At 69.5% G+C, this 227,097-nt stretch carries 218 protein-coding genes, 6 tRNA genes, 2 pseudogenes and 1 riboswitch (1 of these 227 running past the window's edge); of the genes and pseudogenes, 94 read left to right on the plus strand and 132 right to left on the minus strand.

Going from position 1 to position 227,097, the window contains the following annotated elements:
- Nucleotides 1–122: pentapeptide repeat-containing protein (locus AB0L53_RS21665; RefSeq protein ID WP_363997042.1), on the plus strand; the 122-nt coding region annotated here is incomplete at its 5' end.
- Here the strand turns inward: AB0L53_RS21665 and AB0L53_RS21670 are convergent.
- Nucleotides 116–718, minus strand: a complete 603-nt coding sequence (locus tag AB0L53_RS21670; RefSeq protein WP_363996455.1) for an NAD(P)-dependent oxidoreductase — start codon at nt 716–718, stop codon at nt 116–118. The two genes, AB0L53_RS21665 and AB0L53_RS21670, sit on opposite strands and share 7 nt — an antisense overlap.
- 234 nt (nt 719–952) lie before the next feature.
- Here AB0L53_RS21670 and AB0L53_RS21675 point away from each other — a divergent pair, with 234 nt between their 5' ends.
- The 4 genes from AB0L53_RS21675 to AB0L53_RS21690 are packed head-to-tail and all read left to right on the plus strand — an operon-like array spanning nt 953 to nt 3,009.
- Nucleotides 953–1,330: a roadblock/LC7 domain-containing protein gene (locus tag AB0L53_RS21675; RefSeq protein ID WP_357956153.1), complete on the plus strand. Its 378-nt coding sequence runs from the start codon at nt 953–955 to the stop codon at nt 1,328–1,330.
- A gap of 3 nt (nt 1,331–1,333) precedes the next feature.
- Nucleotides 1,334–2,215, plus strand: a complete 882-nt coding sequence (locus AB0L53_RS21680) for a hypothetical protein (protein ID WP_363996458.1) — start codon at nt 1,334–1,336, stop codon at nt 2,213–2,215.
- 29 nt (nt 2,216–2,244) lie between these two features.
- Nucleotides 2,245–2,619, plus strand: coding sequence for a roadblock/LC7 domain-containing protein (locus tag AB0L53_RS21685; RefSeq protein ID WP_225292286.1), 375 nt, complete (start codon nt 2,245–2,247; stop codon nt 2,617–2,619).
- Nucleotides 2,620–2,637: 18 nt separating this feature from the next.
- Nucleotides 2,638–3,009 carry a hypothetical protein gene (locus AB0L53_RS21690; protein ID WP_358428372.1) on the plus strand — a complete coding sequence of 124 codons (372 nt, stop codon included), beginning with the start codon at nt 2,638–2,640 and terminating at the stop codon, nt 3,007–3,009.
- 65 nt (nt 3,010–3,074) lie between these two features.
- Here AB0L53_RS21690 and AB0L53_RS21695 read toward each other — a convergent pair whose 3' ends face one another.
- The 4 genes from AB0L53_RS21695 to AB0L53_RS21710 all read right to left on the minus strand — a co-directional run bounded on the left by AB0L53_RS21695 (nt 3,075) and on the right by AB0L53_RS21710 (nt 6,965).
- On the minus strand, nt 3,075–3,920 hold the full coding sequence (locus tag AB0L53_RS21695) for an alpha/beta hydrolase (protein ID WP_363996463.1): 846 nt from the start codon (nt 3,918–3,920) through the stop codon (nt 3,075–3,077).
- Nucleotides 3,921–4,045: 125 nt separating this feature from the next.
- Complete coding sequence (locus tag AB0L53_RS21700) at nt 4,046–4,786, minus strand: hypothetical protein (RefSeq protein WP_363996466.1); 741 nt, start codon at nt 4,784–4,786, stop codon at nt 4,046–4,048.
- Between the two features lie 181 nt (nt 4,787–4,967).
- Nucleotides 4,968–5,103: riboswitch (cyclic di-AMP (ydaO/yuaA leader) on the minus strand.
- A 164-nt stretch (nt 5,104–5,267) separates the two neighbouring features.
- Complete coding sequence (locus AB0L53_RS21705) at nt 5,268–5,468, minus strand: DUF5302 domain-containing protein (RefSeq protein WP_357644044.1); 201 nt, start codon at nt 5,466–5,468, stop codon at nt 5,268–5,270.
- A 48-nt stretch (nt 5,469–5,516) separates the two neighbouring features.
- Nucleotides 5,517–6,965 carry an MDR family MFS transporter gene (locus tag AB0L53_RS21710; protein ID WP_363996470.1) on the minus strand — a complete coding sequence of 483 codons (1,449 nt, stop codon included), beginning with the start codon at nt 6,963–6,965 and terminating at the stop codon, nt 5,517–5,519.
- Nucleotides 6,966–7,021: 56 nt separating this feature from the next.
- Here AB0L53_RS21710 and AB0L53_RS21715 point away from each other — a divergent pair, with 56 nt between their 5' ends.
- On the plus strand, nt 7,022–7,558 hold the full coding sequence (locus AB0L53_RS21715; RefSeq protein WP_363996473.1) for a PadR family transcriptional regulator: 537 nt from the start codon (nt 7,022–7,024) through the stop codon (nt 7,556–7,558).
- A 34-nt stretch (nt 7,559–7,592) separates the two neighbouring features.
- Here AB0L53_RS21715 and AB0L53_RS21720 read toward each other — a convergent pair whose 3' ends face one another.
- Together AB0L53_RS21720 and AB0L53_RS21725 are read right to left on the minus strand one after the other, a co-directional pair.
- The gene (locus tag AB0L53_RS21720) at nt 7,593–8,450 is read right to left on the minus strand and encodes an aldo/keto reductase (RefSeq protein ID WP_363996476.1); all 858 of its coding nucleotides are present in this window, start codon (nt 8,448–8,450) and stop codon (nt 7,593–7,595) included.
- A gap of 265 nt (nt 8,451–8,715) precedes the next feature.
- A complete protein-coding gene (locus AB0L53_RS21725; RefSeq protein ID WP_363996479.1) occupies nt 8,716–9,144 on the minus strand; it encodes a MarR family winged helix-turn-helix transcriptional regulator in 429 nt (142 codons plus the stop codon).
- Nucleotides 9,145–9,211: 67 nt separating this feature from the next.
- Between AB0L53_RS21725 and AB0L53_RS21730 the strand changes: the two genes are divergently transcribed.
- The gene (locus AB0L53_RS21730) at nt 9,212–10,024 is read left to right on the plus strand and encodes a glucose 1-dehydrogenase (protein WP_363996482.1); all 813 of its coding nucleotides are present in this window, start codon (nt 9,212–9,214) and stop codon (nt 10,022–10,024) included.
- Nucleotides 10,025–10,026: 2 nt separating this feature from the next.
- The gene (locus AB0L53_RS21735) at nt 10,027–10,413 is read left to right on the plus strand and encodes a nuclear transport factor 2 family protein (protein ID WP_363996484.1); all 387 of its coding nucleotides are present in this window, start codon (nt 10,027–10,029) and stop codon (nt 10,411–10,413) included.
- A gap of 10 nt (nt 10,414–10,423) precedes the next feature.
- On the opposite strand, the gene AB0L53_RS21740 is transcribed toward AB0L53_RS21735, so the two are convergent.
- From AB0L53_RS21740 to AB0L53_RS21755, 4 genes are all read right to left on the minus strand, one after another.
- Complete coding sequence (locus AB0L53_RS21740; protein WP_225292275.1) at nt 10,424–10,741, minus strand: YbaB/EbfC family nucleoid-associated protein; 318 nt, start codon at nt 10,739–10,741, stop codon at nt 10,424–10,426.
- A 9-nt stretch (nt 10,742–10,750) separates the two neighbouring features.
- Nucleotides 10,751–11,629, minus strand: a complete 879-nt coding sequence (locus AB0L53_RS21745; protein ID WP_363996487.1) for a hypothetical protein — start codon at nt 11,627–11,629, stop codon at nt 10,751–10,753.
- Nucleotides 11,629–11,979 (minus strand): hypothetical protein, encoded by a 351-nt coding sequence (locus AB0L53_RS21750; RefSeq protein WP_363996490.1) that lies wholly within the window; start codon nt 11,977–11,979, stop codon nt 11,629–11,631. Before AB0L53_RS21750 ends, AB0L53_RS21745 begins: the two co-directional genes overlap by 1 nt.
- Before the next feature lie 397 nt (nt 11,980–12,376).
- Nucleotides 12,377–15,322 carry a response regulator gene (locus AB0L53_RS21755; protein ID WP_363996493.1) on the minus strand — a complete coding sequence of 982 codons (2,946 nt, stop codon included), beginning with the start codon at nt 15,320–15,322 and terminating at the stop codon, nt 12,377–12,379.
- 180 nt (nt 15,323–15,502) lie between these two features.
- Here AB0L53_RS21755 and AB0L53_RS21760 point away from each other — a divergent pair, with 180 nt between their 5' ends.
- The 13 genes from AB0L53_RS21760 to AB0L53_RS21820 all read left to right on the plus strand — a co-directional run bounded on the left by AB0L53_RS21760 (nt 15,503) and on the right by AB0L53_RS21820 (nt 29,469).
- Complete coding sequence (locus AB0L53_RS21760) at nt 15,503–16,189, plus strand: response regulator (protein WP_363996496.1); 687 nt, start codon at nt 15,503–15,505, stop codon at nt 16,187–16,189.
- Nucleotides 16,186–17,022 carry a glutamate ABC transporter substrate-binding protein gene (locus AB0L53_RS21765; protein ID WP_363996499.1) on the plus strand — a complete coding sequence of 279 codons (837 nt, stop codon included), beginning with the start codon at nt 16,186–16,188 and terminating at the stop codon, nt 17,020–17,022. The genes AB0L53_RS21760 and AB0L53_RS21765 overlap by 4 nt, the downstream gene beginning before the upstream one ends.
- A gap of 96 nt (nt 17,023–17,118) precedes the next feature.
- Nucleotides 17,119–17,862 (plus strand): amino acid ABC transporter ATP-binding protein, encoded by a 744-nt coding sequence (locus AB0L53_RS21770; protein WP_358428417.1) that lies wholly within the window; start codon nt 17,119–17,121, stop codon nt 17,860–17,862.
- Between the two features lie 9 nt (nt 17,863–17,871).
- A complete protein-coding gene (locus tag AB0L53_RS21775; protein ID WP_363996503.1) occupies nt 17,872–18,708 on the plus strand; it encodes a glutamate ABC transporter substrate-binding protein in 837 nt (278 codons plus the stop codon).
- Between the two features lie 2 nt (nt 18,709–18,710).
- Nucleotides 18,711–19,379: an amino acid ABC transporter permease gene (locus AB0L53_RS21780; protein ID WP_358428423.1), complete on the plus strand. Its 669-nt coding sequence runs from the start codon at nt 18,711–18,713 to the stop codon at nt 19,377–19,379.
- Nucleotides 19,376–20,170, plus strand: a complete 795-nt coding sequence (locus AB0L53_RS21785) for an ABC transporter permease subunit (RefSeq protein WP_358428426.1) — start codon at nt 19,376–19,378, stop codon at nt 20,168–20,170. Before AB0L53_RS21780 ends, AB0L53_RS21785 begins: the two co-directional genes overlap by 4 nt.
- Nucleotides 20,171–20,374: 204 nt before the next feature.
- The gene (locus AB0L53_RS21790; protein WP_363996507.1) at nt 20,375–21,427 is read left to right on the plus strand and encodes an extracellular solute-binding protein; all 1,053 of its coding nucleotides are present in this window, start codon (nt 20,375–20,377) and stop codon (nt 21,425–21,427) included.
- Nucleotides 21,406–22,527 (plus strand): ABC transporter ATP-binding protein, encoded by a 1,122-nt coding sequence (locus AB0L53_RS21795; protein ID WP_363996510.1) that lies wholly within the window; start codon nt 21,406–21,408, stop codon nt 22,525–22,527. The genes AB0L53_RS21790 and AB0L53_RS21795 overlap by 22 nt, the downstream gene beginning before the upstream one ends.
- Complete coding sequence (locus AB0L53_RS21800) at nt 22,524–23,387, plus strand: ABC transporter permease (RefSeq protein ID WP_363996513.1); 864 nt, start codon at nt 22,524–22,526, stop codon at nt 23,385–23,387. Before AB0L53_RS21795 ends, AB0L53_RS21800 begins: the two co-directional genes overlap by 4 nt.
- Entirely contained in the window at nt 23,380–24,192 is an 813-nt protein-coding gene (locus tag AB0L53_RS21805) for an ABC transporter permease (RefSeq protein ID WP_363996516.1), read from the plus strand. The genes AB0L53_RS21800 and AB0L53_RS21805 overlap by 8 nt, the downstream gene beginning before the upstream one ends.
- Nucleotides 24,189–26,255, plus strand: coding sequence for a hydantoinase/oxoprolinase family protein (locus AB0L53_RS21810; protein ID WP_363996519.1), 2,067 nt, complete (start codon nt 24,189–24,191; stop codon nt 26,253–26,255). The genes AB0L53_RS21805 and AB0L53_RS21810 overlap by 4 nt, the downstream gene beginning before the upstream one ends.
- 2 nt (nt 26,256–26,257) lie before the next feature.
- Complete coding sequence (locus AB0L53_RS21815; RefSeq protein WP_363996522.1) at nt 26,258–28,240, plus strand: hydantoinase B/oxoprolinase family protein; 1,983 nt, start codon at nt 26,258–26,260, stop codon at nt 28,238–28,240.
- On the plus strand, nt 28,237–29,469 hold the full coding sequence (locus AB0L53_RS21820) for an amidohydrolase (RefSeq protein WP_363996525.1): 1,233 nt from the start codon (nt 28,237–28,239) through the stop codon (nt 29,467–29,469). Before AB0L53_RS21815 ends, AB0L53_RS21820 begins: the two co-directional genes overlap by 4 nt.
- Before the next feature lies 1 nt (nt 29,470).
- On the opposite strand, the gene AB0L53_RS21825 is transcribed toward AB0L53_RS21820, so the two are convergent.
- The 4 genes from AB0L53_RS21825 to AB0L53_RS21840 are packed head-to-tail and all read right to left on the minus strand — an operon-like array spanning nt 29,471 to nt 32,306.
- A complete protein-coding gene (locus tag AB0L53_RS21825; protein WP_363996528.1) occupies nt 29,471–30,322 on the minus strand; it encodes an ABC transporter permease in 852 nt (283 codons plus the stop codon).
- The gene (locus tag AB0L53_RS21830) at nt 30,282–31,109 is read right to left on the minus strand and encodes an ATP-binding cassette domain-containing protein (RefSeq protein WP_363996531.1); all 828 of its coding nucleotides are present in this window, start codon (nt 31,107–31,109) and stop codon (nt 30,282–30,284) included. Before AB0L53_RS21830 ends, AB0L53_RS21825 begins: the two co-directional genes overlap by 41 nt.
- Complete coding sequence (locus AB0L53_RS21835) at nt 31,106–31,561, minus strand: MarR family transcriptional regulator (RefSeq protein WP_363996533.1); 456 nt, start codon at nt 31,559–31,561, stop codon at nt 31,106–31,108. The genes AB0L53_RS21830 and AB0L53_RS21835 overlap by 4 nt, the downstream gene beginning before the upstream one ends.
- A gap of 46 nt (nt 31,562–31,607) precedes the next feature.
- Nucleotides 31,608–32,306, minus strand: a complete 699-nt coding sequence (locus tag AB0L53_RS21840) for a class I SAM-dependent methyltransferase (protein WP_363996536.1) — start codon at nt 32,304–32,306, stop codon at nt 31,608–31,610.
- 147 nt (nt 32,307–32,453) lie between these two features.
- Here AB0L53_RS21840 and AB0L53_RS21845 point away from each other — a divergent pair, with 147 nt between their 5' ends.
- Nucleotides 32,454–33,608, plus strand: coding sequence for a beta-1,3-glucanase family protein (locus tag AB0L53_RS21845; RefSeq protein WP_363996539.1), 1,155 nt, complete (start codon nt 32,454–32,456; stop codon nt 33,606–33,608).
- A gap of 90 nt (nt 33,609–33,698) precedes the next feature.
- Here AB0L53_RS21845 and AB0L53_RS21850 read toward each other — a convergent pair whose 3' ends face one another.
- From AB0L53_RS21850 to AB0L53_RS21860, 3 genes are all read right to left on the minus strand, one after another.
- A complete protein-coding gene (locus AB0L53_RS21850) occupies nt 33,699–34,007 on the minus strand; it encodes a helix-turn-helix transcriptional regulator (protein ID WP_363996542.1) in 309 nt (102 codons plus the stop codon).
- The gene (locus AB0L53_RS21855) at nt 34,007–34,381 is read right to left on the minus strand and encodes a type II toxin-antitoxin system RelE/ParE family toxin (RefSeq protein ID WP_363996545.1); all 375 of its coding nucleotides are present in this window, start codon (nt 34,379–34,381) and stop codon (nt 34,007–34,009) included. The genes AB0L53_RS21850 and AB0L53_RS21855 overlap by 1 nt, the downstream gene beginning before the upstream one ends.
- 500 nt (nt 34,382–34,881) lie before the next feature.
- Nucleotides 34,882–35,520, minus strand: a complete 639-nt coding sequence (locus tag AB0L53_RS21860) for a DUF6461 domain-containing protein (RefSeq protein WP_363996548.1) — start codon at nt 35,518–35,520, stop codon at nt 34,882–34,884.
- 226 nt (nt 35,521–35,746) lie between these two features.
- Between AB0L53_RS21860 and AB0L53_RS21865 the strand changes: the two genes are divergently transcribed.
- Complete coding sequence (locus tag AB0L53_RS21865) at nt 35,747–36,409, plus strand: DUF4097 family beta strand repeat-containing protein (protein ID WP_363997045.1); 663 nt, start codon at nt 35,747–35,749, stop codon at nt 36,407–36,409.
- 80 nt (nt 36,410–36,489) lie between these two features.
- Here AB0L53_RS21865 and AB0L53_RS21870 read toward each other — a convergent pair.
- From AB0L53_RS21870 to AB0L53_RS21910, 9 genes and pseudogenes are all read right to left on the minus strand, one after another.
- A pseudogene (locus AB0L53_RS21870) lies at nt 36,490–36,825 on the minus strand (DUF4259 domain-containing protein); the annotation flags it as partial.
- A 37-nt stretch (nt 36,826–36,862) separates the two neighbouring features.
- Nucleotides 36,863–38,038 (minus strand): mannonate dehydratase, encoded by a 1,176-nt coding sequence (locus tag AB0L53_RS21875; RefSeq protein WP_358428471.1) that lies wholly within the window; start codon nt 38,036–38,038, stop codon nt 36,863–36,865.
- 135 nt (nt 38,039–38,173) lie between these two features.
- The gene (locus tag AB0L53_RS21880) at nt 38,174–38,332 is read right to left on the minus strand and encodes a hypothetical protein (protein ID WP_357956244.1); all 159 of its coding nucleotides are present in this window, start codon (nt 38,330–38,332) and stop codon (nt 38,174–38,176) included.
- Nucleotides 38,333–38,660: 328 nt separating this feature from the next.
- The gene (locus AB0L53_RS21885; RefSeq protein WP_363996552.1) at nt 38,661–39,566 is read right to left on the minus strand and encodes a LysR family transcriptional regulator; all 906 of its coding nucleotides are present in this window, start codon (nt 39,564–39,566) and stop codon (nt 38,661–38,663) included.
- A gap of 177 nt (nt 39,567–39,743) precedes the next feature.
- A complete protein-coding gene (locus tag AB0L53_RS21890) occupies nt 39,744–39,935 on the minus strand; it encodes a 3-keto-5-aminohexanoate cleavage protein (RefSeq protein WP_363996555.1) in 192 nt (63 codons plus the stop codon).
- Between the two features lie 226 nt (nt 39,936–40,161).
- Nucleotides 40,162–41,550, minus strand: coding sequence for a TIGR02679 family protein (locus AB0L53_RS21895; protein WP_363996557.1), 1,389 nt, complete (start codon nt 41,548–41,550; stop codon nt 40,162–40,164).
- Nucleotides 41,547–45,617: a TIGR02680 family protein gene (locus AB0L53_RS21900; protein ID WP_363996560.1), complete on the minus strand. Its 4,071-nt coding sequence runs from the start codon at nt 45,615–45,617 to the stop codon at nt 41,547–41,549. Before AB0L53_RS21900 ends, AB0L53_RS21895 begins: the two co-directional genes overlap by 4 nt.
- Nucleotides 45,617–46,759, minus strand: a complete 1,143-nt coding sequence (locus tag AB0L53_RS21905) for a TIGR02678 family protein (RefSeq protein WP_363996562.1) — start codon at nt 46,757–46,759, stop codon at nt 45,617–45,619. The genes AB0L53_RS21900 and AB0L53_RS21905 overlap by 1 nt, the downstream gene beginning before the upstream one ends.
- Nucleotides 46,756–48,276 (minus strand): TIGR02677 family protein, encoded by a 1,521-nt coding sequence (locus AB0L53_RS21910; protein WP_363996565.1) that lies wholly within the window; start codon nt 48,274–48,276, stop codon nt 46,756–46,758. Before AB0L53_RS21910 ends, AB0L53_RS21905 begins: the two co-directional genes overlap by 4 nt.
- 1,023 nt (nt 48,277–49,299) lie before the next feature.
- Here AB0L53_RS21910 and AB0L53_RS21915 point away from each other — a divergent pair.
- The gene (locus AB0L53_RS21915) at nt 49,300–51,816 is read left to right on the plus strand and encodes a DNRLRE domain-containing protein (RefSeq protein WP_363996568.1); all 2,517 of its coding nucleotides are present in this window, start codon (nt 49,300–49,302) and stop codon (nt 51,814–51,816) included.
- 853 nt (nt 51,817–52,669) lie between these two features.
- Here the strand turns inward: AB0L53_RS21915 and AB0L53_RS21920 are convergent.
- From AB0L53_RS21920 to AB0L53_RS21955, 8 genes are all read right to left on the minus strand, one after another.
- On the minus strand, nt 52,670–53,725 hold the full coding sequence (locus AB0L53_RS21920) for a cellulose binding domain-containing protein (protein WP_363996571.1): 1,056 nt from the start codon (nt 53,723–53,725) through the stop codon (nt 52,670–52,672).
- A 56-nt stretch (nt 53,726–53,781) separates the two neighbouring features.
- The gene (locus AB0L53_RS21925) at nt 53,782–55,554 is read right to left on the minus strand and encodes a cellulase family glycosylhydrolase (RefSeq protein ID WP_363996574.1); all 1,773 of its coding nucleotides are present in this window, start codon (nt 55,552–55,554) and stop codon (nt 53,782–53,784) included.
- A 248-nt stretch (nt 55,555–55,802) separates the two neighbouring features.
- Nucleotides 55,803–56,771, minus strand: a complete 969-nt coding sequence (gene egtD, locus AB0L53_RS21930; protein ID WP_363996577.1) for an L-histidine N(alpha)-methyltransferase — start codon at nt 56,769–56,771, stop codon at nt 55,803–55,805.
- A gap of 18 nt (nt 56,772–56,789) precedes the next feature.
- Complete coding sequence (gene egtC / locus AB0L53_RS21935; RefSeq protein ID WP_363996580.1) at nt 56,790–57,494, minus strand: ergothioneine biosynthesis protein EgtC; 705 nt, start codon at nt 57,492–57,494, stop codon at nt 56,790–56,792.
- A gap of 1 nt (nt 57,495) precedes the next feature.
- Entirely contained in the window at nt 57,496–58,788 is a 1,293-nt protein-coding gene (gene egtB, locus AB0L53_RS21940) for an ergothioneine biosynthesis protein EgtB (protein WP_363996583.1), read from the minus strand.
- The gene (gene egtA / locus AB0L53_RS21945; RefSeq protein ID WP_363996586.1) at nt 58,785–59,990 is read right to left on the minus strand and encodes an ergothioneine biosynthesis glutamate--cysteine ligase EgtA; all 1,206 of its coding nucleotides are present in this window, start codon (nt 59,988–59,990) and stop codon (nt 58,785–58,787) included. Before egtA ends, egtB begins: the two co-directional genes overlap by 4 nt.
- A 163-nt stretch (nt 59,991–60,153) precedes the next feature.
- Nucleotides 60,154–60,393 (minus strand): zf-HC2 domain-containing protein, encoded by a 240-nt coding sequence (locus AB0L53_RS21950; RefSeq protein WP_363996589.1) that lies wholly within the window; start codon nt 60,391–60,393, stop codon nt 60,154–60,156.
- An 86-nt stretch (nt 60,394–60,479) separates the two neighbouring features.
- On the minus strand, nt 60,480–61,118 hold the full coding sequence (locus AB0L53_RS21955) for a sigma-70 family RNA polymerase sigma factor (protein WP_363996592.1): 639 nt from the start codon (nt 61,116–61,118) through the stop codon (nt 60,480–60,482).
- A 172-nt stretch (nt 61,119–61,290) separates the two neighbouring features.
- On the opposite strand from AB0L53_RS21955, the gene AB0L53_RS21960 reads away from it, so the two are divergent.
- The 3 genes from AB0L53_RS21960 (at nt 61,291) to AB0L53_RS21970 (ending at nt 63,149) form a co-directional block, all read left to right on the plus strand.
- On the plus strand, nt 61,291–61,872 hold the full coding sequence (locus AB0L53_RS21960) for an NUDIX domain-containing protein (RefSeq protein ID WP_363996595.1): 582 nt from the start codon (nt 61,291–61,293) through the stop codon (nt 61,870–61,872).
- Between the two features lie 204 nt (nt 61,873–62,076).
- Nucleotides 62,077–62,376 (plus strand): hypothetical protein, encoded by a 300-nt coding sequence (locus AB0L53_RS21965; RefSeq protein WP_363996598.1) that lies wholly within the window; start codon nt 62,077–62,079, stop codon nt 62,374–62,376.
- A gap of 8 nt (nt 62,377–62,384) precedes the next feature.
- Nucleotides 62,385–63,149, plus strand: a complete 765-nt coding sequence (locus AB0L53_RS21970) for a hypothetical protein (protein WP_363996601.1) — start codon at nt 62,385–62,387, stop codon at nt 63,147–63,149.
- A gap of 108 nt (nt 63,150–63,257) precedes the next feature.
- On the opposite strand, the gene AB0L53_RS21975 is transcribed toward AB0L53_RS21970, so the two are convergent.
- A tRNA-Lys gene (locus AB0L53_RS21975) sits at nt 63,258–63,334 on the minus strand.
- A 31-nt stretch (nt 63,335–63,365) separates the two neighbouring features.
- Here AB0L53_RS21975 and AB0L53_RS21980 point away from each other — a divergent pair.
- Entirely contained in the window at nt 63,366–63,530 is a 165-nt protein-coding gene (locus tag AB0L53_RS21980; protein ID WP_363996604.1) for a hypothetical protein, read from the plus strand.
- A gap of 4 nt (nt 63,531–63,534) precedes the next feature.
- Here AB0L53_RS21980 and AB0L53_RS21985 read toward each other — a convergent pair whose 3' ends face one another.
- On the minus strand, nt 63,535–65,112 hold the full coding sequence (locus AB0L53_RS21985) for an ATP-binding protein (protein ID WP_363996607.1): 1,578 nt from the start codon (nt 65,110–65,112) through the stop codon (nt 63,535–63,537).
- A gap of 86 nt (nt 65,113–65,198) precedes the next feature.
- Here AB0L53_RS21985 and AB0L53_RS21990 point away from each other — a divergent pair, with 86 nt between their 5' ends.
- Complete coding sequence (locus AB0L53_RS21990; RefSeq protein WP_363996610.1) at nt 65,199–65,582, plus strand: hypothetical protein; 384 nt, start codon at nt 65,199–65,201, stop codon at nt 65,580–65,582.
- On the opposite strand, the gene AB0L53_RS21995 is transcribed toward AB0L53_RS21990, so the two are convergent.
- From AB0L53_RS21995 to AB0L53_RS22010, 4 genes are all read right to left on the minus strand, one after another.
- Nucleotides 65,475–66,260: a helicase-related protein gene (locus AB0L53_RS21995; RefSeq protein ID WP_363996613.1), complete on the minus strand. Its 786-nt coding sequence runs from the start codon at nt 66,258–66,260 to the stop codon at nt 65,475–65,477. The two genes, AB0L53_RS21990 and AB0L53_RS21995, sit on opposite strands and share 108 nt — an antisense overlap.
- A complete protein-coding gene (locus tag AB0L53_RS22000; RefSeq protein WP_363996616.1) occupies nt 66,206–66,760 on the minus strand; it encodes a DEAD/DEAH box helicase in 555 nt (184 codons plus the stop codon). The genes AB0L53_RS21995 and AB0L53_RS22000 overlap by 55 nt, the downstream gene beginning before the upstream one ends.
- Nucleotides 66,751–67,032 carry a DEAD/DEAH box helicase gene (locus tag AB0L53_RS22005; protein ID WP_363996619.1) on the minus strand — a complete coding sequence of 94 codons (282 nt, stop codon included), beginning with the start codon at nt 67,030–67,032 and terminating at the stop codon, nt 66,751–66,753. Before AB0L53_RS22005 ends, AB0L53_RS22000 begins: the two co-directional genes overlap by 10 nt.
- A gap of 86 nt (nt 67,033–67,118) precedes the next feature.
- A complete protein-coding gene (locus tag AB0L53_RS22010; RefSeq protein WP_363996622.1) occupies nt 67,119–67,364 on the minus strand; it encodes a BREX system ATP-binding domain-containing protein in 246 nt (81 codons plus the stop codon).
- A gap of 537 nt (nt 67,365–67,901) precedes the next feature.
- Between AB0L53_RS22010 and AB0L53_RS22015 the strand changes: the two genes are divergently transcribed.
- Nucleotides 67,902–68,090 carry a hypothetical protein gene (locus AB0L53_RS22015; RefSeq protein WP_363996625.1) on the plus strand — a complete coding sequence of 63 codons (189 nt, stop codon included), beginning with the start codon at nt 67,902–67,904 and terminating at the stop codon, nt 68,088–68,090.
- 162 nt (nt 68,091–68,252) lie between these two features.
- On the opposite strand, the gene AB0L53_RS22020 is transcribed toward AB0L53_RS22015, so the two are convergent.
- From AB0L53_RS22020 to AB0L53_RS22035, 4 genes are all read right to left on the minus strand, one after another.
- On the minus strand, nt 68,253–69,884 hold the full coding sequence (locus AB0L53_RS22020) for a hypothetical protein (RefSeq protein ID WP_363996628.1): 1,632 nt from the start codon (nt 69,882–69,884) through the stop codon (nt 68,253–68,255).
- A 157-nt stretch (nt 69,885–70,041) separates the two neighbouring features.
- Entirely contained in the window at nt 70,042–72,873 is a 2,832-nt protein-coding gene (locus AB0L53_RS22025; RefSeq protein WP_363996631.1) for an AAA family ATPase, read from the minus strand.
- A 268-nt stretch (nt 72,874–73,141) separates the two neighbouring features.
- Nucleotides 73,142–73,423, minus strand: coding sequence for a GNAT family protein (locus tag AB0L53_RS22030; protein ID WP_363996634.1), 282 nt, complete (start codon nt 73,421–73,423; stop codon nt 73,142–73,144).
- A gap of 119 nt (nt 73,424–73,542) precedes the next feature.
- The gene (locus AB0L53_RS22035; RefSeq protein ID WP_363996637.1) at nt 73,543–73,821 is read right to left on the minus strand and encodes a hypothetical protein; all 279 of its coding nucleotides are present in this window, start codon (nt 73,819–73,821) and stop codon (nt 73,543–73,545) included.
- Between AB0L53_RS22035 and AB0L53_RS22040 the strand changes: the two genes are divergently transcribed.
- Complete coding sequence (locus AB0L53_RS22040) at nt 73,814–74,353, plus strand: hypothetical protein (protein ID WP_363996640.1); 540 nt, start codon at nt 73,814–73,816, stop codon at nt 74,351–74,353. The two genes, AB0L53_RS22035 and AB0L53_RS22040, sit on opposite strands and share 8 nt — an antisense overlap.
- Here AB0L53_RS22040 and AB0L53_RS22045 read toward each other — a convergent pair.
- Together AB0L53_RS22045 and AB0L53_RS22050 are read right to left on the minus strand one after the other, a co-directional pair.
- Nucleotides 74,348–74,752, minus strand: a complete 405-nt coding sequence (locus tag AB0L53_RS22045) for a cyclic-phosphate processing receiver domain-containing protein (RefSeq protein ID WP_363996643.1) — start codon at nt 74,750–74,752, stop codon at nt 74,348–74,350. The two genes, AB0L53_RS22040 and AB0L53_RS22045, sit on opposite strands and share 6 nt — an antisense overlap.
- Nucleotides 74,647–75,129, minus strand: coding sequence for an NUDIX domain-containing protein (locus AB0L53_RS22050; RefSeq protein WP_363996646.1), 483 nt, complete (start codon nt 75,127–75,129; stop codon nt 74,647–74,649). The genes AB0L53_RS22045 and AB0L53_RS22050 overlap by 106 nt, the downstream gene beginning before the upstream one ends.
- Nucleotides 75,130–76,076: 947 nt before the next feature.
- Here AB0L53_RS22050 and AB0L53_RS22055 point away from each other — a divergent pair.
- Both AB0L53_RS22055 and AB0L53_RS22060 read left to right on the plus strand, forming a co-directional pair.
- The gene (locus AB0L53_RS22055) at nt 76,077–76,379 is read left to right on the plus strand and encodes a hypothetical protein (RefSeq protein WP_363996649.1); all 303 of its coding nucleotides are present in this window, start codon (nt 76,077–76,079) and stop codon (nt 76,377–76,379) included.
- A 101-nt stretch (nt 76,380–76,480) separates the two neighbouring features.
- On the plus strand, nt 76,481–77,017 hold the full coding sequence (locus AB0L53_RS22060; protein ID WP_363996652.1) for a hypothetical protein: 537 nt from the start codon (nt 76,481–76,483) through the stop codon (nt 77,015–77,017).
- Between the two features lie 306 nt (nt 77,018–77,323).
- Here the strand turns inward: AB0L53_RS22060 and AB0L53_RS22065 are convergent.
- Nucleotides 77,324–77,397, minus strand: a tRNA-Lys gene (locus tag AB0L53_RS22065).
- A gap of 100 nt (nt 77,398–77,497) precedes the next feature.
- On the opposite strand from AB0L53_RS22065, the gene AB0L53_RS22070 reads away from it, so the two are divergent.
- A complete protein-coding gene (locus AB0L53_RS22070; protein ID WP_358178300.1) occupies nt 77,498–78,334 on the plus strand; it encodes a MoxR family ATPase in 837 nt (278 codons plus the stop codon).
- The gene (locus tag AB0L53_RS22075; RefSeq protein WP_363996655.1) at nt 78,331–79,692 is read left to right on the plus strand and encodes a VWA domain-containing protein; all 1,362 of its coding nucleotides are present in this window, start codon (nt 78,331–78,333) and stop codon (nt 79,690–79,692) included. The genes AB0L53_RS22070 and AB0L53_RS22075 overlap by 4 nt, the downstream gene beginning before the upstream one ends.
- On the opposite strand, the gene AB0L53_RS22080 is transcribed toward AB0L53_RS22075, so the two are convergent.
- Nucleotides 79,689–80,453, minus strand: a complete 765-nt coding sequence (locus AB0L53_RS22080; RefSeq protein ID WP_363996658.1) for a nuclease-related domain-containing protein — start codon at nt 80,451–80,453, stop codon at nt 79,689–79,691. The genes AB0L53_RS22075 and AB0L53_RS22080 overlap by 4 nt on opposite strands.
- Nucleotides 80,454–80,622: 169 nt before the next feature.
- Here AB0L53_RS22080 and AB0L53_RS22085 point away from each other — a divergent pair, with 169 nt between their 5' ends.
- On the plus strand, nt 80,623–81,213 hold the full coding sequence (locus AB0L53_RS22085) for a TetR/AcrR family transcriptional regulator (RefSeq protein ID WP_363996661.1): 591 nt from the start codon (nt 80,623–80,625) through the stop codon (nt 81,211–81,213).
- Here the strand turns inward: AB0L53_RS22085 and AB0L53_RS22090 are convergent.
- From AB0L53_RS22090 to AB0L53_RS22100, 3 genes are all read right to left on the minus strand, one after another.
- Complete coding sequence (locus AB0L53_RS22090) at nt 81,172–82,236, minus strand: acyl-CoA dehydrogenase family protein (RefSeq protein WP_363996664.1); 1,065 nt, start codon at nt 82,234–82,236, stop codon at nt 81,172–81,174. The two genes, AB0L53_RS22085 and AB0L53_RS22090, sit on opposite strands and share 42 nt — an antisense overlap.
- The gene (locus tag AB0L53_RS22095) at nt 82,233–83,393 is read right to left on the minus strand and encodes an acyl-CoA dehydrogenase family protein (RefSeq protein WP_363997048.1); all 1,161 of its coding nucleotides are present in this window, start codon (nt 83,391–83,393) and stop codon (nt 82,233–82,235) included. Before AB0L53_RS22095 ends, AB0L53_RS22090 begins: the two co-directional genes overlap by 4 nt.
- Before the next feature lie 71 nt (nt 83,394–83,464).
- Complete coding sequence (locus AB0L53_RS22100) at nt 83,465–84,667, minus strand: acyl-CoA dehydrogenase family protein (protein ID WP_363996667.1); 1,203 nt, start codon at nt 84,665–84,667, stop codon at nt 83,465–83,467.
- A gap of 107 nt (nt 84,668–84,774) precedes the next feature.
- Here AB0L53_RS22100 and AB0L53_RS22105 point away from each other — a divergent pair, with 107 nt between their 5' ends.
- Together AB0L53_RS22105 and AB0L53_RS22110 are read left to right on the plus strand one after the other, a co-directional pair.
- A complete protein-coding gene (locus AB0L53_RS22105) occupies nt 84,775–85,353 on the plus strand; it encodes a GNAT family protein (protein WP_363996670.1) in 579 nt (192 codons plus the stop codon).
- A gap of 13 nt (nt 85,354–85,366) precedes the next feature.
- Entirely contained in the window at nt 85,367–87,898 is a 2,532-nt protein-coding gene (locus AB0L53_RS22110) for a hypothetical protein (RefSeq protein WP_363996672.1), read from the plus strand.
- On the opposite strand, the gene AB0L53_RS22115 is transcribed toward AB0L53_RS22110, so the two are convergent.
- From AB0L53_RS22115 to AB0L53_RS22145, 7 genes are all read right to left on the minus strand, one after another.
- Nucleotides 87,895–88,785 carry a DMT family transporter gene (locus AB0L53_RS22115; protein WP_363996675.1) on the minus strand — a complete coding sequence of 297 codons (891 nt, stop codon included), beginning with the start codon at nt 88,783–88,785 and terminating at the stop codon, nt 87,895–87,897. The two genes, AB0L53_RS22110 and AB0L53_RS22115, sit on opposite strands and share 4 nt — an antisense overlap.
- A 162-nt stretch (nt 88,786–88,947) precedes the next feature.
- Nucleotides 88,948–89,322 carry a VOC family protein gene (locus tag AB0L53_RS22120; protein ID WP_358539972.1) on the minus strand — a complete coding sequence of 125 codons (375 nt, stop codon included), beginning with the start codon at nt 89,320–89,322 and terminating at the stop codon, nt 88,948–88,950.
- A gap of 45 nt (nt 89,323–89,367) precedes the next feature.
- On the minus strand, nt 89,368–91,548 hold the full coding sequence (secA2, locus tag AB0L53_RS22125) for an accessory Sec system translocase SecA2 (protein ID WP_363996678.1): 2,181 nt from the start codon (nt 91,546–91,548) through the stop codon (nt 89,368–89,370).
- A gap of 167 nt (nt 91,549–91,715) precedes the next feature.
- Entirely contained in the window at nt 91,716–92,684 is a 969-nt protein-coding gene (locus AB0L53_RS22130) for an EamA family transporter (RefSeq protein WP_363996681.1), read from the minus strand.
- A gap of 170 nt (nt 92,685–92,854) precedes the next feature.
- On the minus strand, nt 92,855–93,667 hold the full coding sequence (locus AB0L53_RS22135; RefSeq protein WP_363996684.1) for an SAM-dependent methyltransferase: 813 nt from the start codon (nt 93,665–93,667) through the stop codon (nt 92,855–92,857).
- A gap of 96 nt (nt 93,668–93,763) precedes the next feature.
- On the minus strand, nt 93,764–95,209 hold the full coding sequence (locus tag AB0L53_RS22140; RefSeq protein WP_363996687.1) for a zinc ribbon domain-containing protein: 1,446 nt from the start codon (nt 95,207–95,209) through the stop codon (nt 93,764–93,766).
- A 724-nt stretch (nt 95,210–95,933) separates the two neighbouring features.
- Nucleotides 95,934–96,530: a nucleotidyltransferase gene (locus tag AB0L53_RS22145; RefSeq protein WP_357950686.1), complete on the minus strand. Its 597-nt coding sequence runs from the start codon at nt 96,528–96,530 to the stop codon at nt 95,934–95,936.
- Between the two features lie 86 nt (nt 96,531–96,616).
- Between AB0L53_RS22145 and AB0L53_RS22150 the strand changes: the two genes are divergently transcribed.
- From AB0L53_RS22150 to AB0L53_RS22160, 3 genes are all read left to right on the plus strand, one after another.
- Nucleotides 96,617–97,102 carry a DUF1360 domain-containing protein gene (locus tag AB0L53_RS22150; RefSeq protein WP_363996690.1) on the plus strand — a complete coding sequence of 162 codons (486 nt, stop codon included), beginning with the start codon at nt 96,617–96,619 and terminating at the stop codon, nt 97,100–97,102.
- A gap of 101 nt (nt 97,103–97,203) precedes the next feature.
- Nucleotides 97,204–97,353, plus strand: coding sequence for a GPGG-motif small membrane protein (locus AB0L53_RS22155; RefSeq protein ID WP_165959640.1), 150 nt, complete (start codon nt 97,204–97,206; stop codon nt 97,351–97,353).
- Nucleotides 97,354–97,489: 136 nt separating this feature from the next.
- Nucleotides 97,490–99,274, plus strand: a complete 1,785-nt coding sequence (locus AB0L53_RS22160; RefSeq protein ID WP_363996693.1) for a SpoIIE family protein phosphatase — start codon at nt 97,490–97,492, stop codon at nt 99,272–99,274.
- A gap of 12 nt (nt 99,275–99,286) precedes the next feature.
- Here the strand turns inward: AB0L53_RS22160 and AB0L53_RS22165 are convergent, their stop codons facing one another.
- Genes AB0L53_RS22165 through AB0L53_RS22175 form a run of 3 tightly spaced genes read right to left on the minus strand, consistent with a single transcriptional unit; the run spans nt 99,287 to nt 101,293 of the window.
- Nucleotides 99,287–100,012, minus strand: a complete 726-nt coding sequence (locus AB0L53_RS22165) for a metallophosphoesterase (protein ID WP_357950678.1) — start codon at nt 100,010–100,012, stop codon at nt 99,287–99,289.
- A complete protein-coding gene (locus AB0L53_RS22170) occupies nt 100,005–100,253 on the minus strand; it encodes a BON domain-containing protein (protein ID WP_214637041.1) in 249 nt (82 codons plus the stop codon). Before AB0L53_RS22170 ends, AB0L53_RS22165 begins: the two co-directional genes overlap by 8 nt.
- A gap of 47 nt (nt 100,254–100,300) precedes the next feature.
- Nucleotides 100,301–101,293 (minus strand): DNA topoisomerase IB, encoded by a 993-nt coding sequence (locus AB0L53_RS22175; protein ID WP_363996698.1) that lies wholly within the window; start codon nt 101,291–101,293, stop codon nt 100,301–100,303.
- Nucleotides 101,294–101,348: 55 nt separating this feature from the next.
- On the opposite strand from AB0L53_RS22175, the gene AB0L53_RS22180 reads away from it, so the two are divergent.
- From AB0L53_RS22180 to AB0L53_RS22190, 3 genes are read left to right on the plus strand one after another with little or no spacing between them, the layout of a single operon-like run.
- Nucleotides 101,349–101,606 carry a hypothetical protein gene (locus AB0L53_RS22180; protein WP_358539943.1) on the plus strand — a complete coding sequence of 86 codons (258 nt, stop codon included), beginning with the start codon at nt 101,349–101,351 and terminating at the stop codon, nt 101,604–101,606.
- A 5-nt stretch (nt 101,607–101,611) separates the two neighbouring features.
- The gene (locus tag AB0L53_RS22185) at nt 101,612–102,676 is read left to right on the plus strand and encodes an SDR family oxidoreductase (protein WP_363996703.1); all 1,065 of its coding nucleotides are present in this window, start codon (nt 101,612–101,614) and stop codon (nt 102,674–102,676) included.
- 47 nt (nt 102,677–102,723) lie between these two features.
- The gene (locus AB0L53_RS22190; RefSeq protein ID WP_363996706.1) at nt 102,724–104,550 is read left to right on the plus strand and encodes a transketolase; all 1,827 of its coding nucleotides are present in this window, start codon (nt 102,724–102,726) and stop codon (nt 104,548–104,550) included.
- Nucleotides 104,551–104,605: 55 nt separating this feature from the next.
- On the opposite strand, the gene AB0L53_RS22195 is transcribed toward AB0L53_RS22190, so the two are convergent.
- The gene (locus tag AB0L53_RS22195) at nt 104,606–104,887 is read right to left on the minus strand and encodes a hypothetical protein (protein WP_357643900.1); all 282 of its coding nucleotides are present in this window, start codon (nt 104,885–104,887) and stop codon (nt 104,606–104,608) included.
- A gap of 110 nt (nt 104,888–104,997) precedes the next feature.
- Between AB0L53_RS22195 and AB0L53_RS22200 the strand changes: the two genes are divergently transcribed.
- The 3 genes from AB0L53_RS22200 (at nt 104,998) to AB0L53_RS22210 (ending at nt 108,910) form a co-directional block, all read left to right on the plus strand.
- Nucleotides 104,998–105,552: a GNAT family protein gene (locus AB0L53_RS22200; protein WP_363996709.1), complete on the plus strand. Its 555-nt coding sequence runs from the start codon at nt 104,998–105,000 to the stop codon at nt 105,550–105,552.
- Between the two features lie 92 nt (nt 105,553–105,644).
- Nucleotides 105,645–107,468, plus strand: coding sequence for a protein kinase (locus tag AB0L53_RS22205; RefSeq protein WP_363996712.1), 1,824 nt, complete (start codon nt 105,645–105,647; stop codon nt 107,466–107,468).
- A gap of 497 nt (nt 107,469–107,965) precedes the next feature.
- Complete coding sequence (locus tag AB0L53_RS22210; protein WP_363996715.1) at nt 107,966–108,910, plus strand: sugar kinase; 945 nt, start codon at nt 107,966–107,968, stop codon at nt 108,908–108,910.
- Here AB0L53_RS22210 and AB0L53_RS22215 read toward each other — a convergent pair whose 3' ends face one another.
- The 7 genes from AB0L53_RS22215 to AB0L53_RS22245 all read right to left on the minus strand — a co-directional run bounded on the left by AB0L53_RS22215 (nt 108,911) and on the right by AB0L53_RS22245 (nt 116,552).
- The gene (locus AB0L53_RS22215) at nt 108,911–109,408 is read right to left on the minus strand and encodes a DUF4232 domain-containing protein (RefSeq protein ID WP_363996718.1); all 498 of its coding nucleotides are present in this window, start codon (nt 109,406–109,408) and stop codon (nt 108,911–108,913) included.
- Nucleotides 109,405–110,091, minus strand: a complete 687-nt coding sequence (locus AB0L53_RS22220) for a hemerythrin domain-containing protein (protein WP_363996721.1) — start codon at nt 110,089–110,091, stop codon at nt 109,405–109,407. The genes AB0L53_RS22215 and AB0L53_RS22220 overlap by 4 nt, the downstream gene beginning before the upstream one ends.
- Nucleotides 110,092–110,162: 71 nt before the next feature.
- Complete coding sequence (locus AB0L53_RS22225; protein ID WP_363996724.1) at nt 110,163–111,068, minus strand: dihydrodipicolinate synthase family protein; 906 nt, start codon at nt 111,066–111,068, stop codon at nt 110,163–110,165.
- Nucleotides 111,065–112,054: an ABC transporter ATP-binding protein gene (locus tag AB0L53_RS22230; RefSeq protein ID WP_363996727.1), complete on the minus strand. Its 990-nt coding sequence runs from the start codon at nt 112,052–112,054 to the stop codon at nt 111,065–111,067. Before AB0L53_RS22230 ends, AB0L53_RS22225 begins: the two co-directional genes overlap by 4 nt.
- Entirely contained in the window at nt 112,047–113,981 is a 1,935-nt protein-coding gene (locus tag AB0L53_RS22235; protein ID WP_358539916.1) for a dipeptide/oligopeptide/nickel ABC transporter permease/ATP-binding protein, read from the minus strand. The genes AB0L53_RS22230 and AB0L53_RS22235 overlap by 8 nt, the downstream gene beginning before the upstream one ends.
- On the minus strand, nt 113,981–114,940 hold the full coding sequence (locus AB0L53_RS22240) for an ABC transporter permease (protein ID WP_363996731.1): 960 nt from the start codon (nt 114,938–114,940) through the stop codon (nt 113,981–113,983). Before AB0L53_RS22240 ends, AB0L53_RS22235 begins: the two co-directional genes overlap by 1 nt.
- A 4-nt stretch (nt 114,941–114,944) precedes the next feature.
- Nucleotides 114,945–116,552 (minus strand): ABC transporter substrate-binding protein, encoded by a 1,608-nt coding sequence (locus tag AB0L53_RS22245; protein WP_363996734.1) that lies wholly within the window; start codon nt 116,550–116,552, stop codon nt 114,945–114,947.
- A gap of 190 nt (nt 116,553–116,742) precedes the next feature.
- Between AB0L53_RS22245 and AB0L53_RS22250 the strand changes: the two genes are divergently transcribed.
- A complete protein-coding gene (locus AB0L53_RS22250; protein ID WP_363996737.1) occupies nt 116,743–117,453 on the plus strand; it encodes an FCD domain-containing protein in 711 nt (236 codons plus the stop codon).
- A 28-nt stretch (nt 117,454–117,481) separates the two neighbouring features.
- Here the strand turns inward: AB0L53_RS22250 and AB0L53_RS22255 are convergent, their stop codons facing one another.
- Entirely contained in the window at nt 117,482–118,150 is a 669-nt protein-coding gene (locus AB0L53_RS22255) for an HD domain-containing protein (protein ID WP_363996740.1), read from the minus strand.
- A 71-nt stretch (nt 118,151–118,221) separates the two neighbouring features.
- Here AB0L53_RS22255 and AB0L53_RS22260 point away from each other — a divergent pair, with 71 nt between their 5' ends.
- From AB0L53_RS22260 to AB0L53_RS22275, 4 genes are all read left to right on the plus strand, one after another.
- Nucleotides 118,222–118,800 (plus strand): TetR family transcriptional regulator, encoded by a 579-nt coding sequence (locus AB0L53_RS22260; protein WP_363996743.1) that lies wholly within the window; start codon nt 118,222–118,224, stop codon nt 118,798–118,800.
- Nucleotides 118,797–119,957, plus strand: a complete 1,161-nt coding sequence (locus AB0L53_RS22265) for an FAD-dependent monooxygenase (protein WP_363996746.1) — start codon at nt 118,797–118,799, stop codon at nt 119,955–119,957. Before AB0L53_RS22260 ends, AB0L53_RS22265 begins: the two co-directional genes overlap by 4 nt.
- Before the next feature lie 72 nt (nt 119,958–120,029).
- Nucleotides 120,030–121,235: an amidohydrolase family protein gene (locus tag AB0L53_RS22270; protein WP_363996749.1), complete on the plus strand. Its 1,206-nt coding sequence runs from the start codon at nt 120,030–120,032 to the stop codon at nt 121,233–121,235.
- Nucleotides 121,236–121,440: 205 nt separating this feature from the next.
- Complete coding sequence (locus AB0L53_RS22275) at nt 121,441–122,022, plus strand: NADAR family protein (protein WP_363996752.1); 582 nt, start codon at nt 121,441–121,443, stop codon at nt 122,020–122,022.
- A 66-nt stretch (nt 122,023–122,088) separates the two neighbouring features.
- Here AB0L53_RS22275 and AB0L53_RS22280 read toward each other — a convergent pair whose 3' ends face one another.
- The 7 genes from AB0L53_RS22280 to AB0L53_RS22310 form a co-directional block, all read right to left on the minus strand.
- Nucleotides 122,089–123,396 carry a hypothetical protein gene (locus AB0L53_RS22280; RefSeq protein WP_363996755.1) on the minus strand — a complete coding sequence of 436 codons (1,308 nt, stop codon included), beginning with the start codon at nt 123,394–123,396 and terminating at the stop codon, nt 122,089–122,091.
- The gene (locus AB0L53_RS22285; protein ID WP_363996758.1) at nt 123,393–123,737 is read right to left on the minus strand and encodes a hypothetical protein; all 345 of its coding nucleotides are present in this window, start codon (nt 123,735–123,737) and stop codon (nt 123,393–123,395) included. Before AB0L53_RS22285 ends, AB0L53_RS22280 begins: the two co-directional genes overlap by 4 nt.
- A 219-nt stretch (nt 123,738–123,956) precedes the next feature.
- On the minus strand, nt 123,957–125,156 hold the full coding sequence (locus AB0L53_RS22290) for an ADP-dependent glucokinase/phosphofructokinase (RefSeq protein ID WP_363996761.1): 1,200 nt from the start codon (nt 125,154–125,156) through the stop codon (nt 123,957–123,959).
- A 1-nt stretch (nt 125,157) separates the two neighbouring features.
- Nucleotides 125,158–126,018 (minus strand): ketose-bisphosphate aldolase, encoded by an 861-nt coding sequence (locus AB0L53_RS22295; protein ID WP_363996764.1) that lies wholly within the window; start codon nt 126,016–126,018, stop codon nt 125,158–125,160.
- Nucleotides 126,019–126,071: 53 nt separating this feature from the next.
- Entirely contained in the window at nt 126,072–126,914 is an 843-nt protein-coding gene (locus AB0L53_RS22300) for a carbohydrate ABC transporter permease (protein WP_357950620.1), read from the minus strand.
- Nucleotides 126,915–126,920: 6 nt separating this feature from the next.
- Nucleotides 126,921–127,724 carry a sugar ABC transporter permease gene (locus AB0L53_RS22305; RefSeq protein WP_363996768.1) on the minus strand — a complete coding sequence of 268 codons (804 nt, stop codon included), beginning with the start codon at nt 127,722–127,724 and terminating at the stop codon, nt 126,921–126,923.
- A 220-nt stretch (nt 127,725–127,944) separates the two neighbouring features.
- Nucleotides 127,945–129,252, minus strand: a complete 1,308-nt coding sequence (locus AB0L53_RS22310; protein WP_363996771.1) for a sugar ABC transporter substrate-binding protein — start codon at nt 129,250–129,252, stop codon at nt 127,945–127,947.
- Between the two features lie 298 nt (nt 129,253–129,550).
- On the opposite strand from AB0L53_RS22310, the gene AB0L53_RS22315 reads away from it, so the two are divergent.
- Nucleotides 129,551–130,399, plus strand: coding sequence for a DeoR/GlpR family DNA-binding transcription regulator (locus AB0L53_RS22315; RefSeq protein WP_363996774.1), 849 nt, complete (start codon nt 129,551–129,553; stop codon nt 130,397–130,399).
- Between the two features lie 126 nt (nt 130,400–130,525).
- On the opposite strand, the pseudogene AB0L53_RS22320 reads toward AB0L53_RS22315, so the two are convergent.
- Nucleotides 130,526–130,945, minus strand: a pseudogene (locus AB0L53_RS22320) (acyl carrier protein); the annotation flags it as partial.
- Here AB0L53_RS22320 and AB0L53_RS22325 point away from each other — a divergent pair.
- From AB0L53_RS22325 to AB0L53_RS22340, 4 genes are all read left to right on the plus strand, one after another.
- A complete protein-coding gene (locus AB0L53_RS22325) occupies nt 130,944–131,171 on the plus strand; it encodes a hypothetical protein (protein WP_363996777.1) in 228 nt (75 codons plus the stop codon). The pseudogene AB0L53_RS22320 and the gene AB0L53_RS22325 overlap by 2 nt on opposite strands.
- 108 nt (nt 131,172–131,279) lie before the next feature.
- Nucleotides 131,280–132,038: a helix-turn-helix domain-containing protein gene (locus AB0L53_RS22330; RefSeq protein WP_363996780.1), complete on the plus strand. Its 759-nt coding sequence runs from the start codon at nt 131,280–131,282 to the stop codon at nt 132,036–132,038.
- 145 nt (nt 132,039–132,183) lie between these two features.
- A complete protein-coding gene (locus AB0L53_RS22335; protein WP_363996783.1) occupies nt 132,184–133,149 on the plus strand; it encodes an ATP-binding cassette domain-containing protein in 966 nt (321 codons plus the stop codon).
- Nucleotides 133,146–133,979, plus strand: coding sequence for an ABC transporter permease (locus AB0L53_RS22340; RefSeq protein WP_363996786.1), 834 nt, complete (start codon nt 133,146–133,148; stop codon nt 133,977–133,979). Before AB0L53_RS22335 ends, AB0L53_RS22340 begins: the two co-directional genes overlap by 4 nt.
- Nucleotides 133,980–134,110: 131 nt before the next feature.
- Here the strand turns inward: AB0L53_RS22340 and AB0L53_RS22345 are convergent.
- The 3 genes from AB0L53_RS22345 to AB0L53_RS22355 form a co-directional block, all read right to left on the minus strand.
- Nucleotides 134,111–134,187: transfer RNA gene (locus AB0L53_RS22345), tRNA-Lys, on the minus strand.
- A 46-nt stretch (nt 134,188–134,233) separates the two neighbouring features.
- A complete protein-coding gene (locus tag AB0L53_RS22350; protein ID WP_358539750.1) occupies nt 134,234–135,157 on the minus strand; it encodes a nucleoside hydrolase in 924 nt (307 codons plus the stop codon).
- 250 nt (nt 135,158–135,407) lie between these two features.
- Nucleotides 135,408–135,800, minus strand: a complete 393-nt coding sequence (locus tag AB0L53_RS22355) for an OsmC family protein (protein WP_363996789.1) — start codon at nt 135,798–135,800, stop codon at nt 135,408–135,410.
- Nucleotides 135,801–135,852: 52 nt separating this feature from the next.
- Here AB0L53_RS22355 and AB0L53_RS22360 point away from each other — a divergent pair, with 52 nt between their 5' ends.
- Together AB0L53_RS22360 and AB0L53_RS22365 are read left to right on the plus strand one after the other, a co-directional pair.
- Nucleotides 135,853–136,566, plus strand: a complete 714-nt coding sequence (locus AB0L53_RS22360) for a hypothetical protein (protein WP_363996792.1) — start codon at nt 135,853–135,855, stop codon at nt 136,564–136,566.
- Nucleotides 136,567–136,615: 49 nt separating this feature from the next.
- Nucleotides 136,616–137,395 carry an FAD:protein FMN transferase gene (locus tag AB0L53_RS22365; protein WP_363996795.1) on the plus strand — a complete coding sequence of 260 codons (780 nt, stop codon included), beginning with the start codon at nt 136,616–136,618 and terminating at the stop codon, nt 137,393–137,395.
- Nucleotides 137,396–137,494: 99 nt separating this feature from the next.
- On the opposite strand, the gene AB0L53_RS22370 is transcribed toward AB0L53_RS22365, so the two are convergent.
- A complete protein-coding gene (locus AB0L53_RS22370) occupies nt 137,495–137,770 on the minus strand; it encodes a hypothetical protein (protein ID WP_225291914.1) in 276 nt (91 codons plus the stop codon).
- A gap of 167 nt (nt 137,771–137,937) precedes the next feature.
- On the opposite strand from AB0L53_RS22370, the gene AB0L53_RS22375 reads away from it, so the two are divergent.
- Both AB0L53_RS22375 and AB0L53_RS22380 read left to right on the plus strand, forming a co-directional pair.
- Nucleotides 137,938–138,315, plus strand: coding sequence for a phage holin family protein (locus tag AB0L53_RS22375; protein WP_357950586.1), 378 nt, complete (start codon nt 137,938–137,940; stop codon nt 138,313–138,315).
- Between the two features lie 5 nt (nt 138,316–138,320).
- Entirely contained in the window at nt 138,321–139,727 is a 1,407-nt protein-coding gene (locus AB0L53_RS22380; protein WP_363996800.1) for an aromatic amino acid ammonia-lyase, read from the plus strand.
- Nucleotides 139,728–139,747: 20 nt separating this feature from the next.
- Here the strand turns inward: AB0L53_RS22380 and AB0L53_RS22385 are convergent, their stop codons facing one another.
- On the minus strand, nt 139,748–140,752 hold the full coding sequence (locus tag AB0L53_RS22385; protein WP_363996803.1) for a LacI family DNA-binding transcriptional regulator: 1,005 nt from the start codon (nt 140,750–140,752) through the stop codon (nt 139,748–139,750).
- 213 nt (nt 140,753–140,965) lie between these two features.
- Between AB0L53_RS22385 and AB0L53_RS22390 the strand changes: the two genes are divergently transcribed.
- Together AB0L53_RS22390 and AB0L53_RS22395 are read left to right on the plus strand one after the other, a co-directional pair.
- On the plus strand, nt 140,966–141,826 hold the full coding sequence (locus AB0L53_RS22390) for an amidohydrolase (RefSeq protein WP_363996806.1): 861 nt from the start codon (nt 140,966–140,968) through the stop codon (nt 141,824–141,826).
- Nucleotides 141,823–142,380: a cysteine dioxygenase family protein gene (locus AB0L53_RS22395; RefSeq protein ID WP_358428710.1), complete on the plus strand. Its 558-nt coding sequence runs from the start codon at nt 141,823–141,825 to the stop codon at nt 142,378–142,380. The genes AB0L53_RS22390 and AB0L53_RS22395 overlap by 4 nt, the downstream gene beginning before the upstream one ends.
- A 15-nt stretch (nt 142,381–142,395) precedes the next feature.
- On the opposite strand, the gene AB0L53_RS22400 is transcribed toward AB0L53_RS22395, so the two are convergent.
- Nucleotides 142,396–143,055 carry a hypothetical protein gene (locus AB0L53_RS22400; RefSeq protein ID WP_363996809.1) on the minus strand — a complete coding sequence of 220 codons (660 nt, stop codon included), beginning with the start codon at nt 143,053–143,055 and terminating at the stop codon, nt 142,396–142,398.
- Nucleotides 143,056–143,083: 28 nt separating this feature from the next.
- The gene (locus tag AB0L53_RS22405; RefSeq protein WP_363996811.1) at nt 143,084–144,265 is read right to left on the minus strand and encodes an MFS transporter; all 1,182 of its coding nucleotides are present in this window, start codon (nt 144,263–144,265) and stop codon (nt 143,084–143,086) included.
- Nucleotides 144,266–144,346: 81 nt separating this feature from the next.
- Here AB0L53_RS22405 and AB0L53_RS22410 point away from each other — a divergent pair, with 81 nt between their 5' ends.
- The gene (locus AB0L53_RS22410) at nt 144,347–145,315 is read left to right on the plus strand and encodes a LacI family DNA-binding transcriptional regulator (RefSeq protein ID WP_363997051.1); all 969 of its coding nucleotides are present in this window, start codon (nt 144,347–144,349) and stop codon (nt 145,313–145,315) included.
- Here AB0L53_RS22410 and AB0L53_RS22415 read toward each other — a convergent pair.
- Entirely contained in the window at nt 145,281–146,516 is a 1,236-nt protein-coding gene (locus AB0L53_RS22415) for an MFS transporter (protein WP_363996814.1), read from the minus strand. The two genes, AB0L53_RS22410 and AB0L53_RS22415, sit on opposite strands and share 35 nt — an antisense overlap.
- Before the next feature lie 115 nt (nt 146,517–146,631).
- Here AB0L53_RS22415 and AB0L53_RS22420 point away from each other — a divergent pair, with 115 nt between their 5' ends.
- The 9 genes from AB0L53_RS22420 to AB0L53_RS22460 all read left to right on the plus strand — a co-directional run bounded on the left by AB0L53_RS22420 (nt 146,632) and on the right by AB0L53_RS22460 (nt 156,636).
- Nucleotides 146,632–147,675, plus strand: coding sequence for a winged helix-turn-helix domain-containing protein (locus AB0L53_RS22420; RefSeq protein WP_363996817.1), 1,044 nt, complete (start codon nt 146,632–146,634; stop codon nt 147,673–147,675).
- A gap of 65 nt (nt 147,676–147,740) precedes the next feature.
- Nucleotides 147,741–148,706: a sugar-binding domain-containing protein gene (locus AB0L53_RS22425; RefSeq protein WP_225291924.1), complete on the plus strand. Its 966-nt coding sequence runs from the start codon at nt 147,741–147,743 to the stop codon at nt 148,704–148,706.
- Nucleotides 148,707–148,942: 236 nt separating this feature from the next.
- The gene (locus AB0L53_RS22430; protein ID WP_363996820.1) at nt 148,943–150,031 is read left to right on the plus strand and encodes a sugar ABC transporter substrate-binding protein; all 1,089 of its coding nucleotides are present in this window, start codon (nt 148,943–148,945) and stop codon (nt 150,029–150,031) included.
- Nucleotides 150,032–150,050: 19 nt separating this feature from the next.
- A complete protein-coding gene (locus AB0L53_RS22435) occupies nt 150,051–150,842 on the plus strand; it encodes an ATP-binding cassette domain-containing protein (protein WP_225291926.1) in 792 nt (263 codons plus the stop codon).
- Nucleotides 150,839–152,074 (plus strand): sugar ABC transporter permease, encoded by a 1,236-nt coding sequence (locus AB0L53_RS22440; RefSeq protein ID WP_363996823.1) that lies wholly within the window; start codon nt 150,839–150,841, stop codon nt 152,072–152,074. Before AB0L53_RS22435 ends, AB0L53_RS22440 begins: the two co-directional genes overlap by 4 nt.
- Nucleotides 152,074–153,549: an FGGY-family carbohydrate kinase gene (locus AB0L53_RS22445; protein ID WP_363996826.1), complete on the plus strand. Its 1,476-nt coding sequence runs from the start codon at nt 152,074–152,076 to the stop codon at nt 153,547–153,549. The genes AB0L53_RS22440 and AB0L53_RS22445 overlap by 1 nt, the downstream gene beginning before the upstream one ends.
- The gene (locus AB0L53_RS22450; RefSeq protein WP_363996829.1) at nt 153,546–155,009 is read left to right on the plus strand and encodes an FGGY family carbohydrate kinase; all 1,464 of its coding nucleotides are present in this window, start codon (nt 153,546–153,548) and stop codon (nt 155,007–155,009) included. The genes AB0L53_RS22445 and AB0L53_RS22450 overlap by 4 nt, the downstream gene beginning before the upstream one ends.
- A complete protein-coding gene (locus tag AB0L53_RS22455; protein ID WP_363996832.1) occupies nt 155,006–155,620 on the plus strand; it encodes a histidine phosphatase family protein in 615 nt (204 codons plus the stop codon). Before AB0L53_RS22450 ends, AB0L53_RS22455 begins: the two co-directional genes overlap by 4 nt.
- A complete protein-coding gene (locus AB0L53_RS22460; RefSeq protein WP_363996835.1) occupies nt 155,617–156,636 on the plus strand; it encodes a 2-hydroxyacid dehydrogenase in 1,020 nt (339 codons plus the stop codon). Before AB0L53_RS22455 ends, AB0L53_RS22460 begins: the two co-directional genes overlap by 4 nt.
- Before the next feature lie 34 nt (nt 156,637–156,670).
- On the opposite strand, the gene AB0L53_RS22465 is transcribed toward AB0L53_RS22460, so the two are convergent.
- The 5 genes from AB0L53_RS22465 to AB0L53_RS22485 all read right to left on the minus strand — a co-directional run bounded on the left by AB0L53_RS22465 (nt 156,671) and on the right by AB0L53_RS22485 (nt 162,058).
- Nucleotides 156,671–157,528 carry a carbohydrate ABC transporter permease gene (locus AB0L53_RS22465; RefSeq protein ID WP_363996838.1) on the minus strand — a complete coding sequence of 286 codons (858 nt, stop codon included), beginning with the start codon at nt 157,526–157,528 and terminating at the stop codon, nt 156,671–156,673.
- The gene (locus AB0L53_RS22470) at nt 157,525–158,406 is read right to left on the minus strand and encodes a sugar ABC transporter permease (RefSeq protein ID WP_357643810.1); all 882 of its coding nucleotides are present in this window, start codon (nt 158,404–158,406) and stop codon (nt 157,525–157,527) included. The genes AB0L53_RS22465 and AB0L53_RS22470 overlap by 4 nt, the downstream gene beginning before the upstream one ends.
- Nucleotides 158,407–158,465: 59 nt before the next feature.
- Nucleotides 158,466–159,764 carry an ABC transporter substrate-binding protein gene (locus tag AB0L53_RS22475; protein ID WP_357950534.1) on the minus strand — a complete coding sequence of 433 codons (1,299 nt, stop codon included), beginning with the start codon at nt 159,762–159,764 and terminating at the stop codon, nt 158,466–158,468.
- Nucleotides 159,765–160,232: 468 nt separating this feature from the next.
- On the minus strand, nt 160,233–161,663 hold the full coding sequence (locus AB0L53_RS22480; protein WP_363996842.1) for a penicillin-binding transpeptidase domain-containing protein: 1,431 nt from the start codon (nt 161,661–161,663) through the stop codon (nt 160,233–160,235).
- 35 nt (nt 161,664–161,698) lie between these two features.
- A complete protein-coding gene (locus AB0L53_RS22485; RefSeq protein WP_363996845.1) occupies nt 161,699–162,058 on the minus strand; it encodes a MerR family transcriptional regulator in 360 nt (119 codons plus the stop codon).
- Nucleotides 162,059–162,155: 97 nt separating this feature from the next.
- Here AB0L53_RS22485 and AB0L53_RS22490 point away from each other — a divergent pair, with 97 nt between their 5' ends.
- Entirely contained in the window at nt 162,156–163,079 is a 924-nt protein-coding gene (locus AB0L53_RS22490; protein ID WP_363996848.1) for an aldo/keto reductase, read from the plus strand.
- A gap of 204 nt (nt 163,080–163,283) precedes the next feature.
- On the opposite strand, the gene AB0L53_RS22495 is transcribed toward AB0L53_RS22490, so the two are convergent.
- Nucleotides 163,284–163,934 (minus strand): TetR family transcriptional regulator, encoded by a 651-nt coding sequence (locus tag AB0L53_RS22495; RefSeq protein ID WP_357950523.1) that lies wholly within the window; start codon nt 163,932–163,934, stop codon nt 163,284–163,286.
- Between the two features lie 93 nt (nt 163,935–164,027).
- On the opposite strand from AB0L53_RS22495, the gene AB0L53_RS22500 reads away from it, so the two are divergent.
- On the plus strand, nt 164,028–165,329 hold the full coding sequence (locus AB0L53_RS22500; RefSeq protein ID WP_363996852.1) for a GH1 family beta-glucosidase: 1,302 nt from the start codon (nt 164,028–164,030) through the stop codon (nt 165,327–165,329).
- Nucleotides 165,330–165,438: 109 nt separating this feature from the next.
- Here the strand turns inward: AB0L53_RS22500 and AB0L53_RS22505 are convergent, their stop codons facing one another.
- Nucleotides 165,439–166,329 carry a hypothetical protein gene (locus tag AB0L53_RS22505; RefSeq protein ID WP_363996855.1) on the minus strand — a complete coding sequence of 297 codons (891 nt, stop codon included), beginning with the start codon at nt 166,327–166,329 and terminating at the stop codon, nt 165,439–165,441.
- Between the two features lie 201 nt (nt 166,330–166,530).
- On the opposite strand from AB0L53_RS22505, the gene AB0L53_RS22510 reads away from it, so the two are divergent.
- Both AB0L53_RS22510 and AB0L53_RS22515 read left to right on the plus strand, forming a co-directional pair.
- On the plus strand, nt 166,531–169,548 hold the full coding sequence (locus tag AB0L53_RS22510) for a M14 family zinc carboxypeptidase (protein ID WP_363996858.1): 3,018 nt from the start codon (nt 166,531–166,533) through the stop codon (nt 169,546–169,548).
- Nucleotides 169,549–169,679: 131 nt separating this feature from the next.
- Nucleotides 169,680–171,113, plus strand: coding sequence for an aldehyde dehydrogenase (locus AB0L53_RS22515; protein WP_358178367.1), 1,434 nt, complete (start codon nt 169,680–169,682; stop codon nt 171,111–171,113).
- A 192-nt stretch (nt 171,114–171,305) separates the two neighbouring features.
- On the opposite strand, the gene AB0L53_RS22520 is transcribed toward AB0L53_RS22515, so the two are convergent.
- The 5 genes from AB0L53_RS22520 to AB0L53_RS22540 are packed head-to-tail and all read right to left on the minus strand — an operon-like array spanning nt 171,306 to nt 178,283.
- Nucleotides 171,306–172,058 (minus strand): alpha/beta fold hydrolase, encoded by a 753-nt coding sequence (locus AB0L53_RS22520; RefSeq protein ID WP_363996862.1) that lies wholly within the window; start codon nt 172,056–172,058, stop codon nt 171,306–171,308.
- A gap of 16 nt (nt 172,059–172,074) precedes the next feature.
- A complete protein-coding gene (locus AB0L53_RS22525) occupies nt 172,075–174,552 on the minus strand; it encodes a LuxR C-terminal-related transcriptional regulator (protein WP_363996865.1) in 2,478 nt (825 codons plus the stop codon).
- Between the two features lie 28 nt (nt 174,553–174,580).
- Nucleotides 174,581–175,012 (minus strand): AMP-binding protein, encoded by a 432-nt coding sequence (locus AB0L53_RS22530; RefSeq protein WP_363996868.1) that lies wholly within the window; start codon nt 175,010–175,012, stop codon nt 174,581–174,583.
- Nucleotides 175,013–175,068: 56 nt separating this feature from the next.
- Nucleotides 175,069–177,486, minus strand: a complete 2,418-nt coding sequence (locus AB0L53_RS22535; protein ID WP_363996871.1) for a LuxR C-terminal-related transcriptional regulator — start codon at nt 177,484–177,486, stop codon at nt 175,069–175,071.
- A 53-nt stretch (nt 177,487–177,539) separates the two neighbouring features.
- Nucleotides 177,540–178,283, minus strand: a complete 744-nt coding sequence (locus AB0L53_RS22540; RefSeq protein ID WP_363996874.1) for an AMP-binding protein — start codon at nt 178,281–178,283, stop codon at nt 177,540–177,542.
- 100 nt (nt 178,284–178,383) lie between these two features.
- On the opposite strand from AB0L53_RS22540, the gene AB0L53_RS22545 reads away from it, so the two are divergent.
- The 3 genes from AB0L53_RS22545 (at nt 178,384) to AB0L53_RS22555 (ending at nt 183,537) form a co-directional block, all read left to right on the plus strand.
- A complete protein-coding gene (locus AB0L53_RS22545; protein WP_363996877.1) occupies nt 178,384–178,974 on the plus strand; it encodes a TetR family transcriptional regulator in 591 nt (196 codons plus the stop codon).
- A gap of 58 nt (nt 178,975–179,032) precedes the next feature.
- Nucleotides 179,033–180,883: a translational GTPase TypA gene (typA, locus tag AB0L53_RS22550; RefSeq protein ID WP_358428786.1), complete on the plus strand. Its 1,851-nt coding sequence runs from the start codon at nt 179,033–179,035 to the stop codon at nt 180,881–180,883.
- A 116-nt stretch (nt 180,884–180,999) separates the two neighbouring features.
- Nucleotides 181,000–183,537: a hypothetical protein gene (locus AB0L53_RS22555; protein ID WP_363996880.1), complete on the plus strand. Its 2,538-nt coding sequence runs from the start codon at nt 181,000–181,002 to the stop codon at nt 183,535–183,537.
- Here AB0L53_RS22555 and AB0L53_RS22560 read toward each other — a convergent pair.
- From AB0L53_RS22560 to AB0L53_RS22580, 5 genes are all read right to left on the minus strand, one after another.
- The gene (locus AB0L53_RS22560) at nt 183,500–184,993 is read right to left on the minus strand and encodes a DUF2079 domain-containing protein (RefSeq protein ID WP_363996883.1); all 1,494 of its coding nucleotides are present in this window, start codon (nt 184,991–184,993) and stop codon (nt 183,500–183,502) included. The genes AB0L53_RS22555 and AB0L53_RS22560 overlap by 38 nt on opposite strands.
- Nucleotides 184,994–185,013: 20 nt before the next feature.
- On the minus strand, nt 185,014–185,664 hold the full coding sequence (locus tag AB0L53_RS22565) for a DUF2461 domain-containing protein (RefSeq protein ID WP_358539638.1): 651 nt from the start codon (nt 185,662–185,664) through the stop codon (nt 185,014–185,016).
- 57 nt (nt 185,665–185,721) lie between these two features.
- On the minus strand, nt 185,722–186,450 hold the full coding sequence (locus AB0L53_RS22570) for a polysaccharide deacetylase family protein (RefSeq protein WP_363996887.1): 729 nt from the start codon (nt 186,448–186,450) through the stop codon (nt 185,722–185,724).
- An 85-nt stretch (nt 186,451–186,535) separates the two neighbouring features.
- Nucleotides 186,536–186,841 carry a hypothetical protein gene (locus AB0L53_RS22575; RefSeq protein ID WP_363996889.1) on the minus strand — a complete coding sequence of 102 codons (306 nt, stop codon included), beginning with the start codon at nt 186,839–186,841 and terminating at the stop codon, nt 186,536–186,538.
- Between the two features lie 120 nt (nt 186,842–186,961).
- Nucleotides 186,962–187,537 carry an XRE family transcriptional regulator gene (locus AB0L53_RS22580; protein ID WP_225291955.1) on the minus strand — a complete coding sequence of 192 codons (576 nt, stop codon included), beginning with the start codon at nt 187,535–187,537 and terminating at the stop codon, nt 186,962–186,964.
- A gap of 89 nt (nt 187,538–187,626) precedes the next feature.
- On the opposite strand from AB0L53_RS22580, the gene AB0L53_RS22585 reads away from it, so the two are divergent.
- The gene (locus tag AB0L53_RS22585) at nt 187,627–188,460 is read left to right on the plus strand and encodes a DMT family transporter (RefSeq protein WP_363996892.1); all 834 of its coding nucleotides are present in this window, start codon (nt 187,627–187,629) and stop codon (nt 188,458–188,460) included.
- 189 nt (nt 188,461–188,649) lie between these two features.
- Nucleotides 188,650–189,594 carry a sensor histidine kinase gene (locus AB0L53_RS22590; RefSeq protein WP_363996895.1) on the plus strand — a complete coding sequence of 315 codons (945 nt, stop codon included), beginning with the start codon at nt 188,650–188,652 and terminating at the stop codon, nt 189,592–189,594.
- A 78-nt stretch (nt 189,595–189,672) separates the two neighbouring features.
- On the opposite strand, the gene AB0L53_RS22595 is transcribed toward AB0L53_RS22590, so the two are convergent.
- Nucleotides 189,673–190,257 (minus strand): sigma-70 family RNA polymerase sigma factor, encoded by a 585-nt coding sequence (locus AB0L53_RS22595; RefSeq protein WP_225291958.1) that lies wholly within the window; start codon nt 190,255–190,257, stop codon nt 189,673–189,675.
- Nucleotides 190,258–190,501: 244 nt separating this feature from the next.
- On the opposite strand from AB0L53_RS22595, the gene AB0L53_RS22600 reads away from it, so the two are divergent.
- Nucleotides 190,502–191,578, plus strand: a complete 1,077-nt coding sequence (locus tag AB0L53_RS22600) for a PLP-dependent cysteine synthase family protein (protein ID WP_363996898.1) — start codon at nt 190,502–190,504, stop codon at nt 191,576–191,578.
- Nucleotides 191,579–191,593: 15 nt separating this feature from the next.
- Here the strand turns inward: AB0L53_RS22600 and AB0L53_RS22605 are convergent, their stop codons facing one another.
- A complete protein-coding gene (locus AB0L53_RS22605) occupies nt 191,594–192,559 on the minus strand; it encodes an iron-siderophore ABC transporter substrate-binding protein (protein WP_363996901.1) in 966 nt (321 codons plus the stop codon).
- A 104-nt stretch (nt 192,560–192,663) separates the two neighbouring features.
- Between AB0L53_RS22605 and AB0L53_RS22610 the strand changes: the two genes are divergently transcribed.
- The 3 genes from AB0L53_RS22610 to AB0L53_RS22620 all read left to right on the plus strand — a co-directional run bounded on the left by AB0L53_RS22610 (nt 192,664) and on the right by AB0L53_RS22620 (nt 195,621).
- The gene (locus AB0L53_RS22610) at nt 192,664–193,698 is read left to right on the plus strand and encodes an iron ABC transporter permease (RefSeq protein WP_363996904.1); all 1,035 of its coding nucleotides are present in this window, start codon (nt 192,664–192,666) and stop codon (nt 193,696–193,698) included.
- 100 nt (nt 193,699–193,798) lie between these two features.
- Entirely contained in the window at nt 193,799–194,842 is a 1,044-nt protein-coding gene (locus AB0L53_RS22615) for an iron chelate uptake ABC transporter family permease subunit (protein ID WP_363997054.1), read from the plus strand.
- Nucleotides 194,839–195,621 carry an ABC transporter ATP-binding protein gene (locus AB0L53_RS22620; protein WP_357950460.1) on the plus strand — a complete coding sequence of 261 codons (783 nt, stop codon included), beginning with the start codon at nt 194,839–194,841 and terminating at the stop codon, nt 195,619–195,621. The genes AB0L53_RS22615 and AB0L53_RS22620 overlap by 4 nt, the downstream gene beginning before the upstream one ends.
- A 43-nt stretch (nt 195,622–195,664) precedes the next feature.
- Here AB0L53_RS22620 and ftsY read toward each other — a convergent pair whose 3' ends face one another.
- The 12 genes from ftsY to AB0L53_RS22680 all read right to left on the minus strand — a co-directional run bounded on the left by ftsY (nt 195,665) and on the right by AB0L53_RS22680 (nt 209,477).
- Entirely contained in the window at nt 195,665–196,852 is a 1,188-nt protein-coding gene (gene ftsY, locus AB0L53_RS22625; protein ID WP_363996909.1) for a signal recognition particle-docking protein FtsY, read from the minus strand.
- Nucleotides 196,853–196,939: 87 nt separating this feature from the next.
- Entirely contained in the window at nt 196,940–200,650 is a 3,711-nt protein-coding gene (gene smc, locus AB0L53_RS22630) for a chromosome segregation protein SMC (RefSeq protein ID WP_363997057.1), read from the minus strand.
- A 184-nt stretch (nt 200,651–200,834) separates the two neighbouring features.
- Nucleotides 200,835–201,029 carry a hypothetical protein gene (locus tag AB0L53_RS22635; RefSeq protein WP_090938435.1) on the minus strand — a complete coding sequence of 65 codons (195 nt, stop codon included), beginning with the start codon at nt 201,027–201,029 and terminating at the stop codon, nt 200,835–200,837.
- 191 nt (nt 201,030–201,220) lie between these two features.
- On the minus strand, nt 201,221–201,490 hold the full coding sequence (locus tag AB0L53_RS22640; RefSeq protein WP_363996912.1) for an acylphosphatase: 270 nt from the start codon (nt 201,488–201,490) through the stop codon (nt 201,221–201,223).
- A gap of 66 nt (nt 201,491–201,556) precedes the next feature.
- Nucleotides 201,557–202,402 carry a bifunctional DNA-formamidopyrimidine glycosylase/DNA-(apurinic or apyrimidinic site) lyase gene (gene mutM, locus AB0L53_RS22645; protein WP_357950453.1) on the minus strand — a complete coding sequence of 282 codons (846 nt, stop codon included), beginning with the start codon at nt 202,400–202,402 and terminating at the stop codon, nt 201,557–201,559.
- Nucleotides 202,403–203,122 (minus strand): ribonuclease III, encoded by a 720-nt coding sequence (rnc, locus tag AB0L53_RS22650; RefSeq protein WP_357950763.1) that lies wholly within the window; start codon nt 203,120–203,122, stop codon nt 202,403–202,405.
- Nucleotides 203,123–203,360: 238 nt separating this feature from the next.
- Nucleotides 203,361–203,540, minus strand: coding sequence for a 50S ribosomal protein L32 (rpmF, locus tag AB0L53_RS22655; protein ID WP_033409409.1), 180 nt, complete (start codon nt 203,538–203,540; stop codon nt 203,361–203,363).
- A 1-nt stretch (nt 203,541) separates the two neighbouring features.
- Nucleotides 203,542–203,988: a YceD family protein gene (locus AB0L53_RS22660; RefSeq protein WP_357950450.1), complete on the minus strand. Its 447-nt coding sequence runs from the start codon at nt 203,986–203,988 to the stop codon at nt 203,542–203,544.
- 174 nt (nt 203,989–204,162) lie between these two features.
- A complete protein-coding gene (coaD, locus tag AB0L53_RS22665; protein ID WP_363996917.1) occupies nt 204,163–204,639 on the minus strand; it encodes a pantetheine-phosphate adenylyltransferase in 477 nt (158 codons plus the stop codon).
- Nucleotides 204,640–204,654: 15 nt separating this feature from the next.
- Nucleotides 204,655–205,221: a 16S rRNA (guanine(966)-N(2))-methyltransferase RsmD gene (gene rsmD / locus AB0L53_RS22670; protein ID WP_363996920.1), complete on the minus strand. Its 567-nt coding sequence runs from the start codon at nt 205,219–205,221 to the stop codon at nt 204,655–204,657.
- Nucleotides 205,222–205,660: 439 nt separating this feature from the next.
- The gene (gene recG, locus AB0L53_RS22675; RefSeq protein WP_363996923.1) at nt 205,661–207,838 is read right to left on the minus strand and encodes an ATP-dependent DNA helicase RecG; all 2,178 of its coding nucleotides are present in this window, start codon (nt 207,836–207,838) and stop codon (nt 205,661–205,663) included.
- A gap of 34 nt (nt 207,839–207,872) precedes the next feature.
- Nucleotides 207,873–209,477 (minus strand): DAK2 domain-containing protein, encoded by a 1,605-nt coding sequence (locus tag AB0L53_RS22680; RefSeq protein WP_363996926.1) that lies wholly within the window; start codon nt 209,475–209,477, stop codon nt 207,873–207,875.
- A gap of 201 nt (nt 209,478–209,678) precedes the next feature.
- On the opposite strand from AB0L53_RS22680, the gene rpmB reads away from it, so the two are divergent.
- Entirely contained in the window at nt 209,679–209,864 is a 186-nt protein-coding gene (gene rpmB / locus AB0L53_RS22685; RefSeq protein WP_049556934.1) for a 50S ribosomal protein L28, read from the plus strand.
- 76 nt (nt 209,865–209,940) lie between these two features.
- Here rpmB and thiD read toward each other — a convergent pair whose 3' ends face one another.
- The 3 genes from thiD to AB0L53_RS22700 form a co-directional block, all read right to left on the minus strand.
- The gene (gene thiD / locus AB0L53_RS22690) at nt 209,941–210,744 is read right to left on the minus strand and encodes a bifunctional hydroxymethylpyrimidine kinase/phosphomethylpyrimidine kinase (protein WP_363996930.1); all 804 of its coding nucleotides are present in this window, start codon (nt 210,742–210,744) and stop codon (nt 209,941–209,943) included.
- A 96-nt stretch (nt 210,745–210,840) separates the two neighbouring features.
- Nucleotides 210,841–212,775, minus strand: a complete 1,935-nt coding sequence (locus tag AB0L53_RS22695) for a hypothetical protein (protein ID WP_363996933.1) — start codon at nt 212,773–212,775, stop codon at nt 210,841–210,843.
- Nucleotides 212,776–212,902: 127 nt separating this feature from the next.
- Entirely contained in the window at nt 212,903–213,946 is a 1,044-nt protein-coding gene (locus AB0L53_RS22700; protein ID WP_363996936.1) for a thiamine-phosphate kinase, read from the minus strand.
- 47 nt (nt 213,947–213,993) lie between these two features.
- On the opposite strand from AB0L53_RS22700, the gene AB0L53_RS22705 reads away from it, so the two are divergent.
- Complete coding sequence (locus AB0L53_RS22705) at nt 213,994–214,227, plus strand: Lrp/AsnC ligand binding domain-containing protein (RefSeq protein ID WP_225291979.1); 234 nt, start codon at nt 213,994–213,996, stop codon at nt 214,225–214,227.
- A gap of 14 nt (nt 214,228–214,241) precedes the next feature.
- Entirely contained in the window at nt 214,242–214,682 is a 441-nt protein-coding gene (locus tag AB0L53_RS22710) for a DUF3515 domain-containing protein (RefSeq protein ID WP_363996939.1), read from the plus strand.
- A 4-nt stretch (nt 214,683–214,686) separates the two neighbouring features.
- Here AB0L53_RS22710 and AB0L53_RS22715 read toward each other — a convergent pair whose 3' ends face one another.
- The 3 genes from AB0L53_RS22715 to AB0L53_RS22725 form a co-directional block, all read right to left on the minus strand.
- Nucleotides 214,687–215,781 (minus strand): D-alanine--D-alanine ligase family protein, encoded by a 1,095-nt coding sequence (locus AB0L53_RS22715; protein WP_363996942.1) that lies wholly within the window; start codon nt 215,779–215,781, stop codon nt 214,687–214,689.
- Between the two features lie 136 nt (nt 215,782–215,917).
- Nucleotides 215,918–216,928: an NAD(P)H-dependent glycerol-3-phosphate dehydrogenase gene (locus AB0L53_RS22720; RefSeq protein ID WP_363996945.1), complete on the minus strand. Its 1,011-nt coding sequence runs from the start codon at nt 216,926–216,928 to the stop codon at nt 215,918–215,920.
- A gap of 4 nt (nt 216,929–216,932) precedes the next feature.
- Complete coding sequence (locus AB0L53_RS22725; RefSeq protein ID WP_363996948.1) at nt 216,933–217,643, minus strand: lysophospholipid acyltransferase family protein; 711 nt, start codon at nt 217,641–217,643, stop codon at nt 216,933–216,935.
- A 74-nt stretch (nt 217,644–217,717) separates the two neighbouring features.
- On the opposite strand from AB0L53_RS22725, the gene cofC reads away from it, so the two are divergent.
- Nucleotides 217,718–218,353: a 2-phospho-L-lactate guanylyltransferase gene (cofC, locus tag AB0L53_RS22730; RefSeq protein WP_358539581.1), complete on the plus strand. Its 636-nt coding sequence runs from the start codon at nt 217,718–217,720 to the stop codon at nt 218,351–218,353.
- Between the two features lie 48 nt (nt 218,354–218,401).
- A complete protein-coding gene (locus tag AB0L53_RS22735) occupies nt 218,402–218,602 on the plus strand; it encodes a hypothetical protein (RefSeq protein WP_357643721.1) in 201 nt (66 codons plus the stop codon).
- Between the two features lie 83 nt (nt 218,603–218,685).
- On the opposite strand, the gene AB0L53_RS22740 is transcribed toward AB0L53_RS22735, so the two are convergent.
- The 4 genes from AB0L53_RS22740 to leuC form a co-directional block, all read right to left on the minus strand.
- Nucleotides 218,686–218,985: an HU family DNA-binding protein gene (locus tag AB0L53_RS22740; RefSeq protein WP_357643719.1), complete on the minus strand. Its 300-nt coding sequence runs from the start codon at nt 218,983–218,985 to the stop codon at nt 218,686–218,688.
- Between the two features lie 98 nt (nt 218,986–219,083).
- Nucleotides 219,084–219,323: a hypothetical protein gene (locus AB0L53_RS22745; RefSeq protein ID WP_358428868.1), complete on the minus strand. Its 240-nt coding sequence runs from the start codon at nt 219,321–219,323 to the stop codon at nt 219,084–219,086.
- Entirely contained in the window at nt 219,302–219,889 is a 588-nt protein-coding gene (gene leuD, locus AB0L53_RS22750) for a 3-isopropylmalate dehydratase small subunit (protein ID WP_363996953.1), read from the minus strand. Before leuD ends, AB0L53_RS22745 begins: the two co-directional genes overlap by 22 nt.
- Nucleotides 219,890–219,899: 10 nt before the next feature.
- Nucleotides 219,900–221,288 carry a 3-isopropylmalate dehydratase large subunit gene (gene leuC, locus AB0L53_RS22755; RefSeq protein ID WP_363996956.1) on the minus strand — a complete coding sequence of 463 codons (1,389 nt, stop codon included), beginning with the start codon at nt 221,286–221,288 and terminating at the stop codon, nt 219,900–219,902.
- Between the two features lie 97 nt (nt 221,289–221,385).
- Between leuC and AB0L53_RS22760 the strand changes: the two genes are divergently transcribed.
- The gene (locus AB0L53_RS22760; protein ID WP_225291990.1) at nt 221,386–222,102 is read left to right on the plus strand and encodes an IclR family transcriptional regulator; all 717 of its coding nucleotides are present in this window, start codon (nt 221,386–221,388) and stop codon (nt 222,100–222,102) included.
- Nucleotides 222,103–222,160: 58 nt separating this feature from the next.
- Nucleotides 222,161–223,876: a hypothetical protein gene (locus AB0L53_RS22765; RefSeq protein ID WP_363996960.1), complete on the plus strand. Its 1,716-nt coding sequence runs from the start codon at nt 222,161–222,163 to the stop codon at nt 223,874–223,876.
- A gap of 180 nt (nt 223,877–224,056) precedes the next feature.
- Here the strand turns inward: AB0L53_RS22765 and AB0L53_RS22770 are convergent.
- The 4 genes from AB0L53_RS22770 to AB0L53_RS22785 form a co-directional block, all read right to left on the minus strand.
- Nucleotides 224,057–224,129, minus strand: a tRNA-Glu gene (locus tag AB0L53_RS22770).
- 18 nt (nt 224,130–224,147) lie between these two features.
- A tRNA-Glu gene (locus AB0L53_RS22775) sits at nt 224,148–224,223 on the minus strand.
- An 80-nt stretch (nt 224,224–224,303) separates the two neighbouring features.
- Complete coding sequence (locus tag AB0L53_RS22780; protein ID WP_363996963.1) at nt 224,304–224,867, minus strand: hypothetical protein; 564 nt, start codon at nt 224,865–224,867, stop codon at nt 224,304–224,306.
- A gap of 55 nt (nt 224,868–224,922) precedes the next feature.
- Nucleotides 224,923–224,994: transfer RNA gene (locus AB0L53_RS22785), tRNA-Gln, on the minus strand.
- A 164-nt stretch (nt 224,995–225,158) separates the two neighbouring features.
- Here AB0L53_RS22785 and AB0L53_RS22790 point away from each other — a divergent pair.
- Nucleotides 225,159–227,097, plus strand: partial view of a M3 family metallopeptidase gene (locus AB0L53_RS22790; protein ID WP_363996966.1) — the 5' portion only. The gene runs 29 nt beyond the window's last position; 1,939 of the gene's 1,968 nt are visible here — the first part of the coding sequence; the start codon lies at nt 225,159–225,161; its stop codon lies off the right edge, out of view.

The following is a 227,097-nucleotide window of genomic DNA, read 5'->3' on the forward strand; positions in this document are numbered from 1 at the left end:
CGGACCTTGAGGAGTCGGACCTTGAGGAGTCGGACCTTGAGGAGTCGGACCTTGAGGAGTCGGACCTTGAGGAGTCGGACCTTGAGGAGTCGGACCTTGAGGAGTCGGACGGAGTTCAGTAGGCGACCGTGATGCGCCGGCGCGGGTGCTCGCCCTTCTCCACCTCGTCGGCGATCGCGATCGCGTAGTCCTCGGCGGAGATGCGGCTGTTGCCCTCGGCGTCCGCGAGAAGCTGGTCGCCGCCGACACGGAAGTGTCCGGTGCGCTCTCCGGGCGCGATCTCCGCGGCCGGGGAGACGTAGGTCCAGTCGAGGTCGTCGACCTCGCGATAGAGGCCGAGAGCGCTCCGCTGGGCCAGCGCTTCCTTCTTGTACATCTCCGGGAAGCCGGGCGTGTCGACCAGGTCGACACCGGGCGCCACCTCCAGGCCGCCGGCGCCGCCGACGACGACGAGCCGCCTGACCCCGGCGGCGCGGACGCCGTCGATGAGGGCGCGATGGGCGTCGAGGAACGGTCCCTCGGGCTCGCTCCCGTCGCGGGGCGGCGCGATCGCGCAGATCACCGCGTCGTGGCCGCGGCCCAGCGTGTCGGCGTCGCGCACATCTCCCTTGACCGGTCCCGACCTGCTGACACCGGTCACCTCGTGGCCGCGGGCCGCCAGCTCGGCGGCAATGCGCTGACCGACCATGCCGGTCGCGCCAAAGAGAAGGATCTTCATATTCTCCAGAGTATCCATTGGATACTGGCGAGCTGGGCCAAGAATAATGTGAGCGATACTCTTAGATGTCGCAAGCAATACTCCCAATCAGGAAATCTCCGTCGCGGTTAGGTTTTTCTCCCCCTTAGCCGTAGACATCTTTAACCTCATACATATCTCGCTTTATCCGATCACCCGGCCGCCATCCGCCGCTCCTACGCTGTCCCCGTCCTCATGACGGCGTGGGAGGGTCACGTGCTGGGACTGGATGACTGCCTGACCGAGGTCATGGCGATACCAGGGGCGCTGGACGCGATGCTGGTGGACCAGACGAGCGGCATGGCCGTGGCTATCAGCGGACCGCCGCAAGGCGTGGACGCCGAGAGCTCCGCCGCCGCCCTGACGGAGACGCTGCGCGCGACCATGGACGGCCTGGCCCGCTCCTGCCCGGGTGAAACTGTTCGTATCGACGACATGCTGGTAACTACCGACAAAGGCCATCATTTACTGAGATTCCTCGAAACGGTATTCGAGGGGCCGCTCGTCATTTACCTGCGCCTCGACCTGGAACGGTCGAATCTCGCCCTGGCGCGATACCGCCTGCTGAACATCTCCCGCCAATTGCTCACCTGAGCCATGGCACCGCTGGACACGCTTCTGGCCGGTCTAGCCCGTGAACGGGCCACGGGCGCCCTCCGCGTGGGCCGGGCCGGGACGATCTTCCTCAGCGAGGGCCGGGTCACGTACATGGAGTGCGCCCAGACGCCCGGCGTCGAGCGGCTGCTGGCGGCACGCGGGCGGCTGCCGGAGACCGCGCTGCGCAGGCTGCAGGCCGACGGGGGCTGCGCGCGCCTGCTGGAGGAGGGGCCCGTCACGCTGGGCGAGCTGCAGTACTGCGTGCTCGGGGCCGTCCTGGACGCCGCGTTCTTCCTGCTGCCGGCCGGCGGGTCGCGGCCGAAGTTCCGGCCGGGCGAGCAGCACTGGCTGGGCGGGCAGTGGTTCTTCGACGTGGCGGGCCTGATGCGGGAGTGCGCGCGCCGCCGCGCCTATCTCGCGCAGATCTGGCCGTCCGCCCAGTTGGACACGGCTCCGGTACGGCCGGCGCAGTGGCTGCCGGGCAGCGGGGTGACTCTGGACTCGGTCCAGTGGGAGGTCCTCACCGGGGCCGGGGCCGAGGCGACACCGCTCGACCTGGCCAAGCGGATCGGCAGGTCCGGCTATTCGGTGCTGCTGGCCGTACGGAGGATGGCGGCGGCCGGGCTGCTGGCACAGCCCGTGGAGACGACCACCACCACGCGCGCCCCGGAAGAGAGCGCGACGAAGACCGGTGAGCACAGGGCGAAGACCGCCGGAGACGGGCAGGGGGCGCTGCCGCAGCGGGGGCGCGTGCCCGCCGCTCAACGGCCGCCGCACGATCCCCGCGCCCCGGGCCTGCCGCTCGGCCCGCCGGTCACGGCGGACCCCACGGACCTGGCCCTGCTGATGCGCCTGAAGAAGGCACTGGAGGAGCTGACATGAGGTTCCCCCGCCCGCAAAGGAGGCCACCGGTGGAGCTGCGTGAAGAGGTGCTCAGGGAGATGGTTCTCCTGCGCGAGCGCACTCCGGACATCAGCGGGAGCGTCGCCTGCACGGTCGACGGCATGAGCATCGCCTGCGACAACGCCGACGGCAGTGGCGAGCAGGTCGCCGCGTTGTCCGCGGCACTGCTCGCGCTGAGCAGGCGAATGACGATCATGACCGGCCAGGGCGTACTGGAGGAGACGCTCATCTCCGGCACCGCCGGCTTCGCCGCCTTCTACGCGGCGGGCCCCACCATCGTCCTCGCAGTCCTGGCTGAGCCCGGCACCAATCTCGGGCTGCTCCGGCTGGAGGGGCGCAAGACGGCGGCCAGCGTGGCCGCCATCTCAGCACGGATTCACTGAGCTTGAACGGAGGAAGGCATGGCCAGCATGGACGTCTCTCTCAAGGAGATGATGACGATCGACGGCTCCATCGGCGCGGTGATCGTCGATCACGGCAGCGGCATGGCGCTGGGGGCGCTCGGCGGCTCCAAGGACCTGGATCTCCAGGTCGCCGCGGCGGGGAACACGGAGGTGGTCAAGGCCAAGCTGCGCACGATGGACTCGCTGGGGCTCAAGGACTCCATCGAGGACATCCTGATCACGCTCGGCGGCCAGTACCACATCATCCGGCCGATCACCGGCCGCGGCGGCAAGGGGCTCTTCCTCTATCTCGCACTGGATCGGGCACGGGCCAACCTGGCGCTGGCCCGGCACCAGCTCCGCGGGATCGAGGAGAAGCTGGAGGTCTGAGAGATCCGGTGGCTCGCGTCCGGGCGCGGCGGACACGAGCCACCGACCTCCACCGATCCCTTACGTCAGCTCGTGGTGAGCTTGGTGATGGCGCCGACGATGTCCGGCCAGAGCGGCCGGGGCAGGTCATGGCCCATACCGGGGAACGTCAGCAGCGTGGCGCCCGGAATCGCCGCCGCCGTGGCGTGGCCGGCGGCGACCGGGACGAGAGCGTCGGCCTCGCCGTGGATGACCAGGGCGGGGATCCCCAGCGTGCCGAGCCGCTCCGTGCGGTCACCGGAGGCCATGATCGCGGCCAGCTGCCGGGTCGTGCCCGGCGGGTCGAAGCACCGGTCGTACGCCTGGCCGGACAGCCGGAGGATGCGTTCCCGGTCCATGTCGAAGCCGGGCGAGCCGATCACCGCCCAGGTCCTCAAAGACTGGGCGAGCACGGCGTCCCGATCGGTCGGGGGCGCGGCGAGCAGCACCGCGCTGGCCTCCGGCGTGGGCGGGGCCACGTCCGGGCCGGGAGTCGACATGATCGAGGTAAGGGTCAGCACCCGCTCGGGGTGCCGGATGGCGAGCGTCTGGGCGATCATCCCGCCCATCGAGGCGCCCACGACGTGGGCGGCGGGCCAGCCGAGGACGTCCATCAGCCCGGCCGCGTCGTCGGCCATGTCGTCCAGCAGATACGAAGAGGACGTCCCCAGTGTGGGAACGCCCTCGTCGTGCAGGTGCGTGGAGAGTCCGGAGTCACGGTTGTCGAATCTGACGACGTGATGGCCCTGCTCCGCCAGGAGCTCGCAGAGCTCGTCGTCCCAGTGGATGAGCTGGGCGCCGAGCCCCATGATGAGGAGCAGGGGACGTCCGCCGGGTGAGCCGAAGGTCTCGTACGCGATCTCGATGCCGTTTGCGGCTGCAAGCGTGGTCACGAGGTCAGAATGACATTCTGTTTCCCGCGACGCAAAGACCGTCAGCTCCGAAATAGACGACCATCAAGGCCGTCGGCTCCGGACCTGACGGCCGTCAGCAAGACCGTCTTCGGACCTGACGGCCGTCAGCGCCGGACGAGCTTGCGGATCCGGTCGCGGCCGACCGTCGAGCCGCCGAACATCGCCAGCGCGACCGCCGCGGCGGCGCCACCGATGGCGTTCGACTCGACAACCTTCTCTTCAGCCTTGTCGGCCTTCTTGGCGGCCACCGGCACAGCCTTGGCGGGAGCGGGCTTGACCGCGGCGGGCTTGTCACCCTCGGCCACGATCTTCGGGGGCTTGGCGGGGTTGTGGTCCACGACGGCGTACGCACCGGTGGAGAAGGGCTGCGGGTAGTTCTTCTTGCCCGGGCCGCTACCCCACTTGGTGATGACATAGTCGATCTTGATGTGGCCCGCGCCACCGTTGCCGTCCACGCCCAGCGTGCTGGAGTTGAAGCGGCCACCGGTCAGGGCGGCGAAGGTCTTGGCGTCGAGGTCGAGCATGACGCCGCTGGAGGACGGCACGCCCGGGCCGCGGTCGCCGACGAAGAAGGGCATCTTCTTGCCCTTGTAGACGACGTAGCCCTCGGTCATGAGCGGCCAGCTCGGGCTGGCGGCGAGCCCCTTCTGCATGGGCTTGCCGCTGGCCGGCAGCCCGGTGTCCCCGGCGCGGCCGGAGGAGTCGTCCCAGAAGTAGGACGCGGTGGTCTTGCCCTTGAGCAGGACCTTCTTGTCACTGCCGGAATCGGCGTGTGCGGCGGTGCCTGCGCCGATGGAGATCGCACCGACGACGGCGGCGGTGAGCATGGCAGATCGAACAGACATGGAGTAGCAAAGTCCTTTATACGGGAACAAGGGGATTGCGCTCGCGAAAGGTGTGCGTAGCCGGGCAAAACGCCAAACGGGCGCTACGCGGAGCGTGGAAGAGCGGGGGGAAGGTGCCGGTCAGTCAGCGGACGACAACACGCGGGCTGGCGGCACGACGCGGGGGTAACGCATGCGGTAGGTGTCCTCTCCATCTCGCCTACCGGGTTAGCTGACGGGTTCGGACGTGGAGATGCCCTACCGACCGCGGTCGGATTCACCCCTAAGGAACGTTTGGTTCCCCGGTTCCCGCGAGCGGGATTCGGCGCCTGCCGGTTGGTACTCCCCTGTTGAAGCCCCAAAGTCACCGGCTGGTAACTCCATGAACTATAGGTACCGAACCGGACAAAGGCAAACATAAGGCCATGAAACGGGCGAAGATCTACCTAGGAGGTCAAGAAAAAAGGGGGTACGGCATGCCGTACCCCCAGAAAAGCTCAGGTCAACCGCCGCTCTTCCGCCTGAAAGAACGCTTGCTGGCGGCGGGCCCGTGAGCGCCGTGAATCTTGGAAGGGTCGTTGCCCCTGCCACCCGCGCTCGAGTCGGCATGCTGGTTACGCTTGCGCTCCAGCGCCTCGCGGAACTTGCGCTTCATCTCGTCCTCGGGAGTTTCGTCGACTTCCGGCTCCGGTGTTTCCGCCATGAGGACCTCCTGGTGTTGGGGACAAGAACCAGCTTCCCATGACGGCGCTCAGGACGCGAAACTGGCCTCGACCTTGGACTGGGGCGTTTCCCGGTCGATCCGCGCACCGGGCATGGCGATCAGGGCCACCAGCGCCACGAGGGCGCCCGCGACACCCAGCGAGGGGATGACCAGGGCCGCGGCCGAGGCGTGCGCGGCAGCCAGTCCGTGCAGCGGCGCCTCGGTGGCGATGACAGAGGTGTAGGCGGTGCCGGCCAGCGCCAGGGCGACCGAGCCGCCGATCTGGCGGAAGAACGTCAGGTTGGCCGAGGCCGTACCCATGTACTGGGGCGGCACCGAGTCCCGCACGGCCACGGTCAGGCCGGAGAGCATCGGGCCCATGCCGAGACCGATCAGCGCCATCCACCCGACGAGCACCCAGGGCGGCGTGTCCAGCGTCAGACCGGCGCACAGCAGCGTGCCCACGACCAGCAGGAACGGCGCCGCCACCAGCCACGGCTTGTAGACGCGCGTCCGGCTGATCAGCGCGCCCACGACCATGCTGCCCACCACCATGGCCAGGGTCAGCGGGTAGATCCGCAGCCCCGACTCGGTGGCGCTGGCGCCGAGCGCCTCCTGGAAGTAACGCGGCAGGAACACCACACCGGCGAACATGCAGAAGGCGGTGAAGAAGGAGGTCACGTTGACCAGCGTGTACGTACGGTTCCGGAACAGGTGCATGGGCATGATGGGCGCCTCGGCCCGCATCTCCACCACCACGAACACCACGAGCGACACCAGAGCCAGCACGATCGGCCCGATCACCGGCACGCTGGTCCACGTGTGGCCGTCGAGCCCCTTCTCGGTCAGGCCGATGAGCAGCGCGCTGATGCCCACCGTGAAGACCCCGATGCCCAGGTAGTCAGGCCGCCCGCCACCATGTCCCGGCTGGCGCGGCAGGCGCAGCACGATGATCGCGATCAGCACCAGGCCGATCGGCACGTTCACATAAAAGGCCCAGCGCCAGCTCGCATGGTCGGTGAAGAGCCCGCCCAGGAACGGCCCGGCGAGGTAGCTGAGCGCCATCACCCCGCCCATCGCGCCCTGCACCCGCGCCCCGCCCTTCTCCGGCGGGAACAGTTCGAGCACCAGGGCGATCGACAGCGGCAGCAGCGCGCCCGCGCCCAAGCCCTGCAACGCGCGGAACAGGATGAGCTGCGTCATGTCCTGCGCCACCCCGCACAACGCCGAGCCCAGGAGGAACACGGACATGCCGATCAACAGCAGCGGCTTCCTGCCGTGCTGGTCCGACAGCCTTCCATAGAGGGGCACGGTCACGGTCGAGGTCAGCAGGTAGGCCGTGACGACCCAGGTGTAGAGATCGACGCCGCCCAGCTCCGTGATGATCCGCGGCAGGGCCGTACCAACGATCGTCTGGTCGAGCATTCCCAAGAACATGCCGCCGAGCACGGCGACCAGCAGGAGGCCATCGCCTCTGCGCTTCGTGTCAATATTCACGTGTGGAGAGTGACATGTAAGGATTGACATGTCAACCCATTGGTATGCTTGCCGACATGTCCCTACGGATCGCGCTGCTCGGGCTCCTCGACGCCAGGGGGCCGGCCAGCGGCTACGACCTGGCGAAATCCTTCGAGCGGTCGCTCAATCACGTCTGGCAGGCCGGGCACACGCAGATTTACCCGGAGCTGGTGAAGATGGCCGCCGACGGACTGGTGGCGGTCGAGTCGGAGGGGGCGCGCGGACGGAAGATGTACGCGATCACGCCCGAGGGCGCGGAGCAGGTGCGCTCCTGGCTGGTCGAGCACGAACCGGTCGGTGCAATACGCAGCGAGGTGGCCCTCCAGGCGTTCCTGCTTCCGCTGCTCGACAGGGAGTCGGCCATCGCGGTGGTCGAGCGCATCAGGGCGGGGTTCCAGCAGCGGCTGGCCGTCCTGGAGTGCAAACCCGAGGACGGGTCGAGGCTCGGCCGGTACGCGCTCAATCTCGGCCTCACACAGGGCCGTTCGGCGCTCGCCTGGGCCGATGAGACCCTGGCCGAGCTGCGCGGGCTGGAGCCGGCCGACCAGCCGGCCCCAGCCCACCTGCAGTAGGACTAAGAAAGCGTCCAGCTATGAAAGCGTCCAGTTAAGAAAGCAGGGACAGCTCTTCAGCGGTGAGGACGAGGTCGGCCGCGGCGGCCGAGTCGACGATGCTCTCCGGCCTGCTCGCCCCGGGGATGGGGATCACCACCGGGCTGCGCGCCAGCTCCCAGGCCAGGCAGACCTGCTGCGGCGACACGCCCCGCGCCGCCGCCACCGTGCCGAACGCCGCGTGCTTGCCGCCGAGCTCCCCCGCCGAGCTGATGCCGCCCAGCGGCGACCACGGCAGGAACGCCACCCCGAGCTCCGCGCACACGTCGATCTCCGGCTCGCTGGACCGGAACTTCGGCGAGTACTCGTTCTGCACACTGGCCAGCCGGCCGCCCAGGATCTCGTGGGCGAGCCTGATCTGTTCCGGGTTGGCGTTGGAGATGCCCGCCATCAGGATCTTCCCCGCGTCGAGCAGGTCACGCAGGCCGCCGAGCGTCTCCTCGTACGGCACGGCGGGGTCGGGCCGGTGATGCTGATAGAGCCCGATCGCCTCCACCCCCAGCGCCTTCAAGGAGCGCTCGCACGCCTCGGCCAGGTAGTCCGGCCGGCCATTGACCTGCCACCCGCCGCCCTCCACCCGGGTGTGACCGCCCTTGGTGGCCACGAGCACGTCGCCGGTGTCCCCGCTCCAGCTGGCCAGGGCCTTGGCCACGATCCGCTCGTTGTGACCCACCTGGTCGGCCGACGGCGTGTAGGCGTCGGCGGTGTCGATGAGGGTGACTCCCGCGTCGAGCGCCGCGTGGATGGTCTTGATCGACTGGGCTTCGTCGGGCATGTGCCCCGCTACGGACATGGGCATGGCGCCGAGCCCGATGGCGCCGACACGGGTCTGGCCGATAGATCGTGTGTTCATGAAACCCATCCTCCCCAGGCCGCGGAGGTGAAGTCGAACCGGGGTCAGGGTAGTCCTCGCCCTGGACTCACTCCATCGACTGGCCCATCGCATCGGCGCCGATGACCTGCCTGGTCATGGGGACCGATCCGGTCACCACGTAGGGACCGTCAGGCGTCACCTCGATGCGCATACGTCTCCACCTCCCGCGGGCGGGGGCCGTGGGCCATGCTTCCCGACGTGGATCGGCCGAAACCCGCAGGCTGAGCCCGGTCCGACCGCCTGTCTAGTCGCGGATGTTCTGCGCTAGCTGGGTGAGAATCTCCTCGAACGAGGCGGTCTGCTCCTCGCTGAGCCCCGTGCGCAGGCGGATGTCGAAGGCCATCGCCACCTCACGCAGCCGGTGGAACAACCGCTCCCCCTCCTCGGTCAACTCGACCACGTGGACGCGCCGGTTGGCGGGGTCCCGGCGGCGGGTCAGCAGGCCGCCGCTCTCCATCGCGTTGAGGTGGTGGGTCAGCGTCGCCCCCTGGATGCCCACTGCCTCGGCGAGCTCGCGCTGGTTGCCCAGCTGCCGGGACTTGATCGAGATGAGGATCTGCCAGACCGGGGCCGACCCGCCGACGGAGGCGAGCGCGTCGTCGAAGGCCCGGCTCACGGTCCTGGCGGTGTTGGTGAGCAGCAGGCCGATCGGTGGCCGGAAGGGTGGCATCATGCCGCCAAGTTTAGCAGCGCCATCTAATCGTTTGACATCTAATGCTTCGATATCTATCGTCAAAGACATGCAGCCAAACCCTTCCCTCAATGGCAAGGTCGCGGTCGTGGCGGGGGCCAGCCGCGGCATCGGCGCCGTCACCGCCCAGGCCCTGGCCCAGGCCGGCGCCGCCGTGGTGCTCGGCGCCCGCGACACGCAGGCGGTCGAACAGGTCGCCGCGGACATCCGCTTCGACGGCGGGCAAGCGCTGGCCGTGTCCCTTGACGTCGGTGACGCGGCGTCGAGCGAGCGGCTGGTCCAGCGGGCGCTGGAGACCTTCGGCCGGCTGGACGCGGCCTTCAACAACGCCACTGACGGGCCGATGCCCGCGCCGCTGGCCGACATCGATCCCGACGAGTTCGACCGGGGCATCCGCACGAACGTGCGCGGCACCTTCCTCGGCATGAAGTACCAGATCCGGGCCATGCTCGCCTCAGGGGGCGGGTCGATCGTCAACATGGCCTCGCTCGCCGGTCTCCAGGGCCACGCGGGCCTGAGCGCGTACGTGGCGGGCAAGGCCGGGATCATCGGACTGACGAAGGTGGCCGCGCTCGACTACGCCGACCAGGGCATCCGCGTCAACGTGGTCGCCCCCGGTCCGATCCTCACCCATCACCTGGAGGCGGCGGGCGAGGAGGCGCAGCGCCTGGCCGGGCTGTCGACGCCCATGCGGCGCGTCGGCCGGTCAGAAGAGGTGGCCGCGGCGGTCGTGTGGCTCTGCTCCGACCAGTCGTCGTTCATCACCGGAGTGACCTTGCCCATCGACGGCGGGCAGGCGGCGGGCAACAAGCCCCCGCGCATGTACCGCCAGGGCCAGCCCATGGAGAGACAGGAGATCTGATCATGACCATCGACCAGCGACTCGACGAACTCAGCAGGCAGTGGATGGAGGCCGAGCGCCGCGGCGACACCGCAGCGCTCGACGCGCTCGCCGTACCCGACTTCACCCTCGTGGGACCGCTCGGCTTCATCCTGAACAAGGACCAGTGGCTGGCGCGCTACCGCGGGGGCGGCATGGTCACGCACGAGATGAGCTGGGCGGACGTCACCGTACGGGAATACGGCGACACGGCGGTGGCCATCGGCATACTGGCGCAGCGCGCCGCGTTCCAGGGCACACCGGCCGACGGGCGCTTCCGCGTCACCCAGATCTCGGTCAAGGACGGGGACCGGCGCCTGCTGGCGAGCCTCCACTACAGCCCGATCGCGGCCCCACCTGGCCGCCCTTGACCCCGCGACGTCAGCGGCCGGGCTCCTCGAAAAGGGCCTGGGTGGCGGTGAAGGTCTGGGCGGTCACGTCATCCTCGGCCTGCCGGGCCGCCTCCATTAGGGCCTCGCACAGCGCCTCGGAGCCCAGCCGCATCGCTCGCGGCGCGATGTGCACGCTCGCCAGCCCGCCGCTGGGCAGGACCTCGACCGTCACCTGCCCGTCCGCCGCCACACCGCGCCCCCTGGCCGACTCCAGTCGGCGCCCCACTTCCTCGAACTGAGCCGTCTGTACCGCGAGCTGCGCCAGCGCCCGGTCGATCTCCGGATCGCCGCTCCTGGGTATGGTCATACCGGCTCCTTATCGGTGGAGGATGAACGCCCGGGGGGCGTGCGCCAAAGCGGATCGGAGCGATCCCTGGACGGACATGTCCCCGTTGGCGACCAGCGCGTAGAGGGTCGCCGCCGACGTGGTCCGCCGGAAGAAGTTGCCCATGGGACCGGTGCCGAGCATGGTCTCGGTGAACCTGGTGGCCGGGATGAACTTGCGTACGTCGCGCAGGGCCTTGATACCGCCGTCATAGGCCAGTTCGGCGACGAAGTGCTTGCCCGCGTACTCCCACAGGTTGCCCATCGGCTGGCCGGTGGCGGCGGAGCTCGCCGCGTGCACGCCGGTCTTCACCGTGGCCCACACGACCGAGTCGGCCACGGCGTCGAGTCCTTCGCGCACCGCGTACGTGCCCACGTTGAACTTGCCCACCTTCGCGGCCAGGATGGTCTTCATCAGCTTCTGGAAGATCGTCTTCTCCAGCCTGGCCCGCGCCACGAGCCACTTGAACACGCCCTCGGCCGCGATCCTGGCCGCCGGGTAGAGATAGCCGAACATCATGGTGAACGCCATGGCGGCCAGCTGGGTGCCGATGATCTTGAGCTGTTCCCGGTGTTCCTCCACCGCGTCGGCGTAGTCGTCGCAGCCGTCGGCCAGTTCGTTCAGCGCCGCCCGCATGGCGGCGTAGCGAGGGGCGAGCTGGTCGGGCCACACGTCCGCGAAGCGGTCGACCGACCGGCTGTCGTTCGCCTTGAGCACGCCCGCGACCCCGCTCTCCGTGTGCTGCGCGAGCGTGCCGATCGCCTTGGCGAACTCGCGCAGCTCCGTCGCGCGGGCCCGCAGGTTGGACACATCTGCCACAGGAACGTGTACCTGGGCGAAATAGGCGAGCGCCTGGAACGGATCGAACATCAGGCGCCTTCCCTGGCCGGTGGGGTCACGGGGATCGGGGCGTCGGGAAGGTCCAGGGCCGCGGGCAGGGTCGCGATGATGTCCTGCTCCAGGTAATGCCAGAGTTTCCGGAAATCGCGGAGGTTGCCGGCCGTCGTGAAGTTCTTGTCGGCGATGGCGTCCATGTGATGGGTCAGGGCGGTGTAGCCGGCGTGGTACCACTCGGCGAAATCGCGGCCCTCGTCGTCGCCGCCGACCAGGCCGGAGGTGTCTCCCAGCTTCCAGGAGTTCAGGCGGCGTTCCACGACGTCGTCGCCCAGCTTGTCGAAGAGTCCGGCCAGCTCGCGAATGGACGCCCAGTCGATCTGCACCCGGTCCGACGCGCCAGGCCGGTGGGTTGGGGTTGGCGTGTACGTCGGGGAGGGTCTCGGCGTGGGGATCGGCGTGTACGCAGGGGCGCTTGGCGTCGGGCTCGACGGCGTGGGGGTACTCGGCGGAGTGGATGTGGAGGCATCCGTCGGAGTCGGCGTGGGAGTCGGGGTCGGCGTGGGAGTCGGGGTCGGGGTCGGCGTGGGAGTCGGGGTCGCCGTGTCCGTCGGGGTCGGGGTCGGAGTCGGCGTGTCCGTAGGCGTGGGTGTTGGGGTGTCCGACGCGGTGGGGCTGGGAGTGCCCGTGGGACTGGGCTCCTCGGTTGGATCCGCCATTTGCGCTCCCCCATTACAAACACGTTAATTTACGGACATAAGCACCTTAGTGCTACAAAATTACTCACAAGTTAATAAATCCGTCGCCGCAGTTAATTTGTGCGCGCAATAAACCGCCCAGCCGATCCGCCAATTCCCGTTCGGCGACGCCGCGCATGGCCGATGCCTCGACCCGCTCGCACACCTCGGCCGCGTCGGTGAGCCCGACGGTCGCGCAGCCGCCCCTCAAGCGGTGCGCGAGCGAGGCGGCGCGGGCCAGGTCTTCCCCGTGTACTGCCTGGAAGAGCTCGTCATAGACCTCCATGGCCGTCGAGCGGAACGCTTCGGCGATCGCCGTGATCTCCGCCCGCGACAGTCCCGCCAGCTCCGGCGGGAGCCCCGGCGCGGCGGCCCACAGCGGTACCTGGGTCAGGACGTACTGCCAGTCCACGGGCTTGGCGAGGTGGTCGTCCATGCCCGCCTCCAGGCATCGGAGCCGGTCGTCCGGCATCGCCGCCGCGGTCATCGCGATGATCGGCGTACGCGGCTCCTCGCGCCGCCTGATCTCGGCGGTCGCGGCCAGGCCGTCGAGCACCGGCAACTGGCAGTCCATGAAGACCAGGTCGTACCCGCCCGAGAGCACCGCCGCCACGGCTTGCCTCCCGTCGGCGACGGAGTCGACGTGGTGGCCCGCCTTCCGCAGGACGACCACGGCCACCTGGCGGCTCACCTCATCGTCCTCGGCCACCAGGATCCGGACCGGCGCCACACCGGCGCCCGGCGCCTCGGTCGCACCGGTCGCGGGGTCCAGCGCCGCGCCGTGCGCGGAGGCCAGCGCGTGGGCCGACCCGGGGACCAGCGCCGAGCCCTGCGCAGGGGCCAGCGCGTTCTCCACGGCGGCGAGCAAGCGGCGGCGGCTGAGCGGGCGGGTCATCGACTGCACGATCCGCTCGGCCACCGAGATCGGCCAGGAGCGCCCCGGCCGCCCCGGCGTGACGAGCACGATGACGCCGGCGTCACGAAGCAACGGATCGGACAGCACTCCGTCGGTCGACACCCCGCCGGTCAGCACCCCATCGGTCAGCGTGGAATCGGCGTTCGTGGCGCACAGGTCGAGGTCGATCACCACCAGGTCGAACGGCCGGTCCGCTGCGGCGGCGGTCCGCAGGGCGGTCAGCGCGGTCGGGCCGTCGGATACCGTCTCCACCACCAGCCCGGCGTCGTCCAGGATGCGGCCGGCCAGCGCGAGGTCCTCGGGCCGGGCGTCGGCGACGAGCACTCGCCGTCCGCGCACCTCGGGCGCGGCCGGGGCCGACCAGGTCAGTACGTCCACCGGCAACGTGACCCAGAAACGGCTGCCCACCCCCTCGACGCTGTCCAGCCCGATCTCGCCGCCCATCAGCTCGGTGAGCTGCCTGCTGATGGCCAGGCCGAGGCCGCTGCCGCCGGTCCGCTGGGTGATCGGGGAATCGACCTGGCGGAAGATGCCGAAGACCCGCTCAAGATCTCCCTGCCCGACGCCCACACCGGTGTCGGTCACCGTGAACCGCAGCGCGACCCGATCATCCCCGGGACCGCCCTCGTCGAGGGTCACCTCCAAGTCGACGCCGCCCTGGACGGTGAACTTCAGCGCGTTGCCGACGACGTTGGTGAGCACCTGCCCGAGCCGTACCGGATCGCCGATCACCTGTTGAGGCAGGCTGTCGCCGAGCCGCGAGGTGAGCCAGAGTCCCTGCTGGTAGGCGTGCGGCGCGAACGGGGCCACCACCTCGTCGCAGAGCCGGGGCAGGTCGAACGGCACCGACTCCACCTGCAGATGCCCCGCCTCGATCTTCGACAGGTCGAGGAAGTCGTCGAGCAGCCGGAGCAGGCCCCGCGCGGACTCCTGGGCTGTGCTCGCGTAGTGGCGCTGCTCGCCGTCGAGCCGGGTCTCCAGCAGCAGGGAGTTCATGCCGAGCACGCCGTTGATCGGGGTGCGGATCTCGTGGCTGATCTTGGCGAGGAACTCGGACTTGGCGCCGGACGCGCTCACCGCCTCGTCCCGGGCGGCGGCCAGCTCGGCCGCGTACCGGGCGAGTGTCCGCTGCGCCCGGCGCCGGCCGCGCGTGGTGTGGATCTGCAGGCCCAGCCCGATGAGGATCAGCAACGCCAGGACGGCGGCGATCGACAGCACCCGTACCCGGAGCTGCTCGGCGGAGGCGAGCGCCGTGTCGGCGGGCACCTCGGCGGTGACCGTCCAGCCGACGTCGGGGATGGGCTCCGACGCCGACAGCACCTTGCCGTCGGGGCCCTGGTGGGTGGTGAAGAGGGTACGGCCGGCCAGCGCCGCGTCCACCCTGGGGTCCTCGCGCAGGGAGGTGAGGGCGTAGAGCTTCCTGCCGGGATCGGCGACGAGCACGCCCGACTGGTCGGTGATCAGCAGCCGGATCCCCTGCGCCTCGGCGGCCTGCGACGCGAAGTCCTGGATGGCGTCCAGACTGTAGACGACGGCCAGGACGCCCAGCACGCTCTTGCCGTCGGCGCTCGGGATCGCCGCGGCCGCCGCGACGGCCCTGGACACGCCGCGCATCGTGGGCGTGTACGCCTGGGAGACGTACGGCTGCGGGCGGTCGCGGACGGAGACGTACCAGTCGGTACTGCTCACGTCCTGGGGCAGCACGCTCGTCGGCTCGGCGCCGGCGATGTCGCCGCGCGGCCCGATCACGATCACGCCGCCGACTCCGGCGCGCATCCTGGCCAGCTCCTCGCGGAACCCGATCATGGTGTCGCGGCCGGCCGGCTTCCCGGAGGTCGCCGCGGCGCGTACCGCGGGCTGCTGGGCGAACGCGCTGACGAGCTGCTTGAGCGAGCCGAGCTGCTGCTCCACCACGACCCGGCTGACCGAGGCGGTGGTCCGCACCCGGTCGCCGACCTCGTCGCCGACGGCGTCCGCCGACAGCGTGATGCTGGACGACGTCAGCAGCGCCAGCGGGAGCAGGCCGAGCAGAATCCACAGTGCCGTCACTGCCAGGAGCCATCCACGGTCTCTCACCAGCGTCACCTCCCCCTGCGGTTCGTCGGCCGCGCGGCCGCTGACACACCGCAGAACACAGTAGGAGGCGGGAGCTTGGCGCGAAGCCCCGCGCTGAGCAAAAGGAGCAGAACGCGATTTGTTGTAACACAACGTCCCTAAGATGCCCGCGTCGATCACAGTCGAGCTAGGAGTGTGGCGATGCCTGGAGCGGGGGACATCACCGTTCTCATCGTGGACGACGACCCGGTCGTGACCGCCGCGCTGCACGCCCAGGTGAACCGCGTCTCCGGGTTCAAGGTGGTGGGAATCGCGCACACCGGCCAGGTGGCGCTCGCCGCCGCCCGCCGGTTCGCGCCACGGCTGGTGCTGCTCGACCTCCACCTGCCCGACCTGCCCGGGCTCGAGGTCGCGCACCGGCTGCGGCGCCCGGACCAGCCGCCCACCGACGTGATCGTGATCTCCAGCCACAAGGAGTCGGCCGCGGTGCGCGCGGCCATGCAGCGCGGCGCCCTGTACTACCTGGTCAAACCGACCAGGGCCGGGATTCTGGAGCAGACACTGCTGCGGTACGCGGCGACGGTCGAGCAGCTCGGCTCGGACGGCAGGTTCGTCGAGCAGCAGGAGATCGACCGGATCTTCCGCTCGCTGCATCTGGACGCCTCTCCCCGGGCCAAGAGCATCTCGGCGGCGACCGAGCAGACGGTGCTCGACGGGCTGGCCGCGGTCGAGGACGATCTGTCGGCGCACGAGCTGGCCGAGGCCATCGGTGTCAGCAGGGCGACCGCCCGCCGCTATCTGGAGCACCTGGTCGAGCGGGGGCAGGTCGAGGCCCGGCTGAGGTACGGGCCGACGGGCCGCCCGCAGCACCGGTACTGGGTGCGGTGAAGCCGGTCCGGGCGCTGCTCGCCGTACTCGCCTGCCTGGCACTGGCGGCCTGCGGCTCCTCCGGGGAGCCCGCGTTCCCCGAGGGCTCCACGATGGCCCGCGTCCAGCGGAGCGGCATGCTCACGGTGGGGATCAAGTTCGACTATCCACTGTTCGGGTTCAAGGACCCGGGCAGCGGGCGGATCACCGGGTTCGACGCGGAGATGGCCAGACTGGTCGCCAAGGACCTGACCGGCAGCGAGCGCAACGTCCGGTTCGTCGAGACCCTGCCCGTGCAGCGCGAGGACTTCCTGCGGCAGGGCGTGGTGGACATCGTCGTCGCGACGTACTCCATCACACCGGCCAGGAGCCGGATCGTCGGCTTCACCAACCCCTATTACTACGCCGGACAGGACGTGCTGGCCAGGGCCGGGGACAAGCGCATCGACGGCGTGGCGGATCTCGACGGCCGGGCGGTGTGCACGACTACCGGCTCCACCTCCCTGGACCGGCTGCGGGAACGCGTGCCCGGCGCCCGGCTGGTGATCGTCGACAACTCCAGCGAATGCGTGCCCGCGCTCACGGCCGGGCGCATCGACGCGATCAGCACCGACGACACGATCCTGCTCGGCCTGGTGAAGCGGCGTCCGGGCGCGCTCCGGCTGGTCGGCAAGCCGTTCGGCCGCGAGCCGTACGGCATGGGCGTCCGCAAGGAGGACGTCGCCTTCCGCGACTACCTCAGCGGGCTGATCGGGCGCTATCTGCGCGACGGGCAGTGGGATCGGGCGTTCAGGGACACCATCGGCCTGTCCGGCGCGACCGCCACACAGGCCAAGCCGCCGGTTGATCACTAACCGGCCCGCCGATCACTGAGCAGAACGCGCACAACCCTCTGCGTGACACATGCCGCTCCTACCGTTGCGCCAACGCGGACGGAAGGAGCGTTACCCGTGTCCGAACAGGGGCTGGTCGTCCTCGACCAAGTCAACAAACGCTTTGGCGATCATCACGTACTCAGGGACGTCGACCTGAGCGTACGGCGGGGCGAGGTCGTGGTGATCATCGGCCCGTCGGGCGCCGGCAAGTCCACCCTGTGCCGCGCGATCAACCGGCTGGAGACCATCGACTCCGGCACCATCCGGATCGACGGCATGCCGCTGCCCGAAGAGGGGCGGCAACTGGCCCGGCTGCGGGCCGAGGTCGGCATGGTGTTCCAGTCGTTCAACCTGTTCGCGCACAAGACGGTTCTGGAGAACGTCATGCTCGGGCAGGTCCACGTGCTGAAGAAGAGCAGGGCGGACGCCGAGAAGAAGGCGTACGAGCTGCTGGAGCGCGTCGGCATCGGCGGTCAGGCGGCGAAGTTCCCCGCGCAGCTGTCGGGTGGCCAGCAGCAGCGCGTCGCGATCGCCCGCGCGCTGGCCATGGAGCCGAAGGTGCTCCTGTTCGACGAGCCCACCTCGGCCCTCGACCCGGAGATGGTCAACGAGGTGCTGGAGGTGATGACGGCGCTCGCCCGTGAGGGCATGACCATGGTCGTCGTCACCCATGAGATGGGCTTCGCCCGCCGGGCCGCGGACCGCGTGGTGTTCATGGCCGACGGCGAGATCGTCGAGCAGAACGCCCCCGACGACTTCTTCGGCACCCCGCGCAGTGAGCGCGCCAAGTCGTTCCTCGCCAAGATCCTCACTCACTAAGGACGCGTCATGTTTGGAAGATCCCTTTACGCGGTGTTCGCCGTCGTCGCCCTCACCGCCACCGCCACCGCGTGCGGCGGCGGCCAGGCGAGCTACGACTCGGTCGTGGACAAGGCCAAGAACGACAAGAAGCTGGTCATCGGAGTGAAGGCTGACCAGCCGGGGCTCGGTCTGCGGACGCCGGACGGCACCTTCACCGGGTTCGACATCGAGATCGCCAAGTACGTGGCCAAGTCGCTGGGCGTCGAGGCCAAGGACATCACGTTCAAGGAAACGGTGTCGGCCAACCGGGAGGCGTTCCTGCAGCAGGGCCAGGTGGACATGGTGGTGGCGACGTACTCCATCAACGACGCGCGCAAGCAGAAGGTCTCCTTCGCCGGGCCGTACTTCGTGGCCGGTCAGGACCTGCTGGTCAGGGCGGACGACGCGACGCTGACCGGGCCCGACGCGCTGAACGGCAAGAAGCTGTGCTCGGTCGCCGGGTCGACGTCGGCGCAGAAGGTCAAGGACAGCTACGCCAAGGAGGTGCAACTGCAGGAAGAGCGGACCTACTCCGCGTGCGTGGACCGGGTGCTCGGCGGGCAGCTCGACGCGATCACCACGGACAACGTCATCCTCGCCGGGTACGCCGCGCAGCACACCGGCAAGCTCAAGGTGGCCGGCAAGCCGTTCAGTACGGAGAAGTACGGCATCGGGCTCAAGAAGGACGACTCGGCGGGCCGCAAGGCCGTCAACGAGGCGCTGACCAAGATGTTCGCCGACGGTAGCTGGAAGAAGGCGCTGGAGACCAGCTTCGGCGGAGCCGGCTTCACCGTGCCGGAGGCCCCGAAGCTGGAGCAGTACTGATCATGGACGCGCTGCTCCTGGAGTGGGACACCGTCGTCGCGGCCTTCTGGATGACCGTGTGGCTGACGGCGGTGAGCGCGCTCGGCTCGCTGCTGCTCGGCACGCTGCTGACGGCCATGCGCGTCGCGCCGCTGGCGACCCTGCGCCGTACCGCCACCGTCTACGTGGCCGTGGCCCGCAACACCCCGCTGACGCTGGTGCTGCTGTTCACCGGCCTCGGCGTCGGCGCGAACCTGGGCGTGGAGCTCTCGTCCGACATCGCCACCAACAACTTCTGGCTGGCCTGCATCGGCCTGACCGCCTACACCTCGGCGTTCGTCTGCGAGGCGCTGCGCTCGGGCATCAACACGGTGCCGGTGGGACAGGCCGAGGCCGCCCGTTCGCTCGGGCTCGGCTTCCTCCAGACGCTGCGGCTGATCACGCTGCCGCAGGCGTTCCGCGCGGTGGTCGCGCCGCTGGGCAGCATCCTGATCGCGCTGACCAAGAACACCACGATCGCGCTCGTGGTGGGCGTGAGCGAGGCGTCGGTGCGGATGCGGGAGATGATCGAGACGTACGGGGACCAGGTGATGCAGATCTTCCTCGGGTTCGCGGCCGGGTTCGTGCTGCTGTGCCTGCCCATGGGCCTGCTGTTCGGCTGGCTGTCGCGGCGGCTGGCGGTGGCCCGGTGAGCTACGCCAACCTCTACGAGACGCCGGGGCCGCGCGGCGCGCGCCGCAACCGGGTGCTGGCCGGGGTCATCGCGCTGGTGCTGCTGGCGCTGGCCTATGTGATCTATGTACGGTTCGACGCCAAGGAGCAGTGGTCGGCCGCCAAGTGGACGCCGTTCCTGCGGCCGGAGGTGTGGACCACCTTCATCCTGCCGGGACTGGCCGGAACGCTGGCCGCGGCGCTGGCGGGTGTCGTGCTGGCGGGCCTGTTCGGGCTCGTCTTCGCGACGGCCCGCCTCTCGGACCACCGGTGGATCCGGTGGCCGGCGGCGGCCGTGGTCGAGTTCTTCCGGGCCGTGCCGCTGCTGCTGCTCATCTTCTTCGCGTTCTTCGGTTCGTACGTTCTCATCGGGGTGAACGTCTCGGCCTTCACGGCTGTGGTGTTCGGGCTGACCTTCTACAACGGGTCGGTGATCGCCGAGATCATCCGTGCCGGGGTGCTGAGCCTGCCCCGCGGCCAGGCGGAGGCGGCCCACGCGATCGGGCTGCGCAAGGGGCAGGTCATGCGGCTGGTGCTGCTGCCGCAGGCGTTCCGGGCCATGATGCCGGCCGTGATCAGCCAGTTCGTGGTGCTCCTGAAGGACTCGGCGCTCGGGCTGATCGTGGGTTACGACGAGCTGGTGGACCGGGGGCTGAACGGGATCGCGGCCAATTTCTCGAACATCATCCCGGCGGCCATCCTCATCGCGGCCATCTTCATCGGCATCAACCTGTCGCTGGACCGGCTCGCCCACCGGCTCAGCCGGCGGTGACCCCGCCATTTACCCCATACAGCCAGTCAGACTGCCATACATCGCAATAAGTGGGGTATGGGGCGCCCCAGGCCAAACTCGACATGGGGTAAAGTAACCCATCATTCCGACTGTTATAGTCGGTTTTTGTCTTCGGGCCTGACTGGCGGCTCAGACAGAGAGGGATTGATGAGGGGCGGAACAACACGCCTTGCGGCAGCGGGCGTGGCGATCGTGCTGGGGCTCGCGGCGTGCGGCGGAGTGGACACGGGCGGCGGCTCGACGAATGCGGCGAAGCAGGAGATCACGGTCACCGCGTTCGCGGGTGCCTGGGGTGAGCTGTTCAAGAAGTCGTTCGTCGAGCCGTTCCAGCGTGACACCGGCGTCAAGGTGAACCTCGTCTACGGCGCGAACGCCGAATGGCTCACCAAGCTGCGCGCGGCCGGCGGCGAGAACCCGCCGTTCGACGTCATCGCCTTCACGCCCGACGCCTCGCGCCCCGCCGCGGCCACCGGCCTGCTCCAGCCGCTTCCGACCGACCGGCTGGCGCACTGGAAGGAGCTGGACCCCGTACTGACCGAGAAGTCCGCCTATGACGGCAAGCAGTACGGGGTGCCGCTCACCACGGGTTCGACCGGGCTGATGTACCGAACCGACAAGATCAAGAACCCGCCCGCCGACTGGTCGGACATCTTCGACAAGCAGTACTGCGGCCATGTCGCCCTGCCGCCCCTGACCTACAACCCGGGCCTGGAGTTCTTCTCCGCCCTGGTCACCTCCCAGGGCGGCAAGCTGTCCGACCCCGCCGCGGTGGACAAGGCGTTCACCCAGCTGGCGAAGCTGAAGGGCTGCGTGTCGTCGTTCCCGGCCAACGCCGGCAACGCCGCCACGGTCATGGAGAACGGCGACGCCTGGATCATGCCCTTCTGGGACGGCCGCGCCTTCGCCATGGAGCAGGCCGGCTCGCCGATCGGCTACACCTATCCCAAGTCCGGCCCGGTGGGCGCGCTGACCTCCTACTTCGTCGCCGCCGGCACGGCGAAGACCGTTCTCGCGACCAAGTTCCTCGACTATCTGACGGCGGCGCCCAACCAGAAGCCGTTCGGCGAGGGCACCTGGTACGCCGCCGGGAACGACACGATCACCTACAGCAAGGAGTTCGACCAGCGGGTGCAGCACGGCCCCGAGGTCTACCGGAAGTTCATCTGGGTCGACTACGCGGTCGCCACCCCCAAGCTGAACGAATGGCAGCAGCGGTGGAACCAGATCTTCGGATGATCGAACTGCCCGAGGAAGGCGCCGGACACGTCGAGATCGAGGGCCTGGCCGCCGGCTACGAGGGCGCCCGCGTGCTCGATCTGGAGCGGCTGTCGATCCGCAAGGGCGAGTTCCTGTCGATACTCGGGCCCAGTGGCTGCGGCAAGACGACCCTGCTCAACTGCGTCGCCGGCTTCGTGCAGCCGACGGCCGGGCGGATCGTGATCGACGGCGCCGACGTGACGGACCGCCCGCCGTACCGGCGGGGGCTCGGCATGGTCTTCCAGAGCTACGCGCTGTTCCCGCACATGACCGTCGCCGGCAACGTGGCGTACGGGCTGCGGATCCGGCGGCTGGACCGGGCCGAGCGGGAAGAACGCGTACGCGAGGCCCTGCGCCTGGTCGGCCTGGAGGGCTACGCGGACCGCCGCCCCCGGCAGCTGTCCGGCGGGCAGCAGCAGCGGGTGGCCCTCGCCCGCGCCCTCGCCATCCGGCCCGCCGTCCTGCTGCTCGACGAGCCGCTGTCCAACCTCGACGCCAAGCTGCGCAGGGAGATGCGGGTGGAGCTGCGGGCCATCCAGCGCCGCATCGGCACCACGATGGTCTTCGTCACCCACGACCAGGAGGAGGCGCTGGCTCTGTCCGACCGGATCGCGGTCATGAACGGCGGCCGGATCGAGCAGCTCGGCACCCCCGACGAGGTCTACCGCCGGCCGGCGACCCGGTTCGTCGCGCAGTTCATCGGCGCGGCCAACGTCCTGGAGGGCACGGTGGCCGACGGCCGGCTCGACGTGGACGGGATCCTGCTCGACGCCGGCCCGCTGCCGGTCCGGCAGGGCGGCCGGGCTGTGGTCGCGATTCGTCCCGAACGCATCCGGCTGGGCGCTGATGGCCAGGGCGTGCCCGGCACGGTCGGTTATCGCGCCTTCGCCGGCGACGCCTGGCACGTGGAGGTGCGGCTGGCGAACGGGCGCACGCTGACCGTGCAGGTCGCCGACACGGGCGCCGACTCCGCCGACCCACCGGGCGCGGGCTCGGGCGTCGTCGCGCACTGGGACCCGGCGGACGTGATCGTCCTCGACACGGGAGCGGGCGGCGAAGACGCAGGAGCGGGCGGATGACCCGTGCCAAACGATGGGCCGGTCTGACGTACGTGGCTCCGCTGGTCGTCTTCCTGACGGCGCTGTTCCTGGTGCCGCTCGTGGAGCTGCTCCGGCTCAGCTTCAGCCCGGTCGACTCCTACAACACGGCGCTGCCCGGCTTCACCCTCGACCAGTACAAGCGGATCTTCACCGAGCCCTACTTCTACGGCTCGCTGCTGGAGACCCTGGCCACCGCGCTGCTGGTGGCGACTCTGTGCGTGCTGCTCGCGTACCCGGCCGCGTACGTCCTGGCCCGCCGCGCCCCCGGGACGATGCGCACCCTGCTGTTCGTCATCGTGATCTCGCCGCTGCTGACCAGCGTGGTGGTACGCACCTACGGATGGGTCGTCCTGCTGTCCGGCAACGGGGTCGTCAACCGACTGCTCGTCGCCACCGGCCTGCGGGACGAGCCCGCGCGGCTGCTCACCAGCTACCCGTCGGTCGTGATCGCCGTCACGCACGTGCTGCTGCCGTTCGCGATCATCCCGCTCACGACCGCCCTCGGCGGGCTGGACCACAACCTGCACCGGGCTTCCCAGACGCTCGGCGCCGGGCCGGTACGGACGTTCCTGCGGGTCACGGTGCCGCTCAGCCTGCCCGGCGTGGTCACCGGCGCGCTCATCGTCTTCGCCCTCGCCATGGGGATCTACATCACGCCGCTGCTGGTCGGCGGCGTCACCCAGCCGCTGGCCGGCATCCGCGTCTACGACCAGGTGGAGACGGTGTTCAACTATCCGGTCGCGGCCGCGCTCAGCTTCGCGCTGCTGGCGCTCACCCTCCTGTCCACGACGCTGCTCGCGGGCGGGTTCCGGATCTGGGAACGGCGGCTCCATGGCTGAGCGACGACGGAGATTCGGCTACGACCGGGCCGTGGGGCTGCTGGGCGGCGCCTGCGCGACGGCCGTCTTCCTGTTCCTGATCGCGCCGCTGGTGGTGCTGGTGGTGAGCTCGTTCAACCGGGACGCCTCGATGGCCTTCCCGCCGTCCGGGCTGTCCCTGCGCTGGTACGCCGAGGTGCTCGGCTCGCCCGACTGGCAGGTGTCGTTCCGGCTGAGCGGGATCCTCGTGCTCATGGTCGTACCGACGACCGTGGTGATCGGCACCCTGGCCGCCTACGGCCTGGCGCAGGGCTCCTTCCCCGGGCGGCGGCTGCTTCAGGGGCTGGCGCTGTCGCCCCTGATGGTCCCGGAGATCATCACCGCGCTCGGGCTGCTCTACTACTTCCACGGCGTCGGCCTGATCAACAGCGTCCCCGGGCTGTGGCTGGCGCATTCGCTGGTCGCGCTGCCCTTCGTGGTGCGCGCGGTCATGGTGAGCGCGGCGAACCTCGACCCGGCGCTCGAACGGGCCGCGACCAGCCTGGGCGCGGGCCGGGTCCGGGTCTTCTTCACCGTGACGCTCCCGCTGCTGCGGCCGGGCATCCTGGCGGGCGCGATCCTCGCCGCGGTCACGTCGCTGGGCGAGGTGGCCGTGACGGCTCTGGTGGCCGGTGCCAACACGACGACGGTGCCGCTGCGGATCTTCTCGGCCGTGCAGTACCAGCTCGACCCGTCGATGGCCGCGGTGTCCACGCTCCTCATGGCCGCGAGCGTGGTCGTGATGGTGATCGCCGATAGGTTCGCTCGTATTTCGGAGGCTTTGTGACTACGGCTGTTCCCTTGATGGCGCGGATCGGCATCGACGTCGGGGGCACGTTCACCGACCTCGTCGCCGCCGTACCGGAACGCGGCCTGGTGGTCCACCACAAGGAGCCGAGCACGCCCGCCGACCCCTCCAGAGCGGTCGCCGACGGGCTGGCGGCCATCCTCGCCCAGGCCGGCCTGCGGCCCGAGGAGATCGGCGGCATCACCCACGGCACCACGATCGGGCTGAACGCCATCATCCAGCGCCGTGGCGCGCGGATCGCCCTGGTCGTGACCGAGGGCTACCGGGACATCCTGGAGATCGGCCGCAGCCGCATGCCGTCCTCCTTCGACCTGTACGCGGGCAAGGAGGAGCCGCTCGTCCCGCGTGACCGGATCGTCGAGATCTCCGCCCGGCTGGGCCCCGGCGGCGTGCCGGTGGCCGAGCCGGACGCGCCGGAACTGGACCGCGTCGCCGCCCGGCTGCTCGCCACCGGGGCCGACGCGGCGGCGGTCCTGGTCCTGCACGGCTACACCGACCCGGACTTCGAGGAGGGCGTCGCGGCCGGCCTGCGGGCGCGGCTCCCGGAGCTGCCGCTGATGGCCTCCGCGACTGTCTGGCCCGAGGTACGCGAGTACGAGCGGGCGCTGGTGGCCTGCCTCAACGCCTACATCCAGCCGCTGATGCGCGACTACTTCGGGCGGCTGGAGAGCCGGGTACGCGCGCTGGGCGTGCCCGCCCCCATCTTCATCAGCGCGTCCAACGGCGGGTCGATGAGCCTGCGCTCCGCCGCCGAACGGCCCATCGAGACCGTCCTGTCCGGCCCGGCCGCCGGAGTGGCCGCGGCCGCCCGGCTCGGCATGGGCGCCATCGTCACCTTCGACATGGGCGGCACCAGCAGCGACATCGCCGTGACCGTCAACGGTTCGCCCGAACTCGCCACGCACACCACGGTCGGCGGGCTGCCGCTGATCGTGCCCGTCGTCGCGGTGAGCGCGATCGGGGCGGGCGGCGGGTCCGTCGTCCGGGTGGACGATCAAGGGGTGCTCAAGGTAGGGCCCGAGAGCGTCGGGGCCGAGCCCGGCCCGGTGGCGTACGGCCGGGGCGGGGACCGTCCGGCGGTGACCGACTGTTACCTGGCGACGGGGCTGATCGATCCGGCGACGTTCCTCGGGGGCCGGATGCGGCTCGACGCGGACGCCGCCGGCAAGTCCCTCGCCGACCTCGCCACCCGCCTGGGCTCCGCGGGGGACGGCGCCGCTGAGGAGGCGGCGCACCGAGTCGCCTCGGGCGCGCTGCGGGTGGCCACGGCGGGCATGGCCACCGAGCTCCAGAAGATCATGGCCCAGCGCGGCCTCGACCCCCGGCTGTTCACCCTCGTCCCGTTCGGGGGCGCGGGCCCGACCCACGCCGCGATGCTCGCCGAAGAGGTCGGCATCACCCACATCGTGGTACCGCCCACGGCCGCCACCTTCTGCGCCCTGGGCGCGGCGGGCGCCGACCTGCGCCGCGACTTCGCCCGCAGCCTGCGCCGCCGCCTCGACCCCACGAGCGCCGTTCGCCTCGCCGACGTCCTCGGCGAACTGTCCGGCCAGGCCCGCGCCTGGCTCACCGAACAGTCCGCCGCAGCAGCAGCAGGCTCCTCGCTGTCCTACTCGGCCGACATGCGCTACTCCGGCCAGGCGTACGAGCTCCGTGTCGCCCTGGATCCCGGCCGGTTCGAGGTGGCGGCGATCTCCGAGGCGTTCCACGCCGAGCACGAGCGCCTGTACGGCTTCCGTGACCAGCACGCCCCCATCGAGCTGGGCACCGCCAGGCTGGGCGTCGTCGGGCCGGTGGCCGAGCTGCCGTCCGCCGCTGTAGCCCCGGGAACGGGACGTCCCACCCCGCACGGCCGCAGGCAGGTCCTGCTCGACGGCGCGTGGCACGCCGCCGACGTCCACCTGCGGACGGCCCTGGGCGTGGGCGACGCGTTCGACGGCCCGGCGATCGTCGAGCAGGACGACACCACCGTGGTCGTCCCGCCCGGCTGGTCCGGGGACGTGGACGGCGCCGGAAACCTGCATCTACATCGAAAGGCCTGATCGTGCGGCTCGACCCCGTCACCTTGGAGATCGTCGGCAACCGGCTGAGCGCCCTGACCGAGGAGATGTGCCTGACGCTGCAGCGTACGAGCCGGTCTCTGTACGTCAAGGAGACCGCCGACTTCTGCTGCGCACTCGCCGGGCTCGACGGCGGCTTCGTCGCCTACCCGCGCGGCATCGGCGTGTCGGGGTTCGTCGGGCTGAACCTCCTGGAGGCGGTACGGAGCGCCGGGCCGCTGGAACCGGGCGATGTGATCATCACCAACGACCCGTACCGGTCCGGCGGCCTGGCCACCCACCTCACCGACATCCAGGTCATCGAGCCGTACTTCCATGAGGGCGAGGTGGTCGGCTACGGCTGGGCGTTCATCCACTGCTCGGACATCGGCGGCCGGGTGCCGAGCAGCCTGTCGCCGATCAACGACGAGATCTACCAGGAGGGCCTGCAGATCCCGCCGGTCAAGCTGGTAAGGGCGGGCGAGCCCAGCCGCGACGTGGAGGCACTGATCACGGCCAACAGCCGCACGCCGGAAGCCAACCTGGGCGACATCCGGGCCATGCTCGCCGCCCTGCGCACCGGCCGCGAACGGCTCGCGGGCGTCATCGCCCAGCACGGCGTGGACACGGTGCTCGCGGCGCAGGACGACCTGGTCTCCTACACCGCGGGCAAGGCCAGGGCCGCCCTGTCCCGGCTCGACGACGGCACCTACCGGTTCGTCGACTACCTCGACGACGACGCGGTCTCCAGCATCCCGGTACGCCTGTCGGTCACCGCGACCCTCGACGCGGGCGAGCTGCACCTCGACTTCACCGGTACGGATCCGCAGGTCGCCGCGGCCTTCAACATCGCGACCCTGGGCCGGCCGCACGCCTGGATCACCACCCGGGTGCTCGCGCTCATCTGCACGCTCGACCCGGGCATCGCGCTCAACGCCGGGCTCATCGAGCCGATCAGCGTCACCGCGCCGGAGGGCTCGCTGGTCAACCCCCTGCGCCCGGCGGCCGTGGGCGTACGGCATGCCTCGGCGTCCCGCGTCAACGACGCGGTCGGCGGCGCGCTGGGGCTCGCCGCTCCGGCGATCCTCCCGGCGGCCTCCAGCGGCCTGGTGGTGCCCGTCGTGGTGGCCGAGCAGCAGAACGTCCAGGTGCTGGAGCCGATGGTCGGCGGAACCGGCGCCCGCGACGGCGCCGACGGAGTGGACGGCCGCGACAGCGGTATCTCCAACCTGTCCAACAACCCGGTGGAGACGGTCGAGACGGAGATCGGCGTCGAGATCCTCCGCTACGGCCTGCGGGCGGACTCCGGGGGCGCCGGGCGCTGGCGCGGCGGCTGCGGTCTCGAACTGACCTTCCGTGTGCTGGACGACGGCTCGAAACTGCTGGCCCGGGGGCTGGAACGGCTGTGCTTCCGCCCGTGGGGCGTGCGGGGCGGCGGTCCCGGCGCGCCTACGGAGCTGATCGTCAACCCGGGCACGCCGGGAGAGCGCCGGCATCTCAAGATCGATGTGCTGCCGCTGGAGCGTGGGGACGTCGTCACCCTCCTGACCTCGGGCGCGGGCGGTTACGGCGACCCGTGCACCAGGGACCCCGCCGCCGTCCTGCGCGACGTGGAGCGCGGGGTGGTCTCGCCTGAAGCGGCGGCGCGCGAGTACGGCGTGGTGCTCGACAGCACCGCTGTCGGGCTCACCGTCGATGAGGCGGCCACCGCCGCGTCCCGCCTGCTCGACTGTAGTGAGGGCTTCGGATTCGGACCGGAGCGGCAGGCGTGGGAGTCCGTCTTCGACACCGGCGCCGTGGACCGGCTGGTGGCCGCGCTGTTCCGCCTGCCGCGACCGGCGCGCCAGCCTCGCCGTAGCGCCCTGTACAACGCCGTACTCCGCGAACTGCCCGACGGCTTCCCCCGAATCATCCCTGCCCCGGACCAGCTCGACACCGCTCGCCGTACCCTCATCAAGGAGATCATCACGCTGGAAGGACTCGTATGAGGGGAATCGACGCGGTGATGGGCCGGCTCGACGACGCGGCCCGGGACGAGCTCGCCGCGCTCTACCGGGACCTGCACCAGCACCCCGAGCCCGCCTTCGAGGAGAAGCGCACGGCGGGCATCGCCGCCGATCGCCTGCGGGAGGCCGGGTTCGAGGTGCGCACCGGCATCGGCGGCACCGGCGTGGCGGGCGTCCTGCGCAACGGGGAGGGCCCGACGGTCGCGCTGCGCGCCGACATGGACGCCCTGCCGGTGCTGGAACGGACCGGCCTGCCGTACGCGAGCACCAATGACGGGCTCATGCACGCCTGCGGCCACGACATGCACGTGGCCTGCCTGACCGGGGCCGCGCACCTGCTGTCGGCGGGCCGCGACCAGTGGGCGGGCACGCTCGTGGCGTTGTTCCAGCCCGCGGAGGAGATCGCGGCCGGGGCTCAGGCCATGGTGGACGACGGGCTGTTCGACCTGACCGGCCGGCTGTCCGTCGTTCTCGGGCAGCACGTCCTCCCGCGACCGGCAAGCACGGTGTTCATCCGGCCGGGAGAGATCCTGGGCGCCGCCGACAGCATGGAGATCCGCCTGTACGGCAGGGGCGGGCACAGCTCTCAGCCGGAACGTACGGTCGACCCCGTGGTCCTGGCCGCGGCCATCGTGATGCGCCTGCAGACGGTGGTCTCCCGCGAGGTGTCCCCCTTCGAGCGCGCCGTGCTGACGGTGGCCCAGATTCACGCGGGCCACAAGGAGAACGTCATCGCCGACGAGGCGTCCATCACGCTCAACATCCGCACGTTCTCCCCCGAGGTCCGCCGCACCCTGCTGGCCGCGATCGAACGCGTCGTCAACGCCGAGGCCGCGGCGTCCGGCGCGCCCCGGCCGCCCTCGTTCCACACCCTCAACGCCTTCCCCCTGACCGCCAACGATCCCGGCGCCACCGCCGACGTGACCGACGCCTTCACCACCCGCTTCGGGGCCGCCCGGGTGGCCGACCTGGCGCCGATGATGGGCAGCGAGGACTTCGGCGTCTTCGGCACCGCCGCCGGGGTGCCTTCCGTCTTCTGGGGTCTCGGTGGCATCGATCCGTCCCAGTACGCGCGCGCCGAGCGGGAGGGCCGCCTGGCCGAGGACGTACCGGGCAACCACTCCCCCTTCTTCGCCCCCTTGATCTCCCCAACCCTGCCGATGGGCGTCGAAGCCCTGGTCACCGGCGCCCTCACCTGGCTGAGCCGGTGAGTTACCGCGCCAGCCGCCCCAGCAGGCAGGAGGCCGCCGTGATGCCGAGCGCGGCGGCCGCGAGCAGCACCGCGAAGTCCAGCGGCAGGTTCGTGGGGATGCCGAGCAGCAGCCCGCGCAGCGCGTCGACCTGGTAGCTGAGCGGGTTGATCACGCTGATGTACCGCAGCCAGTCGGGCATGACCGTGGTCGGGTAGAGCGCGTTGGAGGCGAAGAACAGCGGCATCGTGATGGCCTGCCCGATGCCCATCAGCCGGTCGCGGGTCAGCACGATCCCGGCGATCGTCACCGACAGGCAGGAGAAGAACGCCGAGCCGAGCAACACGGCGACGATGACCCCGGCCAGGCGGATCGGGTTCCAGGTCATGCTCACGCCCAGCAGCGCGGCGATGAGCACCACGACCACCGCCTGGATCATCGCCTTGACCCCGGCGGCGAACGCCTTGCCGGTGACCAGCGCGGCCCGCGGCGTCGGCGTGACCAGGAGCTTGGTCAGGACGCCCGAGTCGCGTTCCCAGATGATCTGAATGCCGTAGAAGATGGCGATGAACATGGTGGACTGGGCGATGATCCCGGGGGCCAGATAGTCCAGGTACGGGATGCCCTCGGTGGGGATCACCTTGATCCGGGTGAAGGTCTCGCCGAAGATCAACAGCCACAGGGCCGGCTGGATCGCGCGGGTGTAGAGCTCGGTGCGATCGTGGCGCAGCTTCTGCAGCTCCACCACGCACATCGCGGCGACCCTGGCGGGCAGCACCCGCCACCCGGTGCGAGGGCGCGGCGGAACGAGCAGCAGGTCGAAGCCGCTCCTGTCAGCCGAGTCGAGTGGCAGTGGTGCGGGTACGTCGGACATCGCGGAACTCCCCTCCTCCGTCGCCGAGGCCGCTGCCGGCGACGTCACGGAAGACGTCCTCCAGCGTCGGGGCCGAGCCGTCGCCGAGGCGGGCGCGCAGGTCATCGGTGAGCTGCCGCGGTGTGCCGAGCGCCCGTACGCGTCCCTGGTGCATGAGTGCGACCCGGTCGCAGTATTGGTCGGCCTCGTCCATGTAGTGCGTGGTGACCAGGACGGTCATCCCGGTGGCGGCGCGTACCGCCATGATGTGCTCCCACACGCTGGTGCGGGCGATGGGGTCGAGCCCGATCGTCGGCTCGTCGAGCATGAGCAGGCGCGGCGCGCTGACCAGCGCCTGGGCGAGTTCGAGGCGGCGTACCATGCCGCCGGAGAAGGTGGCGGCCATCCGGTCGGCGGCGTCGCCGAGCCCCACGGCCTCCAGCGCCTGCTCGACACGGGCCGCCCGCTCACGCCGGGGGACGTCGAAGACGCGGGCGAACAGGGAGACGTTCTCCCGCCCCGTCAGGCTCGCGTCCGCCGACAGTTGCTGGGGTACGTAGCCGAGCAGGCGGCGTACCGCCATCTGCTCGGTGGCCGCGTCGTGCCCGAAAACCCGCACCATCCCGGACGGGATGGGCAGCAGCGTGGTCACGCAGCGGATGGCGGTGGTCTTGCCCGCGCCATTGGGACCGAGCAGGCCGAACACCTCGCCGGAGACCACCGTCAGATCAAGGCCGTCCACGGCCCTGGTCTGCCCGAAGGAGTAGCGCAGGCCGGTGCAGGCGACGGCCGGCGTGTCGTCACTCATAGCGTTTCCGCCTCCTCTCGCAGACCCTCGGCCAGCCTGCGCAACGCCGGAAGCGCGACGGCCAGCGCTACCCGGTCCTCCTCGCTGAGCCGTTCGACCTGCTCGCGAACGAGCGCGGCCCGCCGCTCCTCCCACGCCCGCAGCCGCGCCTCGGCCTCGGGGGTGAGCAGCAGCCGGGCGGAGCGGCGGTCGTCATGACCGATCTCGCGCCGCAGCAGCCCGGCGGCGGTGAGCTGGTTGACCAGCGTGGACACCGAGTTCCCCGCGAGAAAGAGCTCCTTGGCCGCCGCCGAGACGCCGATGCCGGGGTTGGCGCCCACCAGCCGCAGCAACTCGACCTGGGCGCCACGGAGCGGCGGCCCGGTCATCCCCTGACGCAGCCGACGCCGGATGAGCCGCTGGATACCGGTCAGGACACCGACGAGGGCGTCGGGTAGATCCGCTGTGCTCATACCAAAAAGATTAGCTCTGCTCACGAGCTAATGGGAAGACCCCAGCTCAGCGGTATTCGTAGTACGAGTTGACCGCGGGCTGGCCGGTGTAGTTGGAACCGGCTTGATCGTCGGACCCCCGGTAGCGGTACGGCAGGTCGATGAGACGCCGCCCCGTCCAGCCGATCCGCCGGGTCCGGCCGTCGTACGTCACGCCCTGCGAGCGCAGCGACGTGGTGAGGCGGCGGCCCGCGGGCGCGCCGCCCTCCAGACGGATGGCGCGAACGTCGAAGTTCGCGATGAACAGTCCGTCATCGGCGAGCCATGTGCCGATCCTGGCAAGTAACCCGAGCTTGTCACCGATGTAGTGCAGCCCGTGCACGCAGGTGATCAGGTCGAAGGGATGCTCGGGCCGCCATGTGGTGACGGAGGCGGTGATCAGCCGCAGGCGCGGCGGGCACGGCGGGCGCGCGAAGAAGTCGACCAGATCCACACCGACGATCTCAGCCTCGCCACCCTGGCCGCCGTCGCCGCCCTTGTCGCCCTCGCCACCGAGCAGATCGGCGGCCTGGCCGAGGGCGTACCCCGTCCCGCAGCACAGATCGAGCCAACGCACGGGCTCCCCCACGCGCCGCCGGGCACGCAGTGTGTCGACGACGTCGATGCCCAACTCGCGGTTGTAGCCGGGCAGGCGACGTTCGCGGTTCATCCGGCAATTGGCCACGACGGAGGAACGTTCGAGCGCATCGTCGTCGAGCAGATTCACGACCCCACCTCCACTGACCGCCACCCATGCCCTTGACAGCTCGCTTTACAGAAAAGAAACTTAACCAAATGCTGCGAGAGAGCGCTCTCTTAGCCTTTGGGCGGCAAGGTGACCCCGCAGCCGGCAGGACCGTGAGGAGCTCGAACCATGATCACAAGACGAACCCTACTCGCCGGCGCGGCGGTAGCCGCCGCCACTCCGGTGCTGGCCCTCGCCCCCCGAGCCGAGGCCGCCACGACGCTCCCCCTGACGGTCGTCAACCACACCTTCCGGTACGCCAACAACGCGATCTTCCTCTACATCGTCGGCACCGACCTGGCCACCGGCCAGCAGGTCTACGTCCGCTCGGACGGCACGAGAGTGCCGGTATCGGGCTCACTCAACGGCCCCGACGGTTTCGCCGACCTGTCCATCCCGCTCGCCGCCAACGGCGACACCCGCCTCAACCTGCCATGGATGTCCGGCCGCATCTACGTCTCCATCGGCCAGAAGGTGAAGTTCAGGGTGGTCACGGACGGCAACGGCCGACCGGCGTTACAGCACCCGGCCGGCTGGGTGAGCTCGGACCCCAGCTACGGCGTGCTGCACGACTTCATGGAGTTCACGTTCAAGAGCGACGGCATGTTCTGCAACACCACCATGGTCGACATGTTCAGCATCCCGATGGAGCTCCGGCTCGACGGGCAGTCCAGCCAGACCGTCGGCACCCTCGTCCCCAACGGCCGCGACACCATCTTCGCCGGCATCGCGGCCAACCCCGCCTTCCGGCCCCTCATCGTCGGCGACAACCTCCGGGTGATCGCTCCGGGACACGGCGTCGACTCGGGCATCTTCTCTTCCACGTACTTCGATCCGTACATCACGCAGGTCTGGAACACGTACGCGTCGGCCAACCTGCGGGTGGCGGTCGGCGGAACCACGTACACCGGGCGGGTGTCCGGCGGCCAACTCGTCTTCAACAACGGCATCCGGACGTTCGCACGGCCGAGCACCCGCGACATCTTCTACTGCAACGGCGCCCTGGACGCCGGCGGCACCTCCGGCCCGGTCGCGGCGATCCTCGGCGCCGCGTTCAACCGCTCGACCCTGCACAACCACCCCGACCAGCCGACGACCGACCGGAGCACGTTCTATCTCACGTCGGTCAGCAACCATTACGCGCGGGTCCTGCACGAGAACACCCGGGACCACAAGGCCTACGGGTTCCCATTCGACGACGTCGCGAACTACGCGTCCTATGTACAGGACCTGGCCCCAACAGCCCTGCGGCTACGACTCACGCCGTTCAACGGGACCGCCTGACATTCCAGCTTGACGCCGCCAGCGGTGTACGGGACGCGACCTGCCGACCATCCACCTCTCGACTGCGGGTGCTTCCACCAATGGCTTCGTTCAGGCTGCGTGGGCTTCGAACCACACCGAACCGAGATCGTGCCCGGACGTCAACCGCACATCCGCGTCGAGAGCGGCAGCCATATACCGCAACAATGCGACCGTAGGTGTCGTGCCCCCTTCTTCCAGGCATTCGATCTCGTCTACGGTCATGCCCGCCCGTTGGGCGAGTTCCTCAACGGTCAGATTGAGAGAGGTCCGACGGTCGTAGACGGCCTTACCGAAGGCCAGGGCCTCCTGAATCGCGATCCGTTCGGGATCATCCGGTCGCACCTCAGGGCGTACCCAGCGGGTGTGGTAGCCGGCCATCACACCTGCCTCTCAAAGATCTCGGTCACCGGTCCGTTGTGGTCTCGTTCACAGATCTTCTGCGCCCACACCGCCCGATCGATCTGTCGCTGATCATGCTGCTTGGTCTTGCGGAAGACCGTGAGCAACACGATGGTCCTGTCGGCAGTACACCAGTACGTTACCCGGGCCGCAACATCCCGAAGCCGTACCCGGAGCTCCCAGACCGGACCTTCCAAGTGGTCCGACCACGGTCCGCCAAGTTCGGCGCCCTTCTCGGCGAGCAGGCCAGCCACCTCATCGACTCGTTTGAAATCGCTGTCGCTGAGACTATTGAGCCATTCGCTCACTTCGAGCTCCAGCTCGAATCCGTACAATTGGCGCACCTCGCGCATCTTTCCTTCCCTCGACTGCCGCACATTCCGACCTCGCATAGTCACGTAAAGTGCACGGTCGGATACATTAAGAAGCGTACCTGCGGCTCCCGGGGCGGCGCGCGGCTACTTCGCGAACGACCATCTGCCCATCTACCAAAGCCGAGCGGCAACTCTCGATGAGCTGCTCAGCCTCAGCCGTCTGCACGAGAACACCCGGGACCTCAAGGCGTGCGGATTCCCGTTCGCCGACGTCGCGAACTTCGCGCCTTATGCGCAGGACCTTGCCCCGACGTCCCTGAGGTTACGACTCACGCCGTTCAACGGGAGCGCCTGACCTCCGCACTCACAGTTCGGATCACCTCACCGCAACCGCTTCAGGTACGACCGGCCCGTGCACTCGCCGAAGGTATGCCACCGCGTGTCCTGTGGCCGGTCGCTCGGGACACGGGGAAACGATCTCTCTTGGTCACGTCGCTTGACGTGCGCTCCGCGCGTCTCTGTGCGAGTGCCAGGAACGGTCAGCCAAGAGACCAGGAGTGTCGATCAGAGCGGGTCCCTGGTGGGAACTGCCCCACCTGGGCATCCATGTCAGGTGAGGGCCTGGTGGATCCGATGAGGGTCGGATTGTCGAGGGCCTGCGGCGTGAGCCGCACTCCCGTGGCCCGCTCGGCAAGCGCGAACGCGGTGTGGATCGGATCGCCCCAGTCCTCATCGTCGTCATCGACATCCTCGATGGGCATGCCGAGTGCGACCATGTGCGCCAGCAGTCGATCCTCATCACTGCCCGATCGGGAGCCGGGATAGTCAGGCTCGAACCTGGTCACCACCTCGCCATCGGCTGCGTGGACAAAGTGCTGGTCGGCGTTGATGTTCAGGAACACAGAAGCTGTCACCGTCCCCGCCGACAGCGGCTTGGTCACCGAGTCCTGTATCCCGGCGAAGCCGTTGGGCTCGATGAGGATGACGCCGCCCTCGACCGCGCTCGCAGCGACCGCCCTCTCGTCGAGAAGGTCCTCGATGCCCGCCTCCGGATGGACGGTGATGCCCAGCCGGTCGAATGCCTCCTGCGGGGTCAGCCCTCGAACGAACGTGATGCAGAAGGCCATGGCCAGACTTTCGTCGTGGTCGTCGAACCAGGCGTAGTCGTCGGCGTTCATCAGGTCTCCACGTCGTCGGGGTCAACGCTGGAGATCCTTCCAGGCACGTCCGACAGGAACTGTCCGTACCACCGGCACCGCGTTCCATCACCTCGGCAGGGTGGATCCGGGGCCCGGCTGGCTGCTCTCCGCGTTATGTCAGCGGCGGCGTCAGGACGGCGACAGCCCGGTATCAGAGCGGTTAGCGATGGTGGACATCGAAAGAACACCGCACAAGGAGCACATGATGCACACGTTCGACACCCTCGCCCCGATCACCGCCGTCCTGGACATCCCCGCCGGGCGCGTTCAGTTCATCGCCTCTGAGCGGGCCGACACCACGGTTGAGGTCCTGCCCGCCAACGCCTCCAAGGGCCGTGACGTCAAGGCCGCCGAGCAGACCACGGTGGAATACGCCGACGGCGTCCTGCGGATTGAGACCGCGACGAAGAACCAGTACCTCGGCCCGACCGGATCCGTCGAGGTGACGATCCAGTTGCCCACCGGTTCCCGTGTCGAGGCGAAGTCGGGCAGCGCCGAACTCCGGGCCGTCGGCCGCCTCGGCGACGTCACCTTCGAAGGTGCCTACCACCAGATCAAGCTGGACGAGACCGCAAGCCTCCGCCTCACCGCGACCGACGGCGACGTCGAGGTCGGCCGGCTGGGCGGCGCCGCGGAGATCAGCACCGCACGGGGCGACATCCGGATCGCCGAGGCCACCGGCGGCAAGGTCGTGCTCCGCACCGAGTCCGGCGACATCACGATCAGCGCCGCCGCCGGCGTCTCGGCCTCCCTCGACGCCGGCACCACCCACGGCCGCATCACCAACGCCCTCAAGAACGACGGCACCGCAGAGCTCGACATCCACGCCACCACCTCCAGCGGCGACATCACCGCCCGCAGCCTGTGACCCGCAGCCTCCAAAGGAGAGGTAGACCAAGCCCGGTCACGACGAACGGCCCCGGTCCATCCATGTGGACCGGGGCCGTTCTAGAGAGCACTGCGAATGCCTTCTATGACGGCCACGGCTTCCGGAGAGGAGCCGCTCTCCTCCCAGAGCGCCAGCCACTCCGAGTCTTCGCCCATCACCCGGTCCAACGCCCGCACGGCCAGCGCCACAAGTTCGTCATCGATCTCCACCCTGCCGCCTTCCAGCAGGAAGTCCGGCGCATAGGGCGAGGTGATCGGCACGCCGCTGCGTTGAGAGGCGACGATGGCCGCTGCCGCGATCGCCTCCGACGCCTCATCGCTGTCCAGATATTTCGTACGGCCCGCAGCGGCTTTGAGCGCCTTGCGGACCAGTGCCGGACGCCGCTTAGGGGCTGCGTTGAGCGATCTTGCGGTGGTCGACGCCGCGGAACGGCTACTCTCGGGGGTTCCGTCGCGCTGCTCGGTGTTCGGCGGCCGCGATCATGCCGAGGATATAGCCGTACCCCTGCGCGTATGCCTGCGACTTCGATGGGTCGGCGTCACTCGGAGGTACGTGGTCGGGGTCGATCGCCCCGTCGTATCCCGCGTCGGCCAGGATGTTGATGATCTCCGCGTGGTCGATGTCACCCTCGTCGCCCCACGTCTCGATGAAGTCGTTGCGCCGCCCCTTGATGTTGCGCAGGTGGATGTTGAACACCCGCTTGGTGGCGGCCAGCCTCTGGACGATGGGGTAGATCTCTCGCTTCGGGTTCCACAGCATCTCCGCCAGCGTCCCGCAGCAGAGGTTGAGGCCGTGGTAGCGATTGCGGCGCAGGTCCAGGAACGTGAACAGGCCCTTGCCGCCGGGGACGCTGAGGACGTTCTCGACCACGCCGCGGTACCCGCCCGGCGGCGTTCCCGGATCCTGGGGGTGGCAGGCGAGACGCACCTTGTACTGCTCCGCCACCGGGACGACCCGCTCGAGGAAGTAGTCGATGCGCTCCCAGAACGTGTCCGGATCGACCTTGCCCGCGATGGTGTCCGGCAAGGTGTGGTCGAGGTCGCTCGCACGGAACTGGCGTAGCTTCGATCCCCCGCGGCCGGGCACCTCACCCGTGGTCATCACACCCAGGATGCTCATGTTGTATTTGATGGTTCCGACGCCGGCACGGCCACAGGCCTCGATCATCCGCTGAATGTCCTCGATGTCCCGGTCCCGCTCAGGACTCTTGCCCATCATGATCGCGGGACGGAAGTCGGTGTCGATCAATGATGATTCGAGGAACGGCAGGGCGACCATGTCCATCTGCAGGCCCTGGCTCTCGATGCGCTCCTTCTCCTGCTCCACTTCGGACACGAGCCAATACCCGCGATCGCCGGTCTTCTGGTCGTAGGGCGGGTCCACCGGGTAGCCGCACACTCGGGCGACGCCGTGGCGCTTGAACTCCTGGAGCACGGCCTCAGACGGCGAGCGCCTCTGGGTGCCCAGCACCATGCGGGGCTTGGCGGTGTTGCCCGACTCCTGGGCGTCGGCGGATGCTGCCGCGGCAGGGTCTGACGAGGCCATCATCGATGCGAGGCCGGCCCCGGCCGTCGCGGCGCCAGCGCGGAACAGTGTTCTGCGATCCACGTTGCTCGATTCCATGTGCGGTTTCCCTTCTGGGGGGTGCGGACGAGGCGTGATGACGAAACCCCGGTGTGCAACGAGATGGCCGATGAGAAGGACGCCGCGTTGTCTCATGTGCGTCTATGCCGGGTAGGGGTGCTAGCCGGCTCTGAAGACCGGTGACCCGTCGTCGGGAATGGCGATGGCACTCGATGGCGTCAGGTCGACCCGACAGGTCCAGCCGGCGCGGACGGAGCGGGCGACCGCCTCGGCTTCGGCGCGCGTGTCGAAGCGTTGCGTTCGCAGCACTTCGGTCACGTCGGTTCTGATCGACTCGACCGGTCCCACTCCGGGCGGGTTCGCAGGTCCACGCGAGGCGATTCGAACCACACCTGGTCCAGCCATAGCGAGTTCCGCCTGCCGTGCGAGGTGGTCACGGTATCGGAGTCGTCGCCGCCGAGTTGATCGTCAAAGTGGGTCACGGGGAACGCGAGCAGGCCGGTGGTCAATCGGCTGGCCGGTTCGGAAGGGGGGTCAGCGCCACGCCGTCACGCTAGGAGCATCGATGATGCTTGTCCAAGAGCATTTCCGTATCACTTGATACCGTGATGGCATCATCGGCGGCGGCGCTCAGTAAACACCAAGGTCACCGCGTGGGCGGACCATCGGGGCAACCAGTCCCCAGAGCGTGCAGCACCCGGCTGAGCGCTGGGTTACGCGAGTGCCGCAACCAGAGTAGGTGCAGTTCGACGGGTTCGGGATGGCGACTGGCCAGGGGTACGTACTCCACCCCCGGGACGTTGTTCCGGGCGGCGGATGCGGGAACGAAGGCGATACCACGACCGGCGGACACCAACCACAGCATGGTGAGCACCTGGCTCACGCTGTGCACCACTCGTTCCTGGGTCAGCGGCACAGTGCTGACCACCAGGTCGTAGAAGTAGCGAGCTCGCTGCTGCCCGTGGAAGATCAACGGCTCTGTGCCGAGGTCGTCGGCGTGCGCGGGCCGATCGAGTCGGGTCAGCCGGTGCCCGGCGGGCACCGCCAGCAATAGTGCCTCGCGATACACCAAGAGGGAATCAAACAACTCGGGGTCGAACGGTGGGCGTGCCAGTCCGAGGTCGAGGTCCTCGCCGGCGAGAGCTGCGACCTGTTCGCGGGTCACCATTTCAAACAGTTCGATCTGTACGTCCGGCAATTCGTGTTCGAGCTGGTTGAGCATACGGCCAAGGACACTGAACGTGGCTGTGGCCGTGAAGCCGAGCCGAATCAAGCCACAGGTGCCGAAGTGGACGCGCTGCGCCAGATCGGACGCGGCTTCGGCGATGGCCAGAATGCGCCGAGCCTCGCCGAGGAATGCCTCACCGGCCGGCGTGAGCGCCACGCGCCGGTTGTCACGTTCGAGCAGTTGCACGCCCACGGCTGATTCGAGTTTCCGGATCTGCCGACTCAGCGGCGGCTGGGTCATGCGAAGCCGCATAGCCGCCCGACCAAAGTGCAGTTCCTCGGCTACGGCGACAAAGCCTCGGAGTTGCTCAAAGGTGTACGTCATACGGGGAAGGTATCTCTCCCTACACCAACGGGGGTTGGACAGGCGTTATACGCGGTCATAGGCTGTGCACGCTCGGGGACGCGGCTCGCAATCGTTCCTCGCGGATCATGCCGAGGCTCCGTCCGGTCGAGACGTTCAGGAGGGCGTCACAGGCGCTATTGGTCTTCGGCATGACGTTCAGGAACAGCTCCGGTTGTGGTCGGGCCGGCCAGCCTCGGGGTCGTAGGCGTGAATGATCGCTGTGCCCGCTTCGGCAGCCTCGATGGACACGGGCAGTGATCTCGTCGGGGGAAACGGCAGGTGCGGTGGCCTCGATGGGGTGTGGATGCCACCGGTCGGTGCCAGCGTCAGCGCCCTCCCGATACCCAAGCTCGGTCACGAGTTCGTGCACCTCCAGGTCTTCGTTGAAGATGTCGGACGAGCGCGAGCGAGCCGGCGCTCAGGTTGCGCCGACTATCCAAGGCTCAACCAAGAAGGGATCGTCGAGGGCATCCAGCAAGGGCGCCGCATTGCGTGCGGCGGGTACGTCGTCGAACCCTGATTACCTATGGTGAGGTATGGGGAAGCCTTCTGGACTGAGTCCACTACAGGTCCGTCACCTCGTACCTCGATCGTTGGGACCTGGCGACAGATCGCTGAGCAGGCCGAGCAGTACGAGCTCCTCCTCCACTCGCACCGCGTGGCGTGCCATCGCCTCGGCCAGGGCGGGATCCCATGGCGTCGGACACGGCCGTCCGGTGAGCGCCGCCGGCGAGGCCGCCGCTGGAGAGACCGCTGCCTCGGAAGGCGCCTCCGGAGAGGGCCCCGTCGCGGAGAGCCCTGTCGGGGAGAGCGCCATGGAGGAAAGCGCCGCTTCGTAGGCGGCGGTGTCGAAGCGCCAAGGCTCGAAGCCGTACCGCTCGTGGACGGCGGCCGCGATGGCGACGCCGCCCCAGTCGAAGTCCCCGTGGTACGCGAACCGCCCGCCACCCTCCGACAGCAGGTCGAGCAGCCGCCAGACGGCCGCCGACGGCCGGCCGCCACCGCAGACCAACGGTGGGCAGGACGGTCCCAGTTCGTCGGCGGCGGCCGCCACCACGACGGGGTTCTCGCAGATCCGCACCAGCCCGCACGACAGGGGCCGGTCGTGGCGGCGGAGTTGGCGCAGGGTCAGTACGCAGGGTTCGCCCGCGGCGCGCGCCGCCGCCAGGATGCGGCCGGTCGGCGTCCGATCGTCTCCCGGCAGGCCGAGGCAGAGCACCAGCGAGGACAGGTCGTCGAGGTGAACGCCCACGGCCGCCCACGCGGCGCGGCGGGCGTCCGCGCCGCCTTCCCCGGGGTACGCCCGACCGGTGAGCGCCTTGGCCGCCGACAGCGCCAGTGTCCCCAGCGGCCTTCCCTCGTCGAGGGCGTGCGCGTCACCGGCGGTCTGCGCGGCCAGGCGGCCGATGGGCAGGCCGGGCGACGGCAGTCGCGCCACCACCTGGGCCAGCTGGTCGAGCAGGTGCCGCGCCTGGACCGGGTCCGGGGCGAGCCGCCTGACCAGGCCGGTGGACTCCAGCCAGGCCCGCCATCCGGCCAGCTCGGGGCGGGCGGCTGTCGCGGCGTCGAGTTTCCCGTACGCCGCCCGCCAGGCCGACGCCGACGCCTCCCGTTCCCCGGCCAGGTCGCGCAGGGGGCCGCGGAGCCGTACCACCGCCTCATGGAGCCCTTCGGGGGCGGCGCCGCTGGCGCGCAGGACCCGGTCCACCTCCTCCAGGGAGACCGACAGCGAGGCGCCGGCGCCCGCGCGGCGGCCGAGCAGCAGTTCGGCCGCGCGGCGCTGCACCGCGGAGGCGGTGCCGAGGGTGACCGTGCCCGTGAGCGGCCGGCCGCGTTCGAGCCGCTGCCGGGCGCGGTCGACGAGCCACGCGATCTCCTCGCCCCCCAACAGCCGCCGCAACCGCTCCTCGCCGGTCAAGCCATTGCCGGTCAAACCCCGGCCCGCCGCATCTCCGCCCGTCAAAGCAGACTGTCCTGTACAGCAGCGGAGCCGGGATCGGCAACGGCGGCGGCCATCGCCTGCGGCCGTTCGGCCCGGGTTCGCTCGCGCCCGTCCCACCGCCACGGCGTCACCAGCACGGCGTCGATCCCGTCACGCCTGGTCAACTGACAGATCGCCAACCCCGGCACCGACGGATAACATCCCCACTCACGTTCGCTGGTCATCACCACATCCATGTCGAACGTGGCCAGCAGCCCCAAGCACTTGGCTCGTGAATCATCGTCCACTCCGGCGAAAGCCTCATCCAGCGCGACCAGCCGCGGCGTGTACGGGTTGCCCGCCGACTTGTAGTGCGCCGACGCGGCGGCGAACAGCGGCACCGAGGCCGCCAGCACCCGCTCGCCGCCCGAGGCGGGCCCGGTGGCCGGCCGCCACTGCCCGTCCTGGAGCCGCTGGATCGCGAATTCGTGCCAGGTCCGATAGTCCAGCGCCTTGGTCAGCGCCTCGGTCCAGCCTGCCGCCGGGTTGTCGGCGTGCTCGCGGGCGATCCGCTCCTGCAAGAACGCCCCGACCGCCACCCGGTCGTCCAGCAACCAGGCGTCCACGATCTGCCGGAGTTTGTCGCGTACCCGATCGAGCCCTTCCGGGGCGTTCCTGGCCTGCTTCCACAGCAGGCGCAAGCGCATTCCGGTGGACGTGGGGCGGGCGGCCAGCTCGGCGTTCATCTCGCGTACCTCGGCCTCGGCCGCGGTGATCAGCTCCTGGAGGGTGCCGGCGACCTCGTTGAGCAGGTGGTTCTCCAGGATCTCGCGCTCCTTGGCCGACAGCAGCCGGGCGCGGTGCTCGGTCTCCTCGCCCAGCGCCGCCACCAGGCCGGGCACTTCCCGGGTACGGCCCTGGAAGTGCACGTCCACCACCATGACGCCTTCGCGCAGGGTCAGTCCGACCGAGTGGCCGTGCCTGGCCATGGCGTCGGAGAGCAGCTTGTGCTCCTCGGCGACCTTCTTCTGCACCCGGTCCCAGGGACCCTCACCATCATCGACGCTCTCAAGCGACGCGTTGACGGTCCTGGCCAGGTGCACGGCAGGGGTGGCCGCCCATTCCGCGCCCGGATCGGGGAGATCGAGCTCAGGCAGCGCGACCCGCATCAGCCCGGTCGCGGCGAACGCGCGGAACTCGCGCACCTCGTCGTCGCGCGTGTCGGCCGCCTCCTTGATCTGGCGGCGCAGGCTCGCGCTGGTGGCCTCGGCCCGGCCCCGCTCGGTCAGCGCCTGCTGCTGGTCGGTTCGGGCCTGCTGTTCCTGTTTCGCCCGTTCGCGTAGCTGTAGTCGTACCTCTTCGAGGCGGCGGAACAGCTCTTCCACGGCGGCGCCGGCCGTCGCGGTCAGCTCCCGGTAGGTCTCGGCGGCGGCCTGCTCCTGTTCGCGCGCCTCGGCCGCCGCCACGGCCGCCTCCGTCAGCGATTCGCGGGCCTGCGCGAGGTCGTCGGTGGCCTCCCGCGCGGCCTCCTCGGCCGTCCGCGCCGCCCGCACGGCGGGCCAGAGCTCGGCCAGCGCCAGCCGGTACGCGGCCAGGCCCGCCTTGACCTCGGCCAGCTCCGCGGCGGCGACGGGCAGTCCGACGTCGCCCGCGAACTCCGCCGCCCGTTCCCGCGCGACGCCCAGCTCGCCCTGCCGGTCCTGCGCCAGCCGCTCGGCCACGCCGTGCTCGGCCGCCAGCTGGCCGCGCCGCTCGTGCTCGGCCGCCAGCTTGACGTGCGCCTCGCGGACGGCCGCGGCCGGCGGCAACGCCCGCTGCTCTGCGGCCAGGTCGTCCTGGCGTACGACCAGCGCGGCCAGTTCGTCGCCCAGCGCGGTGATCTGCCCGTCGACCTCGGCGAGTTCGGCCCGGAGCGCGATCAGCCTGGCCCGCCGGGCCGCTTCCCGCGCACCTTCGCCGATGTAGTCGGCGCTGACCTTGTGCCAGGACCCGGCCAGCGCCCCGTTGCCCCACCGCCCGTCGACCGCGACCCACGTCGCCGCTCCTGGCCCCAGCCCGATCGCCGCCAGTACGGCCTCGACGGCGGTGTCCGGCAGCGTGGCGGCCCCCGGGTCGGCCCGGTCCACGGCTGGCCGCAGCACGACGGCGCAGGACGGACCGAACACCGGCGCCCCCGCCACGATGGTCGTGTCGTCCTCGGCCAGGAGGGTTCCGGCGGGGGTCAGCCAGGCGTCGAGGATGCCCGCCGCTTCCAGCGCGGCCTCCAGCCCGGCCCGATGTTCGGCGGGCACCGCGTCGGCGAAGTCCACGGCCCGCCACAGGGGCGCACCAGGACGGCCGTCGCGCGCCGCGCCGCGGGTGTGCGGCACGGGCGGGGCGTCATGACCGCCCGCCTCCAGCCTGACGATCTCCTCCCCCAGCTCCAGGGCCTGCCGGCGCGCCGCGACCAGCGCCGCGTCCAGCTCGGCACCACGGCGGCCGAGTGCGGCGGTGGCGGCGCGTACGGCGTCGTTGACGGCGGCTTCCGCCGGATTGGCGCCGTCTGCGGTGTTCGCCCAGCCGGCCAGCGCGGCGAGCACGCCGTCGGGGTCCGCCAGCCGCAGCTCGGTCAGTCCGGCCAGGTAGAGCGTGTACGCCTGGACCAGCTCGGTGATCCTGGTGGCCGTGGTCTCGTCGGCGGCGGCGATGCGTACGGCCGACGCCTGGAGCTCGCCCGTCAGCCGGTCCACCTCCGTGCGGGCCGCGGCCAGCCGGGCCTCGGCCTGAGCGACGGCGTGGAGCAGCCGTTCGAGCTCGGCCACGGCGTGCTCCTGCCGGGTGGCGAGTGCCTCGGCGGCCTGCCGGTCCAGCGGCTCGCCGGGCAACCCGGCTCCGCGTGGATCGCTGGGCAACCTGGCCTGGCGAACCGCCCGCGCCGTCCGCTCCTGGGCGGCCGTCAGCCCGGCCGCCGCCTGCTCGGCCTTGAGCCGGGTCGTGTCCGCCCGCCCGCGCATCTTGTCGACCTGCCCGGTCAGGCGGTCGCGATCGCGGTCGGCGCGGCCCGCGTGCTCGGCCAGCCGACGAGCCTCCTCGCCCGCCTGCTTGAGCCGCTCGGCGGAGCGCATCTCCGGGCTCTCCTGGAGTGCGTTGCGGCGGGCCTCCAGCTGATTCTGGCGGGTGGCCAGGTCCGAGAGCAGGTCGTCGAGCTCCTCCAGCCTGGTCTCTGCCGCGCTCTGGCGGGTCTCCGCCTCGCCCAGGTCGCGGCCCAGGTGCTCGTACCGGCTGTGCGCCAGGCGGGGGCCCGCCGCCTTGCGCTTGGCGGCGATGGTGGCGTACCGGCGGTAATGGGTGAGGAACGCGGACGCGGCGGCGCGCGCCTCCTCCAGACCGCGCAGGGCGTCGCGCTCCTCGTCGAGGCCCCGGAAGGCCTCGGCGACGGTGGCGATGAGGGCGGAGCTGAGCGGCGGCAGCGCCTCGGTGAGGGCCCTGGACAGCAGCTTCTCGTCCGGCTTCTTGGACAGCTGGGGCTGGCGCAGCTGGATGAGCAGGTTGACCAGCGCCTCGTAGCGGTATTCGCCGAGGCCGAACATCGCCTCGTCCACCGCCCGCCGGTAGTCGGCGGCCCGGTCGTACACCATGCCGTGGCCCTCGACCGCCTCGCGCAGCTTCTCCCTGGTCAGCACCACTCCGGTGGCGGACAACAGGTGCAGGTCGAGGCCGGGCCGCTGGGGCGTGACGAAGAACCAGTGCCGGACGATGCCACGGTCCTTGACCGCTTTGAGCCCGCAGCCGATCGTACGGAACTCGCGGGTGCCGTCGGCGGCGCGGCGGCCGAACTCCAGCCAGGCGTAGCCCAGCCGCTCGGCGTGCGGGTGTTTGCCACCGAGCAGGAGGTTCCACTCCATCCGCTTCTGCCGGTCGCCGTCGGGTTCGACCCGGTGCGGGGCCAGCTCGCCGTCCAGCAGGAAGGGCAGCGTCAGGGCCAGCACCTTTGACTTGCCCGTGCCGTTGTTGCCGCGCAGCAGCAGCCGCCCGTCGTGGAAGTGGAACTCCTCCACGTCGTAGTAGAACAGGTCGACCAGGCCGGCGCGCAGCGGCTTCCAGCGCTCTGAAGTGGGCTCGGGGAGCATCAGGATCCTTTGACGACGGGGGCGTCGAGCGCGTAGCGGGCGATCGCCGGCAGTCCGGCGACCGTGTCGTGGCGGACTTCGGCCAGGCGCAGCGCGGTCAGCTTGCCCAGCGCTGTGGCCAGCAGGCCGTCCTCGGCGCCCGGCTCGGTCACGCCCTTGCGCCAGAAGGAGGTGTGCTCGCGGGCGGCCCGCCGGACGAAGTTCCTGAGCTCTTCCATGCTCTGCTCACCGCGTGCGGCGAGCTGCTCGGCCACCAGCAGCGTGACATGGCCGTCGGTACGCTGCTCGGGCATCCGTACGTCGGTCAGCTCGTCGTCAGGGTCGGCCATCGCGATGCCCTCGGCGCGGACCTCGGCGACCAGGCCGGTGGCCTCCTCGATCCGGCGGGTGATCGCGTGCCGCTGGGAGGTCAGGTAGGCACGCTCGGGCTCGTCCAGATCGGTGTAGTAGACGACGGGGTCCTCCAGGAGCCGCCGGGTGAGACGGCGGCGCAGCGCCTGGTTGCGCAGGTCGTCGGTGTCGGCGACCGGCTCGGCCGCCAGCTCCGCGATCCGCTCGTCGAAGGACTCGGCGGTGATCGTGGACGGGCCGCGAGTGCCGGTGAGCAGGGCGGCCAGCACCGGCCTGCGTACGTCGTACAGCACGTCGCCGGTGGCCGACAGGTAGGCGTCCTCGTCGCCCGCGACCTTGCGCAGCACGCCCCAGTCGATGAGCGTGCGCACCACGGCCACCAGGTCGGCGCGCTCCTGGCGGCTGTCCAGGGTGAAGGCGAAGTCCAGCTCCGGCTCGGCCGCCGCGTTCAGCACCTCTTCGGCCAGCCCGCCGAGCGTGGTCTGCGCGTCGGCCCGCTCCAGCATGGCCAGGGCCAGGCAGAGCACCACGTACCGCCGCCTTCCGTACGGTTCGCCGGCCCGGCCGCGCGCCGGATGGGTGGCGTCGGACGGGTCCGGCGCCGTCTTGAACAGTCGCGCGCTCTCGGAATCGACGACCAGCCGCCAGCCCGTCTCACGGGTCAGCCAGTCGCGCAGCTCGCTCAGGTGGCGCCGGACCAGCACCAGCTTGTCCGGATCGCGCAGCAGCGGGGCGGCCAGCAGGGCACGCAGCGCCGTACGCCGCTGGGCCAGGTCCTCCTCCGGTGTCACGGCGCCACCATCAGGTCGGTGATCTCGACGAGGTGCTCCGGCCCGGTCAGGACGCCGTCGTCGGTACGGATCTCGACCTGGCCGCCGCCGGGGACCAGCGCCAGCCGTACCTCGAGAGAGCCGTCGCTCGTCGCGGTCTTCACCTCGAGGTCGTCGGGGTGCCGCGCGGCCAGCGCGTCGCCCAGCAGGCCGAGGAAGAGCCGGAACGCGCGCGGGTCCAGCACGTCCAGCTCCGAAAGCAGCACCGGGCCGTCCGTGCGCAGCCGCGCCCGCGCCGCGGCGGTCTCGGCCGCCTCGCGTTCGGCCTGCTCCAGCAGCAACCGGCGGGCCCGCGTACGGTCGGCCACCTTGTTCGGCTTGCCCCGCCGCTCGTAGGAGCCGGTACGGCGCAGTTGCGGCGAGATCCTGATCGGCGGCGCCTGCGCCCAAGGCGTGGCGGCCGGAACGTCCTGCCATTCGTCCAGCGTGGACGCGGTGACGCTCAGGTGCCGAGCCGAGGTCAGCCCGAACGCCGCCCGCCACAGCCGGTGCATCGACGCCTCGTCGGGCGCCTCGGCGAACCAGCGGGCCAGCGTACGGAAGTCGGCCGTACGGTCGGAGCGGCCCGCCCGCCGCTCGTTGAGCAACCCGACCGTGTCGATGAGCTGCTTGATCGCGGTCACCGCCGCCTGCCGCAGCAGCCGGGCCTGCGAAGGGTGACCGGCGTCCTGGGAGACGAACCAGTCCGTCAGCCCGCGCCAGCGGTTCCGCCACGAGCCGAGCGCCTTCTCCTGGGCCCGCCCCTGGTCCTCGCCGTCCGGCACCGCGTCGGCGGCCTCGCGCCGGGCGGCCAGCACCAGCAGCCGCTCGTGACCACTGCCTTCCAGCTCAACGAGCAGGGCCGCGATGCGCGCCCCCGAATTGGCCAGGTCGGCGATGAACCGGTTGATGTAGTCGATCAGTCGCTCCTTGTAGGCGACGAACCCGTCCACGTCGCCGTCGGAGAAGTCGATGGCCCGCCGCAGTGACGCCATGAACGCCTGCGCGTTGTCGGCCAGCGAGGAGAACCGCTCGGCCAGCGACAGCAACAGCAGATGGACCCTGGCGGGGTCGGGCTCGTCCTCCCCGGCGAGCAGGGCCAGCGACCGCAACTGCTCGGCGATGTCGGCCAGCGCCACCGACTGCAGCGAGCCGCGCCGGCCGATCGCCTCCTCGTAGAACGCGATGGCCTGCTCGGCGGCCTGACCGGCCGGGGTGAGCTGGAACAGCAGGCGTTTGCGGTGAAACTCCTCCACCGTGGTGACCCGGCCGGTGTCGGCGTCGGCACGCAGATTGCCCCACTCCACGAGCTTGTCCAGCGCGCCGGCCAACTGCTCGTCGCTGTCGCGCCGCAGCTCGACGGCCACGTCCTCGGGCCGCAGGTGCACGATGAACCGCTCTTTGGCGCTGACGAAGGTCCGCAGCACGTCCCGGTAGAGGGCGGCGTTCGGCGCACTCAGATGGGCGAAGGGCTGGGGCTCCTGGGTCGGCGAGGACATGAGGTCAAGTGTCCCTCATGTCCTCGGCAGCAACCTGCGATTCCCGCTGTCGGTCGTGTCGAGGAGCCGAGCAGAGCGGCGCAAGACCCTGGTGGTCTGCTCAACATGCCACCACAACATCCACAACGGACGCGGAACAGCCGTCCCCCGGAAGTGATCACTGGAGAGCCGTGGGCGGTTGACGCCGCCCGCACGGCTCGGGAGGGGGCCGACGGAAAAGGATCCAAGCCACGGGGACCTCGCCGGCGGCCTACCTCACCCTGAACATCCACCTGGCCACGGAACTGACCGAGTTCGCCCAGGCCAACGCCGACTGGTTGCGCATCTATCAGTTCCCCTACCTACTCGACGGCTGCCTCGCCCAGACCGGCCTGATAATCGAACGCCCTTGAACACATGACCGACCCTACGAATTCAGCCTGTGTACAGGGTGCTCGGCAACGTCGCCGGCCCTTTGCCTTCAGATAGGCCAGCTCGAAGCCAACGCCTGGCTCGCGATCGAGGCGGCGTCCTTCGCTCCGACACCCTGGCTCATACCCGGAGCCTCGCTGGCCGCCACAGCCGTCAAGGCCTCGTAGGTCTAAATCCCATTCTCGCGTTGGAGCTCAGGCGTTTTGCCAGGCCAGCATGAAATGCGAGCATTTGCCCCTTTCACGCCTCTTTACATCACTCTTGCACTCTTGTGATCTTCAATGTAACTTTAGCAGGCCCTTGCAAGATCGCCGAAAGGACGATTGAGTGAGAAATCCCTCCATGCGCCATCATCGGCTGTTACCTGTAGTAGCCGGAGGCGCCGTCTTAGTAAGTTCGCTGGCAATCCTTCAACCCCCCGCGCTGGCAGCCACTCCCCCCAGCGTCCGCCTGGTGGATGAAGACCCCAAACAGCCTGTCGAGATGCTCGGGGCAGCCACTGAAACTATGAGGGCCATGCGATACCCTGGTGGCCGCGTCACCGTTGAGAGCTGGTCTCAGCCCGTACGGGTCCAGCAGTCCACAGGCAAGTGGGCGTGGATCGACACGACCTTGGTCGAGGAAAACGGTGTTCTCCGACCCAAGGTCGCAAAGGCAGCAACCGAGTTCTCAACAGGTGGCAGTAACAAACCGCTGGTGACCTTCAGCCCCCAGACCAAGCAATCCGTCAGCCTCAACTGGCCGACAACGCTCCCTCGACCTACCATCGTCGGCAACAGAGCTACCTACGCTGACGCTGCCGGATCAGGAGCCGATCTCGTGCTTACCGCATTGCCCACCGGCTACAGGCAAGAGATAGTGCTGCGTACCAAGCGCTCCAAGCCCTTGGAGATCAGCATGCCGGTGATAACGCAGAACTTGAAGCTCCGGACAGGTAAGGATGGCCGCCTCGAATTGGCGGATGCCTCCGGACATAGCCTGGCGCATGCCCTCAACTCCAGCGCGTTCGCGACGCTGCAGGAGGGCAAGCAAGCCACACTTTTATCCCCTGTGCCCGGCAAGGTAAAGACCACTCTGACGGGCGATTCGGCCCAGAAGTCGCTGGTCATCACCCCCGACGCATCCTTCCTCAACGATCCGGCGACTAAATACCCTGTCACTATCGACTCTGCGGTCACCATGTCGCTCGATGGCGATATCGATGTCGCTGACGATGGAGCGATGGGCGACCCCACTCGACCCCTCCTTACAGCGGGGGCCATTTTCGGCATCCTCAACAGGACGTATCTGCGATTCAACGTCAACGCCTTGATCGGCCAAGACATCGTTGATGCCAAGCTCTCCCTCCTCAACACTGACGCCCCAGCGTGCGGTAACGGCATCGGCGACGGGATCCAGGTTCGCCGTGTGACCAGCGCATGGCACAACGAAAACCTCACGTGGGCCAACAAGCCGTCCTCGACGGACGAAGGTGCTCAGACCGTCACCAAGGCATACTCATCAGATTGCGGACCAGGACAGCTCGATTGGCCGATCACCGCGATCGCGAAGAACTGGGCTGAAGGCGGTGGAAACTACGGCCTCGAACTCCGCACCCCAGACGAGAGCAGCCAGGATGACAACTGGCGGGTCCTCGCCTCCTCCGAATACAGCGGCAGTCCAACTCCACCAAAGCTAACGGTCACATACCAGGGCTACGGAGGGCCGACCGTCGTCAACCCTGCCGGGTCCGACGGGGTCGAGGTCTTCACGGCCCCGGAATCATGGCGCCGAGATTCCCTGCCGATGTCTTCGACCCTAGGACATGCTCTAGACGCAGCCGAAGATCGTGCCGATGCGAACTCATCGGCCCTTGGAGTCCCCCTGGTGGACATGGCGACTGGCGCTGTGCACATCCCCGCGGTAACGCCGGAAGGACAAACGATCGCGGCGCAGGCGATCAGCGGGACGGCATACAACTACGATGCAGGCGTAGATTTGACGCTGCCGGGAGGCGTTACCGACTCCAATGAAGCCGATACTGATGGAGATGGCATCCCTGGAGCGGCGGAGAACTACGCGTTCAATCCGTCCGTCGAGACGGTTCCGAACAGCTCCGCAAAGCTGAACGCCATAGCCGATGAGATCCTCAATATCGACGGTCAAATAGCAGACGGCGACAAGCTTCTGGAGAGTTCCATCTGGCCAGCGCGGAACCAGGTCATGGTGGAGGCATCGGAAGTCAGCCCTGCGTTGAGACTGGCCCTCGCTCAACGCTACGGAACCACCACGGTTTCCATTTGGCTGAGACCCGGCGCAACACGTGATCACGTGAACACCCGAAGCCGTATACAGGACGATGCTCTGCCATCCTGTCCGGTGCTCTCCACGGGCAAGGTATCCGACTGCCGATCGCGCGACGGCTACGACGACGATGACTACATCAACGGCGGAAGCATTTACGGCACATCCGATGGCGCTCACGCCTGCAGTACCGGTTTCGCTTGGAAGACGTCCACGACGAAGTACATCCTGACAGCCGGTCACTGCAATCCCGTTGACGTCGCAGGGAAGCCGACCATCGGCGAAGTCGTCGGTTCGACCTTTAACAGCAAGAGCGGGTCGGTTATCCGTACAGGCCAAAAGAAGCCGTACGGAGATCTAAGTCTCATCGACGCCAGCACGATCTCCAAGATCCCCACAGCATCAATTTTCTACGGCAGAGGCATCACCGATGCGACCGCAGAAGATCCCCCCGGGGCCTTTAAGAGAGGGATATACGGTAGATACACGCAGCGGGCCAAAGTCGGCGACAGATATTGTACGGGCGGTGCCATGGAGGGCGAAATCTGCGGTTACGTCGTCCAAATCGCACACAAGAGAAAAGAAATGCGCGACGAAGAGACCGGCTCGACCTTCTTCATCGATCCTTTGACAACCGGGTCGAAGTCGGGCAAGTGCTCCGACTCGGGCGACTCCGGCGGCCCGGTCTACACCATCATCTATGGAGGGCAAGGCGAAGGTGGAGCTATCGCAAAGGGCATCATCAGCGGCGGCAATGACGTTCTGAATTGCAAGCAATCCTTCACTGACCTCTTCGACGCCAGAGCTACATTTGGCGGCGACATCCTGAAGCGCAAGCGTTCATAGTTAGGATAACCTGTGGCCAGTTCGTCTGCAGCCAAAGGATTCATTGCTCTTGCCGTGCTGACATTACCAATGTCGGCCTGCGGACTGCAGGCGGACTGGCACGCAATCTATTCGGCCAGTCCATCGCCAGATGGTCACTCCTTAACACTTACCCTCATCATTTCCCCCAAAAAGAAGAATGGCGCCCTTTGTGAACAGGTTGCAGACAAAAGCGTAGATCAATCATCCCAGAGGGTCGTAGTCGGAATTAAGACAAAAGACACCTGTTGGTCCCCCTTTGACGGAAGCGGCGACCACTTCATGAATGCCTATTTCTATCGAACCACAATCCTCCTAAAGCGCCCGCTAGCTAATGCCCAGGTAGTTGACAGGGCAACCGGAGCTGCAATCCCCGATGAGCGGAGATCGGAGAAGAATTAGGATATTGCAGCCTCACTAGCGGACGTGGCATACGTCTGCGCCTACCGTTGCCATTTGCGCCATAGGCGACTTCGTCGTCGTCGACCTGTCCGGACTCATCCGCATCCTCAAGCGCAAGCTCAAGAAGCTCCAATACCGGCCACATCTGATCAACGGTCGCCTGGGCCAGACGAGACTCACGATCGAACATCCCTTGAGCACATGGCCGGCTCTACGAATTCAACCTTGTACGTAGCCGGGGGCTCCAAGGGGCCGGTGTTACCTGGGCACTTTCGTGGTCGGCGATGTCGTCAACCGCCAGGAACGGCTCGCCGCCACGGTGGCCACGGTCCCGCTCAGCCCGGACCGCCCCCGCAGGCGGTCAGCGCAGCCCGCCGTAGAAGGTGGGCCGCAGAAGGATGACCTACACCCGGGGAGACCTACCAGGATGCGCTCAACTGAGCGTGCAGTTCACTTGGGGTAGCGCGTTGGTGGTGTTGTTCCAGGTGGCGGTGAAGCCGAAGGTCGTGGACGCGCCGACCGGCAGGTTGCCGTTGTAGCTCGCGTTGCGTGCCGTGACGGTGGCGCCGTTCTGGGTGAGTGCGGTGTTCCAGGATTGGCTGATCTGCTGGCCGTTGGCGAAGGTGAAGGTGGTCGTCCACGCGGAGGAGGCGGTTGAGGAGTCGTTCTTCACCGTGATCTCGCCCTGGAAGGCGCCGCCCCACTGGGAGATCACCTTGTAGGTGGCGGTGCATCGAGCATCAGGCGTGGGGCTGGGTGAGGACGGCGGGATCACACCGTTGAGCATCTGCGCAAGCGTCGGGTACCAGCGGTCGGCCATCTTCCGGAAGCCGGTGTCGTTGGGGTGGACTCCATCACCGGTGTCGGTGGCCGCGTTGAAGCCGGTCCATAGGTCGGCGACGACGATGGGCGACCGCGCGGTCGTGAGGCCGGCGGCCCAGCCCGGGATCGCGTTGTCGAGTGCCACCACACTCGCCGCACAGGTGGGGCAACCGGACGGGTTCATGGGGATGATCTGGGCCACGACGATCTTCATGTTCGGGTTGTTCGCCCGCATCTGGCCGACCAGCTTGGTATATGCGGCCAGGACAGTGGCGGTAGGGATGAAGCCGCCCCACATGTCGTTGGTGCCCAGGTGCATGAGGACGATGTCGGGCTTTGCCGCGTCCAGCCACGGCGGCAGCTGGTTCTGGTCGGCGATGCCGGTCGCGGCGTAGCCGCCGTGGCCCTCGTTGTCGCCGTCGTAGGCGAACCCGTAATTGCAGCCGCCGTCGGGGACGCTGCCGACGAAGTCGATGTTCGTATATCCGGCTGTCTGCAGGTGGTTCCAGAGCAGGGCACGCCAGCAGCCGGGTCCGGCGGTGATGGAGTCGCCGAGCGGCATGATCCGGACGGGGGCCGTCGCCGACCGCGCGGGCAGGGCGACGCCGAAGGCGACCGCCACGAGGAGCGTGACGAGGACGGCGTACAGGTGGGATCTGCGGCGCATGAGCGGCTCCAAGTAGAGACCCGGGCCCGCCCGATGACGGACCCGGTCGAGTGCTGCTACGAGAGAGGGTTCTGGGTGAGCAGGTGTGCCTTGAAGCCCTCGCCGTACGTGCTGGTGGGGGTGCCGTTGTAGTCGGTGATGAGCACGTTGCCCTGGCTGCAGCCCCATGGGTTCCAGGTCCAGGCCGTGTACCCGACGCCGTGCGCGTCGGCCCAGCTCATCACCTGGTCGATGTAGTCGTGCGCGCAGGAGTTCTGGCCGATCTCACCGGCATGCACCGGCACCTGGGCCGCGACGGCGCCGACCTGGCTGTTCCAGCAGGCGGTGTTGGAGCAGGTGTTGAAGTTGTAGGTGTGCCAGGCGGCCATCAGGTTGCCGGTCGGATCGGTCGGCTTGTACGTCAGCCACTGGCTCAGGTCGTTGGACCAGGCCAGCCCGCCAAGCATGATCACATTGGTGGCCCCGGTGGCGCGCACCGTGTTGACCAGCGACTGCATGCCGGCCACCTGGTAGCCGATGCCGGTACAGGTGCCGCCGTCGCGCCAGCACTTCCAGCCCGCGGTCGCGTCCCAGTTCGCGGCCGCGTCCGGATAGGGCTCGTTGAACAGGTCGAAGACGACCGCGTTGTTGCCCTTGAAGGCGTTGGCGACCCCGGTCCAGAACGTCGGGGCGTACTGGGCGTCGGGCATCGGCTTCTGGCAGGTCGCCGTGGTGTCGGAGCAACCGGCGCCCTGACCGGTGTACAGGCCGTAGTTCCAGTGCATTTCCACGATCGGCGTGATGCCGTTGGCGACCAGCAGGTTCACATAGTCCTTGACGTTCTGCTGGTACGCGGGGCCACTGGGGGTGCCGTTGGTGCCGTTCCAGCACTCCTCGTTCAGCGGGATCCGGACCGTGCGGATGTTCCACGCCTTCATCGCATCGACCGAGGCCTGATCCACCGGGCCGCTGTCCCACATGCCCTTGCCCTGTACGCAGGCGAACTCGCCGCTGGCCCGGTTGACGCCCAGCAGACGGTAGGTGGCGCCGGCGGCGGTGACCAGCCGGTTCCCCGAGACGTGCAGCGCGGGTGCCGCGCCTCCCGTACTGCCGTCGTTGTCGGCCTCGGTGGCGTTCACCGTCACCGAGGTCAAGCCGCTGGATGCCACGGTGATCGGCCGGGTGCCGTTCGTGGTGTCGCTGTCCTCCGAGGCGCTCAACGTCACCGTCTGCGGGGTGTTCCAGTTGGCCGTGGTGAAGGTCAGGGAGGCTCCGCCGGTCACGGTGATGTTGGCGTCACCGGTGCCCGCGGTGCTGGTGACCGTCACGTTGCCGGTCGGCTGGGAACGCAGGCGGACCGTGTAGCCGCCGGTCCCGCCCTCGGGCACGCTCACACTGGTGGCGGAGACCACCAGCGCCTGTTGCGTCCCTCCGGCGCCGGTTCCCGTGCAGGAGACGCTGGGGTTGGTGTTGGCGCCACCGGTGTACGTGCCGTTGAAGCCGAGACTCCAGGTCGCCCCGGCGGCCTTGGCGGCGTTGTAGGAGACCGGGTTGACGGTGATGGCCGCACCCGCCGGGGTGGGGGTCGCCGGAGTGGGCACGCCCTCCCACATCTGGGTGATCACCTGATTGTTGGGGAAGTCGAAGCTCAGCGTCCAGCTGGTCAACGCGTCGCCGGTATTGGTCACCGCGATGGTGGCGCCGAACGCGCTGCCGTTGTCCCAGCTCTTGGTATAGGTGGCCGAACACGACACGGCGGCATCGGCCGCGCTCTGGACGGTGGCGAGGCCGAACCCGGCCAGCACCACAGCGACGGCGGCCGTCAAGGCCCTGCGTAACACGATCGGCATGGGAGCCCTCCGTGACGAAACCGATGGACACCGCTCTCTAGAAGCGGCCAAGCAGCGACTCCGGCGATTGGGAGCGCTCCCAACGATCTGCCGCCCCGGGCACACCTCGCAAGAGCGTCCCGACGCCCGAGAGCGCGGCACCTACGCCGACCTTGGCCAAGGCCGGGAACGCTGCTGAAACTTTCAGCCGGCTTCGCCGACCCAGCGTGACCACCGCGCCGCGCTCGGGCCTCGGCCAGGATCGGCGCTCAGGCCTCGGCCAGGACCAGGGTGAAGTCCCCGGCCGGGTCCGTGTAGCGACGGCGCACCTTGAACCCCGCCCCCACGAGTTCCGCCCACAGCCCCTCCGGCCGGAACTTCGCGCTGATCTCCGTCCGTACCTCCTCCCCCTCCGCGAAGTCGGTGACCAGCCCCAGCCCGCCGATCCGCACCCGCATGTCACGGCTTGCCCGTAGCCGCATCTCGATCCATTCCTGCCGCTCGTCGTACAGCGCCACGTGCTCGAACGCCTCCGGGTCGAAGTCCGCCTCCAGCTCCCGGTTGATCACCCGCAGCACGTTCCGGTTGAAGGCGGCCGTCACCCCGGCCGGGTCGTCGTAGGCCGCCACCAGCCGATCGGCGTCTTTCACCAGGTCCGCCCCCAGCAGGAACGTGTCCCCGGGCTGGAGCGTGGCCCGCAGGTCCTTCATGAACAGCTCGCGGGCGGCCGGTTCGAGGTTGCCGATCGTGCCGCCGAGGAAAGCCACCATCCGCCTTCCGGTACGCGGCAGCAGCGCCAGATGGCGCTCGAAGTCGGCGCACACCGCCTTCACCCGCAGCCCGGGGAAGCGCCCGGCCAGCCGGTGCGCCGCCTCCGTGAGGGTGACCGCGTCGACGTCCACCGGCGTGTAGACGCGCGCGGCGAGCGCCTCCAGCAGCAGGACGGTCTTCTCGCTGGTGCCCGAGCCCAGCTCGACCAGCGTGTCCGCGCCGCTGGCGGCGGCCAGGTCCGCGGCCCGCGCGCGCAGGATGGCCAGCTCGCGCCGAGTCGGGTAGTACTCGGGCAACCGGGTGATGCGGGAGAACAACTCGCTGCCCGCGGCGTCGTAGAACCACTTGGGCGGCAGCCACTTGGGCACGGCTGTCAGCCCGGCCCTGACATCGTGTTCGAGCGCCTGGCGCAGATAGTCGCGGTCAAGATAGTTGATCACCTGCACGGTCGACTGGCTGACAGGCACGATGCCTCCTGAAGTGGATTACAACGGCTGGACGCGTACGTCGTCGCGGGTGACGGTGAGCAGGCTGCGCTCGGGTACGGCCTGCCATCCGGGCAGGTCGTCGAGCGGCTCGCTGGCCACCAGCACGCCGTCGTGGAGTCGGTGATGGAAGAGGGTGTCGCCCCAGACGGTCGCGGCGATCGACGCGCCGTCGCAGGCGAGCAGGTTCAGGCGAGCGCCGGGGTCCTTCTCCCCGGCACGGACGACCACCTCGGCGAGCGCCTCGCCCAGGCCCAGCCCGGCGTGCCCGCGCTGGAACACGGCGGCGGCGACCCAGGCGGCGTCGCACGCGCTTTCGGCGCTGTCGGCCAAGTCCCTGACCGCGTCCCGCTCGACGCGCCCGTTGTGGCTGAGCAGCCACCGCCCGTCGGTGAACGGCGCGGTGGCGCTCTCCTCGATCGGCATGCCGACGGTGGCCGAGCGTACGGCCGCCAGCAGGCAGGTCGAGCGGGCGATCCGCGCGAGACCGGGCAGGTTGGCGTCGGCCCACATGGGGATGGCACGGCGATAGCGCACCGGGTCCGGACTCTGCTCATACCAGCCCATGCCGTACCCGTCGGCGTTGATCATGCCGTAACGCTGCCGCCGCGGCGCGTACGACTGCCTCAACAGGCCATGGTCCGGCTCGTTGATGAGCGCGGCGAGCGGGCGGGCGGCGCCCAGCCAGGCCGCGTGCCTGCACACGTTAGACCAGCTCCGAACGGGCGCAGCGAAAGCCGCTGAAGATCTGCCGGCGGATCGGGTAGTCCCAGTTCCTGAACGTGGTCCGCACCGCCGCCGGATCGGCCGCCCAGGAGCCGCCGCGCAGCACCCGGTACTCCTCGCCGAAGAACACCTCGCTGTACTCCTTGTACGGGAAGCTGCGGAAACCGGGGTAGGGCTGGAACCAGGAGGCGGTCCATTCCCAGACATCTCCCACCATCTGCTCGGCCCCGTAGGGGCTGGCCGCGGCCGGGTAGGCGCCCAACTGCGCGGGATGGGCGGCGCGATGCCCGAGGTTCGCCCGCTCGGCGCCTGGGGCGTCCTCACCCCAGGGATACCGGTGCGCCTTCCCCGACCGGGCGTCCCAGCCGCAGGCCTTCTCCCATTCGGCCTCGGTCGGCAGCCGCTTGCCCGCCCAGCGGGCGTAGGCGTCGGCCTCGTACCAGGACACGTGCTGGACCGGCTCGTCCATCGGAACCGGCTCGGTACGGCCGAAGCGGGTACGCCACCAGGCACCCCCGTCCCTGACCCAGAACAGCGGGGCGAAGACGCCGCTGCGCTGCCGCCACTGCCAGCCCTCCGCGGACCACCAGCGCGAGTCGTCGTAGCCGCCGTCCTCGATGAACGCCGCGTAGGCGCGATTGCCGACAGGCAGCCGGTCGATCGAGTACGCGGGCAGGTCCACCCGATGCGCCGGCCGCTCGTTGTCGTACGCCCAGGGCAGCGTGTCGGTGCCCATGAGGAACGAGCCCGCGGGCACGAAAACCTCTTCCGGGCCTTCACTCCGCCCCGGCGGAAGGTCACCGTCGCGCACCAGCCCGGGTTGCCCGGACAGTTGCAGGGTGGCGAGCATGGTCTCGTCGTGCTGATGCTCGTGCTGGATCACCAGGCCGAACACGAAGCCGTCGCGGTGCAGCGGCGCGGGCCCGTCCAGGTCGATCGCGTCGAGGACGTCGAGCACCCGCCCGCGTACGCCCTCGATGTAGCGGCGGGCCTCGGCCGGACCCAGGAAGGGCAGGCTGGGGCGATCCTTGCGCGGTGTCTTGAACGCGTCGTAGATGTCGTCGATCTCGGGCCGGAGCGGGTCGATGCCCCCGGCCTCACGCAGCACCCAGAGCTCCTCGTAGTTGCCCACGTGCGCCAGGTCCCAGACGAGCGGCGACATCAGCGGGGAGTGCTGGCGTACCAGCAGGTCGTCCTCCGCGGCCGTGTAGGTGAGTGACCGGTCGCGCACCGCGATGAGCTCGGCCGCGATACGTTCTTTGATGTCGTTCATTCCCATCCTTCGTCGCTCGGCCAGTTCGGGAGATCCAGCAGATAGGAGGCCGGTGAGCGGCCCGTGCTAACGTGCCGGTCGGCGAACGCGGCCACCTCGCCGACCAGGCCGGGACCCGCGCCGCAGCGCGGCAGCGCCTCCAGCGCGGCGCGGAAGCACTCCTCGGCGGCCCGGCGCAGGCGCGGGTCGGCCAGCCCGCACCGCGCCGCCACCTCCCAGAGCTGTCGGTACGGCTCCGCGGCGGCCATCGCGGCGTCAGCGGCGCGGTCGTCGGTGACGAGGGCATGGGTCACGGCCACACAGACCGGCCAGGTCGCCGGGTGCTGGGCGTCGAGGTAGCGGATCTCCAGCCAACCCCGGGGCCGCACCGGTGGAAACAGCGTCGTAGCGTGGTAGGCCAGGTCCTCGGCGGTGGGCCGCCGCCGGCCGTCGGCGTTCAGCCAGTCGCGGAAGCTGGAGCCGTCACGGACGGTGCGATAGCTCTGCTCGTCCTCCCGCACCAGCATGAGCCGGGCATCCAGCAGGTATTCGGCCCAGTCCGCGGCGGGATCGTCCGAGGCGGGCACGGGCGAGGTTCTGGAGCGGTCGAGGTGGTCCCAGACGGCCTGGCGACCCGACATCCAGCCGCACGGCCGGCCGTCGCGCAGCGGCGAGTTGGCGAAGGCCGCCATCAGCACGGGGCCGAGCGCGTGCGCCCGTTCCCAGCGCGCCACCGGCCGCTCGCCCAGGTCCAGGTTGACCTGGATCGACGCGGTCGAGCACATCATGAGCTGTCCGTACGGCACGCCGAGGAACTCGGCCATCGCGTCGTACCGGGGTAGACGCAACTGGCGCCGGGCCGGCCGTACAGGATCGAGACCGACCCCGGCCAGCACCAGCCCGGACGCGCGCAAGGCGGCGCGTACGGCGGCCACGTCGGCGGCCAGGCGGGCCAGCGACTCCGTCAACGGGCCCGTCGGGCCGGACAGTTCGAGCTGTCCGCCCGGTTCGAAGGTCAACCGGCTGCCACCGGGCAGCTCGGGCATGGCCCGCTCGATCCTGGCCAGCGGGACATGCCTCGTTGCCGCCGTACGGTCGAAGATCAGGAATTCCAGCTCCACGCCCACCAGGTCCGCGGCGGCGGGACAAAAGCAGCGACGCGCGAAGTCCACCACCTCCGAGGCGTCCTGCAACGGCGGACTCTCGGCTGTAAGCCCGATCATCGTTTCCCCTTCGCGTGGCGCATGGGTCTCTGATGGTCCAGCGGTCCACCGCCGGCAACGGTGGCCCCATCTACAGACCCACGAGCCGCGCGAACGTTACACACGAATCTCGGGTAAATGGATTTGGGTAATTGGATGAGCGGTCACATGGAGGGCTCGCGCCTCATGACCGCCGACGCTCGCGGAAGGCGGACATGAGCCGATTGCGCACGTCGGCGGGAAGTTTCTCCGGGGGCGGCTCGCCCAGGGCGACGATGGTCGCGCGGAACTGTTCTAAGTAGCGGCCGCACCCCTCGCAGGCGGCCAGGTGGGCGTGCACGCCCTCGCGCTCGGGCTGATCAAGGGCGTCGTCAAGGTAGGCGGTGAGGAGTTCCACCAGCTCGCCGCATGTGAAGCGCTTCACGACGTTGACCGCCCTCGTCTGCTGAATGAACCGTTTCACCTATTGTGCCGCCGCACGGAGCAGGCCGCCGCACGGACCAGAAGGAGTCAGTCCGGCTGTCTCACGAACTCGAAGTAGTCCGCCAGCCACCCGCGCACCGCGACGCGGGCGCGATGCAGCAGGACCCGCTGGTTGGCGGCGGAGATCTTCAGGATCTCGCACACCTCGTCGGAGGTGCATCCTTCCACGTCCCGCAGCGTGATCACGGTCCGCTGCCGGGGCGGCAGCTTGGCCAGTACCTCGCCGATCAGGCCGCGCACCTCCGAGGCCAACACCTCTTTCTCGGGCGTCGGCCATGCCGCGGGCGGATCCCGCCAACCGCCAGGCGGCACCGGGTCGATGCTCTGGCCCGCGATCGCGCCGCCGTCGTCCTTGACGGCGCTCCACGGCAGCGTGCGCCTCTCGCGTACGCCGCGCTTCTTCGCCGCGTTGACCAGGATGCGGAAAACCCACGTCTTGACCGACGAACGGCCCTCGAAGTCGTCGATCCCGCCGATCACCGCCAGCCAGGTGTCCTGGACGACCTCTTCCGCGGCGTGGTCGGTGGGCACGTACGACCTGGCCACCCGGAGCATGCCCCGAGACCAGGTGTCGAGCAGCGCCGCGAACATCGCCTCATCGCCCGCGCGCAGGGCCGGAACGATGACGTCATCCGAAGGCAACTCTCCGCCCGCGAAAGACCCCACGATCGCTTCCCTCCGGTCAGACGTCGGGACATCAATGACATCCAGGTCGAACCGACCCCGGCCTTTACCAGGCTAATCTCCCCCACCGACGTCCATGCGCCCGGGATGCCGGCTCATCCCCGTGCGTATGCTCAAAGGAGCGAGTCCCCGGCGAATCGGTGAGGAGCGTCCCATGAGTCGGTCGGAAAGGCTGCTCTACGCGGCGAATGGGGTTGATCTTCGCGTCGTGGACCTCGAACTGACCGACGGCGGGCACGTGGAGCAACCCTTCGTCCGTACGCCGCAGGCCGCCGGAGCGGTGGTCTTTCATGGCGGGCGCGCTCTGTTGCTGTGGCGGCACCGTCCGGTCACCGACACGTGGGGGTGGGAGATCCCGCTCGGCGAGATCGGCCCGGACGAGGACCCGGTGAGGGCCGCGGCCCGTCTCGTGGAGGAGCAGACCGGCTGGCGGCCCGGTCCCCTGATGCCGCTGATCCGGATCCGCACCGCCGAGAACGTCGCCGACAGCGACCACGTGATCTTCGTCGCCTACCAGGCCACCCCCGTCGCCGCACCGGCCAACGACCAGACTGCGCCGGTCGGCGACAAGACCGCGCCGACCGGCGACCAGGCTCACGAAAGAGAACGGGCCGAATGGCTACCGGTGCTGGGCATCCAGCGGCTGATCAGCGAACAGGCCATCACGTCCGCGACCACGGCGGCGGCCCTGCTCCATCTCCTGGCCGACCTCCTGCAAGCCCGCACGTCACATTAGACGTTGGCAGGAACGCGCCTCCGCTGATTTTCGCACCGGCCCGTCCACTCCGGTGCTCGTACAGTTCTCGACGTACGAGCACCCTCGCCTCCGTCTCACCCGCAGGACTACGCAGCCGTCAAGCCAGGAGCGCCGACTGCGCGTGGTGAATCCCCTCATCGCTCGGTACCATGTGGTACCAGGACATCGATAGGGGAGGTGCCGATGGCCACGGCAACGGGACCCGACGCTCACCCGAAAGCGAGCCGGACCACCGCACCGCTGAAGGTTGACCCCGACGTCGACCAACTGATCTCCGACGGGGCGCACTTTCTCGGGCTGACCAAGAAGGACCTGGTCGCCGAAGCGGTCCGGATATACCTCGAACTGCGGCGCGAGGAGATCCGCACGAGGATGATGGAGTCCATGCGCAAACTCGACGGCTCCAACCTCGCCCGCGTAGCCCTGCTCACCGGCCTAACCCCTGAGCAGATCAATGCGGTCGGCGGTGTCCGGGAGGACTGAACCCCACGATGCGGCGCGCCCGTTCCACCCTCCGTGCCCTCCGCGAGGACCTCCGCCTTCCAGTCCCGCCGATCGACGACCCGCTCGATGAGATTGACCATCCGGTGCTGGTCAAGGCCTCTGCCCAGTTCGCCGACGACTCCACCCCGCACGAGCGGATCCGTGCGATCACTGATCAAGTGCTCTTCAAGGTGAAGATCCAGCGTTGGCGTGCCGCCGCCTGGCTGGAGGCCGACCTGCCGTGGATCATCGCCGCCGGCACGCGCGAGGACGGCGCTGCCGATGACTTCTACACCGCCCTCGAAACGACAGCCAAAGCCGCCCGAGCCCGCTACAACGCCGAGCACGCGCAGCCGATCTCCGGGCCCACCTACGTGGGACACCTGCTGCCTGCCGACGAAGACCGCATCCGCTACCAGGCCGAGTCCGGCATCCGTGCGCTGCGCCAGCTACGCCAGACGATCAACCATCTGACGTGTGCCTCGCTCCATGACGGGCACGAACATGCCGCCGACCTGGGCACCAGCGTGATTGGCATCCAGGTGCGCGCCGACGACGGCCACGAAACCTACTGCGCGGTCCGCATCACCGGCCCTGTCCCCATCGATCTCGTAGCCCTCGTCCTGGAACTCATACCCGGCTGCGACCCCCGCAGTTGGGCACCCGAAGCTCGCATGCCAGAACGCGCCCTGATCGGCAATGAGCAGATCTGGTCCACGCTCATGGACCCACACGCCGCCGCCAAACTCCTGGAAACCCATCCAGAGCCGTAAGTCAGCTGTTTGCGGCCTGCCATACCGCCCAGTTCTCCGGCCGGAGCCGACCGCGGTCCGCCACTGGCACGCCCGATCCCTATGAGGGAAATCGGGCCTGATCAGAAGTGGTGCGCCGCCAGGGACTCGAACCCCGGACCCGCTGATCAAGAGTCAGCTGCTCTAACCAACTGAGCCAGCGGCGCTTGCAGAGCCGTACAGGCGGATGGAAGGACTGTGCATGCGCTATCGGTCGCGGACGAAGGACCGGCGCTCATCCCCGACGCGTCCGTCCCCGTCCCCGCCTGCCTGCGGTACGCGGCCCATCCGCGGGTACGGCTGGGCCTACCGCACCCGTGGGTCGGCGTCACCTGGCCTGACTCCCTGGATGTCAGCGTGTGACCCTTCATGCCCGGACGAGGGTGACGGCGTGACCGCGCGGGCTGGTGACCTTTTCGATGGCGGTGCGCTCCAGGAGGTGCGGGGCGGTGGGCCGGCGGTCGAAGACGATGAGGGTGCCGTGGCTCAGGTCGAGGTGATCGAGGTAACCGTCGAGCTGGTGCAGGCCCTCTTCGACGGGATCGGGCCGTCTGGGGTGATGGACCTTGAGTTCGATGGCCTCCCACTGCCAGCCGCGCTTGCCGTCGGCGTCTGCGTAGGGCCATTGGACGCAGATGTCCATGCGCCCACGGCCCAGGGCGTACTCACGGTCGATCACACCGCCGCCGTTGACCACCCGATGCAGCCAAGCCATGAAGATCAGGTGGCAGGCGGCCTCGTGATAGGTCTCGCGGCTTTGCAGGATCTCGCCGTTGCGCCGCCAGAAGGTGAGGAACCCCTGCAGAATCGCGGGCATGTCGAGCCGCCCGTCCGGGGTGAGGAAGGCTGAGCGGTCGAGCCGGATCTCAGCCTCGACATCCTGGCTGAGGACGCGCAAGATGACTTCCTGATAAATCGGGTTGGCGACCTGGACTGGTGGTTTCTGGGTGATGAGGCCGAGATCGCGGGCGTAGGCGAGGTCATCGTCATAGACATTCTCCCGAACTTCGCCGGTGAGGAGTGGCTCGATGATGCGCTGGACGCGGTCCTCACGTAGCTTGGCGGCCAAAGAGTCCAGGTGGACGGCGCGGGCGACGATTAGCCGCTCGACCGCCTGGTTCATGTGCTCGTCGGTGATCGACTGGCTTTCCGGGATGCGCATCTTGCGGATGATCTCGCGGGCGAGGGCGTTGACCAGCCACGGCTGCCCCTGGCTGGCGTGGAAGGCACGCTGGATCGCGTGCGCGGTGAACTCCTGGCCGGTGGCGTCGGTGTGCTGGCCGTACAGCTCGGCCACCTGCTCGAAGGTGAAGTCCGCCAGCCGCATCGACTCGGCGAGGATGTTGAACGGCGAGGGGCCGACCAGCCTTGACGGGTCGCCGCCCGAGGCTGCCTTGTAATCGCGCACGTCACGCATCCCGCACAGCGCCACACTGTGTGGGAACGGCACTGGGTAGCCGTTGTATCCCTCACGGAGCTGCCGGAGAACGCTGATCAACTCATCGCCCTGAATCGCGTCGATCTCATCCATGAGCAGCACGACCGGGCGCGGGCAGCGGCGAGCCCATGCGGAGAGCCCTCTGAGCAGTCGGTTGCCTCCAGGAGCCTCCGGCCACGGCTCCGGCGGCAAGCACTCTTGTGGCAGCCCAGAATCCTGCGCATTGGCTGCGATCACGGAGAGAATCCGCACCTCAGCCGGGGCGGCTTGATCGGGCCGGGTGGAGGCACTCTCGCACGAGAGATATACCGCCGCATACTCGCCCTCGTCCCGCAATTCGGCGGCCAGGGCCTGGAGCGAGGTCGTCTTGCCGCTCTGGCGTGGCCCGCGAATGACGAAGTATTTCTCCTCGTCGATCAGCTCCCGCGCCTCGGGGATCCGGGGAATCGGGGGCAGCATGAAGTGCTTGCCCGGCCGACACGGACCCGTCGTGTTAAAGGACTTCACTCTCTGTACAGTAACGGTTACTTACCTGTCGCGCCCATCGATATCAGTCCGCGAAACTGTCGTAGGCCGCCAGCACACTGTTGTCCATGGCACGCGGTCTGGGCATGAAGAAGGTGCGCGAGGAGCTCGGCCTCGCCGTCTGGGAAGTCGAGCTCGCGGTCGAGACCAGCCTGCTCCGCCGCCTGCCGGACCGCACATTCGACCCCGTCTCGGTCAACGCGGCGAAGGCGGACGCCGAGCGCTTCCAACGCCTGCTCGCCGCCGAGCAGGCAGCCGTCGACGCGGCCATCCGCGCCGCCACCCGGCTCTCCGACGCATCGGTGGCCGAGCTGTTCAGCCTGCCGGTCGATGTGATCCGGCAGCTACGTCCCGGTAGCGGCCGCTGGTCGGCTCAGCATGTGGCAGGTCTGCTGCGAAATCCGCCGCCCTGGCTGTCGTCGGAGAGCGCAGCCCTCGCCGAGCCGCCGTGACCAGTCAATGTACGTCACCCGCCAGGTCCGCCCGGCCAGCAGCAACAGTCGCGGGCCTTCGATCTCTTCAGTCAGCAGTGCGGGGTCGGTCCGACCGACCTCCTTGCGTCCCGACAGTACGGTGAATTCCGGGGCGGAGGTGAAGACGCCCGTCATGTCCATGGACAGACGGTGACCGAAACGGCGTTCGGCCTCGGGTCCGACGAAGAGCATGCCATCGTCGCTGTCCAGGTAACCCTGGCTGACCAGATGTCTAAGGATCGGTAGTGCCGAGGGACCGAACAGCTCAACCCCATTCCACCACTCTTGCCAGGTTCGATCACCAACGCGGTGCTCCTGAAGGCACAGGGCGAGGATCTGCTGGGCCACGATGTGCCGTGGTTCAGGCGGCGCCTTGACCGCCTCGACGAAACCTTCTCCCCAGAGCAGAAGCAACCCGGCCGCCTGCAGCAACGACTCCTCATCGAGGGCGGGGAAGAGGCAATTCCGACTGGTGCCTGGCCTACGGCCGGTGCGGCCGAGCCGCTGGAGGAACGACGCGACGCTGGCTGGCGAGTTCAGCTGGATGACCCGGTCGAGGTCGCCAACATCGATGCCCAGCTCCAAGGTAGAAGTGGCCACGATCACGCAGTCCCGGGCCTCGGCGAACGCTTGCTCGGGTTGCCGCCGCTCGTCCACCGAGAGCGACGCGTGCGACAGAACGTGGTCACGCCGCGGGCGCGTAGCGCAAAGCCGAGTTCCTCGACGAGCCGTTTGGAGTCGCAAAAGACGAGTCGCTTCTCGCCCCGGTGTAGCCCCGCGATAGCCGCGGCGGCGTTGGAGACGGAACCGACGTAGTCGAGCTGGACTTCTCCGGGGGGTATTCTCCGTACAGCTGCCGCCTTCAGATCGGGAGCGAGGATCGTTCCCGTACAGCGCCCCGCCCCTGACCCTTGAAGCCAGGCCAGCAGCTCGGGCGGGTTTCCTACGGTTGCGGAGAGGCCGATCCGCTGGATCGGCCGACCGACGATGTGCGTCAGCCGTTCCAGTACGGCCAGCAGGTGCCAGCCTCGATCGTCCCCCGCGAACGCGTGCACCTCGTCCACGACGATCGCCCGGATGTCGGCGAAGAACTGCCGGTGGTCGACGTTGACGCTGACCATCATCGCCTCCAGCGACTCGGGCGTCGTCAGCAGCACGTCGGGGGATCACGCAGGATCCGCTTGCGGCGGGGACCGGTCACGTCGCCATGCCAGAGCGCCGTGCGGCGACCGGTCCATCCCGTGTAGGCCTCCAGGCGGGGCAGCAGGTTGTTGAGCAGCGCCTTGATCGGACAGACGTAGAGGACCGACAGCCCGCGCCAGTTCTCCGATGCCATCGAGCTGAGCAGCGGAAATATCGCAGCTTCGGTCTTACCGCCCGCCGTGGGAGCGAGCAGCAGCACGTCAGAACCTGCCAGCACAGGATCCACTGCGGCTTCCTGCATTGGGCGGAGCCCAGGCCAGCCCAGGGTGTTGACGATGTGGTGTAGCACGACCGGGTGGAGATTCCCGGCGCTCAAGAGAGTTCCAGCTTGATATCGTCAACGCAGCCACCCGAGAGGGCGTCAGCGGACACGGCGTTGCGCTCGATCTCGTTGAGGTCCCCGGTTCCCACCGTGAGCTGATAGTGCACGCGGGGATCGAAGTCGGCGAACTGGTCGACCCGGTCGAGCACGTCCCCGACCAGTTTCTTCAAGAAGACGCGGGGCGCGACCCCGACCTTTCCCCCGAGGGATCCCGCGACCGCGACCCCCGGGGACATCTGGCGGGCATCGCTGGAGGCGCTGCTCGCACCGCCTTCCCCTTGACTGGGGGCGGCCCCCTCCACCCGTCAACCGCGCCTGATCGGAACCTTAAGCCCGCCACGAACCCGGACGGCAGTTACACGACCCCCGAAATCCTCCTCTGGGCCGCCAAGCTCGCCGCCCGCTCCCGCCGGGAACTGGCGGCGGGTCACCGACGCCACTGAAGTTCGGCAAGTACGGCGTGCTATTGGACGGCAACCCCGATGAACTGTCGGCGGCCTACGACGCCGACAACTTGTCCGGCTGCTGACATCAGGGAGACCCATGAACACCTTCGGGCCTTGGACAGCGCGTCGCCATCACCGTCTGATCTCCCCATCACAACAGCGGACCCGGACACCATGCCCGGGCCGCTGCGTTTCTGTAGCTCACCGCGTCGCAAAAGATCTTGGAACGAATTTCGTCAGATCTCTGCGGCAACACGCCTCTCCCTAGGTGACAGCACGCGAGTACAACAGCGGCCCCGGCCGCCCATCCCCCTATCGGAGGCAGAATTGTTCGCCCACGACCTGATGAACACGTTCATCGCGGCCGGGGCCGGAGCCATTGCCGGCCATCTGGCCGTCGCCGTAGGCCGACGTGTGATGCACTGGAGCAGAGCCGCGGCCGTCAGCCTCGCTGAGGCCACGCTCGCCCGGTTCTCCCCCGCGACTCCAGGCAGCAAGGAGCGCAACCGGCTGTGACGCCTTCCTCGTGATGCGTGGCTTGCCGCAGCAGCATGCTTCACGGCGGCCGTCGGTAGCATCGGGAGGTCCCAAACTCCACCCCCTACATCGCCGGCCGCCCCGACGGAACCGGTCGGGGCGGCGGCTCGTGGCCGTGAGGAGGCGGCGGTTACTCGAAGATCAGTCCCAGAAGACCAGTCCGATGCCTGGGATGCACTGGGGCTTCTTGGGAGCCATGAGCATGCCCTCTATGGTGATCGGGGTTTGCAGCGGTCCGCCCTGGACCTGCACGCCCTCGTAGAACTCGCTGACGACCGGCCGGAAGATGTCGCACGGGTCCTTGGGAATGTAGTCGGTCGGGATCGAGGGCGACCCTCCGCCACCGCCGCCACCGCCGCCGGATGAGCCGGTGTCGGGGCCGCCGGGAACCGGGGGGCCGGGGAACGGCAGGACCTTGTGAGGGTCGAACCAGAGGTCCGTGGACAGGACGATGCCGGTCGGGGTGATGAAGCGGCACACGCTGTCGATGTCGGTGTCCTCGCAGATCTGCGGCGCTTCGGGAGCGTTCACCCAGTCCTCGAGGGCCTGGGTATCTTCCGGGGCCGCGACCAATGGCTGCGGATTGATGGTCACGGCGCCGAAGTTCGGCCCCTTCGGGAAGAGCGTCGGCATCTTGGCCGCCAGGAAGGTCGCGAGCGCCTTGCCGATGGCCACCGCACCGAGCTCGTTCGGGTGGAAGCTCTCCTGGAACGCCTGGAACTTCAGGCCGAGTTCCTTGCGGAAGACGACGCCCTGGAAGTAGGAGTCGGGCTGGCCGAGTTCATGTCCCGCGACCACGCTGGTGCCGTTCGGGCCGGCTGTGTTGGGGTCGAAGATGTGGACTGTGGTCTGCGGATGGCCGGCCTGGAATTGTGCGACCCCGTCCCTGATAGCCTGGTTGACCTTGGTCGCGAAGGAATACATCAGGTCCATGCTCCGGCCGGTGACCGCTGGGATGCCGGCGTTGTCCGACGGCTTGACCGGGAGTGGGTAGAGCGCCACCACGATCTCAGCCTGCGGGTGGGTTTCACGGACGTTCGACAGCCCCTGGTCGATCCTGGCCTTCAGGTCGTCGACTCGCGGCTGCAGCCGGCTCACCTCGAGACCGACCGCCTTCTCCTGCTTCCGCTTCCACCCGTCCACTGAGAAGCCACTCCAGTTCGGGCGCAGCAACGCCTCGACCGCGGTGCTGACCAGGTCGGCGAAGCCGGCGTCGTTACCGCCGAGCCCGAAGTAGACGAGCTTGGCCATGGTCGGGACGTCCTCGGCCTGTGGCGGGTTGCGGACGACCGTTCCGCCCTTCTTTTCCATCTGCGGCTCATTGAGGTGTTTGATCCACGCGCCGGACGAAGCCTTGAAGAAGAGCTGATCGTGTGCGAACGACTTGGGCATCGACTCCGAGGTGAGAGTCGGCTTGTAGAACGGGTAGCGGCCCATTTCCAGGGCCGTCCAGGCCACGGAGAAGGGGGCCAGACCGGACTTGTGGGTGAAGTCCTCGGTACCATCGGACTTCGTCACGTACGTGTGGTTGTGGCTCGCGCCCTCGCCGCTGGTGTAGCTGTCGCCGTAGACCACCGCGTCGTAGGGAGCCGGTCCCGGCGGGTCGACACAGGTCGGCGGGCACGGTAGCGGGATCGGTCGCGGCGGGAGCGTCGGGAGCGGAACGCCGGGTATCGGCGTAGGCAGCAGCGTAGGCCGAGGCGGCGACGGTAGATCGGCGCTGGCCGGAGCGGCCGACAGGAGCAGCCCCAGGACGGCGAACAGCGCCGTCAATACGACGCGTGTCCGGGTACGTCTTTTGACACGGGAAGGTGGCATGAAAGAGATCCCTCGTTGATCGCGTGGCTTGCCGCAGCAGCATGCTCCACGGCGGCCGTCGCTAGCATCGGGCGGTCCCTTACTCCACCCCCTACATCGAGCCGGCGGCTGCTCAGTCGTCCCGGGCCTGCGCGTCCGCGGTCAGGTGTTGGCTGAGCGTGGCGCGCGACTGGATGCCGAGCTTCGCGAAGGTGCGGGAGAGGTGAGCCTCCACGGTCTTGGGGCTCAGGTACAGCCGCTCTGCGATCTGCTGATTCGTCAATCCGCCCACCGCGAGGTCGGCGATCTGCCGTTCCCGGGTGGTGAGCGCGGAGAGCGGACCGGCCGGTTGCCGCTGTCCCCGGGGCACTCGGGCGGCCAGCCGGCGTTCGTCGCGGGCCAACGCGGCGGACAACCAGGCCGCCCCGGCGGCGGCGTACAGGGATTTGGCCCGGCCTATCTCGTTCCGCACCTTCACCACCGAGCCCAGAGCGGCATGCAACTCGGCGGCGAGTTGCCGCGTGAGCCCCTCCTCGACCGGCGCGCCGGCGGCGGCGAAATGGTCGGCGCCCCGCGCCGCGTGAACGGCCGCTTCCTTCGATCGCCCGGAAAGCATGAGCACCTTCGCCTGCGCCCGATGCGCAAATCCCAGCTGATGGGACAGACCCGACTTCATCGCCCGGGAAAGGGCGTGTTCGGCGAGCGAGCCGGCCTCGGATTGGGCACCGGCGGTGGCTGTGGTCATCGCCTGGAGGGCCAGGCAGTACGTCCTGGTCCATTCGTCGGCCGGGTTCTCCCCGATCAACACGGCGAGAGCGCGGTCCGGCTGCCCGGCCTCGGCGTAGACCAGCGCGAGGTCGAGCTGCGCCAGCCCGGACCACCAGCCCGACCGGGGCCGGGTCCCGGAGATCCGTTCGGCCAGTTCCAGGGCGACCCGCGGTCCGTCCCGCCACAACAGCGGACGCAGCAACAGGATGCTGGACATGGCCAGGGTCTCCCGGCTGTGGATCAGCCGGGACGCCTCGCGGGCCTCCTCGGCGGCGGTCACCGCCTCGGCCAGCCGGCCCTGCCGCTCGTTCAGCGCGGACAAGACGATGAGCAGGTACGGCACGCTGTGGCTACGCCCGGCACGGTAGGCGATGTCCAGCGCGCGGCGCAGATGCCGCGACGCGTCGTCGTAGCGCCGCAGGTGGATCTCGTTCCAGGCCAGCGGCGCGACCAGCTCAATGTGCGGCGCGAGCACGTCGTCGGTCATGGCGTCCGTCAACCACGCCGCCCGGTCGGCCTCGCTTCGGCTCTGTGCCACGTCGCCGTCGCGCAGACTGGCCAGCGCGTGGATGGTGCGGGCGGCTGATTCCAGCGCCTTGTCGTCCGCGTCCCTCAGGGACTGGAGCGCGACGGCGGTCGCGAGCCGGGCTCTTCTCGGCTCTCGCCCCATCAACTCGACCGCGGCCAGCCCGACCTGGGCCAGGCTGGTCGACCGGTCGCGCGCTTGCGGCCGGGTCAGCTCGGTGGAGACGAGTGCTTTCGCCTCGTCGAAGTCGCCGAGCAGGCGATAGACCATCGAGGAGAAGCTCACCGCCGCGATCCGCAGCGGCCCTGGTGCCCGCATCACCTCCTGCAGGATCTGCCGGCTGGCCGCCAGATCGCCGGTCACCCCCAGCGCGCGGCCCAGTGCCCATTGCAGTTGGACTCGCCACGAGGCCCGGTCCGCCTCATCCGGTAACAACCGGATCGCTGTCCGCAACAGCCGGATGGCAGTGGACGGAGCGGCGTCCAGAGCCGCCGCGGCCGCCGCCTCCAGCGTCCGTACCGCCTGCAGGTCGCCGTGCTGCGCCGATCGTGCGGTGTGGTGAGCCAGCAGTTGCAGCGGGCCGCCGTTGGCGCGCAGATACTCCGCCGCCCGATCGTGTGCGCGTAATCGCCAGGCCGCGCCGGCCATCCAGTACGCCGCGGCCCGTACCAGGGGGTGACGGAAGCGGAAAGAGGCGTCGGCCTCGACCACCAGGCCAACGCCGACCAGGTGGTCGATGGCGCGATCGAGGGTGGACTCGGGCAGTTCGGTGATGGACGCGACGAGGTCCAACGAAATCGGTTCGCCGGCCACCGCCGCCGCGCAGGCCACCTGTCGGACATCCGGCGTCAGGGCGGTCAGTTCGGTGCTGAGTACGTCTAGGAGCGCCCGCTCGGGTGCGCCGGTCGCCGTGTCCCCGGCCTCCGCGAGGGCGGTGAGCGTCTCCACGCTGGCGTCGGCGAGCACCTGAAGGTAGAGCGGGTTTCCGTGGGTGGTGCGGTACAGGAGCCGGCGTCGGCCGCGGTCCGCCTCCGGCAACAGCGCCGCCACGTCGCTCTCGCCCAAGGGACCGAGACTGATGTGGACAGTCGCGTCGCCGAGCTGGGAGACGGCCCGGGCGATGCCGGCGGGCACCTGGGCCGCGCGGTACGCGGTGGCGAGCAGCAACGGCGCCCGCGGCGGGCGGCGTAGCAGATACTCGGTCAGCTCCACAGAGGACTGATCCGCCCAGTGCAGGTCGTCGAGCACGATGGCGACCGGGCCGGCGGCCCCCTGGACTTCGATGAGCCGCCGCGCTTGCTGGAAGAGCCGGTAGCGGTCGAGCCCCGCGCGCCGGGCCTCGGACGGCCCGGTGGCGTCCAGCAGCAACTCGGTCAGCGCGCGCTGCGCGTCGCGGCTTCGATCACCCTGCTGGGGTTCGAAGGCGGCGAGATAGACGCCGAACGGTACGTCACGTTCGAACTCGGTCGCTTGACCGTGATGGACGGCGAAGCCATGGGCCCGGGCCAGATCGGCCAGTTCAGTGAGTAGGCGGGTCTTTCCCATTCCCGGATCGCCACGCACCGCTACGGCCCGCAGGGCTCCGTTTGCCGCGCCCGACACGGCGCTCGCGAGGAGGCTGAGCTCAGCGTCGCGACCGATCGGCCTGCCGTTTGTCGCCCCGTTGGCCATCTCGCCCTGAACATCCAGTCCGGTGAGTGAAGATAGCAGAGACGCGCCCAGCCTAGTCGGATGATCGTCAGTTGGAAATACGTCACTGCTTCCGGCACATCAGGCAAATCCACCGACGCCAAGCCATCGAGCGCACGACCTCCCTGGCCACCTGAACCAGTCCCCGCCCGCCGACCTCCCAGAGCTGCACAGAACGGCGGGTCCGGCAGCGGCGACCATCTCGATGTACCAGGGCGGCAGGCAGCTGGTACGGGGCCACCTGGCAGCGTCAGAGCCTGAAGGAGAAGAAGGGCACCTGGCGGACGTCCCCTGCGGGCTCGTCCTCCCAATCGGGCGCCGTCACCGTCCCCGACAGCCAATCACGCCGCAGAATCGCATACCCGATCGAGTCGTGAACACTGCCATCAGGGGCCGGCCAAGCCTCCCGATAATGCGGCTCCTTCACATACCCGCACTTCCGGAACACGGCCCGCATCGCGTGGTTGTCCTGCCGTATATTCCCCTCGATCCGCGTCACCTTGGGAAACTCCTCGAACAGGTAACCCGTCAACCATTCCAGAGCCGCCTTTCCGAGCCCCCCGTCCCCGCCACACCTCTCGCACCCGTAGGTCGAACATCGGCGCCATCCGCTTCGGGCCTGCCGGCGACGACGCTGGCGGGCCCGTGCCCCTACCGCCGCGCAAGCTGACGTATGAACAGGGCTACCGCAAGTACCGCGAGCCGCTGTTGAGGTACGTCCGCCGGCAGGCCCGCGAACGCAACCTCGCGGAGAACGTGGCCGACACCGAGGGCATCGTCCACGACGCATTCGAGAAAGCGCGACCCCACTGGGACGGCATCGCCCCGCTCTGCTATCTCGCCTACCTGCGCAAGATCGCCGACCACATGCTGTCCCGGCGGGTCAGGGACGACGAGAAACGCGGCCAGGCCGACGACGACCTTGAGCACCCGAGCGGCCAAGTCGGCCGCGCTTCTGTTGCTGAGCCTGGTGGCCCTGACCGCCCTCGGCCTCGCCGCGCCACGACCCGCCATGGCGCAGGCCGGGGACTCGGGCGGGCACGAGTACCTGGGCACGTGGAACTACGACCAGCCCGACCGCGAGAGCATGCGGAACGTCGCGGTCATCAGGTGCCCCGAGCAGGGCTTGAACTGCTCTCCCAGCCCGGAGATCCAGGTTCCGCAGATCGGGACCATCGCGTTCACGAAGGCGGCCGGCGGCCGGATCGTAGGCCGGACGGACCAGGGTTGCACGTGGACGTTCGCGGTACGCGCCACCTCGCTGGAGCTGGACTCACCGGCCCAGTACTGCTTCAACCACGTCATCGGCTCGGCGTACACCATCACGAAATGGTCGGTTACCGTGTCCGGGATCGTATGCCCGACCTGGACCATCAGGCTCTGCATGGCGCCGATCCCGCCGCGCTGCGGGAGGAGGCGGCGGCCCTGGAGGAGCTCGGCGAGGCGTCCTGGCCGCTCATAAAGGCCACCATGTGAGGACGCGGACGACGGTCTCCGCGCCGCTCGGGTTGGCGCTGTGGACGAAGATCGTTCCGATCTGGAAGGGCTCCCCGTTGAAGGCCGCCTCCTCAAGGAGCGTCACGATCGGCATGATGCTGTCGTCACCGCCCAGGTCGTGGTCGAGCCAGAGTTCGTCGATAAATTCGTCGCGGTGTTCCTGGAGGAGCCGGATACCCTCCTTGCTGGTGCGGGCGACGCACGAAGCCCGAGGCAGTGGCCGCAGGTCATCAATGCCGAGAATGAGCGGCTCCGCCGTCAGAAGCCTTCGGTGGTCACCATGGGACCGCTGTTGAGGTAGTTGATCAGTGCGGTCCGTGTGGTCGACACGAATGCCTCGGGCACTTCGTCGACCGGATGCCACGCGACGTCGCCGTGTTTGTGCGGTTCGGCGTTGACGGGGTCGCCGCTCCAAGTGCTGGCGACGAAGACGACGGTGACGAAGCCGTTCGGTGCTTCGACGCCCCAGGAGCAGTGGATCAGACCGGCCACGCGGAGGTCGGCGGGGTCAACGACCAGTCCGGTCTCCTCCTTGAGTTCACGGACTGCAGTCTGGGTGACAACCTCGCCCTTACCTGCCTTGCCGACAGGGAGGTCCCAATGGTCAGGTGCGAACTTCGCCTCACGTCCTCGCCGGATGAGCAGCACCCGTTCCTGCTCCTGATCGTGGACGATGACGGCGGCGACGAGGAGGGTGTGCGCTTCGAGTGCGGGTGGCAGGGCGGTGCCGGGCGTGGGCATGGATGCGATCCTTTCATGCGGCGGTGGCCGCCTGCCGGATGCGCTGTTCCAGCAGGTCTGCTCCGGGGACGCCTCGGTGTTTGTAGACGGCGAGGGTCGGACGGAGCCTCGGTGCCGAGGTGATCGCCGATCTCGGTCAGGGTTCTCGCGGTGTGGGAGTCGACGGTTCCCAAGGCCGCTGCGGCGCTGAATGCGTCACGTCGTGTTGCTTCGTCGGCGAAGCGTCCCGACAGCGTGGGGGCGACGGTGTCGGAAAGGTAGGACGCGACAGTGGAAAGCCCGTGTCCTCCGCCGAGCCGTTCGTCGGCCGCGCCGAACGCCTTGGTGATCTGCCGGACGACAGCAACCTCACCCGCACCGACTCGGGCCAGTCCGGTGCGCGCCCGGAGGAGCCTGCTCACCGCCTCGCCGTCGTAGTCGAGAGGCATCTTTACTTGGGCGGCGGTGTAGACGGCCGTGGCGAGATAGCCCCGGTTCTCGACGTCGGTTCTGCCAAGAAGGGTCGCGGTCTCGATGGGCTCAGTACCCTCGAGTGCCGGCGGTTCATCGGCGGAGAAACCAAGTTGCTGTCGGGTCACCGGACGCCCGGCGCGGCGCGAGAGTGCTTCGACGAGGTAGCCGAGGGTGCGTTCACCCGGCTCGATGCCCGCCGCCCAGTGCGCGATGGCCGACTTGTTGGTGCGCAGCGCTTCGCCGTTCTCCGCAGCGACGCGCACGACGGCGCGAGCAACTCCCTCATAGCCCAGACCGGAAGCCGAGATCATCTCCCGCAGCCGGTCATTCGGGGAGCGCTGGCCGGGGGGCCTCGCCATCGGAACTCCCTATGGATAAACCGATTAAACGCTCTGCGACTCCATCGACCATAGCGGTCCCGTTCGTGGGATGGCCACTGTTAGCAAGACCCCCAATACAGAACGTGAGAACGCGTCCGCGGAAGGAGTCGACTGATGACCGCTCAGACCGGCTTCGACGTCGTCACGGGTGTGGAGCGAAAGCATCCGAGGGACCTCGTCCCCGAGCGGGTCGGAGAGCACCTCGTCTCCTCGAACGGAGAAACCCAGGTGTCCACTGCCATCCACGACAAGATCAGTGTCGAGCTGCCCGAGGCGTTCGACTCGCGCTGGAACCGCATCCCCGGCATCACCGTGGATGGTCACCGCGTCACCCTCGACCCCGAGGCTTACTTCGGATCGCCGCCCACGCCATGGTGGCGCGGTGGGGCGGCCGCGTACTGGTGGAGGCGCTGCTGAACACGATCGCGACAGACCCCATATCGGCGCCTGCTGGAGCGGGCGGGGTCTTGATCTTCCGGCCGCCGCCCGGCGGTCGGGACCCGAACAAGGGAGAACCCATGCACAACACGACTACCGGCGCCTCGGCGAAAGATTGGCGGGCCGCCGCTCCGCCTGGTGTGCTCCGCTACACGTTCGCGGGCGTACCCGAGCAGGTGCGTCGGGCGCGCAAGCTGGTGGAGGAGCTGTTCACCGGCACCAGCCGCGAGGACGACGCCGGTCTCGTTGTGAACGAGCTGGCCAACAACAGCGTGCTCTACACGCGTTCGGGGCGGCCGGGGGGCTGGTTCGGCGTGGAGCTGGCCTTCGGGACGCTGGCACGGGTCGGTGTCGCCGATCTGGGCGGGGCGGGGTGGCTGATCGGAGCGCCCACCCCGTGCTCTCACAAGCCCACCCTGGACGACGATCTCGTAGGCGTGGAGGATCTGGCGGGGGTCGCGCTCAGCGGGCGCGGTCTGGCGATCGTGGCGGAGTTGGCGGTGACGACGGGTGCGTGCGGGAGCGACGCGCTCGGCCATTTCGTGTGGGCTGACCTCGCCCTGCCCGACCCGATCGAGGAGGTGCCACCCGAGGCGTTGCGGCTCCTGGCGTCTTAGGGGAGGCCCAGCCTGCTGAAATCAGGCTGGCCCTCCTTGAGCGCAAGGATAGGGGCAGAACACCTTCGAGGCCCTGTCTGGCTCGTCCGAAGTTCGGGCAGTCGGGCAGGACCACGTCGTCTTCCCGGACCGGGACAGCCGGGGGCGGTGCGCTGGTTGGTGGCGGCCGCTGCGGCGGGTGGCGGGGCTGATGTGGCCGTGGACGAACCGTGAGCCAACATCGGGAACAAACTGCAGCAAACAGGGCGCCGGAAACGCGAATAGCGCACCCCTTACGATCAAGGGATGCGCTATTCGCATGTGGTGTGCGCCGCCAGGGACTCGAACCCCGGACCCGCTGATTAAGAGTCAGCTGCTCTAACCAACTGAGCTAGCGGCGCTTGCAGAGAGGAATATACCGGCACTCCGCATCCTGGTCGAATCGATATCACCCGCCTGCCAGCCGCTAGAATAAAGTTCGGCAAATAGACAGGAGCATCGATGTTCGACTCGCCCGCCGACGTGACCGAGCGGCTCGCCGCCGTTGACTATCTCTCCGACGACGCCATCTCCACCTCGGTGTTCCTCGCCGCCGCCCTCGGCAAGCCGCTGCTGGTCGAGGGCCCCGCGGGGGTGGGCAAGACGCAGCTGGCCAAGGCCGTGGCGCTGGCGACCGGCGCCCAGCTGGTCAGGTTGCAGTGCTACGAAGGGCTCGACGAGGCCAGGGCCCTGTACGAGTGGAACTACAAGAAGCAGCTCCTGCGCATCCAGGCCACCAGCGCCGACGACGACATCTTCAGCGAGGAGTTCCTGCTGGAGCGGCCGCTGCTCAAGGCGATCAGGGCCGGGGTGCCGACTGTGCTGCTCATCGACGAGACGGACAAGGCGGATGTGGAGGTCGAGGGGCTGCTGCTGGAGCTCCTGTCGGACTTCCAGGTGACGATCCCCGAGCTGGGCACGATCAGCGCGGTCCGCAAGCCGTACGTCGTGCTGACCTCGAACGCGACCCGCGAGCTGTCCGAGGCGCTCAAGCGGCGCTGCCTCTATCTGCACATCGAATACCCGACGCCCGAACGCGAGCGCGACATCGTGCTCAGCCAGGTGCCGACGATCCGCGCGGACCTGGCCGAGCAGCTGGCCAGGACGGTCGCCACGCTGCGCGCCATGGAGCTGAAGAAGGCGCCGTCGGTGGCGGAGACGGTCGACTGGGCCAACACGCTGCTCGCGCTCGGGCGCGACGAGCTGGACGAGCCGACGGTGGCCGGCACGCTGGGCGTGGTGCTCAAGCACGCCTCCGACCATGCTCGCGCGGTCAAGGAGCTCGGGCTGCCCTCATGAGTGACACCTCGCTGGTCGACAGGCATGTCGGGTTCGTGCACGCGCTGCGCGAGGCGGGGTTGCCCGTGTCGCTGGCCGAAGGGCTCGACGCGGCGCGGGCGCTGCGGGTGATCGATCTGACCGAGCGCGAGTCGCTGCGCGCCGCCTACGCGGCGACGCTGGTCAAGAAGCCGGCGTATCGGCCCGGGTTCGACATGCTGTTCGACCTGTGGTTCCCGTCCTCGACGACCGGCCTTTACCAAGTAAGCACGATAAATGAGGCCACGGCCGAGCTGAGTGACCTGCGCTCATACCTGGCCCGGCTGCTCACCGACGGCGGTGACGCCGAGATGCGGGAGTTCGCCCGGGCCATGGTGGGTCGCTTCGGCCGCCAGCCGGCCGGTCCGGGCCGCCAGAACTGGTTCTCCTACAGCGTCCTGCGCGCCCTGTCCCCCGAGACGCTGATGGCGCGGATCCTCCAGGAGGTCCTCGCGGGCCAGGAACGCGGCGGCCTGGCCGAGAGGAATGCCCGCAGGCGGGTGACCGATGGCATCAAGCGCTTCGAGGAGGCGGTCGCCACCGACGTGCGGCGCCGGATCGCCGAGGACTCCGGCGTCGAACGCATCGCCCGCTCGGCCGTACGCCCCCCGCTCGACCAGCTCGACTTCCTGCGCATCACCAAGGCGGACCTGGCCCGGCTGCGGCGCGAGGTCTACCCGCTGGCCCGGCGCCTGGCAGCCAGGCTGACGATCAAGCACAGGAAGGGCAGGCGCGGACGGCTCGACTTCCGGCGCACCATGCGGGCCTCGCTACAGAGCGGCGGCGTGCCGCTGACCACCCATTTCAAGCCGCCCCGGCCGCACAAGCCCGAGCTGGTGATCCTCTGCGACACCAGCGACTCGGTCTCGTCGTTCGCGCACTTCACACTGCTGCTCACGTACGCGCTGAGGGAGCAGTTCACCAAGGTACGGGCGTTCGGGTTCGTGGACACGGTCGACGAGATCACCCGCTTCTTCGTCCCCGGCGCGGACGTGGTGGAGGCGATGACCCGGCTGGCCAACGAGGCGGACATGGTCCGCTTCGGGCGGACGAACTACGGCCACTCCTTCGAGCGCTTCGCCGAACGCTACGGCGACGCGATCGGCCCCAAGACCTCGCTGCTGATCCTGGGCGACGCCCGCTCCAACTACCAGCCGGCCGCCGTCGACACCCTGCGCGCCCTGGCCGCGAAGGCCCGCCACGCCTACTGGCTCAACCCGGAGCCCCGGCAGCAGTGGGACACGGGTGACTCCATCGCCACCGACTACGACGCGGTCGTGCCGATGTACGAGTGCCGCAATGTCGCGCAGCTCAGCGCGTTCATCCAGGACTTGGCCTAGGCGCGCTGGAGCTCCCGGGCGGCGGTGCGGGTGAGCAGCTCGATCTGCTGCTCGTCGAGCACCTCGCCGGCGGTCGCCTTGACGCGCCGGGCCGCCAGGCTCGGCTTGAGCAGCGTGAGGCCCTCCGCCGTGACCTGGCCGCCGCGCGGCAGCAGGCCGCAGTGCACGGCGAGCAGCGGCGTGATCGTCACCGGGATGCCGGTCTCGCGGGTCAGCAGTTCGGCGAAGGCGTTGGAGGTCTCGATGAGAGACTTGGCCACCTTGGTGCCGTACTTCTCGCCGAAGAACAGCCGCCCGTTGTAGGTGGCGATCTCGGTGTCGGGGCTCCACGACTCGTTGTCGATGGCCCACAGCCCGCCGGGGCCGATCACGAGATGGTCGATGGAGGCCTGATCCCTGATGGCCCGGCCGTCCAGGACGCTGTAGCCGAGCTTGCCGAGCGAGCGGCGGAGCATCCGGCCGGTGATCACCTCACCGCGCCGCCGGCCACGCCAGACCGCGGTCGCGTGGAAGGAGCGCCAGGCGATGAACCAGTCGACGCCGGCCACGATGCCCGCGAGGGCGACGCCGTAGAAGGCGGTGAGCGCCAGGTCGAACCGGATCGCCAGGCCGATGCCGGCCACGAAGCCCACGCCCGCCTTGATCATCCTTGATCGCTTGCGGTTGTTGGCGTCCTCCCGCCAGAACTTCTCGTAGTACCACTGAGGCGAGGCCCCAGTGAACTTCTCGTCCTGCTGCACGTAGATCGAGCCACCAGGCACGGCAAACTCCCCCAATGAGTCGCTGAACCATCAGGATCTGCCACGCCGAAGATCCCTCGCTGAGTCAATTAATACCCCACCTGACCCCAACGGAAGCAAGGGGACCCTAAGGTGACGGAAATAGCACCTGCGGGAATCCATCAACCGACCAGTCGGTATGCTGTGACGCGTGAAGGAAGAACCGGTACGCAGGAGGCTGCTGAGCGAGGCGACCCGGCTGTTCGCGGAGCGGGGCTTCGAGGGCGCGTCCGTGCAGGAGATCGTCGTGGCCGCCGGCGTCACCAAGGGCGCCATGTACCACTATTTCGACTCCAAAGATGATCTGCTGCACGAGATCTACGCGCGCGTGCTGCGCATGCAGATGGAGCGCCTGACCCACATCGCCGACGGCCCCGGGACGGTCGCCGAGCGGCTGCACGCGGCGGCGGCCGACGTCATCGAGACCACCACCGCGAACCTCGACGACTCCAAGATCTTCTTCCGCTCGATGCACTTGCTGGCGCCCGAGACGCGCAAGACCGTACGCGCCGAGCGCCGCCGCTACCACGAGCGCTTCCGCGACCTGGTGATCGAGGGCCAGCGCGAGGGGCTGTTCAGCGAACGCGTCCCGGCCGAGCTGGTCGTCGACTACTTCTTCGGCTCGGTGCACCACCTGGGCAGCTGGTTCCACACGGACGGACCGCTCACCGGCGCCCAGGTGGGCAAGCACTTCGCCGACCTACTGCTGACCTCGCTCGGGGCCGGGCACGTCGGCGAGTGAGGCCAGCGCCTCCCGGTGGTCGCCGGGCGTGCCGAGCGCCGTCTCTGTGGCCTTGGCCCGCTTGAGGTAGAGGTGCAGGGGATGCTCCCAGGTCATCCCGATCCCGCCGTGCAGCTGGAGGGCCTCCTCAGCCGCGTGTACGGCCACACCCGCGTTCCACGCCTGGGCCACGGCGACCGTCACGGCCGAATCGTCACCGGCGGCGGCACGCGCGGCGGCCCGCGCCCTGACCACGTCAAGCCAGAGATCGGCCAGCCGATGCTTGATCGCCTGGAACGACCCGACCGGGCGGGCGAACTGGTGGCGTTCCTTGACGTAGGCGAGCGTGGTGTCCAGGCACCACTCCGCCACCCCGAGCTGCTCAGAGGCGAGTAGCCCGGCACCGGACCGCAGCACCTCGACCAGGTCGCACGGGCCCAGCGACCGCGCGGGCGCCGCCGAGAAGGTGACCGTCGCGACCGGCCGGGTCAGGTCCAGCGACGGTACGACCTGGACGGCGGCGTCGGCGGCCTCGACCGCGTACAGCTCGCCGCCGACCGGCACCAGCAGCACGTCGGCCACCTCCGCCCCCGCGACCGCGGACACGGTCCCGGACAGCGTCCCGCCGTCCAGGCTCACCGACGAGCCCCGCCCCGGCCGGTACGGCGAGGCGGCGAACGACACCACCAGGGCCGCGGTCGTCCGCCCCTCCGCCAGCCCGCCCAGCAGATCGGCCGAGCCCGTCGCCAGCAGCGCCTGGGTGGCCAGCACAGCACTGGTGAAGAACGGCACTGGCGCGACACCCCGGCCGAGCTCCTCCAGCACGACACCGGCCTCGCGGGCCGACGCGCCCGCCCCGCCGTACTGCTCGGGAATGAGCAGGCCCGCCACCCCGATCTCCCCCGCGAGCGTCTTCCACAGGTCGAGGTCGTAGGGGTCGGACTCCACCCGCTTGAGCACCGCGGCGGGCGGACAGCGGTCGGCGAGCACCCCGCGCACGGCGGCGCGCAGTTCCTCCTCGACCTCCGAGTACAGCAGGGTCATCGTGGCAGGTCCTTCCAAGGGACATCCTTGTCGACGCGGGGTTCTGAGGGCAGGCCGAGCACCCGTTCGGAGATGATGTTGCGCAGGATCTCCGAGGTGCCGCCCTCGATCGAGTTGCCCTTGGCGCGTAGGTAGCGGTAGCCGGCGCCACGCCCGTAGAAGTCGAGGTCCTCCGATCGGCGGAAGGTCCAGTCGTCGTAGCCGAGGTCGCGCCTGAGCTCGATGTCGAGGCCGGACAGCTCCTGGTTCAGCTTGGCGAACGACAGCTTCATGCCTGACCCCTCCGGACCGGGGTGCCCCGCGACGAGCTGTTCGCGCAACCGCACGCCGGACAGGCGGGTCACTTCCGCCTCGACCCACAGCGACAGCAGCCGCTGGTGCAGGTCGTGGGTGCGCAGCTCGGGATGTTCGCGCCAGGTGTCGAGCACCGGGCCGATCATGCCGCCGCCGCGCCGGACCGGAGCGCCGCCGATCGCGACGCGCTCGTTCATCAGTGTGGTCTGGGCGACCCGCCAGCCGTCGCCGACCTCACCGAGCCGCAGGTCGTCGGAGAGCCGCACGCCGGTCAGGAAGACCTCGTTGAACTCGGCCTCGCCCGTGATCTGCCGCAGCGGGCGCACCTCGACGCCCGGCGCGTGCATGTCGCAGATGAAGTACGTCATGCCGCGGTGCTTGGGCACGTCCGGGTCGGTACGGGTGACGAGGATCGCCCACCGGGCGTGATGCGCGCCGGAGGTCCAGACCTTCTGGCCGTCGACGACCCACTCATCGCCGTCCCTGACCGCCCTCGTGCCCAGCGTCGCCAGGTCGGACCCCGCGCCCGGCTCGCTGAAGAGCTGGCACCAGATCTCCTCGCCCGTCCACAGGGGCCGGAGGAAGCGGCGCCGCTGCTCCTCGGTGCCGAACGCCAGGACCGTCGGCGCCGCCATGCCCAGGCCGATGCCCTGCACGCCGGTGTTGAGCTGCGGCGTGTCGGCGAGCTCCCGCTCGACGACCTGCTGCAGGTCACGCGACACGCCCAGGCCGCCGAGCCCTTCGGGGAACCAGACCCAGGCCAGCCCGGCGTCGAACCTGGCCCGCAGGAACTCCAGCCGGTTCTTTGGATCATTGGCGCCGAGGAGCGCGTCGACGCGCTCCTTGATCTCCTCCTCGTTGATCTCCTCCTCGTTGATCTCCTTCTCGTTGATCTCCTTCTCGTTGATCTCCTTCTCGTTGATCTCCGCCTCGTTCACATGTACCTCTTCAGTTCGCGGTAGGCGAGTGAGCGCTTGTGCACCTCGTCGGGGCCGTCGGCCAGGCGCAGCGACCTGGCTCCCGCCCAGAGCCCCGCCAGGGGGAAGTCCTGCGAGACGCCGCCCGCGCCGTGCACCTGGATCGCCTTGTCCAGGATCCATTCCACGGCGATCGGGGTCGAGATCTTGATGGCCTGGATCTCGGTGTGAGCACCCTGGTTGCCGACGGTGTCCATGAGCCAGGCCGTCTTGAGCACGAGCAGCCGCAGCTGCTCGATCCGGATGCGGGACTCGGCGATCCACTCCTGGATCACGCCCTGCTGGGCGACGGGCTTGCCGAACGTCGTACGCGCCAGCGCGCGGCGGCACATCAGCTCGACGGCGCGCTCGGCCATGCCGATCAGCCGCATGCAGTGGTGGATACGGCCCGGCCCGAGCCTGGCCTGGGCGATCGCGAAGCCGCCGCCCTCCTCGCCGATCAGGTTGTCGACCGGCACCCGTACGTCCTCGAACACGATCTCGGCGTGCCCACCGTGGTCGGCGTCGCTGTAGCCGAACACGTGCATGCCGCGCTTGATCTGCATCCCGGGCGTGTCACGCGGCACCAGGACCATGCTCTGCTGGCGATGCTTGGGCGCCTCGGGGTTGGTCTTGCCCATGAGGATGAAGATCTTGCAGGCGGGGTTCATCGCGCCGGAGATGAACCACTTGCGGCCGTTGATGACGTACTCGTTGCCGTCGCGGGCGATGGAGGTGGCGATGTTCGTGGCGTCGGAGGAGGCCACGTCGGGCTCGGTCATCGCGAACGCCGAGCGGATCTGCCCGTCGAGCATCGGTTGCAGCCACTCCTTGCGCTGCCACTCGTTGCCGAACATGGAGAGGACCTCCATGTTGCCGGTGTCGGGCGCGGCGCAGTTGGTGGCCACCGGGGCGAGGTTGGGGCTGCGGCCCATGATCTCGGCCAGCGGCGCGTACTGCAGGTTCGTCAGCCCCGCGCCGTGCTCTCCCGGCAGGAACAGGTTCCACAGGCCGCGCTTCCTGGCCTCGTCCTTGAGGTCGGCGACGAGCGGCGGGGAGCTCCATCCGCTGGTCGCGGCCTGCTCCTCGAAGGCGGCTTCGGCTGGATAGACGCATTCGTCCATGAAGAGCAGCAACCGTTCACGCAGGTCCTCGGTGACACTGTCGAAGGCGAAGTCCATACCCCGGAGCCTACCGACCGGCCGGTATGAGTGTCGACAGGTGGTCGCCGAGAAACCGGCTCAGGTGGCCGTAAAGGCGATCCGGATCTTCTTTTAGGGTGACCGCTATGACCGCGAACCTGCCCTCCCCTGTGGTGCTCGAGAACGACGTCGTCCGCCTTGAGCCGTTGACGATGGAGCACATTCCCGACCTGTTCCTGGCCGGCGGCGGGGATGAGGAGGTCTGGCGCTGGATGCCCGCCAAGCCGCCGCAGGCGGAATCGGAGCTGGCGGGGCTCGCTCAGGGCCTCATCTCGGACGACAAGCACATCCCGTTCGCGGTCGTGCTCAGGTCGTCGGGGCTGGCCGTCGGCTGGACCACGTACGGCGACGTGCCCGGGTTCGAGAAGAGCATCGAGATCGGCTGGACCTGGTACGGCCGGACGGTCTGGCGTACGGCGGTCAACACCGCCTGCAAGGTGTTGCTCATCGACCATGCTTTCGACAAGCTGGGCTACAACCGCGTCTTGCTCAAGACGGACGTCCTCAACCTACGTTCGCAGAACGCCATCAAGCGCATCGGCGGTGTGCACGAGGGGACGCTGCGCCGCCAGCGCAGGAGGCCGGACGGCACCTGGCGTGACACGGTCTATTTCGGCATCCTCGAAGAGGAGTGGCCGGACCACCGAGCTCGCCTGATCCGTTAGCCGAAAGGGCCGCATGACTGACCGGCTGGGGGGCTACTGGTTAGGCTCCCGGCTCGGCGGTGCCGTCCATGACGCCTACGACGAGTCGGGCACTCGATATGCGCTCACCCGCCTCCCCGCGCAGCCTCCGGGCCCCGTCAAGGCGGCCTTACAGGTCCGGTCGCTGTGCGTCGCGCGGGTGGTGGACGCCTGTCTCGACGGGGACGCGCCGTATCTGGTCAGCGAGTACGTCCCCGGGCCGACGCTGGCGGAGGTGGTCGGGCGGCGGGGGCCGTACGGCGGGGACGACCTGTACCGGCTGGCGGCGGCCACGGCGACGGCGCTGGCGGCGATCCACGAGGCCGGGGCGGTGCACGGAGGGCTCACGCCGGACCGGGTCGTCCTGGGGGCCGAGGGGCCGCGGCTGGTCGGGCTTGGGGCCGCGGCTGACGGGAGTGGGCCGCCGGGGGATGTGCGGGATTGGGGCAGGCTGCTGGTGTTCGCGGCATACGGCCCCGCACCACCCGACGGCCTGGACCCGTCGCCGGGCCAGCCCCCCGATCGGCCCGGTCGGCCCGAGCGGCTGCTTGACCGGTTTGCTCGGCCGCTTCGGGAGCTTGTGCTGGCGGCGCTGCGCCGGGATCCGGACCGGCGGCCGAGCGCGCATCAGCTGCTGCTGTCCCTGCTCGACGTGCCGCAGTCACAGCAGGGGCGCCTGCTCCCGCCGGAGCCGGTGGACGACCCGCCGTTGGGCGCGCGAGCCGAACGCCTCTACCTCCAGCTCAGCCGCGCAGACCAGGACCTGGTGCCCGAGGTGTTCCTGCGCTTGGTCGGCATGGCGGCCGACGGCACCGACACCCGCCGTCGCGCCACCCGTACCGAGCTGGTCACCGGCCGCCCTCCGGAACAGGCCGCCATGGACCGGGTCCTCAGGGCGTACACGGAAGCGGGGCTGATCGACCAGAGCGACACCGGCGCGGACAGCGTGGTCACCGACCAGAGCGGCACCGACGCGGACAGGGTGGTCACCGACCAGAGCGGCACCGACGCGGGCGGCCTGGTCATCGCCCAGGCGGCGCTCCTGCGGGCCTGGCCGCGCCTGCACGAGTGGCTGGACGCCGAACGCGACGGCCTCGCCGTACACCGCGACCTGACCAGCGCGGCGCGGCGGTGGGAGTCTGGCGGCCGACGGGAGACGGACCTGTTCCAGGAGGAAGACCTGGACCGGGCGCTGGCGTGGGCGGCGAGCGGGCGGCGGCGCGTGACGTTGAGCGCCGCCGAGCAGGCGTTCCTGGACGGCGGACGCGCGCTGGTACGCGGGCGAGCCCGCGGTCGGCGGCGGGCCATGGCGGCCTTGGCGTCGGTGACGCTCGTGGCGGTCCTGGCGGCGGTCGTCGTCGCCGTCTGGCGCGAGGGCAGCGCCGACGGGCGGCTGGACCAGGCGATGGCGAGGGTGGCGGCGTCCAGGGCGCGGGCAATGCGGGCGGCCGATCCGGTGACGGCGCGCCGGTTGAGCCTGGCCGCGTGGCGCCTGGCCCCGGTCGCGGAGGCCCGTGCCGCGCTGGCGGACTCGGCGGCCGATCCGGCGGTGGACGTGTTCGCCGACCCGTACGGCGGTCCGCACTCGCTCGACGCCCTCAGCGACGACGGCACCCGGCTGGCCGCGCTGACCGACGGGACGATCCGGGTCTACGACCCCCTTTCCCGCAGGCAGCTGGCCATGACCGCCGGTCCCGCCCAGAGCGTACGGGCGCTGGCCTGGTCCCCCGACGGCCGGACACTGGCCCTCGTCGGCGTCGACCGGTCCTACCTGTGGGACACGACTTCGGGCGCGGGCGTGGGACGGCCCTTCGGCCGGGGGCTGGGCGCGCCGGGACAGCAGGCGGCCTGGTTCAGTCCGGGAGGCGGGCTGCTGTTCGCCGCGGCCCGCCAGTCGGGCGAGCGATGGGCCTGGAACTTGCGGACCGGCCGGGCCGCGTTCGTCGGCCAGTACGCGGTGGTGGGGCCGCGTGACAAGGTGGGGCTGGTGTTCGCGGGAACGCGTTCGGAAGTCGTCCGCCTGTCCGGCCGTGGCGCCCGTACGCCGGCGCCCTGGCTGGATCGGATGCCGTGGGAGTACACGGTGTTCAGTCCCGAGGGTGAACGGGTGGCGATCGCCGAGGAGACCGGGGTGCAGATCTACACGCTGGACGGCGTGCCCATGCTCCCGGTGCGGCTCCGGCCCTCTCCCGGCAGCCTCACCTTCAGCGCCGACGGCCAGCTCCTGGCCAGCACGGACAGCGACCGCGTGCGGGTCTGGCGGGTCTCGGACGGCACCCGCCTCACGGACCGCCAGGTCCCGGCGGCCGGCGCCGACCGTCCCGTCCAGGCCGCTCTCGCGCCGGGCGGACGCTGGCTGCGCGTACTGGCCGGCCACGGCACGGTCCTCACCATCGACCTCGCCCACGCGACCCCGCCCCCGGATCCGGCCGGGTCGGCGGCGTCGATCTGCGGCCGGTACGGAGGGCTGTCCCAGACTGATTGGGACCGTTATCTGGCAGAGGTGCCGTTTCGACCGGTGTGCTAGCTCGGGGTCAGCTCTGAGGTGGTGGTCAATGAACGAGATCCTCGGGTGGCATCCACCCCGACAGGCTGGGAGTGATCAGGGGCCAGCCGCCCGAGTGTGATCGTCCCCCCGATGGTGAGTGCGGCCGCCAGCATGGCCGGGACCGCCGTGGACGGGCTGGTCGGGAGTGGTTCGCCGAGGAGGATCGCGCCGGCGAGCACCGAGGTGATCGGGTCCACGACCTGTACGCCCGCGTACGCGATGCCGAAGTAGCCCACCGCGTAAGAGCGCTGCAGCATCACGACCGCGCCGACCAGCAACACAGGTATGACGAGTGTGAACCAGTGCAACAGCCTGCCCCAGTCCCCGTTCATGCCACCGCCGACCGCCCGGACGAACGTTGACACGCTCGCGGTCACGGCGCCGGCGCCCACGGACAGGACGAGGGCCTTGCCGGGTCCGCGCAGCCGGTTGGCGACCAGTTCGGCGGCAAGCACGATCAGGCCGATCACGACGATGAAGCCGATCGCGGCCCAGCTGCCGAGACTCGGCCTGACGTTGTGCGCCGGGACCAGCACCATGAGCCAGAGCAACCCGACGGCCACCGCGATGGAGCCGAGGATCTCCGCCTTGTACGGGCGGCGGCCGTACATCAGCGCGGCGAGCGGCACCGCGAACACCAGAGTGGCCACGCTGATCGGTTGTACGGCGACCAGCGGCGCGAGGCTCAGCGCCACGGCGTGCAGGGACGCGCCGACGAAGCCGATGACCCCGCCGATCCACCAGCGGGGGCGCTTCACCAGTCTGAGGGAGGCGCCCTCCGCTACGGCTTCATACTGTTGCAGCGCCGCACCGAACGCGTATCCGAGTGCCCCGGCCAGCGCGATCACGAGACCGACCCAGGTCATCGGCGCCCGCGCAGGGACATGGATCCTTCCAAGAGCATTGCACCAGCTTATGAGGGAAGCTAAGTGCTTGAATCATCCTTTTGGCCAGACATCCCTCATCACGGACGTACCTGGTCCATCATCCCAGCCACGCAGCGGGACGACGGGACGTGTCAGGATTTTTCAGGACTTCTCGGGGCAGACGCAGAACGCGTGCCCCTCTGGGTCCTGCATCACGATCCACCCGACCTTCCCGTCCGTGACCCCGGGCTGGAACGCGGGCTTCGTCGCCCCCAGAGCGATGTACTCCTCCACCGCCCGCTCCACGTCCGGCACCCGGAAGTCGAGATGGAACTGCTTGTCCGAGCTGGGCCACTCCACCGGCTTGCGGTCGGCGACGCGGCCGAAGTAGATGTTCGTCGTCCCGTCGCCCACCGCGGCGTACTCGTCCTCGGAGTATTGGATGTCCAGCCCGGTCACCTGGTGCCAGAACTCGGCAAGCCTCTTGGGCTCGGCGCAGTCGATGGTGAAGGCGATGAGCTTCGCGTGAGTTGTCATGATGGAAGGCTCGCAGGCGTACCTGCCATCTTCTGTCAGGTATGCCTAGCCGCGACGAGTGGCCGATGTCACACGCTTGAGGATCCGGTCCCACTCCGTACCGAACGGGTTGTCCTGCACCAGATAAGTCCAGGTCGCGGTGGGGCGCTTGAGGTCTGGCTCCGGCGCCTCGAACGATTCGACCGAGCGGCGTTCGACCTCCGACAGCAGCGACTTGTACTCCGCCACGGCCTCCCGGTGGAACTCGTCGATCGGGCTCATCCGGCCGAGCGCCCGCAGGTGGATGCCTTCGCGCAGGTCGGTCAGGAACGCCAGGTGCTCGGTCCAGCAGCGGTCGATCGCGTGCAGCACGATCTGCCTGGCCGTCTCGTCGCGGGTGTCCTCCGGCAGCGCCTCCCAGCGCTCGGGGTCGGCCTCGGCCAGTGCCTTGGCCGCCGAGTCGCCGTGCAGGACCTTGTCGCGCCACTCCAGGATGAGCTCGCGCTGGTGTTCCAGCAGGCGGGTGTAGCGCCACGTGTTGCGGTGGATCTCCAGGTTCACGCCCTCGGCGACCCGCTGGGCGTGGGCCACGAGGTAGGGGCCGCGGCGGTGGCGTACCAGGCCGTCAGCGTCGGCCGCTGGCGGGCGCTCGTCGGGGACGAACTGGGTGATGAGGTCGTCCTGCATGCTGACGAAGAACACCGAAGCGCCGGGATCGCCCTGACGGCCCGCGCGACCGCGCAGCTGATCGTCCAGGCGGCTGCTCGCGTGGCGGCCCGAGCCGATCACGTACAGGCCGCCCAGCTCGGCCACGCCGTCGCCGAGCCGGATGTCGGTGCCGCGGCCGGCCATCTGGGTGGAGACGGTGATGGCGTCGCGCTCGCCGGCCTTGGCGATGATCGCGGCCTCTTCGGCGTCGTTCTTGGCGTTGAGCACGACGGGCTCCAGGCCGCGCCGCTGTAGGAGCTTGGCCAGGTTCTCCGACTCGGCCACGTCCAGCGTGCCGATGAGGATGGGTCGGCCGGTGGCGTGCGCCTCCTGGATCTCCTCGACCAGCGCGGCGTCCTTGTCCGGAACGGTCGGATAGATGCGGTCCGGCTCGTCCTTCCTGACGCACGGCCGGTTGGGCGGGATCACCGCGACCTTGAGCCCGTAGAACTCGCCGAGCTGCTCGCTGACGGCGACCGCCGTGCCCGTCATGCCAGAAATCTGCGGATAACGCCGGATCAGGCCCTGGACGGTGATCGAGTCGAGAATCTCGCCCTTCTCACTCGGCGGCAGCGTCTCCTTGGCCTCCACGGCCGCCTGCAGGCCGTCGGGCCAGCGCTGGAGCACGGCCACCCGGCCACGAGACGGGTTGATGAGCTGGACCTTGCCGTCGCGGACGATGTAGTCGACGTCGCGGGTGAGCAGGGCGTGGGCGTGCAGGGCGAGGTTGAGCTCGATCAGCGTGCCGGGCTCGTTCTCGTCGTACAGCTCGACGTCCAGCATGCCCTCGACGCTGTCGGCGCCCTTGGTCGTCAGGTAGACGTTGCGCGCCTGGTCGTCGATCTCGTAGTGGTAGCCCCGGATCAGCTGCCTGACCAGCGCGGCCATCTCGGGCACCGCGCTGCCCTCGTCCGCCGCCCCCGCCATGACCAGCGGCACCCGCGCCTCGTCCACGAGCACCGAGTCGGCCTCGTCGACCAGCGCCACCTCGGGCGCGGGCACGATGATCTCCGCCGCGTCAGTACGCAGCCGGTCGCGCAGCACGTCGAAGCCCATCTCGCTGACGGGTCCGTACGTCACGTCCTGCGCGTAGGCCGCGCGCCGCTCGTCGGGCGTGGAGTTCTGGTCGATCCAGCCCACCGAGACGCCCATCGCCTCGTAGAACGGCGCCATCCACTCGGCGTCGCGCCTGGCCAGGTAGTCGTTGACGGACATCACGTGCACGCGCTTGCCCTGCAGCGCGTAGCCGGCCGCGGCCATCGCCCCCGACAGCGTCTTGCCCTCACCGGTCGCCATCTCGGCGATCTGCCCGTCGAGGAGGGCGAGCGTGCCCAGAAGCTGCACGTCGTACGGCCTGAGCCCGAGCGTCCGGTCGGCCGCCTCCCGCGCTACGGCGCAGAACTCCGCCAGATCATCCATTTTCGGCCTGGGCAACTCTTCGAGCGCGCTGACGCGTTCGGCTCGTTCGCCCGCCGCCTTGACGATCTTTTTGTACGGGCTGAGGTTCACCCCGCCCGGACGATCCAGGAGGTTTCTCACTATTCCGGAAATCGACGCCACAATCCCTCCAACGCATGCTTTGTCAGCGCCGTTCCCATTTAGTGTCAAGTGCGCTCAATCGGGAGCGGAGCGACGGTACGGCAAGCATCGCCGTACCGGACCCTAACTCATAGGACGCCCGCAATCGCCACTCCGCTCCGCGACCACTAATCCTTCTCTGTAGTACGCCCTGCCTGAACGGCCGGAACCACCACCGCCGCCAGCAGCAACGCGCATCCGCACCATGCCATGAGCGTGAGCCGCTCACCGAACAGCACCACGCCGAGCACGGCCGCGCCAACCGCCTCGCCGAGCGAGATGATGGAGACGGTCGTGGCGTTGAGCGCGGTCAGGGCGCGGAAGAACAGCCCGTACGCGAGCGCGGTCGGCACGGCGCCCAGGTAGAGCAGCAGGGCGACAGGGGCCACCCCGATTGTCGGCAGCACCCCGTCGACCAGGGCGAACGGGGCCAGGCATGCGGCCGCGACGGCGAATCCGCCCATGGCCGTGCGCTGGGGGTCGTCGCGGTGGTGGCGCGAGTAGAGGGTCACGCCGGCGTACCCGGCCGCGGACACCAGAGCCAGCGCGATCCCGGCCGTCCGCCCGCCGCCGACGCTCTCCCCGGACAGGGCGTTCTCCCCCGTGAGGAGGAGCAGGCCGCCCAGCGCCGCGGCCAGCGCGGCGAGCGCGGTGCGGGTGATGCGCTCCCCCAGGAGGAAGCGGCTGCCCAGAGCGGTGAACACCGGCGTGGCACCCATCGTGACCACCGTGGCGATGGCCACGCCGGACTGGGCGATCGCGCCGAAGTAGGCCGTCTGGTAGACGGCCATCCCGACGCCGACGACCAGAACCCGCCGGTCGAGACGCCCCCGCGGAAGCCCGCCGAGATCACCCGGCCGAACGACGACTGGCCGAACAACGACCGGCCGAACGGCGGCTCGCCGGACGGCGGTCGCGGTGAGGCGGGTGGTGACGTACAGGAAGGCAGCGCCCAAAAGGTAGCGCCAGAACGAGACGTCGACGGGGCCGAGCCCGCCCGACTGGAAGAGCAGGGAACCGGCGGCACCGCCGGTGCCCCAGGCGGTCGCGGCCACGGACATGAAGAAGGCGCCCCGCCGCGCGGAGACATGGGACATGACTGATCTCTCCGGATGGAGTGGTGGAAGTGGGCCCGGCGCGCGGGCAGCAGCCACCCCCAGATCTGGTCAGATCCGGAGAAATCGGGAAAAGCCGCCCGCTACTCGGCGGGCGGAGGGGAACAGATCAGTCGACGCGGCACGACGCCCACTCTAGTGCCGGCAGCGATTCAGCGAGGTTTGCGCGCCACGCCGCCCAGCAGGAGCGCCTCCCACGTGGCCAACGGCCCCGGCAACCGCTCATCAGGCCGCCACTCCGGGAAGTGCACCACCCCGGGCTCCTCCAGCACCAGCCCGTCGAAGAAGCGCTCGACCTCTTCCCGCGACCGGAAGTAGCCCGTTCCCATCGTCGCGTGCAGCATGGCTTCCAGCGCCTGGGCCTGCGGGCTGACCGAGGCCAGCATGTTGGACGCCGCCAGGTAGCTCCCCGGCGCCAGGGCGTCCATGTACCGCTTGACCAGCCCGTGTGGGTCGTCCTTGTCGGGGAACAGGTGCAGCAGCCCGATGGCCATCAGCCCGACGGGCTGCGAGAGGTCGATGAGCCGCGTCAGCCTCGGATGCCGCAGCACGGCCGCCGCGTCCCTGGCGTCCTCGGTGATCGCCAGCGCGTTCTCGTTCCCGTTCAGGATCGCCCGCGCGTGCGGCTCGACCATGGGGTCGGAGTCGACGTACACGACCCGCACGGAGGGGTCGGCGAACTGGGCGACCTCGTGGGTGTTCTCGATCGTGGGCAGCCCGGACCCCAGGTCGATGATCTGCCGGATCCCGGCCTCACGGACGAAGAAGTCGACGACCCGGCCGACGAACGCGCGGTTGCACCAGACGAGGTTCACCACCTCGGGCACCGCCTCTTTCAGGCGGCGGGCGATGGCCCGGTCGGCGGCGAAGTTCTCGGTGCCGCCCAGGAGGGCGTCGTGCACCCGCGCGACGCTCGGCGTGGTGCTGTCCACGCCGGGAGGCGCCCACTCGGACCCGAGAGTCACCTGTCCCCTTTCACCTCATCTGTGACGCGGATGTTATCCGCTAGCTGGCCATTCCGAAACTGCTGGCCACCTCATTGGGCTGCCGCCGGGGAGCCATCAGGCGCTTGAGCGCGGGCGCGATTCTCTGGGACTATCAGCGTCTTGAATTCTCTGTGGTTCCCTGAAGGAATCAGGCAACCCGGACGGGCGTGGCCTGCTTTGGGCTGCCCCGGTGCTCGGTGAGTGTGAGCACGGGGTGGCTTTGGCGTGGTGGAAGCCGGTCCGGTGGTGAGAGTTCCTGACATGCCCTGTCCGGTACGGCTGGTGCCGTCCCGACTTGGGTGCATGGCCCGCCGGACGCTGCCCACTCCCTGGAGGGGGTGGGGCGGGCACCGTGCGCCGGTCGGGCACACGGCTGGACGTCATCGCTTGGTCGGCCGGGTTGTTCGCTGAGCGGCCGGCCGAGGTGTTGATCGGGTTGTTGAGGGTGCGGGTGGGCCGTTTCGGGGTGGGCCGGTTCTTGGACCGGTCGCGTGCTGCCGGGCGGGGGTGCAGGTCGGTTCGGGTGCGGCGGGCGCGGCGGGCGGCGCGGGTGGGTTTGCGGGTTCGGCGGGCGCGGGCCACGTTGCCTTCCACGATGGCGGCGATGGTGCGGGTGCCGGTGGAGTGGTGGGTGCGGGTGGCTTTTTGGCCGAGCAGTCCACGCGAGACGATCCGCTCGGCCGCCGCCCGGTCTCGATCACACGACAGGCCGCACGCCGGGCAGTACGCCCACGTCCAGCCCTTCTCGGTGAGCCGGTCGGGGGCCGGGCAGTGGGTGAGCGGCGACGTGCCGGTCCCGCAGCGGGGGCAGTAGCGGGAGGTGCCGCGCGCCGGGATGGTGACCACGGCGATGGTGTGCTTGGCGGCCAGGTGTCGGATCGCTTCGACGATCTGCCCGCGTACCTGCCCCGACAGACGCGCGTTCACGCGTCCTCGGCGGCCGCGCGCTTCCAGGGTGGCCAGGTCTTCCAGATAGATGACCGTCGCCCCAGCGGCGCTGGCCTGGTCGACCGCCCAGCGCGCCGCCGACCAGGCCAGCGCCTTGTTCAGATACCGGATGCGGGCGCACAGCCGCTCGTGCTCAACCCCGATGCGCTGACAAGCCGCGGCCAGCTGGGCGAAACGGGGATCGGCGAGCGTGATCCGCGCCAGGAGCCGTTCCTGGTGTCGGTGTTTGGCAGCCAGGTGCTGCCGCTCGGCCCGCAACCGACCCAGCTTGGCGCAGATGCCGCGCGCATGATAGGTGAGCGGCCGCCCGTCGCCGAGCACCCCGCTCTCGGTCAACTGCCCTACCGTCCCGGTCAGCAGCGTGTTGAGGCCCCAGTCGAAGCCGCACCCGACCTTATGGCCGGTAGCGGGCGCGACAGTGATCGGGATCTGGAACGGCAGATCGACGCGCACCCGGCCCTTGCTCACCCGCACAGTGGGGGCGCACAGCTTCGCTTCCGGCGCGATGGTCGGCGGCAACGCCAGGGGCAGCACATGCCAGGCCCAGTCCCGGCCGCAGGCGGGAGACTCCACCAGGGGAAGCCGCACCCGCAAGCGCGCGCCGCGGCTGCCCCAGCCCGGTCAGCCAGGCGACCCGCCGCACCAGCACACCCTGCGCGACAACCTCGCCGGTCGCCTCCACACTCGCGCCATAGGCGGTGCAGGTCGCGGTCGAGGTGAGCGCACTCACGAGCCGCCCCCGCTGCCAGAGGGCATCGACGCCAGGCGGCATCGATGCGTGTCCCGCACAACCGGCATCCCTGCCACCCCCACCCACACGATGTGTAACGGCAACGCTACCAAGAGTTTGCCGCGCGGGATAGAACGTATGAGCGATACCCATCCACCGGACACCATCGCCCCCTCAGCCCACCGCGAGCCCACACCCCAGCCGCGCCAGACCACACCGCAACAACCACTCGCCGGCCACGCCTCCGACCCTGCGGGCACACCTCCACGAACAGCGAGGGAAACGAGATCGAGACCGGCCCGAAGACACCCCCGCCGACCACGCCGAAAACGATCCACAGCGCCCGCCGGCCAAGAACACGAACGTGACCGCCACATGCCTATCCCCACCAACCAAAGCCAGGCACACCCCCAGACGCCTGACCGCCATCAACCTCAACAAAGCCACTACCAGGTCCTAGCAGAACCTCAAGTTTCCATAGCGAATGCGAAGGACCGTTCGTACCCTGACGTCTATAACCGCGGCCAGAGTCTGGACCTCGTGGGTTAGCAGCGACGGACGGGAAAATCACGGCCAGTGCGGGTCACCGTTCGCCTTCACCGGTGCTTCCAGTACGGCCAGGCGTTCGAGCAGCGTGATGAACGTCGTGGCGTACGGCGATCCGGCGACCACGGCGGCCGCCCGGGGCCAGTCGACCTGCTCGCGCAGGGCCCGCACCTGGGGCAGCAGCGCCCCGTAGTCGCAGGCGTGCTCCGACAGCGGCAACAGCCACGAGATCACCAGGTCGGTCGCCTCCAGCACGGGCACGATGACCGCCGACGCCGTCATCGGCTCGGCCCGGTCGAGGAGCTCGTCCGTGATCGCCTGGTCGGACACCCGGAAGATCAGATCGACCAGCCGGTCCTCGTCGAATGCCTTGACCAGCCAGTCCTCGGGCGGTTTGGCGGTCTTGAAGCCGATCCCCCGCAGAGCCTCCAACGCGGCCGGCACGTCATGCTCGGTCAGCACGAAATCGACGTCGTGCAGCGAAGGAGCCGCGCCCCTGGCATAGGCCGCACAGCCGCCGGCCAGGGCGAACTTCACCCCCGCGTCCTTCAATCCGGAACTCGCGCGCTTGAGTGTGTCGAGGATGGCATCAGTGACCGCATGACTATGGCTGCCCATGGGATCGGGCTACCCGGACGATCGACAAGTAGGCGTTACCCCGCGCGGCGGAGTAGGGCCGGAGGCCGAGGGTAGCGCCTGCCCCTATGACCGACTTCCTGGAGCAGACAGAACGGGACTACGAAGGCGAGCACGACCGGCCACTCGGCACGTACGCACGGATCATGGCCGTCTACGGCGGCGCGGTGGCGACGGCGGTGGCGGCCGCCGCGCTCACCGGGCGGCGGCCGCCCGAGCGCGTCGGGTTCATGGACGTGGCGCTGATGGCCGCCTGCACGCACAAGGTGGCGCGGCTGATCGCCAAGGATCCGGTGACCAGCCCGATACGGGCGCCCTTCACCCGCTACGAGGGCGTGAGCGGGCCCGCCGAGCTAGCGGAGACGCCCCGCAACACGATCGGCGAACTGCTCGGCTGCCCGTTCTGCATCGCCCAGTGGGCGGCGACGGTGTACGCGGCCGGGATGGTCTTCGCGCCCCGGTTCACCCGGCTGGCGGGTGCGACGATGACCGCAGTGGCCGTCGCCGACTGGCTCCAGTTGGGCTACGCCAAGCTCATCAAGGCGACCGATTAACGAGCCCCTTCGCAGGCCAAGAAAATGGCTTATACACCTTTCTACCTGGTGGTTCGGAGAAAAGCATGTTAAAGGCCGATGGCTGAGGGCAGAGGCGGCTCATGGCTACTTTGCTCTGGATCATCGCCGTCATACTCGTCATCTCCGGGATCTATGTGATCCTGGCCCGGCGCGACCTTCTCTGGGGAATCGTGCTCATCGTACTCGGCTTCCTGGTGGGTCCCGGCGGTGTCAGCATCTTCAATGTGTAAGGGGCGCGACGCCCCGTCACACCGCCCCCTCCGCTGGGCCGGTCTTCGAGTCCGGCCCAGCGGACTGTCCACTCTTTGCTGAAATATCGCAACGTATGCACCTCTTTCCCGCCCTCTGCTAGGGAATGGGAAGGATGTGAGCAATTACCCGCCGTTCGGCGGCCGCTACGACTGTGGCGCGGCGGCCGCCGGGATTCGCGAGCTGCTGACGCGGCTGCGTCGCCGGATGCGTAACGAGGCGATCGTCGACGAGGCCACCGCCCGGCTGGCGATACGGCTGAACGTCAGGCCCGCGGAAGCGGCCGACGAGCTGTCACGGATGGCGCACGACAGTGGGATCTCGCTCGTCGAGGTCGCCATGGGGGTCGATCGGCCGCCCGACAAACCCGTCGAGCCACCGAAGCTGCCCGGCTGGGTCACCGGAGTCCTCGAAAGCGTGCACGTCCCGGCGTGTTTCCTCACCCCCGTGCGCGACGCCACGGGCCGCGTCGTGGACTTCCTGATCGCGGCCGCCAACCAGCAGGCCGGCGAGCCGGCCGGTCGGACGCCCGAGGAACTGCGCGGGCGCCGCCTCATCGAGACCAGCCCCGGCGCGGCCAACTCGGGGCTGTTCGACGATCTCCTGCACGTCCTGGAGACCGGTGAGACGCTGCACCGGGGGCCGCTGGAGTTCGTCGAGGCGCGGGACCACCTGCTCTGGCCGGCCACGATGACCGTCCGCGCGGTGCGCATGGACAACGGGCTGCTGGTCACCTGGCGCGCGCTCGACGATGAGGAAGTGCTGGTCGCCGGCTGGGAGCGGGCGCAGCGGCTGGCCGAGCTCGGCTGGGGCGAATGGAACCTGGCCACCGAGCGGACGCTCTGGACACCGCAGATGTACGAGATGTTCGGCAGGGAACACGGCGAGGGCCCGATGCCCCTGGAGGAACTGCCCCTCGTGGTGGTGCCCGAGGACCTGTCCATCGTGGACGACCAGTTGCGCACCCTCCTGGAGCACAGCGAGGCGGTCGAGACGGAGTTCCGCATCCAGCACCGGCACGGGCTGCGGCACCTCAGCGTGGTCAGCGAGCCGGTGCTCGACACCGACGGGCTGCCCATCAAGGTCCGCTTCCTCGTCCAGGACGTGACCAAGAACCGCCGCAGGGAGCGGGCCCTGGCCGTGGCCCACGCGCAGGCCTCCCGGCAGCGGGAGCGGGCCGAGGAGGAGCACCGCGTCACCGTCCAGCTCCAGAACACGATCCTGCCGGTACGCCGGGGGCTGATGCAGCTGCCCGGCCTGTCCATCGGAGTGCGCTACCTGCCCGGCGAGGAGCTGTCCCGGCTGGGCGGCGACTGGTTCAAGGCCCGTCCCATCCCCGACGGCAGGGTGCTGCTGGCGATCGGCGACGCGATGGGCCACGGTCTGGCGGCGGCGAGCCTCATGCTGCAGATGCGCTCGGCGCTGGCCGGCCTGGCCTACACGCACGCCCCCGCCAACCAGCTCACTACCTGGTTGAACGACCTGCTCGTCCACTCCAACGAGGGTGTGACCGTCACCGGCACCGCGATCATCGGCCACTTCGATCCCATGGACCGCACGCTGACCTGGACGAACGCCGGCCATCCGCCGCCGGTCCTGGTCAGGAACGGCCACGCCGAGCTGCTCGAAGGCGTGCCCGGCACCATGCTGGGCGCCTTCGAGGCCGCCCAGTACGGCCTGGCCACCACACAACTGGAAGCCGACGACACCCTGGTGCTCTACACCGACGGCGTCATCGAACGGCGCAGCCAGGACCTCGACGCCGGGATCGCCGCCCTCGCCCAGGCCGGAAGCCAGTGCGTCGGCGACGACCCGGAGAAGATGATCGACTGCGTGCTGTCGCACCTGGGCGGCCGGGCCTCGGACGACGACGTCTGCATCGTCGCCGCCCGCATCCTGTGATCAGTCGATCGGTCAGTCGCAGTCGTCGAGGCAGTAGACCCCGTACGCCCTGCCGAGCACCGGCAGGGCCACGTTGCGGACCCTGATCCCGCCCGGCGTCATGCCCTTCTCGGTGCCCTTGTGCGCGTGCCCGTGCACGAAAAGGTCCGCCCCGGCGGTGTCGACCGCCTCGGCCAGCAGATAGCTACCGAGAAATGGGTAGATCTCGGGCGGCTCGCCCTCCAGCGTCTCCTTGATCGGCGAGTAGTGCGACAGCACCAGGCGATGATCGGCCTGAACCTCCTTCAGCGCCACCTTCCACGCCTCGGCGATGTGCCGGGTGTGCGCCACGAAGTTCTTGATCTCCCGCTCGCCGAACTCGCTCGCGCTCTTGCCCGCGAACCCGCCGCCGAAGCCCTTGCCGCCGACCACGCCCAGCTTCGTCTCGCCACACTGGAGCACGGCGCCGTCGTCGTCGAGCACTGTCACCCCGGCGTCGCGGAGCTCCGAAGCGATCTCGTACTGCTGGTCGGAGTGGTAGTCGTGGTTGCCGAGCACGGCGACGACGGTGACGGGCAGGTCGCGGAACTCGTCGGCGACCACCCGGCCCTCCGCCAGCGTGCCGTGGCGGGTAAGGTCGCCCGCCAGCATCAGCACGTCGGCGCGCTCCTCGATGCCCTCCAGATGTTTCCGGTAGTGGCCCCGGCTGTCCTCGCCCAGGTGAACATCCCCCACGGCCGCTATACGCAGGTCAGTCAAGGTGCTCATCCTCTCCGGGCTCGGTGATGTCGACGATTCTGATCTCGTTGTGCAGGTGGAGAGCCGGCGCCGTCTCGTGGGCCACCGCCCCGAGCCGTTCGCGCTGTTCGGCGCCGTCCACCTGGCCGCGCAGGAACAGCTGATCGCCTCTGATGTCGACCCGGATGCCGAGCTCGTGCGTGCGCGCATCCTCGGCCAGCGCCCGCTGGACCCTGGCCGCGACGTACTGCGGAGCTTCCATCGCAACTTCCTCCTTCTCCAGACGCCGCATGCCCAGCGGGAAACGGCTCAAACGGCGCGTACCAGGCCGATGACCGCCCGTTCCACCGGCCCACGCGTGGCCAGCTGGCCGAAGCCGGCGTCGGCGCCGAGCTCGGTCAGCGCTCCCGCGATCGTCTTGCCCCGGTCGTACGCCTTGATCACCCGCGGGTCGACGTAGGACTCGCGAGCGACCGTGGGGGTGTTGCCGAGATACTCGGCCACCTCCTTCATCACCCGCGTGACCGCCCGTTTGCCGGTCCCGGCGTGGATGGAGACCGCCAGCCCCACGGCGGCCAGCACGGTCGCGTGCCAGGTGCGGAAGTCCTTCGCGGTCACCTCGTACCCGATCGTCTCGCGCAGGTAGTCGTTGATGTCCTCGCTGCGTACGTCGGCCCAGCCGCCGTTGTGCCGGTAACGCAGCAGCTCGCCCTCGGCCCTGAGCCTCTTGAGCGATCTGATCACCGCGCACGCCCCCGGGTCGGCCACCTCGATCTCGCGGGAGATGTCGCCCTTGGCGGGGTACGAGCAGGTGATCACACCCTTGCCGCAGGACACGTGCTCCATCTTGAGCGTCGCCAGGCCGTAGGAGTCATAGCTCTCGCCGCCGACCCGGAAGAAGCCCACGTCGAGCAGCCGCGCGGCGGCGGCGAGCACCCGCTGCCTGGTCAGCCCGCGCCCGGAGAGCTGCTTCTCGACGCTCTCACGGAAGGCCGGCAGTCGCTCGGCCAGCTCCAGCACCCGGTCGAACTTCTCCCGGTCCTGCTGCTCGCGCCAGTCGTCGTGGTAGCGGTACTGCCTGCGCCCGGCGGCGTCGGTACCGACCGCCTGGAGGTGCCCGTCCGGCGAGGCGCAGATCCACACGTCGGTCCACGCCGGCGGGATGGCCAGCGCCCTGATCCGGCTCAGCGTCCCGGCGTCGCGCACCGCGCCGCCGCCGGGCCGGTGGTAGCTGAACCCGCGACCGCGCCGGCGGCGCGCGATCCCCGGCTCGTTCTGGTCGCTCGGCCGTAGTTCAGGCACTCCAGCGCGGCTACCCGCGACGTTAAGCGGCAAACGGCGGGGGCAGGTGGGCCATATGCCTGAGAACAACGGTTGGGAAGAGAGCCGGGATGAGCGATCCCACGCGATGGTCCCCGCGACACCGCGCGATGTGGCGCACATCAGGGTGGGCTCCTTCATCTTGATGTTCCTGTTCGCGTTCGCCGTGCTCGGCGTCATCGCCAGGGCCCCGGTGATGACGGGCATCGCGGTCGTGGCGGCGATCGCCACGGTCATTGACATGGTGCTGGCCGTCCGGCGGCAGCACCGCGGTAGATCAGGAGAGGCGGGTTGACCTTCATGGCGCCACAGAGTGCCGAGAATCTGACCACCAAGACGGAAATTACCGACGACCTGCGTGGCCGCGTGGTCGTGGTGACGGGCGCGAGCGGCGGCGTGGGCCGCGCGGTGGTGCGCGAACTCGGGGCGAAGGGCGCCAAGGTGGCACTGATCGCCCGCGGGACGACCGGCCTGGGCGCCGCCGCCGTGGACGTCGCCGTCGCGGGCGGGAGCGGGCAGGTCTATGAGGCGGACGTGGCCGAGTACGACCAGGTACGTCAGGCGGCCGAGCGCATCGAGGCGGAGATCGGCCCGATCGACGTGTGGATCAACGTGGCGTTCTCCTCGGTGTTCGCCAGGTTCTCCGACGTCTCCCCGGAGGAGTTCGAGCGGACGACCAGGGTCACCTACCTCGGCTACGTCTGGGGCACGCGGGTGGCGCTTGAGCTGATGCGGCCCCGCAACAGGGGCGTCATCGTCCAGACCGGCTCGGCCCTGTCGTATCGGGGGATCCCGCTGCAGTCGGCGTACTGCGGGGCCAAGCACGCGATCAAGGGCTTCACCGAGTCGGTACGGGTCGAGCTCATGGCGGCCCGCAGCAACGTCAAGATCACTATGGTGCAGCTGCCGGCGGTCAACACGCCCCAGTTCGACTGGGTGCTCAGCAAGCTGCGCCGCCACCCGCAGCCGGTGCCGCCGATCTACCAGCCCGAGGTCGCGGCCCACGGCATCGTGTACGCCGCCGAGCACCCGGAGCGCAAGGAGTACTGGGTCGGCGCCACGACCGCGGCCACCCTGGTCGCGCAGCGGATCGCGCCCGCCCTGGTGGACCGCTACCTGGCGCGGACCGGCGTGGACTCCCAAGTGACGGACGAGAAGCCGCCCAGCGGCGCGGCCAACCTCTGGGAGCCCGTGGACGACGACCGCGACTACGGCGCGCACGGCAGCTTCGACAAGCGCTCGCACGCCCGCAGCCCGCAGCTCTGGCTGTCGCAGCACCGGCGCGCGGTGCTCCTCACCCTGGTCGCCGCCGCGACGGCGACCGGCCTCGCGGTCCTCGGCCGGGGCGGCAGACCTGGGCGTTAAGCAAGCCCGATGGGGTAGGCGGCGGGGCAACCACGAGGAGGGACCTGATGCCTGATCGCGATCTGCATTTCCTGTCCGAACTCGCCGCGCAGTTGCGTGTGGATTCCGTACGCAGCTCGGCCGCCGCCGGCTCCGGCCATCCGACGTCGTCGATGTCGGCCGCCGACCTGATGGCGGTGCTGTTCGCCTGCCACTTGCGCTACGACTTCCAGAATCCCGGCAACCCCGCCAACGACCATCTCATCTTCTCCAAGGGCCACGCCTCGCCGCTGCTCTACTCGCTGTACAAGGCCGTGGGCGCGATCACCGACGAGGAGCTGCTGTCGTTCAGGAAGCGCGGCAGCCGTATGGAGGGCCATCCGACGCCCAAGCTGCCCTGGGTGGACGTCGCCACCGGCTCGCTCGGGCAGGGGTTGCCCATCGGGGTGGGGGTGGCGACGGCCGGGCGGCTGGAGCGCCTGCCGTACCAGGTGTGGGTGCTCTGCGGTGACAGCGAGCTGGCCGAGGGGTCCATTTGGGAGGCCGCCGAGCAGGCGGGTGCCGAGGGGCTGGCGAACCTGACGTTGCTCGTGGACATCAACCGGCTTGGCCAGCGCGGCCCGACCCGGCATGGCTGGGACACCGGCGCGTACGCTCGCAGGTTCGGGGCGTTCGGCTGGCACACGATCGAGATCGACGGGCACGACCCAGGACAGATCGACTTCGCGCTGAACGACGCCTGCAACACCCGCCGGCGGCCGACCGTGATCCTCGCCAAGACGCGCAAGGGCGAGGGCGTCCTGGAGGTGGAGAACCGTGAGGGCGCCCACGGCAAGGCGCTCAAGGACCCGGACAAGGCCATCGGCGAGCTGGGCGGCGTGCGGGACGTGCGAGTCGAGGTGCGGCCGCCGGAGCCCAACGGCGAGCCGTTCCGCTTCCACAACGGGGAGCTGGCGCTGCCCGCGTACAAGACCGGCGACGAGGTCGCCACCAGGGACGGGTTCGGCGCGGCGCTGGTCGCGCTGGGCGCGGCCCGTGGCGAGGTGGTCGTCGTCGACGGCGAGGTGGCCGACTCGACCAGGACCGAGGACTTCGCCAAGGAGTTCCCCGAGCGCTTCATCGAGTGCTACATCGCCGAGCAGCAGCTGGTCGCGATGGCGATCGGCCTGCAGGTGCGCGGCTGGATCCCCTACGCCGCCACCTTCGCGGCCTTCCTGACCAGGGCGTACGACTTCATCAGGATGGCCGGGGTGAGCCACGCGTCGATCAGGCTGGTCGGCTCGCACTCCGGCGTGTCGATCGGCGAGGACGGCCCGTCGCAGATGGGGCTGGAGGACCTGGCCATGATGCGCGCGGTGTACGGCAGCACGGTGCTCTACCCGTGCGACGCCAACCAGGCCGCCGCGCTGACGGCCGCGATGGCCGACATCTCAGGGGTGTCGTACCTGCGTACCACCCGTGGCGACCTGCCGGTGATCTACGAGCCGGGCGAGCGCTTCCCCGTGGGCGGCTCGTCCGTGCTGCGGCAGTCGGCGGCGGATCGGGCCACGATCGTGGCGGCTGGGGTGACCGTGCACGAGGCTCTCGCGGCGGCCGACGAGCTGAGCCGCGAGGGGATCCCCGTGGGCGTGCTCGACATGTACTCGATCAAGCCGATCGACACGGCCGCGCTGATGGAGGCGGCCACCACCACCGGCACCCTCATCACGGTGGAGGACCACCGGCCGGAGGGCGGGCTGGGTGACGCCGTGCAGGACGCCGTCGGCGAGCTCGGGCCGCGCGTGGTGAAACTGGCGGTACGGGAGTTGCCCGGGTCGGCGACGCCGCAGGAGCAGCTGGCAGACGCCCGCATAGACCGCCACGCGATAGCCGAGGCGGTCAAGCGGGTGCTGTGAGAGGGGTTGGGAAGGTCAGCCGGCCCGCCGGCTGACCTTCTTACGGCTGGCGGATCTACAAGGGGGGCTCGTCATAGCGGCGACGTTCCTCGTAGACGGTGGTCCGGCGAGCCTCGGGCTCCTCGTAGACGTCGTGACGGACTACCGGCTCGTCGATGGGGGCCACGGCCCTGCGGGTCACGCTGATCCGGTAGATCCCGAACAGCAGGCCGGCCACACCACCGAGCATGAGGATGACGCCGACCACGTTGATGTCGATACCGGCAAGATCGAATTCGACGGCCCAGGTGAGAATCGCACCCAGCATGATGAGGATGATGCTTCCGGCGATGGTCATGTTTTTACCTCCTTGACAAGATGAACCTCTATCCCCATGTCGAAAAACAAACCAGCGGTCATGGCCGGGTCGGGTTTGCCCCTGCTGAGCAGGCTTGATAGTGAGGGGGGATGTTCGCTGACAAGCCCACCCTGCAGGGCGATCGAGTGACCCTGCGCCCGGTCGGCCCCGAGTACGCCGACGATCTGTTCGAGCTGGTCACCGACCCCGAGGTGCGGCGACTGACCGGCTCGCACGGCGAGTTCGACCGGGAGGCCAGCCGCCACTGGTACGCGACGAGGAGCCAGCACGCCGACCGCCTCGACCTGGCGATCCTCGCGGAAGGCGGCTTCGTGGGCGAGATCGTGCTCAACGAGCTCGACGCGGGCAACCTCTCCTGCAGCATGCGGATCGCGCTGATCGGCGCTCGCGCGTTCGGCAAGGGCTACGGCACGGAGGCCATCGACCTGCTGCTCGGCCATGCCTTCACGACGACTCCGCTGCACCGGATCGGCCTGGAGGTCTTCGCCTTCAACGACCGCGCCAGGCACGTCTACAAGAAGGTGGGATTCGTCGAGGAGGGCGTGCAACGTGACGCGCTGCTCTGGGACGGCGAGTGGCATGATGCCATCACCATGTCGGTGCTGCGGACCGAATGGCGGCCAAGATCGGAAAGCCTGACATAATGATCATGACGCACGGGTCCTCCGGGGCGCGCGGGGGACCTGTGACGTCTTGCAACCAAATCACGATTTCGTGCATCTAAGCAGCAGTGACGATGCGCTTGGTGCCCGGTGACCCCGAGAGACTTGGCGGCTACTGGCTGGCCGGGCGGCTTGGCGCGGGCGGGCGCGGGGTGGTCTACGACGCCTACAACGACGAAGGCCGCCGGTTCGCGATCAAGGTGCCTCGGGGCGAGGTCACCAGGCAGCTCGCCGAGGCCGTCGGCCTGATCAAGCCGCGCCATCTGGCCCGGGTGGTCGGCGTCGGGCTCGACAGCGAGAGCCCCTACATCGTCAGCGAGTTCGCCAACGGGCCCGATCTGCGGCAGGCGGTGGCCGTCCACGGGCCGTACGCGGGTGACGAGCTGCTCGCGCTCGCGCTGGCCTTGGCGACCGCGCTCAGGACGCTGCACGAGGCGGGCATCACCCACCGCGACCTGAAACCCGAGAACGTGCTGCTGGCCCCCGACGGCCCGCGAGTGATCGACTACGGCATGGCGGCCGGCGATCCGGTCGGCAGGCGGCACACCTACCTGGCGCCCGAGGTGCTCACCGGTCAGCGGGCCGGGACGGCGGCCGACGTGTTCGCCTGGGGCGCGGTCGTGCTCTACGCGGCCACCGGCCGCGACCCGTTCCAGGGCGAGAGCCTCGGCGCGATCATGCACCGGCTGCTGACCGTCGACCCGGACCTCGGCGAGCTGCCGCCGCGGCTGCGCGACCTGGTGGGGCGCGCCCTGGCGAAGAATCCGGCCGACCGGCCCTCCGCCGTGGAGCTGCCGGCGCGCGGCCCGGCCGAGCTGCGCCCGCCCGGCGGGCTGACCGGCCCGCGCTCGCTCGGCGAGGTGGCCGAGGAGGTGTACACCTCACTCTCCCCGGCGCAGCAGGGCGAGCTGCCCGGCCTCCTGCTGCGCCTGCTCGACGGCGAGGAGGTCAAGGACGACGGCGACGAGGGGGGTGTGCTGACCCGCCTGGTCGCCGCCGGCCTGCTGGTACGGCTCAGCGTCCGGGTCGAGCCCGTCACGACCGAGGTGGGCAAGCTGGTGGCGATCAGCGACGACCGGGTGGCCCCGGCCAGCGCCGCGCTCTTCCGCGCCTGGCCCCGGCTGCGCGGCTGGGCGGCGCACGACGCGGCGACCCGCCGCTCAGGCGACGCGCCGACCCGGCGGACGAACGGCCCGGCGGCCCGGCGGGCGGCCTCCACTCGCGAAGACGGCGCGCCCCGGACCAGCCCCATCTTGAGGCCGGGCCCCATCTCGACGCCGGACCTCACCTCGATGGCCGACCTCACCTCGATGTACGTCGTCCACCGCGCCATGCTGACCGACCTGCGGCGGCTCGCCGAGCTGCTGACCGGCCCCACCGAGCTCGGCGGGGCCAAGGACAGGGCGGTGCGCGGCTACACGGCCTCGCTGCTGACCCAGGTCGACCACCACCACGCCAACGAGCGCGAACTGCTGTGGCCGGCCATCCAGCGCGCCGCGGGCCAGTTTGTCGATCTGACCCCCTACAGCGTCGGCCACCAGGCGTTCGGCCCCTTGCTGGACCGCTGCCGGGCCGCGCTGAGCGGCGACCCGGGCGCGCTCGGCCGGGAGCTGGGCGAGTTGCTGGAGCCACTCGAGGAGCACCTCGCCGAGGAAGAGTCCGAGCTGTTCCCGATCGTCTCCCGGTTCGTGCCGTTCGACGCCTATGTACGGGTGGAGCGGCAGGTCACCAGGCGGGCCACACTCCGCGAACTGGCCTTCACCACTCCGTGGCTGCTCCGCCACGCCACGCCCGAGGAGGCCGCGCGCCTGCTCAACAGGGCGGGCCGGCCGCTGCGGCTGCTGGCGGCCGCCACCAGACCGGGCTACACCCGGCGCGAACGTCAGATCTTCGGTTAGCCCGGGCGCCGGGCTAACCAAGCGCTTGGCTGGCCCGGCACTTCACCGGCGCCAGCGTGATGCCGCTCCTGGTCGGCGGGTAGCGTCTTCGGTTCCCTGTGTTTACCTAGGCAAAGCGGACATCGGCGTAGTCTCGTCGCACCCGGCCGGGGCCGGGCAGTGATCCGGTGGAAGCCGAAGCCGCGTCCGTCCGGCAAGCCGGGCGGACCGTGGTTTGAGAACCGCGTTGTCGGGGCCTGACTGCGCGCTCCTGGAGGAAGTGCGCCTCTTGGGACACCGCCCCGCCGGACGCTTTCCCGTTGATGCGGACACCAACGGGGGGCGGGGACCGAGCGCCAGTCAGGCACCCGGCTGTGACAGAAAATTACCGCACGATTACCATCCGTCGCAACCGATCGAGCCAGAGAAATCCAACAACAGTGACGGGTAGCCTGTGGGGCGGCCGAACGTCCCCACGACGGCACCGCGCATCTTCGAATAGCTGGGAGCTCGACTCGATGACCGATCTGGTGACCTTCGGTGAGACCATGGCGCTGTTCGCGGCCCGGCGCACCGGTCCGCTGCGCTTCGCCCGCGACTTCGATCTGGGTGTCGGCGGCGCCGAGTCGAACGTGGCCATCGGTGTCAGCCGCCTGGGTCACAGCGCCACCTGGATCAGCCGGGTCGGGGCCGACGAGTTCGGCGAGCTGATCCGCTTCACGCTCCAGGGCGAGGGCGTCGACGTCCGGACCGTCACGGATCCGGGGGCGCCCACCGGCCTGATGATCAAGGGCCGGCGGACGGCCGACCTCGTTGACGTCCGCTACTACCGCGCGAGGAGCGCCGCCTCCCGGATCACGCCCGAAGACGTCGACCCCGCGCTCGTCCAGGCCGCCCGGGTGCTGCACGTCTCCGCGATCACCCCGGCTCTGTCGGCGTCGGCCCGCGAGACCGTACAGCGGTCGATCGCCGTGGCCCGCGCCGCCGGGGTGTTCGTGTCGCTGGACATCAACTACCGCCGGGCGCTGTGGACGCCCGAGGAGGCCGGCGCCTGGCTGCGCGAGACGATCGGCGACGTGGACGTGCTGTTCGCGACCGAGGCGGAGGGCCGGCTGGTCACCGACGTCGAAGGGGGCGCCGACCTGGCCAAGGCGCTCAGCTCGCTCGGTCCCGGCCACGTGCTGGTGAAGTCGGGCGCCAAGGGGGCCCTGGAGTTCTCGGGCGGCTCCGTACGGCGGGCTCAGCCGTACCAGGTGACGGAGGTGGACCCGGTCGGCGCCGGGGATGCGTTCGCGGCCGGGTGGCTGGCCGACTGGCTGGCCGGCGCGGACGCCGACCAGCGGCTGCGCACGGCGTGCGCGGCGGGGGCCTTCGCGGTGACCTCGCAGGGCGACTGGGAGAGCCTGCCCAGCCGGGCCGACCTGAACCTGCTCCAGCGGCCCGCCGACGGGGTCAGCCGCTAGTCACTTGATCGCGGTGACGTCGAGCCGTCCCTGGTCGCACACGCGGTCGGCGCCGAATGAGATGGCCGTGTACGTCCGATCGTCCGGCGCGATGACCAGCAGCCGGTTCGCGCCGGGGCACTTCGTCTCGGTTCCGCTCTCCACGACGGTCCAGTGGAGGACGGCGCGCGCGCTGCCGCCTGGCCTGAGCGTCACCTTCGGGTGCGCTCCCGGCGTCCGGCGGACGCGGGTACGCAGGGCGTCACCCTGCTCGTCGAGCATCACCAGACCGGGATAGCCGCGCAGGGTGCACGTGGCGCGCGACCGGTTGGTGAACACCAGCGGCGCGTTGCGGTTGCCCGCTCCGGCGTCCACCCGGCCCAGTCGCACCTGGAGCTGGGTCGTGGAGCAGCGCTGCGGGGCCGCGGCCAGCTGCCCGGTCTCCTGCGCCAGCGCGGGCGCGGCACCGCCGGCCAGCAGCAGCCCGCCCACAAGTGCGGCGATCCTGAACGTCTTCATGTGCTTTTTGACGCGTGCACCACACCAAAAGTTCTAAGCCGGACTTTCTGGCATTCGCGCCGGTATTGCCGCTGGCCGATCAGTCTCCACAGGACACGGGCGGCCATCGGCATCAGGCGGAGAAAGGCCTCGCGTTCCCAAGGCGTGGCGTCCTCCAGCAGCGCGCCCAGGTTGACCAGCAGCCGGTCCTTGGGCAGCTGGGCGCGGGCGTACTCCGAGAGCGTGTCCCATTCGGCCTTGGTCAGGTGCGCGGCGACGAGCGGCAGGATGCGCTCCTCCTCCTGATCGAGGTGGACCAGCAGCTCGTCGTGGAGCAGCGTCAGCGTGTCGGCCAGCCGGTCCCTCCGGTCGGCGTCGGCCTCGGCCCGCCAGGCGGGCAGCAGCTCCTCCAGCACGGAGATGTGGCCGGCGACGCGCTCGTGCTGCTCCTCCATCGTGCGGATGAGGGCGCCCTCCAGCCGTACGCGGCGCAGGAGCACCGGCCAGAGCAGCTTGTCCTCGGCCTCGTGGTGGTGGTGCAGACCCGCCAGGATCTCGCCCAGGTACGCGGCCAGCGTGGCGGCCCGCTCGGTGTCGCCGGGGGCCACCTGCCGGATCAGCTCGGGGGCCAGCCTGAACTCACGGCGGAACACGCGGTGGACGACCACCATCTCCCAGATGGCAGGGGCGTTGTCAGTAGTCACCAGGACAGGATGCGGGACGCCGATTGTCATGCGATTGTCCGCTGATGCAAGCCCTTGCACCTGCCCTGCTGCTACAGCAGACCCGCGGCCACCAGGTGCTTGCCGATGTGGCCGGTCTCCTCGTCGTTCAGCGGGACCTGCGGCAGCGCGGTGGCCGGGTGGTCGATGACGCCGCGCAGGTGCAGCGCCGCCTTGAAGGCGCCGAGCCCCGACGAGCTGCCGCCCATCCGGCTGCCGCCGACCGTGACGATCTCGAACAGCCGTACCAGCCGCTCCTGCTCCAGCCTGGCCGCCTCCCAGTCGCCCCGCCGGGCCGCCTGGTAGAGCCGGACGTACCCGTGGGGATCGACATTGCCCAAGCCGGGCACCACCCCGTCGGCGCCCATCCACAGGGCGGAGTCCACCGTCACCTCGGAGCCGGTCAGCACGCTGAACGGCGCCTCGCGGCCCAGGATCACCTGCCGCAGACCGCCGTCGTCCCCGCTCGAATCCTTGACCCCGGCCAGCACCCCTTCGGCGGCCAGTCCCAGCAGCAGCTCGGCGGTCAGCTTGGTGTGCACGGCGACCGGCAGGTCATAGGCGTAGACCGGCAAGCCGCTCTCGGCGCTGATGGTCCGGAAATGGGTGCGGATCTCAGTGGGATGGGTGCGCGTGTAGAACGGCGCCGTGGCTACCAGTCCCGACACCCCGGCCTCGACGGCGACACGCACGTGTTCGAGCACCCGTGGTGTCGTCATGTCGATCACCCCCGCCAGCACCGGCACCCGTCCGCCCACATGACCGACCACGGTGTCGAGCACCACCCGGCGCTGGGCGTCGGGCAGGTAGGCCACCTCCGACGACGACCCGAGCACGAACAGCCCGTCCACCCCGCCGTCGAGCAGGTGGTCCACCAGCCGGATCAGCGACGCGGCGTCCACCTGGCCGCCGGCGGTCATCGGGGTGCACACCGGGGGGATCACACCGGTCAATGTCATGGGCGCTCCTGGATCAGTTCGAGGTCGGTGGCTCCCGCCGCCACCGGGTGGTAGCAGTGGAAGAGGTGGTCGGCGTCGCTGCGCGCCGCGGGCCAGGCCGCGCCGCACTCCTCGTCCGCCCGCCAGCATCGGGTGCGGAACGGGCAGCCGCTCGGCGGCCTGGTGGCCGAAGGCACGGCGCCGACCAGCGGGATCGGGTTGATCGGGGAGATCAGTCCCGGCGTGGCGGAGAACAGCGCCCGCGTGTAGGGGTGCCGGGCGTTCAGGGGTACGGCGTGCGCGGGGGTCTGCTCGACGATCCTGCCCAGGTACATGGTCACCACCCGGTCGCTCATCCGCCGGACCGTCTGGATGTCATGCGAGACGAACACCAGCGCCAGCCCGAGCCGCTCCTTCAGATCGAGCAGCAGGTTGAGTATCTGCGCCCGTACCGAGACGTCAAGGGCACTGGTCGGCTCGTCGGCGATGAGCAGGTCGGGTTCGAGGGCCAGCGCCCTGGCGATGGCCACGCGCTGCCGCTGCCCGCCGGACAGCTGGCCGGGCAGCAGGTCGGCCGCGCCGGCGGGCAGGCCGACGAGGTCGAGCAGCTCGCGGACCCGGGCGTCCCGCTCGGCCGGGGTGCCGTGCCCGTGCACGTTGAGCGGGTCGCGGAGCACCTTGCTGACGGGCAGCCGCCGGTTGAGCGCCGTGGACGGGTCCTGAAATATCATCCCGACGCTGGATCCGATCAGCCCCCGCCGCTCCGCCTCCTTGAGCGCCCACAGGTCCTTGCCCCGGAAGGTCACGGTGCCCGAGGTCGGCCGTTGCAGGCCCACCAGCACCTTGGCCAGCGTGGACTTGCCACAGCCCGACTCCCCCACGACGCCGACCGTCTCGCCGGGGCTGACCGAGAGGTTCGCCTCGGTCAGCGCGTAGACGCGGTCCCGCGAGAACACCCCGCCCGAGCGGGCCTTGTGCACGACGTGCACGTCCTTCAGCTCAAGCATGCTGATCACTCCCCACGAGGACGACAGCGGGATGGTGACACGCCACGGCGTGCCGCTGGGTGTCCCCTTCCAGCGCCGGAGTGTCGGTACGGCACACGTCCGTGGCCATCGGGCACCGGTCGGCGAAGCGGCAGCCGGCCGGGAAGTCCGCCGCCGCGGGCACCACGCCGGGGATCTGCGTCAGCCGCTCGGCCCCCGACTCCAGCGACAGCACCGAGCCGAGCAGCCCGCGCGCGTAGTGGTGGGCGGGCGCACCGACCAGCGTCGCCGTGGCGCCGGTCTCCACGATCTGCCCGCCGTACATGACCACGACGCGGTCGGTGACGTCGGCGATCAGCGCGAGGTCGTGCGAGACGAGGATCAGCGCGAACCCCAGCTCCGCGCGCAGTTCCAGCAGCAGCTCGATGACCTGCGCCTGGACGGTCACGTCGAGCGCGGTGGTGGGCTCGTCGGCGACGATCAGCTTGGGCTCGCGCGACAGCGCCATCGCGATCAGCACCCGCTGCCGCTGCCCGCCGGACAGCTCGTGCGGGTAGGAGGACAGGGTACGGCGGGCGTCCAGGCCGACCAGTTCGAGCAGTTCGGCCGGTGTCCGGCGGCCACCACGGCGGGTGACCTGCTTGAGCTGGGCCTTGATGGTCATGGCCGGGTTCAGCGAGGAGAGAGCGTCCTGGTAGATCATCGCCATCTCGTGACCGAGCAGGCGGCGGCGGGCGCGGCGCGGCAGCGACAGGAGCTCTTGCTGGTCGAAGCGTACGTGGCCGCTGACGCGGGCGTCGCGAGGCTGCAGGCCCATGATGGTCAGCGCGGTCAGCGACTTGCCGCAGCCGGACTCGCCGACCAGTCCGAGCACCTCGCCCGGACGTACCTCGAAGGCGATGCCGTCGACGATGTCCACGCCCTCGGCGAAGCCGATCCGCAGCCGCTCCACCGCGAGGATCGGCGGGCCCGAGGGCAGGGGGCGGGCCCGTTCGGCCAGTCTGCGGGCGGCCTCGGCCAGTCCCGGCAGTTCGACGACCTCGCCGGAGCCCGGCCGGGCCGCCTCGAACGCGTCGTCCTTCTTGATGGCGGCCTTGCGGGTGGCCGGCGCGGCCCAGGCGTCGGAGATGCCCTCGGAGAGGATGTTCAGGGCCAGCACGGTGATCAGGATGAGCAGACCGGGGAAGACCGTGGCCCACCAGCCGCCGAGGAGCACCATGTTCTTGCCGTCGGCGATGACGCTGCCCCACGACGGGTTCGGCGGGCGTACTCCGGCGCCGATGAACGACAGCGACGCCTCGAACACGATCACGTCGGCCACCATCACCGTGCAGAACACCAGCACCGGCGCCGCGCAGTTGATGGCGATGTGCCGGATCAGGATGTGCGGGGTGCGGGCGCCGATGATCCGCTCGGCCGCGACGTAGTCCTCGCCGTACTGGGCGATCACGTTGGCCCGCACGACGCGCGCCACCGAGGGCATGTAGAGGAAGGCCATCGCCATCACCAGCACCGGGATGCTGCCGCCGAACACCGCCACCAGCACCGCGGCCAGCGCGATGCCGGGGAAGGCCATGATCACGTCGAGGAGGCGCATGATCGTCTCGTCGACGGCCCGGCGGGAGGTGGCCGCGGCGGCGCCGATGACGGCCCCCACGACCAGGGCCAGGACGGTCGCGCCGAGGCCGATGAGCAACGACCAGCGCGCGCCGTAAAGGAGCCTGGACAGGATGTCGCGGTTGGCGCTGTCGAGTCCCATCCAGTGACTCGCGGACGGGCCGCCGCCGGCGATCTCCTGGAAGTACGGCGAGTGCGGCGCGATCACCGGCGCGAGCAGCGCGGCCAGCACGATCACGGCGACGACGCCCACGGCGATCCACGACAGCGGCCGTAGCCGTCTGAGGTTGACGCCCGGCTTGGCGAGGCGTTCGGTCAGTCCACGTCTCATCAGGTGGCGCTCCTGAGCCTGGGGTTGACCAGCAGGTACAGGACGTCGACCAGCAGGTTGACGACCATGAAGCCGACCGCGACGGTAAGCACGACGCCCTGCACGACCGCGGGGTCGCCGTCGCGCACCGCGTTGATCATGAGCTGGCCCATGCCCGGCAGACCGTAGATCTGCTCGATGACCACCGCGCCGCCGATCAGGTAGCCGATGCGCAGGCCGAGCACGGTCAGCGGGTTGATCAGCGCGTTGCGCAGCACGTTGCGGCCCACCACCACGATCGGCGGCAGCCCGCTGCCGATCGCGGTGCGTACGTAGTCGCGGTCGAGCTCCTCCACCATCGAGGTGCGGATGATCCTGGTGAGCTGGGCCGCGACCGGCAGCGACAGCGACAGCGCGGGCAGCGTCATCGAGCGCAGCCAGCCACTCGTCGAGTCGGCGGGGTTGATGTAGCCGCCGGTCGGGAACAGCCCCTCCCCCACCGCGAGCCACTGGATCATCAGCAGCGCCAGCCAGAAGGCCGGGGCCGCCACCCCGACCAGGGACACGATGCGGATCACCTGGTCGGGCCAGCGGTCACGGAACAACGCCCCGGTGACGCCGAAGATCAACGCCAGCACGACCGCGACGAACAGGCCGAGAAGCGTGAGCTGGAGCGTCAGCGGCAGCGCGGTCGTGACCGATTCGAGCACCGGCTTCTTGGTGAGCACGCTGGTGCCCAGGTCGCCGCGGACCAGGTCGCCGACGAAGCGCAGGTAGCGCAGCGGCAGCGGGTCGAGCAGGCCGTTCTCGACCTGGAACTGGTGGATCTGCTCGGGGGTCGGGTTCGCGCCCTGGAAGTAGGCGTACTCCGGCTTGCTGTTGGAGAAGCGCATCACGATGAACACGAACGCGGCGACCCCGAGCACCAGCGGGACCAGGACGAGGATCCGCCGGAGGAGCATTCTGACGATGAAGGCCATGGGCTCAGGTGCGCTTGGCCTGGAGGACGTTGATGCCCGGGTATGCCTGCGCGCGGATCCCGGTCAGCTTCTTCGGGTCCCAGGCGGTCATCAGCTCGGTGTGGACGACGGGGTAGAGGACCGCCTGCTCGGCGATGAGATCCAGATATTTCTGGACCTTCGCGGTCTTGGCCGCCTTGTCGGGCTCTTTGGTGGCCTCGTCCATCTGCGTGAACAGGGTCTTGGCGTCCTTGCTGTCGCCCCAGTGGCTGTACTTCATCCACAGGCCGCCGGCCACGAAGTTGTAGCGCATGATCAGGTCGGCGTCCATGCCGAACTGGTTGGGGTTCGAGGCCGCCGCGACCACCTGGTAGTCCTGGAACTGGTCCATCTTGGCGAACAGCGCGGCCGTGTCCTGCGGCTCCAGCGTCGTCTTGACGCCGATCGCCTCCCAGGAAGCGGCGATGGTCGGCAGGCAGTCGGCGATCCAGCTCACGTTGACGGCCATCAGGTTGACCGTCAGGTTGGTCACGCCCGCCTCTTTGAGCAGCGCCTTGGCCTTCTCCTGGTCGTAGTCGTAGACGACCGAGGCCCGCTTGTGGTCGGGGTGGCCCTCGTTGAGGAAGGAGCTGGAGGCGGTGCCGTGCCCCTTGAGGGCCACGTCGATCAGCTTCTTCTTGTCGATGGCGTAGTGCAGCGCCTGGCGTACGCGGACGTCGTCGAACGGCTTGGTCCCGGTGTTGAACATCAGGAACATGTGGTTCATCCCCGCGCCGCCCTCGACGCTCAGCCCCTGCTGCTTGAGCTGCTCGACGTTGGCGTACGGAATGTTGTCGGCGATCTGCGCCTCGGCCGAGCCGCCGGAGATCTTCGCGACGCGGGCCGCCGCGTCCACGATCGTCAGCCAGTTCATCTTCTTGACGGTCGCCGGGCGCGGCCCGTTGTAGTCGGCGAACGCCTCGAAGGTGGTGTTGCTCTTGGGGTTGTGCGCGGTCTGCTTGTACGGCCCCGAGCCGACGGCCTTGCCGGTCTTGGCCTGGTCCCAGGCGCCCGGCTGGCTGAAGACGTGCTTGGGCATGATCTTGGCGATGGTCAGCCTGGGCGCCGCGTCGGGGAAGGCGAACTTGAAGACCAGCTCGACGTTCTTGTCGTCGATCTTCTTCACTTCCTGGAGCCAGGACTTGAAGAAGTTGCCGGTCAGCACGTTGGCTTCTGGGTCGAGGATGCGCTGGAAGGTGAAGACCACGTCATCGGCGGTCACCGGCTGGCCGTCGTGCCACTTCGCGCCGTCGCGGAGGGTGAACTTCCACGAGGTGGCGTTCAGGTCCGTCGGCAGCGCGGTCGCCAGGGCCGGGAACGGCTCGCGGGTGATCGGGTCGGTGTCGAGCAGGCCCTCGTAGACGTGCTGGATGCCGGCCATCGCGAAGGCCGAGGCCGTCTGCGTCGGATCCCAGCTCTGGTCGTTGCCATAGCCGATGACGGCGGTGATCAGGTCCTTGTTGGATCCGGCGCCGACCGAACCGGTCGAGGCCGGGCCACCCGAGCAGGCGGAGAGGGTGGTGGCGATGAACGCCGCCGCACCCGTGGCCCCGCTGTAGCGCAGGAAATCACGGCGGCTGAACTCAGAGCTCACGGATGCCTCCTGGGGGTTGGTGCAGATCCTGCGATCCGCATTAGGCCGCTTCATTACGGTCCTAATGTAGAACGTGGGACATCCCATGTCCTATGTTGTGCGTAGGGTGGACGCTATGGGCCGGACCCGGTTGAGGTCAACAGGAGATTTCCGGAATGTTACCTAAGCGCTTACGACGAAGGGATTTTTCATGACCACTGTCCCGCGCCCGCGGCCCAGCCGTGCCGTCGAGGCCCAGGAGGGCGTCAAAGAGCTCATCCTCCGGCGCGGGCTCGTGGCGGGTGATCCCCTGCCCACCGAAACCGAGCTCATGGAAGAGCTCCAGGTCAGCCGCAACTCGGTCCGGGAGGCGCTCAAGGCGCTCCAGGCCGTCGGGATCGTCGACATCCGCCACGGCTTCGGCATGTTCGTGGGCCGGATGTCGCTGGCCGGGCTGGTCGACGAGCTGGCCTTCCACAGCCGCATCACCCTCCAGGACGGCAAGAGTCACCTCACCCACCTCACCGAGATCCGCGAGATCCTGGAGGCCGGCCTGGTCCAGCGGCTCATCGACCTGGGCCCCGAGGCCGACCTGACACCGGTGGCCGACGTGATGGCCCGCATGGAGAGCGAGGCGCTGGTCGGAGACGTGTCACCGGAGACGGACCGGCTCTTCCACGACCTGCTCTACCGCCCGCTCGGCAACCCGCTGGTCAGCCAGCTGCTCGGGGCGTTCTGGGACGTCTACCACCAGCTGCGTGATCAGCTCGGCACGCCCGACGAGCCCCCGGCCGACGTGGCCAAGCGGCACCGCGACATCTACACGGCCGTGCAGTCCGGTGACAAGACCGCGGCGGTGGCGGCGGTCTTCGCCCACTTCGACGGCGTCCGCAACCGGTTGGCCCGCCTGCACACCCGCTGACGGGGTCTACCCGGGGTCTACTTGGGGTCTACTCGGGGGATTCGAAGGCCCGCCAGTCGTCCCGCCAGCCGGCGAACCAGCGGGCGAACCACGGTGACGTCGCCGCCAGCGGCACGATGTGCTCCACCGTCTCCCGGTGGTATCGCCGCTGGAAGTCCACCGGCACCCGGTGCAGCTCCTGCACGTTGCTCACCCGGTCGGCCAGCTTGACCAGCACGGCCTGCGGCGGCGCTTCCACCAGCCCCCGCAGGTAGGCCGCCTTCACCGCCGCCTTCGCCGCCGCCCTGTCCTGCCCGGTGGCCACGCCCGGCTTGTCCTGTGGGGCGGCCACGCCCGGCTTGTCCTGTGGGGCGGCCACCGCGGGCTTGGTCACCCAGGCGACCAGCTCGGCGACGTGCTCGCCGAACCGCTCGGCGATCTCCGCGCGGGTGCACGGGGTGTCCTCGACCACGTCGTGCAGCACGATCGCCACCAGCACGTCCGGGTCGCGCACCCCCGCCCCGCGCACCGCGACCTCCAACGCCTCCAGCAGATGCTCCAGGTAGGGCACGCCGGTCGGCCGCAACTGATCCCCGTGCTGCAGTTCGGCGAAGGCCACGGCCTCCTCCAGCACCACGACCGTCTCCCCCGGCAGCGCCGCGGCCAGCGGCTGCTCGGCGTCCCGCCAGGATTTCCAGCTCGTGAAGATCTCAGTCATGCCTCGGATGCTATCCTCTGGTCAAACGCCTTGGTCGATCGCCCAGGGCGTACGTCCAAACGGAGGAATCCATGCCCGGACCCAAGTCGGCGGACCAGGGCCGTGAGGTGCGCGGGCGGTTGCTGCGCGTGGCCGCGGAGCTGATCGCCGAGCGCGGCTGGTCGGCGGTGAGCACGCGGATGCTCGCCGAGCGCGCCGGGGTGACGCCCGGACTGGTGCACTACCACTTCTCCTCGGTGCACGCGCTGCTCACGGAGGCCGCCATCGGCACTATGCGGGGCCTGGTCGAGGGGATGGGCCCGCTGCTGGAGCAGGCCGGCACGGCGGAGGAAGCACTGGACGTCATGCTCGCCACGCTGGACGAGCACGACGGCCGCGACCCCATGTCGCTGCTGTTCACCGAGACATATCTGGCGGCCACCCGCGACGAGACGCTGCGCCGGTCGCTGGCCGGGGTGGTCACCGCCTTCCGCGACCGGCTGGCCTCGCGGCTGGCCGCCCAGGGCGTGGCGGCGCCGGACCAGACGGCGGCGGTGGTCGCCGCCGCCATCGACGGCCTCATGCTGCACCGGGCCTTCACTCCCGACCTGACCGCGCCGACCGTCGCCCCCGTACTCAGACGACTCCTTGACGGAAGGGAACCCTCATGAAAGCCGTGATCTGCGGTGCCGGCATCGGCGGGCTGGCCCTGGCCCAGTGCCTCGACGCCATCGGCTGGGACGTGGTGGTGCTGGAGCGGCCCCCCGGCCCCCGCACCCAGGGCTACATGATCGACTTCTTCGGTCCGGGATTCGACGCCGCGGAGGCCATGGGCGTACTGCCTCGCCTGCACGAGGTGGGCTACGTGGTGACGGAGATGACCTACCGCGACGAGGAGGGCCGTCGCCGCTCCGGGCTCGGCTTCGACCAGTTCGCCAAGGCCGTGGACGGCCGCCTGATCAGCATCATGCGCCCCGACCTCGAACGATCCCTCCGCGAATACCTCTCCGACCGCGTCGACCTCCGCTACGGCGCCGCGCTCACCGGCGTCGAGAACCACCCGGACGGCGTCCGGGTGACCGTCAACGGCGACACGCTGGAGGCCGATCTCCTGGTGGGCGCCGACGGCATCCACTCGACGGTCCGCGGCCTGGTGTTCGGCGAGGAGCGCGACTTCCTGCGCCACCTCGGCTTCCACACGGCCGCGTGGATCTTCACGGACCCGGAGGTCCGGGCCGAGGTGGCCGGGCAGTTGACGCTGACCGACACGATGACCAGGCAGCTCGGCTTCTACGCCCTGCGCGGCGACCAGGTCGCCGTCTTCGCCGTCCACCGCACGGACGACCGCACCCTGCCCGCCGACCCCCGCGAGCGAGTCCTCCAGGAGTACGCGTCACTGGGCTGGCTCGCCCCTCGCGCCCTGGCCGCCTGCCCGCCCGCGGCGCAGATGTACTACGACCAGGTCGCCCAGGTGGAGCTGCCGCAGTGGAGCCGCGACCGGGTAACGCTCATCGGGGACGCCTGCCAAGCGGTGTCGGTGGTGGCCGGTCAGGGCGCCTCGCTCGCGATCGCGGGCGCCTACATCCTCGCCGACCGCCTCTCGGCGGAGCCGTCGATCGAGTCCGCCCTGGCCGAGTACGAACGGGTGCTGCGCCCGGTGGTGGCGGAAAAGCAGGAGGTGGGGCGCAAGGGTGTCCGCTGGTTCGTGCCGGAGGCGCGCTGGCAGCTGCTGGCCCGCAGAGCCGCCCTCCACCTGGCCCGTCTGCCGCTTCTCGATCGCTATGTGATGGCAGCGGTGGCGGGGAAACAGAGCGCCATCATCGCCTAGACATCAGATAGTTCGACGTCTTACTATCCTCTACTGAGATAGTTCGACATCAAATCTGATTTCAGGAGAGCCATGCGTACTCTCATCAATAACGTCCGCGTCTTCGACGGCGAGCAGACCATCTCCGGCGCCGAGGTCCTGATCGACGGCGACCGCATCGGCGACCCGGGCGGCCCCGTCGACATCGTGCTCGACGGCGCCGGGAAGACCCTGCTCCCCGGCCTGATCGACGCGCACGCGCACGTCTTCGAGGGCGACCTCGCCGAGGCGCTGCGGTTCGGCGTCACCACCGAGCTCGACCTGAACAACCTGCCGCCCCTGCTTGCCGTACAGCGCCGGCAGGCCGCCGAGCGCGATGACGTCGCCGACCTGCGCAGCTCCAGCGTCATCGCCACCGCGCCCGGCGGGCACCCGACCCAGATCATGACTCCCGACGTACTGAAGGCCCTGGGCACGGACGCCACGATCGACACGGTCGCCGACTCCGGCCAGGCCAAGGCGTTCGTGGAGGCCCGGCTGGCGGAGGGCGCCGACTACCTGAAGATCGCGGTCGACGACGGCACCTCGGGCGGCACGCGCCTGCCCGTGCTCAGCCCGGAGCTCGCCGCCGTCCTGGTCGAGGCCGCGCACGCCGCCGGGCTCAAGGCCATCGCGCACACGGTCACCGCGCGGGAGGCGATCATCGCCCTGGACGCGGGCGTCGACGGGCTGGCGCACCTCTTCACCGACACCGATCCCACCATGGTCGAGGAGGTCGCCGCCCGGATCGCCGCGTACGACGCGTTCACCATCAGCACGATCACGTACATCGAAGCCGTCACCGGCGACCCCGGCGGCACGGAGCTCCTGCGGGACGAGCGGGTCGCGTCCCGGATGTCGGAGCGGTCGAAGGCCACCTTGAACCGAGAGTTCAGCGACATTCCCCTACATTCCGCAGGCGCGACCAACGCCTCGCACGCCGCCCTGGCCCTCTTCCGGGCCGGGGTCCCCCTGCTGGCGGGCACCGACTGCACGCCCTTCGGCCCTCCGCACGGCGCCGGCCTGCACCACGAACTGCTGACGCTCACCAGGGCCGGGCTGACGGCCGAGCAGGCGCTCGCCGCCGCCACCAGCGTCCCGGCCCGCTGCTTCGGACTCACCGACCGCGGCAGAATCGCCCCGGGCCTCCGCGCCGACCTGCTGCTCGTCGACGGCGACCCGACCCGGGACATCACCGCCACACGCGCCATCGCCGACGTGTGGCGCCGCGGCGTACGACAGTCCCAAACCCCGGGCTGACCGCCGGGCCGCCCGCCGCAGCCGCCGACCTGCTGCGCCGGGACAGCGTCCACCACCCGCCCGTAGGCCAGAACTTTGGCGGGGGAGATCACCGGGTCGACCAGAAGCAGGCGGCTTACCGCCGTCGGGTCGACTCCACGAAAAGTGATCAACCGCTGGCATTGGCCGTTGGCGGATCCGAGCGCGACTGTGGGACGGTGTGGGCGTGTCCGACGAACTCCCCCGCACCGCGCTTCCCCAGACCGTGGCCGAGGCGATCGCCGCCGAGCAGGCGGGCCAGGTTCTGCGCTATCTCTTCTTCTGGGGCCATCGCCCGGCCCGCGACGGCGGCGTCGGTCCCGGCTGCCTGTCCCAGTGGTGGCCGGTCACGTTCAGCGAGGACGGCCACATCTTCGCCTCCGCCGAGCACTACATGATGGCTCACAAGGCGTGGCTGTTCGACGACCACCAGAGCGCCGCCGAGATCCTCGCCGCGGGTCATCCCGGCGAGGCCAAGAAGCTCGGCCGGGGCGTGCGCGATTTCGAGGAGGACGTCTGGAACGCCCACCGCTTCGACATCGTGGTCCGCGGCAACCTCGCCAAGTTCGCCCAGCACCCCGAACTGGCCGACTTCCTGCTCGGCACCCGGAACCGGGTCCTGGTCGAGGCCAGCCCTCACGACCGGATCTGGGGCATCGGCCTGACCGCCGACGACGAGCGCGCCTCCTCCCCTACGACCTGGCAGGGCCTGAACCTCCTCGGCTTCGGCCTGATGTCCGTACGGGAAGCGCTCGCCGCGGCTTCCTGACCGCCGAACCTCACCCCAACCCCGAAGATCCGCGGCGCCATGACGTCCGTCACCGCACTCGGCCGACTAAATCGGAAGCAGTTGGTTGTCCAGTTGATGCTTGATCACCATCGGTGACACCTGGAAATGAGCGGCGATCCCATCGAGGTCGTCCTGAATCGCGATCTCAGGAGGGACGCTCAGCAACTCACCGATGCCTTGCGCGGGCGCCAGCAGTTCGGCGGCGAAGGCTCGCTCGACCTTCTGACGTTCCGTGTAGGCGGTGGTGACCAGAAAGAGGGGCTCCGACTCCCACAAGTAGTGCCAGAGCGCTCGCGAGAGCGTGAACCGCCGGGAACCTCCTGGTCGGCCAGGCTCGACGACCGCCAACGGACCAGAGTCACCGGTTGATCCACCAACGGCCTGTAGCCCTCTGTCGGCTGTGGGCCGGTCGATGCTGTTCATAAAGATAGAGAGGTCGAAGACATCCTGGTCGGCGAGTCCCAGAATCCGACGCACCACTCGTGCCTGATTCCACCCTTTCTCCCATGACCAGTTTCCCGGCGTCGCCCGAGACCGCCGGAGTTCTTCGCGCAGCGTTCTCGCCGCTTCCGCTTCCGGCGCCTGTTCGATCTCAGTGCGTGCGCCGCGGATCCATTCCAGGGCCTGCCCAATGCGGGCAGGTTCCACCGCGTCCAGGAAGTCACCGAGAAGGTCCCCTCGCAGTTCAGCCGCGGCTCGCATGATCAGTTGCTGGTACGGCTCGGCCTCGCTGTAAGGGTCGAGACCGAGGCGCGCGGCGGCCAGGCAGAATTCGACCTCATCAGAGTCGGCTCGCTGAATCTCCGCCCACTCTTTTTCCAGCGGCGTATCAGTGACTCCTTGCTCGGCCAGACGAGTAAGGACGGCAGAGATGACGGAGATGAGCTCGCGGTCGACGGAATCGCGGTCGACAAACGCCTCACCGTCCGCCAGGAACCTGATCGGCCTGCCTGCTGTCGGGAATCGGTCGCGCTGCCAGATCAGCCGCTTGTGCTCCCCCTCGGGGATGAGCGCCAGGTTGGGCCAGAGGAAACCGTCTCCGATGCCGCGCAACGAATGCCGCCTGAACTGCCGGGAGTCGTAGTGCTCCAGGCCCCACAAATCCAAGCTGCGTGCCGGGCGCGCGTCCGCGCGCAGCAGCCACCAGTTGTAGGCGGCCCACTCCGCGAGCGGGTAAAGGGGGCAGTAGATCGACCGGCGCGAACTGCCGGACTCCTGGTCCTCGACCAGCGTGACGTGCTCGGCGCCTACAACGATCTCGATCCGCGCCCAGGTGGCTCGATGCTCGGGCGCCTTGACCGACGGTGCGGCCTCCCACTCCCACCGAATGGCCAACTCTGGAACGGCATTCATTGGTCCTCGCTCTCGCCGACCTCGTAGAGCTTCTCCGGCCACTCACTGCGATCAAGCGGATATCCCTTGTACTGGCCCAGCTCCCGGTTCACCAACCTGGCCTCGTAGACGACATCATCCAATCGACGCCATGCGTACCGTGGAAAATCTCCTTCCCACGGCGCGCCGATGTTCCCGCACGCGATGGTCGTCTTCAGCCAATCCGTGATCTCCACCGGATCAGCGAACTTGGGATCGCACTTGCTGGCATCAGCCCGCAGCCTGGGCTGTCCCGCGAACGAGGGGTAGGACTTGTGCTCACCGCTGCCGACATAGGAGACCCGCTCTGCGAGTTGGTCCAAGCGGACGCCTTCCGGCGGTGTCACCAAGCTACGCGGAAGCGGACGACGGCGTTTGGGGGCACGCATCCACTCAGTATGGCCTCCGTCACTCTTCGTGTCAGGCCAGTTCGAAGTGGTCGCGTACAGCATGGTCATCACGTTAGTTCGCCCGGCTCATACTTCAGGCTTTGGCCCCTCCGGACAACGCCTCGATCACCGAAGACCATGGACACATACGGCTCACGTGGTTGACCGGCCCTGGGCGACCGCGGCCAGGAAACCGCCGACGAACGCGTCGCCGAGTCCGATGGTCGTGGGTGCGGCGACGTCAAGGTCGAAGCCGGGCAGGCAGCGAACGACCTCGCCCATTCGGTCTTCCAGCGCCGCAGCGAATTCCACCGACTCCGTGCGCCTTGGCCGGTTCCGCATGAGTTCGTACTGGTGCTCTGTGTACCCATCGCCGTGGGAGTAGCGGGTGCTGGCGATCACGATGCCCTCGTTCAGCGGCTCCGCGTACTCGCCGGCTCTCTCGCCGAATGCCGCCGACCAATATTTCGTATGGACGACCAGGGTCGGCACGGGGATGAGAGCGCGCAGCGATTCGAGGGCGCGGGCCACCTCCGTCACGGAGAGCAGGTCGACGGCGTAGCCCAGGTGCAGCTGCAGCTCGTCTTCGTTCAGTCCGTAGACGTCGATGACTTCCAGAAGCGCGTCGCGGACCAATTGGCTGTGGCCCGGCTCGTGGAATCCGGCATCCTCGTAGTAGACGACCGCCTCGGCCGGCAGCTGTCGCATGTGGTCTCTCAGCGTGGTCAGACGCCGGTCGAGTGTCTGCTGGTCCCTGATCGCGTTGAATCCTGAGATCAGAAAGACCCGTGCGTCGCGGAGCAACGAGCCCAGCTCATCACTCAGCAGCATGGACTCGTTCGCCGGGTCGTTGACGTAGATCAATCTGTTCGGGAACGGCGCCCGGATGTCGATGTCGCCTGCTCGAACCCGCAGGTCCTGGTCGTACTGCACGATCAGGTGCGGATAGAGGGTATCCCGGTCGCCGCTGCAGATGTAGTCGCAGCTTGCCGGCAGCAGGCGGCGGACGATGTCGTTGAGGCTGACCAGGTGCAGGGTGGAGGGTACGCCGAGCCGGCTCATCTCCAGCGCCGCTCGGACAGAGGTGCCGCCCAGAGTCGTCCGTTTGGGGAACCGCCCCGCGAACGCGCTCAGGCATTCGGAGGAGGCGACGAAGTGCTCGCCTCCTCCGCCCTTTTTGAGGTAGGTGAGAATCGAGATGACCAGCTCGCGTTCGTCGGTAACGGTGACCGATGACGTCAGCTCGGCATTGTGGATCTCATACTCGCCGACCAGCTGCTCCAAGACCGCCGAGGACAGCTTGAGCTCGTAGTCGACGCATCCCCCCAAACCCAGGACCACATGGCTGGCCATGTCAGTAGAGAGACGCCTTGCCGGTCGCTTCGAAGAGGTCGATCTTCTGCGCGGCCACGACCTTCATCGCCTCGATGCACGGCGGCTGGATGGAGTTCGGCTCACGCAGGCTCTCATCGGCCAGGACTTCGCGCATCTTCATGTGGTAGGCGAGCTTGATGTCACTGGAGATATTGATCTTGTTGATACCGAGCTTGACCGATTCCGCGATCTCGTTGTCGGGGTTGCCCGAGCCGCCGTGCAGCACGAGGGGGATCCTGACCCGGTCCTTGATCTCCTTCAGCAGGTCAAGCTTGAGCTCCGGCTTCAGGGTCTTCGGGTAGATGCCGTGATAGGTGCCGATGGCCACGGCGAGGCTGTCCACCCCGGTCTCCCGCACGAAGGTCACGGCGTCCGCCGGGTCGGTGTAGATGATCGCGTCGCTGCCGTCTTCGGCCTCGTTGTCGGTCTTGCCGATCGTCCCCAGCTCCGCTTCGACCGACAGGCCGACCGCGTGCGCGGTCTCGGTGACCTTCTTGGAGAGCGCGATGTTGTCCTCGAAGGACTTCATAGAGGCATCGATCATCACCGAGGTGAAGCCGATCCGGATCGCGGTCAGCATCTCCTCATAGGTCGCGCCGTGGTCCCAGTGAATCGCGATCGGCACGGACGAGCGATGGGCCCGCTGGGTGATCGCGGCGATCACGTCCACTCCGAGGTGCCGCACCTCGTCGGGATGGATCCCGACGATGAGCGGCGCGTTCTTCTCTTCACTGATGTCCACGATGCCGTTGAACATCGCGTAGTCGCTGATGTTGAAGGCGGGCACCGCGAAGTTCTTTTCGTGCGCGGCGGCCAGGAGCACCTTGCCGGTCGTCAGCATTACTGTATTTCTCCTTTGAATAGTTGATTATGCCGCGGGACGGGCATGATGCGTCAGGTCTTGACGGCACCCGAGGTGAGGCCGCCGATGAATCGCCGCTGGAAGATGAGGAACAACAGGAGCACCGGAATGGATCCCAGAATGCTCATGGCCATCATCTGGTTCCACTCGTAGGAGTGCTGGCCCATCAACAACTGGATGCCGATGGGGACGGTTCGCATGTCGTCGGTACGGGTGAGGGTCAGCGCGAACAGATACTCGTTCCACGAGATCATGAAGGTGTAGACGCCCACGGCGACCAGGCCGGGAACCGAAATGGGCACCAGGATCCGCCAGAGAGCCGTCCAACTCGACGCCCCGTCCACCTTGACGGATTCATCCAATTCCCGGGGCAGGGTATTGAAGTATGCGGTCATCATGATGATCGCATAGGGCAAGGTGAAGACCATGTGCGTGAGAATCAACCCCGCATACGTATTATACAGGCCGAGTCCCACCACTAGACCAAAGTAGGGAATGACGAGTGTGATCGGCGGCACAGCCTGAACACTGACGATCACGACGTTGATGGATCGCTTCAACGGGAAGTTGTAGCGGCTGAATCCATATGCCGCGAGTATCGCCACGAACAATGTCAGCACCGTCACCGACAGCGCGACGATGTAACTGTTGATGAAAAACCGCAACTCGGCCGCGTCGCCCAGGATCTTCGCGTAGGCGTCGAACGAGAAGTTGTCGGTGATCAGCCGTGGCGGAACCTGGAAGACTTCCCCATTGGTCTTGAACGACGTCGACAGCATCCACACGACCGGCAGGCCGGCGAAGAGCGCGCCGACGATCAAGCCTGCGAGCACGGCGCTCTTCGCGTAGAGGCGCCGCCTTTTGCGGGTGAGCACGGGTGATCACCTCTCCTTTTGCAGGCGAACGTAGAAGACGGCCAGAACCATCGTGAGCAGCAGGACTATGACGGCGGCGGCGGACGCGGTGGCGAACTCGTAACTGCTGAAGGCCTGCTTGTAGGTGTAGGTGCTGAGCATCTCGGTGACATTCAGCGGGCCGCCACCGGTGGTCATCCAGATGAGGGCGAACTGCTGAGAGGTCCAGATGAGATCGAGCACGGCCATGCTCAGGAGCACCGGCTTCAACTGGGGAAGCGTCACATTGCGGAACTTGCGGTAGGTGGTCGCGCCGTCCACGGAGGCCGCCTCGTACAGAACGGGCGAGATTCCCTGCAACCCGGCCAGTATGCTGATCATGAAGAAGGGGAAGCCGGCCCAGATGTTGATGAAGGTCAACGCCCAGAGCGCCATGTTCGGGTCGGAGAGCCAACTCACTTCCGCGCGCAGCACGCCGATCGTGGTCAGGATGTAGTTGACCACCCCGGACGGGTCCAGCATGAGCCGCCAGATGACCGCGATCACGGCGACCGTGAACAGCCAGGGCAGGATGTAGACGATGCGGAAGATGGCTTTCGTCACTCCGCCCAGCAACGGCGTGTTGAGCATCGTCGCGAAGGCCAGCCCGAGGCCCAGGTGCGCGACCGTGCTCAGAGTGATGAAGATGAACGTGTTCTTCAGCGCGGCCAGGAAGTTGGGATCGGTGAGCACCGTGGTGTAGTTGGCGAGACCGGCGAAGACCGGATTCTGCTCGACGATCACGTTGTCCTTGAACGAATAGCTGACCACCATCGCGATGGGGATGATCATCAGCACAAAGATCAATATCAGCGTCGGCGAGAGATAGCCGTACGGGACGACACGCTGTACGGGAAAAGGCCGCGTACTTCTTCGTCGGCCCACAGGGGATTCCGATGCCGATGGTGCGGCTCCCGGGGAGGCCGCGGGATCGAGTTTCGCGGTGTCCATCGATGTCTCCTTGGTTCGGGGCCGCGCCGCACGGTCGGCGCGGCCCACGAAGTGCGGAAGGTCAGAGCACCGGTGCCCAGGCCTGTTGCGCCTTGTTGAGGGTGTCGTCGATGCTCTGCTTGCCGGTGAGCAGGAGCTGCAGTTGCTCGTCGAAGCTGCGCATGAGGTCTTCTGCCTTCGGCAGGCCCACGAACTCGTTGGCGGGATAGCCCGCCTTGTAGATGTCGAAGGCCGTCTTGAACAGCGAGTCGCTCTTGCTGAAGTCCGGCTCGGCCGTCTTGTTGCCGGGGAAGCCCTTCGCCAACGTGCTCAGCTCCGCGTTCGCCTTCTTGTCCATCAAGAACTGGACCAGCTTGAACGCCTCGGCCTTGTGCTCCGAGGAGTCGGCGACGCCGATGCCCCAGGACGCGTACGGGATGCCGCGCTTGCCGGTGTAGCCGTCCTGGGCCGGGATCGGCACCACGGTGAAGTTCAGCTTGGGATTGTTCTTCTTGATCAGCGTGATGTGAGCCAAGGAATCGATCATCATGCCGACCTGGCCGGTGGAGAACTTCTCCACCTTGTCCTGCTCTTTCATGGTGAGCGATCCGGGAGCGATGACGCCCGCGTCGTTCAGGCTCTTGACGTACTCAACGGTACTCTTGACGCCCTGACCAGTCAGGTCGGGCTTGCCGTCCTTGGTGAGCATGCTGCCGCCCGATGCCCACAGCCACGACATCACGTCATTCTGAATGCCGTTGGGAACGGCGGTGTCGAGCGGCAGGGCCCAGCCCTTGACGTTGCCGCCAAGCGCGCTGATCTTCTTGGCCGCGTCCAGGAACTCCGTACGTGTGCTCGGCGGCTTCTTGACCCCCGCCTTCTCGAGCAGATCGTTGTTGACGAACAGGGGGTAGACGAAGTTCACCACGGGGATCATGTAGGTCTTGCCCTTGACCTGGATCTGGCTCGCGAGCTGGCTCGAGTCGTACTTCGCATTCGCCATGAGCTCGGACAGGTCGGCGATGGCACCCTGCTTGGCGAAGTCGCTCACCCACGCGCCGTCGAGGCCCACGACATCAGGCAACGTCCTCGACGCCGCTCCGGACACCAACTGCTGCTTGGTGGACGCGTACGGACCGCTCAGCAGCTTGACCTTGATGTTCGGGTTCTGGGCGGTGAATTCCGTCATGAGCTTGTCGAACGATCCCGCCGGTAGCTCCGGCGCCCACCACTGCGCGAACTCCAACGTGACGGGGCCGCCGCCGCTTGATCCCGCGCTGGTTCCCGAGTTGGAACCACACCCCACGGCCGTGGCGCTGAGCACCGCCACCGCCATGACCCCGAGTAGTCGCCGTGTCCGGCCCTGCAACCGGGTGCTGCCTCCGGTCATCGCGACCTCCTTGCTGTACAGGTGTTACCGCTCTTTGCCGGTTTCCGCCACATTAACAACGCGTGACGTCGCCTCACAAGACCTAGCAACAGCAAAGTTCCGCTAGAAACCGCACAGTTCGGCAAAGAAATGGGAAGAGACGCACGGTCGCAGGTGGATCGCACCGCCCAGGCCCGTGCGGTAAGCGGCATCTCGCCTGAGAGAAGCAGCATTATGCGGTAGTCTGCAGTTCTAGGACCTGTATCACCCCTCTGTTGCGTTGATCCATAACGCAACTACCGCAGAGATGGGAGGGTCAGTGACCCTTGACGAAGAGGATCGGCAGCGTCGTCTACCTGCAGGACGTAAAGCCCAACTGGCGGCATACGTCGCAGAGACCGGGCAGGTCACGGTCAGCGCGCTCGCGGAGCGCTTCGGCGTCTCCATCGACACGATCCGGCGGGACCTGGACCAGCTGAGCGCCGACGGCGTCCTGGTCCGCACCTATGGCGGAGCGGTCAGTCAGTCGACCCTCTCCCGGGTCGACCGGGCCGTGGACGTGCGGCTCAAGATGGAAGAACGCGAGAAGGAGAAGATCGCGGCACTCGCCGGGTCGCTGGTGGAAGACGGGTCCATCGTCATGATCAATGGCGGCACGACCACTCTCGCCGTGGCCCGGAACCTGCGTAACCACCGAGACCTGACAGTGGTGACGAACAGCCTGCTCGTGCCCCCGGCGCTGCCGTCCTCGGCGATCCGCGACGTGTACGTCGTCGGCGGCGCGGTCCGCCCTCTCACACTGGCCACCATCGGCCCCGTCAGCTTCCGGGCGTCCGGCGGCAGCGAGCTGGACATCAGCTGCGATCTGGCGTTGATCGGGGTCGGCGCCGTTTCAGCGGCCGCCGGCTACACCACGAGCAACCTCGCCGAGGCGGCGATGATGCGAGAGATGATCTCTCGGGCGGCGCGCGTGGCGATACTGGCGGACTCCTCCAAGTTCGGTCGCCGGCTCTTCGCCCAGGTGGCCGAGCTCGGGGGCGCCGACTACCTGGTCACGGACTCCACCCCGCCGCCTGATCTTCTCGAGGCGCTGAAGGAGAACGAGGTAGAGCTGATCACCCCGGAAACCCTCGAAGGCGCCCCTGAAGCCAATCAGGATCCCCACTAGTTCGTGCACCACTGGCCGTTCCCTATGACTGGAGAACGGCCAGACTCGCTCAGCGGGACCCCGCGTCGAGGAGAGACTCGTTGACCATGTCGCGGAAGTCCGCGACGGTCGCCACGTGGCCAGCCGGTCCTCCGGGATGGTCACGCCGAGCTCGAGCTCGACCTTGGTCGTCGCCGCGATCAACACCAGCGAGTCGAAGCCGAGATCACCCAGTGTGGTTCCCGGGTCGTCAGCGGCGAGGTCCACACCGCCGTCCTCCCCCGCCGTCCTCCCCCGCCGTCCTCGCACAGGATCCGGAGGACAGCCGGCGGCGCGGCGCAGGCCCGAGCCCGTGGCGCCCGGGCGGGCGTCGAACGCCGCGCCGTACCCGCTGACGGCCCATTCGTTGCCTCCGATGACGAGCACCCGGACGGACAGGCCGCCGGCGATGAGGTCGCGGTTGGCGGTGTCCAGCTGGCACAGTTCGATCTCGATGTCGTAGCGCCGGGAGAGTTCGCTCACCCAGCCGCTCAGCGCGCCATCGAGCAGATGGAACTTGTACGCCATGATCACGCGGTCGATCGGCCGGCCCCCAGTGCAGCCGGGCCCGCTCCAGCGCGAACGAGACGACCTTCTCGGTGGTGTGCCTGCTGAACTGGAACGTGCGCGTCACGACCTGCTCGAACGCGCTCGCCAGTTCGGCACCCGTGCCCCGGCCCACCGCCAGGCCGATCTGAACCTTGCTGCCCATGCTTTGTCCTCATCGTCGGTCGGATGGATCCGCGAGTACTGAGGGCAACCCCACCAGGCCGCCATCGGAACGCGATCGAGTAGCCATCGCCCCGGAGAAATAAGACTGATCCCAATATTGGTATGAGAACAAGCATGGTACGGTACTTCTATGAGTACAGACCAGCCTCACGAAGAGACCGTGAAGACCCGACACGAACGGCGGCGGATCCAGACCAGGGAACGGATCGCCGACACGGCCCTGACCCTGTTCAGCGAGCGCGGCTACGACGCGGTGACCATCGCCGAGATCGCCGAGGCCGCGGACGTCGCGAAACAGACCGTCGTCAACCACTTCCCGGCCAAGGAGGACCTCCTCCTGGCCTGGCACCGCCCGGTGGAGGCCGACGTGATCGACCTGATCGACCAGCTTCCCCTGAGCACCCCGCTACCGGAGTTCCTCAAGGAGGAACTGCCGCGCATGTTCGCGAAACTGCCGGAGGCGCCGAAAGCCCCCCAAGGCGGCGGTGAACGGGCCGCGGCCGGCCCCCAAGGCGGCGGACGGGCCGCAGTCGACCCGCAAGGCGGCGGCGGGCGAGCCGGGGGCGACCCGCGCCTCGCCCGCGTGGGGGCGATCATCATGAAGAGCCCCTCGATACAGGACGCGCTGCGGCGACGCGGCAGCCGTTACCAGGAGGACCTGGCGGCGATCCTGTCCGACCGGGTCCCCGCGCGACTGGGACCCGTCGCGGCGCGCGCACTCGCCGCCTTCATCCTGACCACGGTCACCGCCATGGTCGAAGAGGCGATGCGGCTACGGGCCGGAGGCCAACCGGCGGAGCAGATCGCCGCCGCCCTCACCGAAACGGCCGGCCGCGCACTGGACATCCTGGACACCGGCCTCGGCGGACCGGAGAAGCCGTCCGAGTAGATAATTAGATCGATACCATTATTGGCACCGATCCAATTGCTGCGACAGACGGCATCAACCCGACGTGATCGACCAGCTTCCTCCGAGTGCTCCGCCGCCGGGGAAGCCCCCAAGGTGCGCCACTCGCAACTCTCTGGGAGCAGGTATGACAACGCAGCCCGTTGTCGAAGCGCGCGGCATCGTGAAACGCTTCGGCTCGACGACCGCCCTGCAAGACGTTGATCTGTCCGTTCCGACCGGCACCGTCTACGGCCTGCTCGGCCCCAACGGCGCGGGCAAGACGACGATGATCCGGATCTTGTCGACCCTTCTGCGGCCGGACGCCGGCACCGCCCGGGTGGCCGGACACGATGTCGTCCGCCAGGCGACCGCGGTGCGCTACCAGATCGGGTTGACCGGCCAGTTCGCCGCCGTGGACGAGAAGCTGACGGGACGAGAGAACCTACGCCTGTTCGGCCGCCTCTACCATCTGCCAGGACAACTGGTCCGGCAGCGTGCCGAAGAACTGCTGGCGCGGTTCGACCTGTTAGAGGCCGCCGGACGGGTGGTGCGGACCTACTCCGGCGGCATGCGGCGCCGCCTGGACGTAGCGGCCAGCCTCATGATCGAGCCGGCCGTGCTGTTTCTCGACGAGCCGACCACCGGGCTGGACCCACGCAGCCGCAACCAGGTCTGGGACCTGGTCCGCGGCCTGGTCCGCGACGGAACCACGGTGCTCCTGACGACGCAATATCTCGACGAGGCCGACCAGCTCGCCGACCGGATCGCGGTCATCGACCGCGGCCGGCTGATCGCCGACGGCACCCCCACCGATCTCAAAGCCGGCATCGGCGGCGCACGCGTCGAGGTCGTGGTCGAAGACCCGGCCACCCTGCCGGTCGCCGCCGCGGCACTCGCCCGGGCGTTCACCACCGAACCCCACATCACCCCTGGTGCCCGCCGGGTCAGCGCGCTGACCGAAGGCGCCAGAGACGACCTGCTGACCGCCGTCCGCGCGCTGGACGCGGCGGACATCACCGTCGAGGACATCACCCTGCGCAGACCGACACTCGACGACGTCTTCCTCCGTCTGACCGGCCACACCACCACCGAAGAGCAGGAGACACCGTGACGTCCACATCCGCAGCGCCCGCGGTCGCGGGCCCGCTCTCCCGGCTGGGCTGGGCCATCCGCGACGGATGGGCAGTGGCCGGCCGGGAATTCAGCCAACTCCGCCATCACCCCGGCGAACTGGTCGGCGCGATGATCGTCCCGGTCATCATGGTGCTTCTGTTCGGCTACGTCTTCGGAAGCGCCATCAACGTGCCGGGCGGCGGCAGCTATCGCGAATATCTCATGCCGGGGCTGTTCGCCATGACCGCCATCACCGGAGTCATCGCCAGCGCCCTGCTCATCTCCAAGGACATCGCCGAAGGCGTCATGGACCGATTCCGCTCCATGCCCATGGCACGATCGGCCATCCCCTTCGGCCGCACCCTCGCCGACCTGGCCACCGGCATCATCACCACCGCCATGATGGCCGGCGTGGGACTCCTGGTCGGCTGGCGAGCCCACAACGGCCTGGCCGCCACACTGGCCGGATTCGGCCTCATCCTTCTCGTCCGCTTCGCGGTCAGCTGGATCGGCGTCACCGTCGGCCTCTCCATCAGCCCCGAGACCGCGAACGCGCTCATCCCCATCCTTTTCCCGATCTCGGCGCTGTCCAACAGCTTCGTCCCCACCGACGGCATGCCCACCTGGCTACGCTTCATCGCCGACTGGAATCCCATCAGCGCCCTCGTCGCCGCCAGCCGCCAACTCTTCGGAAACCCCACCATCACCCCCGCAGAGGGATCATGGCCGCTGCAGCACCCCCTCACCGCCACCCTGGCCTGGTCCATCGCCATCCTCGTCGTCTTCATCCCACTGGCGACATGGAGATTCCAGCGAACCACCCGGTAGAGCCGGTCTTTTCCAGCGACGGCGGGGTCATGGGCGTGGAGTGTCACCGCCTGAAGACGTCGATCCCGGCCCAGAAAACAGTAAAACCGCCTAGCGAACTAGGCGGTTTTACCTGGCCAGAAGACCTTCGCTGGTGCGCCGCCAGGGACTCGAACCCCGGACCCGCTGATTAAGAGTCAGCTGCTCTAACCAACTGAGCTAGCGGCGCCCGCAACAGAAGTAACTGTAGCAGCCACCGCGCACCACCCAGCACATCATCCGAGCCGCTCGCCCAGCCCCTCGTAGGCCTCCAGCACCGTCTCCCAGAACCGCTTCACGTCCAGCGATGTGGCCACCAGCGCGTTGGGCCGCGCGTCACGAAGTTTGAAGTCGGTGACCGTCATTCCCGAGGTGTGCCGGCCGATCGTCTCCACGTCCACCCGCGCCGGTACGCAGGTGAAAAGCGCGGGGTCGAGCACGTACGCCACGGCGCACGCGTCATGGATGCCCGGTCCGGAGTCGGCCGTGACCTCGCCGTAGGACTGGGCGGCCGGGACCAGCAGGTCGGACAGCCGGCCGAGCGGGCGCATCCGGTCCAGGACCTCGGTGGTCACCGCGGCCGTGAGGGTCACGTCGAGGCCGAGCATCTTCACCGTCCAACCGGCGTCGAAGACGATGGCGGCCGCCTCCGGGTCGGCCTTCATGTTGAACTCCGCCGCGGGAGTCGTGTTGCCGCGGGTGTAGGAGCCACCCATGATCACGAAGTCGCGGGCCCACTCCACGACGCGTGGCTCCCGGCGTACGGCCAGCGCGATGTTGGTCAGCGGGCCGATGGCGACCAGCGTGATCTCGCCCGGAGCGGCCCGCAGGCTCTCCACGATGAAGTCCACGGCGTGGCCGTCGGAAACGGGGCGGGTCGCCGGTGGGAGGACGGCGTCGCCGAGGCCGGACAGGCCATGGATGTCGGCGGCGCGGACCGTGGGGCACACCAGCGCGCCCGCGCTGCCCGGAACGACCGGAACGTCGCCGAGGTCGAGAAATTCCCTGAGTGCCAGCGCGTTGGCCGTGGTCAACGCGAGGTCGACGTTGCCGCCTACCGTGGTGATGCCCACGAGTTCGAGGGCCGGGGTGCCCGCCACCAGCGCCAGGGCCAGCGCGTCGTCGATGCCGGGATCGCAGTCAATGAGGACCTTTGTCACAGAACCGAACAATACGCATGAATCGGGGCCGGACAGTCCCCCAACTGTCCGGCCCCGACCGAGGGCGGTCCAGGCCAGCGCTTTCCCCCAAAAACGCCGGCGGTCCCGCACTGCGAACGACGGTCCCCCTCCGCGTCCGCTCTTCGGTAAAAGTCTGCAAGTCAGTCGCAGGACTCTTGACCTGCCTCGACACTACCGAGACGAATGCAACGAACGTGCCATAGGGGGGTCGAATGTCCGCCTAATCCGGTTACGGGATTACCAAACGGACCTCCGTACCTTCCTGGAGGGAGCGACTGACCGTGCAGTACTTCGCGTGCACCCGATCCGCCACCGCCCGGAAGACCTCTTCCGCCTGCTCGGAGGGGACTTCGACGTCATAGGTCACCGTGACGGGACCCAGCAGGTTCGGCTCGACCTTCTCCGATTCGACCGTCATCGACAGACGGATCAGCCTTTGCCCGCGCTTGGCGGTCAGGGGCTCCACGGTCACGATGTTGCACCCGCCCACCGCCGCGAGCAGCAGCTCGACGGGCGTGAACGCGCCCTCCTCGTCGCCGGCCCCGATCTGTACCTCCGCGCCACGGGCGTTCGTCGCCCGGAACCCGCCGTCTTCGGTCCGCTCAACACGTACGTTAGCCATGTTTCAGACACTACTCAGACGCCTCTCATGTTCGGCGAGCATCGTCTATCCCATGGCTAGCGAGGCAAAGGCGAATCAGCCTCTCATCGTGTTCTGGTGCGGTGTGGCGGTCGCGGAGTTCGGGACGATCCAACCGGGGTTCGGTTACCCGTGGCGTCCCTCCGCGTGGGCCGTCGCCGGACTGCTGGTGACGCTCGGGCTGCTGTCCGCCAGGGCGCCGGAACTCCTCCGTTCGGAGCAGGTCAGACGGCGCCTGCGCCTGGCCGGGTACGCGGCGGGCACGCTGCTGGTGGCGCACCAGCTCAGCTCCACCGCCTATGTGACCAGCGCCAGCCGCACCGGCTCGCTCCTCCTGTACGGCATCGCGGCCGTGATGGCCGTCTGGCACCACGGCGTACGGGCCACCACACGGGGCTCCCTGCTCATCGTCGCCGATCTCGAACCCGCCGGGCTGCGCGACCTGCTCGCCACCCGCACGGGCGACACCGTGACCGTCTACCGGACCGACCGGGTGACCGACGAACTGCGCGAACTGGAGGCCGAACACGGCCTGGTGCTCGTCGAGGGCGAGGAGCACGACCCCCGGGCCAAGGAGCGGCTCAGCGCCTCGGGACTGCGCCGCCAGGTGCCTGACATCGCCGAACGCACCGTGATCGTCGCCGGACCCCGGCACTTCCAGAGGTACGTCCGGGGCGCCCTGACCCGGCTATCCGTACCAAAAGCGCAGGTCAGGACAACTCGTTTCAAACCCAAGCCTAGGGTTTAACCAGGCATTACGCGCGCCGTGGGACGGTTGCTGCGAACAAGGAGGCAAGGTGACGACTTTCCCCGGAAGCGCCCGTGTCGAAATGGTCATGGGCATACCGGTCAGCGTGGACATCCGTACTGCCCTGCCACGGCGCGAGCTGGCCCCCGTACTCGACGACGCCTTCGCCTGGCTGCGCTGGGTGGACGAGACGTTCAACCCCGCCAGGGAGGACAGCCAGATCAGCGCACTGAACCGCGGTGGGACCATCCGGCAGGTCCCGGAGCTCATCGAGGTGCTGCATCGCTGCGACGAGCTCAGCGAGGCGACCGGCGGGTGGTTCGAGTCCCGCATCAACGGCGTCATAGACGCCTCCGGCTACATCAAGGGCTGGGCGCTCGAACGGCTCTCCCGCGCGCTGACCAACGCCGGCGCCGTCGATCACCGCATCAACGCCGGTGGGGACATCAGGGTGCGCGGCTCGGCCGCCCCCGGCAAGCGCTGGCAGATCGGCGTTCGTGATCCGCGTACCGATCGAGTGCGCACCGTCGTGTTCACCCACGACCTGGGCATCGCCACCACGGGCGGCGCGAAGGTCGTCGATCCGCGCACCGGAATCAAGCAGGACACCCTCGGGTCGGTCACCGTGCTCGGCCCCGACCTGGGCGCCGCCGACGCCTATGCGACGGCGATGTACGCCATGGGGCCGGTGCTGGGCAGACGCTTCGCCATGGAGCTCGCGGCGGCCGGGCCGTACCAGACCATGATCATCGGCCGTGACGGCCAGGAGGTCATCACCACGTCCGGCTTCGCCGCCTACAGCAGCCCGGAAGCCCTGCTGGCGGGCTGAGGCGGCCTTGCGGGTCGCGCGGCTTTGCGGGTCGCGCGGCTTTGCGGGTCGCGCGGGCTTTCGATCGGCGCGAAACAGAACAGCTGTGGGGTGGAAGCGCTAGGCCTCGGGATGCTTGCTCAGATATTCGATGTAGACCGGCCGCAGAGCCTCGCCGAGCTCGCCTTCGCCGGCCGCCAGGGCATCGCTGAGCAGCGCGGACACCCGGCTGAGGTCGTTGGCGGTCTCGGTGTCGTGACCGCTGGCGGCCTCTGCCGCCGGGATCACCCGCAACAGGTTCCACAGAAAGCCCAGATCGCCGTGGCGTACGGCGTAGCTGACCGCGCGATCGTGCAGCTCGCTGGCCGACAGCGATTCGAATCCATCCGAGTCCATCTCGCTCCCTTCCCCCGACTGCCTCTTCCCAGAGTTGCCCTTCGGTAACGCCTCTCGGTAACGCCTCTCGACAACGACTAGCACAGTGGGTGGCCGGGTGGCACATATCCGCTCATCACGGAGTGCCTCTATCGGAGCACCGATCGGTAATGGGAGGATCAACCAGCGTGAGATTCATCATCAGAACCCTGGCGGCCGCGGTCGCCCTCTGGGTCGCCATCCAGTTCGTCCCTGGCATTCAGATCGCCGGGTCGAACACCCCCAAATACTGGGGCACCCTACTCATCGTCGCCCTGATCTTCGGCCTCATCAACGCCATCGTGAAGCCGATCATCAAAACGCTGGGCTGTGCACTGATCGTGCTGACGCTGGGGTTGTTCCTCCTCGTGATCAACGCGGCGATGCTCCTGCTGACGAGCTGGATCTCCGGCCAGCTCGACATCCCCTTCCATGTCGCCAACTTCTATCCGGCCGCCTTCTGGGGCGCGATCATCATCAGCGTCGTCAGCTGGCTGCTCGGTCTGTTCATCCCCGACAACGATTGAGCCCGGTGGAGCTCGACGGTGCCGGTCTGACCTGCGCGCAGGTCCATGCGGCGGCGTTCGGCGGGGCCTGGGTCACGATCTCCTCACTGGATCGGGCCCGGGCCGCGTGGCGGGCCGCCCAGGAGCTGACCGGCCCCGTCTATGGGCAAAGCACCGGGGTCGGGGCCAACAAGGACGTGGCCGTCGAGGAGGGCGGGCTCGACCTGCTGCGCAGCCACGCGGGCGGGGCGGGGCCGCTCGTGGCGCCCGAACGGGCCAGGGCGATGCTGGTGGTGCGGCTCAATCAGCTGCTGGCGGGCGGCTCGGGCGTCGATCCCGGCGTGCTGCCGGTGCTGGCGGAGGCGATCAACGACGGCTTCACACCCCCGATCCGCACGTACGGCGCCATCGGCACCGGCGACCTGACCGCCCTCGCCACCACCGCGCTGTGCCTCCTGGGAGAAATGTCCTGGCAGGGACCAATGTCACAGCGGAGAGCGACGGTTCCGGTGGCCGGGCCCCGATATCCGCTGGCGTCCAGTGACGCGTTGCCGTTCATCAGCTCCGGCGCAGCGACCCTGGCCGACGCCGCCATCGCCGTGCACCGGCTGCGCGTCCTGCTCGACGCCACCGTCGATGTGGCGGCCTTCAGCTTCGTCGCCGTGGCGGCCTCGGCCGAGCCGCTGGCCGCCGCCGTACAGGAGGCCCGACCGCACCCCGGCCAGGCCGCCACGGCCGCCCGCCTGCGCGGGCTGCTCTCGCGGGAGTTCGCCACCCGCATCCAGGACCCGTACGGCTACCGCGCGTTCGCCCAGGTGCACGGCGCCGCGCTGGACGCGCTCGGCCGCGCCGAGAGCGTCGTCGAGACCGACCTCAACGCCGCCACCGAGAACCCGCTCATCGCCGACTCGCTGGCCTGGCACAACGGAAACTTCCACTCGGCGCCGGTCGCGCTGGCCCTCGACGCGCTGCGCGCGGCGCTGGTGCCGACGGCCCAGCTCAGCGTGGCCAGGCTGGCGACGCTCATGGAGCCTGCCTACACGGGGCGACTGCCGTTCCTGGCGGCGCGGCCAGGCGGGTCGGGGGCATTGATTCTGGAGTACGTGGCTCAGGACGCGCTGGCCGAGCTGCGCCACCTCGCGAACCCGGTCACGGCCGCCACCGCCGTCATCTCCCGGGGGACAGAGGATCACGCGGGGTTCGCGACGCAGGCCGCACGCTATGCCCTGCGCTGCGTGGAGCCGCTGGAGATCGTGCTCGCCTGCGAGCGCGTCGCCGCCACAAGAGGCCCCGATGTCCCCGACCGTCCCCTCTCGGATGACCTCGACGCCGCACGGGCGCTGATCTCACAACCTTTCGATCTTGTACGGCAAGCGGTGGGCACCCGCCACCCACCGCACGGGGCTGAGGACCTCCAGGAAGACGGCCGCTGACCGGCACAGACATCCCGCCGTTACGGCCCGCCCACAACCGGCAGCTGCCCCACCGAGCCGCGCTCGCGGAGCGTCGGCTGCTGCACCACCCGGCGGCGCCGTGTCCCCCCGTCGGCCGCCGCCGACATCAGGCGTACCGCAGCCCGCACGATGCCGTCGATGTCCCAGTCGACCGTCGTGAGCCCCGGCGTGAGCAGGCCGGACATCGGGTGGTTGTCGTAGCCCATGACCGAGACGTCGCCCGGGATCGCCAATCCCAGCTCCGCCGCCGCCGCGTAGACGCCATAGGCGATCGAGTCGGCGAAGCAGAACACCGCGCTAGGCCGATGCGCGTCGAGGATGCGGTGGGCCGCGTCGGTGGCCGCCGCCAGGCCGTGGGGCGCGGTGGCCACCACGATGTCGAGGCCGAGGCGGTCGGCTTCGGCGGTGACGAGCACGTCGGCCGGACGGTCGGGGGTGCTGGTCAAAGTCGGCGTCAGGAGGGCGATCCGCCGGTGGCCCATCGCGTGGAGGTGCTCCAGCGCGAGAGTGACGCCGCGGCGGTTGTCGAAGACCACTTCGCCGGCCGTGCCCGCCAGTGAGTCGCCGATCGCCACCACCGGCAGCGACTCGCACAGCTCCGACCAGAACGGCGCCGCCGGATCGACGGGCTGCACGATCATGCCGTCGACCCGCTGGTCGCGCAGCTGCTGGGCCAGCGCCCGCTCGCGGGCCGGGTCGCCGACCGCGTCGAGGATCAGCGCGTAGCGGTCCTTCTCCCGCAGGCCCCTGCTGATGCCGACGGCCAGCGACTGCTGCCAGAGGTCTTCGAGCGAGCCGCAGAGCAGCCCGATCATGTTGGTGCGCCCGCTGGCCAGGGCCCTGGCGATGGGGTCGGCCTCGTAGCCGAGCTCGGCGGCGGCGGCGCGGACCCGCTCCATGGTCTCCTCGGAGACCTGCATGCCACGCAGCGCGTAGGAGACAGCGGCCGGCGACAGACCGGTCGCCTGGGCCACTTCCCGGATCGTCGCTCTCTTCCGTGGCATCTAGTCAGCCTATTGCGTGGCACCGACAGAAGCTCGCATGCCAAAGAGACCGCCGACGGGGTTCGTCCCTATCGGGGGGCAAGCGGCCAACCGTTGACATTTGTCCAGTGAAGCGGTTCACTGAACCGTATCACTGAAACGGTTCACAGCCACGAAATTCCAGCGTGATAGGTTTACCTGCAATACTAGTAGGAAATAGAGGGAGGTGTGGTCGTGATCATCGACATCCATCAGCATTTGTGGACCGGAACATTCGTCGAAGCGCTCCGCGATCGGACCGCACCCCCCTACCTCGACGGCTGGACGCTGATCCTCGACGGCGAGCCGCCCTACGAGGTCGACCCCACCGACCACGCCGACCGGGACGTCACCGGCCTGGAGCTGGCCCTGGTCTCGCTGTCCAGCCCGCTCGGCATCGAGTTCCTGCCTCCGGAGGAGGCCTGGCCGCTGCTTGACGCCTATCACGAGGGCGCGCTCGGGCTGCCCGAGCCGTTCGGCGCGTGGGCCTCGACCTGCCACAGCGAGCCCGACCCCGAGCGTCTGGCCAAGGACCTCGACCGCGGGTTCGCCGGGCTGCAGATCCCGGCGACGGCCCTGCCCGACGACCGACTGCTGGACGTGCTCACGGAGCGGGACCTGCCGCTGTTCGTCCATCCGGGCCCGGCCGCGGCCACGCCCGGCACACCGTCCTGGTGGCCCGCGCTCGTGCCGTACGTCCAGCAGATGCACGCGTCCTGGCACTACTTCCACGCGGTCGTCCGGCCGCGCCACCCCAGGCTGCGCGTGTGCTTCGCGCTGCTGGCCGGGCTGGCCCCGCTCCACTCGGAGCGACTGATCGCGAGGGGCGGCACGGGCCGCGGCCTGGTGGACCCCGGCTGCTTCGTGGAGACCTCCTCGTACGGCCCGCGCGCGATCGACGCGATCGTCCGCGAGCTCGGCGTCGACGTCGTGGTCAACGGCTCCGACGCCCCCTACGCCACCGCACCCGACCCGGGACTCGGCGAGGCAGCCGCCCACGCCATCCGGGTCACCAATCCCCGTCGTCTACTCGGCCGAAAGGAGACCCGTACGTGAGCGAGCAAATCCTCGAGCACCCCGGCATGAATCAAACCCAGGACGGGGGTGCCTGTGCTCAGCTCCCGGAGCGCACACTGGACCGGCGCGAGCTGCGCAAGCTGGTGAACGAGCTGGCAGCCAACCCGGCCGAGTGGCGCGAGCAGGTGGAGTTCCCCGCCGACGGCGGCCGGCACTACGCCTCGCTCTACCGTGACGCCTACGTCGACGTCTGGCTCCTGTGCTGGCGGCCCGAGGACGACACGGGCTGGCACGACCACGACATCTCCTCGGGCGCGGTCCACGTGGTCCAGGGAGCGCTGCTGGAGTGCAACCCGCGCATCGGCGGCGAGCACCTGGAGACCGTGGTGTCGGAGGGCCAGTCGTTCTCGTTCGGCCCGGACCACATCCACCGGCTCAACGGCGCCGTGGACAACAGCGTCTCGATCCACGCCTATTCGCCGCCGCTGTGGCGGCTCGGCCAGTACTCCATCGACGACACCGGCGTCATGCGCCGCGTCTCGGTCAGCTACGCCGACGAGCTTCGTCCGATGGACGACGCGGTGGTGGCTTAGGAGAGGTCCTAATGGCTAGGAACGGCGTGGGGGCCTGAGCACGCAGCAGCTCGCGCAGGGCTCCACGTCAGGCAGCGCGATCCACAGGCAGCAGGTCCTGCGGAAGTAGCCGTCGTCGGCGGGCTCGATCAGCCCGTCGACCGGCTTGCCGATCTCGGCGAGCAGCGCCATGTAGTCACCCGCCACGAACTGCGTCAACGGGTGGGCGAACGCCTCCGCGGTCGAACCCCAGAGCGTCCGCTCACCCACTCTGGCCATCCGGCTGAGCACGCGTACGAGCGGCTCCTGCGACTCGGCCAGCGCCCGCCTGATCGGCGCGACGCCGGAACCCCAGCTCACACGGCCGGCCGCGATCGTCACCCCCGCCCCGGACACCTTGAAGTACGTCTCGGCCGGCCGCATGGTCGGCACCCGCCCGTCGAGCGCCCAGCCGAGCGCCATCGGCAACGTGTGCCAGTAGCCGTAGGTCTTCCAGAACAGCGCGGCACCGACGTGGCGCGGGGCGCTCCAGCGCGCCGCCGTCTGGTCGACCAGCTCCTCCAGCAGGGTGTACGGCGGGCGCAGCAGTTCCGAGGCGCCCGTCCAGGTCTCGTCCGGCGTGATGACCAGCTCGGGTTCGACCCCGATCACCCCGCCGCGTTCGTCGGCCAACCGCTGGAGCGCCTCCGTGAGCACGTGAAGTCCTTCCCCTACCGGTAAGCCTTTACCGGTAAGCCTTACCCAACGTAGCAGGGCGCCCCGCGAACCAACCGGCCAAGAGTTGCGCCCCCAGCACCCCGAGCCCCGTCAGCAAGGGCACCGTCCACCCGCCGGACACCTGCCTGAGCAGCCCGAACAGCACCGGCCCCAGTGCGGCCACCGCGTACCCCACCGACTGCGCCACCGACGACAGCGCGGTCACCGACGCCGGGTCGGGCGCACGCAGCGCGATCAGCAGCAGCGCCAGCGCGAACGAGGCTCCCTGCCCGACCCCGAGCACGACCATCCACAGCCACGGCAGCCACGGCGCGGCGACCGGGGCCAGCAACATGCCGAGGTACCCGGCCACGGTCAGCAGCCCCGCCCCGATCACGAACGGCACCTGCGACGGCCGCCGCCCGGCCAGGATCGGCACGCCGAGCGTGGCGCCCACCTGGACCAGGTTCGTCACGCTGAGCAGGTAGCCGGCCTGGTCGGCGGGCAGCCCGGCGTCATGGAAGATCGTCGGCAGCCAGGCCAGCAGCACGTAGAAGGTGAAGGACTGGAGGCCCATCAGGGCGGTCACGTACCAGGTGACCCGGCTGCGCAGCACCACCCCGAACGGCCGCGGCCCGCCCTGCGGCCCGGCCTGCCCGCGCAGCGCCTGCGGCAGCCAGAGCAACGCGGCCAGCAGCGCGGGTACGGCCATCAGCGCCGACATGCCGCGCCAGCCGTAGCCCGTGGCGTGCTCGACGGGGATCACCAGCGCCGAGGCGGTCGCGGCGCCGCCCACGATCGCGGAGCTGTAGACGCCGGTCATCAGGTTGACCCGGTCGGGGAAGTACTGCTTGGTGATGCCGGGCATGGCCACGTTCATCACGGCGATGGCGGTGGCCGCGATCGCCGAGCCCACGTACAGCGCGGGGATGCCGTCGAGGCCGCGCAGCACCACGCCGGCGGCCAGCACGAGCAGCCCGGCGAGCAGCGTGCGGTCCAGCCCGATCCGGCGCGCGAGCAGCGGCGCGATCGGCCCGAACACGCCCAGGCAGACCACCATCACCGTGGTGATCCCACCGCCCGCCGCGGGCGTGAGACCGACGTCGTTCATGATCTCGTCGAGGAGCGGGGAGATGCCGGCGATCGCGGGCCGCAGGTTCAGCGCGGCCAGCACGAACCCGGCGACGAGGAGTGCGGATCTCAGGGGCATAGAACCTCTACTCTCGCATAACGCTCTGACAACGTTGTCTGGCCGTCTTACTTGGGAAAGGATCCAAGGGTGAGACCGACGATGAAGGATGTCGCCACGGCGGCCGGGGTGGCGCTCAAGACGGTCTCGCGCGTCGTGAACGGCGAGCCGGGCGTCAACCCGGCGACGGCCGAACGGGTGCGCGAGGCCATCGACCGGCTGGGCTACAGCCGCAACGAGAGCGCGCGCGTGCTACGCAGGGGCCGCACCGCGACCGTCGGGCTGGTCATCGAGGACGTCGCCGACCCGTTCTACGCCGGGCTGAGCCGGGCGGTCGAGGACGTGGTCATCGTCGAGGGCTGCCTGCTGCTGAGCGGCTCGTCCGGCGAGAAGCCGGCCAGGGAGCGCGAGCTGGTGCGTACGTTCTGCGCCCGCCGGGTCGACGGTCTGATCGTGGTGCCGGCCGGTGACGACCACTCCTACCTGCGTCCCGAGCTCGACGCCGGGACACCCGCGGTGTTCGCGGACCGGCCGCCCGGGCCTGGCCTGGACGTCGACACCGTGCTCAGCGACAACGCGGGCGGCGCCAGGGAGGCCGTCGGCCACCTCCTGGCGCACGGCCACCGGCGGATCGCCATGCTCGGCGACCATCCGTCGATCTATACGGCGGCCGAGCGGCTGGCGGGTTACCGCGCGGCCCTCGGCCCGCTCTACGACCCCCGGCTGGTGGCGATGCACGCCCCGACGCCCGAGACGGTCCGGGACGACCTGGAGCGCATGCTGGCGCTCGACGCGCCGCCGACCGCCCTGTTCACCGGCAACGGGCGGCTCACCGTCACCGCGCTGCGTGCCTTGGGCGGGCGGCGGATGGGGCTGGTCGGGTTCGACGACTTCGAGCTGGCCGACCTGCTGACGCCCGGGGTGACGGTGGTGGCCCAGGACCCGGCTGGGATGGGCCGGGTGGCCGCCGAGCTGCTGTTCCGCCGCCTGGCGGGGGACGGCGGGCCGTCGGAGCACATCGAGCTGCCGGTACGCCTCATCCCCCGCGGCTCGGGCGAACTACCTCCGTGACCTGCGAGGCGGAGACGGGGCGAGCTTCCGGGCGTAGTGCGCCGGACAGGGCCAGGGCGACGAGGACGCCCGCGACGCCCGCCGCGAAGATCGCCGGTCCCGGGCCGATCGCCTCGCCCAGGACGCCGATCGCCGCCGCGCCGATCGCCTGCCCGGTCATCAGCCCGGCCGACAGCAGCCCGAACGCCTGGCCGCGTACCTCCTCCGGCACCGCGTCCACGAAGCGCCGCTGCAACCCGAGCTGGTAGGACACCCCGGCGGCGGACACGGCGGCCAGCACCGCCGCCCACGCCACGCCAGGCGCCATCAGGAAGGCCAGCCACGGCAGCGCGATCAGCACCGCCAGCGGCAGCGACAACCGCTCCCTGACCCCCGGAGCCGCGAACCGCCCCACAGCGAACTCCCCGACCGCCATCCCACCGGCCGCCGCCGCCAGCACCGCCCCCGCCTGCCCCTGGCCACCCAGATAGGGCACGACCATCGCCTCGGCCCCGGCCAGGCACATGATCGGCAGCCAACTCGCCAGCGCCAGCCCCCGCACCCGCCGATCGACCATCAGCGACCGATTCACCCGCAGCGTCGCTCGCACAGCCCCACCGGCAGCCGCGCCCCGGCCGGGGCGGTGAGGCAGGCCGTACCGGAGCACCAGGGCGGCCACCGCCGAGAGCGCCGCCGTCACCGCCAGCGCCCCGCGCGGCCCCGTCACCGCCAGGAAGGCACCCCCCACGGCCAGCCCCGCGATCTGGGCCCCAGCCGAGGTGACCCCCATCAGCGACCGCGCCAGCACGAACGCGTCCCCAGGCAGTACGTCCGGCAGCAACGCGCTGCGCGCCGCCCCGAACACCGGCGCGAACAGCCCCGTCACCAGCACCAGCCCGAGCATCACCGGCACCGGCAGTCCGGCGAAGGCCAGCAGCAGGCACACCACCACCCTGACCAGCTCCCCCGCGACCATCACCGCCCGAGGCGGCAGCCGGTCGGCCAGCGAGAGCAGGAACATCCCGCCGAGGATGTACGGCAGCCACCCGGCCATGTACGCGGCGGCCGAGAGCCCCGGCGATCCCGTCTCCGCGTACACCAGCACCGACAGCGCCAGCATCTTGATCGAGTCCCCAGAGATCAGCAGCGCGAAGCTGCCGAACAGCACCCGGAACTCCCGTACCGCGAACACCTGCCCGAAGGTGGCCCCACGCTCGGTCAACCCGCACCCCCTGTTGAGTGAGAAGGGCGGCTCCGGAGGGAGGTCTCGGAGCCGCCGGTCACGATGCTGCGGGACCACGCCCGGTGAGGGCGACTCTTTCGGATATAAACGAAAGGTGTTCAGGATCGAGGTCACCCCGCAGGACGTGGTGGCCAGCCGGTTCGCCATCTCGCCGCTGATCGAGACGATGCACGCGCAGTGGGTGCTCGAAGGTCGTACCAGGGCGGGCGCGCACCGGCGGTGGGTGGACAGGTGGCACGAGCGGTACAAGGAGCTCGCCGGCCGCCACCCCGCCCTGCGCGCCATGGCGGCGATCACCGGCAACAAGGGCACCGGCAACGTCGACTTCATCGCGCCGCCGCCCGCCGGGATGAGCGTGCCGTTCGAGACCGAACTGGCCGCCATGCGCACGACTCCGGTCGAGCAGGCGCACGGCGAGATCGCTTCCGTCCTGGCCCAGCGGCCGCCCGTGCCGGAGTGGACCAGGGAGTTGCTGCTCGGACCCGACGTCGTCCAGGTGCTGGCCGACGCCTACGAGACGCTGTGGACGGAGATCCTTTCCAAGGACTGGCCGCGCTTCCAGGCGATCCTGGAACGCGACGTCGTGCAGCGGGCGGGCCGACTCGCCGCGTACGGCTGGGCCGCCGCGCTCGACGACCTGAGCGAGCAGGTCCGGTGGCACGGCGACGGGTACATCGAGGTCCGGATGGGCCAGAGCGACGAGCGGCACCGGCTCGGCGGCAAGGGGCTGCTGTTCCTGCCGTCGGCGTTCGTGCCCGCCGTGGGCGCCTACCTGGAGGACGCCTGGCCGTACGCGCTCACGTACCCGGCCCGCGGCACGGCCGTCGAGGCGCCCGCGACGGGCGCGGGGGCGGGCCTGGCGGTGCTGATCGGCCGCACCCGGGCCCGCATCCTCGCCGAACTCGCCGTGCCCGCCACCACCACCCACCTCGCGGCCCTGCTCGGGCACAGCCTCGGCACCACCGGCGGCCACCTGGCCGCCCTGCGCCGCACCGGCCTCATCGCGGGCACCCGTACAGGCCGCGCCGTCCTGTACGCCCGCACCCCACTCGGCGACGCCCTCGTAGCGGGAAACAACCAAAGCACGGGTACGCGCGCGAGGACCGATGATAGTTCGGCAGACTCGATACCCCCTTGATCTGAGGGCACGAAGGTATAGTCACATCCGTCCAGCACAACCGTTCAGGCCGAGGGAGCGCGCGCATGAAGGCCGCCGATGTCGCGCCAGAGGCGCAGGCCCGGTTCCCGCACGATCTCATGTACGCGGCGGCGACCCAGTACTACCTCGAAGACGCCACCCAGGCCGACATCGCCAAGCGGCTGGGCGTCAGCAGGGCGACCGTGAGCCGGCTGCTCACCGAGGCCCGCCGGCAGGGCATCGTCGAGATCAAGGTGCACCGGCCCGCCACCCTTGAGGACGGCCCCCTGGCCGCCAGCGTGGCCGAGGCGCTGCGGCTGCGGCGCGTCCACCTGGTCCCCAAGGTCAGCGGCCCGGCGCTGGGCCCCTGGCTGGCGCCGGGGCTGGCCCGTGCCCTGGCCGGGGTCGGGCTGGAGTCGGGCGACGTGGTGCTGGTCTCGTCCGGCAGCACGGTGTACGAGTGCGCACGTGAAGGGCTCGGGCAGTTCCCCGGCGTCACCATCGCACCGGCCGTGGGCGGGCAGGAGGAGCCGCAGCCGTGGTTCCAGACCAACGAGACCACCCGCATCCTGGCCGAACGCGTCGGCGGCGTGCCCAGCTACCTGTACGCGCCCGCGCTGCCGGGGCCCGAGCTGTTCTACTCGCTCCAGCACGAGCCGTCGGTGCGCAAGGTCATGGACCTGTGGGCGCACGCCAAGTGCGCCATCGTCGGCGTCGGCTCCGCGCCGCTGATGCGGCAGGTCGTGCCCGCCTTCATGCCGCGCGACGCGGAGAGCCTGCGTGAGGCCGTGGGCGACGTCTGCATGCGTGTGTACGACCGCGCCGGCGAGCCGGTCTCCTACCCGGGCAGCGAGCGCCTGGTGGCCCCCGGCCTGCACGAACTACGCCGCATCCCGTCGTCGATCGCGGTCGCGGTGGGCGCCGAGAAGGTGCTGTCGATCATCGCGGGCGCCAAGGGCGGCTACTTCAACCAGCTGGTCACCGACGTCCTGACCGCCGAGGGCCTCCTGGCCGCGGCACGCCGTTCCTGACAACGACGTCCTGATAAACACCCGACAAACCGGGAACGAACCTCAAACGACTACTTCTTGCCCAAAACCAGACTCATGCCCTGAACACTTTTGCTGGACAATTATTCAGACCTCGCGCTAGCGTGAGCCACACCACAGGACGTGGCCGGTTGTGAGCGGCTTGTCTCCCGTGGCGTTTTCGGGGGAGCGACGCGATCAGCGAGTCCGTGAGGACGTAGTAAGTGAGGAAATATCCCGTGAAGAGAGTTCAGATGCGGACCTCCGCGTTCGCCGCGGTTGTAGTCATCGCAGGGTCGGCGCTGGCCGCCTGCGGCTCCGGTTCCACCGGTGGTGACAGCGGCACCAAGGCGGGCGGCGGCGCGGAGAACGCCAAGGTGGCCTTCCTCATGCCCGACCTCGCCTCCACCAGGTACGAACTGCAGGACAAGCCGCTGTTCGAGGCCAAGATGAAGCAGCTCTGCCCGAGCTGCACGGTCATCTACCAGAACGCCGACTCCGACGCGGCCAAGCAGCAGCAACAGGCGAACTCGGCCCTGGCGCAGGGCGTCAAGGCCATCGTGCTCGACCCGGTCGACTCGGCCGCCGCGGCCACGATGGTCAAGACGGCGCAGTCGCAGGGAGTGGCGGTCATCGCCTATGACCGGCCGATTCCGGCCACGCCCGCCGACTACTACATCTCGTTCGACAACGAGAAGATCGGCAACATGATCGCCCAGTCCCTGGTCGACCACCTCAAGAAGGAGAACATCCAGGGCGGCCTCCTGGAGGTCAACGGCTCGCCCACGGACGCGGCGGCCGGCCTGATCAAGAAGGGCATCCACAGCGCGATCGACCCGAGCGGCCTCAAGCTGCTGGCCGAGTACGACACTCCCGACTGGCAGCCGGAGAAGGCCCAGACCTGGGTCAGCGGCCAGATCACGCAGTTCAAGGACCAGATCGCCGGCGTGGTCGCGGCCAATGACGGCACCGGCGGCGGTTCGATCGCCGCGTTCAAGGCGGCCGGCGTGAAGGTGCCGCCGGTCACGGGCAACGACGCCGAGCCGGCCGCCGCCCAGCGGATCATCGCCGGCGACCAGTACAACACGATCTCCAAGCCGATCAAGATCGTGGCGGAGGCGTCGGCCGACGTCGCCTACCAGTTCATGCAGGGCAAGAAGCCCGCGGGCAAGACCACGCTCTACAACACGCCGTCCCAGCTGTTCGTCCCCACGGTCGTGACCAAGGAGAACATCAAGGCGGTCCTGTTCGACAGCGGCATCATGAAGGCCAGTGAAGTGTGCACCGGCGAATACGCCAAGGGCTGCGCCGACCTGGACATCAAGTAGGGCTAGGGGAGGAGCGGCCTTGTCGCCCACACAGCAAGCGGACAGCGTTCTGTCCCTGCGAGGGATCAGCAAGACGTTCGGAGCGGTCGCCGCGCTCACCGACATCGACCTCGATGTCGCGGCGGGCCAGGTCATGGCCATCGTCGGTGACAACGGCGCGGGCAAGTCGACGCTGGTCAAGATCCTGTCGGGGGTGCATCCGCCCGACTCGGGGACGATCACCTTCGAGTCGCGGGACATCCACATCCCGACGCCGGCGGCGGCGCACAAACTCGGCATCGCCACCGTGTTCCAGGACCTCGCCCTGTGCGAGAACCTCAACGTGATCCAGAACCTGTTCCTGGGCCAGGAGGTCCGCCCGCTCCGGCTGAACGACGTGGCGATGGAGACCCGCTCCTGGGACCTGCTCCGCCAACTGTCGGCGAAGATCCCGAGTGTCCGCGTGCCGGTGGCCGCGCTCTCCGGCGGCCAGCGCCAGACGGTGGCCATCGCCAGGTCGCTGCTCGGCGACCCCAAGGTGATCATCCTCGACGAGCCGACCGCCGCCCTGGGCGTCGCCCAGACGGCGGAGGTGCTCAACCTGGTCGAGCGGCTGCGCGAGAACGGCCTCGGCGTCATCATGATCAGCCACAACATGGCCGACGTGCAGGCCGTGGCCGACACCGTGGCCGTGCTCCGGCTCGGCCGCAACAACGGGGTGTTCGACGTGGGCGCGGTCTCCACCGAAGAGATCATCGCCGCCATCACCGGCGCCACCGACAATGCGGTCTCCCAGCGCCAGGCGCGCCGCAAGGAAGGTCTGCCCTCATGAACAGCACGCTCACCACGGACCGCCAGGACGAGCGGCTGAGCGGGAACGAAGGGCTGCGCGGCGCGATCGCCGACGTGCTCGAGCGGGCCCGTGGCGGCGACCTGGGCGTGATCCCCGTCGTGGTGGGGCTCATCGTCATCTGGACGGTGCTGCAGATCCTCAACCCGATCTTCCTGTCCAGCGCGAACCTGGTGAACCTCACCCTGGAGTCGGCCGCGACCGGCATCATCGCGCTGGGCATCGTCTGCGTGCTGCTGGTCGGCCAGATCGACCTGTCGGTCGGCTCGGTCAGCGGCCTGTCGGGGGCCGTGCTCGCCGTGCTCTTCGTGAGCCGGGGGCTGCCGGTCTGGCTGGCCATCCTGGCCGCGGTCATCATGGGCGCGGTGATCGGCTGGGTGTACGCGCAGTTGTTCAACCGCTTCGGGGTGCCGAGCTTCGTCATCACGATGGCCGGGCTGCTGGCCTTCCTCGGGCTGCAGCTCTACGTGCTGGGCACCAAGGGCTCGATCAACCTGCCGTTCGACTCGGGCCTGGTGAACTTCGCGCAGCTCGACTTCGTACCGGCCTGGCTGTCGTACTGCTTCGCGGTGATCGCGGCCGTCTGGCTGTTCGCCAGCGGCTACCTGCACGCCCAGGAGCGGCGGCGCGCCGGGTTGTCGGCCAAGAGCCTGTCCATGCTGCTCGTCAGGAGCCTGGCGCTGCTGGTCGTGCTGGCCTTCGTGGTCTACTACCTCGGGCAGACCCGCGGTATCGGCTGGATGTTCATCTTCTTTGTGGCGCTGGTGCTGATCATGCACTACATGCTGTCGCGTACCAAGTGGGGCCGGGCCGTCTACGCGGTCGGCGGCAACGTGGAGGCCGCGCGCCGCGCGGGCATCAACGTCAAGGCCGTATACACCTCGGTGTTCGTGCTCTGCTCGTCGTTCGCGGCGGTCGGCGGCATCCTCGCGGCGGCCCGGCTGGCCGCGGCGAACCAGAGCAGCGGCTCGGGCGACGTCAACCTCAACGCCATCGCCGCGGCGGTGATCGGCGGGACGAGCCTGTTTGGCGGGCGCGGCACGGCCTTCGGCGCGCTGCTCGGCATCATCGTCATCCAGTCGATCTCCAGCGGGCTGACCCTGCTCAACCTCGACTCCTCCATCCGCTTCGTGGTCACGGGCATCGTCCTGCTGCTCGCGGTGGTCGTCGACTCGATCGCCCGCAAGTCGCGGACCTCCCACGGACGCGCCTGATGGCGGTCATCTGCGTCGACGCGGGAACCACGGTCATCAAAGCCGTCGGATACGACGAGACGGGCGCCGAGACAGCCGTCGCCCGGCACGCGACCACCGTCTCCAGGCCCGCGCCCGGCCATGCCGAGCAGGACATGGACTCCGTCTGGGACGCGGTCACGGGCACGGTCCGCGAGGTCGCGTCCCGGCTCGGCACCGCGCCCGACTTCGTCGCCGTGACCGCGCAGGGTGACGGCTGCTGGCTGGTCGACGCGGCGGGCCGCCCCACCGGTCCGGCGATCCTGTGGAACGACGGCCGCGCCGCCGCCACGGTCGACCACTGGAACCGCTCGGGGCTGGCCGCCGACGCCTTCCGCGTCAACGGCTCCTCCGCCGCCTCGGGTCTCCCCCACGCGATCCTGACCTGGCTGAACGAGCACGACCCCGACCGGCTGACCCGCTCGGCCGCCAACCTGACGTGCGGCGGCTGGATCTTCTCCCGGCTGACCGGCGAGCTGGCCGCCGACGAGTCCGACGGCTCGGCCCCCTTCATGGACCTGCGCACCCGTGCCTACTCCCCCGCACTCCTGGCCATGTTCGGCCTGGAGTGGGCCGAACGCCTGCTGCCCGAGCTGCGCGACGACACGCGCCGGGTGGGCGCCCTGACGCGGGATGCCGCCGAGCTCCTCGGGCTGCCCGCCGGGACGCCGGTCGTGATGGCGCCCTACGACATCGCCGCCACCGCGATCGGCGCCGGCACCGTCGGCCCCGGCCAGGCGTGCAGCATCCTGGGCACCACGCTCTGCACGGAGACCGTCGTCGAGCGGCCCGACCTGGACGGCGACCCCGTCGGCATCACGATCGCGATGCCCGACGGCTACCTGCGCGCCTTCCCCACCTTCGCCGGTACCGAGGTCCTCCAGTGGGCCTGCCGGCTGCTCGGCCTGGACGGCCCGGCCGAGCTGGGCGAGCTGGCCGCCACCGGCCCGCCGGGCGCGGGCGGGCTGTCGTTCCAGCCCTACTTCTCCCCCGCCGGTGAGCGCGCGCCGTTCTCCGATCCGCTGGCCAGGGGCGCCTTCCTCGGCCTGTCCTTCGAGCATGGGCGCGAGCACGTCGCCCGAGCCGTGCTCGAAGGGCTCACACTCGTCATCCAGGACTGCCTGGCCGCCTCCGGTGAGGGGCCGCACGAGCTGCGGGTGTGCGGCGGCGGCTCGGCCAGTGCGCTGTGGCTGCGGATGATCTCCGACGTCACCGGCCTGCCGGTCTTCCGATCGGGCGACGCCGAGGTCGGCGCCAGGGGCGCCTTCCTGGTCGGTCTGGTCGCCACGGGCGCGGCCACGAGCATCGAGGCCGCGGCCGACCGGTTCGTCCGGTTGCGGGATGCCGTACGACCCGAGTCCGGCGCGTACGGCACGGCGTACCAGGACTTCCTGGCCCTGCGCGAGACCAGCGCCCGATCATGGCCGCTGCTCGCCGAGATGCGGGGGCGCTCGTGAGCGTCTGGATCGGTGTGGACCTGGGCACGCAGAGCGTCCGGGCGATGGCCGTCACGGACGGCGGCGAGGTGCTCGGCGCGGCGAGCAGGCCGTTGACCAGCCACCGCGACGGGCCCCGGCACGAGCAGGACCCTGAGGAGTGGTGGCGCCAGCTCGCCGCCGCCACCCGCGAGGCGCTGCGCGAGGTGCCGCCGGAGCGGATCCGCGGCGTCGCCGTGGCCGCGACCTCGGGCACGATCCTGCTGACCGGCCCCGACGGCGCCGCGCTGACCCCCGGCCTGATGTACGACGACCGGCGGGCGGTGGCCGAGGTGGCCCGGATCGACTCGGTCGGCGCGGCCGTCTGGCAGCGGCTCGGCTACCAGCGCATGCAGGCCAACTGGGCGCTGCCCAAGCTGCTGTGGCTGCTGCCTGACGCACCTCCGGGCGCGCGGCTTGCGCACCAGAACGACTTCGTCAACCGGCGCCTGGTCGGGCGTGACGTGGCCACCGATCTGAGCAACGCGCTGAAGACCGGCGTGGACCTGATCGAGGAGCGGTGGCCGTACGAGGTGTTCGACGAGCTGGGGGTGCCCGCCGAGACGCTGCCGGACGTCGTACGGCCCGGCACCACGCTCGGCACGGTCTGCGCCGAGGCCGCCGCGAGCACCGGCATCCCGCTCGGCACCCCGGTGATCGCCGGGACCACCGACGGGTGCGCGGCGCAGCTCGGCGCCGGGGCCATGACGCCGGGCAGCTGGAACTCCGTCATGGGCACCACGCTGGTGCTCAAGGGCGTCACCAGGGAGCTGATCCACGACCCACTGGGCGTCGTCTACTCGCACCGCGCGCCGGACGGCTCGTGGCTGCCGGGTGGCGCGTCGAGCACGGGCGCGGGGGTGCTGACCCGCGAGTTCGCCGGGCAGGACCTCGATGCGCTGAGCGCCCAGGCCGCCGCCCGCTACGGCCCCACCGCCACCCCCACCAGCGCCGGGGAGCCGGTCGTCACCTATCCGCTCGTGTCGCGCGGGGAGCGGTTCCCGTTCGTGGCGCCCGAGGCCGAGGGGTTCACGCTCGGCCGACCCGCCGACGACGTCGAGCGCTACGTGGCGATCCTGCGCGGCGCGGCGTTCGTCGAGCGGCTCTGCTTCGACTATCTCGACCTGCTGGGCGCCCCGGCGGACGGGGAGATCGTGCTGACCGGCGGAGCCACCAGGAGCGCCTACTGGACCCAGCTGCGCGCCGACGTCCTCGGGCGTGCCATCACGCTGCGGGAGAACGCCGAGCCCGCGCTCGGCATGGCCGTACTGGCCGCGGGAGACAAGGGCGACGCGGCCGGGATGATCCGCACCCGCGCGGTCGTGGACCCGGCAGGACCCCGCATGGACGAGACCTACCTACGCTTCGTCACCGAACTGGAAGGACGCGGCTGGCTGCCCGCGAGCGCCGCCGACCACGCCCGTGAGAGGACCGCGCCATGACCAACATCGCACTGGTGCGCCACGGCGAGTCCGTCTGGCATGCCGAGAACCGCTACGCCGGGCTCAGCGACATCGAGCTGACCCCGCGCGGCCTCGACCAGGCCGGGCAGCTGGCCTCCTGGGCGGGCCGGGCCGGGCTTGCGGCCGTCTGGGCGTCCACGCTGGGCAGGGCCCGCATCACCGCCGCCGCCAGCGCCGAGGCGGCGGGTGTCGAGCTGCGGGTGGACGAGCGGCTGCGAGAGCTCGACTTCGGCCAGGCCGACGGGCTGACCGCGGCGGAGATGCGCGAGCACTTCCCCGAGGCCCGCGCCGCCTTCGAGGCCAATCCCGCCACGAACCCGCTGCCGGGCGGTGAGGACCCGAAGCTGGCGGCCGACCGGTTCACCGAGTGCCTGCGGGACATCGCCGCCGCCCATCCCGACGGCCGGGTGATGGTCGTCGCCCACACGACCGTCATCAGGATCGCGCTGTGCCGGCTCATGGGCGTGCCGCTGGACGAATACCGGCGGCTCTTCCCAAAGCTGGACAACTGCGCCATCACCGAGATCCGCCCGCGGAACGGCCAGGTGGCGATCCTGCGGTACAACTCCCCGATTGGAGCTCTTCGTTGACCATCCGAGTCCTCGCCGCCGGCGACCACTTCGTCCAGAACCGCCTCTTCATCGACGCGCTCCAGCACGCGGTTCCCGGAGAGGTGGAGATCAGTGAGCTGACGCTGCCGTGGCCGGAGGTGCCGTTCGGCCGGGTGAGCGAGGTGGACGAGGCATCCGATGTGGAGGACGAGCTGATCGAGGCGCTGCGCGGCGTCGAGGTCTGCGTGACCCAGATGGCCCCCCTGACAAAGCGGGTGCTGGACGCGTCGCCGGAGCTCAAGCTGTTCTGTGTCAGCCGGGGCGGCCCGGTCAACGCCAATCTGGACGCGGCCACCGAGGCGGGGGTGGCGGTCACGTTCGCGCCGGGACGCAACGCGGTGGCCACCGCCGAGCACACGCTGGCCATGCTCCTCGCGGCCACCCGCCGCATCCCCCAGACGCACGCCGACCTGGCGGGGGGCGTCTGGCGGGGCGACTACTACACCTATGACAACGTCGGGCCCGAGTTGGAGGGCTCGACGGCGGGCCTGGTCGGCTACGGGGCGATCGGCCGCCGGGTGGCCCGCATGCTGGAGGGCTTCGGGGCGGAGGCCCTGGTCTACGACCCTTACGTGGAAATTTCAGGACAGGTGGAGTTGGACGAGCTGCTCGAACGCTCCCAATTCCTCTCCCTGCACGCGCGGGCCACCCCCGAGACCATCGGCATGATCGGCGCGCCGCAGATCGCCGCGATGCCCCGCGGGTCCGTCATCGTCAACTGCGCGCGCGGCTCGCTGCTCGACTACAACGCCCTGTGCGACGCGCTGGAGTCGGGTCACCTGTTCGGCGCCGCGGTGGACGTCTTCCCCGAGGAGCCCATCCCGGCGGGGTCGCGGCTCCTCACGACCCCCAACCTGGTGATGACCCCGCACCTGGCCGGCGCCAGCAAGGAGACGGCCATGAAGGCCGCCGAGATCGTCGCCGAGGACGTGGCCCGCTACGTCCGCAAGGAGCCGCTCAAGCACTGGGCCAACCCGGAGGCGCTCATCCCTTGAGGCTCTATCCCTTGAGGCTCTATCCCTTGAGGCTCTATCCCTTGAGGGCGCCGGCCATCAGGCCGCGCATGAAGAACCGGCCGAGCAGCACGTAGATCAGCATCGTCGGCACGGACGCCAGGATCGCCGCCGCCATCTGCTGGCTGTACGGCGTGGCCTGGGCGCCGGCGATGTTGTTGAGCATGACGGTCGTCGGCCAGCTCGTCGGCCCGGTGAGGAAGACGGCGAACAGGAAGTCGTTCCACATCGAGGTGAACTGCCAGATGATCACCACCGCGATGGCCGGCGCGGACACCGGCAGCACTACCGACCAGTACGTACGCAGCATCCCCGCGCCGTCCACCCGCGAGGCTTCGATGAGCTCGTCCGGGATGGTGACGTAGTAGTTGCGGAAGATCAGCGTGCAGATCGGGATGCCGTAGACCACATGCGCCAGCGTCAGCCCGGGGATGCCGCCATAGAAGACGCCCTGCAGCCCGGTCACCTCGTTGAGGTTCACCAGGAGCTGCACCAGCGGGATCATCACCCCCTGGTAGGGGATGAACATGCCGAACAAGAACAGCGTGAACAGCAGGTCCGCGCCCGGGAAGCGCCATTTCGACAGCACGTAGCCGTTCATGGAGCCGAGCACGCAGGACAGCAGCGAGCCCGGCACGGCCAGCAGGACGGAGTTCCACAGGCCCGGGGCCAGCTTCTCCCACGCCACCCGCCACGCCTCGAAGGTCCAGGTCCGCGGCAGATTCCACGCCTGGCTCGGGTCCGCCTCAGTGAGCGGCTTGAAGCTGGTGACCAGCAGGACGTAGATCGGGATCAGGAAGATCACCACGAAGGCGATCAGCAGGACGAGCCGCACGCCGCTGGACACCCGCCGGCGCCCGATCACCGCGGTCATGAACGCCTCTCCTTACGCACGGACCAGATCAGATACGGGATGACGAAGATGGCCACGCTCAGCACGATGTACGAGGCGATGGTGGCGCCCTTGGCCGGGTCGTGGGAGTCGAACACCGCCACCCACATGAACACGGCGGGCACGTCGGTGATGATCTGCTTACCCGACACCGCCACGATCAGGTCGAACACCTTGAGCGAGATGTGCCCGAGGATGATCAGCGCCGACAGCGTCACGGGGCGGAGCATCGGCAGCACGACGTACCGGTAGACGCCCCACTCGTTGCACCCGTCGACCCGCGCCGCCTCGCGCAGCTCCTCCGGCACGCCACGGAACCCCGCCAGGAACAGTGCCATGACATATCCGGACATTTGCCAGACTGCCGGAAGGGCCATGGCGGCCATCCCCCAGTCCGGATCCCGGAACCACTGCCACTGCGGCAGCCCGATCCAGTCGAAGAGCCGGTTGAGCCCGACCGCCCGCTGCTCCATCCCCGAGTTCATCAGCCACCGCCACACGATGCCGGTCGCGACGAACGAGATGGCCATCGGGAACAGATAGATCGCCCGGAACGTCCCCTCGCCCCTGATCCCCTTCTCCATGAGGAAGGCCAGGAACCAGCCGAGCACCAGCGCGCCCAGCACGAACACGAGCGTGAACATGATCGCGTGCTGCACCGAGAGGTGCCATCGAGGCAGGTCCCAGATGTCGACGAAGTTCTTCAGCCCGACGAACTTGCCCTCGGACACCTCGTCGTGCTTGTCGGTCATGGCCAGCTGGAAGTTCCAGCCCAGCATGCCGTACACGAACACGCCGATCGCGATGATGGACGGCGTGACGAGGAGTAACCCAGGCAGCCAGGTGCGTGCCCGCCTCACAACATCCCCTCCAAGAGGTACGGCAGGCGCGAAACGCCTGCCGTACCCGGGTGACTGTCTTACTGCGCGTTGGCCGTTGCGGCGTCGACGAGCCCCTTCTGCAGGGCCGCGACGTCCTTGCTGCCGATGAACAGGCCGACCGCCTCGGTGATCGAGGCCAGCCACGGCTGGTTCACCGACACCCCGTGCTGGATGGAGCCGGCCAGCTTGTTGCTCGACCAGTCCTTCAGCGCGTCCGCCAGGTAGTCGGTGTAGAGCGACTGGTCGGCGTCCTTACGGGCGGGGATGGAGCCCTTCTTCGGGTTGAAGGCGTCCTGTCCCTCCTTGCTGGCCGCGACCTTGAGCCAGGCGATGGCCCCGTCGCGGTTCTTGGCGCCCTTGGGCAGCGTGAAGCTGTCGGACAGCCACAGGTAGGTGCCCTCGGTGCCGGGAGAGGGCGCCCAGTCGAAGTCCTCCTTCGACTTCTTGCCCAGGCCACCGTCCGGCGGGTTGTGGAAGTAGCCGTAGGCCCAGTCGCCCATGACGTTGAACGCGGCCTCGCCGTCGGCCACCTGCTTGGCCGCGGGCTGCCAGTCGTCCTGCGGGTCGCCCGCGTACGACATGATCGTCTTGAAGCTCTCCAGCGCCTTCTTCACCTCGGGGCTGCCCCAGTTGGCGCCCGGCTTGAACAGCGCGTTGTAGGCGTCGGTGCCGAGCGAGCCGAGCAGCACGCTCTCCATCAGGTGCACCACGGTCCACTCCGAGCCGATGGACAGCGGGATCTTGCCCTTGGCCTTCACCTTGCCCAGGTCGGCGATGAACTCGTCGACCGACTTGGGCGCGGCCGCGATCCCCGCCTCCTTCAGCAGCTTCGGGTTGAACCACAGCACGTTCGACCGGTGGATGTTGACCGGTACCGAATAGATCTTGCCGTCCACGCTGATCTGGTCGATCAGCTGGGAGGGGAAGACGTCCTTCAGCTTCAACTCGTCATAGAGGGAGTTGAGGTCCTCCAGGTCGCCCGCCTTGATGTAGCCCTGCAATTCGGCGCCCGCGTGACCCTGGAAAGTGTCCGGCGGGGTGTCCGCCTGCAACTTCGACTGCAGCAGCGCCTTGGCCTTGTCGCCGGAGCCGCCCGCCACCGCCGCGTCGAAGAAGGTGTAGTTCGGGTTCTCCTTCTCGAAGATCTCCCGCATCGCCTTCAGACCGTCGGCCTCACCCGGCCCGGTCCACCACGAGAACACCTCGACCTGCTTCTTCTCGCCGCCACCCGTGGCCTGCGGGCTCGCCGTTGCGCCGCCGCCGCTACCACCGCAGCCGGCCAGGCCGAGCACGCTCGCCATAGTGATCGCGACGGCCGCCAACCACCGTCGTCGCATCGCACACCGTCCCTTCGAAACCCCGAGTGGTGAAGGTTGACAACGTTGTCAGTAGGGCAATCAACCCACTTCGCACTTGGAGCCGTCAAGGCATGTGCTGGTAACAGGTCCGCATAGGCGCGACGACCAGCAGGTGGTGGGCGGGCCCGAGCCCTGCGCGGCTCGAGCCCGCTGTCACGCGTCCGGAACCAGACCCCCACCCCTCCGAGGAGGCCAAGCTCCGCCTGGACACGCGACGCCCCATTGGATCGAGCCACGACGCCCCCTGACTGAGAGGCGAGATCGCAAGGTGCGGTCGATCACATGCAGAACGTTAGACATGCGGACCGGCCACCGCATGCGTCGAGATGGCCATTCGAGGATGTAACCGTTCGGCCCCGGAGATGTGTAGAGAGGTCTGTGCAGCCCCATATGTAGGAGGAGAAGAGTGCCGAGGTCATCCCGGTTAGCGCGTGTTGGCGTACCGATTTAGGAGAGTGCCGCCTCCAGGACGGCGCGGGCGATGAGGGCGGCGGTGGACGGCGCGGCGTGCTCCAGGACCACGCCCACGGCCACCTCCGGCGTGTCCGCAGGGGCGAACGCCGTAAAGAGCGCGTGATCCTCCCCTACCCCCGACTTGGCCGCCACCTGCACGCCCGGGATGGCGGACGCCGTACCGGAACCGCCGGCACCGGTGACCGTGCGCATCATCGACGTGAGCTGGCCGGCCAGGGTGGCGGGGATGGTCACCCGGTACGGCGCCGGGTCGGCCCGGTCGATGAGCGAGCCGTCCGGCAGGCGTACATCCTCCACCAGATACGGGCGCATGAGGACGCCGTGGTTGGCGACAGCGGCCGACAGCATGGCGATCATCAGCGGTGTGGCCCGAACGTCATGCCGCCCGATGGCCGACAGGGCGGTCTGGGCCCGGTCCATGTTCGGGGGGTAGGTGCTGGCGGTGACCTGCAGCGGGATCGTGAGGTCGCGGTCGTTGAAGCCGAACGCCTCCGCCTGGTCGCGCAGGATGTCCTGCCCCAGCTGGAGGCCGATGCCGGCGAAGGCGGTGTCGCAGGAGGACCGGAAGGCGTCCGGCAGCGTCGGACGGGCATCGCCGCAGGACCCGCCCGTCTCGGGCAGGTAGGCCGTGCTGCCGGGCAGCCGCAGCCGGGCGGGCGCGTCGACCCGCGAGGTGGGCGAGTACTCGCCCGACGACAGCGCGGCGGCCGTGGTGACCAGCTTGAACGCGGAGCCGGGCGGATACCTCTGGCTGACCGCCCGGTTGACCAGCGGCCCGGCGGGGTCGCCACGCAGGCGCCGGTCCGTCTTGGCCAGCTCGGCGGGGTCGGTGATGGTGTAGGCGTTGGGGTCGTACGACGGGTAGCTGGCCAGGGCGAGGATCGCGCCGGTCGCCGGGTTGACGGCGACCGCGGCGCCCGGCCGGCCCGCCGCCCTGAGGCCCTCGTACGCGGCCGTCTGCGCGCGGTCGGTGATCGTGAGCCGGACGTCGGCGCCGCGGGCCCTGCCGTGCCTGACGAGTGAGCGGACCTGGATCCTCGGGTCGTCACCGGACAGGACGTCGTCCGCGGCCCCCTCGATGCCCGTGGTCCGGCTGAGCGACGCCGTCCCGGTCACTGGGGCGTACAGCTCGCCGTGAGGGTAGACGCGGCGATACGCGTACGGCCCGCGGGCCGTCGCCCGGCTCACGGCGACGGTCGTGCCGTCATAGGTGAGGATGTCGCCGCGCGGATGGTCGAACCTGGCGATGGCAGAGCGCTGGTTGCGCGGATCGGCGTTGAGCCCCCGCGCCCCGAACCCCTGGATCACCGTGATGTTGGCCAGCACCGCGAACAGCAGCATCGCGCACCCCTTGGCGACGCGGCGCAGCGGGATGTTGATCCGTCTCGCCCTGGGCCCGGCCATGTTCCCGGTCTAACAACCGGACCCCAAAGACAGGGCTAGACGACTCTGCGGTAGTAGGAAATCTTGTTGTGGATGTAGCGCTGACGCTCGGTGAGGTTGGCGATCTGCTCCCGGACGCGGCCGTCGTGCTCCTCCAGGAGCTTGATGCGGTCGGCGATCGTGTGGTCGCCCTGCCGGACCAGGGCGGCGAAGCGGAGCATCTCAGCGATCGGCATGCCGGTGTCACGCAGGCAGCGGATCGTGCCGAGCCAGCCGACGTCCTCTTCGGTGAACCGGCGCTGACCTGCGGCGTTGCGGCCGACGGGCTCCAGCAGGCCGATCTTCTCGTAGTAGCGCAACGTGTCCAGGGTGAAGCCGGTCTCCTCGACCACTTCCGCGGGTGTGTAGACGCTCACGGCAGAAGCATCGCACCTGGAGCCGACTCCAGGTCAACCACTTCTCAGCTGAGGCCGGCTTGACATGGACCGCACTCCAGCTTCCACGATCACCACCATGAACATCGCACTGGGCACGATTCCGTTCGGCACCGCGGTCGATGAGAAGGACACTTTCGCCATTCTGGACCGGTTCATCGAGGCCGGGGGCACCATGCTGGACACGGCCAACTGCTATCCGTTCTGGGTGCCGGGGTGCACGGGCGACGAGAGCGAGCTAGCCATCGGCTCCTGGCTCGCGGCGCGGGGCAACCGGGACCGGATCTTCCTGAGTACGAAGACCGGCGCCCGGCCCACCGTCCCCGGCGACGACACGCTCGCCTCGGCGGAGGGACTGTCCGCCGCCTCCATCGGCAAGGCGATCGAGGGCAGCCTGCGGAGATTGCGGACGGACTACATCGATGTGTATTGGTCGCACATCGAGGACCGCTCCGTACCCCTGGAGGAGACCCTGGGGGCATTCGACGACCTGGCCCGGCAGGGCAGGATCCGCAGCGTGGGGGCCAGCAACCTGGCCACCTGGCGGGCCGAACGGGCCAGGAACCTGTCGGCGGCGCGGGGCTGGCTGCCGTACACATGCCTGCAGCTCCGGCACACCTACCTGCGCCCGCGACCGCTCACGCGGCTGGCCGAGTCGGGCCACGCGCTGGCGACGGACGAGACGCTGGATTATGTACGCGCCGAGCCCGACGTGACGCTGTGGGCGTACAACACGCTGATGGCGGGCGCCTACACACGGTCCGACCGCCCGATCCCCGACATTTACCAGCATCCGGGTACGGCCCGGCGGCTCGCGGTCCTGAGTGAGGTGGCGGCGGAGGTGGGAGCGACGCCCAACCAGGTGGTGCTGGCCTGGCTGCTGGCCGACGGGCACGTCCCGATCGTCGGCGTCTCCACGATGGCCCAGCTCGAGGAGGCCCTGGGCGCGGCGGACGTACGGCTGGACGACGAACTACGCGCCCGGCTGGACGCGGCGTGCTGAGACCGGCACCGCTGTGGCGGTGGCTATGGCCCGGGCGGTCGCGGGAGCGCTCCCGCGGAGTGCCGCAGGGACGATTGGTGCTGGCGGGAGGCGGCCTGTGGCTGGTCGAGGACCTCTCCCAGACCGCTCGCCCTTCCCGCTAGCGGACCCGCGCCGGCACCGGAACCCGTCCGGCAGACGGAACGGCCACCGACAGGTGGGCGGTCAGGGCAGGTGATCGGCCAGGTAGCGGTGGACCAGCTGCTTGCACTCGGCGATCAGGTCGGAGTCACCGTCGGGACGCACCCGGAAGGCCAGCTTGAGCACCGCGTCCGTGGCCTCGACCGCCACCAGCAGGGCGCGGTCGAGCCCCGGCCCGACAGGAGCGTCGAGCAGGTCGACCGTGAGGGCTCGCAGCCGGTCGGCGACCACGACGTTGTTCTCCAGCGCGGCGTCGAGCATCCGGTCGGTGCCTTTGAGCGCCGGCCCGCCCGGCGCCGTCAGCACCTCCCCGAAGTCGACCACCGCGAATCCCGGAGTGGTCCGCTTCATCACCACGAACTCATCGATGGCCAGGTCGACCAGGTCGGTCCAGTGGTCGAGACCGGACTCGGCGATCCGCTCCGTGAGCCGCTCGGTGATGCGCTGCAGGAAGGCGTCGAGGTTGCGCAGGGCCAGCGCTCGCACCAGGCCCTGCTTGTCGGAGAAGAACTGGTAGAACGTGCCTATCGGCACCTCCGCCCGGCGCGCGACCTCTTTGGTGGTCAGTGCCTCGTAACCGACCTCGTCGAGCAAATGTGCGCACTCGTCGAGCATCCGTTCGACTCGCTCCACGCTGCGGCGTTGGGCTGGACGCCGGCGCAGGGTACTCGTCATGCCCCCCATCTTGGCGTATTACCGCCAGGTAGGCTCCCCCGAGCCTCCGCGAGTTAACATGAGTCCCACTCGGATGATCGCTTAGGAGTGCGCATGTTCCTGTGGGGTACTGCCACGGCCGCCTACCAGATCGAGGGCGCCGTCAAGGAAGACGGCAGGGGCGCCTCCGTCTGGGACACCTTCGCCCACGAGCCGGGCCGCGTCCGGGACGGGCACACCGGGGACATCGCGTGCGACCACTACCACCGCTGGCCCGAGGACGTCGCGCTCATGGCCGGCCTGGGCGTCAACGCCTACCGCTTCTCGATCGCCTGGCCCCGCGTCCTTCCACTGGGCACGGGCCGGGTGGAGCCGAGGGGCCTCGACTTCTACGACCGGCTGCTCGACGGCCTGCTGGCGGCGGGGATCGCGCCGATACCGACCCTGTTCCACTGGGACCTGCCACAGGCGCTGCAGGACATGGGCGGGTGGATGAACCGCGATATTTCCTACTACTTCGCCGAATACGCGGCGATAGTGGCCGAGCGCCTCGCCGACCGGGTGCCCATGTGGATCACGCTGAACGAGCCGTTCGTGCACATGGCCTTCGGGTACGGCATGGGCGTCCACGCCCCCGGCCAGGCCCTGCTGTTCGACGCCCTGCCCGTCGCCCACCACCAACTGCTCGGCCACGGCCTGGCCGTACAGGCGCTGCGCGCGGCCGGGGCACGGCAGGTGCTGATCACGAACAACTGCACCCCGGTCTGGCCCGTCTCGGAGGAGGCCGCGGACCTGGCGGCGGCCGACGCGTACGACACGCTGCACAACCGCCTGTTCAACGACCCGATCCTGCTGGGCGAGTATCCGGACCTGAAGGCCATCGGCGCCATGGACGTGATCCGCGACGGCGACCTGGCCGTCATCTCCACACCCCTGGACGGCCTGGGCATCAACTACTACAACCCCACCCGCATCGGCGCGCCCACGGACGACGGCCTGCCTTTCACCGACCACGGCATCACCGGCTACCCCACCACCGCCTTCGGCTGGCCGGTCGTCCCTGACGGCCTGCGCGAACTCCTGACGGGCCTGCGCACCAGGTACGGCACCGCGCTGCCGCCGGTGTACGTAACGGAGAACGGCTGCTCCCAGGAGGATGCCCCCGGCTCGGACGGCACGATCGACGACCAGGGCCGCATCGCCTTCCTGGACGGCCACATCAGAGCGGTGGAACAGGCCGCGGCGGAGGGCGTCGACGTACGGGGCTACTTCGTCTGGTCACTGCTGGACAACTTCGAGTGGGCCGAGGGCTACCACCAGCGCTTCGGCCTGGTACACGTGGACTTCCCCACCCAGCACCGCACCCCGAAGGCTTCATACACCTGGCTCCGCGACCTCCTGGCGACCAAGCGCTAGCACGCCCCCAAGGACACGCCAGCCACCACGGACCGTCTACTCCCGCCCCCGGAGGGGGTATTCCTCCCTGGGGACCCCAGCCCCAACGGACCGTCGTTCCGCACAGCCGCTAGAACACCGACACATGCACATGGTCGTAGTGGTTGGCGGTGACCCCACCCCGGTCCGACATCGGGTCCCAGCCACCCCCCGACCGAATGTCGTAATACCGCTGCTTCCAGATGATGTACATCACCCCGATCCGGGGCCCGTTCTTGATCAGCCACTCGGCCAGTGCGTCACCCCGGTCGGCGTCGGCCCCCGTGGCCGCCCGCCCGCCGCTCGACATCATGAAGTCGCAGGCCCGCCCCTTGCCATGCTCACCGGGGTCACCAGGCCGCAGGCAGCCCACCCCGTACGGCATGGGGAAATTCCGCATGATCTCGGCCCGCACTGCGATCAGGCGCGGCGTGAGCCCCGAGGAGCCGCCCGGCTGCTGGAAGCCGTACTTGGCGAGGAGCCGCTCGATCTCGCGGCGCTTGCCCTGCATGGTCTTGATCTCTTTTTTCAGCTTGTCGATCTTTTCGCCGGCGGTCCGCTTGGCCTCCGCCGCCTTGTCGATCAACGCCTGGATGCTCTGCACCTTGCTGATGCGCTCGTTGGCCAGGTAGGTCATGTTCGCCGCCTGGCCGAGCGCGACAGTGGGGTCGACGCCCGGGGCGATCAACTGGACGCCGTCGAGCGGGCCCGCGATGTAGGTGCTCTGGGCGATCGAGGTCACTTCGGCCTTGGCGCTGGCGAGCCGGGCTTCCAGGTCGCCGGAGTTGTCGGTGGCCTTCTTGGCCTGGATCCGTACTTCCTCCAGGCTCTGGATCTGGCCGCGATAGAGGTCGTTGAGCTGGGACGCCTGCTTGGTCAGCTTGCGCAACTCGGCCGGGTTGGGAGCCGCGGAGACCGGGAGAGGGAACGCGAACAGCCCCACCAGGACGATGGCGAATAGGGCGAAGCGACTGATTTTCACGTCCGTCCTCCCCTCATCGACGGACCGAAACTATAGAAGATGATCTTGAATATTGTCACCTGAACACGGCAAGTCGCGCCCCTTTGGCGAATTATCTGAAGATTGTCCGATCTAAGGCAGGCATAAAGATTGGGCCTTGCCGAGTGCGACGTATCGGTCTGAGATGGCGACGAAACTGGTCTCTGCGAAGGGGCAGACCTCGTGTCTCGATTACTGACCCTGTCCACCGCCGTCGTCCTCGGCCTCGGCACGTCCCTCGTCGCCCTGGAGGCCCAGGCGTCGGTGGACCCCCTACCACCCCGTGACAGGATCGAGCTCTACCAACTGGAGAGTACGCCCGGCACCGGGCAGGCCCTCAAGGAGAAGGGCTTCGACGTCGTCCAGCAGGACACCAAGGGCGGCAAGGAGCACGTCGAGGTGACCGCCGCCCAGACCGACCTCGACGGCCTGCGCAAGCTCGGCTATAAGCCGGAGCCCGTACGCAACCCGCAGGGCCAGACGCAGTTGGAGGCCGCCAAGGCACAGGCCGCCGGCGGCTACACCGTCTGGAAGTCCTACTCCGAGCCGGGCGGCATCGCCGACCAGCTCAAGGCCATCGCCAACGCGAACAAGGACATAGTGAAGATCGAGTCCCTCGGCAAGACGCTGAAGGGCCAGGACATCCTCGCCGTCAAGGTCACCGCCCTGGCCAGGGTGCTGCCCGACGGCATCAAGCCGGCGACGCTGTACTCGGCGACGCAGCACGCCCGTGAGTGGATCTCCACCGAGGTCGACATGCGGCTGCTGAAGCACGTGATCGCCAACAGGGCCGCGCTCAAGGATGTGCTGAACAGGACCGAGCTCTGGTTCGTGCCGGTCGCCAACCCCGACGGCTACGACTTCACCTTCACCGAAGGCAACCGTCTGTGGCGCAAGAACCTGCGTGACAACGACGGCGACGGGCGGATCACCACCGGCGACGGCGTCGACCCGAACCGCAACTACCCCACCAACTTCCACTACGACGAGGAGGGCTCCTCGTCGATCCCGAGCAGCGAGACCTACCGCGGCGCGGCACCTGCCAGCGAGCCCGAGACCAGGGCGCTCGACGGGCTGCTCAGGCGGATCAGGTTCAAGGGCCAGGTGAACTACCACTCCTTCGGCCCGCTGCTGCTCTATCCGATCGGCTGGCAGGTCGCCACCAAGACCGCGGACAACCCGATCTACGAGGCCATCTCCGGGAACGACGCCAAGCCGGCGATCGCGGGCTTCGACCCGGACCTGTCGGCGGAGCTCTACACCACCAACGGCGAGACGACCGACCACGCCCACGCCTCGTACGGCACGCTGGCCTGGACGCCGGAGCTCGACGAGGGCTGTGACGGCTGCGGGTTCGTCTTCCCCGACGACGAGGCGCTGGTCCAGGCGGAGTTCGAGAAGAACATCCCGTTCGCCCTGGACGTGGCCAAGTCGGCCACCAACTGGTCCGAGCCGGTCAACCACCTCGGCAACGCAACGGCCGACTTCGTGCTGGACCCGTTCGAGGTCAGCTACGGCCGGGACCAGGTGGTCCAGGTCGACGCCAAGCGCAAGCTCGGCCCGATCTTCCTCAACTACCAGGTCAACGGCGGCCGGACCAAGACCGTACTGACCGGTGAGTGGCGGGGCGGCGAGCGCTACGGCAAGGGCTACGACACCTACTACCACTGGATGCGCGGCAAGATCACCGGCACCAGGCCCGGGGACAAGGTCAAGGTCTGGTTCAGCTCGATCGGCAGGAAGAGCGGGGACTTCACCTACCAGGTCGCCAGTGACATCGGCGGCAAGGTGCTGGTGCTGGCCACCGAGGACGTCACGGGCCTCAGCCCCGTCCAGGGCGTGACCGAGGCCAAGTACGCCGACGACTACGTCAAGGCGCTCGACGAGGCCGGTTACAGCTCCGACGTCTATGACATGGACAAGATGGGCCGCAAGGCTCCGCACGCGCTCGGCGTGCTCAGCCACTACAAGGCGGTGGTCTGGGAGACGGGCGACGACATCATCCCGAGATCGGTCGGCCAGGTGGCCGGCACCACCTCCAAGGGCGGCGTCGACACCGAGCTGGCCGTGCGCGACTACCTGAACGAGGGCGGCAAGCTCCTGCACTCGGGCAAGTATCCGTCGTACGCGGCCAACAACAACGGCGCCTACTACTACCAGCCCGACCAACCGGCCCAGCCCGAATGCGCGACCCCCAACGACCCGCCGTGCATCCAGGTGTTCAACGACTTCCAGCAGTACTGGCTGGGCGCCTACGTCTTCTTCGACGACTCGGGCGCCAACCCCGACACCGGCCTCCCGTACGCGCTGCAGGGCGTGAACGGCCGGTTCAAGGGCTTCACCGGCACGCTGGAGCCGAGCCACACCAACTCGTTCGTGGCGACCTCGGCGATCCTGCCGGCCGCTCAGTTCCCGCAGTTCGCCAGCTCCGCGCCGGTCAAGTGGGCACGGCCTGGCGGGCCGTTCGACCCGCACACCGGTTCCTGGGACGTCTACAGTGGCATCGCCGACGCCTCCTGGAAGCGGCTGACCAAGACCGTCGACCTGACCGGCAAGACCAGTGGCGACCTGTCGTTCTGGACCTCGTACGACACCGAGGCCGACTGGGACTTCCTGACCGTGGAGGCGCACACCGTGGGCGGCGACGACTGGACGACCCTGCCGGATGTCAACGGTCACACCTCACAGAGCACGGGCAGCAGCTGTGACCCGCCCAGCGGCGGCGAGGGCTGGCGCGCGCTCCACCCGTTCACCCAGCGCTACCAGGGCCCGGGCTGCGAGCCGACCGGCACCTCCGGCTCGTGGAACGCGGCCTCGGGCAATTCGGCCGGCTGGCAGCGGTGGAAGATCGACCTGACCCCGTACGCGGGTAAGAAGGTGGAGCTGTCCGTCTCGTACATCAGCGACTGGAGCACCCAGGGCGCGGGCGTCTTCCTCGACGACTTCACCGTCACGCTGAACGGCGCGACGGCGGAGCAGACCTCGTTCGAGAGCGACCTGGGCGGCTGGAGCGCGGCGGCGCCTCCTGAGGGCACCTCGCCCTCGATCAACACCTGGGCCCGCACGGACCAGGTCTTCGAGGAGGGCGGCGGCATCGCCACCAAGGACACCGTCTACCTCGGCTTCGGCGTGGAGAGCCTGACGACCCAGGCCATGCGTGCGGACCTGGTCAAGCGGTCCTTGCGGCACCTGCTCGGCTGATCGACCCGGAGGGGTCCGGCACGTGTACGCGCGTGCCGGACCCCTCTTGCGCGCGTGGACAGAACATGGTTCGGTCACCTTGAGGAGCTCAGTAGCCAAGCAAGCATTCGGTCAAGCAGGAGGCTCACGACATGCGCCAGCACGACACGCTGTTCATCGGGGGCGAATGGGTGGCCCCGGCCGGGACCGGCACCATCGACGTCATCTCCCCCCACACCGAAGAGGTCGTGGGCCGCGTGCCCGACGGCACCCCCGAGGACATGGACCGCGCGGTGGCCGCGGCGCGGCAGGCGTTCGACCACGGTCCGTGGCCGCGCATGACGTTCGCCGAGCGGGCCGAGGTGATCGGCAGGCTGGCCGAGATCTACGCCGCCCGGCAGGGCGAGATGGCCGCGCTCATCACCGAGGAGATGGGCTCGCCGATCACCTTCTCCAACCTGGCGCAGGCGCCGCAGCCGCTCGGCATGCTGCAGTACTACGCCGACTACGGCAAGACCTTCGCCCAGGAGGAGCAGCGGCCCGGCCTGTTCGGCCCGACGACCGTGCGGCGGGAGCCGGTGGGCGTGGTGGCGGCCATCGTGCCGTGGAACGTCCCGCAGTTCGTCGCCATGACCAAGATCGCGCCCGCGCTGCTGGCCGGCTGCGCGATCGTGCTCAAGCCCGCGCCGGAGACACCGCTCGACGCGTACCTGCTCGCCGAGATGGTGATCGAGGCCGGGATCCCGGCCGGCGTGCTCAACATCGTGCCCGCGGGCCGCGAGGCCGGCGAGCATCTGGTCTCCCACCCGGGCGTGGACAAGGTCGCCTTCACCGGCTCGACCGCCGCGGGCCGCCGCATCGCCGCCATCTGCGGCGAGCAGCTCAAGCGGGTCAGCCTGGAGCTCGGCGGCAAGTCGGCGGCGATCATCCTCGACGACGCGGACCTGCCGTCCAGCATGGGCATGCTGGCGATCGCCTCGCTGATGAACAACGGCCAGGCGTGCGTCGCCCAGACTCGCATCCTGGCCTCACGGACCCGCTACGACGAGGTCGTGGACGCGGTCGCGAACATGGTCACCTCCCAGCCCGTCGGCGACCCCGCCGACCCGGGCACCGGCATCGGCCCGCTGGTCGCCAAGCGGCAGCAGGACCGCGTCGAGGGCTACATCCAGGCCGGCATGGACGAGGGCGCCAAGGTCGTCGTGGGCGGCCTGGACCGGCCGATGGACCGCGGCTGGTACGTCGCCCCGACCGTCTTCGCGGGCGTCACCAACGAGATGCGCATCGCCCGCGAGGAGATCTTCGGCCCGGTGCTGTCGGTGATCCCGTACGAGGACGAGGCGGACGCGATCCGCATCGCCAACGACAGCGACTACGGCCTGGCCGGTACGGTCTGGACGGCCGACGCCGACCACGGCATGGAGGTGGCCCGCCAGGTCCGTACCGGCACCTACGGGATCAACTGCTTCATGCTGGAATCGAACGCGCCCTTCGGCGGCTACAAGGCCAGCGGCGTGGGCCGCGAACTGGGTCCCGAGGGCCTCAGCAGCTACCTGGAGTACAAGACGATCGCGCGCCTGGGCTGAGAACAGGGCTCCGGTACGGCCGTACCGGAGCCCTTCTCACGGCGCCCCGCACCCAGCGCGCCCCCGCAACGCTTGGTGTGGTCTCCGCTACTCCACGAAGTATGTCCTACGTCCACCGCCTCGACGGTTTCCTTCCCGTAGGACTTTCTCCCGGCGGATTTCTTCCTTACGCCCTAGATAGACGTCTATTACTCAGAAAAGGTTCGTACTGATCCACTTTCCGATTCTGCGGATGAGTTCCGGGGTCGCGGCGGACTCCGCGTGGCCGTAGCCGCGCTCGATCCAAAGCTTCTTGGGCTCGCGGGCGCCCTCGTAGAGCTGGTGCGCGTGCTCGAGCGGGAAGAACCCGTCGGCGTCGCCGTGGACGATCAGCAACGGCGTCGGGGAGATCAGCGCGGCGGCCTCGTGGGGCGGCACCGGGATCGGGTCCCACTCGCCGCGGGCGATCCTGGTGCGCTTGGCCACCCTGGCCGCCCACCTGCCGATCGGCCGCTCGATGGCCCAGTGCACCTGGCGCATCGGCTTGGTGCCGCGGTAGTGCCAGCGGGCCGGGCCGCTCACCGACACCACCGCGTCGATGCCGCCGAGCAGTCCCGCGTGGCGTACGGCCACGGCGGCACCCATGGAGAAGCCGACCACGGCGACCTTGGAATAGCCGATCACCCGCGCGTGCCGTACGGCGGCGTCGACGTCGAGGATCTCCTTGTCACCCACGGTCGACTCGCCACCGGAACGGCCGTGCCCCCGGAAGTCGAACGCGACCACGCCGCCGTAGCCGCTCAGCACGTGCGCGATGCGCCGCGTGGCCGGGTCGCGCCACGAGCCGGTGAACCCGTGCGCCACCACGATGCCGAGGCCGGAGCGGGTGGACGGGGTGTGCGCGGCGTCGATGCGGACGCCGTCCTCGGTGCGGAGCATGACCGGGAAGTTGAGAGCGAGCGGCATGTTTCCGAGCTTATGGTCACCGGTGGTCGAGGCCATGTTCGGCCGCCCATACCGCGATCTGGGCGCGCGAGCTGAAGCCGAGCTTCTCCATGATGTTGGCCACGTGCCTGGCCACCGTGGCCGGACTGATCACCAGTTGCGCCGCGACGGCCCGGTTGCTCAGGCCCTCGGTGAGCAACCCGGCGATCTCCCGCTCGCGCGCCGTCAGCGTCGCGTAGCGCGGCTCGCGGGCGGCCGGGCCCGACGAGGACGCGAGCAGCGGGGCGGGCAGGGCCGGGAGCAGGTCGGCGGGCTCGTGCACGTCTTCGGCGCCGGCCTTCTGGTCGAGGATCCGCCGGGCCACCGCGCCGGGATCCTGCGCGATGCCACTGGCCCAGAGCAGCGCCACCCGGCCCTCGCCGAGCTTGTCGCGGGCGAGCGAGAGCAGCTCCTGGGTGCGGGCCGGGGCATCGTGCTGGCCGATCGACTCGCGCAACGCGCTCGCCGCCGCAGCCGCGACGACCGCCCCATCGAGATCGCCCTCGGCCTGCGCCAGTACGGACAGGGCGACCAGCGCGCGGACGACGCCGCTGCGCCGGCCGGTCTGCGTGCTCAGCACCAGGCTGGCGGCCAGGCTGCGCCGGGCGGCGGGGAAGTCGTGCAGCCTGGCCGCCACCCTGCCGACCTTGGCCTGGCAGCGGGCCAGTTCGACCCGGTTGTCGAGCTCCTCCAGGATGGGCAGCGCCGCCGTGTGGTGCCGCATGGCGGCCGCCAGGTCGCCCCTGGCCTCGGCCACCGCGCCCAGGTGGGTCAGGGCCCTGGCCAGGGTCCAGTGGTGGCCGGTCTCCATGGCCAGGGCCAGCGCCTCCTCGCCGAACCGCTGCGCCTGGCGCGGCTGCCCCTGGAAGAGCGCCAGGTTGAGCCGGGCGATGCGGGCGGTCGTCAGGTTGAACAGGTCGTCGTGCTCGGCGGCCGCCACTTCGAGCTCGCGCAGGTAGCGCAGGGCCGTACCGGTCTGGCCGGTGCGGAAGAAGACGGTCAGGGCCACGCCGTAGGTGACGCCGAGCCAGTGCGTATAGGGGTGGCGCCGCTGCTCCTCGATGCTCTCCTCGATGAGCGCCGCGGCCCGGTCCAGCTCGTCGCGCGTTTCGAGCCCGTAGGCGAGGCCGCCCTTGGCCACGCCGATCAGCTGGTCGGGCACGCCCGACAGGTCGAGGCCGAGCAGCCGTTCGTACCAGCCGACGCTCTCCCGCAGATCGCCGCGCACCGCGAGGATGGTCAGCGCCGCGTGGGCCAGGCGCAGCCCCAGCTCGGCGCCGCCGGACTCGACGGCCCAGTCGATCGCCGCCCGGCAGTCGTCGAGCAGGCGGCGCCCCCTGGCGAAGTGGACGGCGCGGGCCGGCCACGACAACCGGCGGTGGAGCGAACCGGCCTCGTTGCAGCGCTCCATCTCGGCGCAGATCACCCTGAGGTGGCCGCCGCGCAGCCTCGCCTCCTCGCCCGCCTCGCACAATCGCTCGGCGGCGTAGTGCCTGATGGTGTCCAGCAGGTGGTAGCGGCCGCCGTCGCCGTGGTGGAGCACCAGCGACTTGTCGACCAGGCCGCTGAGCACGTCGAGCACCTCGCCGCGGCGCAGCAGGTCGCCGTCGGCGCACACCTGCTCGGCCAGGTCGAGATCGAAGCGCCCGGCGAACACCGACAGCCGCCGCAGCAGCACCCGCTCCTTGCGGGCGAGCAGGTCGTGACTCCACTCGACCGTGGCCAGCAGCGTGCGCTGGCGGGCGTGGGCGGTGCGGTCGCCGGTGGTCAGCAGCTTGAACCGGTCGCCGATCCGGTCGGCGATGCGCCCCGGGCTGAGCAGGCTGCTGCGGGCCGCGGCCAGCTCAAGGGCGAGCGGCAGGCCGTCGAGCGCCCGGCACAGCCGTATGACGTCGGGCATGCTGTCGGTCACGGCGCGGGCCCCGGCCGCGGCCGCCCGCTCGACGAAGAACAGCACGGACTCGGCGTCGGGATGCCGCTCGTCGGGCAGGTCGAGCGGCGGCACCCGCCAGATCAGCTCGCCGGGGATGCGCAGCGGCTCGCGGCTGGTGAGCAGGAATCTCAGCTCGGGGCAGTCGGCGAGCAGACCGGCCACCAGCTCGGCGCACGGTTCGACGAGGTGCTCGCAGTTGTCGAGCAGGAGCAGCGTCCTGGTGCCGCGCAGCCGGATCCGCAGCCCGTCGAGCAGCCGCTCGGAGCCTTCCTCGCGGACGCCGAGCACGTCGGCCATCTCCTTCACGATCAGCTCGGGGTCGCTGACGCGGGCGAGCTGGACCAGCCACACGCCGTCGGTGAAGCCGGGCAGGGCGTTGGCCGCGACCCGCAGCGACAGGCGGGTCTTGCCGATGCCGCCCACTCCGCTGAGCGTGACCACGCGCTCGCCGCGGACCAGCGCGCACAGCTCGGCCACGTCGCGCGCCCGTCCGACGAAACGGTTGGGTTCGGCGGGGAGGTTGTGCTGGACTTGCGCAGTCATGGAGAAGGTCCAAGTGTTGGCGGGAGGATCACACTCCCTCACAGTCTCCCTTGGTTCGCCGCCCGGTGGGATCACTTTCCGTGCAGAGTTCGCGACTGACCGGATACGAATGTAGCTCCGCGACGCTCACCACCATGCGTACGGGTGACTCTCTCGCCGCGTTCATCGCCCGCGGCAGGTCGGAGATCATCAGGCGGGCCCGGCTGGCCATGATCCGATCCCGCAGCCTGCCCTCGTCGAGCTCCGGCGGGACCGGCCAGACGATCCCGCCGGCGGCTATCACCGCGTCGGTGGCCACCAGCAGGTCGGGACCGACGGTCAGGCAGATGAGCACCGTGTCGCCCGCGCGCACGCCCCGGCGCCGCAGCTGGACGGTCGCGGCGGCCGACCTCTCGTCCAACTGCCCCTCGGTGAGACACAGGCCGGTGCCAGAGTCCACCATCACGATGCGCTCCTCCATGCCGCCCACGCTATGGAGGGCATCTCATGCACACATGGGGCGGAATATGCAGATCGCTATGCAGAACCGCGCGGCTGCTCGGCCGCCCACACCGCGATCTGAGCGCGCGAGGTGTAGCCGAGCTTCTCCATGATGTTGGCGATGTGCCTGGCCACGGTCGCGGGGCTGATGACGAGCTCCTCGGCGATGGCCCGGTTGGACAGGCCCCTGGTCAGCAGGGCCGCGATCTCCTGCTCGCGGGCGGTCAGCAGCGAGTGCCTGACGGGCTCGGTCGCCACCGGACCGGCCGGGACCGGCCGCTCGCCCGCGAGGACCTGGCAGGCGGCGTCGTCGGGGCTCATCGTCCGGCCCCGCGACCAGAGCGTCGCGGTGCGACCCTCGCCGAGCTTGGCGCGGGCGCGGGTGAGCAGCTCCTCGATGCGGATCGTGGCGGAGTGCTGGCCCATCGACTCGCGCAGCGCGGTGGCCGAGGCGGCGGCCAGTACGGAGCTCTCCAGGTCCCCTTCGGCCTCCGCCAGCACCGACAGGCTCACCAGGCAGCGGGCCACGCTCTGGCGCTGCCCGGTCAGCCTGCTCAGCTTCAGGCTCGCGGCCAGCCGCTCCCTGGCCACCTCGAACTCGTGCAGCAGCGCCGCGACCCGGCCGATCCTGGCCAGGCAGCGGGCCAGCTCGATGGTGCCGTTGAGCTCCTCCAGCCACGGGACCGCCAGCTCGTACTGGGCCATCGCCTTCACCAGGTCGCCGCGCGCCTCGGCGACCGCGCCGAGCTGTGTCGCGGTCCTGGCCAGCAGCCAGCGGTGCCCGTGCTGGCGAGCCTTGGCCAGGGCCTCCTCGCCATGGCACTGGGCCTCGCGCAGCCGGCCGCGGGTGAGCGCGACCGCCGACAGGCCGGCCAGCCCGGCCGCCTGGTTCCACTGATCGCCGGAGGCGGTGGCCAGGGCCAGGCCGGTCTCGGCGTGGTGCAGCGCCTCGTCGCCTCGTCCCATGCGCAGCAGCACCACGACCGACAGGCTGTGCATGACGCAGCTGGGGAAGACGTTGTCGGCGCCCAGGCCCGCCAGGCTGGCCATGGCGTACTCCAGCGAGCGGGCCAGCTCGTCGCGGCCCTCCAGCCCATAGGCCAGGTACGCGTGGGCATGCGCGATCTGCTCGTCGGACACCTGGGTCAGGTCGAGGGCCAGCAGCCGCTCCACCCAGCCGACGATCTCGGCCGGATTGACGCTGCTGACCGGGAGCAGGCTGGTGCTGTAGGCGCACAGGCGCAGGCCCAGCGGCGCGTTGCCGGACTCGATCGCCCAGTCGAGCGCGGCCCGCTGGTCGTCCACCAGGCTCCGGCTGGCCTCCAGTGCGGCCAGCCGCACCGGCCACGGCAGGTCGGGCTCGACCATTTCTGTGCCGAAGTGGCGCAACTGGAGCTCGCACAGCACCTCCAGGTGCCGATCGCGCAGCACCTCGCGCTCGGCCGCCTCCGCCAGCCGCTCGGCCGCGTAGTGCTTGATGGTCTCCAGCAGCCGGTAGCGCCTGCGCTCCTCGTCGCACAGCACGAGAGACTTGTCGACCAGGGCGCCGAGCAGGTCGACGATCTCCGCCTCGGAGATGGGCCGGTCGGCGCAGATCTGCTCGGCGAGTTCGAGGTCGAAGGACCCGGCGAACACCGACAGCCTGCGCAGGAGCACCTGTTCCTTGGCCGACAGCAGGTCGTAGCTCCATTCGACCGCGGCCAGCAGCGTGCGCTGCCTGGGCGGAGCCGTACGGCCGCCGGTGGTCAGCAGCGAGAAGCGGCCGTCGATCCGATCGACGATCTGCCCGGGACTGAGCAGGCTGGTGCGGGCCGCGGCCAGCTCCAGCGCGAGCGGCAGTCCGTCGAGCGCCCGGCACAGCCGTACGACATCGTCCAGGCTCGCCGGGCTCAGCCTGGTGCCCGCGGCGGTGGCGCGGTCGACGAAGAGGAGCACGGACTCGGCGTCGGGATGCCGCTCGTCGGGCAGGTCGAGCGGCGGCACCCGCCAGACCAGCTCACTGGCGATGCGCAGCGGCTCGCGGCTGGTGGCCAGGATGCCGAGGCCCCGGCACGCCGCGACGAGCTCGGCGGCCACTTCCGCGCACTGGTCGACCAGGTGCTCGCAGTTGTCCAGCAGCAGCAGGGCGGGCGTGTCACGCAGACGGGCCGCCACCGTGTCGAGCAGCGGGCGGGTGCCTTCCTCGTGGATGCCGACGGCCCGGCCGATCGCCTGCAGGATCAGCTCGCCCCGGGTGAGCCTGGCCAGCTCGACCAGCCACACGCCTCCCGGATAGGAGGGCACCAGACGCGCGGCGACCCGCAGCGCCAGGCGGGTCTTGCCGATGCCGCCGACCCCGCACAGCGTGACCACGCGCGTCTCACCCAGCAGCCCGCACAGGTCGTCGACGTCGCGCTCGCGACCGACGAACCTGTTGGGCTCGGCCGGAAGATTGTGCCTGGGGGGCTCGGACATTGTGGTCACCCTGCGTCGCGGAAGGATCACACTCTCCCACAGTGTCGCACTTTTCACCGGCTGAGCGAGCTGACGACGGCCCTTTCGTCCACAACACGCAACGTCGGATCGCCGAGCAGGCGTCTGACCACCTCGTTCGGCGCGATCACCAGGGTGGCCGCGTGCACGTGCGCGAGCACGCGGCAGCCGATCAGGCTCGGCTCATGCGCGATGACCACGTGGGCGCCCGACATCAACGCCAGATCGAGCACCCGCAGCCCCTTGAGCGGATCGCTGACCGCAGCGAGCACGACGTCGTCCTCGCTGACCAGCAGCCGCGACGACAGGTTGCGCAGGTCCGACGCCAGCTCGTCGTGGTCGTAGACGTATTCGCCACCGACGCTCAGCGCGGGGCCGGCCAGCGGCCCGAACTGGACAAAACGCTCACCCAGCAGGTCGCTGAACGGGAGCTCCCCCGGCGTCGGCTCGAAGGTGAAGACCTTCTGAACATCCACCGCGAGCGGGTCGTAGCCGCGCTGGGCGATCATCATGCGGGCGGTCCCGGAGTCTCCGAGCACCGCCACTCCCCCGGACCAGGCGACGGAGTGGACGGCGATGGCGAACCCCACCCCGAGCGGCATGTCGACGATCACGCGGTCGCCGTAGCGCAGACCGTGACGGCGCAGCCCCGCCGCCGCGTGCGTGACCTTCCGCGCGAACGCGTTGTACGACAGCACCTCGCCGGTTCTGACGTCACTGACCGCGGGCTGGTCGCCCTGTACGGGAGAGGCTCCCAGCACCAGCTCTGTCCAGGTCATGCCGCCAATGTAGGCATCCGGAACCGGCCGGGACATGCGTAGAAATGTGCAACCCGCTATGTACATCCGGTGCCCGGCGAGCCGCCCATAGTCTTGATCCATGCAGGACGACTCCGGCGAGCCGACCACGGCTGGGCGCATCCTCGACGCGGCCTACGCGCGGATGCTGGAGCACGGCCTGCGCCGCCTGACCGTCGACGACGTCGCCCGGCAGGCGGGCCTGTCACGGATCACCGTCTATCGGCGCTTCGCCCGCAAGAGCGACCTGATCCAGGGCGTGATGCTGCGCGAGCTCCACCGGTTCCTGCGGGCGTTCGAGCAGGCGGTCGGGCCGCTGCCGACCATGGCCGACCGGGTGACGGAGGGGTTCGCGGTCACGCTGCGCCTGGTGCGGGGACATCCGCTGCTGAGCAGACTGCTGGCGACCGAGCCCGACATGATCCTGCCGCACCTCACTCTGGAGGCGGGCGCATACCTCGCGGTCGCCAGGACGTATCTCGCCGAGCACCTCGACACCCCGGACGGCCTCGACCCCTCGGATGCCGAGGCCGTGGCCGAGATGTTCATCCGTATCGCGCTGTCGTTCGTGCTCACACCGGCCAGCGCGATACCGCTGGACAGTGACGACGAAGCCCGTGCCTACGCCAGGCGGCATCTCGTCCCGCTCCTGCCATCAGAGGGGATCAACTAGACTTATAAGGCCGCGACTTCGCGCGGCCGCCCCCACGATCACAGAGCGAGACGTCATCATGCCTTTGAACAGCCGCGACGACCTGCGGAACATCGCGATCATCGCGCACGTCGACCATGGCAAGACCACGTTGGTCGACGCCATGCTCTGGCAGTCCGGGGCGTTCCGCGCCAACCAGGACGTCGACGACCGTGTCATGGACTCCAACGACCTCGAGCGCGAGAAGGGCATCACCATTCTCGCGAAGAACACCGCCGTAAGTCACGGCGGCATGACCCTCAACATCATCGACACCCCGGGCCACGCCGACTTCGGCGGCGAGGTCGAGCGCGGCCTGTCGATGGTCGACGGTGTCGTGCTGCTGGTCGACGCGTCGGAAGGGCCACTGCCGCAGACCCGCTTCGTGCTGCGCAAGGCGTTCGGCGCCAAGATGCCGGTCATCCTCTGCATCAACAAGGTCGACCGGCCCGACGCGCGCATCAAGGAGGTCGTGGACGAGGTCTACGAGCTCTTCATGGACCTCGACGCGACCGAGGAGCAGATCGACTTCCCGATCGTCTACGCCTCCGCCAAGGCGGGCCGCGCCTCCATGAACCGTCCCGAGGACGGCGGCATGCCGGACGCCGAGGACCTGGAGCCGCTCTTCGACATCATCAAGTCGACGATCCCGGCGCCCACCTACGACCCCAGCGCCCCGCTGCAGGCTCACGTCACCAACCTCGACGCCTCCTCCTACCTGGGCCGCATCGCGCTCTGCCGGGTGCACCAGGGTGTGCTGCGCAAGGGCCAGCAGGTGGCCTGGTGCCGTACCGACGGCACGATCCAGCGGGTCAAGATCACCGAGCTGCTCATGACCGAGGCCCTGGAGCGCAAGCCGGCCGAGGAGGCCGGTCCCGGCGACATCATCGCGATCGCCGGCATCCCCGAGATCATGATCGGCGAGACGCTGGCCGACCCCGAGGACCCGCGCCCGTTGCCCCTCATCACGGTCGACGAGCCCGCCATCTCGATGACCATCGGCACCAACACCTCGCCGCTGGTCGGCAAGTCCAAGGGCTCGAAGGTCACCGCCCGCATGGTCAAGGACCGTCTGGAGAAGGAGCTCGTCGGCAACGTGTCGCTGCGCGTGCTCCCCACCGACCGGCCCGACGCCTGGGAGGTGCAGGGCCGCGGCGAGCTGGCGCTGGCCATCCTGGTCGAGCAGATGCGCCGCGAGGGCTACGAGCTGACCGTCGGCAAGCCGCAGGTGGTCACCAAGACCATCGACGGCAAGGTGCACGAGCCGGTCGAGCGCCTCACGGTCGACTGCCCGGAGGAATACCTGGGCGCGATCACGCAGCTGCTCGCCGTCCGCAAGGGCCGCATGGAGCACATGACCAACCACGGCACCGGCTGGATCCGGATGGAGTTCGTGGTGCCGGCGCGCGGCCTGATCGGCTTCCGCACCGAGTTCCTCACCGAGACGCGCGGCACCGGCCTGGTGCACCACGTCTTCGACTCCTACGAGCCGTGGTTCGGCGAGCTGCGCACCCGCAACAACGGCTCCCTGGTGGCCGACCGCTCCGGTCCCGTGACCGCCTTCGCCATGCTCAACCTCCAGGAGCGCGGCACGCTGTTCGTGTCGCCGACCACCGAGGTCTACGAGGGCATGATCGTCGGCGAGAACTCCCGGTCCGACGACATGGACGTCAACATCACCAAGGAGAAGAAGCTCACCAACATGCGCTCCTCCACCAGCGAGGAGACCGAGAAGGTGATCCCGCCGCGCAACCTGTCGCTGGAGCAGGCGCTGGAGTTCATCCGCGAGGACGAGTGCGTGGAGATCACCCCTGACCACGTGCGCATCCGCAAGGTGGTCCTCGACGCCTCCACGCGTGGCCGCTCCGCGGCTCGCGCCAAGCGCGCCTGATTCAGGCACTCACCAACCACACCTGACTTCTTCCTGACATTCGGTAGAAGTCAGGTGTGACCACACCGTGACCGGAGTGGCGAGAACAACCCCCTCTGCGAGTGAATCATCCACTTGTGGGGAAGCTCCGGATGTTCATCGCGTTCGGGCTCGCGATGGTCTCGGCGGGAGCGATCGTCTGGTGCACGGTGGCGGCCAGGCCCGTGCCGCTGTCCACGCGGTCCGCGAGTCCCACCGTGCCCGAACCATGGGAGCTGGAGGACCGGGGCGACCCGCAGGTGAAGCTCGCCCGGCAGGCGACGACCAAGGTCGTGGTGACCAGGGCCGGCCCAGGTGACCTGAGCGCCGTGCCCCAGGGGCGGCTCGACGAGCGGCAGCGCCAGGTGAAGGTGACCATCGAGCACCGGCTGCGCATGAACCGGGCCGACCCGCTGGTCGAGACGCTGCGGCAGGGCGGCAGCTTCCCCGGCGGCATCCAGCGGTTCACCGACGACGGGTTCGGGGCCATCAAGGTGGGTGGCGACTGGCTGGCCCCGACCACACGGCCGGCACCGATCCTCACCACAACCGGCGGGCTGACCACGGCCGAGTTCCGGGTGACGTTGCTGCGGCAGTTCAAGCCCAGCGATCTGATGACGCTCGACTTCAACGCCCCCAGCGCCAAGCCGCTCATCGTGAGCCAGCGGACGATCAGCCTGCTGCCGGGCGACTGGACCGTACTGCAGGCCCAAGGGCTCGATCCCGAGCGGGAGGAGTCGGAGCTTCTGCAATTCACCGTCGGGTCGTACCTGGTGAAGGTGACGCTGGCCCAGGACTCCTACGGGTTCCCGGACGCGGAGGAGGCCGACGACTTCTCGTGGACGGCCGGGCTCGGCGTGCTCACCGCGATCGCGCTGGCCGCCTTCCTGGCGCGCTCGCTCGGCCTGGCCTGGTGGAACCGGCAGCCCAACCGCGAGCTTCTCCTGGGGATCGTCCTGGTCACGCCCCTGGTGCTGCTCCCGCTCCTGGCGCCGGACTGGCGGCCCGTGGCGTACGTGGCCCTGTTCCTCGCGCTGCCGGCGCTCACGGCGCGGCACGCGAGCCGGGCCCTGCCGACCAGCCCGCCGTGGACCACCCGCGACATGCTCGTCGTCACCGGGCTCGCCTGCCTCGTCGGCATCGGCATGCTGTCCTGGTCGTGGCTGCACGAGCAGCTGCCCGCCCAGACGCTGCTGATCGGCTCCGTGGTCGCGGCCGTGACGGCCGCCGCGGCGGCGGTGGTGTTCAGCGTGGACCTGGGGGTCCGCGTGGTGATCGTACGGCTGGCGGTGCTGGCGGCGGAGGCGGCGATCGGCCTGCTGGCGCTCGCCCTGTGGGGACGGGCGCTGCTGACCGGGGTGTACCCGCCGGACAGCATCCGGCTGGTGCTGGCCCTCGGCTGGGCGGTGATCCCGGTCGCCGCCATCGCCGTGGCCACCAAGATGTGGACCCGCACCGCGGTCGTTGGCGCCGTGCTGGTGAGCCTGCTGGTGCAGGGCTGGCCGACCGAGTGGCTGGACAGCGGGTCGTGGAACCTGCCCTTCGGCGGCACCGACACGTCGAACATGCCGAAGATCGGCATCCTGCCGCTCGACCCGCTCGTACGCGGGGTGCTCGGGTTACTGCTGCTGGCGTTCGCGCTGCTGGTGCTCCGGCTCCGGCGGCTCGGCGGCTCGCTGGCCGCGCTCGACCACCCGGCGACGCACCCCACGGTGATCGCCTGCCTGATGGTGCTCTACCTCACCCCTCGGGGCAGCACCACGCTCACCGACGTCAACGTGGCGCTGCCGCAGCTGACGATCACCTCGATCGCCGCCTGGGTGACGGCCCGCTGGCTCCTCGTACGCCCTCACCCGGCCGTCGTCGAGCCCGCCACCGCCGAGGAACACCGGCAGCTGGTCAGGGCCGCCCTGCACAAGCGGCTCCTGCTCATCTCCGAGCAGGAGCTCTATCGCATCGGCCGGGGCAAGCTGGGCGCCGGCGAGCTGACGATGACCGAGTTCGACACACGGCGCCACGAGCTGGAGGCCGCGCTGGACGAGCACGGACGCAACCCCGAGACAGCCCTGGCCACCGCCGCCGGCTGCACGCCCTGGCACAACGGCGTGTACGCGTTCGTGATCAGCCTGCTGCTGAGCCTGCCCTTCGTGCTCGTGTTCGGCTGGCCGACAGGGGCCGACCTGAGCAGTTTCGTGTTCGACTCCCGGTATCTGCTGACGCTGCCCGCCTTCGGCTTCGTGTTCGGCTACTTCTATCCGCGCGTCCGGGGCACCCAGCCGATGACCAAGGCGCTCCACCTGATGGCGGCGGCGTTGGTCACGGAGCTGTCGGCGTATCTGCCCACGCTGTTCGAGCCGGACATCGGGGTGGCGGTCAAGGCGCAGGTGGTGGCCATCGTGGTGGGCGAGGTGGCGCTGGTCTGCATCGGGCTCGGACTGTACTGGGAGTGGCGCGTCATGCACCTGGCCGGGGAGCCGTGGGCGCGGGTGCGCAACGTACGCAGCGTACGCAGCCTGGCCACGCCGCTGCTGGCCGTCGTCATCGCGGCGGGCACCACGGCGGCGACGTCGGCGGCGGGCCAGACCGTGGACCGCATCCTCAAGGGGGACCAGGTGTCCTCGTCGTCCGGGCCGTAGCCGCCAGGACCACGTAGCCGTCCTGGGAGAAGCGCACCTCGTAGCCGCTGCCGACCAGCAGCCGTACCCGCTCCCGCTGTTCGGCCACGTTCACGAACGGGAAGGTCTTCCGCCCCACGTCGGCCACGACCCACGGCGCATCGCGCGGCGTGCGGTCCCACAGCAGCACCCTGCTCCGCCCCGACAGGGCCGGCGCCAGGTTGTTGGCCGCCTCCACGAGCACCCCGTCGGGCACCACGGCGACGGCGGCGGCCGCGGCCCGCTCACGGGCGTCGTGCCGGTAGGAATCGGGGTCGGCGAGTCCGGCCAGGGAGAAGAACGGCACGGAGACCAGCGCGAACCCGACCACCCCCAAAGCCCAGACCCGCGTCACCGGGTCGCCGCCGGGCGCGTAGCGGGCGCGCAGGCGCCGGACGCCGTCCACTCCGGCCGCGAAGACCACCACCACGACGAAGGCGTTGTAGTGGTAGCCGGCCACCCACCAGTTGGGGAACGAGCTGGCCAGCATCCGCTCGGCCAGCAGCGGCACCGCCATGATCAGCAGCGGCGACAGCGGCGCCGCCAGCAGCGTGATGCCGAGCAGCAGGGCCAGCGTGACGAGCTTGACCGGTGGGCTGCCGAGCTGGGCCAGCACCGCGAGCGGATCGGTCAGGACGGTGTGCGCGACGCCCCGCATGTCCGGCCCCAGCGCGCCGTACGCCCAGTAGTAGTCGGCCCGCCCCCCGAACAGCGGGATGAGCACCTGCGAGGCCAGCCACGTGTAGGCCGCCCCGCCGGCCACGAACGCGCCGCCCAGGACCCGCCAGCCGCGCTGGGCGAGCAGGACCAGCCCGAACCCGGCGACCAGCAGCCCCATGTCCTCCTTGACGCACAGCAGCGCCAGGGCGGCCGTCACCACGCCGACCCGTTTACCGGCCTGATGGCGTTCGAGCAGCACCGCGGTGAGCAGCGGCGCGAACGCCGCCTCGTGGAAGTCGAACGCCACGGTCTCCACCACGGGCCACGAGAGCGTGTAGGCCACGGCGACGAGATGCGCGGCGCCCGGCCCCAGCGCCCGCCGCGTGAACACCCACAGCGGGACCGCCGCCGCGGCCAGCAGCACCGCCTGGGCGACCAGCAGCGTCGCCGGACCGTCGAACAGCCAGTAGAGCGGGGCCAGCAGGGCGAGGATGGGCGACCAGTGATCGCCGAGGGTGGAGAAGTCCGGACCGAAGCCGTTGTGGACGCCCTTGACGATGGCTATGGGCAGGCGGAACTGGGAGTAGGAGCGCACGGCCTGGTCGAAGATCACCAGGTCGTAGGCGCCGGCCTTGAAGTTCGCCAGCTTGGTGAGGGAAAGGGTGGTGTAGAGGGCGGCCGCCATGGCGGTGATCGCCGCCAGCGTGACGCGGTCGCGGCGCGTCCGATCCCCCGTCTCGGCGATGACCGTCGCCGCGTTGTCCCCGCGCACCGTCACGCTCTGTTGACCTCCCATGGTCAGCGGCGCGGCAGCTCGCTGGCGCGTACGTGGGCGCACATCCAGTCCACCAGCGGCCCAAAGGCACGCCAGGTGGCGCGGACCCGGTCGAGGACCTCGGCCGTGTGGACCCACGGCTCGGGCTCCCACTGACGGCCCGCGTGCAGGGACCTGTGGCGCAGCAGGTCGAGGCGGGGATGATCCTCCGCGATGCCACGGGGACGGGTCTTGAGCCGGTCGCCGCCGATGACGTAGCCCTCGGCCCGCAAGGCCGTCACCATGTCCGCCAGCGGCTTGCCCGTCAGGTCCTCGTCGGCCGCGGCGCGGTAGCGGGCCACCTGGTCGGACGCCTGGGTGTAGCAGCCGCCCGCCGTGAACAGTCCGTCGGCGCCGATCTGGACATAGAACCCGATGCCGGGCGTGAGGTCCACGAAGGCACCCTGATGGGTCTTGTACGGTGACTTGTCCTTGGCGAAGCGGACATCACGGTAGGGGCGGAACAGCTGGGCCTGGCCGAACTCCGCCGCCAGCTCCTCGGTGAGGGCGAGCATCGGCGCACGCACCGCGTCCTCGTAGAAGTGCTTGTGCCGGGTGAAATATGTCTTGCTGTTGTCCGCCTCGAGGCCCTCGTAGAACACGAACGCCTCGTCGGGGAAACCGGTGAAACCCATGTGGTCAAGAGTGCCACGGCCGACCGACGGTTTGACGCGCCGCACGGCCGTACGGGCTCATCGGGCTTTGTCCATCCGGGCCGTGTACATCCGGCCCGGCACCGGCGTCCCGCCGTACAGCTCCGAGATGGTCACCGGCGTGCAGCCCTTCTTCGCCAGCAGATCGAGCAGCGCGGGGACCGCCTGGACCGTGCTGCGGTGGATGTCGTGCATCAGCACGATCGACCCCACTGCCGCCTTGCCCGCGCGCCTGGCCACGAGGGCGGGCACCCGGTCCTGCCAGTCCAGGGTGTCGACGCTCCACAGGACCTGCGCCAGCCCCAGGCGCCGCGCCTCGGCGGCCACCCGGCGGTTCGTCGCTCCGTACGGCGGGCGCATCACCCGCATCCGGACCCCGGTCACGTGCTCCACCAGGTCGTTCGTGTGCTTCAGCTGGAAGCGCAGCCCTCGGTCCGTCAACCCGGTGAGCGGCGGATGGTTCCACGTGTGGTTGCCGAGCTCGTGCCCCTCGGCCACGATGCGGCGTACGAGCTGGGCGCCCCCGTGCGCGGCGACCATCTGCCCCACGACGAAGAACGTGGCCCTGACCTTCCGGGCGCTCAGCAGGTCCAGCAGCCTGGCGGTGTATTCGCCGGGCCCGTCGTCGAAGGTGAGCGCGACGCACTTCATGCGCCTGCAGTTGATCCTGCGGGCCGCCGGCCAGCCGGGCTGCATGGCTTCGAGCTGCCTGGCCAGCTTCTTCGGATCGATGGGCGCCTGTGCGCGGGTCAGCTGGGGTTGGATCATCGGCCGGGTCCCGCATCCCGTCACGACGACGAGCAACGCCAGAGATACCGCCCAGCCCCGCATGCCGCCCCCCTGAGAGCGGGGTTTACGGATATTCCTGTACCGGGTTACCCCGCAGCTCCTTGGCCAGGTCCTCCCACCAGAGTGGGATATCGGCCTGCAGTTCGGTGTATCGACGCGCCACGCGTATGGCACATCCAACCGGATCCGTACCCAAATGCCGACGTTTCACGGGCCCTTCCTGCCAGCGGTAAAACCCGTCCCTGTAATGCACGACCAGGCCGATCCACACCGAGACGGTGGCCTCGTCGCCCACCTCGTAGGCGCTGGTGACACCGAGACCGTGCAGCTCCGCGTGGAGCTTCCCCGTCGCCGTGCGCCCTTCGGTCACGCGCCACCCCCAGCTGACGTTACGTCGCACACACCGGGATGTACCCACCATCCGGCATCAGCCGTCAAGGACATGCTGTAATCATCAAACTCCAGAAGGTGATCCGGAGGCTGTTCGACGTTATTGGTCAGGCGCCTCTCTGGGCTCGGCGACCACCATCACCAGCCGGAGCTCCTCGGATCCCTGGTTGGCGTAGCGATGGGGTCTGTCGGCGGTGAAGAGCACCGCGGAGTCGGCCTTGACCACGTGGCTCCTGCCGTACACCGTGAGCGTCAGCTCGCCTTCCAGGACCGTCAGCATCTCGCGGGTGCCCGGCGGGTGGGCGTCGCCGTCGTGGTGCCGGCCGGGCGCCAGCCGCCAGTCCCACAGCTCGAGGATCATCGGCGTATCGGCCCCGACCAGCAGCTTCGCCTGCACCTCGCCCTGATCGAACGTGACCACGTCGGCCTTCTCGACGATCCGCACCACCGGCACGTCGGAGACCTCCACCAGCCTGGCCACGGTCACACCCAGCGCGGAGGCGATCCGGGTGAGGGTGGAGACGCTGGGGTTCGTCCGGGCCTGCTCGACCTGGACCAGCATGCCTCTGCTCACTCCCGATCTGGCGGCCAGCGCGTCTAGGGTGAGCCCGCGGTGCGCGCGCTGGGCGCGCACGTTGTTGGCGATGGCCTGCGTGATCGTCTCCGGATCCTCCATACAGTGCAGTGTAGTGAAGGTGATTTGCACTGTGTTGTACTCTAATGAGTTGTACTAGCAGTGCACTCTGATGAACTGGACGGTGGAGCATGCTCGCGGTGATCCTCGCGACGGCCTGCGCGGTGGTCTACGGCACGGCCGACTTCTTCGGCGGCCTGGCCACCCGCCGCTCGCAGGTGTTCTCGGTCGTGGCGCTCTCGCAGCTCTCCGGCCTTGCCGTGATCCTTCTCCTGCTGCCCCTGCTCCCCGGCGTGTTCAGCGACGCGGCGATGCTCTGGGGGCTGGGCGCGGGCGTGGCGGGCGCCGCCGGGCTGGTGCTCTTCTACCGGGCGCTCGCCGTCGGCGTCATGTCGGTGGTGGCGCCCACGACCGCGGTCACGTCGGCGGCGCTCCCCGTCATGTACGGCCTGGCGACCGGCGAGCGCCCCGAGCCCGTGTCGCTGGTCGGGGTGGTGCTGGCCCTCGGCTCCGTACTCCTGGTCAGCCAGGACCGCTCCGGCGCGAAGAGCGGCTCGATCGGCTCGGTGCTCATCGCCCTGGCCGCGGGCGCCGGGTTCGGCGGCTTCTTCATCCTGCTCGCCCTGGCTCCCGCCGACGGCGGGCTGTGGCCCCTGGTGGGGGCCAGACTGTCCTCGGTGGCGCTGGTGGTGGCCCTCGCGGTGGCGACGCGGCGCACGCTGAAACCGGCCGGCCGGTCGCTGCACATCATCGTCGCGGCGGGCGTGCTCGACATGCTGGCCAACGTCCTGTACCTGGAGGCCAAGCAGCAGGGCCTGCTGAGCCTGGTGGCGGTGCTGGTGTCCCTCTATCCGGCGAGCACGCTGCTGCTGGCCCGGCGGGTGCTGGGCGAGCGGCTGCACGCGATCCAGGTGGCGGGCGTCGCGTGCGCGCTCGGCGCGGTGGCGCTCATCGCGGTCGCCTGACGCGGTGCTTCGCACGGGCTCTCCGCGGCCGCTTGGCACGGCCCGTGTGAGGTCTCTCCGGTCGCTTGGCGCGGCTCGCGTGAGGTCTCCATGCAACAGTTGCGGTCGCTTGGCGCGTCAATTCGGCCGTCCGGCGCGGTGCCGACCGCAGCCGTTGCGCAGATTGCAAGCGCTTGCTACGTTTCGGCCGTGCGCCCTGATCGGGCTCGTCCAGACCACGAGTCGTTCAAGCACGTTGCGGTGTCGTACGACTCGAATGACGCCTTCCTGAGGCTGACCGTGCCGCGCGTGCGCGCGGCCCTCGCCCACGACAGACGGGTCATCGTAGCGACCTCGGCGGACAAGCTCCGGCTGCTCGACGAGGTGCTGGGCGACGAAGCCCGGCAGATCGACCGCAGAGACTCCCGCACCTGGTACATCCACCCGCCCCGGACGCTGGCCGCCTACCACGAGTACACCCGGGGGCGGCGCACGCTCGTCATCGGCGAGATCCCCTGGCCTGAACGCGGCGAGCGCGAGACCCGCGAGTGGATCCGGTACGAATCGGTGCTGAACGCCGCCCTGGAGGACGCCAGGGCCGTCGTGCTGTGCCTCTACAACCCGCGAACCACCCCGGCGGCGGTGCTGGAGTATCAACCGGCAATCCATCCCCTGCTCCTGGATGCCACCGGCGAGGCGGTCAGCACGGGCTTCGTCCGGCCGCACGAGCTCGTACTGAACGGCGACCTGGAGCCGCTGCCCGCACCGAGCGGGCGGGTGGCGACGGTCAGTTTCACCGCGCGGGAGATCAAGGGACTCAGGCACACGGTCCGCGACTACGCCAGCGCCGCCGGGATGGACGTGAACCTCATCGGCTCCCTGGTGCTCAGCGTCTCCGAGATCGCCGCGAACAGCGTCGAGCACGGCGCCGGCCACGGCATGATCAAGATGTGGGTGAGCGGAAGGGAGATGATCTGCGAGATCGCCGACCCGGGCGGCGCCCTCGATGACCCTTTACCGGGCTATATACCACCTGAGCCCGAATCCCCTAGAGGATACGGGCTCTGGATCAGCCGACAGCTCTGCGACTACGTCGACCTGCGCGCCGAGAACGGAACACTCCGCGTACGGCTCCATATGGGGTTGGACGGCTAGACAGCACCCTGGGTGTGGGCGTGGACGCCTAGGCGACGTTCTGGGTATGGGGTTGGACGTTCAGGCGGTGCTCTGGGCCTAGGCGGCGCTCTGGGCCGGCACGCGTAGGGCGCCCTCTTCGCGGGCGTAGCCCTCAAGCATGCCGCGCAGCTGACGGCGGCCCCGGTGCAGCCGGGACATGACCGTGCCGATCGGTGTGCCCATGCGCTCGGCGATCTCCTTGTAGGCGAACCCCTCGACGTCGGCCAGGTAGACGGCGACGCGGAAGTCCTCCGGCAGAGAGCGCAGCGCGTTCATCACGACGTTGTCGGGCAGCCGTTCGATCGCCTCGGTCTCGGCCGACTTCAGGCCGGTGGAGCTGTGCGACTCGGCGGCGTGCAGCTGCCAGTCCTCGATCTCCTCGGCGGCGGCCAGCTTGGGCGAGCGCTGCTTCTTGCGGTAGTCGTTGATGAAGTTGTTGGTGAGGATCCGGTGCAGCCAGGCCTTCAGGTTCGTGCCCTCACGGAACTGGTGGTACGAGGTATATGCCTTGGCCACGGTCTCCTGGACCAGGTCCTCTGCGTCGGCGGAGTTGCGGGTCAGGCGCATGGCGGAGGCGAACAGCTGCGACGTCACGGGCACGACGTCGCGCTCGAACCAGTCTTGTCGCTGTTCATCGGTCATGGTGATCAAATCATTCCCCCTTGCGCTATCCCCCATCTCGGCCAAGCCGCTGGCCTTGGTACCAGTTTGGCAATCGGCACGTAAGGGCCGCGTTAACGGTTCCGCCAGGTCAGAGAGGTTAAAGGTCCACCTGCTCGCGGCGTGCGTCATCACGTCCACGGCGGGACCAGTCTCATTAGCATAACACTATACCCCCAATTTCGCACTTAATGTGGTCAGAGTCACATGGGATAGCGTATAGACCATGGATTTCGTGGACCGGCATGACGTAGAGGCGCGACTGTGGGTGACGGAGGCGATTCGTAAGGTAGAAGCCGACGCCAACCGGAGCTGTGATACGCACCTCCATGTCTTTCCGCTTCCCCCGCGCTGGGGCATAAACCTCTACTTGAAAGACGAGTCAGTCCACCCCACTGGTTCACTCAAACACCGACTTGCTCGATCTCTCTTCCTGTACGGCCTGGCCAACGGCTGGATCGGGCCGGCCACCACGGTCGTAGAGGCGTCGAGCGGCTCGACGGCGGTCAGCGAGGCATATTTCGCCCGGCTCCTCGGCCTGGCCTTCATCGCGGTGATGCCCGCGTCCACGTCACCGGAGAAGATCGCGCTGATCGAATTCTACGGCGGCAAGTGTCATCTGGTCGACGACCCCGGCACCATCTATGACGAGTCCTACCGCCTGGCGGCCGAGACGAACGGCCACTTCATGGACCAGTTCACCTACGCCGAGCGGGCCACGGACTGGCGGGGCAACAACAACATCGCCGAGTCGATCTACTCGCAGATGTCCATGGAGCCCCACCCGGAGCCCACCTGGATCGTGGTGGGCGCGGGCACGGGCGGCACCTCCTCGACGATCGGCCGCTACATCCGTTACCGCCGTCACCCCACGCGTCTCGCGGTGGCCGATCCGGAGGGCTCCGCCTTCTATCCGAGCTGGGTGTCGGGCGACACGTCCGTCACCGCGCGGGGCTCCCGCATCGAGGGCATCGGCCGGCCGAGGGTGGAGCCCTCGTTCCAGCCGATGGTCATCGACCGCATGATCACCGTTCCGGACGCCCGGTCGATCGCCGCGATGCACTGGGTCCACGAGGTGACGGGCCGCGACGTGGGCGGCTCCACCGGCACGAACGTGGCCGCCTGCGTGGACCTGATCCGCGAGATGCGCCGAACGGGCACGCAGGGCAGCATCGTCACCCTGATCTGCGACGGGGGCGAGCGCTACCGGGGCACCTACTGCGACCCGGACTGGCTCGCCGCCCAGGGCCTGGACCTCACACCCCATCTGGCAGACCTGCGTACGTTCCTGTCGGCGAGCTGACCTGGTCACGGCCGGTCAGGAAGTGGTTCTGGCGGGATCGACGGCGAAGAGCTTCGCCACGTCGTCGAGGATCGCATGGGCGCCCTGGATGCCGACCGCGCTCATCCAGGTCAGATCGCTGACCTCGTGCTTCTCACCCTTGAGCTTCCCCCACAGCGGGTTGCCCACGAACTTCTCCTTGGGCCCCTCAGACGACGGGTCAGGATATGTCGCGACAAACAGGTGATCCGCGTCCAGGTCCCCGATGCGCTCCTGGCTCACGTCCACCACGATCGCGTCCTGCTTGGTGGGCTGACCCTCCGGGCGCGGGAAGCCGACGTCCTTCATCACAACCCCCGAATAGGAGTTCTCGACGTACAGCCGCGTCGTCGGCTCACCGGCGAACCTGACAATGGAGATGGTCGGCAGCTTCCCGTCCTTCTCCTTGATCGCGGTGCCGATCTTCGCGGCCCGCTCCTCGTACGACTTGATCGTCGTGTCGGCGAGCTGCTCCTGACCCAGAGCCTGCCCCATGAGCCGAATGTTGTCCTTCCAGATGGCGCCGGTGGTCTCGCTGAAGACGGTCGGGGCGATCTTGGACAGCTTGTCGTAGAGGGCCTCGTGGCGGACCTTGGCCGAGACGATCAGGTCGGGCTTGAGCGCGATGATCTTCTCCAGGCTGGGCTGCTCCAGGGTGCCGACCGGGGTGGCCTCCTTGCCGTACTCGGCGGCGACGGAGCCCAGGTAATCAGGTAGCTTCGTGTCGATGGACCGGTACGTGGTGTAGCCGACCACCGGCGTCCGCAGCGTCAGCACCGCGTCGACGAAGCTCTGGTCCAGGGCCACCACCCGCTTCGGCTGCGCTGGGATCTTGGTCTCGCCCATCGCGTGCTTGACGATACGGAACGGCTCCGCCGGCTTCTGCGCAGCGGGAGTCGAAGAACCACAGGCGGCGAGCACCGCCACAAGTACGGCCCCCACCAGAGCGCGCAACGGTCTCATCTGATCCCTTTCCAGCAAATATTAGGCAACCCTAATTAAGGTTAGCCCTGCCTAACCTGGCATACTTCACCAAGGTCGGGCAAATGAACACAGGGAGGATTCGCGTGACCGCAACTGCTGTGACGCCGCGCCCGCACGGCGTTCAGCATCGGCGGCTCACCGTTCTCCTGATTCTGCTCGGGGCCGTCGTGATCGGCGTGGTGCTGAGCATCACGATCGGCGCCAAGTCCGTACCGCTGGCCGACGCCTGGCACGCGCTCACCGCCCCGACCGGCACCGAGAACGACATCGTCATCCGCTCCCTACGCGTCCCCAGGACCGTGCTCGGCGTACTGGCCGGGTTAGCACTGGGCGTCGCGGGCGCGCTCATGCAGGGCCACACCCGCAACCCGCTCGCCGACCCCGGACTGCTCGGCGTGACCCAGGGGGCAGCGTTCGCGATGGTCGCCTCGATCATCCTGCTGGGTGCCTCCAGCCTGCTCGCCTACATCTGGTTCGGCCTGGCCGGCGCGCTGATCGCCAGCGTCGGAGTGTTCGCGCTCGGCATGGTCGGCGGGCGCGGCGGCCCGACGCCGGTCACGCTCGCCCTGGCGGGCACCGCCGTGAGCGCCTTCCTGTACGCGCTGACCTCGGCCATCGTGCTCCTGGACGAGCAGGCGATGGACGTGTTCAGGTTCTGGCAGGCAGGCTCCATCGCCGCCCGGGGCTCCGAGGTGGTCTGGCAGGTGCTGCCCTTCATCCTTGTCGGCCTGGTGCTGGCGATGGTCAACGCGCCGGGACTGAACGCGCTGGCCCTCGGCGAGGACGTCGCCCGCGGCCTCGGCCAGAACATCGCTCTCACCCGCACCGTCGGCGTCGCCGCCGTCACCCTGCTCACCGGCGCCTCGGTGGCCGCCTGCGGGTCGCTGGCGTTCGTCGGGCTGATCGTGCCGCACCTGGTCCGCCCGCTGTCCGGCACCGACCATCGGTGGCTGCTGCCGTACTCCGGACTGGTCGGCGCCGCGCTGCTGCTGCTCGCCGACGTGATCGGCCGCGTGGTCGCCCCGCCGGGCGAACTGGAGGTCGGCGTGGTGCTCGCGCTCCTCGGCGCCCCCTTCTTCGTCGTCCTGGTCCGCCGCAGAAAGCCGGTGCGGCTGTGACGACGACTCCGCTCAGGAAGACCGATTGGGCTGTGATGACGGCGAATCCCGCTCAGCAGGCCGGCGTAGCCGTGATGATCAGCAGGCCGGTGTGGCCGTGATGACGACGATCCCGCTGCGGGTGGCGGGCCTGTCCTGGCGGGTACGGCCGCGCGCCGTCGCCGTCACGCTCGGCGGCCTGGCGCTCCTCGGCCTGCTCATGGCCCTGAACATGCGCATCGGCGACATCCCGATGAGCCTGTCCCAGGTGCTGGGCGGCACGTTCGACGTCAACAGCGCCGAACACTTCGTGATCATGGAACTCCGCCTGCCACGCGCCCTGACCGGCGCCCTGGTGGGCGCGGCGCTGGCGCTGTCCGGCGCGATCATCCAGTCCATCGCGCGCAACCCGCTGGCCAGCCCCGAGATCCTCGGCGTCACCACCGGCGCCTCCGTCACGGTCGTGGCCGGGGTGGTGGCCAGCGGCAGCGCGTACGGCGGGGTCAGCGGCCTGCTCTCGACCCTCGGCATCCCCCTCCTGGCGCTGGTCGGCGGCCTGGCGGGAGCCGTGATCGTGTACGCCCTGGCCTGGCGGCGCGGGCTCGACGGCTACCGGCTGGTCCTGGTCGGCATCGGCGTCGCCGCGGTGTTCACCAACGTCAAGTACTGGCTGCTGACCGTCGGCGACGTGAACGACACCGGCCGGGCCATGGTCTGGATCAGCGGCTCGCTCAACGGCCGGGGCTGGGAGCACGTGCTGCCCGTGGCGCTCGCGCTGGTCGTACTCGTGCCGCTGACGCTGCTCGGCACCCGTTCGCTCGACGCGCTGCGCTTCGGCGACGACACGGTCACCGCGCTCGGCCTGCGCATGAACCCGGCGCGCGCGCTGATGATCCTCGCCGCGGTGCTCCTCGCCGCCGTCGCCACGGCCTCGGCGGGCCCGATCGCGTTCGTCGCGCTGGCCGCGCCGCAGGTCGCGCTCCGGCTGACCCGCTACGGCCAGCCACCGCTGTTGTCGTCGGCAGTGGTCGGCGCCGTGCTGACCGCCGCCGCCGACCTGATCGCGCGTACCGTCTTCTCCCCGATCGAACTGCCCGTCGGCGTCGTGACCGCGGTCCTCGGCGCCCCGTACCTGATCCACTTGATCTGGAAGGCGCGCAAATGAGGCTCCAGGCCGTCGACGTCAAGCTCGGGTACGGCGATCGCACCATCGTCGATGGGCTCGACCTCGGCATCGAGGCGGGCACGGTCACCACGATCATCGGCCCTAACGGCTGCGGCAAATCCACCCTGCTGCGCGCGCTCGGCCGACTGCTCCGGCCGCAGGGCGGCGAGGTACTGCTCGACGGCAAGCGCATCGACCGGACCCCCACCCGCGAGGTGGCCAAGATCCTCGGCGTACTGCCGCAGGCCCCCACCGCGCCGGAAGGGCTGACGGTCGCCGACCTGGTCGCCAGGGGCAGGCACCCGCATCAGACCTGGTACCGGCAGTGGTCGTCGGACGACGAGTCGGCCGTGGACGAGGCGCTGGCCATGACCGGCCTGGCGGACCTCGCCGAACGCCCCCTGGACGAGCTCTCAGGCGGGCAGCGGCAGCGGGCCTGGATCTCCATGGCGCTGGCCCAGGGCACCGACCTGCTGCTGCTCGACGAGCCGACCACGTTCCTGGACCTGGCGCACCAGGTGGAGGTCCTGGAGCTGGTACGGCACCTGCACGGGGCGGCGGGCCGGACCATCGTCATGGTCCTGCACGACCTCAACCTGGCGGCCCGCTACACCGACCGGCTGGTGGCCATGCGGGAGGGCCGGGTGGTGGCCGCGGGCGACCCGCACGAGGTGCTGACGGAGGACCTGCTGCGGGAGGTGTTCGAACTGGACGCCAAGATCATCGCCGACCCGGTGGCAGGCACGCCACTCGTCATCCCCATCGGCACACACCGCTGAACCCCGTCGGCACGCACCCCGCCGCACATCCTCATGTCCCGATTTACTTGGAATTGTCGTCGCCGAGAATGGCGTCCACGAACACCTCAGGATCAAAGGGCGCCAGGTCGTCGGGACCCTCTCCGAGCCCCGCCAGCTTGACCGGAACCCCCAGCTCCCGCTGGACCGAGATGACGATGCCGCCCTTGGCCGTGCCGTCGAGCTTGGTCAGCGCGATGCCGGTGATGTTGACGACCTCCGCGAACACCTGAGCCTGCCGCATCCCGTTCTGGCCGGTGGTGGCGTCGAGGACGAGGAGCACCTCGTCGACCGTGGCCTTCTTCTCGATGACCCGCTTGACCTTGCCCAGCTCGTCCATGAGGCCGGTCTTGGTGTGCAGGCGGCCGGCGGTGTCGACGATGACGACGTCGGCCTTCTCCTCGATGCCCTTGGCCGTGGCGTCGAAGGCGACAGAGGCGGGATCGCCGCCCTCCGGCCCGCGTACGACGTCGGCGCCGACCCGATCTCCCCAGGTCTGGAGCTGATCGGTGGCGGCGGCCCGGAACGTGTCCGCCGCACCGAGCACGACCTTCTTGCCGTCGCCGATCAGCGCGCGAGCCAGCTTGCCCGTGGTGGTGGTCTTGCCGGTGCCGTTGACGCCGACGACGAGCACGACGGCGGGCCGCTCGCCGTGCTTCTGGACGTGCAGCGTACGGTCCAGATCGGGGTTGATCTGGGCGAGCAGCTGCTCCCGGAGCAGCTTACGCACCTCCTCGGGGGTGCGGCTGCCGAGCACCTTGACCTTCGTGCGCAGCTCCTCGACCATGGCGCGCGTCGGCGCCACGCCGACGTCGGCGGTGATCAGGCTCTCCTCGATCTCGTCCCAGACCTCGTCGTCGAGGCGGTCGCGGGACAGCAGCTCCAGCAGGCCGCGCCCGAGCGTGCTCTGCGAGCGGGCCAGCCGGGAGCGCAGCCGCACCATCCGGCCGGCGGACGGCGGCGGCACCTCGATCTCGGGCGTGACGACGGCGGGTTGCGCGGGCGGCGGGAGCGTGGTGGTCGCCCCTCCCCCCTCACCCTCCTCCGCGCTGGGCGCCGGACGCTGCTCGGGGAGCGTGGGCGCCTGGGGCGTCTTGGGCGGTTCGACCGGCGGTGCGCCCTTGCCACCGGGCCTGAAGAGCAGGAAAAGGCCGCCGGCCGCCAGCAGGGCGACGACGACCACGATCACGATGACGCCGAGGTAACCATCCACAACAGGTCAGTTTTCCAGATGGACCGGCATGCTGATGACCCGCGCCGCGCGGACCGGCCCGATCGGAGCCCGGACGATCAGGCGATGTCAGGCGGACTCGCGCTCCCGGAGTCGCTGGCTGACCACCTGGGTGACGCCGTCGCCGCGCATCGACACGCCGTAGAGGGCGTCGGCGATCTCCATCGTCCGCTTGTTGTGGGTGATGACGATCAGCTGGGAGCTCTGCCGCAGCTCCTCGAAGAGCCGCAGCAGCCGCTGCGTGTTGGTGTCGTCGAGGGCCGCCTCCACCTCGTCCATCACGTAGAACGGGGAGGGCCGCGCCTTGAAGATGGAGATCAGGAACGCCACCGCGGTCAGCGACCGCTCCCCACCCGACAGCAGCGACAGCCGCTTGACCTTCTTGCCGGGCGGCCGGGCCTCGACCTCGATGCCCGTGGTCAGCATGTCACCGGGCTCGGTCAGCACCAGGCGACCGTCGCCACCGGGGAACACCCTGGTGAAGATCTGCTCGAACTCCCGCGCCACGTCCTCGTAGGCGGAGGAGAACATCTGCTCCACCCGGTCGTCGACCTCCTTGACCACCAGCAGCAGGTCGCGCCGGGTCTTCTTGAGGTCTTCGAGCTGCGAGTTGAGGAAGGCGTGCCGCTCCTCCAGCGCCGCGAACTCCTCCAGGGCCAGCGGGTTGACCTTGCCGAGCTGGTTCATCTGCTTCTCGGCGATCTTGGCCCGCTTCTCCTGCTCCTCGCGTACGTAGGGGACGGGCGGGTCGCCGGGGACCGGGGCCTCCGGGCCGTACTCGGAGATCAGCGACTCGGGCTCGACGCCGAACTCCTCCAGGGCGCGCTGCTGGAGCTGTTCGAGGCGGAGCCGCTGCTCGGTGCGGGCGACCGCGCTGCCGTGGACCCGGTTGACCAGCTTGTCGAGCTCCTGGCCCAGCTCGCGTACGTGCAGGCGGACCTGCTTGAGCTCGGCGTCGATCGCGACGCGGGCCAGGTCGGCCTCGTCGCGTTCGCGGGCGGCGAGCTGGATGGACGTCGCCAGGACCTTGAGCACCTGCTTGGCGCCGTTGCTCACGGCCTCGGCCACCGCGGCCTGCCGCCTGCGCCTGGCCCGCTGGGAGGCGGCCTCGGCGCGTTCGTGGCGTTCGCGCTGGGCCGCCCTGATCAGGCCGTCGGCCCGGCCCTCGATGCCCTTGACCCGCTCCTCCGCGGTGCGGACCTGCAGGCGGGTCTCCATCTCGCGCTGCCTGGCGACCTGGCAGGTGGCGGCCAGCTCGTCGCGGACGTCGGTGGTCGGCTCGGTCTCCAGCTCCTGCGCGTATTCGGCCTCGGCCAGCCGGATCTCCAGCTCGGCCAGCTCCTCCAGCCCCTCGGTGCGGGACTCCTCAGCCGTCGTGACGCTCTTGGCGAGGCGCTGGGCCTCGGCGCGCGCGGCGTCGGCGGCGGCTTCGAGCTGGGCCAGCCGCTTGGCCGCCGCGGCGTTGCGCTGGTCGGCCTCCCGCTGCCTGGCTCTGACCTGGTCGAGCGCGCCCTGGGCGGCGTTGACCCCGGCCTGGGCGGTGCCCGCGGCGGTCTGCGCCTCGTTGACCTGGCTCTGGGCCGACTCCACGGCCAGCTGCGCGGCCTGCTCGGCGGCCGCGGCCTCCTCCAGGGCGGCGGCGGTCTCCTCGGCCCTGCCCTCGGCCTCCTCCAGGTCCGCGACGGCGTCGTCGAGCGCCGCTCGCACCTGCAGCACCGAGGTGCCGCCCTCGGAGCCGCCGCTGGCCAGGTGGGCGCCGACGAGGTCGCCGCCTCTGGTCACGGCCCGCAGCTCGGGATGGGCGTCCACGATCGCGCGGGCGGCCTCGAGGTCGTCCACGACGACGACGCCGGCCAGCAGATGGTCGAGGGCGGCCCTGAGGTGTCCGGGCACCGTCACCAGCGCGGCGACCCAACGACTCCCCTGAGGCGCGGCCACGCGCACCTGATCGGCGACCTGTCCGCCGGAACCCGCAACGTGGACCTGATCGGCGGAGCCCGCCACCAGGAGGGTCGCCTGGCCCGCCTCCTTGACGCGGAGCAGTTCGAGAGCGCCGATCGCGGTGTCCACCGTCTTGACGGCGATCGCGTCGGCGATCGGCCCGAGAACGGCCGCCACAGCTAGCTCGGCGCCCGGGGTGACCTGCATCGAGGCCGCCAGAGGACCGAGCACCCCGGCCAGGTCGGTCTCAAGGAGGGCCGCACCGCCGTCGCCCTTGGCCAGGCCGAGCTCCAGGGCCTCGCAGCGGGCCCGGAGAGCGGCTACGGACCGCTGGGCCTCCTGGTCGGTGGCGCGGGCCGTGCCAATGCCCGATCGGGCGGACTGGAGAGCCGCTCGCGGCGCGTCGAGCGCGGACTTGGCCTGCTCGACCGCGGCCCGAGCCTCGTCGGCCGCCGCCTTGGCCTCGTCGACCAGCGACTGCGCGGTGACCAGCTCCGCGGCCAGCGCCGGGTCGACGGCGGGCTCCTCCAGCCGCCGCGCCTCCAGGTCCTCACGGGCCTGGCGCTCACGTCCGGCGGCCTCGGTCACGGCGCGGGTGAGGCGGCCGATCTCGTCTTCGGCGGCACGGGCCCTGCTGCGTACGGAATCGACCTGGCCGCGCAGTTTGGCCAGGCCCTCGCGCCGGTCGGCGGCGGCCCGTGAGGCCATCGCGAGCCGCTGCTCCTCGGCGCTCAGCTCGGCCTCGGACTCGGCGCGCCGCTGGACCGCCTCCTCCAGCAGGTCCTGGGCGTGCTCCAGCTCCGCACGGAGGATCAGCTCCTGCTCGCGCACCTCGGCGGCCTCGCGTTCGAGCTCCTCCGGGTCGCGCCCGCGCCGCTCGATGGCGGCCGCGTCGAGCGCGTGCCGGTGCCGTTCGGCGGCCAGTTGTTCGAGGCCGGTGATGCGTTCGCGCAGGGAGGAGAGCCGGAAGTAGGTCTCCTGGGCGGCGCTCAGCCGGGGCTGGGCCTCGGCCTCGGCGCTCTCCAGGGCGGCCTCCCGCTGCTGGCCCTCGGCCAGCTCGGACTCCACCCTGGTGCGCCGGGCCAGGATCGCCGCCTCGTCGGCCGCCTCGCGCTCCAGCGTCTCGCGTAGTACGCACACGTCGTCGGCCAGCAGGCGCAGCCGCGCGTCGCGCAGGTCCGCCTGGATGACGGCGGCCTTGCGGGCGATCTCCGCCTGGCGGCCGAGCGGCTTGAGCTGGCGGCGCAGCTCGGTGGCGAGGTCCTGGACGCGGGTGAGGTTGGCCTGCATGGCGTCGAGCTTGCGGAGCGCCTTCTCTTTGCGCTTGCGGTGCTTGAGTACGCCCGCGGCCTCTTCGATGAACGCGCGCCGATCTTCGGGGCCCGCGTGGAGCACGGCGTCGAGCTGGCCCTGACCCACGATGACGTGCATCTCACGGCCGATGCCCGAGTCGGACAGCAGCTCCTGGATGTCGAGCAGGCGGCAGGTGTCGCCGTTGATGGCGTATTCGCTCTGGCCCGACCTGAACATCAGGCGGCTGATCGTGACCTCGGTGTAGTCGATCGACAGCGCGCCGTCGGAGTTGTCGATGGTCAGTGTCACCTCGGCCCGGCCGAGCGGCGGCCTGGAGGAGGTGCCGGCGAAGATGACGTCCTCCATCTTGCCGCCGCGCAGCGACTTGGCGCTGTGCTCGCCCATGACCCAGGCCAGGGCGTCGACGACGTTGGACTTGCCGGAGCCGTTGGGGCCCACCACACAGGTGATGCCGGGCTCGAAGCGCAGGGCGGTCGCGGAGGCGAACGACTTGAAGCCGCGCAGGGTGAGGGTCTTCAGGTGCAAGACCACGCCCCCTTCTCCGAGAACCGATTTCGGAAAAGCCTACTGGTCTTCGCTGCCCCATGAGGGCGGGTGCAGTCGAGGCCGCGCCGGTCTGGTAAAGGAGGCACCAAACTCTAGGGAATAAGCAAATAACAAGGGACGCCTCTTCGAGACGTCCCTGGGGTGTCGTGCGCTCCGGACACTCTTAGGTGAGTGCCGGCTCGCGCTCTTGCATACGGCTGAGCGCCTCGTCGCGGGTTTGCGCCGCAAGAGCGTCATTCGTGGCCTGGAGTCGGATGAGTTCTGCCTCCAAATCCCGGATCCGCTGTTGCAGACGGCGCATCTCCGAGACCATTCGAGGGTCAGGACCGCCGACGTGGCCGAGTAGAGCCTTCGCCATGGTAAAGGGTCCTCCACGCTGAGTGACCAGACTGGTTCGCGCACTTCTTATTCCGCGGGAGGGGTGCGCGTGGTACCTAACAAGAGTCGCACCGGCAGTGTGGGCGGTCAAGTCGAACGAACCGCAGAGACCTACCCCCGGGCACTCCCGACATACAACTATACCCTATTTGGGCTGTTTAACGAAACCCCTTACCTCTCCACAAACCCACCCAAACTACCTCGGGCTTCGCTCCATCGTTCCACCACTCCATCGACTCTGCCCGGCGTGTCGCAACCTCTGAGCAGCTCCAGCAGCTTGACGCAGGACTCTTGTGTGCCTTCCGCCACTATCTCCACCCGGCCGTCGGCCGCGTTCCTCGCCCAGCCCGTGAGTCCGAGCTCCAGAGCCCGTGCGCGCGTCCACCATCGGAAGCCCACACCCTGCACTCGCCCCCGCACCCATACCGTCAACCGCACCATGGGATCCCCCTTTTTCCTTTACGCAAGCCGAACCCAGGCCACCACACAGTCCTCCGGAGGACTCGCTCAGCGAGGCTTGCGCTGGCAGGTCGGGCAGCTGTAGGACGAGCGGTTCATGAACGGGTCGCGCCTGATCGGGGTGCCGCAGCGGGAGCAGGGCTGGTCGCGCCGGCCGTAGACCTCCAGGGAGCGCTCGAAGTAGCCGCTCTCCCCGTTGACGTTGACGTACAGGCTGTCGAAGGACGTCCCGCCCTGCAGGAGGGCGGCGCCCATGACCTGGCGGACCGCGGCCAGGAGCTCGGCGATCTTGGGGCGGGTGAGGGTCTGGGTGGGCCGGGCCCAGTGGAGTTTCGCCAGCCAGAGCGCCTCATCGGCGTAGATGTTGCCGACTCCGCTGATCAAGGACTGGTCGAGCAGGGCCCGCTTGATCTCGGTCTTCTTCTTGCGCAGGTTCGTGGCGAAGGCGGCCTCGTCGAACGCCTTCTCGAACGGGTCGGGGGCTATGTGCGCGATCGGCGCGGGGATGCCCTCGACCAGGGGGGTGAGCATGACGTGGCCGAAGGTTCGCTGGTCCACGAAACGAAGGTCGGAGCCGCCGTCGGCGAAGCTGAGGCGTACGCGTAGATGCTTCTCCAGCGGCGAGTCGGGCGGCACGATGAGCAGCTGACCGCTCATGCCCAGGTGCGCCAGGAGCGCCTCGTCGTCGCCCGAGAGCGGCAACCACAGGTATTTGCCGCGGCGCTCCGCGGAGAGCACCGTACGGCCTCTCAGGCGCGCGCAGAACTCCTCGACGCCCGGCACGTGCCGCCTGGTGGCGCGGGGATGGAGCACCTCGGCTGAGGCGATCTCCCGGCCGGTGACCCATTCGGCGAGGCCGCGGCGGACGACCTCGACCTCCGGCAGCTCTGGCACCTAGCCCGCCGGCTGGCTCTCGCGCTGCTCGCGGCGGGCCCTGATGCGGGTCCACGCCGCCTCGGCCGCCTGCTGCTCGGCTTCCTTCTTGCTGCGGCCGGTGCCCGCGCCGTAGGACTCGCCGCCCACCCGCACTTCGGCGGTGAACGACTTGGCATGGTCGGGGCCGCTCTCCTCGACGTGGTATTCGGGCACGCCGAGCGCCTCTGAGGCGGTGAGCTCCTGCAGCGAGGTCTTCCAGTCGAGGCCGGCACCCAGCGAGGCCGAGCGGACGATCAGCGGGTCGAACAGCAGGTGCACGACCCGGAACGCCTCGTCGAGGCCCTTGTCGACGTAGACGGCGCCGATCAGCGCCTCCAGCGTGTCGGCCAGGATCGAAGACTTGTCGCGGCCGCCGGTGCCCTCTTCGCCCCTGCCGAGCCGCAGGAACCGGCCCAGGCCGAGCGTGCGGGCCACATCGGCCAGGGCACGCATGTTCACCACCGCGGCCCGCAGCTTGGCCAGCTGGCCTTCGGGCAGGTCGGGGTGATTGCGGTAGAGGGTGTCGGTCACGACGAGGCCGAGCACCGAGTCGCCGAGGAACTCCAGGCGCTCGTTGGTGGGCAGGCCACCGTTCTCGTACGCGTAGGAGCGGTGGGTCAGCGCCCGCTCCAGGATGTCGGAGCCGAGGCCGACCAGCAGCACCCGCTCCAGCTCTTCTCGGGCGACCTCGACGGCCACCGGCTTAGGACCTGCGCCCACGTGCTTCCTCCTCGGACATCTTCACATGGCGCGACGGCTGCGGAAGATGCCCGAAAACGTGGTGGGCGTCGGGGGACCAAACCCCGGCGTCCACCACGGCCGCGGGCGAACCGCCACCGCACGCGTCAGACGGTAACGCCGACCGGGGCACAATGGCACCCGGTCGGCAGTGCGTCAACCCTTCGAGCGGTCATGGTCCGCTCACCAGGCGGTGCGATCAGGCGGACGGCTCGATCACCTGGCGGCGGTTGTAGGTGCCGCAGGTGGGGCACGCGATGTGCGGCTGCTTCGGCGAACGGCACTGCGGGCAGCTCACCAGGGCGACAGCAGTCGTCTTCCACTGGGAGCGACGGGCGCGGGTGTTGCTCCGCGACATCTTTCGCTTCGGGACGGCCACGTCACTTCTCCTGATCGTTATCGTTCTCGGTAACCAGACCTTGCAACGACGCCCAGCGAGCGTCGATCTTCTCGTGCCGGTGATCGTCGCCGGCCTCGGCCAGCTTGACCCCGCATTCCGTGCAGAGACCCGCGCAGTCTTCACCGCAGACGGGGCTCAGCGGCAGTGCGAGCACCGCCGCGTCGCGGAACGTCGGCTCGAGGTCGAGCAGCTCACCGTCGAGCAGTGAATCCTCCTCCGAGGCGTCCTCGTCGGAGTAGAAGAACAGCTCCTGCAGGTCGACCTCGATCTCCGAGGTGACCGGGTCGAGGCACCGAGCGCACTCCCCGGCGAGCGGGGCCTGCGCCGTGCCCGAGACGAGCACGCCTTCCATCACTGCTTCGAGCCGGAGATCCAGCTCGACTTCGGCGTCCTTGGGGACACCGATCATGTCGACGCCGAGATCCACCGGTGCCGGGAGGGACAGGTTCATCCGCTTCATCGAGCCCGGTCGCCTACCCAGGTCGTGAGTGGAGATCACCCAAGGGGAGCGGGGGTCGAGGTGCTGAGTCATCTGCTCTCGCTAGGCATGGCGAAATGTCGCCGTCGTACAAGGCCGAAATCAAAGGATAGCAGGTCGGTGTCAGCTCCTGAGCCGCTCGATGAGGAGCTCGTGCACCAGGTCAGGCACCAGTCCGGACACGTCACCACCGTATCGGGCGATCTCCTTGACCCTGCTGGAGGACAGGAAAGAGTATTCGGGGTTGGTCGGCATGAACAGCGTCTCGACCCCCGACAACCGGTAGTTGAGCTGTGCCATCTGCAGCTCGTAGTCGAAGTCGCTGACCACCCTGATCCCCTTGACGATCGCGGGGATGTGGTTCTGCTTGCAGAAGTCTACGAGCAGGCCATGGAATTTCTGCACCTTGACGTTCGCGTACTCCTTGGTCACGGTGTGCAGGACCTCGATCCGCTCGTCGACCGTGAACAGGCCGCTCTTCTCGAGGTTGATGAGCACTGCCACGGTCACCTCGTCGTACAGCCGGGCAGCCCGGCCGATGATGTCGAGGTGGCCGTTGGTGATGGGGTCGAATGACCCCGGGCAGACAACGCGGCGCAAAACGCCTCCCCAGGTCTACGGGTTCCCGGCGGCGCGACCGTACCAAACGGATGCTTCGCCGTAGCGACGGACCCTCTCCTCTGCGTAGCCTTCGGGCCACACCAGGGCTTTTCCCCTGCTTTCCCGCTCGAACGCCACCAAAGCCCCATCCGTCAGCCAGCCGTTGTCACGCAGCGACTCCAGTACGCGTGTGACCTCGTCGTCGGTGACGGCATAGGGCGGATCCGCGAAAACTATGTCGTAGCCCCCCTCCTCGGGCTTCGCCAGGAACCGCTCGACCTTGTCGGCCACCACCCGCGCCCCATCGAGCGCCAGCGTCTCGACGTTCGCCCTGATCGTGCGGACGGCCCTCGGGTCGGACTCGACGAGCACCGCGTGGGCCGCCCCCCGGGACAGCGCCTCCAGCCCGACGGCTCCCGACCCCGCGTACAGATCGATCACTCGGGCGCCCGCCAGCCCGTGCAGCGAGTCGAGGGTCAAGAAGATCCCTTCTCGCGCCCTGTCACTGGTCGGTCTCGTCCCGCGCCCCGGCGGCACGGCCAGCCGCCTGCCACCCGCGCTCCCCGCGATGATCCGAGTCATGAGGGCCATTGTTCCGCATGTCGACGCAGGTCAAGAGTGGACAAGTGTCGGCCTCGAGTACGCAAGGGTGATTCCCATCGCGGGGAGGGTCTCGCATGATGGGTCCTGCGGCCTTCAAGGTGACCCAGTTGGAGGCCGACCGGCGTGATCGTGAGCCCTTCCGCACGCCGGTTCCCTCGGCACCTGACCCGAGGGTGGGCCCAGCCGGGGACGGCATTCGGGGGGAGGCCGTCCCCGCGGCTGGGGACTGTATCAAGATCAAGGGCTTTTTCTTTTTTTACGGCACGGCCGGGTTGGCCGCCACCCCCCATACGTGGCTGAGGGCCTCCAGGAAAACGGCCGCTGAACCCGCACCGGGCCGGGCGCCGTTACGTGCGATCCTTACTCGATTCCGTGGCATCTCGTGCCCGGGGATCAGGGCTTCTTCCAATGCCCGGGATCAGGTCTTCTCCAGATATTCGGCCCGTTCGTCCGCCAGCAGGCGGTCTATCTCCGCGCGCAGGGCGTCGTTGGACTTCAGGTCCGGGTCGGCGGCCAGCAGGGCCGCGGCTTCGTCTCTGGCCGCCTCTATGACGTCCTCGTCGCGGAGGAGCTGGAGCAGCTTCAAGGACGAGCGTTTGCCCGACTGGGCCGCGCCCAGGACGTCGCCTTCGCGGCGTTGTTCGAGGTCCACGCGGGACAGCTCGAAGCCGTCGAGGGTCGCCGCCACGGCCGACAGGCGGGCTCGGGCGGGGGTGCCCTCGGGGAAGTCCGAGATCAGGAGGCACAGGCCCGGCAGGCCGCCCCGGCCGACTCGGCCGCGGAGCTGGTGGAGCTGGGAGACGCCGAACCGGTCGGCGTCCATGATGATCATGACTGACGAGTTGGGCACGTCCACGCCGACCTCGATGACCGTGGTGGCGACGAGGACGTCGAGCTCGCCCCGGGTGAACGCGCGCATGATCGCGTCCTTCTCCTCCGGCGGGAGCTTGCCGTGCAGGACGCCCAGCCGGAGGTCGCGGAAGGGGCCGCCGGAGAGCAGCTCGGCCACGTCGAGGACGGCCAGCGGTGGACGCCGCTCCTCATCGGACGGCGGTGCCTGCAGATCCCCCTCGTCGCCCTCCAGGTCGCCGATGCGCGGGCAGACGATGTAGGCCTGCCTGCCGAGGGCCACCTCCTCGCGGACCCGCTCCCAGGTGCGCTCCAGGAAGTGCGGCTTCTCGGCGGCGGGCACGACGTGGGTGGTGATGGGCGCGCGGCCCGAGGGGAGCTGCGAAAGCGTCGAGACCTCCAGGTCACCGAAGACGGTCATGGCGACCGTACGCGGGATCGGGGTGGCGGTCATGACCAGCACGTGCGGACGGCCGCCGCCGGCCTTCTCGCGCAGCGCGTCACGCTGCTCCACGCCGAACCGGTGCTGCTCGTCGACCACGACCAGCCCCAGGTCGGCGAACTGGACGTGCTCCTGGAGCAGGGCGTGCGTGCCCACGACGATGCCCGCGGTGCCGGAGGCGGCGTCGAGCAGCGCGGACCTGCGCGCGGCGGCGTTCATGGAGCCGGTGAGCAGGGTGACGGCCGTGCCCCCGAACATGCCGCCCTGCGCGAGGTCGCCCAGCATGCCGCTGATCGAGCGGTGGTGCTGCTGGGCCAGCACCTCGGTAGGCGCCAGCAGCACCGCCTGGCCACCCGCGTCGACCACCTGCAGCATCGCGCGCAGCGCCACCACGGTCTTGCCCGCGCCCACCTCGCCCTGCAGCAGCCGGTGCATGGGGTGCTCCAGCGCCAGGTCGGCCGCGATCTCCTCGCCGACGAGCGCCTGCCCCTCGGTGAGCGAGAACGGGAGCCGCCCGTCGAAGTCGGCCAGCAGACCGTCGGCCCGCCGGGGCCGGGACCTGGCGGGCCACGCGGTCGCCGCCTGCCTGCGCTGCAGCAGGACGGCCTGCAGGACGAACGCCTCGTCGAACTTCAGCCGCTCACGCGCCCGCCGCATGTCGGCGAAGTCCTTCGGCCGGTGGATGGACACCAGCGCCTCGCCCAGCCCCTCCAGCCCGCGCCGGTCCCGCAGCTCGGCGGGCAGCGGATCGTCGAGGGGCCCGAGCGTGTCGAGCACCACGCCGATCGCCCGCCTGATCGCCCACGGCGTCAGGTCCTTGCCCGCCGGATAGATCGGGACGGGCGCCGCCGCGAAGTCCTCGGCGCTCGCCTCACCCTCCTCGAACAGCTCGAACTCCGGGTGCGACAGCTGCCACCGCGGCGTCGTCCTGGACCCGAACATGCCCACCTTCCCGGCGAACATCCCCCGCCGCCCCGGCTTGAGCCGCGACTCGGCCACATGGGAGCCCTTGCCGAAGAACGACAGGTAGATCTTGTTGCGCCCGCCGTCGACGACCTCGACCTCCAGCCAGGTGCCGCCCCGGTTGCGCATGGGCTTGCGCATCAGCCTCGTGACCTCGCCCACCACGGTGACGTGCTCGTCGACCTCCAGCGCGTCGAGCGAGGTCAGCTCCCCGCGCTCGGCGTAGCGGCGCGGGTAGTGGCGCAGCAGGTCGCCGACCGTCTCCAGGCCGAGCACGCTGTGCAGCAGCTTGGCGGTCTTGGGGTCGAGCGCTTTCGTCAGGGGCTCGTCGAAACGGCTCACGGGACTATGTTCTACCGCCTGCGGCCGACAGGAATCATTCGACACCGATGAGCAGTGGATAACCGCCCTGCTCTCCGTCGTAGACGACCAGGTCCACGTCGGGTCTGATGACCCTGAGGTGGGCTTCGACGTGGGCGGTCAGGCGTACCGGCGCGTCGGCTCCCGTGACCAGGGTGACCAGTTCGCCGCCGCCCGCCACCATCCGGTCCACGACGAGCGTGGCCACCTCCTCCAGCGTGCCGCCGATCACCGACACGTCGCCGTCGATCAGCCCGAGCACGTCGCCGGGACGGCACACGCCCGCGCTCGTCACCGCCTCGCGGTCGGCCACCACCAGGTGCCCGTGGCGCGTGTGCCCGGCCGCGTCGGTCATGGCCACCACGTCGTCGTCGAAGCGGCGCAGCGGATCGTGCACGGCCAGCGCCGCCAGACCCTGCACGGTGGCCCTGGTGGGCAGCACGCTGACCACGACGCCGTCCTCACGGGCGATCTCGGCCGCCGCGGTCGCGACCGCCCCGGCGCCCTCGTCGTTCGGCAGCACCGCCACCTCGCCGCCCGCCTCCCGGATGGCGGCCAGCATGGCGGGCAGCGTGGGCCGCGTGCCGGGGGCGCGGCGCACCACCACCGCGCCGCACTCCTCGAACAGCGCCGCGATCCCGTCCCCCGCCGCGACCGCCACCACGCCCCTGCCCGCGCTTGCCCGGTGCGTACGCTCGGCCAGGTAGGTGATCCTGATCCGGTACGGCCGCCCCGCGCGCAGCGCCGCCTCGACCGCGGGGCCCGCCTCTCCGACGTGGACGTGGACGTTCCACAGGCCCTCGCCGCCGACCACGACGAGCGAGTCGCCCATCGCGTCGAGCTCCTCGCGCAGCTTGGCCACCGCGGCGTCGTCGGCGTCGAGCAGGTACATCACCTCATAGCCGGCCCCCACCTCGGTCATCGGCGAGATCCGCGAGGTCGGCGCTGGCACGTCGTAGCGGTCGCTGTGGGAGCCGGTGATCACCCGTTCGAGCGACTCCAGGATGATCGCCAGCCCGGCGCCGCCGGCGTCCACGACGCCGCTGCGCGCCAGCACGTCCAGCTGCTCGGGCGTACGCCGCAGCGCCGCCCGCGCCGCACCGGCCGCCCGCCGCGCGACCGCCGCGAGATCGCCCATCACTTCCTGGACGGCCGCTTCCTGGCCGGGCACCTCGTGGGCGCGCCCTTCCTGTACGGGCATCTCCTGTACGGCCTGTGCCGCCGCCTCCAGCACGCTCAGCACGGTGCCCTCGACCGGCCTGGCCACGGCCTCCCTGGCCAAGGTGGCGGCCCGCAGCAGTCCGGCGCGTAAGTCGGCGCCGTCCTTCAGCACCTCCGCGAGCCCACGCAGCGCCTGGCTGACGATGACCCCCGAGTTGCCCCTGGCGCCGATCAGCGCGCCGTAGGAGAGCGTCTGCCACATCACCGCGGCGTCCACGTCGTCGGGCAGCGCCTCGACGGCCTCGGCCGCGGAGAGCACGGTCAGGTGCAGGTTGGTGCCGGTGTCGCCGTCCGCGACCGGGAACACGTTGAGCGCGTCGATCTCCGCCCTGGCGCCGCCCAGAGCGTCGGCGGCCAGGCGGGCCCAGCGGCGTACCGCGGGCGGGTCGAGAACCTCCATCTGCGCGCTCCGACCTCCCCGCATGCGCTACCGTTAATGCAGGAGGATATCTCCGCATTTGAGCCCGTCTAGTGCTCGTGGTTCGCGCCCAGTGGCGCGGATCGGATATCCTCGTCAGGCTGGCCGGTTGTCCCGGCATGCCCTTCGCCCGGAAAGCATCACGCGGACAGGGCTACATCGACTGTTTTAAGGAGCGATACCGTGGCTTCCGTCTGCGATGTCTGCCGCAAGGGGCCGACCTTCGGCAACAACGTGTCCCACTCGCACCGCCGCACCCGCCGTCGCTGGAACCCCAACATCCAGACGGTCCGCGCGGTCATCGGCGGCACGCCGAAGAAGCTCAACGTGTGCACCTCGTGCATCAAGGCCGGCAAGGTCACCCGCTAGCCGGTTCCGACTTTCGCCAAAGCCCGCCTGCTCGACACCGAGCGGCGGGCTTTCGCCGTGTCCGGGATGGCTCGGGTCAGCGCCAGCGCCAGGCGTGGTCGACCGGGCCGATGCCGTCGCCGAGCGGGAAGCCCTTGGCGATAGCGCCCGTCACGTACTCCTTCGCCTTGCCCACCGCCGTCGGCACGTCGTCCCCCAGCGCGAGGTAGGAGGCGATGGCCGAGGCGAGCGTGCAGCCTGTGCCGTGCGTGTGCCGATTGTCCAGGCGCGGCGCGGAGAAGCGATATTCGCTCGTGCCGTCCGTGAGCAGGTCCACGGGCTCGCCGGGCAGGTGGCCACCCTTGATCAGGGCCCAGGCGGGACCCAGCTCCAGGATGGCGTCGGCCGCGCGGCGCAGGCCGTCCTCGTCCTCGACCTTGACCGAGGTGAGCTGCTCGACCTCCCACAGGTTGGGCGTGACGACGGTGGCGACCGGCAGCAGCCGCGTCTTGACCGTCTCGACGGCCTCGGGCGCGAGCAGCGGGTCGCCGTGCTTCGACACGCCGACTGGATCAACCACCACCGGCGCCGGGTACGCGCCGAGCGCCGCCGCCACGACCTCGACCAGTCCGGGTGAGGCCAGCATGCCGGTCTTGACCGACCGCGCCCCGATGTCGCCGAGCACCGAGTCGAGCTGCGCCCGTACGGCCTCGGGCGGCAGCTCCCAGTAGCCCTGGACGCCGAGCGAGTTCTGCGCGGTGACCGCGGCGATGACGCTCATGCCGTGGACGCCCAAGGCGAGCATGGTCTTGAGGTCGGCCTGAATACCCGCCCCGCCGCCGGAATCGGACCCGGCGACGGTCAGCACGCATGGAGGGGTCGTAACCGTCATATCCCCCATCCAACCATCCCCCGCCGGGATGGCCGGCTAGCCAACGGCCCGTTCCCGGTCGGAGGGCCGATTAACTGACGGTCCCTCCCCCACCGGCATGGCTGGTTAGCTGACGGCGCAGTCCCCGCCCACCAAGCCGCAGTTCGCCGGCGCGGCGCCCCGGCCCGTGGCCGAGATCGTCAGCTGGGCGGTGCCGCCCTCGGCGAGCGACTCGGTCAGGTCGATGATCAGCTGATCCCCGTCCTGCGTCCACCCGGCGCCCTTCACGTCCAGTACCCGGCCGCGGATCGGCAGGGAGACCGTGAGCGACGGCAGCGCCGCCAGGGAGGAGTTGACGACGTCCAGGTGCGCGGTGTAGCCGACCAGCCCTTGGTTGGTCACGTCGAAGTTCAGGCTCACCGACTGACCGCCCGCGGCCTGGGCCGGGTCGGTGGGTACGGGGGCCGTCGTGACAGTGCCGGTCTGGGTGTCGGGGTTGTTGACCGTCGTGGCCTCTTCGGTCGGCTCCTCCGTGAGGCTCTCCGTCGGGCTCGGGTCGACCGGCTCCCTCGTGGGTTTGACCGGTTTCTTCGTCTTCGTCTTGGTCGGCGTCGGTGTCGGGGAGGCGCTACGGTGCGGCGTGTGCACGTTGACCGTGGCCGACGGCTTCGGGGTGTCGGCGGCCTTGGTCTCCTCCTTGGTCGGCTCCTCGGAGGGCTCCTCCGTAGGCTCCTCATCCGCCGGGGACGCGCTGGGCTTCGCACCCGGCTGGTTGGTCACCTGTACGGCGGCGCAGGTGGCGCCGGCGCACTTGGCCGGGTCGTTCGAGGAGCTCATCATCTTGACGCCGGCGACGGTGCCGCCGAGTACGACCGCCACGGCGGCGACGGAGAGCAGCGCCACCTTGCCCCGTCCGCCACTGGGAGGCGCGGCGAGCACGTCGGGGTCGGCGGGCGGCTTCTTGCGGCCCCGGCGGCGGCGCGGCTCCGGCTCGTCGATCGGCTCGTCCGACGACCAGCCCGAGCCGAGGAAGCCGTTGTCGGCGCTGTCCGCCCAGGCGGGCGTGGGCGCGTCGACCATGGTCGGCGCGCCGTACACCTTGATGTCGCCCGGCGCGGGCGGCTCGTTCGACGGCGGCCCGAACACCTCGGTCGAACCGAAGACCTGGGTGGCGCCGAAGGGCTCGTTGAAGTCACGTGTCTCGTTCGAGCCGGGCTCGCCGTCGGGTCCCGCCGGCCGGCCGGGGGTGTCCCACTCCGGGCGGGTGAAGGCGCCGGTCGTCTCGAACGGCCCCTCAGGGCGGTCGGACTGTCCGGCACCACCCGTCGGCGGCTGCTGCGGCTGGTTGAACCCACCTTCGGGGGGCATGATGAACGCCCCCGTGGTCTCGGAAGGCCCCTCTGGGAACGCCCCAGAGCCCTCAGGACGCCCATGGGGCCGCGTGGCCGACCCTTCGGGACGCATGAAGGCGACGACCGAAGCCCCTTCGGGCCGGGTGAAGCCGTCCGCGGGTCCTTCCGGGTGAGGGAAGCCACCCGAGGGCCCTTCGGGGCGAGTGAAGCCGCCTGCGGGCCCTTCCGGATGGGTGAAGCCGCGCGCGGGCCCTTCGGGGCCATTGAAGCCGCCTGCGGGCCCTTCCGGGCGGGTGAAACCGCCCGTGGGTCCTTCTGGGCGGCTGAACATGCTCGGGGGCTCGGAGGACGACTCCGGGGGCCGACCGGCGGCCTTCGACCGCGGCGGCGGCGCGAACGCGCCCGTCGTCTCGAACGGGTCAGGCCGTACGCCGGGAGCAGGGCCGGTCGGGGCCGGTCCGCCTTCCCGTTTCGGCATCGGCGCCCACTGGCCCGTCACCTCCACCTGGTCGGGCGGCGAGGGCCAGCCGGGCGGCTCGGCTCCTGGCTCGTCCGGGCCCCAGAAGGCGCTCTTGGCGGTCGGATCCGGGACGGCGGCCCACCTCGCGGCGGGGTCGGTGGTGAACCTGGGGTCCTCCTGTGAATCGTCGGAGCCCTCGTTCCCCCATTCATCCTCGTCGTCGGATCCACCTGTGCCGTGGCGGCCCATATGGCTGCCCTTTCTGCAGGTTACAGTGGCCGCCAATCTTCATAACACCTTTACTACGGCTTTGTCCCAGTAATCCCGGTAGTCACACCCCAAATCCGCCAAATCTTACACAAATCGCGGCGTCTTGTCACGCAAAGTGATCCCATCCGGCGTGACCAATTTCACGCCCTCGGACGTGAACTCCCTGACCTGCCACTACGTCCCCCACGATTCGCCACGGAGGCGGCAGCGCCACTCCGGCGGGGAACACCGCCGCGAGCGCGTGATCCTCGCCGCCCGACAGCACCCAGTCCAGCGGATCGGCCCCGAGCCGCTCGGCCACCGCCGCCACCGGCTCCCCCACGACGAACGCGGCCGGGTCCAGCTCGACGCGTACGCCACTGGCCGCCGCGATGTGCCCGAGGTCCTGAAGCAGTCCGTCGCTCACGTCGAGCATCGCGCTCGCCCCCAGCTCCGCGGCCTCGGGCCCCGAAGAGTACGGCGGACACGGCCGCCGATGCGCGGCCACAGCCTCCCAGAGCGCCTCTCCCTGCGGAGAGAAGGGCGGAGAGAGGGGCATCCCCTCCGCACGGCTCGCCTCCGCACGGCTCGCCTCCGAAGGGTGGCTGGGCGGCCAGCCGGATTCGAGCAGTGCCAGCCCCGCGGCGGCGTACCCAAGGCGTCCGGCCACCGCCACCACCTGCCCGGGGCGCGCGCCCGACCGGGTCACCGGCGCTCGGCCGCCCAGATCGCCGAGCGCCGTCACCCCGATGACGACCAGGTCGCCGCGCGCGATGTCGCCGCCCACGACGCTCGCCCCCACGATCGCGCACTCGTCGCGGAACCCGTCGGCGAGCGCGTCGAGCCACTCCACCGGCAGGTCCGCGGGCATCCCCAGGCCGACCACGATGGACGTCGGCACGGCCCCCATCGCGGCCACGTCCGCAAGGTTCTGAGCCGCTGCTTTGCGCCCCACGTCATAGCCGCTGGACCAATCGCGGCGAAAGTGCCTACCCTCGAGTAGCAGGTCCGTAGACACCACGACGCGCCCGTCGGGCGCCCTAACCATTGCGGCGTCGTCGCCCGGCCCGAGGAGAACCGTCGCACCTTGCGGCAAACGCCCGGAAATACGAGACACCGCTCCGAATTCGCCGAGATCTCCGACTGTGATGACGCACCTCCTGACGCACACAGGGTACGGTGGCCCTTCGGCGTGATCGAATCGCCCGGGAGGACGTAATGGTGCAGGCCTACATCCTTATTCAGACCGAGGTCGGCAAGGCCGCGAGCGTGGCCCGCGAGATTTCCGGCATTCCCGGAGTCACGCAGGCGGAGGACGTCACCGGCCCCTACGACGTGATCGTGCGCGCGGAGGCCAACAACGTCGACGAACTGGGCAAGCTGGTAGTCGCCCAGATTCAGGCCGTGGAGGGCATCACACGTACTCTGACGTGCCCGATCGTCCATATTTGAGGTAAATCTAGTTCATGCGCCGCACCACTGTCCTGCTCGCCCTGTTGATCCTCGCGGGGTGCGGCGGTGCCGTTCGCGTGGAGCCGCCCAAGCCTCAGGGGGAGGCGGCGGCAGCCTGCGAGAGCCTGGCCGGGCGGCTGCCCAAGACGCTTGACGGCGCCCCGCGCGGTGAGTCCACGCCCGCGTCCACGTACGTCACGGTCTGGGGGGAGGCGGAGATCGCGCTCCGCTGCGGTGTGCCGCGCCCGGCGCGGATGTCCCCGACCGACACGTTGCAGGAGATCGACGGCGTGGGCTGGTTCGCCGACCCCGACAAGCCGACCCTGTACACCGCGATCGAGGACCCCGCCTATGTCGAGGTCACGATCGCGGGCACCCACGTCGCCCCCTCGGTCCTCGCGGACCTCTCGGGGCCGATCAGCCAGGCGTCGGCTTCCCAGAAGCCGACCCCGTAGTCAGTCAGCGCAGCCCCGGTGAACGGTGCAGGGCGAGCTGGATGAGCCGGTCGACCAGCGCCGGGTACGACAGCCCCGAGGCGGCCCACAGCTGCGGCGCCACCGACAACGAGGTGAACCCGGGCATGGTGTTGATCTCGTTGAAGACCAGCTTCCCCTCGGGCGTGTAGAAGAAGTCGACCCGCGACAGCCCCTCGCAGTCGAGCGCCTCGAACGCGCGCACGGCCATCTCCCGCAGCTCCTCGGCCACCGCCTCCGGGAGGTCGGCGGGCACGGTGAGCGACATCTGGTCGGGGTAGTACTTGGCCTCGAAGTCGAAGAACTCCTGACCGCCCTGGACCTTGACCTCACCCGGCGTCGAGGCGATCGCCGGCTCGTCGCCGAGTGACTCGAGCACCGCGCACTCGATCTCGCGCCCCTCGATGGCGGCCTCGATGAGCACCTTGGGATCGTGCTCGCGGGCGACCTCGACGGCCCGCTCCAGCGAGGCCCGGTCGTGCGCCTTGGAGATGCCCTGCGACGACCCGGCCCTGGCGGGCTTGACGAACACCGGCCAGCCGAGCTCCTCGGCCTCCTTCAGCACCCGCTCCCGGTAGAGCCGCCAGTCACGCTCGCGCACCACCACATGGCGTCCGATCGGCAGTCCCGCGGCGGCCATGACCGTCTTCATGTGGGCCTTGTCCATCCCCACCGCGCTGGCCAGTACGCCGGAGCCGACGTAGCGCACGCCGGCCATCTCCAGCAGGCCCTGGATCGTGCCGTCCTCGGCGAACGGGCCGTGCATGACGGGGAAGACCACGTCGACGCTGCCCAGCTCGACGGGGATGCTGCCCGGGTCGTAGGCCACCAGCGAGGCGCTGCCGGATGGCAACGCCAGGGCCGCGCCCGTGGTGTCGACGGCGGGCAGCTCGCCGGACTCGATGGCGAACCGCTGGTCCGACGCGGCCAGCACCCACCTGCCGTCCTGGGCGATCCCGATGGGGATCACCTCGTACTTGCTCCTGTCGATCGCCTCCAGGACACTGCCGGCTCCCATCAGGGACACAGCGTGCTCGGAATTGCGACCTCCGAAAACGACGGCGACGCGTGGCTTGCTCATGAGGTCCGAATCTACCGGCGCGTACGCCGCACAGCGAGTCAAGCGCGCGGGTGACGTCGCCATACGCGCCCTGGAGAGCGGGTCAAGCAAGCAGGTACGCGCGCTGGACAGCGAATCAAGCAAGCGGGTGACGTCGTCATACGCCGTAACGCTCGGGCTTGGGCGAGCGGGACATGAGCAGCATTCCGGCCTCGCTCGGCGACATGCCGTCGTGCACCACGCCGACGACGACCTCGGTGATCGGCATCTCCACATCGTGCTTCCTGGCCAGCTCCAGCACGGACTCGCAGGACTTGACGCCCTCGGCGGTCTGCCTGGTGGCGGCGATGACCTCGGCGAGCGTCATGCCTCGGCCCAGGTTCTCGCCGAACGTACGGTTGCGCGACAGCGGCGAGGTGCAGGTCGCCACCAGGTCGCCCATCCCGGCCAGACCGGCGAACGTGTGCGGGTCGGCCCCGAGCGCCGCGCCCAGCCGGGAGATCTCGGCCAGTCCCCTGGTCATCAGCATGGCGCCGACGTTGTCGCCCATCCCCATGCCCGAGGCCACGCCGACTGCCAGCGCGATCACGTTCTTGACCGCGCCGCCGAGCTCGACGCCGACCACGTCGGTGTTGGTGTAGGGGCGGAACCACGGCGGCAGATGGCAGACCGCCTGCAGGCGCCCGGCGACCTCCTCGTCCACACAGGCCACGACCGTGGCGGCGGGCTGGCGCTGGGCGATCTCCTTGGCCAGGTTGGGGCCCGAGACGACGGCGACCCGATCCTCGTGCACCCCCGCCACCTCGCGGATGACCTCGCTCATCCGCTTGGTCGTGCCGAGCTCGATGCCCTTCATCAGGCTGACCAGGACCGCGTCGCGCGGGATGTGCTCACGCCAGGCGGCCAGGTTGGGCCGCAGGGACTGCGACGGCACGGCGAGCACCACGAAGTCGGCCCCGTCGAGCGCTACAGCGGGGTCCGTCGTCGCGCGCAACGAAGGGGGCAGCGCCACGCCGGGCAGGTAGTCGAGGTTCGCGTGACTGCGCTCGATGCCCGCGACCAGCTCCGGCCGGCGGCCCCACAGCACGGTCTGGTTGCCCGCCTCGGCCAGGATCATCGCGAACGTGGTGCCCCACGATCCGGTGCCGAACACCGCGACCTTCGTCATACCGTCACCGTCCGGCCGGGTCGTAGGGGGCCGCGGGTGCCTGTTGCCCGCGCAGCGCGGCGAGCTGCTCGGTGATCGCCATCACGATGTCGTGGGTGGCCGCGCGCAGAACGTCGGCGTGCGGCTCCTGCCCTGTGTACGCCGACAGGTCGACCGGCGGCCCCACCATCACGCGGAACGTCTTGCGCGGGAACAGCCTGGGCCGCTTCTCCCCATAGGGCAGCAGCTCGTGCGCGCCCCAGTGGGCCACCGGGATCACCGGTGCGCCGCTCTCCAGCGCCAGCCTGGCCGCGCCCGTCTTGCCGACCATCGGCCACAGGTCGGGATCGCGGGTGCAGGTGCCCTCGGGATAGAAGAGGATCGCGGCGCCGTCCTTCAGCCGCGCCGCCGACTCGTGCAGCGATTTGGCCGCCTCGTTGCTGCCCCGCTCGACGGGGATGGCCCGCAGGGAGCGGACGGCGTTGCCCAGGAACGGCACCTTGAACAGCATGGCCTTGGCCAGGATGACCGGCCACCGCCCGTTGTTGTAGAGGAAGTGCGCCAGCAGCACGGGGTCGGTCCAGGAGAGGTGGTTCGTCGCGATGATGATGCCGCCTGTGCGAGGAATGCGCTCGCCCCTGCGCCAGTCCTTCTTGATCAGGAGCCATGACAGTGGTTTCACGATCACTACGGCCAGGGTCTCCCAGAAACGCGATGGGCGCGTGGGGCGGCTCATGATCTCCTCCTACGGTCTGCGCCCCAAGTCTCCCGGTTGGCCGCATGGGATGTCGAGGCGCGATGCTTAACCCTATGAGCATCCGCTGGTCACTGGTCATTCCGGTGAAGACGCTGGTCGCGGCCAAGACTCGGCTGGCGGCCGCCACGGGTCCGCACCGCACCCGGCTGGCCGTCGCCGTCGCCTGCGACACCGTCGCGGCGGCGCTCTCCTGCCCGCTGGTGGCCCGGGTAATCGTGGTGACCGCCGACCCGGCCGCCGCCGGGCCGCTGACCGCGCTGGGGGCCGAGGTGGTGCACGACCCGGACCGCGGCCTGAACACCGCCCTGCGCACGGGCGCGGCGCACGCCGTACGCGTCGCTCCCGGCGACGGGATCGGTGCCCTGCAGGCGGATCTGCCCGCCCTGCGTCCGGCGGAGCTGGCCACCGCACTGGCCCGCGCCGCGGAGTTCGACCAGTCTTTCGTGCCCGACGCGCTCGACGTCGGCACCACCTTCTACGGGGTACGGCCGGGCCGCCCGTTCACGCCGCGCTTCGGCGGGGAGTCGCGGGCCAAGCACCTGGCGGGCGGCGCCAAGGAGCTGTGTACGGAGGACATCGACTCGGTCAGGCGCGACGTGGACACCCCCGACGACCTGCGGGCCGCCATCGCCCTGGGACTGGGACGGCACACCGCGGCGGTCGTCGCCGAGCTGTGGCCGCCCTCATGACACGCCGGGGTCTCGCTGGGCGCGGACGCACCGTTTACGCTGGGCCGCATGCAGGCGACGGTGCGCAGTTTCGATCCGGTAACGCGTTCCGGCTCGGTCTTCCTCGACGACGGGACCGTGCTGGAGTTCGGCACGCCCGCCTTCGACGCTGGGCCGCTGCGGCTCCTGCGCTCGGGGCAGCGGGTCCGCCTGGCGATGACGGGTGACGAGATCACCTACATAACGCTGTCGACCTTTCCGCTCCCCTGATTCCCCGGGAATCCAGGAATCCCGGGGATAAGGAAACGCCCGGCCCCCCGACAGGGGACCGGGCGCCCGGCTACCTCTGGTGATTACTTCTTCTTCGAGAGCTTCTTGCCGCCGACGTTCACGAGTTCCTTGAAGTCCGAACCCGGACGGAACTTGGGCCCCCAGCTCTCCGCGACCGCGATTTCGGCACCCGTAGACGGGTTACGGGCGCTCCTGGCCCCCTTGTGGACCATCTCGAACGCGCCGAAGCCGGTGATCGAGACCTTGTCTCCGCTGGCGACCGCCTTCTGGATGGCGTCGATGATCGCGTTCACGGCCTCCGTGGCCGTCCTCCTGTCGCCCACCCGGTCTGCGATGGCGTCGACGAGTTCCCGCTTGTTCATAAAGGTCTGCTCCCCCAGTTACGGCTCGGGGTTCCAGCTCATGAGTTCTCGGTAGAAACCCCTTACGCGCTCGAAAGTAGGCGGGATCGCGGGGGAACTCAATCACCGAGCGTGTTTTCGGGTGCGCGTGGCGTGTCGAAATCGCTGTCGAGTGCGGCGAGAAACGCTTCGAGGCGGGCCGCCGCCCTTTCCGGATCCCGCTTGGCCAGATCGCAGATCGCGACGTACCGGCGGCCCAGCCGTTCCTTCTCGGCGGCGGGCAGCATGCGGACGCGGCGGTGCGCTTCGCGCAGCCGCCGCGCCAGTTCGTCGTCTTCTAGACGGTCGTCGGCAGCCATGGCTGCCGACCATTCTCGTACGTCGCCACATCGTCGGCATGACGCAGGGTCAGTCCGATGTCGTCGAGGCCCTCCATGAGGCGCCAGCGGGTGTAGTCGTCGATCTCGAAACCGACGCTCTCCCCGGCCCAGCGAACCTGGCGCTCCACGAGGTCGACGGTCACCTCCAGGCCCGGGTCGGCCTCGACGGCCGCCTGGAGCGCCTCGACCTTGTCGCCCGGCAGGACGACTGGAAGCAGGCCCATCTTGGTGGAGTTGTTGCGGAAGATGTCGCCGAAGCGGGCGGCGATCACGGCGCGGAAACCGTACTGCTGCAGGGCCCACACGGCGTGCTCGCGCGAGGAGCCGGTGCCGAAGTCGGGGCCCGAGACGAGGATCGAGGCGCCGTTGTAGGCCGGGTCGTTGAGCACGAACGCCGGGTCCTCGCGCCAGGCGGCGAACAGCCCCTTCTCGAACCCGGTCCGGCTGACCTGCTTGAGCCAGACGGCCGGGATGATCTGGTCGGTGTCGACGTTGCTGCGGCGCAGCGGCACCGCCGTACCGGTGTGGGTGGTGAAGGCGTCCATCGGAAGTCTCCTAAGCGAGGTCGGCGGGGGCGGTCAGGCGGCCGGTGACGGCGGTCGCGGCGGCGACCTGCGGCGACACCAGATGGGTGCGGCCACCCTTGCCCTGGCGGCCCTCGAAGTTGCGGTTGGAGGTGGAGGCGCTGCGCTCGCCCGGCTGGAGCGTGTCGGGGTTCATGCCGAGGCACATCGAGCAGCCCGCCTCGCGCCATTCGGCGCCGGCGGCCTTGAACACCTCGTGCAGGCCCTCCTGCTCGGCCTGGAGCTTGACCAGCATCGAGCCGGGCACGATCAGCGTGCGGGTGGTGACCTGGCGGCCGCGCAGGATCTCGGCGGCGGCGCGCAGGTCCTCGATGCGGCCGTTGGTGCACGAGCCGACGAAGACCGTGTCGACCTGGATCTCGCGCAGCGGCGTGCCGGCCGTGAGGCCCATGTACTCCAGCGCCCGCTCGGCCGAGGAGCGCGCGATCGGGTCGGTGAAGTCCTCGGGGCTGGGCACGGACGCGTCCAGCGGCAGGCCCTGGCCCGGGTTAGTGCCCCAGGTGACGTACGGCGTGAGCGTCGAGGCGTCGATCTCGACCACCTTGTCGAACACGGCGTCGTCGTCGGTGCGCAGCGACTTCCAGTATTCGACGGCCTGGTCCCACGCCTCGCCGGTCGGCGCGTGCTGACGGCCCTTGAGGTAGTCGAAGGTGGTCTCGTCGGGCGCGATCAGGCCCGCGCGGGCACCGGCCTCGATCGACATGTTGCAGACCGTCATGCGGCCCTCCATGGAGAGCTTGCGTACGGCCTCACCACGGTATTCGACGATGTAGCCCTGGCCGCCGCCGGTGCCGATCTTGGCGATGATGGCCAGGATCAGGTCCTTGGCCGTGACGCCGACGGGCAGCTCGCCCGAGACCTCGATGGCCATCGTCTTCGGCCGGTAGGCCGGCAGCGTCTGGGTGGCCAGCACGTGCTCGACCTCGGAGGTGCCGATGCCGAACGCGATGCCGCCGAACGCGCCGTGCGTGGAGGTGTGGGAGTCACCGCAGACGATCGTCATGCCCGGCTGGGTCAGGCCGAACTGCGGGCCGATGATGTGCACCACGCCCTGACCCGCGTCACCCATAGGATGCAGCCGGATGCCGAACTCGGCGGCGTTCTTGCGCAGCGTCTCGACCTGCGTCTTGGACACCGGGTCGGCGATCGGGCCGAGCACGGTCGGCACGTTGTGGTCTTCGGTGGCGATGGTGAGCTCAGGCCTGCGCACGGTCCGCCCGGCGAGACGGAGACCGTCGAACGCCTGCGGGCTGGTCACCTCGTGGATGAGGTGCAGGTCGATGTAGAGGAGGTCGGGTTCGCCGTCGGCGCGGCGCACGACATGCTGCTCCCAGACCTTCTCCGCCAATGTGCGGGCCATGATCTCCTCCTGGTTGATGCGATGCTCCCCATCGCGCTCCCTCGCGGGAGTGTCCTCCGACTTGCCTTCTCATATGTCGAGACGTCAGTATCGGTGTATGGACAACTCTAGCGGAGTCGGCGTACTGGACAAGGCCGTTCTGGTACTCAATGCCCTCGAAGCGGGTCCCGCTTCGCTGGCACAGCTGGTCCAGGCCACCGGCCTGGCCCGGCCCACGGCCCATCGGCTCGCCGTCGCACTCGAGCACCACCGCATCGTGACCCGTGACACGCAGGGCAGGTTCGTGCTCGGCCCACGGCTTTCCGAGTTGTCCACGGCGGCGGGTGAGGACCGGTTGCTCGCGGTGGCGGCCCCCGTGCTGATGCAGTTGCGCGACCTCACCGGCGAGAGCGCGCAGCTCTACCGGCGCCAGGGTGACGAGCGGGTCTGCGTGGCGGCGGCCGAACGGTCCAGCGGCTTGCGCGACACCGTGCCCGTGGGCTCGGCGTTGCCGATGACGGCGGGTTCCGCCGCCCAGATATTGCTGGCCTGGGAGGAGCCCGACCGCCTGCACCGGGGGTTGCGCGGCGCCAAGTTCACCGCCGCCACGCTGGCGTCGGTGCGGCGCAGAGGATGGGCGCACAGTGTCGGCGAGCGCGAGCAGGGGGTGGCCAGCGTCTCCGCGCCGATAAGGGGCAGCGGCGGCAAGGTCATCGCGGCGGTCTCGGTTTCCGGGCCCATCGAACGGCTGACGAGAGCCCCCGGCCGGCTGCACGCGGTGCCCGTCATGGCGGCGGCCGAACGCATCACGGAAGCGATGCGCCGCACGTCATGATCAGCAAAAGCGCCTATTTGGGGAGCCGAGTGCCTCGCGGGCGCACTAGCCTGAGTGCGTGACAGATCGCATCGAGGTAGCCGCCACTGAGCTGCGACCCCTGCTCGAAGAGTTCATCATCTGGGCGCGCGACAACGCGCCCGAGAGCGACCCCGAGCTTGTGGGACCAGCGGCGCTGTGGCACCGCCTCGCCTTCTCCCAGGATCTCGGCACGTGGAAGCGTGCCGACCTGCGCAACCTGCTGCTCGACCGCATGCCCAAGGTCGTGGAGGACCCCGACGCCGCCGCCGACGGGATGCTCCCGGCCGTCGACGCGTACCTGACGTTCCTCTCGCAGACCGGACGGCTCACCGAGGGTTCTGACTCCCTCTCCGACCTGCAGGCCGAGCTCGACGACGTCGAGGACGACTTCGTCGAGCTGATGGAGGACCTCCTCGACGCCGAAGGCGACGACGACGACGAGGAGGAGGAGATCGGCGACCTGGGCGACTTCGAGCCGTTCGCCGACGCGCTGGCCGACCTCGACACGATCAGGCTGCGCCCCGACTCCGAGCTGGCCACGGCCGCCCGCGAGGTGCCGCTGATCGCCCAGGCGCGCGACCTGGCCCTGTGGGTGGGCTCCGGGCGCAGGGTGGGGGAAGACACCCTGCTCTCCGACGACGAGGTGGCCGAGGCGCTGACCGCCGTCGGACTGCCCAGGCCGGAGACCGAGGGCTCGCTCGCCGAGGCCGTCCCGCAGCTGTGGAACGTCTGGAACCTCGCCGTCGACCTGGAGTTCCTGGAGCCGGGTGACGCCAACACCGTGGGCGTCCAGGACGACACGTCCGAGTGGCCGTTCGACGACGACGAGGACGTGCTCGACGCCTGGATGCTCGGCCTGCACTCGGTCGACTACGGCGACCCCGAGCTGGCCGACGAGGACCTCACCATGGCCCTGGCGGGCCTCACGCGGGGCGTGCTGGTCAGGCTGCTCCTCGGCGGCGGCTCCCGCGACCTCGCGGAGCTCGGCCAGGAGCTGTCCGAGGCGGCCGCGGAGCTCGACGAGCTGGGCGCCGACGCCTGGGAGGCGGCGGGCGACCCGCTCGCCGGGGCGCTCGCCTGGCTGACCGGCTACGGCATGGTCGAGATCACCGGCCAGACGGTCAGCCTCACGCCGCTCGGCACCGAGGGCGTCGTCCACCTGGTGGACGACTCCGACATCGAGGTCGACGCGCGGCCGGCCATCGAGTCGATGAGCGCCCACGAGCTGCTCGCGCTCAGCGCCGAGCTGCCGGAGGAGGACGCCGACGCCGAGTTCGCCGACTGGATGCGGCTGCGCGAGCCCGGCAAGGCGGCCGAGGAGCTGCTGGAGGCAGCCGCCCAGGACGAGTCGGACGCGCTCATCCGGGTGCAGGCGGCCAGCGTGGTCGGCACGCTCGGCGAGGCGGCGATCCCGGCCTGGCAGGAGGCGCTGAAGCAGTCCTCGCTGCGCCCCTACGCGGCCACGCACCTGAGCCAGCTCCAGGTGGAGGGCGCGCCGGAGCCGACGCAGGACGACACCCACTGGCTGATTCTCGACATGTGGACGATCTCGGCCGGGCTCGGCCGGTCGGAGTTCATCGGGAGCCTGCGGGACATCGGGCCCGAGCTGCTCAACAACCTGCTCGAGGTGATCTGGAAGATCCCGCACGCGCACGTGGAGGAGCTGCTGGACTTGATCTCTCAGGTCCACCCCGACAAGCAGGTCGCCAAGGCGGCGCGGCGGGCGCTGTTCAAGGCCCGCTCCAACTCCTAGGCACTTTCGGTACGAGATGGCGCCGCTCCAGCTGCTGGAGCGGCGCCATCGCCGTTCCGGCGACGTCTTGGGCGGGCAACCGGCTTGGACGGGAGACCGGCTTGGACGGACAAACGTCTTGGGCGGGGCAAAAGAAAAAGCCCCCGGCGCGAAATGCGACCGAGAGCGGTAATGAAAATGTAGTCCCGACCGGATTCGAACCGGCGCTACCGCCTTGAGAGGGCGGCGTCCTGGGCCACTAGACGACGGGACCTTCGTGAGCTTGTGGCAGTGGTAGTCCCGACCGGATTCGAACCGGCGCTACCGCCTTGAGAGGGCGGCGTCCTGGGCCACTAGACGACGGGACCCTGTCCACAAGCGATTTTGCCAGGTTCCCCCGGCAACGCAGGTAACTCTACCGCACCCTCGGAGCACCACCAAACCACTATCAGGCCAGCAGATCGGGCCTATGGCGGCGGACCCAGTCGCCCATCGGGCCGCGTTCCCAGAGTGGATCGACGGCGCCGAGCGGGATGCCGAGCCACTGGAGGCCGGTCTCCGGATCGACGGGCACCGCGGCGAGCTGAGCCCGCATCCACGGGGGTATCCGCAGTGGCACGTCACGCTCGCCCCAGCCGATCAGCCCGACGGACCGCAGGGCGTCGGCCCGCACCCGGACGCCGCCGAGACGGCCGATCGGACGGGGACTGGCCATCCGGCTCTCCACGACGTCGATCCGCTCCATCCGGGCCCATGCCAGCCGGAGGCGGAAGCCCTGGGCGTCGGCCAGCTCTACGCCCTGCGGGGAGAAGCGCACGACGGTGCCCGCCACCATCCGGCGGTGCTTGATCGCCAGCACACCGGTGAGCGCGCCGACGCCGAGGGCGCCGATCAGCACGCCGGCGGCCGTGCTGCCCGTCGCGATGGCGCCGAGCAGGAGGCACACGGGGAAGAAGAGCACGAGGGGCATCAGGAGGGGAGCCAGGAAGGCGAGGAACGACCCTGGCCGCATCCGAAATTCATCCATAAGCAAAAAACGGACGCCTCTATGAGGCATCCGTTAAGCGCTGGGGTACCAGGACTCGAACCTAGACTAACTGAACCAGAATCAGTCGTGCTGCCAATTACACCATACCCCACCGGCCCGAACCCCGTGGGGTGCGTTAAGGCGACGTCCGAAAGAATAGCCCAGCTTGGGCGCCAAGACCAAAACGATTGCCGAACCGCCTTCCTCCGGGGCGCGGAAGGGGGCCGGGCGTGCCAAGCTGAGGGGGACAAAGCACCACGTGGAGGAGCCCAAGCGTTGGCAGAGAACCCCTTCTTCGCCCCCAGCAGCCTGCCCTACCAGCTGCCGCCCTTCGAGGAGATCCGCGAGGAGCACTACCTCCCCGCGTTCGAGCGCGGGATGGCGGAAGGGCTGGCCGAGGTCGAGGCGATCGCGGACAGCGGCGAGCCGCCCACCTTCGACAACACGATCGCCGCGCTGGAGCGTTCCGGGCGCATCCTGGAGCGCGTGTCCGCGGCCTTCTTCAGCATCGTCTCCTCCAACTCCACGGAGGGCGTCCTGGAGCTGGAGAAGCAGATCTCGCCCGCGCTGGCCAAGCACAGCGACGCGATCCGGCTCAACCGCGCGCTCTGGGCCCGTGTCAAGCGGGTGACCACGGACGACCCCGAGGAGTCGTGGCTGCTGGAGAAATACCGCGAGGACTTCGTCCGGGCCGGTGCCGACCTGACGGAGGCCGAGCAGGGCGAGCTGCGGCGGCTCAACGAGGAGCTGTCCCGGCTGTCCACCGAGTTCGCCCAGAACCTGCTGAAGGCACTGAGCGAGTCCGCGCTGGTCGTCGACGACGCCAAGGATCTCGACGGCTTCGACGAGGCCACGATCCAGTCGCTGGCGAAGGACGGGCGCTACGTCCTGCCGCTGCTCAACTACACCAACCAGCCGGGGCTGGCCCAGCTCACCGACCGCGACGTGCGCCGCAGGCTCTACACGCTGAGCGTGGAGCGGGCGCCGCACAACTTCGAGCTGGCGATCAAGATGGCCACGCTGCGGGCCGAGCGGGCCGCGCTGCTGGGCTTCCCCAACCACGCCGCCCACACGGTCGCCGACCAGACGGCCAAGACCGTGGAGGCGGTCGAGGCCATGCTGGGGCAGCTCGTCGGGCCGGCCGTACGCAATGCGAAGAAAGAGGCGGAGGCGCTCGCCGAGCAGGCCGGGTTCGCGGTCGAGCCGTGGGACTGGTCCTACTACTCGGAGAAGGTGCGCCAGGCCCGCTACGACTTCGACGCAGGGGCCATGCGGCCCTACTTCGAGCTGTGGCGCGTCTACCGCGACGGCGTGTTCTACGCGGCCACCCGGCTCTACGGCGTCACGTTCACCGAGCGGCCCGACCTGAAGGGCTACCACGAGGACGTACGCGTCTACGAGGTGTTCAACGAGGACGGCGGCCGGCTCGGCCTGTTCCTGCTCGACCCGTACGCCCGGCCCAACAAGCGGGGCGGCGCATGGATGAACAACCTGGTCGACCAGTCGGGCCTGTTCGGTGAGCTGCCGGTCGTGATGAACAACCTCAACATCACCAAGCCGGGCGCCGGGCCGACGCTGCTGACCTACGACGAGGTGAGCACGGCCTTCCACGAGTTCGGGCACGCGCTGCACGGGTTGTTCTCCGAGGTGCGCTTCCCCCGCGTGTCGGGCACCAGCGTGCCGCGCGACTTCGTCGAGTACCCGTCCCAGGTCAACGAGATGTGGGCGACCTGGCCGGAGATCCTGGCCAACTACGCCAAGCACCACGAGACGGGCGAGCCGATGCCCGCCGAGCTGGTGGAGAAGATGAAGGCCGCGGAGAAGTTCAACCAGGGCTTCATGACGGTCGAATATCTGGCCGCGACCCTCCTCGACTGGGCCTGGCACAAGCTGGCCGCGGGTGAGGCGGTGGCCGACGCCGAGGCGTTCGAGTCCGCGGCGCTGGAGGCGGCCGGGATCGCCCTGCCGACGGTCCGGCCGCGTTACCGGACCAACTACTTCGCGCACATCTTCGCGGGGGGCTACAGCGCCGGCTACTACTCCTATATCTGGAGCGAGGTGCTGGACGCCGAGAGCGTCCTGTGGTTCAAGGAGAACGGCGGCCTGGAGCGGGCGAACGGCGACCACTTCCGCCGCGAGCTGCTGTCCAGGGGCGGCAGCATCGACCCGCTGACCGCCTTCCGCAACTTCCGCGGCCGGGAGCCCAGCATCCAGC

The sequence above is a fragment of the Nonomuraea sp. NPDC052129 genome, assembly GCF_040680095.1.
In the GTDB taxonomy this organism is placed as follows: domain Bacteria; phylum Actinomycetota; class Actinomycetes; order Streptosporangiales; family Streptosporangiaceae; genus Nonomuraea.

Coding starts and splice junctions, on each gene's coding strand:
- AB0L53_RS21670 (WP_363996455.1), bottom strand. CDS start 718: ATGAAGATCCTTCTCTTTGGCGCGACCGGCATGGTCGGTCAGCGCATT.
- AB0L53_RS21680 (WP_363996458.1), top strand. CDS start 1,334: ATGGCACCGCTGGACACGCTTCTGGCCGGTCTAGCCCGTGAACGGGCC.
- AB0L53_RS21690 (WP_358428372.1), top strand. CDS start 2,638: ATGGCCAGCATGGACGTCTCTCTCAAGGAGATGATGACGATCGACGGC.
- AB0L53_RS21700 (WP_363996466.1), bottom strand. CDS start 4,786: ATGTCTGTTCGATCTGCCATGCTCACCGCCGCCGTCGTCGGTGCGATC.
- AB0L53_RS21705 (WP_357644044.1), bottom strand. CDS start 5,468: ATGGCGGAAACACCGGAGCCGGAAGTCGACGAAACTCCCGAGGACGAG.
- AB0L53_RS21715 (WP_363996473.1), top strand. CDS start 7,022: ATGTCCCTACGGATCGCGCTGCTCGGGCTCCTCGACGCCAGGGGGCCG.
- AB0L53_RS21720 (WP_363996476.1), bottom strand. CDS start 8,450: ATGAACACACGATCTATCGGCCAGACCCGTGTCGGCGCCATCGGGCTC.
- AB0L53_RS21725 (WP_363996479.1), bottom strand. CDS start 9,144: ATGATGCCACCCTTCCGGCCACCGATCGGCCTGCTGCTCACCAACACC.
- AB0L53_RS21730 (WP_363996482.1), top strand. CDS start 9,212: ATGCAGCCAAACCCTTCCCTCAATGGCAAGGTCGCGGTCGTGGCGGGG.
- AB0L53_RS21735 (WP_363996484.1), top strand. CDS start 10,027: ATGACCATCGACCAGCGACTCGACGAACTCAGCAGGCAGTGGATGGAG.
- AB0L53_RS21740 (WP_225292275.1), bottom strand. CDS start 10,741: ATGACCATACCCAGGAGCGGCGATCCGGAGATCGACCGGGCGCTGGCG.
- AB0L53_RS21745 (WP_363996487.1), bottom strand. CDS start 11,629: ATGTTCGATCCGTTCCAGGCGCTCGCCTATTTCGCCCAGGTACACGTT.
- AB0L53_RS21760 (WP_363996496.1), top strand. CDS start 15,503: ATGCCTGGAGCGGGGGACATCACCGTTCTCATCGTGGACGACGACCCG.
- AB0L53_RS21775 (WP_363996503.1), top strand. CDS start 17,872: ATGTTTGGAAGATCCCTTTACGCGGTGTTCGCCGTCGTCGCCCTCACC.
- AB0L53_RS21780 (WP_358428423.1), top strand. CDS start 18,711: ATGGACGCGCTGCTCCTGGAGTGGGACACCGTCGTCGCGGCCTTCTGG.
- AB0L53_RS21800 (WP_363996513.1), top strand. CDS start 22,524: ATGACCCGTGCCAAACGATGGGCCGGTCTGACGTACGTGGCTCCGCTG.
- AB0L53_RS21805 (WP_363996516.1), top strand. CDS start 23,380: ATGGCTGAGCGACGACGGAGATTCGGCTACGACCGGGCCGTGGGGCTG.
- AB0L53_RS21820 (WP_363996525.1), top strand. CDS start 28,237: ATGAGGGGAATCGACGCGGTGATGGGCCGGCTCGACGACGCGGCCCGG.
- AB0L53_RS21825 (WP_363996528.1), bottom strand. CDS start 30,322: ATGTCCGACGTACCCGCACCACTGCCACTCGACTCGGCTGACAGGAGC.
- AB0L53_RS21830 (WP_363996531.1), bottom strand. CDS start 31,109: ATGAGTGACGACACGCCGGCCGTCGCCTGCACCGGCCTGCGCTACTCC.
- AB0L53_RS21835 (WP_363996533.1), bottom strand. CDS start 31,561: ATGAGCACAGCGGATCTACCCGACGCCCTCGTCGGTGTCCTGACCGGT.
- AB0L53_RS21845 (WP_363996539.1), top strand. CDS start 32,454: ATGATCACAAGACGAACCCTACTCGCCGGCGCGGCGGTAGCCGCCGCC.
- AB0L53_RS21850 (WP_363996542.1), bottom strand. CDS start 34,007: ATGGCCGGCTACCACACCCGCTGGGTACGCCCTGAGGTGCGACCGGAT.
- AB0L53_RS21855 (WP_363996545.1), bottom strand. CDS start 34,381: ATGCGCGAGGTGCGCCAATTGTACGGATTCGAGCTGGAGCTCGAAGTG.
- AB0L53_RS21860 (WP_363996548.1), bottom strand. CDS start 35,520: ATGAACGCCGACGACTACGCCTGGTTCGACGACCACGACGAAAGTCTG.
- AB0L53_RS21865 (WP_363997045.1), top strand. CDS start 35,747: ATGCACACGTTCGACACCCTCGCCCCGATCACCGCCGTCCTGGACATC.
- AB0L53_RS21885 (WP_363996552.1), bottom strand. CDS start 39,566: ATGACGTACACCTTTGAGCAACTCCGAGGCTTTGTCGCCGTAGCCGAG.
- AB0L53_RS21900 (WP_363996560.1), bottom strand. CDS start 45,617: ATGCTCCCCGAGCCCACTTCAGAGCGCTGGAAGCCGCTGCGCGCCGGC.
- AB0L53_RS21910 (WP_363996565.1), bottom strand. CDS start 48,276: ATGTCCTCGCCGACCCAGGAGCCCCAGCCCTTCGCCCATCTGAGTGCG.
- AB0L53_RS21920 (WP_363996571.1), bottom strand. CDS start 53,725: ATGCGCCGCAGATCCCACCTGTACGCCGTCCTCGTCACGCTCCTCGTG.
- AB0L53_RS21925 (WP_363996574.1), bottom strand. CDS start 55,554: ATGCCGATCGTGTTACGCAGGGCCTTGACGGCCGCCGTCGCTGTGGTG.
- egtB (WP_363996583.1), bottom strand. CDS start 58,788: ATGAACGACATCAAAGAACGTATCGCGGCCGAGCTCATCGCGGTGCGC.
- egtA (WP_363996586.1), bottom strand. CDS start 59,990: ATGATCGGGCTTACAGCCGAGAGTCCGCCGTTGCAGGACGCCTCGGAG.
- AB0L53_RS21960 (WP_363996595.1), top strand. CDS start 61,291: ATGAGTCGGTCGGAAAGGCTGCTCTACGCGGCGAATGGGGTTGATCTT.
- AB0L53_RS21965 (WP_363996598.1), top strand. CDS start 62,077: ATGGCCACGGCAACGGGACCCGACGCTCACCCGAAAGCGAGCCGGACC.
- AB0L53_RS21970 (WP_363996601.1), top strand. CDS start 62,385: ATGCGGCGCGCCCGTTCCACCCTCCGTGCCCTCCGCGAGGACCTCCGC.
- AB0L53_RS21990 (WP_363996610.1), top strand. CDS start 65,199: ATGGCACGCGGTCTGGGCATGAAGAAGGTGCGCGAGGAGCTCGGCCTC.
- AB0L53_RS22010 (WP_363996622.1), bottom strand. CDS start 67,364: ATGTCCCCGGGGGTCGCGGTCGCGGGATCCCTCGGGGGAAAGGTCGGG.
- AB0L53_RS22025 (WP_363996631.1), bottom strand. CDS start 72,873: ATGGCCAACGGGGCGACAAACGGCAGGCCGATCGGTCGCGACGCTGAG.
- AB0L53_RS22050 (WP_363996646.1), bottom strand. CDS start 75,129: ATGCCCACGCCCGGCACCGCCCTGCCACCCGCACTCGAAGCGCACACC.
- AB0L53_RS22055 (WP_363996649.1), top strand. CDS start 76,077: ATGACCGCTCAGACCGGCTTCGACGTCGTCACGGGTGTGGAGCGAAAG.
- AB0L53_RS22060 (WP_363996652.1), top strand. CDS start 76,481: ATGCACAACACGACTACCGGCGCCTCGGCGAAAGATTGGCGGGCCGCC.
- AB0L53_RS22070 (WP_358178300.1), top strand. CDS start 77,498: ATGTTCGACTCGCCCGCCGACGTGACCGAGCGGCTCGCCGCCGTTGAC.
- AB0L53_RS22075 (WP_363996655.1), top strand. CDS start 78,331: ATGAGTGACACCTCGCTGGTCGACAGGCATGTCGGGTTCGTGCACGCG.
- AB0L53_RS22090 (WP_363996664.1), bottom strand. CDS start 82,236: ATGACCCTGCTGTACTCGGAGGTCGAGGAGGAACTGCGCGCCGCCGTG.
- AB0L53_RS22100 (WP_363996667.1), bottom strand. CDS start 84,667: ATGGACTTCGCCTTCGACAGTGTCACCGAGGACCTGCGTGAACGGTTG.
- AB0L53_RS22105 (WP_363996670.1), top strand. CDS start 84,775: ATGACCGCGAACCTGCCCTCCCCTGTGGTGCTCGAGAACGACGTCGTC.
- AB0L53_RS22110 (WP_363996672.1), top strand. CDS start 85,367: ATGACTGACCGGCTGGGGGGCTACTGGTTAGGCTCCCGGCTCGGCGGT.
- AB0L53_RS22115 (WP_363996675.1), bottom strand. CDS start 88,785: ATGACCTGGGTCGGTCTCGTGATCGCGCTGGCCGGGGCACTCGGATAC.
- AB0L53_RS22120 (WP_358539972.1), bottom strand. CDS start 89,322: ATGACAACTCACGCGAAGCTCATCGCCTTCACCATCGACTGCGCCGAG.
- AB0L53_RS22130 (WP_363996681.1), bottom strand. CDS start 92,684: ATGTCCCATGTCTCCGCGCGGCGGGGCGCCTTCTTCATGTCCGTGGCC.
- AB0L53_RS22145 (WP_357950686.1), bottom strand. CDS start 96,530: ATGGGCAGCCATAGTCATGCGGTCACTGATGCCATCCTCGACACACTC.
- AB0L53_RS22150 (WP_363996690.1), top strand. CDS start 96,617: ATGACCGACTTCCTGGAGCAGACAGAACGGGACTACGAAGGCGAGCAC.
- AB0L53_RS22155 (WP_165959640.1), top strand. CDS start 97,204: ATGGCTACTTTGCTCTGGATCATCGCCGTCATACTCGTCATCTCCGGG.
- AB0L53_RS22170 (WP_214637041.1), bottom strand. CDS start 100,253: ATGGAAGCTCCGCAGTACGTCGCGGCCAGGGTCCAGCGGGCGCTGGCC.
- AB0L53_RS22180 (WP_358539943.1), top strand. CDS start 101,349: ATGCCTGAGAACAACGGTTGGGAAGAGAGCCGGGATGAGCGATCCCAC.
- AB0L53_RS22185 (WP_363996703.1), top strand. CDS start 101,612: ATGGCGCCACAGAGTGCCGAGAATCTGACCACCAAGACGGAAATTACC.
- AB0L53_RS22190 (WP_363996706.1), top strand. CDS start 102,724: ATGCCTGATCGCGATCTGCATTTCCTGTCCGAACTCGCCGCGCAGTTG.
- AB0L53_RS22195 (WP_357643900.1), bottom strand. CDS start 104,887: ATGACCATCGCCGGAAGCATCATCCTCATCATGCTGGGTGCGATTCTC.
- AB0L53_RS22200 (WP_363996709.1), top strand. CDS start 104,998: ATGTTCGCTGACAAGCCCACCCTGCAGGGCGATCGAGTGACCCTGCGC.
- AB0L53_RS22205 (WP_363996712.1), top strand. CDS start 105,645: ATGCGCTTGGTGCCCGGTGACCCCGAGAGACTTGGCGGCTACTGGCTG.
- AB0L53_RS22210 (WP_363996715.1), top strand. CDS start 107,966: ATGACCGATCTGGTGACCTTCGGTGAGACCATGGCGCTGTTCGCGGCC.
- AB0L53_RS22215 (WP_363996718.1), bottom strand. CDS start 109,408: ATGAAGACGTTCAGGATCGCCGCACTTGTGGGCGGGCTGCTGCTGGCC.
- AB0L53_RS22225 (WP_363996724.1), bottom strand. CDS start 111,068: ATGACATTGACCGGTGTGATCCCCCCGGTGTGCACCCCGATGACCGCC.
- AB0L53_RS22230 (WP_363996727.1), bottom strand. CDS start 112,054: ATGCTTGAGCTGAAGGACGTGCACGTCGTGCACAAGGCCCGCTCGGGC.
- AB0L53_RS22235 (WP_358539916.1), bottom strand. CDS start 113,981: ATGAGACGTGGACTGACCGAACGCCTCGCCAAGCCGGGCGTCAACCTC.
- AB0L53_RS22240 (WP_363996731.1), bottom strand. CDS start 114,940: ATGGCCTTCATCGTCAGAATGCTCCTCCGGCGGATCCTCGTCCTGGTC.
- AB0L53_RS22250 (WP_363996737.1), top strand. CDS start 116,743: ATGACCACTGTCCCGCGCCCGCGGCCCAGCCGTGCCGTCGAGGCCCAG.
- AB0L53_RS22255 (WP_363996740.1), bottom strand. CDS start 118,150: ATGACTGAGATCTTCACGAGCTGGAAATCCTGGCGGGACGCCGAGCAG.
- AB0L53_RS22260 (WP_363996743.1), top strand. CDS start 118,222: ATGCCCGGACCCAAGTCGGCGGACCAGGGCCGTGAGGTGCGCGGGCGG.
- AB0L53_RS22265 (WP_363996746.1), top strand. CDS start 118,797: ATGAAAGCCGTGATCTGCGGTGCCGGCATCGGCGGGCTGGCCCTGGCC.
- AB0L53_RS22270 (WP_363996749.1), top strand. CDS start 120,030: ATGCGTACTCTCATCAATAACGTCCGCGTCTTCGACGGCGAGCAGACC.
- AB0L53_RS22280 (WP_363996755.1), bottom strand. CDS start 123,396: ATGAATGCCGTTCCAGAGTTGGCCATTCGGTGGGAGTGGGAGGCCGCA.
- AB0L53_RS22290 (WP_363996761.1), bottom strand. CDS start 125,156: ATGGCCAGCCATGTGGTCCTGGGTTTGGGGGGATGCGTCGACTACGAG.
- AB0L53_RS22295 (WP_363996764.1), bottom strand. CDS start 126,018: ATGCTGACGACCGGCAAGGTGCTCCTGGCCGCCGCGCACGAAAAGAAC.
- AB0L53_RS22305 (WP_363996768.1), bottom strand. CDS start 127,724: ATGATCATCCCCATCGCGATGGTGGTCAGCTATTCGTTCAAGGACAAC.
- AB0L53_RS22310 (WP_363996771.1), bottom strand. CDS start 129,252: ATGACCGGAGGCAGCACCCGGTTGCAGGGCCGGACACGGCGACTACTC.
- AB0L53_RS22325 (WP_363996777.1), top strand. CDS start 130,944: ATGATCACGCGGTCGATCGGCCGGCCCCCAGTGCAGCCGGGCCCGCTC.
- AB0L53_RS22330 (WP_363996780.1), top strand. CDS start 131,280: ATGAGTACAGACCAGCCTCACGAAGAGACCGTGAAGACCCGACACGAA.
- AB0L53_RS22335 (WP_363996783.1), top strand. CDS start 132,184: ATGACAACGCAGCCCGTTGTCGAAGCGCGCGGCATCGTGAAACGCTTC.
- AB0L53_RS22355 (WP_363996789.1), bottom strand. CDS start 135,800: ATGGCTAACGTACGTGTTGAGCGGACCGAAGACGGCGGGTTCCGGGCG.
- AB0L53_RS22360 (WP_363996792.1), top strand. CDS start 135,853: ATGGCTAGCGAGGCAAAGGCGAATCAGCCTCTCATCGTGTTCTGGTGC.
- AB0L53_RS22370 (WP_225291914.1), bottom strand. CDS start 137,770: ATGGACTCGGATGGATTCGAATCGCTGTCGGCCAGCGAGCTGCACGAT.
- AB0L53_RS22385 (WP_363996803.1), bottom strand. CDS start 140,752: ATGCCACGGAAGAGAGCGACGATCCGGGAAGTGGCCCAGGCGACCGGT.
- AB0L53_RS22405 (WP_363996811.1), bottom strand. CDS start 144,265: ATGCCCCTGAGATCCGCACTCCTCGTCGCCGGGTTCGTGCTGGCCGCG.
- AB0L53_RS22410 (WP_363997051.1), top strand. CDS start 144,347: ATGAAGGATGTCGCCACGGCGGCCGGGGTGGCGCTCAAGACGGTCTCG.
- AB0L53_RS22425 (WP_225291924.1), top strand. CDS start 147,741: ATGAAGGCCGCCGATGTCGCGCCAGAGGCGCAGGCCCGGTTCCCGCAC.
- AB0L53_RS22440 (WP_363996823.1), top strand. CDS start 150,839: ATGAACAGCACGCTCACCACGGACCGCCAGGACGAGCGGCTGAGCGGG.
- AB0L53_RS22445 (WP_363996826.1), top strand. CDS start 152,074: ATGGCGGTCATCTGCGTCGACGCGGGAACCACGGTCATCAAAGCCGTC.
- AB0L53_RS22455 (WP_363996832.1), top strand. CDS start 155,006: ATGACCAACATCGCACTGGTGCGCCACGGCGAGTCCGTCTGGCATGCC.
- AB0L53_RS22465 (WP_363996838.1), bottom strand. CDS start 157,528: ATGACCGCGGTGATCGGGCGCCGGCGGGTGTCCAGCGGCGTGCGGCTC.
- AB0L53_RS22475 (WP_357950534.1), bottom strand. CDS start 159,764: ATGCGACGACGGTGGTTGGCGGCCGTCGCGATCACTATGGCGAGCGTG.
- AB0L53_RS22480 (WP_363996842.1), bottom strand. CDS start 161,663: ATGGCCGGGCCCAGGGCGAGACGGATCAACATCCCGCTGCGCCGCGTC.
- AB0L53_RS22490 (WP_363996848.1), top strand. CDS start 162,156: ATGAACATCGCACTGGGCACGATTCCGTTCGGCACCGCGGTCGATGAG.
- AB0L53_RS22495 (WP_357950523.1), bottom strand. CDS start 163,934: ATGACGAGTACCCTGCGCCGGCGTCCAGCCCAACGCCGCAGCGTGGAG.
- AB0L53_RS22500 (WP_363996852.1), top strand. CDS start 164,028: ATGTTCCTGTGGGGTACTGCCACGGCCGCCTACCAGATCGAGGGCGCC.
- AB0L53_RS22515 (WP_358178367.1), top strand. CDS start 169,680: ATGCGCCAGCACGACACGCTGTTCATCGGGGGCGAATGGGTGGCCCCG.
- AB0L53_RS22520 (WP_363996862.1), bottom strand. CDS start 172,058: ATGCCGCTCGCTCTCAACTTCCCGGTCATGCTCCGCACCGAGGACGGC.
- AB0L53_RS22525 (WP_363996865.1), bottom strand. CDS start 174,552: ATGACTGCGCAAGTCCAGCACAACCTCCCCGCCGAACCCAACCGTTTC.
- AB0L53_RS22530 (WP_363996868.1), bottom strand. CDS start 175,012: ATGGAGGAGCGCATCGTGATGGTGGACTCTGGCACCGGCCTGTGTCTC.
- AB0L53_RS22535 (WP_363996871.1), bottom strand. CDS start 177,486: ATGTCCGAGCCCCCCAGGCACAATCTTCCGGCCGAGCCCAACAGGTTC.
- AB0L53_RS22540 (WP_363996874.1), bottom strand. CDS start 178,283: ATGACCTGGACAGAGCTGGTGCTGGGAGCCTCTCCCGTACAGGGCGAC.
- AB0L53_RS22545 (WP_363996877.1), top strand. CDS start 178,384: ATGCAGGACGACTCCGGCGAGCCGACCACGGCTGGGCGCATCCTCGAC.
- typA (WP_358428786.1), top strand. CDS start 179,033: ATGCCTTTGAACAGCCGCGACGACCTGCGGAACATCGCGATCATCGCG.
- AB0L53_RS22565 (WP_358539638.1), bottom strand. CDS start 185,664: ATGGGTTTCACCGGTTTCCCCGACGAGGCGTTCGTGTTCTACGAGGGC.
- AB0L53_RS22570 (WP_363996887.1), bottom strand. CDS start 186,450: ATGATCCAACCCCAGCTGACCCGCGCACAGGCGCCCATCGATCCGAAG.
- AB0L53_RS22580 (WP_225291955.1), bottom strand. CDS start 187,537: ATGGAGGATCCGGAGACGATCACGCAGGCCATCGCCAACAACGTGCGC.
- AB0L53_RS22585 (WP_363996892.1), top strand. CDS start 187,627: ATGCTCGCGGTGATCCTCGCGACGGCCTGCGCGGTGGTCTACGGCACG.
- AB0L53_RS22595 (WP_225291958.1), bottom strand. CDS start 190,257: ATGACCGATGAACAGCGACAAGACTGGTTCGAGCGCGACGTCGTGCCC.
- AB0L53_RS22600 (WP_363996898.1), top strand. CDS start 190,502: ATGGATTTCGTGGACCGGCATGACGTAGAGGCGCGACTGTGGGTGACG.
- AB0L53_RS22605 (WP_363996901.1), bottom strand. CDS start 192,559: ATGAGACCGTTGCGCGCTCTGGTGGGGGCCGTACTTGTGGCGGTGCTC.
- AB0L53_RS22615 (WP_363997054.1), top strand. CDS start 193,799: ATGACGACGATCCCGCTGCGGGTGGCGGGCCTGTCCTGGCGGGTACGG.
- AB0L53_RS22620 (WP_357950460.1), top strand. CDS start 194,839: ATGAGGCTCCAGGCCGTCGACGTCAAGCTCGGGTACGGCGATCGCACC.
- AB0L53_RS22635 (WP_090938435.1), bottom strand. CDS start 201,029: ATGGCGAAGGCTCTACTCGGCCACGTCGGCGGTCCTGACCCTCGAATG.
- AB0L53_RS22640 (WP_363996912.1), bottom strand. CDS start 201,490: ATGGTGCGGTTGACGGTATGGGTGCGGGGGCGAGTGCAGGGTGTGGGC.
- rsmD (WP_363996920.1), bottom strand. CDS start 205,221: ATGACTCGGATCATCGCGGGGAGCGCGGGTGGCAGGCGGCTGGCCGTG.
- AB0L53_RS22680 (WP_363996926.1), bottom strand. CDS start 209,477: ATGGAGGTTCTCGACCCGCCCGCGGTACGCCGCTGGGCCCGCCTGGCC.
- thiD (WP_363996930.1), bottom strand. CDS start 210,744: ATGGGGGATATGACGGTTACGACCCCTCCATGCGTGCTGACCGTCGCC.
- AB0L53_RS22695 (WP_363996933.1), bottom strand. CDS start 212,775: ATGGGCCGCCACGGCACAGGTGGATCCGACGACGAGGATGAATGGGGG.
- AB0L53_RS22705 (WP_225291979.1), top strand. CDS start 213,994: ATGGTGCAGGCCTACATCCTTATTCAGACCGAGGTCGGCAAGGCCGCG.
- AB0L53_RS22710 (WP_363996939.1), top strand. CDS start 214,242: ATGCGCCGCACCACTGTCCTGCTCGCCCTGTTGATCCTCGCGGGGTGC.
- AB0L53_RS22715 (WP_363996942.1), bottom strand. CDS start 215,781: ATGAGCAAGCCACGCGTCGCCGTCGTTTTCGGAGGTCGCAATTCCGAG.
- AB0L53_RS22720 (WP_363996945.1), bottom strand. CDS start 216,928: ATGACGAAGGTCGCGGTGTTCGGCACCGGATCGTGGGGCACCACGTTC.
- AB0L53_RS22725 (WP_363996948.1), bottom strand. CDS start 217,643: ATGAGCCGCCCCACGCGCCCATCGCGTTTCTGGGAGACCCTGGCCGTA.
- cofC (WP_358539581.1), top strand. CDS start 217,718: ATGAGCATCCGCTGGTCACTGGTCATTCCGGTGAAGACGCTGGTCGCG.
- AB0L53_RS22735 (WP_357643721.1), top strand. CDS start 218,402: ATGCAGGCGACGGTGCGCAGTTTCGATCCGGTAACGCGTTCCGGCTCG.
- AB0L53_RS22740 (WP_357643719.1), bottom strand. CDS start 218,985: ATGAACAAGCGGGAACTCGTCGACGCCATCGCAGACCGGGTGGGCGAC.
- AB0L53_RS22745 (WP_358428868.1), bottom strand. CDS start 219,323: ATGGCTGCCGACGACCGTCTAGAAGACGACGAACTGGCGCGGCGGCTG.
- leuD (WP_363996953.1), bottom strand. CDS start 219,889: ATGGACGCCTTCACCACCCACACCGGTACGGCGGTGCCGCTGCGCCGC.
- leuC (WP_363996956.1), bottom strand. CDS start 221,288: ATGGCCCGCACATTGGCGGAGAAGGTCTGGGAGCAGCATGTCGTGCGC.
- AB0L53_RS22760 (WP_225291990.1), top strand. CDS start 221,386: ATGGACAACTCTAGCGGAGTCGGCGTACTGGACAAGGCCGTTCTGGTA.
- AB0L53_RS22780 (WP_363996963.1), bottom strand. CDS start 224,867: ATGCGGCCAGGGTCGTTCCTCGCCTTCCTGGCTCCCCTCCTGATGCCC.